Origin of the sequence: Streptomyces sp. NPDC006516 (genome assembly GCF_040611875.1) — a bacterium.
In the GTDB taxonomy this organism is placed as follows: domain Bacteria; phylum Actinomycetota; class Actinomycetes; order Streptomycetales; family Streptomycetaceae; genus Streptomyces.
Genome location: NZ_JBEXPD010000003.1, coordinates 113,140 through 339,849, shown reverse-complemented (window position 1 = coordinate 339,849; position 226,710 = coordinate 113,140). Strand labels below are relative to the sequence as shown.

Below are 226,710 nucleotides of genomic sequence, written 5' to 3'. Positions count from 1 at the left end.
AGCCAGCCGCTGGGCGAGTCGGTGAAGCCGATGTAGCCGATGGCGGGGAACCAGCCCAGGCGGACCGCGAAGACCAGGACCAGGACCAGGGTCAGCAGGAACCCCGGCAGGGCGTACCCCACCACGCCGAGCACCTGGACGAACCGGTCGACCGCTCCGCGGCGTACGCCCGCCCACACGCCGAGGAGGAACGCCAGGACCGTGGTGACGGCCGTGACACCGAGCATCAGGCTGGCCGTGACCGGCAGCCGGTTGCCGACGGCCTGCCCCACGTCCTCGCTCGTGAACCAGGAGCTGCCGAGATCGCCCCGGACGGCGTGCGACAGCCAGCTCCAATACTGCTGCAGCACCGAACTGTCGAGGCCGAGAGAGGCGTTCTTGGCGTCGACGGCGTCCTGGGCGGCGCTCGCCCCGAGCAGCTGCCGTCCCACGTCGATGTGCGGGATGGACAGGAGCAGGTAGGAGAGGAAGGAGATGACGATCAGGAGCACGGCGCCCGAGGCGATCCTGCGGGCGATGAAATTCAGCATGACACTCGGTATCCGTCGGAGCGGCGCGCTACTTGGCCGGCGCGTAGTTGTAGATCGAGGGAACGGCCATGCCGGACTGCGGGGTGATCTTCACGGTGCCGTCCGAGACGTGGAGGTAGCTCATCCGGTAGAAGGGAACGAACCAGCCGTCCTTGACGAGGTGCTGGTTGAGCTCCTGCGCTGCGGACTTCGTCTCCGCCGCGGCGCCCGTCTGGATGCGCGGCAGCAGCTTCTGGGTGGTCGCGTCCGTCGTACCGAACATGTTGAACGCGCCGGGGGTGACGAGGTCGTTGGTGGCAGCCCAGTCGGAGGTGGGCTGGCCGATGTTCATGACCATGCCCGAGTAGGCGCGGTCCTTGAACACCTTCTGGACCGCAGACGCGCCGTCCAGGTTGTCCCACACGAGCTTCACGCCGATGGCCTTGAAGTCCGTCTGCAGGGAGGTGGCGAGTGCGTCGTTCACGATCGCCTGGATCCGGGGCAGCTTGAGGGTGAAGCCGTTTGCGTAACCGGCCTCCTTGAGCAGTTCCTTGCCCTTGGCCGGGTCGTGAGAGTAGTACGAGTCCAGCTTCTTGTCGTACGCCTGGGTCTCGGGGCCGAAGACCTGGTCGGTGGTCTCGCCGCGGCCCTGGCGGATCCGGTCGAGCATCGTGTCGCGGTCGACGGCGTAATTGAGCGCCTGCCGCACGCGGGCGTCGCGCAGCGCCGGCGTCAGCTTGCCTCCCCGGTCGAAGAGCAGCAGGCCCTGGAAGTCGATCTCCTGCTTCTGCGTCCTGACCTTGGAGTCGGCCTCGATGGCCACCTGCTGGTCCGCCGTCTGCAGCAGCGCGGCGTTGACCTGCCCGGTCTTGAGGCCGTTGGAGATGGCAGTCTCGTTGTCGAAGAAGCTGATGGTGATGTTCTCGTACGGGAGCTTCTTGCCCCAGTAGTCCGCGTTGCGCTTGTACGACCACTTGGTGCCGACGGTCGTCCGGGTCTTGTCCAGGCGGTACGGACCTGTGCCGTCCGGCGTCGTGGTGAGGCTGTCGCCGGCTGTGAACTGCTTGGGGTTCGCCATCAGGCCGGGCGCGTCGCTCAGGTAGAACTCCAGAGCCGGGTTGGGCTGCTTGAGCTTCAGCGTGACGTGGGTGGCGTCGACTGCCTCGACCGCCTCCAGGTCGGCCAGCCACTTCGCGGAGGCTCCGCCGCCTTTCTGGAAGCGCTCCAGGTTCGCTTTGACCGCCGCGCCGTCGAAGACGCTGCCGTCGGCGAACTTCACGTCGTCCCGCAGCGTCAGGGCGAGCTGGGTGCGATCGGCGTTGTACTTCCACCGCGTCGCGAGCATCGGGCTGAAACTGCCGTCCGGCTCGCGCTTGATGAGGGTGTCGTACACCGTCTGGAAGAACGGCAGGGCGCTCCCGGTGGCCACGGCAGGGTCGAGGCTCTGCGGGAGGGTCATCGTCGCGATGGTGAGCGTAGAGGACCCGGAGCCCTGGGCGCCGTTGCCGGCGCCTCCGCATCCCGCGAGGGCGAGTGATGCCGCGACGCAGGCGGCCGCCGTCGCGATTCGGGCTGTTCTGCTCATGTCTTTCGCTCCGTCTGGAGAGCCGGGGGGTGACCGCCCCGGGGAAGATTGCGGGTGAGCCTACACACGGAATTAACCAGTTGGTAGGTTTTTGATCTGTGAAATCAACCAGCCGGTAAGTTCTGCCGGCCGGAGCGTCGGAGCGAGTCGCGGAGGGGCTCGTCACCCGGCGGCGCAGCATGCGGGGGCCGTAGCGTGCCCCTCCCGCACAGCCGGGCAGCAGATGCACGAGACTGCCGGACACCGACCGACTGCCCCTGGAGACCGCCGAAGTGAACGATCATGGGCCGGGCGTGCCGCATCGCCTGTCGAAGGGCGAACGCACCCGCGCCCGCATCCTGGAATCGGCGACCGAACTGTTCGCCCGCTCCGGCTTCCACGCGGTCTCGCTGCGCGACATCGCCGCACATGCCGGGCTCACGCATGCCGGCCTGCTGCACCACTTCCCGGGCAAGGAGGCCCTGCTGCTGGAGGTGCTGAGCCTCCGGGACCAGGTCGACGCACAACTGCTCTTCCCCAGCATCCTGCGCCCGGACGCCCCGGAGCCGGAGCCCGCGGAGCGACTGCACCGGCTGGTCGAGGTCGTCGTCCGCAACGCCCGGACGCCGGGCCTCGTCGCCCTGTACGCGAAGCTGGCGGCGGAGGCATCCGATCCGGAACACCCCGCCCACCAGTACTTCGTGAAGCGCTACCGCGTGCTCCGCCGGGAGATGACCGAGCTCCTGGAGGCGCTGTTCGCGGCGGCCGGACCGGAGGCCAAGGGCGATCCGGCGGCCGTGGCCCAGCAGTGGCTCGCCCTGATGGACGGGTTGCAGACCCAGTGGCTGCTGGAGCCGCACACCGTGGACATGGCAGAGCAGGTCCGTGCCTTCCTGCGGATGCACGGACTGCGTCCGGAGCGCGGGGAGGCTGCGGATGAGGTCAGCCGTTGAGGGTGGCGAGGACCGCATCGGCCATGCTCCTGTGCCCGGTCGCGTTCGGGTGGAATCCCGCGCCCTCGGCGGAATCCGCCGGTTCGATCCAGCGGTCACCGGGCGCCTTGCAGGCGTCGTGCCCGACGGACGGCCCATAGGTGTCGACGTAGTCGGCGCCATGGACGTCGGCCCGCTGCGCCAGCACCGTGTTGAGGTACTTCTCCTTGTCCCTTACCCACGGGAAATCGCCCACGGCCAGCGGGATCGTCGCGCGGCAGGCCGTGCCGTCGTCGGGCAGGAGCGAGGGGTAGCCGACCAGGAGGATCCGGGCCTGCGGTGAACGGGCGTGGATCTCGTCCAGCACCGCGTCGATCTTCGGCGCCGTCGCGTTGATCCGGGAGCCGATCTCGTCCGTACCGAACAGCGTGAAGCTGTGCTTGCACGGCGAGCCGTTCGGCGACAGGTACGACACCAGCACGCAGCGGGTGATGACTCCCGCCAGGTCGAGGTCGTTGCCGCCGACTCCCAGGGTGACCAGTGTGGTGTCCGGGCGCAGCGCGTCGAGCTGGGGCGGCACCGCTTCCTGACTGCCCGCCATGTGGCCGGTGTCGGCTCCGGCGCACGTCACATCGGTGAACTCGGCCGCCCCGACGGCGCTCGCCACGAGTGACGGGTAGTTCCGGTCGGAGCGGCCGCAGACGGTGTCGGTCTGCTGCGGGATTCCGGGACCGGCACTGTACGAGTCGCCGAGGGCCACATAACGCTCCCCCTGCGCGGCTCGCTCGCCGGCCGCTGCTGCCGCGCCGGGCGCCGCGGCGCCGACGAGCAGGGCGGCGGCCGCCGCGGCGAGAGCCAGACGCGGGGCACGGGCACGGGAGCCCGCGTCCGCGACCGACGCGGACGGGGCCGCCTCCCGGGGCGCAGGGGTGGATGACCGACCGGATAGCGGCATGACCGTTCCTCGATTCGTGACAGGGCGGAGCGGAGTGGGTGGGCCGGGTGACAGAAGGGTTCATCGGAGCATGTCCGCCCGAGCACGAAAACCGTACGGTGATCGGTTTCTGACCGTCAAGAGCCCTGCCGAAAAAGAAATCCCGGACCGGGGAACCTCCCAGGAACCGCCCACACGAACCCTTGACATCGAAAACCGATCACCATACGTTTTTGGGTCGCATGCCGTCTTGTCCCGATTCGCGGTGCCGGATCGTCACGGCGGTACGGTCCGCGCACAGCCCGCGCACGCCGCGTCCGCCGCCGGCCCCCCTCCTCAACGAAGGCCCGCACCGCACGCTCCCGCTCCTGCCTGATAGGTACGCCGTATGCCTCAGAGCCCGTCCCGCCCGACGCCCGCCACCGCCCTCCCCCTCGCCGAGAAGGCCTCGCTGACCAGCGGGGCCGGGGACTTCGTCACCCAGGAGTCCGCGGCCGCCTCCGCTCCCGCCGTCACCATGTCCGACGGCCCGCACGGCCTGCGGCTGCCCAAGGAGAGCGGTGACGGCGGTCAGCTCGACCTGCACAGCGCCGCTCCCGCGACCTGCTTCCCGCCCGCCGTCGCTCTCGGCAGCAGCTGGAACCCGGAGCTCGCCGAACAGGTCGCCGGCGCGATCGCGGCAGAAGCGACGGCGCACGGGGTGCGCGTCGTGCTCGGCCCGGGCATCAACATCAAGCGGTCACCCCTGTGCGGACGCAACTTCGAGTACTTCTCGGAGGACCCCCTCGTCTCCTCCGAACTCGGCGGCGCCATGGTGCGCGGCCTCCAGGACGCCGGGGTGGGGGCGGCGCTCAAGCACTATGCCGCCAACAACCAGGAGACGGACCGGATGCGGGTCAGCGCCGAAATCGACGAGCGCCCGCTGCGGGAGATCTACCTGCGCGCTTTCGAACGCGTCGTCCGCCGCGACCGTCCCTGGTCGGTCATGGCCTCCTACAACGGCGTCAACGGTGTCCCCGTGTCGGAGAACACCCGCCTGCTGACCGGCATTCTGCGCGGCGAGTGGGGCTTCGACGGGATCGTCATGTCCGACTGGGGAGCGGTACGCGACCGGGTCGCCGCCCTGCGCGCCGGACTCGATCTCCAGATGCCGGGCACCGGCGGCCGGACGGACCTGGAAGTGGTCGCCGCCGTGGAGTCGGGCGCACTGGACGAAGAGGTCCTCGACCTCGCCGTGGAACGGCTCGTCCGCTTCGCACAGCGCACGACGCGGCCGGTCGGCTCCTCCGCCGCCATCGACGTGGACGGTCATCACCGTCTGGCCGGCAGGGCGGCCGACCAGTGCGTCGTGCTCCTGAAGAACGACTCGGCGCTGCTGCCGCTGGACCCGGCCGCCGGCAGCGTGGCCGTCATCGGTGAACTCGCCCGCACTCCCCGCTTCCAGGGAGCCGGCAGCTCGCAGGTCACGCCGACCCGGCTCGACACCCCCCTGGACAGCCTGCGCGAACTGGCCACGGGCGCCGACGTACGCTTCGCCGCCGGGTACGCGCTCCCCGGAGCCGAGGCCCCGGCCACCGACGCCGAGCTGGCGCGGGAAGCAGCGGTGTTGGCGGAGAGCAGCGAGACCGTCGTCCTGTTCCTGGGACTTCCGCCGCAGGACGAGTCGGAGGGCTTCGACCGCGACCACATCAACCTTCCCGCCGTCCAGACCGAGCTGTTGGAGCGAGTGCTGACGGTCAACCCCCGCGTCGTGGTGGTGCTTTCCAACGGCGGTGTGGTGCACACCGCGCCCTGGCAGGAGCGGGTGCCCGCCCTCGTCGAGGGGTGGCTGCTCGGTCAGGCGGGCGGCGGCGCGCTCGCCCGGGTGCTGTTCGGTGCCGTCAACCCGTCCGGAAAGCTCGCGGAGACCGTGCCGCTGCGACTGGAGGACTCCCCCAGTCACCCGTCCTTCCCGGGCGAGGAGGGCAGGTCCCGGTACGGCGAGGGCGTCTTCGTCGGATACCGCGGCTACGACGCCCGACGCTCCGAGGTCGCCTTCCCGTTCGGTCACGGCCTGTCCTACACGACGTTCGCCTACGACGGCCTGCGTGTGGACGAGGCCGATGGCGTGTTCCGCATCGGACTGACCGTCACCAACACCGGCTCCCTGGCCGGTCGCGAGATCGTCCAGATCTACAGCGGCGGCCCGGCGGAGTCGCGTGTACTCCGTCCCGTACGCGAACTGCGAGGATTCGTTTCGGTGTTCCTCGAGGCCGGGGAGAGCCGGGACGTCGTCGTGGAGGTGGCCCGGCACGATCTGGCCTACTTCAGCGAGCGGGAGGACGGCTGGAAGGTCGAGGGGGGCTGCTACCGCTTCGAGGCCGGCGCGTCCTCGCGCGACATCCGGGGCTGCGTCGAGGTGCACATCGAGGGTGATCCGTCGAAGATCCGCCTGACAGGCCGCAACACCCTCGCGGAATGGCTCGAGCACCCGGTGGGCGGACCCCTGCTCGGTGAACTGTTCGCCCGGGCCCGTACGGAGGCGTCCCGGGAGGGCCAGGGCGCTCTGGAGGATCCGGTGATGCGGCGCTTCCTCGCGGGCGTACCGCTGGACGTCATCTGCGAGTTCCCGCAGAGCCCAGTGCCGCCTTCGAGCCTGGGCGAACTGGCAGACGCCGTCGAGGCACGCATGGCCGACGACCTGGAACGGCGAGGGGCCTGACTTGGCCGGGGAAGTGACGGTCGGCGGGCAGGTGGCGCCCGGCTGGGAGACGGTGCGGGATGCCTTCGCCCGGGGCCAGGCGGACGACCCGGGCTCGGCGCAACTGGCCGTCCACCACCACGGACAGCTGGTGGTGGACCTCGCGTCCGCCGGCACGGGGCCCTTCGGCCCGGAACCGGTGGACGGCGCCCGCGCCGGTACCGGACCCGTCAACCCGGCACCGTACGGGACGGAGTCGGTCGGCGTGCTGATGTCCGTCACGAAGGGGCTCGTCGCCGTCTGCGCGCATCTGCTGAGCCAGCGCGGCGTGCTCGCCCTGGACGCACCCGTGGCCCGCTACTGGCCGGAGTTCGCCGCCGGGGGAAAAGAAGCGACGACGGTGGCAGACCTCCTCACCCACCGCGCCGGGCTGCCGTCCTTCGCGGGTGACGCGGCAGGTGTCGGGCTGCCGGGACTCCTCGACTGGGACAGCCGTGTCGCGGAACTGGCGGCGCGAACCCCGCTGTGGGAGCCCGGCTCCGCGTTTCTCTACCACGCGCTCACCTACGGCCATCTTGTCGGCGAGCTCGTCCGCCGGGTGAGCGGGGTGAGCATCGGAACGTTCTTCGCCGCCGAGGTGGCGGGGCCGCTCGGCCTCGACCTGTACATCGGGCTGCCGCAGGAGGCGGAGCACCGGTTCGTCCCGCAGTTCTCCGTCCGGCCGGAGCCGACGCAGGAGCAGATCAGCGGCTTCCTCGCGGGTCTCGGCCTCTCCCCCGCCGACCCGCTGTCCCTCGCGCTCCGTGCGACGGCAGCGGAACTGGCGTCCGCGAACGAAGCGCTGACGACCCGGCAGGGGCGCGCCGCCGAGCTGCCGGGCGCCGGAGGCATCGGCAACGCCCGGTCCCTGTCCAGACTGTATGCCGCACTCGTCGGACCGGTCGACGGTGAGCGACTGCTGTCCCCGCAGACCGTCGAACGGGCCCGGACCCCGTGCAACGAGGATCTGGCGCCCCCTCCCCCGCTCGACGGCGGCGATGGCTCGGGCCGCTCCCGCTTCGGGCTCGGCTTCGAGCTGCCCCGGCCCGGTCTGCCGATGCTGGGCGAGGGGTCGTTCGGTCATGCTGGGGCGGGCGGACGACTGGGCATGGCCTGCCCCGAGAGCGGTCTCGCCGTGGCGTACGTCTGTACGGCGACGTCCTGGGAGCCGGCGGCAGGCCCCGATCCACGCTGGGCGGACTGGACCGAGGCCGTGATGACGGCGGCAGCCGCGCCGGCGCGGGGCTGACACCAGCCACCGTGCGGATGAGGCGGACATCATGCGGATGGGGCAGGCCGGAATCATCCGGCCTGCCCCATCCGGCTGGGCTCGCGTCTCAGGCCTGGTCGGGCTCCTCGCGCGGATCGAGGATCCGCATGAGGTCCTCGATGGGCTGCTCCATGTCCGTCGACCGGTCGATCAGCCACTGCAGCTGGATCCCGTCGGCCACGGCGATGAGCAGGACGGCCAGCCGCTCAGGGGGGATGGACGTGTTGATCCGTCCTTCCTCCGCCCGTGCCCGGACGAAGTCGGCCACCCGCTCCCTCAGCACCGGGTAGCGTTCGGCGAAGTGCGCGTGCGCGGGATGCGCCGGGTCGCTCGCCGCTGCGGCCATGGACACGAACAGCTCGACCAGACCGGGCGTCTTCGCGGCCTCCCGGATGATCTCGCGGTAGCTCTTCGGATCGCCGCGCTCCACCTGGCGCACCCGCGCGGTCTCGTCACGCATTCGCAGGACCTGGGTGAGCAGGTCCTCCTTCGAGTCGAAGTAGTGCATCAGCCCGGGCAGGCTGAGACTGCACTTGGCCGCCACCTTGCGCAGAGAGGTACCCCGGTACCCCTCCGCCGCGAAGATCTCCAGTGCCGCGTGCAGGATCTCGCTGCGCTTGGCCTCGCCCTTCTCGTACGGGCCCCGTTTCGCCATGCCGGTTACCCTAACGCCCGGACGGCACGGAGACCGAGCCGAGCCCCGCGGGGTCCGGCAGCCGGCGGGCCCGGGACAGGGCGCCGAGCCACCGCGCCGATTCCTTGGGCGAACGGGCGAACGTCGTCCGGTCGACCGCGATCAGCCCGAACGTGGGCCGGTAAGTGCCCCACTCGTAGTTGTCCAGGGCGCTCCAGTGCAGATATCCGCGGACGTCGATGCCGTCGCGCATCGCCTCGCCGAGGCTCGTCAGGGCGGCGGCCGTGTAGGCGATGCGCTGCTCGTCGTCCTCGGTGGCGATGCCGTTCTCGGTGACGATGACGGGTACGTGCGGGCCCACGACCTCCGCCGTGTGGCGGACGGCCTCGCCGAGCGCCTGGGGGTAGACCTCCCACCCGGTCAGTGTCGTCTCGGCCCCGGCGGGCGGCGGAAGCGTGCCGTCCACGTCCATGCGGTGGCGCGTGTACGCCTGGACGCCGATCCAGTCGTCCTCCCGGGCGGCTTCGAGGAACACATCCTCTCGCGGCCACGCGTAGGCGGCCGTCGCCTCCTCGGCGCCGGGCTCGGCCTGGTAGACCTGGTTGGCGACGGTCCAGCCGACCCGCAGGTGCGGGACCTCTTCCTTCAGGACCTCGGTCGCGGCCCGGTGGGCCCGCACGAGCGCTCGCACCACCGCGGGATCGGGCTCCAGCGAGGCCGGGTCGACGGCGGCGGCTCCCCCTTCGCGGACCGTGTGCGAACCGGGCGCGACGCTCTCCCAGCCGTGCTCGGCGGCATGACTCTTCAGGGCGTACATCAGGGCCATGATGTTCGGCTCATTGATCGTGGCCACGTACCGGACGCCCTCGCGCAGGATGTCGGCGACGGTGCGCGCGTAGGCTGCGAACAGGTCGGTCGCCTCCGCGGACCTCCAGCCCCCGAGGTCGCTGAACCAGTGCGGCGAAGTGAAGTGATGGAGCGTCACCACCGGCGTCAGGCCGCGCTCCACGGCTCCACGCACCATAGCCCGGTAGTGCTCCAGGGCGGCGCGCGAGATCATGCCCCTCCGCGGTTCGACCCGGGCCCACTCGATGCTGAACCGGTAGGAGTCGAAGCCCAGTTCGCGCAGCAGATCCATGTCCTCGGGCCACCGGTGGAAGCTGTCCGCGGCATCACCGCTGGGCTCGGCGACGAAGCTGCCGGGGCGGTTCTCAAGGATCCACCAGTCACTGGAGACGTTGTTCCCCTCGACCTGGTGGGCCGATGTCGAGGCGCCCATGAGGAAGCCTTCCGGCAGGGCGGGACCGAGTCCGGCCTCGTACACCATCGGGGTTCTCCTTTCGCTCGGAGATGGGACCCGCCCACTCCGCAAAAAGCGTTCATTGATCGGTTTTCGTGTTAGCGTACAGGTGGCAGCGGTACGGGAGAAGAGGCGGCTGAGCCGAACTCGCTCCGGGGGCCGCGCCGAAGCCCAGCGGGCCGGAGCGCCGAACCTGACAACGCCGCTCCGGCTCCCTGGCCCACCCGCGCACAGGGAGAAGCCATGAACGCCGTCATCCCCCACGCCTCCGCAGAGCCGGCCCCCCGCGTCGGCGGCGAGGCACTGCCCGCCACCGGCCCCTGGCGGGTCACGGCGGCCGATCCCGCGCTGGGACAGCTCGCCGACACCGTGCGGGCGCTGCTCGCACCGCACCTGCCCGGCCGCCTGCTGCCTGCCGGAAACGACGACCCCGCCGCTCACCCGCTGGTCCTCGTCCTCGACGACGGGCCTCCGGTTGCTGCCCCGCGCACGACCGTGGGCGTCGCCCCGGACGGCGGCGCACACCCGGCCGACGAGGCGTACCGGCTCAGGGTCGCCGCGGACGGCATCGAATGCCGGGCCCGCACCGTCGAAGGGGTGTTCCGCGCCGCGACGTCGGCGGTTCAGCTGATCGCCACGGCCGGGGCGGGCGGCGAACTCCCCCTCCAGAAGGCAACGGACGCCCCGCGATACGCCTGGCGGGGTCTCATGGTGGACCCGGCCCGCACCTTCCTCAGCCTGGACGAACTGCGCCGGATCATCGACCTCGCGGCGCTCTACAAGCTCAACGTGCTGCACCTGCACCTCACCGACAACGAGGGCTGGCGCATCGAACTGCCGGGCTTTCCCGGGCTCACACCGGCCGCCTCGGGCGGCCAGGCTCGCACGTTCTACACGGTGGCCGAGTACCGGTCGCTCCAGGAGTACGCGGCCCGGCGCTTCGTCACCGTCGTCCCCGAGATCGACCTTCCCGGCCACTGCGGCAAGCTCAGGGAGGCCGTGCCGGGCCTCGCGGAAGCACCGGCCCCGGCCGGCCTCAAGGAACGCTTCCCATTCGTCCCACCGCTGGACCTGACCGACGGAGCGACCCGCGCCACGGTCGCCCGGCTGCTCGCGGAGGTCTGCGAACTGACGGACGGCCCCTTCGTCCACATAGGGGCGGACGAGGCGTTCGGTGCTACGGCGGAGAGCTTCGCCGCGTCCGTACACGAACTGCGGGCGATCGTCCGCGCGTGCGGCAAGAGCCCGGTCGCCTGGCAAGAGTCCGCACGCGCCGGAATCGAGCCGCGGGACATCGTCCAGCACTGGGTGGACGTACCCATGATGGACCTGCCCGACACAGAAGAGGAACTCGCCAACCGCCCCGAACTCGTGGCCGCGGGACACACTACGGCCTTCATCAAGGCGCTCAAGAAGTTCTTCGCCCCCACGGACCATGACGTCGAGCGGGTCATCGAGGCCGGCGGCAAGGTCCTGCTGTCGCCCCAGTCCCACCTGTACCTGGACCGCCCGTACGCGGCCGAATTCACACCCCCTGAGCAGGCCGAGGTTGCCGGGCACCTCGGCTTCGGCAGCTACCGGCCCCAGGGCGTCAGATACGCCGCCTCCTGGGACCCGGCTGCGTACCCGATCCCGGAGACCCGCGTCGCGGGAGTCGAAGCCACACTGTTCGCCGAGCAGTTCAAGGGATTCGACGACGTCACCGTACTACTGCTGCCCCGCCTGGCATCGGTGGCCGAGGCCGCATGGTGCGGGCGGCCCCCGAAGTGGGCGGAGTACCGCGAACGCCTGGCTCGGCACGGGCGCCTGTGGAACCAGCGAGGGCTGGACCACCACGCCAGCACCGAGGTCCCCTGGGTCGACTGAGACCGCGTCCTATGCGGGTTCGGCTCGTTGGCCTGCGTCTGGGCAGGGTCCAGGTCACCGACTCAGATCCGCAAGGCGGGCCGACGGCGGCTGGTCTCGCTGCTGCGGCCGAAGGCGCCGCGGATGGCCGAGCGTCTGGTCGAGGACATCTTCGCCGGGTTGGACGAGCAGACCGTGACCGTCCCGTGGGGGCGAGGCGGCCGCGCCCCCGGCCGGCCTCAGCCGGCTGATCCGCAGCGGCCTCGCCCCCACGGGACAGTCCCGCTCGTCGCCGAGTCCATCACGACCGGATGACCGCACAAGTCGCACGGCCGCATGCCCTCGACCACCGACTCTCGAACAGGCACGTCATCACTCATGACAGCCACACTGCCACCCGACCACCGTGACCAAAGACATAGGGGCACCCCCCCCGGGACATCTCACACCGTCCTCCGTCACGCGGCACCGGGAGACCGTGCGGTCGGACACCTGGCGCGCGTCGGATCACACCGCGGTCGCCCGATCCGGGTCGTCAAGGGGGGTGTTGACCCTCAGCCACCGGTAGCCGTACGGGTCCAGCGCGACATCGACGAGGCCGGCGGCGGCCGACTTGAGGGTGTCACCGGTGAAGACATCGGTGAGCAGCCGGCCGCCCCTCAGTCCCGGGACGTCGACGGAGGCGGTGACGGACCGCTCGGAGAAATTGTGCAGCACGAGCACCGCGCCGCCCTCCAGCGAACTGAGGTGGACCAGCACGCCCGGATCGTCCGCGTCGATGACCCGGTAGTCGCCCCAGGCCAGCTCGGGGGTCTCCCGGTAGCGTTCGATCAGCGTCCGCATCCGACCCAGCGGCGAATCCGGGTCGTGCGCCTGGTCGTGCGCATTGACCTTCGTCGGGCCGAACGTACCCGTCACGACGGGATTGGGCAGCTCCACTCCCTCCCCCGCGGTGAAACCGCCGCTCTTGTCGGGCGTCCACTGCATCGGGGTGCGGACGGCCTGCCGGCCCTCGGCGGCGAGGTTCTCGCCCATGCCTATCTCCTCGCCGTAGAACAGCACCGGTGTGCCGGGCAGGGAGAAGAGAAGGCTGTACGCCAGTTCCACGCGCCGCCGGTCGCCGTCGACCATCGGCGGCAGGCGGCGGCGCAGGCCCCGGTCGTAGAGCTGCATCTCCTTGTCGGGGCCGAAGGCGGCGAACACCTCGGCGCGCTCGTCGTCGTCGAGTTTGTCGAGTGTGAGCTCGTCGTGGTTGCGGACGAACGTCGCCCAGTGCGCGTCGCGGGGCGCCGCGGGGCGCTCCCGGAGAGCCGCCGCCAGAGGGGCCGCCTCGCCCCGCGCCATCGACAGGTACATCTGCTGCATACCGATGAAGTCGAAGCACATGGTCAGCTCGTCACCGCGGGAGGACTCCGAGTCGCCGAAGAACTTCGCGGTGTCCGGGTAGGGCAGGTTCACCTCGCCCAGCAGCACCGCGTCACCGCTGCGACGTCCGAGGAAGGACCGCAGGTCGGCGAGGTACTCGTGCGGGTCGGGCAGCTGGTCCGCGTCCTCCTGGCCGTCGGTCTCCAGCAGGAACGGCACCGCGTCGACCCGGAATCCCGACAGTCCGAGCTGCGTCCAGAAGCCCATGATGCGTGCTATCTCGTCACGGACCGCCGGGTTGGCGACGTTGAGGTCGGGCTGCTGCTTGTAGAACCGGTGCAGGTAGTACTGCTCGGTGGTCTCGTCGTACTCCCACACGCTCTTCTCGACGTCGGGGAAAACCACACCCTCGGGGCCGTCCTCCGGCGGGCTGTCGCACCAGACGTACCAGTCGCGGTACTTCGACGTGCGGCTGGAGCGGGCGTCCTGGAACCACGGATGGTGGTCGGATGTGTGGTTGACGACCAGGTCGGCGATGACCCGGATGCCCCGGTCGCGGGCGGTGCGCACGAACTCGGTGAAGTCGCCCAGTGTGCCGAGCCGGGGGTCGACGGCGTAGAAGTCGGTGATGTCATAGCCGTCGTCGCGCTCCCGCGTCGGGTAGAACGGCATCAGCCACACGCAGGTGACGCCGAGACGCACCAAATGGTCGATCCGCTGAGTCAGGCCCGCGAAGTCGCCGGTGCCGTCACCGTCGGAGTCCTGGTACGTCTCCACGTCCAGGCAGTAGACGACCGCGTTCTTCCACCACAGGTCGGATGTGCGGGTCAGCCTCATCGGACACCCTCCGCGACGGCGGCCGGAGGCCGGGTGACATCCAGCTGCGGCAGCACCTTCGCGCCGAACGCGTCGATGAAGGCGCTCTGCTCCTTGCCGACGTGATGCAGCATGACGGCGTCGAAGCCGAGCTCGGCGTACTCCTGGAGCCAGGCCGCGTGCCGGCCGAGATCGTCGGATATGTTGACGGACTCCGCGACCCTGTCCGGAGAGACGTGCTCGCTGACGTTGTCGAACAGCTCGGCAGAGTCGAGGTCCCAGCTCGCCGGCGGACCGTGCACGTTGGTGCGCCACTGGTCGTGGGCGAGTTCCTGGGCGGTTTCCAGGTCGGGGGCCCAGCTGAGGTGCACCTGGAGGTGCAGCCGGCCGACGCCGCCCGCCGAACGGTAGGCGTCCACGATCCGGCGCAGTGTCGCGCGCGGCGCGTTCACCGTGATCAGGCCGTCCGCCCACTCCGCGCACCACCGCGCGGTCGCCTCGCTGCACGCGGCCCCCACCAACGGGGGCACCGTCTCCGGACGGGTCCACAACCTGGCCCGGTCCACGGTCACCAGCCCGTCGTGGCTCACCTCCTCGCCGCGCAGCAGCGCCCGGATGATGTCGACGCACTCGCGCAGCCTCGCGTTCCGGACGTCCTTACGCGGCCAACGGTCGCCGGTTATGTGCTCGTTGGACGCCTCGCCGCTTCCCAGCGCCGCCCAGAAGCGACCTGGGAACATCGCGGCGAGGCTGCCGATCGCCTGCGCGACGATCGCCGGATGGTAGCGCTGGCCCGGGGCGTTCACCACTCCGAAGGGGATCCTGTCGGTGGCCTGGAGCGCCGCGCCGAGCCAGGACCAGGCGAAGCCGGACTCACCCTGCCGGACGCTCCACGGTGAGAAGTGGTCCGAGCACATCGCAGCGGTGAAGCCCGCGCCTTCCGCGCGCACGACGGCTGCCAGCAGGTCGGCGGGAGGTACTTGTTCATGGGAGGCGTGGAATCCATAGACGGTCATGGGATCCGCGTACCCGGCACCGGAGGGATCATCGGTCGCCGTTCCCGCCCGCTCGGCTCAGTCGTTGCGCCGGTGCACCCGCGCCTCCCACGGGGCGAGCACCAGGCGGCCGGGCCGCGGGGGGACCGACGGACCGTTGTCCATGACGAGTTCGGCGCCGTCCCATCCGGCGGGCATCACGGCGGAGACCGTGTCGCCGGTGAAGTTCCCGACGACCAGGAGCGCCGTGCGGCCGTACCGGCGGGTGAACGCGTAGATCCGCTCGTCGTCCGGCAGCAGCATCGTGAAGTCGCCGTGCACGACGGCCGGTTCCCGGTGCCGGAGGGCGATCAGCCGACGGTAGTGGTGGTAGACGGAGTCGGGATCCGCGAGGGCCGCTTCGGCGTTGACCTCGGTGTGGTCCGGGTTGACGGGGATCCACGGGGTGCCTGTGGTGAACCCCGCATGCGGAGACGCGTCCCACTGCATGGGTGTACGGGCGTTGTCGCGGCCCATCGCCCGTAGTCCCGGGAGGACGTCTTCGGGTTCCGCCCCCGCGCGCAGCGCCTCCGTGTAGTGGTTCAGGGACTCGATGTCCCTGAAGTCCTCGATGGTACGCAAGGGCGCGTTGGCCATGCCGAGTTCCTCGCCCTGGTAGACGTACGGCGTGCCCCGGTGCAGGTGGAGCACGGTCGCGAGCATCGTCGCGGACCGGGTGCGGTGGCTCGGTCCGTCGTCCCCGAACCGGGAGACCACCCGGGGCTGGTCGTGGTTGTTCCAGTACAGGCTGTTCCACCCGACGTCGGCGAGGCCGGACTGCCAGCGGCCGAGCGAGGCCTTGAGGTCGGTGAGGCGCAGCGGGCGGGGATCGAACTTGCCCCGCCCGTGGTCGAGCCCTACGTGCTCGAACTGGAAGACCATGTCGAGCTCGGCACGCGCCGGATCGGTGAACAGGCGGGCCTGCTCGACCGTCACCCCGGGCATCTCCCCGACGGTCAGCAGCCGGCCCGGGTACCGGGCGATCACCTCGCGGTGCATCTCCTGGAGGTAGTCGTGTATGCGGGGTCCGCAGACGAAGTAGGGCGAACCGTCACCGTACGGCCCCTGTTCGTGCACCTCGCCGTCGGGGAGGGCGGGGTCCTTGGAGATGAGGTTGACGACGTCCATCCGGAAGCCGTCCACGCCCCGGTCCAGCCACCAGCGCATCATCGCGTACACGGCCCGACGCATCCGGGGGTTCTCCCAGTTGAGGTCGGGCTGCTTCGGCGAGAAGAGATGGAGGTAGTACGCGTCGCTCGCCGCGTCCAGCTCCCAGGCGGAACCGGAGAAGAAGGAGCCCCAGTTGTTGGGTTCGCGTCCCTCACGTGGCGGACGCCACCAGTACCAGTCGCGCTTCGGGCTCGCCGGGTCGCGTGAATCCTGGAACCACGGATGCTCGTCGGAGGTGTGGTTGACGACCAGATCCATGACGAGTTTCATCCCGCGCTCGTGCACGGCGCCCAGCAGCCGGTCGAAGGCCGCCAGGTCACCGAAGACAGGGTCGATGTTCTGGTAATCGCTGATGTCGTACCCGTTGTCGGCCTGCGGGGACGGGTTGACGGGCGACAGCCAAAGCACGTCGACGCCGAGCCCGGACAGATGGTCCAGGCGTCCGGTGAGGCCATCCAGGTCGCCGACGCCGTCACCGTCGGAGTCGGCGAAGCTGCGCGGATAGACCTGGTAGACCACTGCGGACCGCCACCACGTGTCCTCAGCGTGCCCCATGTCGTCGGCTGCCATCGGAAGACTCCTCTCGCCCGGGGTGGGGGACCGTGAGTCTCCTTTCCCCGGGGGCTGAGGTCATACCGGTCAGGGCGGCATCGCCGGCCGGGCCCCCCTGCGCGCACCGGCCGGCGCCTTCTCGGCGAACTCCCGCGCGAGGTATGTCGGACCTCGCCCCTCAGCGGCCCCGTACCGGAGGGCACAGCGGTCCGCTTCGAATTGGCAGGGGTCCACCTGCTTCGGCGTCGGTCAGGGCTTGGAAGTCGAGCACAGTGCAGGCGCCTGCGGTCAGGATGTACTCCCGCCAGTCCTGGTCCTCCCACAGTTCGACGAGGCCCCGCCCCGGGATCGGCTTCCTGCCCGGTCAGCCGTACATCGCCACGCGGTACAGAGCCGCAAGCGCGTCGTCGATGGGATGGGGCTGCGGCTTGCCGGAGGAGTCGAGCCTGTTCCACCTCTGCAGGTTCACTGCGACGGACATCTGCCGCTTGCCGTCGGCACGGGTCATGGCTAGCGCTCCACCACCCCAGACCGTGCCGCCATGGCCCCAGAAGGTGCCCTGACCGGAACCCTCCATCGGGTGCAGGCCGAGGCCGTAGTCGATCGTCTTTCCCTCTTGGGAGACGACCGGGACGGTGCGTTGCATCTGCGCCAGCGACGACGGGCTGACGATCTCCCCGGCCATCAGCATGCCGAAGAAGCGGTTGAGGTCCGTGACGGTCGATATCAGCGAGGCCGACGGCCCCACCCATGACATGTCGTAGACGCTGTAGTCGCGCGGCGGGTCGATCATGCCGAACCACGCCTCGTAGAGCTGCGAGTGCGGCCCGTTGACGTACCGTCCGACGGGGAGTTCGGTGTCCCGAAGCCCGGCGCGCTCGATGACGTTCCGGGTGATGTACCGCTCGGCCTTAGTGCCGGTCACCTGTTCCAGGAGTTCGCCGAGGAGCAGGTAGTTGGTGTTGGAGTACACCCCCGGAGTACCGCCCGGGGCGCCGACGGCAGGCGCGGTGACTCCCATCTCGATCAGTTCAGCGGGGTCGAACCGCGTGAGCCGGTGGTCGTCCAGGCTCTGGGGCCCGGTGTCCGCGAGGACGGGGAACGCCTTGAGGGAGGGGTAGGCGTACGGGAGGTACTCGGCGAGGCCGCTGGTGTGGTTGATCAGCATCCGGACCGTGATCGCGTCACCGCGTTCTCCGGGCACCAGCTTCGGAAGGTACCGGCCGATCGGTGTGTCGAGACCGATCTGGCCGCTCTCGACCTGCTGCAGGACTGCGGCGGCGGTGAAGGTCTTGGTGACGCTGCCGACGCGGTGCCGCATGTTGGCAGTGACGGGACGGCCGGTGACAACATCGGCGACCCCGGCGGCGCCGCGCCAGACCTGGTCGCTGTCTCGCACCTCGGCGAACAGTCCCGGCATCCCGGCGCGGTGGACGTTTTCGATGGCTGCGTTCAGTGCCGCGCGATCCAGTGGGTTCTTCACGTCATGCGTCCTTTCGTGTTCCCCGGGGTGAGCTCCGCATCGGTCGCCTGACCCGGACAACAGGGCACGAGTGGCATGCCGACCAGCCCGGCATACTCATGCCCTCATTATGCACGCAGTGCGTGCAACACCAAGTGCATAGGTTAGGCTGAGATCCGGTGAAAGGAGCAAGATGGCAGGCCGAAGGCGTTGGTCAACCGACGAGATTCTGGACGCGGCGGCGGAACTGCTGCGCACGAGCGACGCGGATTCGTTCAGCGTGCGCAAGCTGGCTGCGGCGCTCGGGACCGATTCCTCCAGCCTCTACCGGCACTTCCGGAGCAAGACCGAATTGCTGCGCGCGGTCGCCGACCGGATTCTTCTGGCCGCGATGGACGGTTACCGCCCGGAGGGCGACTGGAAGCAGCGCATCACGTCCCTGGCCCTGCATGTGAGAGAGGCCTTCGGACGGCAGCCCCAGCTCGCCGCGGTCTGGGGACGCTACGCATCAAGCGGCACCGGTTCCCGGCTGGTCATGGAAGAGGTGCTGCAGGCCCTGCGCGCGGCGGGGCTGCCCGACGAGGAGATCCCGGCGCGCTACCACCGGATCGCGGTCCTCATCGCCGCGTTGATCGCCTCCGAGGCCGGGGTCAGCACCGTCACCCCCGGAGAGCACGAACAGGGCATGGAGCTGTTCCGCGTGGCGGTTCTGGGCGCCGACCCCGAACGCTTCCCGACCCTGGCCCACTTCGCCCGCGACATCCGCCCCCTCGGGGTGGATCGCCGCGCCGCGTTCGAAGAGATCCTCGCCGCTCAACTCGCCCACATCGAGGCCGCGATCCGCCCGAGCTAGCCGACCGGCTCGGGCGCGAGCAAATTCCGGGCCTGACCCAGCCGCACGCCCGGCATACGCCCGTCCTGCGGAACCTGCTCTGCCGCGTCGCTCAGGCGCTGGCCGGACGGCCTGGTGCCCGGCTCGCCCGAAGGCTGGGCATGACCGCGGCGAAGGACACCCTGCTGAGGTTGCTGCAGACGACAGCGTTGGCCGAGCCGGGGCCCGTTCGGGTCCTGGGCATCGACGATTTCGCCCTGCTCAAGGGCCACACCTATGCCACGCTACTGGTCGACCTGGAGGCCCGTCGGCCGATCGACGTGCTGCCCGGCCGCGCGGCCGCACCGGTGGCCCGCTGGCTGGCCAGCCACCCCGAGGTGCAGATCATCTGCCGGGATCGTGCGTCAGCCTACGCGGAAGCCGCCAGGACGGCCGCCCCTCAAGCCGTCCAGGTCGCCGACGCCTGGCACCTCTGGAACAACCTCGCCAAGGCCGTGGAGAAGACCGTCACCGGCCACTACGGCTGCCTCCGCACCGCCCACCAGGCGGCTCACCAGCCTGAAGAGCCACAGCCACCGGCGGAGCCGGACGGCATGCTCGACGTCCGCGGCCGGCCCCGCCGAATCGTCGCTACCATCCGCGAACGTCACCGCGCCGTCCAGGAACTCCTTGCCCAGGGCCGGTCCCTTCGTGGGATCAGCCGTGACCTGGACCTGGACTATTACGCCGTCCGCCGATACGCCCGGACTGCGGACGTGGGCGAGCTTCTGGTGAAGGTCACCCAGCGCCGGACCCTGCTGGACGACTACAAGCCCTACATCTACCTGCGCTTCACCCAGGGATGCCGCAACGCCAGCCAGCTCCATCGGGAGGTACGCGACCAGGGGTTCCCCGGAGACAGGAGCGTGGTCAACTCCTATGTCCGTCTGCTGAAGCAGGGCACCGTCACAGCGCCACCACCCCCGGCACTGCCGAAACCCAGGAGAGCACTGCGCTGGATCATGACCCATCCCGAGCGCCTTCGTCCGGAGGAGACCGTGGGGCTGAAGGAGATCCGGGCGGCCTGCCCCGAACTCAACGCCGCCATCAAACACGTTCGAGCATTCGGCGCGCTCATCCACGAGCACCGTGGCGAAGACCTCCGCGAATGGATCGAGCAGGTCAGACAGCACGATCTGCCCGCCCTGCGGCAGGTCGCCGACGGCCTCCTCCACGACTGGGACGCGGTCGTCGCCGGCCTGTCGAGCACTTGGAGCTCCGGCCAGGTCGAAGGCCAGGTGACCAGGGTCAAGCTCCTCAAACGCGCAGGCTACGGCCGGGCCAAGCTCGACCTTCTCCGCACCCGCATTCTCCTCCGGCCTTGAGACGGGCGAGTTTCCTCCCTCGCATCGCCGAAGGTGGGCAAAGATCTCCTCATGGACGACCTCCTGAAGTTCCTTCACGCCCGTTACGAGGCGGACAACCATGCCTATGCCGAGGTGGCCTACCGTTTCGGGGCTGATGCCCTCCTTGACAGCCACCTGCCGATGCTCGACCTCGTCGACATGCTGGCCCGGGATTACGAGGCAATGAATCCGACCGACGCGCGCTTCGTCGGTCTTGGACATGCCCTTCGCGTGCTCGCACAGTCGTACGCCGAGCACCCCGACTACCGGGCGGAGTGGCGACCCTAGAGGAGCCGGCCCGTCACAAGATCAGCGGCAGAGCCGGTGAACGTGCTCAGTTGATGATGTGCTGACCACGGGTTCCCGCCAGTCCGCAAATGGACCGTCGACAGCGCCGGGCGGCCGGGCAGTCCTCATGCCACCTTGATGACAACCTTGCCCGAGGTGTGACCGTTCTCGACGGTGGCGAGGGCGGCCGGGGCGTCGGAGAGCGGGTGGACCGCGGTGATCACGGGTGCGAGGAGTCCGTCGAGGGCCAGCCGGGCCGCCCGCTCCAGGTTCTCGCGGTCGACGCGACGCTCGACGAAACGCCCACCGAGATCGGGCACAGACATATCACCCACAGCGATGACGTTGCGAGGATCCTGGGCCAGTGGAGCGACCGTCCGCAGCGAGGCGCCTCCGACCAGGTCGACGACGCCGTCGAAGCCGTCCGGAACCAGCTCGCGTGCCGCGGAGACGACGTCCCCGGCCATGTAATCGATGAACCGCACCCCGATGGCCTCGGCGTGCTCGCGTTTGGCGGTACTCCCGGTGCCGGTCACACGCAGCTCGCGCCCGATAGCCAGCCGGGCGATGGCGAGGCCGACCCCGCCCCCGACCCCGTTGACCAGAACCGTGGCACCGGCCGGGAGGCCGAGCTGGTCGAGCACGTCCACCGCGGTCGTCCCGGCCACTGGCAGCGTCGCCGCCACGGTCGCGGACAGACCCTCCGGAATGCGCGCGGTGTTCAGCGCGGACAGTACCGTCGTCTCGGCGTAGGTGCCGCCACCAGTGAGTGCGAAGCCGAAGACCGCGTCACCCACCTCGAGCCCCTCGACGTCCTCGCCCCGCGCGAGAACTGTGCCGGCTGCCTCCATGCCCAGCACGCGGGGAAAGGGACGCCCGCCGTCGAGCCCGTCGACCAGACCCGAGCGCAGAAGGTGGTCGAGGGGATTCACGCCGGCGACGTCGACCCGGATCAGCACCTCGCCGCGACCGGGGAGGGGATCGGGACGATCGAAGAACTCCTGCACCTCAGGCCCGCCATACCTGCCGAAACCCCACGCCTGCCCCATCTTCCGCCGCCTCTCGTGTGACCGCCCCGGTGATTCCGGGCGTTGTCGCCATCCTCACCTCTGACATCGGTGTAAGGGGCAACCGGCTGAGACGCAGATCACAGCATCAGGTCGACTGCGCCACCGGTTCCGGGGCCGTGGACAGCTCCACCCGGTGCCGGCTATTGGCTCTGATCAGCACGTCGAGTGCATCCCGGGTCTCGATCAGGTGCGCGATGTCGGCGTCGATCCGGTCGCGCTCGCGCATCATCGCCGTGAACGTCTCCTCAGCGACGCCCAGGTCACCCGGGACGTCCACACACGGCAGCACAGTCGCGATCACCCGGCTGGACATACCCGCATCGAACAGCTGTCGGATGAGCGACACGCGCTGGACCGCAGCATCGGAATAGTGACGCTGCCCCGCGCCGGAGCGTGAACTGGTCAGCAGGCCCTGCTCTTCGTAGTACCGCAGTGAGCGCGGACTCACGCCCGTGCGCTTGGACAACTCGCCTATCCGCATCCCTGAGAGCCTACGCCCGCGTGCTCCGGGTCCAGACAGCCGGCGAGTCATGGACGCTCGCGGACACCTCCACGGCCGTAAGTCGTCGGTGACAGCGGACGAGAACAACGTGCGATGGAAGGAAGGAAATCACCGGCCCTTCTCTGTGCGGTATCTGGCACTTTCCTCGACGAAGAAACAGAACCTGGCCATCGTCTCCTGGCACTCCGTAGAGTCCAGTTCACTCCTGTGGGGCTGCTCGCGCGCCCATTGCTTCCAGGGGCCGGCCGGGGCGAGGAAGCGGGCGGCGTGGTCGGTGCCGTGGGTGGCGTCCAGGTGGAGCAGGGCGCCGAGGGCTGAGGTCTGGTCGTAGTCCAGGTCGGGGCGGGCCAGGTAGCGGTCGAGGTAGGCGGTCAGGAGGTCGGTATCGGCCGGGGTTCCGAAAGCGGCCAGGGCGATGCAGTAAGCGTGCCCCGCGTACGGACCATCGCTGGCCAGGAAGAGTTCACCCAGGCGCGGGCGGAAGTCTGTGCGGCCTGCTATGGCGATCAGCCAGGCGGCGGTTTTGCGTTCCCGCCAGCCGCAGTCGAGGAGGAGGCCGAGTTCGCGGGGCGTGATGGCATCGGCCGCTCGGGCCAACTCCGCGGCGAATCGACCGCGTTCAGGATCACTGAGGCGGAAGATGCCGTAGTTCAGCCGCAGGTAGCGCCTACCGGCAGCGACGTAGCGGCGCCGCAGCTTGTCGAGTTCCGGATCACGGTCGGTATGCATCCCCACATCCTTATGCCGTTCGGGTCAGTCCCACCAGAAGTCCCAGTGGTCCTCGCTCGAGGAGCGTGAACTCGCCAACCATCCGGCGACCACCTCGCCGACGCCACCGAGCAAGGCATCCACCGCATCAACGCCAACCCCCGACTGCCATGGTCATTCCTCCCCCATACCGGCCTGACCGTCCGCCCACCACACCCACCGAACTTCCGAAAAAATCAGTAAGGCCGGGGTGTGAGTTGGAAGACTCGGATGTCGCGGGTGGTGCGGGCGGCGTAGGTGTCGTAGACGGGCAGGGCGGCGAGGATGCTGTGGCGGCGGGTCGTCTTTTCCTCGGGGCTGAGGAGCTGGGCGGTCACATCGTGGGAATGCCTGCCGGCGGTGATCCTGGCGGTGGGGGTGTGGAGGAGGTTGGTGCTCCAGGCGGGGTGGTCTGCCCTGCCGAAGTTGCTGGCGATAACGAGCCAGCTGCCGTCGGGGCTGTGGTGTGCGCACAGGGGGGTGCTGCGGGTTGTGCCGGTGCGGTGGCCGGTGGTGTGGAGGATGACGGTGGTGATGAACAGGCGGCTGGGGAGCAGGCGGCCGCGGGTGAGGCGGTGGAAGGCGAGGTCGCAGGCCGGCAGGAGGTGGGGGGCGATGCGGGTGAAGACGCGGGTGCGGCCGAGACGGACGATGAGCGGGTGGTTGGGCACGGGGTCGTCAGCGCTTTCAGCGAGGGCAGGGGGTGGTACGGCTCGTCCTGGTGCGGTCGGGGGTCGAGGGCGCCGGCCGGGGGCCAGGCGGCGAGGGCCCGTTCGGCCATGGCGGTGATGGTCAGCGACGGGTTGTGTCCCAGGTTGCCCGGGATCGCGGAGGCGTCGGTGACGTGCAGGGTCGGGTAGCCGTGCACGCGGTGGTAGGGGTCGATGACGCTGCGGGCGGGATCGGTGCCGAGGGGGCAGCCGCCCATCAGATGGGCGGTGATCGGCACCCGGAGCAGTGTGGTCCACAGGCGGCGGGCGCGGCCCCGGGTGGCCGCCGCGTACGTGCGCGTGACGGTTTCCGCGGTGGGGCTGCGAACGGGTTCCGGGCGGGTGGTGCCCGGGCGGAAGATGAGCCGTCTGCCGAAGAGTCTGGGCCGGTAGTGGCTGGTGAGGGCGGAGTCCCGCAGTTCCATGGTGAGCAGCAGTGCGGTGCGTCGGCCGAAGCTGCGGAACGGCAGTGGGAAGGGCCGGATCGCTGCGGCGAGGGGATGGGTGCCGGGGCCGACGCGGCACAGCTGCAGGAGGGTTGTGGGGTCGGGGCGGATGGCGGAGCTGATGGCGACACCGGGGCCGGTGTCGAAACCGGGTGCGGAGGCGGCGGTGATCACTTCGCGGTTGGTGCAGGTCCTGGTGCCCAGAGCGGGAGAGAGCAGGGGCAGGTGAGGCCGGGAGCGGTGGAGCAGTTCGGTGGTGCCCCAGGCGCCGGCGGCCAGTACCACCTGGCCGGCTGTCAGCACCTCGCGTCGACGGCGCGGGATGCCGTGGTCGAGCACGGTGCGCTGGATATGGACCTGCCAGGTTCCGTCGGGCTGCGGGTGCAGGGCGATGGCGGTGGTCAGCGGGCGGATCCTGACGCCCGCGCGTTCGGCCAGGTGGAGATAGTTCTTGGTCAGGGTGTTCTTCGCCCCGGTGGGGCAGCCGCTGGTGCACTGCCCGCACTGGGTGCAGCCCTTCCTGGCGGGCCCCTGTCCGCCGAAGTAAGGGTCACCGGCCAACTGACCGGGCAGTCCGAAGTGGATGCCGACCCGGGTGGGGTGGAAGGTCGCTCCCAGGCCGAGCTCGACGGCGGTCTGTCGCAGTAGCAGGTCCCCCGCCGACATCCCCGGGACGGTCGTTGTTCCGAGCATGCGCTCGGCCTCGTCGTAATGCGGGGCCAGTTCGGCGGCCCAGTCGACCGCCGGATCCCAGCCTTCCGCTCCGAATGCCTGAGGGGCAGGGCGGTAGTGGACTGCGGCGTAGGCCAGTGATCCTCCGCCGACTCCCACCCCGGTCAGAGCCAGGAGCCGGCGCCGCAAGTGGACCCGCATGATGCCGCGCAGCCCCAACCTGGGAGCCCACAGCAAGCGCCGTAGTTGCCAGGGTGAGGTGGCGAAGTCCGCGTCGGCGAAGCGGCATCCGGCCTCGATAACGGTGACGTCGTAACCCTTCTCGGCCAGGCGTAGCGCTGCGACGCTGCCGCCGAAACCCGAGCCGACCACCAGGACGTCGAGCGCGGCAGCTGTGATTGAAGGCTTACGCATGCTGACGCCCTGTCCGGTAGGGGAATCGTGAGGGCTGCACCGCTCGTCGCACGGGCCGCTGCGTGGGCCGGTGCCGGGCCGGGATCCGGCGGCAAGGACAGCTGGGCCGGGGGCCGCCCACGCTGCCGTCATGCAGGCGATACATGCGGTCCAGGCGGGAGGCATCGTAGGCGAGGTGGGACACGACCTGCGCCGAGCAGCCGCGGTCCCGCAGGTGCTGGGTCAGGCAGAAGCGCAGGCAGGTCGACCAGTCGAAGCCGGTGCTCATACCCGCGCCGTTCTCGCCGCCGATGCCCGCCAGCTGCCGCAGGAGCAGATCGAAGTTCACTCCTTCGGGTACCCGGCGGCGCCGGTAACTCTTGGGCACGTCCCGTACGCGCAGAACCGGTTCGCTCCCACTCATCACTGTCCTTGCGGGCTCGCGAAGACGTAACGCCCCAGCGCAGCGTGCGGCAAGGTCGGCAGGGCAGGACAAGGAAGGTTCATCACGCAGGGCACACTAGGCGTGACCTTCTGTGATAGTCCATTTGGCGTCAACGACGAGGACCCATGACCAGCCCAGTCACCACCCGTCCTATCCCCACCGCCCCGGGCTCGCTGCCGCTGATCGGCCACGTACACCAGATGCTGATCAGACCCCTGGCCTTCACCGCCTCACTCCACGAACTCGGTCCCGTCGTGCGAATGCTGGCCCCCGGCCCCGACATCTACCTGGTCACCTCACCCGAACTGCTCCACCGCATCCTGGTGACCGAAACGCGCGACTACGCCAAGGGACGGCTGTCAGAAGGGGTCGGATCGCAGTTTGGTCCCAGCGTGGGCATGGATATGCAGTTCGAGGGACTGACGCTCTTCGAGTCCCATCGCCGTCATCGCCGTGCCGTCCAGTCCGGATTCCACCGCCAGCGCATCGCCGCTCAGATTCCCACCGTCCGCCAAGTCACCCAAGAACAGGTCGCACGGTGGCAGGCCGGGAAGACCGTGCGGGTGGACCAGGAACTGAAACGGTTGGCCTGCGCGGTCAATGCCCGCACCCTGTGCGGCGAGGGGCCCACCGCCCAGGCAGTGGCCGACGCCCTGGCCGCCCTCGTCCCGCAGGTCACCCGCGGCCTGTACTGGCGTGTAGCCCTGCCCCGGTGGGCGTACCTCTCCCACGTCCCGGGCACCGGGTCCTTCAACAGGGCCAGAGCCCGTCTGCAGCAGGCGATCACCGCCTCGATCGAGGCCCGCCGCGCCACCGGCGAGCAGACCACCCCCGACGTCCTGTCCCAGCTCCTGGCCGCCCGTTACGCCGACACCGACGAGCCTCTGGAAGACACCCAGATCGTCCGCGAGGTCATCTTCTACCTTTTCGCCGCGGTCCACGGCATCAGCGACGTGCTGCCCCACACCTTCCACGAACTGGCCCTCAACCCCCATATCGAGCAGCGCTTGCACGACGAGCTCGCCACCGTCCTTGCCGGGCGCCCCGTCCAGCCTGAGGACCTGCCTCGCCTTGATTACACGCGGCGTGTCCTGCAGGAGGTGCTGCGGCTGTACCCGCCGGTGTGGATCCTCGCGCGCCGCACGCTCGTCCCCGTCCAGCTGGGTGACGCCCTCCTGCCGGCCGGTGCCGAGATCGCCTTCAGCCCCTACGAACTGCACCGCAACCCCCAGGTCTACCCCGACCCGGAAGTCTTCGACCCGGACCGCTGGTTGCCCGAGCGCGCCCGAACCCTCGCCCCCTCCTCCTATCTCACTCTGGGAACCGGGCCGCGCAAATGCATCGGCGACAACCTCGCCATGACCCACCTGCTGACCGTCCTGGCCAGCATCAGCGCCCAATGGCGCCTGCGCTCCCGGCCCGGTCGACGAGTCCGCCAGCCAACGCCCCGCATCTTCCTCTCCCCCGGCCCCCTGCCGATGACCCTGGAACAGCGCAGCGGGTCATGACTCGACGCGACGACCAGGTCACTCCCCCTGCCCGCACGATCCTGGCCGTGCCGGACCTCATGGCCGGGCTCCTGGCCCTCACCGACCGGCAGCCGCCGGAAGGCGAGGGCCGGCGAGCGGCGCCGCCGACGGTCCGCACCCGCTCACCCCGGCTGGACTGTCGGCCGGAGAGAGCGGGTGAGAGTGCCGACCTGCTGCGGCTGACGCGCCTGTCCGGCATCAACGATGCGGACGCCATGGGTTGCGTAGGTGGTTCCACGCCGACGGCCAGCCCTTCGCCAGGTCTCGCTTCCCTGTGCGTCTACCAGCCTGCCTTGGCGGTGTTGTAGGACGTACGGCAGGCGGGGTCGGCGGCCGTGGTGGAGAGCTTGGTCATGACGTCCTTCCAGATCCTCTTGGCCAGCGTCTGCTGTGCCGCGTACTCGGCGGGGAACTCCGGGGCGTGCTTCTTGATCGTCGCGAGGGTGGATACGGCCCACTTGTTGCAGGCCGGGGCGGCGGCGTTGCGGTAGCGGTTGTCGAGTTCGGTTGTCACAGCGGGGCCGTTGGTGACGGCCCATTTGTTCCAGGCCGCGCACGCGGGCTCGGTGAGCAGGGCCTGGTCTTGCTCGCTCAGGTTGCCCAGGGCGGCCAGAGTGGCGTTCCACGGCTCGTCGGGAACGGCGTAGTGGGTGGTGGGGAACTTGTCTCCGGTTTTGAAGATTGCCTCCTGGCAGGCGGGCGGCAGCGGGGCTGCCCGCAGGCGCGCGTCCTTGGCCAGGAACTGAGAGGTGTCCAGGACATGGCCGGCCTGGGCACTCGCCTGCGTGGAGGTCATGGCGAAGGAGCATGCGCCCAGGAGGGCTGCGGAGAGGACGGTTGCGGCAATGGCGGGGCGCTTGAGGATTCGGGTGGGGTTCATAGTGGTCAGCAGGCTCCTTTGTGGGAAGGACAGGGCGAGCGCCGGCCCGATACAGACCTCTGCTCGGTCGGAGAACGGCCGCCGTGCTTCACAGGACACGGAAGATCACCCGGAAGAGGAAGGCCCGGTCACTGCGGGTGCCTCCTGGGGAGCCCCGGCGGGCGGTCGCACCGGGGTACTGCCGCTGGTGACGTTCTCCGCGGCAGTGCTGACAGCACCCATGCAGGCCGGGGAGACGTGCTTCTAGGAGTGGCTTGCAATGGGGGCGTCGTGGTCGAGTTCCGCAGGCTGCAGGTCAGGGACCGCGCCGTAGCGGCGGGCGCGATGGGTGTACTGGGTCATGGCGTGCCACAGGTCGCGGCGGTCGACGTCCGGCCAGAGTTTGTCCGAGAAGAGGATCTCGGCGTAGGCGGTGTGCCAGGGCAGGAAGTTGGAGATGCGGTGCTCGCCGCCGGTACGCCACAGGAGGTCGACGTCGGGCAGGTCACCCAGGGGCAGGTGGGAGCGCAGCAGATGTTCCGAGACCCTGGTTGCGTCGAGTTGCCCGGTGCGTGCGTCGCTGACCAGGGAGTCGGCGCCTTGAGTGAGTTCGTTGCGGCCGCCGTAGTTGAGGCAGACCGTCAGGCTGAGACCGGTGCGGTCCTTGGTGGCCTGCTCATTGCTGCGCATCAGGTCGAGGAAATCGCCCGGCAAGCCCTCAGGGGCCCCGGCCCAACGCATCCGCACGTCGTGGCGGAGGAGCTCCCCGGACAGTAGCTGTTCCCGTGCACACGTCAGCACGTAGTCGACTTCCTCCCGCGGACGCTTCTCCAGGTTCTCGGTGGACAGCACATACACGGTCAGGTGAGGCAGTCCGATCTCCAGCGCGCCGTGCACGACATCGACCAGCATGTCCCCGCCGGTCTTGTGACCGTCGCTGCGCGTGAGGCCGCGCGCGGTGGCCCAGCGGCCGTTGCCGTCCATGATGATCGCGACGTGCCGAGGCATCAGCTCGGCACGGAGCTGCGGAGGGCGGGCCCCACTGTCATGGGGCCGAGGTGGCAGAGGCTCGGAGGATGCCGCTCGGGGCGCCGGGAGCACCACGGGAGCGGGCGGGGCCGTGGTGGGGAAGGCGGGAAGTGGGAAGAGACGCCAGGCCGCGGCCGCCAGGAAACGGGCCTGACCGGCGGCGCGCCAACGAGTGACCCGGGACGGGCGCACTACGGCGCGGTGCAACAGCGTGGGTCCGGCCTTTTCGGCGGCGCGCAGGCGGGCGAGGTAGAGGCTGCAGCCCGTACGCAGCATGAGGGCAGGGCCGGGCGGCAGGCTGCCCCAGATCTGGGGTTGGTCCAGCCAGCTTCGGGCCTGGCGGAGGTGGCTGCTGATCAGCGCCTGCACCTGCGGGGTCCAGCGACGCGCCAGGAGATCTTCCTCGGTCACGCCGAAGCGCCCCAGTTCCTCTGCGGGAAACCTGACGTCGCCCTGGTCGAGGTCCTCGGCGAGGTCGGTCAAGGAGTCGGTGAGGAACAAGCCGTCGGACAGACGCTGGTAGGCATCCAGGCGGGTGACGTGGAGAGGGATGTCAAGGCCGGCGTGCCGCATCATCGCCAGGCACTGTTCGAGGAAGGGCAGGTAGCTGTTCCGGCTCCTGGCCCGCCACTCCTGCCACGGCGCCGCAATCGAGGCAGTCCGCAGGGCGTCCAGGTGGTAGGCCGCGAAGGTAGCGTCCAGCTTGCGCATGTCAAGGTTCCAGTGGCGGGCGGCGTGCACCAGCGCCAGGCGGGCCGGGTCCTTGCTGGTGCCGCGCAGCAGATCGATCGCCAGTGCATCCTGCCACGCGCGCAGGCGCTCGGAACCGTTGCCCTCGTTGATGTCCACCAAGTCATCGGTGATGCTGATAGCGGCCAGCACAGCCCAGCACGCCGGGCGCAGCATCGAGGGCATCAACAGCGAGGCCAGGAAGTCATCAGCCCTGGTCGACCGCACATAGTCACGGCAGACCGCGTAGGCGGCCTTCAGTTCCGGATCGTCGATTCCGGCCCGCGCGCAGTCGGCAGCGAACACGGTGCTCCTTGGGTAGAGGGCGAGGGCTGGCCGGTCACCGCGGACCGGGTGCGCCAGCGAAAGGCGAGCAGACTCATGGCAGCGGCACCGGTGAACCACGCCAACTGCACGCCGAGACAGCTGAGGACCACGGAGTTGGAGAAGCCGGCGGCCGAGGCGGACTGCATGGCGCCGTAGGAGGGCAGCAGGCGCACCATGGCGCTGTCCGCCCCTTTGCTGGCGATGGGGTTCTGCAAGGCGAGATCGATGACGCTGATCATCACAACGAGGAAGGTGCCCTCCAGCTCCCGGCGCACCACCGTGCCCAAGGCCACACCGACGGCCCCGTAGGTCATCGCGGCGCTGAACAGCGAAACGGCCAGCACGCCGGGCTGACGGGGCGACCAGTACACGCACATGACGGCCGTGGCGTAGCCGCTGACGACGGCCGAGGCCAGAATCAGGGAGGCGACCTTCGCCAGCAAGAGCTGGGGGCGGGGGTAGCCGGCCATGGCCAGGCGCCGGTCGAAGGTGCCCGAGCTGAAGGTGGCCGAGAACATCGCGAAGCCGACGATCAGCGTCACCGCGTTCAACGCGCCGCTGATCTGCGTGAGCTCGTTACCGGCCGCGATGAGATTCTGCCCGGTGGCCCAGAGCCGGAACGACACCCGCACATCCACGATCATGAACTGCCCCAGCGAGATCCACAGGGGCACGAACAGAATCACCAGCGCCATCGCGAACTGGTTGCGCACCTGCTCAATCACCGCGAACCGTGTGGCAAGGACGAACCGCGCCAGGGAGGGGGAGGGGCTCACGCCACCACCGCCCCGGCGCGCAGCACGCCCTCCTCCAGACGCCACAGGACGTCCAACCGATCGACGTCATAGGCGAGATGCGAGACCACCAGCACGGACTGACCGGCACCACGCAACCGAGCGGCCAATTCCCAAAAGCGCAGATAGGTCTCCCAGTCGAAGCCCTGGTAGGGCTCGTCCAGCAACAGCACATCCGGATCGTGCATCAGCGCCAGAGCCAGGTTGAGCTTCTGCCGGGTCCCTCCACTGAGCACCCCGACCCGCTCCTGCGCGAACTCGCGAAAGCGCAGCGCCTCCATGATCTCCTCAGCCCGGCGCAGGTCGGGCAGTGAGTAAGCGGCCTTGAACAGCTCAAGATGCTGGTTAACGGTGAACGCGTCGTTGAGAACCACCTGCTGCGGGCAGTACCCGAACCCTCCAGCGTGACGCACCACCCCACGGTCCGGCCGCAGCTCACCGGCAAGAATCTTCAACAGCGTGGACTTCCCCGCCCCGTTCTCCCCGACGATGCCGACCAGCGCGCCCCGCGGCAGCTCGACATCCACCCCGCGCAACACTGCCCGGCTGCCGTAGGCGTGATGGATACCTGCCACCTTCATCAACGCCCCCTGTGATCAAACCCGTCTTCCACCAACAACGCCGCAGACAGCCAATGGTCACGCCGGACGGCAGATACGCGGCCGGAACACGCGGCGCGAACCCGCGCGTCACCGCACTCAAAAGCAGCAGAACGTCGTGCAGGTTCTGCCGCTCCTAGGGCCTGTACGGAGTTGCGGTTGTCCATCGGAGCGGAAGGGCCTACAAACGTGGCGCGAAAATCGGGTCGTCGAGGATTTCGGGCGCCTGGACATCCTCGTCACCAGCGCGGGTGTCCAGGCACGCGGCAAGGCCTTGAGTGTGTTGATCAGCCGTTCGACGGTGTTGCGATCGCGGCCACGGCGTCGGGTCGGGTGCGCGGTCGGCCGATCAGGCCTCGAACCCGGACCTTCCGCAGGACGGGGACGAACTGCGGGCTGTCGGCGGCCTGCCCCTCGGTGAGCGTGAACGCCAGGGGGCGGCGGCGCCGGTCGCACGCGGGGTGAACCTCCTCGCCCACACGCAGTGTTGCGGGTCAGGATGTTGGTGACGTGAGTTGTCGGCAGATCAGTTGGTGAGCAAGTTGCGCCGTCGCGAGCAGGTCCTCGCGAGCCGTGTCGACGTTGGACCGCACTGACAATCCGTGCCAGACGGATTGGATGAGCCCGGTCAGGACCGCTGCGTCGGTGCCCGCGATCAGTTCCCCGTCCTGGATCGCTCGCTCGATGCGCACGAGGAGGGCCTGCTCGTTCGAGCTATGCAGTTCGGCGACGTAGGCGCTGGTATCGAGCGTGCTCGTGCTGTCGGCCATCACGGCACTGCTGATGAGACACCCCGGGTGCGTGCCGCTTGGCTGGGTGAACTCGTGGACCGAGTCGGTCAGGATGCGTTCGATGACGGTCCGGATGTCCTTCTCGACGACAGCCTGCTGGTAGATCTCGCGGTAACGCTCGGCGTATGCCCGCACCGCTTCCTCGAACAGTCCGGCCTTGCTGCCGAAGGCGGCGTAGAGGCTGGACGTGGAGAGGCCGAGGGCCGCGGTCAGGGTGCGGGTCGAGGTGCCGGAGTAGCCGCGTCGCCAGAAGAGGCGAGCGGCTTCGAGGACCGCACGGTCGCGGTCGAAGGCACGGGGGCGTCCACGGGTGCGTTCGGTCACGCTTGCATTGTAGATCGTTCGCTCCATAATACGTTTATGGAGCGAACGATTCAGAAGAAGCTTGCAGTCGACGGGGACAGCTGGGTCACGGTCGATGTATACGGGGAGCCGGACGCTCCGGGCCTCGTCATCGTCCCGGGCGTCATGAGCGATGCGCACACGTGGCGCCGGGTCGTGGGCGCCATCGCGGCCTGGCCCTCAGTGATAGTCGTAAACCGTCGGGGACGCACTCCCTCGGGGCCCTTGACCAATTCCTACTCGCTGCGGACAGAGGTCGAGGATCTCGGCGTGGTCCTTGACGTGTTCGACAGCACGAGGGCGCTCTTCGGCTGGAGCTACGGCGGCTTGATCACCTTACTAGCCGCCAACGAGCGCCCGATTCCCCATGTGATCGCCTACGAGCCCGTGATGCAGCCATTCGGACGCCATGCAGTGCCGGACCTGAAGAGCGCAACAGAGACGGCGGACTGGGATCGCTGCGTCGAGATCGTCAATCGGCAGATCTCCGGCTTCTCCGCTGCGCATGTCGAGGACCTTCAGGCCGATCAGCACGGTTGGGCGCTCTTGCGTCGCTTGAGCGAACCGCTGTACGCCGAACTCGTCGCGCTCAACGCGGCGCCGCCTCCGGATGTGATGGCGCGACAGGCAGATCAAGTGGACCTGATCATCGGCCAGTGCAACCGCGGAACAGCCTCCTACGGAACGTCGTTCGACAATGTGCGGCAGCACGTCGCTCACGCCGGAGTCCACGAGCTCGCCGGCCAGGGCCATCTGGCCCACATTCAGGCGCCGGCAGAGCTTGGCCACCTGCTCAACAACCTCGCCGCCATCTGATCGGCACCCATGCCAACGCACCGCTCTCCATTGAGGGCCGCAGGCGACTCGTCGAGCGATGCAAGTCCTGTACGCGCGTCCCTGGACCTCCGAAGCACAGCGCGCCCAGGCGCTGGCGGTTTGGAACATCCACTACAACTGCCACCGACCCCACACCGCCCTCGGCGTTCTTGACCGACGAGCAGGCGGCGCCGTACGGCAAGTTCAGCGAGGAGCCGACCCGGCCGGAGCTGGAGCGGTTCTTCTTTTTGGACGACGAGGACCGCAAGCTGATCGTGAAGCGGCGCGGGGACCACAGTCGGCTCGGGTTCGCTCCCCAGATGTGCACCGTGCGCTTCATCGGCTCCGGCCCATCGAGGTGCAGGACGATGGGCGGGTGAAGCTGAACGTCGACGAGCTCGGCGCGCTGGGCGCGCCGAAGGCGTTGACCTGGCTGCGGGGGCGGGTCGAGAGAATGCTCCAGGTCGCCCTCACTGAGGGCTCCTACCCGTTCATGCGAGTCGGTGATCTCCGTTTGCCGACGTGGCACAGCGTGGCCAGCAGGGCAGCCGGCGCGGCGGCTTTCTCCGCTCCAGGTTCGCCGGGTACTTCTTCGACGCCCGCCCACGCCAGCTTCCGCCACGTACGCGAACAGGTCCGCGGGCAGCGCCAGTCCAGTACCGCCGCCAGGCCAACCCGCTGTTCCCCAGCTCGGCGGGAACATCGCGCCCGCTCGAGCCTCATTCCGGCTGACCAGCACCATCCGTCCGGTCCGCCGGCCGGACTGGTCGGGCAAAGATTTTCCGCCCAGCCCAACGAAACAACCTCGCCCCGCCCCGTACCAGCCCCACGAGGAAGGGTGCGACGAAACCGGCGGCAAATGCCACCGCGCCGCAGGCGAGAACCGCCGGGACCATCACGACCGCCACGAAGGCGACGCGTCCGGAGATGCTGCCCGCGTAGTCTCCTGAGGCGAAACACAACCAAACGAAGGCGCCCAGCAGGCTTACGAAAAAGGTCGTGTACGCCGTCGCGGCAAAGGAGAGCGCAATCCAGTCATCGGGGTTCCTCTTCCCTCCTGGGCTCGCCGGCGGCTGCGCAACCTCTGCCGCGGCCTGATGCCCCGCGACCCCCGCAGGGTCCGCTGACCGCTCCGTTTCGGTGCCGCGGGAATCCCCGTCGTCGCGTTCGCGCGAATCGTTATCCATGCCGGCCTCCCTGCCGAAGATCAATAAGCGTCGCACAGTCCCGAAAGGCTGTCACCAGTCGAGCTGCTTCGCCGGACTCGCCTACCAGGACCAGTACGTCACCGAGTTCCCGCGGCAGGCCGGGCTCCCCGACGCGGACCAGCCGCTGGACCAGCCGGAGTGGGCTCTCCGCGACGGCGGGGTACTCCGATCGGAGGTCGGCGACGGCCATACTGATCGCGCCGCGGCTGACGCCGTGATCGCGGGCGAGGGCAGCGATCGAGCGACCCTCCAGGTAGGCGGTTCGCACGGCGGCAGTATTCGCGGCCGCCACGGCGGGGCGGCGCCCGCCCTTGCTGCCCATGGCCTCGGCGGCCCGCATCCCGTCGTAGGTCAGCTCCCGCTGAAGGTCGCGCTGGAGTTCGCCAGCGGCGGCCGGGCTCTGCACCATGAACTTCACGGTGGACAGCAGCTCGCCGGTGCGCGGGTGGCGGGCGGTGGGGGCCAGCGCGGAGAACGCGTCGTCGTGGATGCGCAGCGCCACCTGCTCGCGCTGGAGGACGTCGAGGAGGCCGAGGCGGTCCAAGGAAGTCGCCCCGGACGGCATACGCGTCGACTGCGTCGCTCCCGGCATGATCTGGACGGACTTCCATGCCGATCGTGAGCGCCCTGCCAAGGTTGCGCCGACCTCCCCACGGGCCGGGCCGGGTAGCCTGCGGAGATCTCCGACGCCGTTTCGTGGCTCCTGTCCGCTGATGCCTCCTGCACGACCGGTGCGGTCCTGCGCGTTGCCAGTGGCCTATGAGCCGGACTCCTGAAACGGATATGACCTGAAGCGCCCGCCGACGCGAGGGCGCCCAGCTCCAGACCCGAACGGGGAGTTCGGGTGGTCGCCTCGCCCTCGAATGGGGCGGGTCAGTGCTGGCTTGCCTCGAACACGGCAAAAGAACACAGGCGCGGGTCGACGCCGAGGTCACGACCGAAACTCTTCGGCTTGCGCGGCGTCCTCGTGTTCCAGCCGAACCCACGGGTCTACCGACCTGAAGCAGACCGGTGGACCCTCAGGTTCAAGCTGAAGGACCTTCGGTCTCCTTGAACCCACGGGGATCACAGGTGCCGGTAAGAACCGCGTCACCAGCCGCGCGCACCCGAGCACAGCCACCAACGCCGACTCTTCCGACAACCGAGACAGACGGATCGGCGACAAGGCCGAGAGATGGGGCCCATGAGGGACAGGTGACGCCATGACTGGCCGATGCCACAAGGCGCCCCGCATGCCCCCTGCCCGAGGTCAGCTCCCTGACGGACCGTCGAAATCATGGGGGACACCAGGGAAGTATGAACGAAATGGACGACGGTCAGCATCAGTGCGACGAATGCCTCGAAACGGCTGTAGCCGGCGGATCCATGGACGACACGCTGCCGACTGCGGACGAAAGCGTCACCCAGCCCATCGGCGAACCCGACGAAGCACACCACCGCAGCCGCAACGTCGCCTGACGTGCTCACACCCGCCTTGACGACGAGCAGAGGTCCGGGCCGGCCCCCTTCTCGTCATCTGTTCAGTACGTCGCACATCCGCCGGCCGAGCCGACGAGTGCGGGTGCCTGGGGCCCGGCCCTCTCCCCCGGGCCCTGGACGGGCAGTCCCGAGTCGTCCTGGCCGCGGCGAGAAGGAGTCCGCGGATCAGCCCACCAGATCCGGCGCGCGCAGCATTTCGGTCGGGATCCCCCAGGCGTCGACGAGGTCGACGGCGAGGGGCCGGACCTTGCGGCAGAGGTCGTTCACCTCGCGGCTGATCGCCTTGGAACGCTGGACGGTCAGTCGGCCGTGCTCCATGAACCAGGCCCGGTCCGCCTCGATCGTCGAGAGGGCGAACAGATCACACAGCAAGCCGAGCGCGACCTTGTTTCCGCTCTGGGGCAGCGCACGGACCTTGTCGACGAACGCTTCCAGTACCAGCCGCTCGACGTGGGCGTGGGCCACCGCGATGACGTGGTCCTGCACCTGCGAGAAGACGACGCCGGGATCGCGCTTCTGGTCGATCCCGCGCTTGAGCCGGCGAGCCACGCCGGCGAGCATGTGCTCCTCGCGGTAGCGGAGCATGGCCAGATGGTATTCCGAGTCGAGCAGCCCGGCTTCCTGGTCCCACTCGTCGCCGCCGGGCAGCAGGTCACGTACCCGTTCGAGCAGCTTGTGGACCGAGGTCTTCTCGATGACCGTCTCGACGGCGAGGTTGGTGACGTAGCGGACCGTACCGAGCTGGTCCAGGTCCTCGAACTCGCTGGCGTAATGGGTGAGCAGGCCCTTCGCCACAAGCTGCAGCAGGACGTGGTTGTCACCCTCGAAGGTGGTGAAGATGTCGCTGTCGGCCTTCAGGGCGGCGAACCGGTTGACGGCGAGATAGCCTGCGCCGCCGCACGCCTCGCGGCACTCCTGGACGACCTTGGTGGCGTGCCAGGTACCGAGCGCCTTGGTGCCGGCGGCCCGTGACTCCAGTCGGCGCCGCGCCTGCGGGTCGTCCGCGATGCCGGAGAAGACTTCGTGCAGTTGCGTACGCACGACGTCCTGCGCGAAGTGCAGCGCGTACGTACGCGCGATGAGGGGCAGCAGACGGCGCTGATGCAGTCCGTAGTCGAGGAGCAGTTGCTCCTCCGGGTCCGAGGCTGCCTCGAACTGCCGACGCCGCACGGCGTACTTCGTCGCGATCGCGAGGGCGACCTTCGCGGCGTTGACCCCGGCGCCGCCCACGCTGACCCGGCCCTGCACCAGCGTGCCGAGCATGGTGAAGAAGCGGCGGTCGGGGTTATCGATCGAGCTCTCGTAGACGCCTTCGGCGGTGACGTCGGCGAACCGGTTCAGCAGCGCCTCGCGCGGCACCCGCACGCCGTCGAACCAGATGCGGCCGTTGTCCACGCCGTTGAGGCCCATCTTTCGGCCGTCGTCCTCGATCCGGACTCCGGGCGCCACCTCGCCGCCGACCCTGACCGGCACGACGAACGCATGCACACCCTCGGACTTCCCGCCCACCTCCAGCTGGGCGAAGACGACCGCCAGCTCGGCGTGCCGGGCCGCGTTGCCGATGTAGTCCTTGCGCGCATGGTCGCCGTCGGTGGTGATCACGAACTCCTGGCCGGCGGCGTCGTACCTCGCGACGGTGCCGAGCCCCTGGACATTGGAGCCGTGCCCGGTCTCTGTCATCGCGAAGCACCCCATGAGCTTCCCGGTGATCAGGTCCGGCAGATAGGCGTCGTGGTGGCGTTCTGTTCCCAGATGCAGGATCGCGCCGCCGAAGAGCCCGAACTGCACACCGACCTTCACCAGCACCGACAGGTCGCCGAAGGCAAGCGTCTCGAACGCGGCGATCGAGGCTCCGATGTCGCCACCCCCGCCGTACTCGCTCGGGAAGCCCATGCCGGTCTGGCCCGTCGCGGCCATCCCTACCACCAGCTCGCGCACCCGCTCGCGAAACGCGTCGACGCCGAGCTCGTCGGCCTCCTCGAGAACAGAGGCATACCTCACCAGGTTGGACCGGACGAGGTCGCGGATCCCGGCATACTCGCCGTCGAGCACTTCGGTGAGTGCCCGGACGTCGACCTCGGGCTGTACGTACCCGCTCGCAGCAGTGGATGTGGTGTCAGTGGCCATGCCATTTCGCTACCCTGCCCGCAGACGATCAAGCGGTCGACCGTGCTCCTCGGGGCCATACGAGGCAAGCGTTCACGTCACCACCATCCTCGGCATCACCACCGCCCCTCCCTGCCATACCCGCCTGCTCGACCGATACCGCCGGCGCCGAGCCGGACACCGCTCCGTCCGCTCGTCCGCACCGTCCGCTCGTTCCGGGAAATCGGCCGGCGCCCTCCAGAAGGGCGCCATGCTCTCGTCGACCGCCCTGAAGGCGCGCCTGCTCGACGGAGCGACCTCGGCCGCGCCTACCTGCGCAAGCTGAGCCCTCCGCTCAGCACGGCGACGTCCCCCTCATCGGCTGCCCGGCCCTGAACGAGCCGGGCGGCGACGCCACAACCGGTGGCGCGCTCACCTTCCCGCGCAAGGCGAAGACGGCGGTTCGGGACTTCGACCCCCCGCAGCACCCCGGCCCCTCCAGCAGGTCGGCAGCGAAGGTTCCGGCGGCGCCCGGGGACAGACCACTCACCCAGCGAGGCCGGTGCCGGCTCTCGTTCCGTGCTCAGCGCGCCCGACGGCCTCTACGCATACGGCATAACCCTTCCCCAAGTCTGAGACCGTCGACACCCGGCGAAACCGCGTCCGCAGCGGATCCCGCACGCCCCGACCGCCGCCGCCGAGCAGACCCTCAACGACCTTCCGACGACGCCCTCTCCTGGGGTGCGCGGCGCCTCAGGCCCGGTTTCGCGTGGCTGGTGACGCGGCCGGAGCGGCCGTGGACGCGAGCGAGGTGTTGCTGGAGCCGGATGTGCCGGAACTGGTACACGGCACCGGCCTGCCGGAGCACCCCCGGCGACAGGAACACAGTCGCGGCAAGCACCTCCCGGTCACCGTGCCGGCGCCGCCTTCGACCGTGAGGTAGCAACGGCGCCTCCGGAACTACCCGCTGTAACAACTCCGACAATCATCCGGCACCAGTCGCTCAATGATCCCCACCATGACCGACAGCCCATCCACGAAGGCCAAATGACGCGCCTTCTCAGCCGGGCGACGGCCTACGGAAGCCGCTGTACTGCCAAATCGGTCACGGCCGACCAGACGCATGCCGGCGGAGGAAGGCGGCAGTCGGAGTGTCCGCCTCCGCGACGGTGTGCGGGGGGCCCTGCGCGATCACCCTGCCACCCTCCGGTCCAGCGCCCGGGCCCATATCGATCAGCCAGTCTGCGGACGCGGCGAGAGTGATGTCATGTTCAGCCACGACCACCGTGCTGCCCGAGTCGAGCAGCGTGTCGAGCGTGTCCACCATGCGCTGGACGTCCGACGGGTGCAGCCCCGAGACGGGTTCGTCGAGGACGACGAGGCCGGACTCCCGGCTCGCCGCATCCCGCTGTACGGCGGATGCCAGTCTGAGCCGCTGCGCTTCCCCGCCCGACAGCTCGGTGGCGCTCTGGCCCAGCCGGAGGTAGCCGAGTCCGACCCGGTCCAGGGCGAGCAGCGTCTCGGTGAGCTGCCGGGGTTCGGAGAAGTGTTCGGCGGCCTCCGCGACGGTCAGCTCCAGGATCCGGTCGATCGTCAGCCCTTGATATTCGACGCTCAGGGCTTCGGGGCCGTAGCGCCGGCCCTCGCACGCGTCACAGGTCACCCACACGTCCGGCAGGAAGTGCATGTCGACCAGTCTGCGGCCGTGGCCTGCGCAGGTCTCGCAGCGGCCCCCGCCACCGGCGTTGAAGCTGAACCAGGAAGCGCTGTACCCGTGTGCGCGGGCCTTGTCGGTCCGGGCGTACAGCCGGCGGATGATGTCGAACGCCTTGCTGTACGTCGCCGGGTTGGACCGTGGTGTCCGGCCGAGCGGTTCCTGGTCGATGACTGTCACCCAGCCGAACCCTTCGAGGCCGGTCACCTTCCCCACGCCGTCGGTGGCCGCTCCGCCCAGGGCCGCCTGCGCTGCCGTTCCGAGCACGGTGAGCAGGCTGCTCTTGCCGCTGCCGCTCACTCCGGTCAGGCAGGTGAGCCGGCCGGCGGGGAAGCGGACGCGGTCTGCCGTCACGTGGTGTTTGCGCACGCCGTGCAGTTCCACCCAGCGGGTGTCGTCGCCTACCGGGCGGCGGTCCCGTCGCAGTCGTGGTGTCCTGCCGGCCAGCGACCGTCCGGTGAGGGAGTTCGGATGGGCGGCCACGTGGGCGGGCGGTCCCGAAACCAGGACTGCACCGCCGAGGCGGCCCGCCCCGGGGCCCATGTCGACCACCCAGTCGGCGCGGGCGATCAGCTCGGGGTCGTGCTCGACCATGAGCACCGTGTTTCCGGCCTCGCGCAGTTCGAGGGCGATCTCCAGCAGGTGTGTCTTGTCCGCCGGGTGCAGACCGGTCCCGGGTTCGTCGAGAATGAAGACGATGCCGCTCAGCTCGGTGCTGAGCTGCGCGGCGAGCCGGGTGCGCTGCAGCTCTCCCGCGGAGAGCGTCGCCGCCCTGCGAGAGAGCTGGAGGTGGCCGAGGCCCAGCCGGTCGAGCACTCCGAGCCTGCGGCTCACGTCTTGCAGCAGGGGTTCGCCCACGTCGCGCAGCCCGGCGTCCAGGCCGTCCGTCAGGTGCCCGGCCCAGGCGCGCACCTCCCGCACGTCTGCCTCCAGGAGACCGGGGTACGTCATCCTGCCGAGCCGCACGGAGCGGGCCCTCTCGCCGTACCCGCTGCCGCCGCAGGTGGTGCAGGCCTGTTCGCGCAGGTAGGGCAGGTAGCGCTCCTTGGCACCCGGTGTCCGGGCGTTGGCGAATACTCGCCGTACTTCGGCGAGCGCGCCGCGGAGCGGCTGGGTGGACGTGTAGGTCATCGATGCCGTCTCGTTCTTGTTCGGCATGTCGATGGTCGCCTCGATCGTCTCGTCGCCCGTGCCGTGCAGTACGCATCGGCGGAACTCCTCGGGCAGCGACCGCCACGGCAGCGTGAGGTCCACGCCCCGCTTCTCGGCGAGTGCCGGGATGAAGGCGTGCTCGCCCGAGCGCCACTTCGCGAACCAGGGCGAGGCGCCCTCGAAGAGCGGGAGTTCGGGGCGGGTGATGATCAGGTCCTCGTGCGGCTGGCGGCAGCCGCCCGCGCCGTGGCAGTCGGAGCAGCCCCCTTCCGGCGAGTTCCGGTCGAAGTGAGCACTGCTCAGGTGACCGGAGGCGTCCGCCGTGGCAGGGCGGGGAGCGAGGGTGGGCAGTCGTGAATACAGCAGCCCCAGGTATCCGTCGATGCCGGTGATCGTCGCCACCGTTGAGCGGGGGTTGCGGTTCACCCGGCGCTGGTCGACCGCGAGGGTCGCGCCGAGACCCTGAATGCGGTCGACTTTCGGCCGGTTGCGCTGTGTGACGTACTGCCTGACGAACGGCGAAAGACCCTCCAGGTATCGCAGCTGGGCCTCGCTGTGCAGGGTGTCCACGGCCAGCGAAGTCTTCCCGCTTCCGCTCACTCCTGTGAAGACGACGAGCCGCCCCTTGGGGATGCTCAGGGATACGTTCCGCAGGTTGTTGGTTCGGGCACCCACCACGTCGATGGTCCCGTGCCCCCCGTCCGCGACGTCCTCCAGGGACTCGGACAACTGTCGTTCCTTTCTTCCGTGCTCGGCGGCCGTGGCGTCTGGTTCCGGTGTCGGTGGGGGCGCCTCAGCGGTAGTCGTCCGCCGAGCCGTCCTTCCCGCCGTACCGGGTGTCCTCGAAGTACGCCCAGGCGTCGGGTTGGCTGCCGTCCACGTCGCGTACGCCGTAGATCTTGGCCAGGTCCGCGCTGGAGGCGGACTTCTTGTTCCAGCGGGCCGCCCGGTCCGGGTCTGCGGCTAGCGCGGCGACCGCGCGGGCCAGGTAGTGCGGTGACTCGGCGATGGCGAAGGCCGGTTCCTGGGCGACGGCGTCGCGCCAGTTCTCCTCGCTCACACCGAAGTGGGCGAGCATCTGTTCCGAGCGCATGAAGCCCGGTGTGACGGCGATAGCCATGCCTCCGTACTCCGCCAGCTCCTCCCCCAGCCCGAAAGCGATCCGGATCGGTGCGTTCTTGGCGAGGTCGTAGAAGAGGTTCTCGCGATAGCGGCGATTGGAGGCCGCCGTGCCATCGGTGACCTCGACGTGGAGCGGGGCGTCGGAGCGCACCAGGAGCGGGAGGGCCAGCGCCGCGGTAATCAGGTGGGAACGGACTCCGAGTTCCAGGATGCGCAGACCATCGGCGAGGGGCGTCTCCCAGCTCTTCTTGCCGAACACGGACTTGACGAGGAGGTGCTCGCCGCCCCACAGATCGTTGACGAGAACGTCCAGCCGTCCCTGGTCGCGCTCGATGCGTCCGACGAGGGCGCGTACCTGGTCCTCGTCGAGGTGGTCGGTGGGCACCGCGATACCCGTGCCGCCGGCCGCGGACACCAGTTCGCCGGTCTCCTCGATGGTCTCGGTGGTCCGGCCGACCTCACTGGCACGCGTACGGGTGGTGCGGCCGGTGACGTAGACCGTGGCGCCGAGCCGGCCGAGCTCGACGGCGAGCGCGCGTCCGGCGCCGCGGGTGGCCCCGGCGACCAGTGCGATCCGGCCGGTCAGCGGAGCCCCGCCGGCGATGTGCTGGGTGGTGCTGTCCTGGTTCATGCCACCAGCCTGCACGGTAAACAAGACAACCCGTGTCGCCATTTCTTGCGCGTTCCGCCGATCTCTCGGCAGCGGAGGCCCCTCAGCCGCCAGGACCTACGACAGCGGGGGATCCGGGCGGTAATCCCAGAGCGGGCCGACCAGAAAGCCGACCGAGCGCGGTGCGGAAGCATCGGCGACAGCCCGCCTGCCTTCGACCGCGAGCATTACAAGACCCGCAACGCAATCGAACGCTGCTTCGCCAGGCTCAAGCAGGCCGGGAATCACGCGGTTTGAACAAGCAGGACTCCTGGAGACGACCCGCCCGTGGTCGCCGCCTACTTCCTCGCCTTCGCGCGGATCCGCGACTGCCGCCACTTCTTGACCTCGCGCTCCAGGCGGCCGCGTGCAAGGACTCAGCCACCGATCGGGCGCCGACGAGGGCCTCCTCCCTTGAGCCGTACGGGACAGAGGTTCGTGCGGCGACCGTGCTGTAGGTGAGGGCTGAATCGCTCAGCTTGAGCAAGGTGTCCGCGCTGGGAAGGTCTCCAGCAGTGCTGCGACGGATCCTGTCCGTGCCCGCCATGGCCAGCCGGCCGATGGCCTCGCACGTCCGGATGGAGAGGGACTTCCAGAATCCCTGGAAGTCGGCGTCGGTCAGCGCCCGCGCACGCCGATGAGAATGTTGCCGCTCCCGGCGGCTCCTACGAGCTACTGGATGCTCCAGCAGTGCGGATCGTCGGGATCGGTGAGGCAAGCGAAGATGTTGTGCTCGCCGAAGCGGCCCGGGTGACCCTGGTGGGGGTTACGGGCCGCAAGCGCGCAGTTCTCGGCCTCAGGGGCCGACCGTCGGGTGCCACTCGCGGCGGAGGAGGCCGAAGACCCAGGAGTCGGAGACGTCGCCGTTGACGATGCAGTCCTCTCGGAGGGTGCCTTCGCGGACGAAGCCGAGCTTCTCCAGGACCCGGGCGGACGCCACATTGCGGGTATCGGTCTCGGCCTGGACACGGTTCAGGTCCAGGGTGTCGAACGCCCACCGCAGGACGGCGTGCGCGGTCTCCGTGGCGTAGCCGTGGCCCCACGCGGCAGCGTCGAAGACGTAGCCCAGGGACGCGGTGCGGAAGTCCTGGTTCCAGTTGATCAGGCCGCACCAGCCGATAAACGCGCCGTCGGAGACGCGGTCGACGGCCACCCGCGCTCCCGTGCCTTCCTCCTCGATCGTCCGGCAGGTCGCCATGAAGCGCTGGGCGCGGGCCGGTTCGGTCCACGGCGGGGAGTCCCAGTAGCGCAGGACGTGGGCGCTGCTGTGCAGCGCGTAAAGCGGCGCCGCGTCGGCGTCGGTGAACGGCCGCAGTCGCAGGCGGGAGGTGCGCAGCTCGGGGGTGGGCAATTTCATACGGAGCATCTTGCCGCGTCACGCTCGCCCCCGACCATCCGTTTATCCGGCCGGTTGGGGGTGCGGTTCTTGCGGGAGGCGTACGCCTTGTCGACCCGCACGCGATTGGGGCGAACGCGTGGCCGGGCCGGCCTGATGCGGGGTACCCGGAAATCGGCGACGAGCGCCCGCCGACCACGTACGGCCCCAGCAACCGGACATCGGCGTTTCGGCCAACCGCCCTCGTCCGCGTGCTCTTGCGCGGCAAGGGTCAGTGCACCGCGCACCTTCGGACAAGCGCTCAACCCCGGTGTGCGCAACCCGTCCGAAAGCGCACGTGTTCGAAATCCCGTCGGCATCGTTGAACACGCCGACGCCACCACCACGCCTCCGAGAGGAATCACATTGACGCAGACCGAACCAGCCAGCGAGGAGAGCACGGACCGCGGCTCCAGCCGGCCCGCCACCGCCGTCGACCACGCGACAACACCGCGGTCGCCACCGCCGCGACCGCCGGATGGAGGCCGGTGGCGGTCAACATCGTGCTGACGGGACGGCATGAAGGGCCGCTGACCCGGCTGGGTTCGGGCACATGGCGGCGGCACTGCCCCGCATGATGGGCGTGGTGTTGCTCACTGGCTGGGAAACGGACAGGCGGGCGCTCGCCGGGGTTATGACCGCGCAGCGGGAACTGAAAGCTTGCCTGAAGGGTGTCAGCGTGCGGATGCCCCTGGGGGCAGGCAAAACGGCCCTGCTGGGGCGAACGGGTCAGGGAAGGCGACCCTGATGAAGGCGTCGGCGGGACTTCTCCTGCGCCTTCCGCGGCTCGCCCCACCATGCACGCCGACCACATCTACGTCCTCGACCAAGGACGCGCCGTCGAGGACGGCGCCCTCGACGAGCTGATGGCCCACGAGAGCGGCCTGTAGCAGGGCATGTACATCGCCCGGCCCGCCCAGTACGCGCTCGCGCCCGACACCCTTCCGGGCCCCCGCAGTGTCCAGCCGTTCGACCCTGAGCCGGCGTGCTCCCCCACCAACGCGCCCTCCAAAACCCCGCCCCACCGTATCCACCCCTACGACGAAGGCGAGAGAACGCTCATGCCACCCAGCTCCACCACAATCCGTAAGACCGTCGAGACATACCTCGCCCGGCACCCTGAAGAGCGGGCCGCCCTGGCCGGGCTGCTTGCCGCGCTGAATCAGCCCGCCGACGTGGCCGCCCGGACGGCGCTGCCCGGCAACGTCACGTGCAGCGCCCTCGTCATCGACCGCCGGTGCCGGATCCTGCACATCAGGCACCAGGCAACCGGCGGCCCCATGCTCGCCCCTGGCGGCCACATCGAACGCGATGACCGCACGCTGCTAGCCGCGGCACTGCGCGAGGTGGCGGAGGAGGCCGGGATCCCGCCCGGGTCCCTGTGTCTGACCCGGCAACTGCTCGGCTCACCGGTCGACATCGACGTCCACAACATCGACGACAACCCCTCAAAGGGCGAACCCGCCCGCCAGCGTTACGACTTCCGCTACGTCTTCTACCTCGCCGACGAAGAGCCGCCTGCGATCACCTTGCAGAAAGAGGAGGTGTCCGGCGCTCGCTGGCTGGCTCTGTCGGAGGTCACCTCGCCGACGCTGCGCGAGAAACTTCTCCAGGCCCAGCTGGACGGGCGGCCGGAGCCGGTGAACGCGTCCGCGCTGATCCACGACGGAGAAGGGCGGTACCTGCTCCATCTGCGTGATCACAAACCCGGCATCATCTGGCAGTCGGGGGCGTTCGCCCTGCTCGGCGGCGGCCGCACGCACGATGACCGGAGCCTTGAGTGCACGCTGCTGCGGGAGCTGTCCGAGGAGGTCCCCGGCCTCCTCCTGGAGGGCCTGGAGCCCTACGCCGTCGAGGAGGCCACCAGCGTCGAGGGGCTCCACGTTCCGATCCAGGTGTTCACCGGCTGCTGGCGCGGCAACCCCGACGGGCTGGGGCTGCATGAGGGGGTGTGGCTGCGGTGGTTCACCCCCGACGTGCTGGACCGGCTTCGCCTGAGTCCTGCGACGCGGGACCTCATTCGCCGGCACGCGGCCGAGAACCCTCCGGACAAGAAGCAGGCCGCGGCTCCCGCCGTATGGGACGGGGACAGCCGGACGGTGCTGAACGGCATCGGAGTCCACCTCCACCTCGAAGATGCCAACGGCCGAGTGCTTCTCGGGCTGCGTCACCCCGACTCGAAGTACGCGGGCGACACCTGGCACTACCTCGCCGGTCGGTGCGAGCAAGAGTCCGCCCTCGCCTGCCTCGTCCGCGAGGCGAGAGAGGAGGCCGGTCTCGTCCTCGACCCCGTGGACGTGGAGCTCGCGCACGTCGTCCACGTCGTCGACACCCCAGGCGCGCTGCCGTTGATGCAGCTTGTCTTCAAGGCCCACCGGTGGGAGGGGGTACCGGAGGTCCTTGAGCCCGACAAGTGCCTGACCTGGCAGTGGTGGCCGCGGCATGAGCTGCCCGACCGGATCGTCCCCTACACCCGAACAGCCATCGCCGCGATCTCCGCAGGCTGCACCTACTCCCAACTGGGCTGGTGAGCGGGGTGAGCACACCCATCGGGAGAGTGCCCGAGCGGCTCGCCCCGTCCTCCCGCAAGGCGGCACCGTCGGGGGCGGTGAGATGAGTGCCGAGTCCGACATCATGCTCGTGGCCGGGATCCTGACGCTGCTGTACGCGATCACTGCGGCCGCCGGCATCGAAGGGCCGCGAAGGCCGGCGGGAACAGCCAACCGAAAGCAGCAGCCTCTACCCTCGTCGTCATCGATCGCACGCACCTGTACTCGATGTTCCAGGCCGTCGCGGAGGGGCCCGTGGCCGAGTCTGGCGGCCCGGAATGTTCCGACACGCCCTTGAGCGCTCCGGATGGTCTTCTGCGTGATGATTGCCGGGACAGTTCTCGCAGCAGCAGACATGAGCCGCTGCCTCAAAGACGGCTGGAAAGGGGCGGCAGCCATGCCTACCTCCAGAACCAAGAGATCGGCCGCCGCCGCACTCGCCGCGCTCACGCTCGTCGTCACTGCGGCCTGCAGCAGCTCGGGCGGAGGTAAGACAACATCCGCACCACGCGCCAAGGTTCTCGCCGTGAAGATCGACAACGTAGCCGCAGCCCGGCCGCCGACCGGACTCGAGAAGGCCGACATCGTTTACGTGGAGCAGGTGGAGGCAGGACTCAGCCGCCTGCTCGCCGCCTACTCCTCCGCCCTGCCGGCCGTCATCGGCCCCGTACGCAGCGCTCGCGAAACGGATCTGGAGTTGCTCCGGCAGTTCGATGACCCCACGCTCGCCTACTCGGGCGCCCAGTCCGCCCTGCGGCCGTCGATCGAAGCGGCGCCCCTCGACGCGCTGCCGCCGTCGAAGGCACCGGATGCATATTTCCGCAGCGGGGACCGCGATGCACCGCACAATCTCTATGTGCGCCCGGGAAAGATCCCGGGCGCCTCCACGGGGGTGAACGCGGCCGAGGACATCGGGCTCCGCTTCGCTGCGCCGCCCCCGGGCGGCGCCCCTGTCGACGAGCGCACCGTGTCCTACCCGTCGGCTCTGTTCACCTTCACCTGGGCCACGGACCGGGACGAGTGGCTGGTGAGCATGGACAAAGCCCCGGCCCGTACGGCATCCGGGGACCGGATCGGGGCAGCCACGGTAGTCCTGCAAAATGTGGACGTGCAGCCGTCCCGCTTCCGGGACCGAGGGGGAAACACCTCGCCGTTCAGTGCGACCGTGGGGTCAGGCTCGGCTGAAGTCCTGCGTGACGGGATGTCGTACGACGTGGCTTGGGAGCGGAGCACCGCCGAATCACCGACCGGCTTCACCACCAGGGACGGCGAGCCGATGACGTTCGCGACCGGCCAGGTCTGGATCGTGCTTGTACCGAACTGACGTGGGGGCAGCAGTGAGGCTGAGCTGCGCATACGCGAACCTCTGCTGTGGTGCGGAACTTGGTCAGCCATCCGGACTCAGGCGAGGAGCGTGGCCACGCGTGAGGCTGCCATGGTCGGCGGCCTCACGGCGGTGACATCGTTGCGGTTGCCGCCGGTCAGGGTGACGGCGAGTTGGATGCCGGTGGCGTTGGTGATCAGGTGATGCTTGCTGCCCGCCCCGCCCCGGTCTACAGGCCTGCGCCCCGTCTTGGATCCCTTTTAGCGCGCGTATGTGGGAACCGTCGACTGCTGCTCGGGAGAAGTCCAAGGCGTTCGCGCCGCGCAACTTCGCCGGGTCGTCGGCAATAGGCCATGGAGAGCGGCGGGAACGCCCATCAGGCCCATGGTGAAGGGTCGGGGTGCGTACGGCCACCCCGACCACCGGCGTGCCCGAAAGCACGGGTTCGCCTCCGCAGCGCCTCGATGACGCGGCCACGGTCGACGACGGGGCTTGCCAACCGTCGACCCCCTCGCCCCGCATCCATCCCCGGGGTGCACCTCGGCACCGCATCGGCCATCGAACCGCTGGGACTCCACGTCACCGGGGTTGCGAACGGGGCGACGAGGCCAGGCTCGGGCCCCCAGCGCTCCTCGTGGCCCCGACGCCCCCGAGTTCTGACTCCGCGCGGACCTATGGCCTCACCGACCCTCTTTGATACAGTGAAACATTAGTAGGATCTTTGTATCTTCGGGGGGCGTCAAATGGAACGTGCACGCCAGAGGCAACAGGGAGGCGCCCGTGCAGACCGGCCCCGATCCGTGGACGGCGGGGACGGGGCGGACTGACGCAGGGGCTGACGTTGCGCAGGCGCGTCGCGGCTGAACCGCACCTCACCACCGTCGAGTCCACGTACGCGTGAACTGCCCACCGGGCTCACCGCGAAGGAACGATCCGCCCGGACGCGCACCGCGAGGTCCGGATACGTGGACTCCCGCCGGATGCCTGGCGCGCCAAGTGACCCTCCGTCACCGCACGCCGTAGCCCGGCACTGTCTTTTCTTGCCCGTAAGAGCCTGTAGAGACTGCTTCGAGGAGACATCATGCGCAGGACCAGTTGGGTGCTGACCGGAACCGCGGCGGTTCTGGTGGCGGCCTCGGCCGTCACGCGGTTCACCGTCTATCCCGCTCTGCACCAGGTGCCGGCCGACACCAAGAGCACCTTCCAGTACGAGGGAACCGCCACACTGCTCAACGCCGCCGCTCTGAGGGCCGGCGACATGGACAAGGCGTTCCTGAGAGACGTGCCGGTCACGCTGGACCGGCGCATAGAGGTACGGGACGTCGACGGCCGGACGGCCGTCGTTCTCGACGACGTGGCGCTGCGCGGACGTGACGGCACAGAGATGAGCGCCTCCCAGCACACCTGGGCTGTGGACCGGCGCGACCTCACCGAGCGCCCCGCTCCCGAGGGTTCCGGGGCCGAGAAGCACGAAGGGCTGGTCATATCCTGGCCGCTGGAACCCGACGAGCGGGACTACCGTTTCTGGGACACCGGAACCCGGACCGTGTCCACCGCACGGTACGAGGGCACGGAGTCCGTCCGCGGGCGCGAAGCGTACGTCTACGACATCGACTCCAGCGGGCCCCTCGCCGATCCCTCCACCGCCGCATCGCTGCCCCGCGCCCTGCCCCGGGCGGCCGTGCTGGGTCTGATCTCTGCGCTGCCCGCGGAACAGCGCCCGGACCAGAAGGCGTTGGCCGGTCTGCCCGAGGCGGTGCCGCTGTCCTACACCTCCACCACCGAGCGACGCGGCTGGGTCGACGCCGCCACCGGTCTCTCCCTGAACGGCACGCTGCACCAGACGGTCCTCGCCCGGACCGAGGGCGCCGACGGGCCGGTCGCACTCTTCCCCGTGACCGATGTGAACGTCCGGGGCGCCGACGCGTCGGTGCGACAGCAGGCCGACGATGCGACCACGACCGGACGTTTGCTGTGGCTGGTGGGCGTCGGCGGACCGCTGGGCCTGCTCGTCGTGGCCCTGCTGCTCATTGCCCTGGCCCTGAGATCGTCCCGCCGCCGGGCCCAGCCGGACACCCGGACCGAGGAAGCCGGCACGGACACGCAGGCGACGTCGACGCCGGCCTGATCCCACACGGCCGGCAGGCAGGCCGCGGCCCAGGCGTAGAAGCGCGGGAGTGATCGTCGACCGCGGAGTGGAAGTGGTAGTCGAAGCCCAGGCCGCAGATCGGCCGGCCGGCGGAGCGGAGTGATCAGGTGGTGCTCGCCGATCGCGCGTAGGAAGTCCTGGATCGTGACGAGCAGTTCAGCGGCCCACCCCATGGTGTGCGCAGGGTCGTCGTCAAGACGGCCGCAGGAGTCGTCTGCCGTCGTCGCACGTCTCTGTGAACGCGTGGAGGGGCCCGGGAGCTTGTGCTCCCGGGCCCCGAAGGAACTACTACACCATCTGCCGACCCTGGTACTGCGTCGGCCTTCTGTTTCCGCCGACCCGACCTGAGCTTCGTCGGGCGTGCGGGGATCGCGGATGCGTGACCGGAGACCACCTCACTTCGATGTCCTGCGGCACCCGGACCGTCGTGGCGTCCGGGCGATCCTGATGATGCTTGGCTCCTCCGTTCCTTCCCTCTGGTGATCAACTGCTTACCAAGCGGGGCACTGCGTACTGCTGAGAATGCGAACTGCGGGTACTGCTCTACTGCGAACCGCTTGTACTGCTATGGCCTGACCTAGCGCCACTTCCGGCAGCCAGCCCCGTCGCCCATCCTGCGTGTGCTCGGGCTTGGAACCCCACTGCCGAACCTCCCGGTGCGCGCGCCCGCAGCCGACGCCTTCACCGAGGTGCTGCTCACCACTTCACTGCGGGGTACTGCCAACTGCGGTACTGCTCACGGCGGCCCCTTATCACTGCGGGCCACCCGGTCCGGTCGTCAGTCCCGTTGCCGTCCTGCAACACCCTGGCTTCGAAACTCCACCACCGCACCGACCTGCACTTACGCGTACTGCTTCCCGGCAGTTCATCTCTGCCGGGCCTGCTCGATCTCTTGGCTACGGACAAAACATTAACCCCAGCAACAGCCGTATGTCTACTCCCGCCATGGCAGATTTTCTGTGAGGACTGACAGTGAAGAACTACCGTCCGCATCGCTCAAAGACTGCTCCGGACACCCGCTCGCGAGGCGTGGAGACCGCCGTATCGGGCAGGAGGGACAGCACGGCACAAGCGGTACAACCGATCACACGTGGGGTGTACGCGCATGAACAGCACGGCGATCAGCATCATCTCGGCACCTTCCGTACCGACCGTGGTCCAGGGCGACAGTCCAGCGGGCATCAGCCGGGCCCGCCGGGCCACCCGCGCCTTTACGGACCGCCTCACCCCCGCGCCCGGCCCGGACACGGTGGAAGCACTCGTCCTGGTGGTATCCGAACTCGTCACCAACGCCCTGCGCCACGGCGGCGGCCGCTACACCCTGGAACTCTCTGTCGGCCCGTGCACGGTCACCGCCGCGGTCAGCGACCTCAACCCCGCACACCCACGGGAGCGCGCCCCGGACCTGGGCGGTGGCACTGGCGGCTTCGGCTGGCACATGATCCGCCGCCTCACCCACCACCTCGCCATCACCCCCAGCATCAGAGGCGGGAAAACCATCCACGCCCAGTTCCCCCGCTGACACTCAGCGGATTCCCGACGCGCCACCGTGGGACGGCCCAGTCGAAGGACAGCACAGCGCAGAAAAAACTTCGGAACAGTGTTCGGTCGACGGCTCAGCCGAATGCCGCTACCGAAACCTCAATCAGAGGCTTCGCCTGCCTGCCTACCGCGAGTCGGGAGTCCATCCGGCGGGGAGCAGCGATCCGGCTGCAAGGTTCGTGGCCCGGCCGGGCGCGGCGGAGCTGCGGCACGTGGACCATGCCACGTGCCGCAGACTGCTGTGCATGGGCGCTCTTGATGCGCCTGGACACTGGGTTTTACAAGGCGTGCAGATCCTCGCCGGCAGGGGCGCCGGGCCTGCTAGGTGTTCAAGACCTGTGCGAGTACGACTCGGACTACGTGCTCCTGTACGGCACCGTCGGCGTGTGCGGCCGCCTGGTCGGCGGACGCGTCGAAACTACGCCGATCTTGCCGGGCCGCGTGCACAATCTGACCACCCACCGCGTCATCCGAAGCTTCGGATGCCAGGGCGTCAGGCCCGTCGCCGGCCGCCACTGCATCGGCGCCTGGGGCATCACTGCGGCCGCCCGCCTCGATGTCACCGACCGAGTGGACGCCCAACCGGGCATTCGCCCAAGCCTGCGCTCGTGTCGAGCGAGGGGACGCCCGCTGAAGTCCTGACGGACGTCACAGCGGAGAGTCATTGCAGCCCGAACCGGATGACGCCCATCGCTCCCGCGGGAGCTGCCGTCACCTCATTCGCGGCGACGGGCGCTACCAGATCCTGATTTTCGTGATCTTGTGGATGGGCTCGCCGGTGACCTTGCCGTAGCTCCACTTCTCAACGGTCTCGCTGGTCGTCGGCGCGCCGAGCCTCGGCACGTACTCGAACGTGACCTTGTTGTTGCCGGTCCAGAACTGGTCCACGCCGTAGATCGCCACGCTTTCCACGCCGGCGTTGGCGAAGCAGAGGGAGCCGCCTGAGTTGTGAAGCGTCAGGTAACCCGATTCATTGCAACCGACGCGGTTGATGGCGGACGCCGACGAAGCCGGCAGTACAACGGCTATGGATCCGGCCGCCACGACTACCGCGAGGCATGTGAGGAAGCGCTTCACTGGTGAGTTGTTCCAGTGCCGCCGAGGGCCACAGCGCACGGCGGCATCGTAAGGACGCAGGAACGTCCAATGAGCGCAACGGGGGAATGGCTGCTCCCGTTCACCACTTGAGCGTCTTTCTTCGCACGCGGTCGCCATCTCCCTCAGTGTCTGTCGGCCCGTGGTCGTGGCCACGTCCCGGATGAACCGCCGCCACCTTCGGCGAAACGGCACCCCGGCAGGTACGACCCTCGAACGCACCGGACGTCATCACGGGCAGGTGATGACGCCGCACGCACGAGTCGTGCGAGACGTGGCACCTGGCTACGGCTAGCTGTACTGACCCGCAGGGTCGACGTCGCGGCACGCTCTCCGCGATGCCGCGTCCCAGGATCGAGTACAACGGCTGCCCGGTGACGAACCACTTCGAGTGACACTCCCGCGAGCCCGCGCCAAGGGCCGAGAGGAACCCCGGCCGCCGCACGGCTGGGGTTCCTCGAGACGGTGGTGTCGGTCAGCAGGTGGAACCGAGCTCGCCGTGAATCGGCAAGGTCAGCGCTGCAGGGTGAGGACGCCCGGCCGCCACGGCAGTTGATTGTAGTCGCCGCCCGCTGCCGGGTCCTTGCCCTGGTAGAGGAGGCGCAGGTTGCAGGGGTCGACGGTCATGGTCTGGTCGGGGTTGTCGCGGACGAGATCACCGTGACTGATGTCGTTGGTCCAGGTGGCACCGCTGTTGGCCTTGCCCGCGAAGGGGGTGCTCTCGCTTGCGGCCTGCGGGGTCCACGACCCGTTCAGGCTGGAGGCCGTGAAGGAGCGGAAGTAGCGGCCGTTGGCACCCATCGCCTCGACGATCATGAGGTACTGGCTCCGGCCCTGGACCTTGTAGACCTGCACGCCCTCGAAGAGGTTGGCCTTCGTGTCGCTCATGATCGTCGTGTACGACGAGCCGAAGCTGCCCGGGAAGTTCCCGATCGGCATGCTCGCCCGGTAGATCTTGCCGTTGTCACCGGCGAAGAAGAGGTACATGTTCTGGTCGTCGGCGATCAGGGTCTGGTCGATCGGGCCGGTGTCGGAGCCGGAGATGCTCCCGGTGAACAGCGGCTGCGGGGAGGACCAGCCGTTGGGGTTGGTGGGGTCGCTCGACGTGCGGTAGATGAAGGGCCACGCACCCCACTGGTAGGCCAGCACCCAGATCTTCTTGGGCGCGAAGTAGAACAGCGTGGGCGCCACCGCGGCCTGGCTCATCCCTGTCTGGCCGGCCGACGCCATGTCCGACCAGTTCGTGAAGGGGCTGAACATCATCGAGCCGTACGACGAGCCCGACACGTTCGACGCGTAGACCAGGTGCTTGCCGTTGTGCGTCACCGTGGTGAAGTCCTTCACCGCGGCCCAGCCGTTCGCCGGCTTCGCCAGAACACCCGTGGACGACCAGCGGTACGTCGACGGAAGTGCACACCCGCCGTCCGTCGGCGGGGTCCCGGTCAGACCGGTCCACTTCTGGTTGCTGCCGCCGTCGCACGTCCCCAGCTGGACCGCCGTGCCGTTGGCCGTACCGGCGCCCGCGACCTCCAGGCACAGCCCGGACTCCGTACCGACGACCGTGCTGTCGGAATTCACCCGCCACTGCTGGTTCGCACCGCCGGAACAGCCCCAGATCTGCACCCGGGTACCGGCCGTGGTGGCATGCCCCGGAACATCCAGGCACTTGGTGCCGTACACGGTCAGCTGACCGGCATCCGTCGAGGTCCACTGCTGGTTGGTGCCGTTCCAGCAGTCGTAGATCTGCAGGTACGTGCCGTCGGTCTGGACGGCGCCCGGCACATCGAGACACCGGCCGGAACCGGCGTTACGCAAGGCGCCACTTGCAGCGGCCTGAGCCGGGGTGGCGACGAGCATCGCCGCCAGCGCGCCCAGGGCCGCGACCACGGCGGCGAGCACCGCAGACGGATGCCTGCGACTGAAACGTCCTCTGTGCATGGGGGCTTCCTCAACGTTGAGTACGGTTCCGGCCGGCCTCGTCGGAGGTCGTCCGGACTTTCGGTTCGGCGCGGTGTGCAGTGGTCTACGAGCACCACTGCATACCCCTTGTGGTTTCCCGGCCCTTGACGACCTCGAGAGGGACCGGTGACGCCCGGCGCCTTCGGACGGCACGGGCGTCCGAGCGCCCGTGTGGCACGGCCGAAGAGGACGACGCCGAGTATTTGACGAGATCATGACATATATCGGCACGACTCCTTACGGCACCGCGTTCGAGCCATGCGACCCCAGGTTGCCCTGCTTGCGACTCGACGTGTTCGCTATACCGAACAAGGGTCGAAGTGTCGAGCGATCCCCATGATAGGGAGCCGCTGAACGACGTCAATACTTCTCGCATGTGCCGCTGTACACGTCGAAACATCCGCGGGAGCCCATACGGGAAACGGCACACCAAATGACCGAGTCGCACCAGATGAGCGTCCGCCCGCACGCTCCGGCCCCACGACAAAGCGCCGACGGCCGCGTCAAGGGCTCACTGTTCGACAGACGGGGGTTCCGAAACTTTCGAACCAAGACCAGAAACTTTTCCCTGTCACAAGTATTGACGACGCATCATCAACACCTCAATCATTCCTGTCTGGGAAACCGGCCACAGTTCATCGCTCCGATCGCACCGGCCTTGGGGAATCCGTGCCGCACAGCAGATCCGCGCATCAAAGCACCAGCGCCATCCGTTTCATCCGGTGAGGTTCGCACCAGCGCATCCTGGCTCTTCACCCCGGTGGAGAGGTACGCGACGCCGCTTGGTGGTCCCCCGACTGAGCCGCGACGCAGTACTTCCGTGTCTGCGTCGAAAATCGTCCGGTCCCCTTGACCGCAGTGTCAGGTGATTCCATTCCGTGCTGCCCGGGCTCCGGCACGCCCGTCCGTCCGTCCGTCTGTCCGTCGACTTGGCGCGGACGACGCAACCCCCGCGCTTCAGCCCTTCCGTGATTTCTACCTTGGAGGCACAGTCATGGGCTCGTACGTCCTACCCAGACCCTTTGTCCGCCTGAAGATCCGTAGCCTGCTGTTGGCGCTGGTCGTCGGCGTCCTCGCTGCGGTCACCACACTGGTGGCCCCGCCGACCTCACACGCCGCAGAGAGCACGCTCGGCGCCGCGGCGGCGCAGAGCGGCCGGTACTTCGGCACCGCCATCGCCTCGGGCAAGCTTGGCGACTCGGCGTACACGACGATCGCCGGCCGTGAGTTCAACTCGGTGACGGCCGAGAACGAGATGAAGATCGACGCCACCGAACCGCAGCGGGGCCAGTTCAACTTCACCTCCGCCGACCGCGTCTACAACTGGGCGGTGCAGAACGGCAAGCAGGTGCGCGGCCACACCCTGGCCTGGCATTCCCAGCAGCCCGGCTGGATGCAGAGCCTCAGCGGCAGCGCACTGCGCCAGGCGATGAATGACCACATCAACGGCGTGATGGCCCACTACAAGGGCAAGATAGCCCAGTGGGACGTGGTGAACGAGGCCTTCGCAGACGGCAGCTCGGGAGCCCGGCGGGACTCCAACCTGCAGCGCTCCGGCAACGACTGGATCGAGGTCGCCTTCCGCACCGCGCGCGCCGCCGATCCGGCGGCCAAGCTCTGCTACAACGACTACAACGTCGAGGACTGGACCTGGGCCAAGACCCAGGCCATGTACGCCATGGTCCGGGACTTCAAGCAGCGCGGCGTGCCGATCGACTGCGTCGGCTTCCAGTCACACTTCAACAGTGGCAGTCCCTACAACAGCAACTTCCGCACCACTCTTCAGAACTTCGCTGCCCTCGGCGTCGACGTGGCCATCACCGAACTCGACATCCAGGGCGCCCCGGCCTCGACCTACGCCAGCGTGACCAACGACTGTCTGGCCGTCCCGCGCTGCCTCGGCATCACCGTCTGGGGCGTGCGCGACAGCGACTCCTGGCGATCGGATCAGTCGCCGCTGCTGTTCAACAACGACGGCAGCAAGAAGTCCGCCTACACCTCCGTCCTCAACGCACTCAACGGCGGCTCGTCCACACCCCCCACCGGTTCCGGAGAGATCAAGGGCGTCGGTTCAGGCCGGTGCCTGGACGTGCCGAACGCCAGCGCCACCGACGGCACGCAGCTGCAGCTGTGGGACTGCAACGGCAACACCAACCAACAGTGGACTTCCCCCGCCGGTGGCGAGCTTCGGGTCTACGGCAACAAGTGCCTGGACGCCTCCGGGACCGGCAACGGAGCCAAAGTCCAGATCTACAGCTGCTGGGGCGGCGACAACCAGAAATGGCGCCTCAACTCCGACGGATCCATCGTCGGCGTCCAGTCCGGCCTCTGCCTCGACGCCGTAGGCAACGGCACCGCCAACGGAACCCTGATCCAGCTGTACTCCTGCTCGAACGGCAGCAACCAACGCTGGAACCGCACCTGAGAGGACCTGCCGCCGACAAAAGGGCCGAAGCGATGAGGGCCGGCAGTGCGGCTTCTCCCGCCTCTCCAGGAAGATGTCGTCGATGGGCCCGGGTCGCCGCCGTGAGGGCGGCGACCCTCGCGATCAGGCAGCCTCGCCGCACTGAATCCGGCGCCCGCCGAGGCTGCGCGCGGGTGGAGACCAGCAGAGCGCCGGCCACCACGGCCCGACCAGCGGTTTTTGCCGGGCCGGCCCCGACACGGGCCGTGCCCGGCTGATCAACCACACCACCGACGTCGGTAGATGGCCATGGCGCGGCGGTCGTCCTCACGCACGGGGCGACCACCCCAGCAGTGTCCCGGCGACGCAGAGCTGGTCCTCCCAGGGCTCATGGCCCTGCCGTGACGCCGGGAGTCGTTGACGTAGAACACCGGCAAGCGCTCCGACGCCCAAGCGCGCCCGGCCGCTGCCCTCATCCCCCGGTGCTGGCGGCACTTGTGGTCCCCGCCGTTCCCGCTCGATGAACGACTGGAGCGGCACGGCAAAATCAGCGGTCCCGGCGTCGATGTGCTGACGGGTAGGAGAGCAACGGTTCGCACATGGGCGATAAGGTTCGCCGGCGGCAGTAGTTCGACGTCGTTGAGGACGGAACGTATGACCGACGGTTCTTATGGGAGTCATCCGGAATACCTTCCGGACTTCGTGAATGACCCTCGCGACGATGACGGCCGACAGGTGATGAAGCTGGATCTCGCCGAGAACCGCGCACTGGCCGCAGCGACGCTGAGCAGATTTCCGGCTGCTGTCGGCGACGTGATCGACTTCGAGACCACTCCGTTCGAAGACCGCCTCTGGTGGGACGACGAGGAGCACTGGACCAGGATGGCGGCCGTGCTGCTCTCCCCGTATGTACAGCGGGGCGAGCGGATCGCCGTCATCTGGGGCAACTGTCTGATGCCGGCCGTGACCATGCCTGCGGATGTTGCGGTGCGACATGCGCGGGACATCCTGGATGCCGGGCCGCACTTCTGGATCCACCCGCTCGGCGGTGCGGTGCTCATCGAATGCCTGATGGATGGACGAGTGACGGTCGTGACGATTCCATCGAGCTGAGTACAGAATCAGCGAGAACGCCCCGCCGAGGAATGGGCGGGGCGCGACCGCTAGCACTCCACAAGGCCCGCAACGTCATCGAACGCTGCTTGTGGCGCACGGCGCCTGCGAGCCGTGGGGCCGGCGACCGCCGTCGTACCGGGGCGGTCCGGGGCGGGGCGTGCGCCCCGTTCCGTCGGGGCTTTTGGCGGGCTCTGCCGCGTCACGTCCGTCCGTCGTTCTCTCGCGGTGTCCGCCGGATGCCCCGGGCGGAGCCGGTGTGGTGCCGGCTGCGCCCGGGTGCGTCGGAGGGCCCGTGTCAGTGCTTCTCGGGACGGGCGCGGCCCAGGCCGAAGGCGACCAGGGCGGCGGTGGCCAGGACGACGGCCGCGTCGATCGCCAGGACAGTGTGGACGCCTGACAGCCGGTCCGAGGTCGTCGTGGCGACGACGCCGAGCAGTGGGATGCCTACGGTGATGCCGACCTGTTGTGTGGAGGTCACCAGGCCGGTGGCGAGCCCCTGCTCTTCGTCCGGCACGCCGGAGGTGACCGTCAGGCCGTAGGCGACGATGGCACCGAGGTTGCATACGCAGGCCAGTGCGAGGCAGAGGGCCGCCGGCCACACGCTCCAGCTCTCGGTCCCGATGACCAGCAGCCCCGCCACGGAGACGCCCTGCCCCACGAGGGAGGCGACCAGGGTCCAGCGGGCTCCCAGGAGGCCGAGGACTTTGGGGACGAAGCCGCCGGAGACCGCGGCCGCGGTGCCCTGGAAGCCGAAGACCAGACCGGTCTGGAACGCCGAGAGCTCCAGTACCTCCTGGAGGTAGAGGGTCATCGCGAAGACGACGGTGCTCATCATCGAGAAGGTGACCAGACCGCCCAGGTTGCCCCAGGCCACCGTGCGGCGTCTGAGCATCGGCAGCGAGATCAGCGGTTCGGCCGTGCGGGACTCCACCAGGACGAACGCCACCAGGAGCACCACGCCCGCGATGAGCGCCGCGATCACGTCGGTTCCGCCGAAGCCCTGGTCCGCGGCGGTCGACAGGGCGTAGATCAGGGCGAGCAGAGCGCCGGTGACGGTGACGGCCCCCGGCACGTCCAGACGGGGCCGCTCGGGCCGTCGGGACTCGCCGAGCAGAGTGGGGGCGAGCGGCAGGACGATCAGAGCGAACAGGGCGAGCAGTGCCATCGTCGAGCGCCAGCCGAGGGTGTCGGTCAGGACGCCGCCGAGCACCATGCCGGTGGTGAAGCCGAGCGAGAGCAGCGTGCCGCTGATGCCCAGCGCCCTGTCACGCAGGGGGCCTTCGGGGAAGGTCGTGGTCAGCAGTGACATGCCGGTCGGGACGATCGCCGCCGCGCCGAGGCCCTGGAGAGCGCGTCCGGTGAGGAAGGAGGCGGGGTCCCAGGCGAAGGTGGCGAGCAGCGAGGCCGCGCCGAACAGGGCGAGTCCGGAGAGGAACAGTTTCCGGCGACCGTACAGGTCCCCCATCCGTCCGAACAGCAGCAGGAAGCCGCCGGAGGGCAGGGCGAAGGCGGTGACCGCCCATTGCAGCTCCGCCTGTCCGAGGCCGAGGTCCGTGCCGAGCTGTGGCAGGGCCACGTTCAGTACGGAGAAGTCGAGGGCGATCATGAACTGTGCGGCGCACAGCACGAAGAGGATCAGCCGGTCCTGCCGGGACAGGCGGACGGGCGCCCCGGCGGGTGCTCGGTGGTCGGGCGTGGTGGGCCGGGGCGGGCGGTCCTCACGCGTGAGTTCGTCGTCGAGGTGCTGGGTCATGGTCTTCCTAGGGGACGGGGGCCGTGGCGGGCCGTGGCGAACCGGTTGGGCCCGGCAGCTACGGCGGGTACGGCTGACAGGGGCGGAAGGGCGAAGTGTGCGGGCGAGGGGGCGGGAGGGCTCCGGGGCCGTGGCGGTCAGTCGGGTGCGATAGGCCTCAGGGTGCGAAAGGCGCCGCCTTCGAACACGAGGGGCGGTGCGTCCCGGAGCGTTGCGCAGCGTTCCACGGCGCCTATCGCGATGACGTGGTCGCCCGCCTCGACGAAACGCACGAGGCGGCAGGCGAAGTAGCCGATGGCTCCGGCCAGGACGAACCCCCCGGCCGGCAGGGCCCCGGACGGGTCGGCGGTCTCGGCGAAACCGCCTGTGCCCATGGGCCGGTCGGGGTCGGCGAACCAACGCGCGACATAGTCCTGTTCGGCGGCCAGTACGTTGACGACGAACGTGCCGGATTCCTGGATGAGGTCGCGGATGCGGGCGCCTTCCTTGACGGAGAACGACGCGAGAGGCGGGGTGAGTGAGAGTGTGGTGAAGGAGCTCACCGTCATGCCGTGCACCGAAGGGCCCCGTCCGCTGGTCACCACCGTCACCCCGGCGGGCAGACAGCGGGCCGCGGCGCGCAGTTCGGCCGCGCTGACCGTGGCCGGTTCGACACCCGTGGTGCTCACGGGGCCTCCTTCGGCAGGCCTGGCAGCGGCTGTGCGCCGAGCAGGACGGCTGCGAGGTGCGAGACCCCCGCGCCGAACAGGACGAGTGAGTCGTCGCCCGTCGCCCCCTTCGGCGCGTCCTTCTCCTGCGCCGGCCGGTCGGTCTTCTCCTGCGCCAGCCGGTCGGTCTTCTCCTGCGCCAGCCGGTCGGCGAGGTTGATCAGCGGATCGCTGCCCAGGCAGTGGGCGATCCGGCCGATGTTGCCGAGCGAGAGCACGTCGCCGAGTCCCACCTCGCCCAAGTACAGCTTCAGGACGTTGCGGGCGAAGTTGCTGGGCAGCACGGAACGTACGGTGCCCAGGTCCGTTCCGGTCCGTTCGGCGAGGCGGGCGAACAGGGCGCGGTGGGCGTTGATCCGGGACAGCAGCTGTTGCTGGGGCCCGCCGCCCAGGTTCAGTTCGGGTGCCGAGTGGTGGGCCATGGCGCGGACGGGGAGTCCGGGCGCGGTGGCGGAGACCAGGACCGATGCGGCGGCGTCGCTCGCGATCGCCGCGCCGCCGGCCACGATCCGTGCTCCGCCGGTCGCCCGGTCCGCGAGGTCGCCGGTGACCACCAGGACGTTGCGGGCCGTGCCGTCGCGTACGTAGGAGGCCGCCGTGCCCACCGCGACCATGGCCGTGGCGCAGTCCATGAGTCCCGTGGTGAGCACGGTCGCCCGGTCCATGCCTGTTTCGTCGAGAAGTTCGGCGACGTCGCGGTGGGCGGTGCGGTCCCGTGGCAGCGAGTCGGTGGCCAGGATCACCATGTCGATGTCGGGTCCCGGCACGTGGGCCTCGGCGAGTGTGCGGCCCACGGCAAGGGCCATGAGCTCCGTGACGTCGGCGTCCGACCAGCGGTAGGTGTGGAAGCCGGCTGCCGGTGCGGTGAGTTCGGCGGCGGCCGCGGGGTCGGCGAGCAGTTCGGGCAGCCCTGTCACCGGTTCGGCGCACTCGCCGAGCTCGTAGGCGGGGGCGCACAGCCGTGGGGTGATCACTGGTGTGCCTCCTGTGCCGCGGTGTGCGCGAGGGTGGTGAACCGCTCGGCGAGGCGGCGCACGGTGGCCTCGTCGTAGAGGCCGGTGTCGAACTCCAGCCATCCGGTGACCCCGGCCGGGCCCGGATAGACGGCGAGGGTGAGGTCGAACCGCGCGGTGCCCTTGTCCAGGTCGAGGGTGGTGACCTGGGCGCCCTGGATGCGCCGCTCGTCCGCTGCGAGGTTGTCGAAGACGAAGACGGCGTCGAAGAGCGGGTGGGTGCCGGCGACGCGCCGGCCGGCTTCGATCAGCTCGCCGGGGTAGGAGGCGTGTTCGAGTCCGGCGCGGGTGGCGGTGCGCACGGCGCGGACCCGGTCCTGGTGGGACCCGGTGCCGCTGTCCCGCAGCCGTACGGGCAGGACGTTGAGGAGGTAGCCCACGACGGTGTCGGTGCCCGGGCGGTTGCGGCCGGTGGTGAAGGTGCCGAGCAAGGTGTCCTCGGTGCCGGAGAACTCCGCGAACGTGGCCCAGGCGATGGCCAGCCAGCCCGCATACGCGGTGGTGGCCTCCCTCTTCGCGGACGCCGCGACGGCGTCGGCGACGGATGCAGGCAGGGTGAACGCGACGCGCTCGCCGCTCCGCCGGGTCGCGTCGCTGCGGGGGCGGTCCGTCGGCAGCGGCCGGGGGGCGTCGGCGGTCTCGGCCGCCCAGTAGGCCGCGCCGGCCCGGCCGTGAGGGCCCCGCAGCCAGTTCGCCTGGTCGAGGGCGAAGGCACTGAACGGGCGGGAGGGGGCTGCGGTGCCGCCCTCCCGGGCCAGTTCGTCGAGCAGCAGCTCGAACGACCAGGCGTCGAAGACGAGGTTGTGGACGGCGACCAGGACCCACGCCAGGTCGGGTGTCGGTCCTTGGGCCAGGGTCACCCTCAGCAGCGGCCCGGTGGACAGGTCGAACGGCTCCGCCGCCATTCGCAGGGCCTCGGCGTGAGCCTCGGCCTCGTCGGCACAGTGGATCCGGGAGAGGCGAGGAGCCAGTTCCTGGTGGACGACGCGGCGCACCGTGCCGTCGCCGGAGGTCTCGAAGGTGGTGCGCAGCGCCTGGTGGGCGGTCACGAAGCCGTGCACCCGCTCCGCGAGCAGGTCGAGGTCGACCGGTGCTCCGGTGAGCCGTACGGCCTGGCACACCACGTCGACGGGGCGGCCGTCGACCTGGTGATGGACGCGCCACAGGCGCAGCTGGCCCGGTGTCAGTTCTCCGGTGTCGGGCTGCTGTTGGGGCAGCGCGGCGCGGAGCCGGGCGCGTTGTTCCGGGCTGAGTGCCGCGAGGCGGGTGGCGAGCGTGTCACTCATGGGCACCGCCTGCGCAACTCGTCGGGGTGGTGAGCCTGTCGCTCATGCGTACCGCCTGCGCAGCTCGTCGAGGTGGCTGAGGCTCTGCACGACGAGGTCCTCGTCGACGCCGAAGTCGATGAGGCAGGCGATCTCGGTGACGCCCATCGCCTTGAACCGGTCGACGACGGCCCCGCAGGAGTCCGGGGTGCCGAGCAGTGCCCCCTTCTCGAAGTACTTGTCGAAGGCGAACTCGATCAGCTGGTCCTGGTCGCTCTGCGTCATGTCGCGCACGCCGGCGCCGGGTGCGAGGTTCTTCTTCTGCGAGTCGATGACGGTGAAGAAGGAGCGCAGGTAGTCGCTGAAGGGCTCCCGGACCGTCTCGCGGACCTCGTCGAGGTCTTCCCCGATGAACGTGTGGAGCATCAGGGTGACGGTGACGCCCTGCGGGTCGTGTCCGTGCTCCTGGAGGGTCTTGAAGTACAGGGCGAGTTTCTCCTCCAGTTCCTCGTTGGTCATGTCGATGAGCGCGGTCAGGACGTTGCAGCCGAGCCGGCCAGCGGCCTCGAAGGTTTCCGGGCTCTTGGTGCAGGTGAGCCAGATCGGCAGCTCGGGCTGGACGGGCTGGGGGTGCAGCTCGACCTCGACGTGGTTGCCCAGGCCGTCCTGTACGTAGACCGGGGCACCCTCCCACAGTTCGCGCAGGGTGGTGACCGCGTCGAAGGTGCGGCTGCGCCGGTCCTCCCACCCGGTCGGGTTGATGGCGAAGTCGACCGGGCTGAAGCCGGTGGCCAGGGCTATGCCGGCGCGTCCGCGCGAGAGGTTGTCGACAACGGACCATTCCTCGGCGACGCGGATCGGGCTGTGCAGCGGGAGGATGACGCTGCCGGCCCGGATCTGGAGCCGCTGGGTGGCCATGGCCAGGCCGGCTCCGAGCACCGAGGGGTTCGGGTACAGGCCGCCGAAGCGGTGGAAGTGGCGTTCGGGGGTCCAGATCGCGGTGAAGCCGTTCTCGTCGGCGTACTTGGCCGCGTCCAGGACGAAGCGGTATTTGTTCTTCTCGTCGCCGGAGAAGAAGATCAGGCTGAAGTCCACCGTCAGCGCTCCTGTTCCTGAGAGGTCACGGCCGTCGGATCCGGGGCCGGGTCGGTCTGCGCCTGTGCGAGCAGCCGTTCGAGTTCGGCCGGGTCGAGTCCGTCCAGTTCCCGGGCCAGCAGGGCGACTTCGTCGTCGGTCTCGGCGGCGGCCAGGAGCCGGTCGCCGACCATGCGGGCCAGTGCTTGCGGGGTCGGGTCGCCGAGTACGTCGGCCAGGGACACCTCGGCGGAGAACTGCTCGCGCACGTCCGACAGGAGCCGGACGATCAGCAGCGAGTCGCCGCCGTACTCGAAGATGTCGCCGTCGAGGGGCATGTCCTGGTTGCCCAGGGCGTCGCGTACCAGCCGGGCCACCTGGTCGGTGAGGTCGCCGGCGTCGCCGTCCGCGCCAGGTGCGGTGACCTGGGCTCCCGCCACCGGCTTCGCGATGCGCTCGTCGCGCACCCACTGGTCCAGCCGGAAGTCGATGTCCCAGGTGGAGACGGCCACATGGGAGATGTCGCGCAGGGTCAGGAGCCGGCGGATGGTCTCCAGTCCCTCCTCGGGCTGGATGGCCTTGTCGTCCATGCTGCGGCCGATGGCCGACAGGGCCCGCTTCTCGTCCTGGTGGTGCTGCCACACGTCCCAGGCGGCGCTGATCCACACGGTTCGGTCCAGGCCCCGGTTGGCGCGTTCGGCCGCCGCGTCCATGAAGTGGTTGGCCGCGCCGTAGCCGAGCAGGCGCAGGCCGCCGAGCACACCGGCGAGGGAGGACAGCATGAGGCAGAAGTCGACGGGGTGGTCGGCGAGGACCTTCTCCAGGGCGATCTGGCCGTGCGCCTTGGACACGAAGTGCCACTGGCACTGCTCGACGCTGGCCGCGGTGATGGCGCGGTCCCACTGCTCGCTGGGCAGGCCCGCCGCGTGCACGACCCCGTCGAGGCCGCCGAACTGGGCTTTGACCTTCTCGACGGCGGTACGCAGCCCGTCCTCGTCGGCGACGTCGGCGTTCACCAGGAACGGCGTGGCCCCCGCGGCCTCCAGGGCGCGCAGCCGGCCGATCCGCAGCGTCGTCTCGTCGTCGTCGGGGTGCTCCTCGATCCAGGCATCCCACGTACTGCGCGCGGGCAGTGCCTCGCGTGTCAGCAGGGCGAGGCGGGCCCCGCACTCGCGGTGCAGCCACCCCGCGATCGTGGAGCCGATCTCACCGAGGCCGCCGGTGATCAGGTAGACGCCGCCGTCCTTGAGCCGCGACTGGGCCGGTGCGCTCCAGTCGGCGCGGACCGGGGCCATCTCGGCGACCCACCGGGTGGCGCCGCGCAGGGTGAGGGCCACCTCCGGGCGCCGGAAGGAGCCGAGTTCGACGGCGAGGGTACGCAGCGACCGCTCGTCGGGCTGTGCGGGCAGGTCGAAGTGGCGGGAGCCGATGTTTCCGTGTTCCTGGCCGATGACCCGGGCGGCCACGGCGAGCGTGACCAGTTCGGATGCCGGTTCGGGTTCGGCGGGGCTCACAGCGTACGCTCCGGCGCTCACCAGGTCGAGTTGCACGGGGCGGGTCACGCCGTGCTCGCTGAGCGCCTTCACCAGGGCGATGAGGCTGTAGAGCCCGGCCTGCTGGGCCTGCTCGAAGCGTTCGAGGCCGCGCCGGGGCGGGAGGGCCCCGGTCGACCAGGCGTGGACGATGTGGCCGGGCAGCCGGTCCTCGGCGAGCAGGTCGGCGACCATGCGGCTGTGGTCGTCCTCGGAGGCGGGGCGCACCGTCCAGGTGTCGTCGTGGCGCTGGTAGGCGTCGCCCGCGCGGACCGTGATCACCTCGCCGGTGAAGGCGTGCGCGGCCAGGCGTGTCGCGTTGCCGTCCGGGTCGGCGAAGAGGAGTACCGGGCCGGTCAGCGGCCCGGCCTCGGTGTCCGGGGTGCCGACGGCCTGACGCCACACCGGTGCCGAGAGCCAGTTGTCCAGCGGCAGCTTTCCGCCAGGGGCCGCGGCGCTCCGGCCGGTGCCCGCGGTCAGGGTGTCCGGGCCGGGCTCGATCCAGTAGCGGGTGCCCTCGAAGGGGTAGGTGGGCAGCGGCACCCGGCCACGGCCGCGGCCGGAGTGCACGCCCGCCCAGTCCACCCTCAGGCCGGCCGCCCAGAGCCGGCCGAGCGCGGCGTGCACCGCGGTCAGGTCGGCGCCGGCGTCACGGCCGCGTGCGGCGGAGGTGATGACCGGCACTCCGGTCTCCCGGTCCGGGTGACGGCGCGTGAAGGTGGCCAGGGTCTGGCCGGGGCCCACTTCGACGAAGACGTGGTCGCCGTCGGCGAGAAGGGTGGCGAGACAGTCGGCGAAGCGGACGGTGTCACGCAGGTGGCCACCCCAGTACGCGGGGTCGGTGGCCTCCTCGTCCGTGATCCAGGTTCCGGTCCGGTTGGACAGGAACGGTGTCTGCGGGCGGCTGAGCTCGATGGTGCGCAGCAGATCGGTGAGCGGGCCGACGGCGGGGTCCATCATCGGCGAGTGGAAGGCGTGGGAGGTGGTGACCTTGCGGTGGGCCACCCCGTCGGCGGTGAGGCGGGCGGTCAGCTCGCGTACCGCTTCCCGGCTCCCCGCGACGGTGCACACGGCGGGCTCGTTGACCGCGGCCAGCGCGACGTCGTCGCCGAGGTACCCGGCCAGCTCGGCGGGCGGCAGCATCACCGCGGCCATCGCGCCGCCCGGAAGCCCGTCCACCAGGCGGCCGCGTTCGGCGATCACCCGCAGGGCGTCCGGCAGCCGGAAGACCCCGGCCAGGGTGGCGGCGACGTACTCGCCGACGCTGTGTCCCAGGAGCGCGGCGGGGCGGACGCCCCATGCCTGCCACTGGCGGGCAAGGGCGTACTCGACGGCGAACAGCGCGGGCTGGGTCAGGCGGGTGCGGTCCAGGCTCAGTTCGGAGGACACGGCGCCGGCGCCGCGCAGCGAGGGATAGAGCGCGTCACGCAGGTCGAACCCCAGGTGGGGCAGGAGCAGCTCGGCGCACTCGTCCAGGGTGTCGCGGAACACCGGCAGGTGCTCGTACCAGCCCTGGCCCATGGCGGGGTGCTGGGTGCCCTGGCCTGGCAGCAGCAGGACGACGGGCCGGTCGGCCGGCTGCCCGGAGTCCTGGTGGGTATGGCGCGGCTCCGCGCTGCGCAGCGCCCGTACGGCGGTCTCGCGGTCCGGGGCGGTGATCACGGCCCGGTAGTTGAAGGTGCGGCGCGCGGTGGCCAGGGTGTAGGCGGTGTCGTCGAGACCGGTGTCGCCGCGCACACCGGTCTCGGTGGGGGCGGTGGCCTCCAGGTGGTCGGCGAGCGCGGTGCGCGCCGCCTGCAGCGCGGCCGGTGACTTCGCCGAGAGCGGCAGCACCACCACGGGCGACGCCTGGGCGCGGGGCCGGTCGCCGCTGTCCGGGGCTTCCTCCAGGATGACGTGGGCGGTGGTCCCGCCCATGCCCGTGGAGGTGACGGCGCAGCGCAGGGGGCCCTCACCGGCCTCCCAGGGCTCGACGGCGCTGCCCACGCGGAAACGGGTGCCCTCCACGGCGCACTCCGGGTTCCACCGGGTGAAGTGCGGGGTCGGCACGAGCGTGCGGTGATGCAGCATCAGGACACACTTGATGAATGCGGTGACGCCCGCGGCCACACTCAGATGGCCCAGGTTCGCCTTGACCGAGCCGATCGTGAGCGGCTGCGCGCCGTCGGCGGCGTAGGCCTGCGCGACGGCGGCCAACTCGATCGGGTCACCCATCTTGGTACCCGTGCCATGCGCTTCCAGGTAGCTGACGTCGGCCGGTTCCACATCGGCCACGGCCAGCGCCTCGGCGAGCACGGCGGCCTGCCCGGAGACTCCGGGCGCCGAGAAACCCGCCCGGTCGGCACCGTCGTTACCCACAGCAGAGCCCCGGACCACCGCCCACACGGTGTCACCGTCCGCGAGCGCGTCGGCCAGCCGCTTGAGGACCACCACGCCGGCCCCGTTGCCGAAGACGGTCCCGTCGGCGCCGGCATCGAACGGCCGGACCGTGCCGGATGCCGAGGCGATGCCGTCGGACTCGTACACATATCCCGCCTCCTGAGGGAAGCGCAGCGCGACACCTCCCGCCAGGGCGACATCACACTCCTGCGACAACAGGCTCTGCACCGCGGTGTGCACAGCGACCAGCGACGTCGAGCACGCCGTCTGCACCGAGATGCTCGGACCCGTGAGATTCAGGTGGTACGAAACCCTGGTGGCCAGGTAGTTGGGGTCGTTCCCCATCATCGTGGGCAGGTCCTGGCGCATCCGCCGGATCGACCCCTTGAAGCCCTTCTCCCCCGTGAGCACGTTGTTCAGGAGGTAGGTGCTGCTGAGCGCGCCCGCGAACACACCGATGCGGCCGGGGTACTGCTCCGAGTCGTGGCCGCTGTGTTCCAGGGCGGCCCAGGAGCACTGGAGGAACATCCGCAGCTGCGGGTCCATCCGCTCGGCCTCACGGGCGCTGAGGTAGAAGAAGGACGCGTCGAACAGGTCGGCGTCCGCGACCGTCGAGGCGCGGCGTACGTAGCGGGGGTCGGCGACCGTCTCCGCAGGGACCCCGGCGTCGCTCAGCATCTCTTCACCGACGTCGGCGATCTGCTCGGTGCCGGCCAGCAGGTTGCGCCAGAACTCCGCGTGGTCACGGGCCCCCGGCAGTCGGCAGTCCAGGCCCACGACGGCGATCCGGCCGTCCAGGGCTGCGTCGTCGTACGCGCGATCAGTCACGGGTCCCTCCAGGGGCCATGGTTCGGTCCCCGCCGGGAGGCGGGAGTGTCGGGGAGTGGTGGGCGCCGGACACAGGGCGGCGCGGGCGGCGGGCCGTGCGGCGGCGGGCGCCGCGTGCCGTGCCACCGCCGGCGGCGTCCTCGGTGCCCGGCCCTTCGCCGCCCGGCAGCGAGGAGCCGGCGGCCTTTCGGATCAGCCGGGCCAGGCTCCGGATGGTCGGCGCCCGGTAGAGGTCGGTCATCCGCAGGGCGGGGGCGGTCGCGCGGGTCAGCCGTTCATGCACGGCCGCCATACGTAGTGACGTGCCCCCGAGGTCGAAGAAGTTGTCGTCGGGGCCGGCGCCGGTGATGTCGAGCACCTCGTGCCAGGCCGCGGCGATGGCGGCCTCGATGGAGCCCGCAGGGCGCGGGCCCGTGTCCCGGGCCGTCGGCGCCACGGACGACGGGTCGGGGAGCGCCATCCGGTCGATCTTGTGGTTCGCGGTCAGCGGCAGCTCGTCGAGCAGGACATAGGCCGTGGGTACCGCGTGGTCGGGAAGGACGGAGCGGAGCGCGGCCCGTAACGCGGCGGCTGCGGGCCGGTGACCGGGCTCGGCCACCAGGTGGGCGGCCAGTTGCCGTTCACCGAGCCGGTCGGTGAACGGCATGACGACAGCCTCACGGACCTGCGGCAGCCCTTTGAGCGCGCTTTCCACCTCACCGGTCTCGACCCGGATCCCGGAAATCTTGACCTGGAAGTCCACCCGCCCGATGAGCAGCAGGGTGCCGTCGTCGAGTCGCCGCGCGAGGTCACCGGTGCGGTACGACAGGTCCGCGGCGACGGCCCCGGGCGCCAGATAGGGACTGACGACGACGATCTCGCCCTCGCCGGGCCCCTGGACCGTCCTCCCCTCGGCGTCCTGAAGGAGGACGGTGGTCCCCACCACCGGACCACCGAGCGGGAAGACACCGGTGGGCGGGCGGTAGCCGGGGCCTTCGACCCGCAGGAGGGCACACGAACACTCCGTGGAGCCGTAAGCACCCGCGATCCGGCAGTGCGGCCCGAAATTGAGCCGGTAGGCGTCGAGGTCGCTGAGGTGCAGGGTGTCGCCGCCGAGAGCGAGGACACGCATCGCCGGGAGAGCCGTGCCGCGCGATTCCATGGCCCGGACGAGCGCCCGGAAGACAGGCAGCGTCGAGTGATAGACGGTGAGGCTCTCCAGCGCCATCCACTCCAGCAGACCGCTCACGCCCAGCGACTTGAGGTCCACGGGATACAGGGCGGCACCGTTGAGCAGGGCGGCGAAGGTGTCCTGGACAGCGGAGTCCCAGCTGTACGCGGACTGGAGGGTCAGCCGGTCGTCGGGCCCGATCCGCAAGCCGTCGGTCCACACCCTGGTGTGGTGCAGCACGTTGCGGTGCACCTGGGCCACGGGCTTGGGGCGGCCGGTGGAGCCCGAGGTGTAGAGGACGTAGGCCTCGCCGTCCGGCGTCGCGCGCACCACGGGGTCACCCGCGTCGTGGCGCACCAGGTCCTCGTAGGCGAGCACGGGCCGGCCCTGGGCGAGCGCGGCGGCCGACGGCAGGCTCTCCCGTACGGTGACGAGGGCACGGGCCCCGGAGTCCTCGGCCATGAAGGCGAGCCGCGGTTCGGGGTAGGCGGCGTCCAGCGGTACGTACGACAGGCCGGCCCGCAGCACTCCGAGGAGCGTGGCGATCATCTCGGCGCCGTGCGAGAACAGCAGGGCGACCCGCTCGCCCGGGCACAGGCCCGCCGCGGCCAGCCCGGCGGCCACCCGGGCGGACAGCCGGTCGGTCTCCTGGTACGTCCACCGGGTCGCGGGGGTCACGACCGCGTCCCGGTCGGGGTGCGCGTCGGCGATCTCCAGGAAGCGGTGGGCCAAGGTCCCGGCCCGCTCGGCGGCGGGGAACGGCCGGTGGCCGGTGTCCGGGGCGCCGGACGGGATGTCGGTGGTCACGGTGCGCGGTGCTCCTCGGGTCGGTCGCCGGTGCGGTGGGAGAAGAGCACCGCGGGGTGGGCGGGTCTCGCGCGCAGTTCGGCGTAGGCCTCGCCGGCCCGGTCCAGCGGGAAGCGCGGCAGGCGCATGGCGGCCGGCCGGATGCCACCCGACACGATCAGGTCGAGGGCGCGCTGGAGGTTCTCGGTGACGGTGCCCTCGCCGTCCGGCGCCGTGACGTCGGCGCGGCCCCGCGCGTACGCGGTGTCGCGGTAACCGGCGCCGCAGCGGGCCGCGTACCGGATGTCCAGGTTGCCCAGCTCGACGCTGAACTCGACCCGGGCGGCGAACCGCCCGACCCCGACCAGCCGAGGCCGTCCGGAGGCCCGGCCCGCCCAGCGGGCCGCCGCGGCGACGGTCTCGTCGGCGTCCCCGGTGCCGCACAGCAGCACACAGCGGCCGCCCTCGGCCCAGGCGCGGGTGCCGGCCAGGAACGGGGCCGCCTCGGCGACGTCCAGGCCGAGCGCCGCGGCCTCTCTCAGCCGGTCCTGGCGTACGTCGAGAAGGGTGACCCGGTTGCCGCGGGCGGCGGCGGTCTGGGCGACGAGCTGGCCGACGATGCCCGCCCCGACCACGGCGACCTCGTCGCCGGGAGCGAGCCCGGCACGGTCGACGGCGTGGACGGCGGTGGCGGCCAGATTGGCCACGACGGCGTCCGCGAGCCCGAGCTCGTCAGGGACCCTCCGGCAGAGCCGGTACCCGGCGGTGATCACCCCGGCGTGCACGGCTTCGCCCCAGCCCATCGCGATGACCCGGTCACCGGGGGCGAAGCCCGGCGCGTCGGGGCCGACGGCCTCGACGACACCGGCGGAGCAGTAACCGAGCGGGAACCGTTCGCCGGTGCGCGCGGAGCGGTCCAGGTAATGCAGTTCGGTGCCCGGACTGACCAGACTGTAGGCGGCACGTACGCGCAGCTCACCGTGGCCGGGCGCGGGGCAGTCGGCCTCCTCCAGCACGGGCAGCGAGGCGCCCCCGGCAACCAGGCGCCGGGTGCGCAGCACACGGGCGGCGGGCGGGGCCGTCATCGCTGCTCCTCCGTGGCCGTTGGGGCGGCGATCCAGCGCTCGTCGGGGATGATCTCCAGGTCCTCCCGGAAGCCGGGGATCGGGCCCATCGGGGTGGGCTTGCCCGATCTCTCGTACGAGGCACGCCGGTTGCGCTTGCGCTCCAGGCCGAGGTTCAGGCCCGTGAGGTCCACGGGGCTGTGGGTGAGCAGTCCACGGGCCCTGCCCTCGGAGACCGCTTCGGCACCGGCCGCCGTACGGATGAACACCCGTCCGTGTTTGACCTGTTCGCCGCCGCCCACGCTCGCGGCGAAGATGTTGGGGTCGCCGTCGCTGACACTCACGTCGGCCAGTCCCGACATCCAGTCACCACAGGAGAGACAGCGGTAGGTCTTGTTCCCGGCGAAGTCCCTGACCGCCTGCCAGAAAGCGACCTGGTGCTCCGCCCCGTCGTCCGTACGGATCCTGATGTCGCCCGGGTACTCGCCTTCCCGGTAACGCAGCCGGACCACGGACTCCAGTGGCACTTCGGCCCGGTCACGGATCACGGCGGCGGTGCCCTCGGGCCGGGTGCTGGAGGAACAGGCCGGCTCGATCGCCAGCACCACGTGGTCGCGGGCCCAGCGGCCCGCCGCCGTGTCCATCGCCTGGAGCTTGCGCAGCGCCTGGATATGGCAGGCCACCCCGGTCATGGCGACCCGGGCGTCCGGCTCCTGCTCCATCACCTGACGCAACGCACCCAGGTAGGGCGCCAGTTGGTAGGTGGACTGGGCGGTCTCGGTCAGCTGACCCGGATCCCGCACCAGTGCGGGGGCAGCCCGCCACGGCTCGTCCGGATCCCGGCCCATGGAGAGCACGACGTCCACGTCGAGCGCGGCCATCGCGGTCTGCAGGAGCGCGGTGAGGGTTCCGCCGCTGGCGGACGCCTCGAAGACCGCGGGGTCGAGCGAGTACCCGGCGACCACCTCGGAGAAGACACCGGTCCAGCGCTCTTCGGGGGTACGCCTCCGGCCGAACAGCCTCTCCTCGGAGTCGGGGGTGGCAGGGTCGGCGCCGGGGCAGACGTCGAGGCAGTCGACGCAGTCACCGCAGTCCGTGTCCGTCCAGGACGCGGCGGTGAGCACCGGGGCGAGCCCGTCGAAACCGATGACCGCTTCCGGGCAGGCGAGTTGGCAGGCCCCGCACACGGTACAGAGGTCGAGGTCGAGTACGTCCTTCTGCAGTTGCTGGAACGTCACAGGGATTCCTCACTACAGGATTCGGCCTCGGCGATCGCGGCCGACAGACCGTTCATCAGATATCGGTACGCTTCGTCGTCGAGCAGCACGGGCGGGACGATCTTGACGCTGGCGCCTTCCGGTCCGCCCCCGAACAGCAGCAGCCGCCGCTCCAGGGCGGCCCGCAGCACCGTGCGGGCACGCGCGGGATCCGGCAGTCCGCCCCGTACGCAGTCGAACGCGGCGAGCGCGCCCGCGGTGCGGACCGAACCGATCCATGGGTGGCGTTCGGCCAGGGCTTCCAGGTCGGCGAGGAGCCGGTCGCCGAGAGCACGGGCCCGGGCCGGCAGGTCTGTCTCGACCACGGTGTCGAGCACGGCGGCCGCCGCGGCGCAGGAGACGGGGTGACCCGAGAAGGTGGAGGTCTGCACTCCGGCGGGCAGGGCGTCGACGACGTGCCGCTCGCCCACGACCGCCGCCACCGGGAAGCCGTTGCCCAGCGTCTTGCCGAGCAGTGTCAGGTCGGGCCGTTCGGTCATCGTCTCGGCGGCGAACATCCGGCCGGCGCGGCCGAGGCCCGTGTAGATCTCGTCCAGGACGAGCAGCGCTCCCCGGCTGTGCGCCTGCCGGGCGATCTCGTCGAGCAGGGCCGGCGCCACCGTCAGGACTCCCTCGGTGACCTGGACCGGCTCCAGGACGACCGCGGCCGTCCCGCCCAGCAGGTCGGCCTCGTCGAGCGCGGCGGACAGGGCGGCCGTGAAGTCCCGGGCGTCGTCCGGGTGCGGCCGTCGCGGGTCGGGCAGCTCGGCGCGTACCACGGGGCCAGCCGTCCGACCGCTGTAGGCCTTGAATGCGTCCCGCCAGGTCAGGGCGAGCGCCCCTGCGGTCTTGCCGTGGTAGCCGTGCCGGAAGGCGACCACCGCACGGTGTCCGGTGAAGGCCCGGGCGATCTTCAGCGCGGACTCGACCGCTTCGGCGCCCGTCGTGGTGGGCAGGACGGCCGGATCCTCGTAGGGGCTGATCCGGCCGATGGCGGAGACCATCCGGGTGCGCGCGTCGGAGCCCAGTTTGCAGCCGGTGTGGGTGAGCCGTCCGAGCTGCTGGGCGGCAGCCGCGGTGACGGCGGGGTGCTGGTGGCCGAGGGTCGCCGCACCACTGCCCGACGTGCCGTCGAACCAGGCGGTGCCGTCCTCGGTGTACAGCCAGGGGCCGCTGCCCGTGGCGAACTCGGGTCCGAGCACGGTGCCGGTGGATTGTGCTTCGGAAACCGGGGCCTTCACTTCCGTCATCGGTTGCTGTCCTCGCAGATCCTGGCGCCGACGGCACGCTGCACATCGGCGAAGTCGGGAAACGACGTGCGGTGGCAGGCGCCACCGGCGACGGTGGTGCGGCCGGGGAGGACCATCGCGAGGGTCGCGGCAGCCATGGCGATCCGGTGGTCCTCGAAACCGGGCACGAGGCCGGCGCCGAGTGTCGAGCCGCCCCGGACAAGGAGGCCGTCGTCTGCCACGTCGACGGTGGCTCCGAAGGCCTCGGTCATGCGGGCCGTGGTGGCCAGCCGGTCTGTCTCCTTGAACCGCAGTTCCTCGGCGCAGCCGATCCACGAATCGCCGGGAAGGGTGGCGGCGACCACGGCGAGCAGGGGGACCTCGTCGATCAGCGCGTGCAGGACGGCAGGGCTGTCGACCCGCACGGAGTTCACTCCGTCCAGACCACCGCGTGCGACGACGGTTCCGACCGGCTCTCCGCCGGCGGTCGTGCGCCGGTCCTCGTAGGAGATGTCCGCCCCGGCGGCGCGCAGCACGTCGAAGAAGCCCAGCCGGGTCGGATTGAGGCAGACGCGCGGTACCCGGAGCACGCCGCCGTCGCCCCAGAGCAGATGGGCGGCGACGGGATAGGCCGCGAGCGACGGGTCGGCCGGGATGTCTATGACCTCGGGCACGGTGTATCCACCGTCGCCGCAGACGACTTCGCGCTCCGTCCCGGTCAGCAGCTTGCCGAACGCGGCGAGCATCCGCTCGGTGTGGTCCCGGGATCTGACCGGGTGCCGCACCGTGACCGGCAGCCCGGCCGCCACCGCGGCGAGCACCACGGCCGAGCGTGCCTGCGCGCTCCCGACGCGCAGGTCGACCGCGCCGGGGCGGTCGACGGGGCCGGCGATCCGTACCGGCAGCCGGCCGGGCTCGCCGAGATAGGTGATGTCCGCGCCGAGTTCGGTCAGTGGGTCCACCAGCCAGTCCATGGGCCGGTGCCGCAGCACCTCGTCACCGTCGACGACGGCGTGCGTGCCCGTTCCCGCGAGCACACCGATCAGCAGGCGCGCCGCGGCGCTCGACCCCTCCGTGTGCAGGTAGGGAACGTCCTCGGGCCAGACGTCCACGTCCGGATGCGGCCGTACGTGCTGCGGCCGGGGCGTCACGGGCCGTCGGACCACGAGCGCGTCGCCCTCGGTACGGACGCCGAGGCCGAGGGCGCGCATCGCGGGAAGAAGGGCGCGCACCGCACCACCCGGGTTGGCTCCCCGCACCGTGAGAGTCGCGGGCGCTCCGGGCAGCAGGGCCGCGAGCAGCGCCCGGTGGCTCACCGACTTGTCGCCCGGCACGACGACCTCGTGTGCCGTACCGGATCGCGTGGTCCTGCCGCCGTCCACCACGAGGTCCGCCGACTCGGTCATCGGCATGGCGAAGCTCTGGACTTCTGGCACTGGTTACTCCTCTTCTGACGCCCGGATCACCGGCGGGGTGGCCGGGGGAACCCAGCACCGCGGCGGGCTCTGAAAGGGGGTGGGCCCGCAGCGCTGCGAACCGTGGGGCGGATCCGGGGGTGGCCGGGGTCCGACGGGTGAGGACGGTGGAGCCGGGCGGTGTACCGCTGCTGCCCGGAGGAATGCCGTGGGCCGTGTGGCGGGCCCGTGCTGCCCGCCTCCACCGCACCGGCCCGGCTCAAACTGTCACGGCCGGGGACCGGGTCACAGGGGCTCGCGCTGGCCACCCCGTGACTTGGCCCCAACCGGACACCCCGCCCGGGGCCGCGCGGGATGTGGTGAAACGTTCTGGCAGAACCACCCAATGGGGTGCGCCGAGCCCGGATATTGGACCGGTACCAGCAAGGACGTGCTGCTCATTACCATGCAAGGGGCAGCGCGAAACGGATTGTTGGGGGACGCAGACATATGGACGCACAGGGGAAGGCGCAGGAGCTGTTCCGCTTCATGCTCGATGATCCCGACTGGACACCGGAGGGCGCCCGGCGCAGTCTCGGGTTCTCCCAGATCGATCTCGAACTGGCTCAGCACTCGCTGCTGGAGGCAGGGCTGCTGCACATGACGCGCGGCAAGTCGGCGCGCCCCACGGCGGTCGAGCCGGCGATCGCGGTCGCAAGGCTGCTCGCGATGGAGGAGGCGGGCGCCAGGGAATGGATGGCCTCCGTGCACGAGAGGCGCTCCACGCTCGCCGCGCTCGGCTCGAAGATGATGCGGCTCCAGGCCCAGGCCGACACCGACACCCGGGTCGGGCTACTGACCGGCCAGGAGCGCATAGCCACCGCGCTGAACGGGGTCTCGGTGACCGCGCAGCAGGAGATCCTGAGCATGCATCCCGGCACGCCGCTGCCGCGGACCGTGCTGGAGGGCAGCATGGACCGCAACCGCGCGGCGCTCGAACGGGGCGTCACCATGCGCTCCTTGCACCTGGAGGCCATGAACAAGGTGCCGCGTGCCAGGGCGCACCTGGAGGCCTTGGAGGATTCCGGGTGCCAGGTCCGGCTGACCCCGGCGCTGCCGTTCCGGCTGATCCTCGTGGACGGGGTGCTCGCCTACGTCTCCGCCCCTTCGGCAGGCTCGCAGGTGTCGGCGCTGGAGATACGGGGGGAGGAGATCTGCTGGCTGCTGCGCCAGGTCTTCGAACACTGCTGGCTGCACGGGAGGGGCATCCCGAAGGGGGAGAGCGCCGTCCAGGAGGTGGATCTGTCGGATCGGGAGAGGGCGGTGCTGCGCATGCTGGCCGCCGGTTACACCGACGCCTCGGTGGCCCGCGCTCTGGGGATCTCCACCCGTACCCTGCGCCGGATGACCACCGTGATCCTGGAGAAGATCGGCGCCCGGAGCCGGTTCGAGGCAGGGGTCAGGGCCGCCACGCTGGCTCTCGTCGAGACCTCCCCGGGCGGCGCCGCGGACCGGTGAGACGGGACGGCACCGGGTTCCCGGCGGGGCGTCGATCACGGCACCGGGTCCCCTGCGGATGGTCCGGTCGCGGAACTCGCTCCTCGGCGGGTCGTCCGATCGCGGCACCCGGTCCCTGACGGGTGGTCCGACCGCGGCACCCGGTCTCTGGCGGGTTGTCCGATCGCGGCACTGGCCTGTCCCGGCCAGCGGCCGGGCATGGACACCGGCCCGGCCGCTCCGTTGGATGGGCGCTGCGATCTCTCAGGCAGTGGCTCGCCCCGTCGAAGGCAGGAACTCCAGATGGCTCCCGACCGTGCCGCGGCATCGGCCCGCGTCCCCTCCCCGCCCTCCGAACTGACCGACGGTGTGGTGTGGTTGCGGCCGTTGCGGCCCGCGGACGCGCCGGCTGTGGCCCAGGCCGGCGACGATCCGGAGGTGGCGCGCTGGACGCCGTTCCCCTCCCCCTTCACGGCCGAGCACGCCCGCGGCTGGATGGCGGCCCAGGACGCGGCCGGCACCGTGAACCTGATCGTCACCGACCGGGCGAACGGCACACGGGTGCTCGGCTGGGTCGGGCTGCACGACATCGACCTGCCGCAGCGGCGGGCCGAGCTCGGCATCTGGCTGGCGGCCGACGCGCGCGGCCGGGGCGTCGGCCGCCGGGCGATGGTGCTCCTGACCGGGTGGGGCTTCCGCGAGATGGGTCTGTTGCGGATCGCGGCCCTCTGCCTCAGCGGCAACACCAGGGGCCGCCGGGCCATGGAAGCGGCCGGCTTCGTCCCGGAAGGAGTGCTGCGCGCCTACGAGGACGTGAAAGGCGTCCGCCACGACACCGCGATCCTCGGCATGGTCCACACCGATCCGCGCGGCTGACCTCAGAGGGTGCGGACGAAGGAGACCCGGTCGAGGCCCGGCCCGTCGTAGTCAGGCTGGACGGGCCGCCCGTCGAGTTCGGCGGGGCCTGCCTCGGCGGTGAATCCCATGCGCGTGTGGAAGGCGTACGACCCCGCGTTGGCGGCGGAGGTGATCGCGCGCACCACGCTGCGCCCGTGGTCCCTGCTGTAGGCGAAGAACTGCTGGTAGAGGAATGCGCCGAGCCCACTGCGCTGCTCCTCGGGAGCGACCCCGACGAAATGAATGTAACTCTCGTCCATTCGCGTCTGAGACAGGAAGCCGATGAGGAATCCGACCAATTCTCCGTCCCGCTCCACGAGGAAACTCCCCGTGGTGAAATGCTGAAAGTAAAGGCGAGGCAGGAGAAGCGCCCGCTGAACACTTCCCGTACTTCCTTCGAACTCCCCCCACCACCGGTCGAGCACCCGCAACACGCGGGCCTGGTCGTCGGGTTCCGGATGCCGGACCCACATTCCATTGAATTCGATGTTCGACATGGCGGGATGCTAGCACGGCCGTCGAACATGGTGGCCGGGTCGAAAAGGACAGACATTCCGGCAGAGGACGTGGCCGCATACGGACACCCTCCGAACCTGTACAGGACCCCTTCGGCGCAGCAGTATTCAATCGTTCCCTCGACGGTTTATGGAGACGAAATATGCCGGGCTCACCTCTCTCCGCAGCAGCGGCTGTCCGCGACAAGCTGTACGCCGCCGGACTCGTCCTGCACCTGGAGGACGGGGCGCTCCGCTACTCCGCTCCTCCCGGCGCGCTCACCGAGGAACTGCGCAGATCGGTGCGCGCCTGCCGCGACGATCTGATCGAGCTGCTGCGCGAGGCGGAAGCCGATCCGGACAGCCGGGACGCCTCGGGCTCTCCCGCCGAGGACGCCTGGCACTTCACGTGCGACCCCGCCTCCGCCGGCGCCGCCTTCTCCCTGACCGATCTGCAACAGGCCTATCTCGTAGGTGAGCAGGACTTCTACGACCACCCCGCACCCGCCGTGTTCGTGCACGAGTACGCCTTCGCCGCCGGATCACTCCCGGACGCGGACGTCCTGCAGACGGCACTGACCCTGCTGCGCCGGGCTCACGGGGCGCTGCGGCTCGCGGTGTCCGGCGACGGCACCCAGCGGATCCTGCCGGTCCCGGAGAACGGCGAGGAGCCTTCCCTGGTCGACCGGCACGACCTGGTCGCCCTGCCTGACGAGCAGGCACAGGCCGAACTCCTGGCACTGCGCGAACGTCTCACGGACGACCTGCCGCCGTACGCCGAGGGCCTCCCCTTCCTCCTTCGCCACATCCTGCTGCCCGACGGCACCGCCCGGCTCCAGATCGCCCTGCGGCTGATCGCGTTCGACGGCGTCACCACCCAGTTGTTCTTCACCGAGCTGGCCCGATGTTGCGTCGAACCCACCTACCTCCCGGACACGCTGAGCCTGTCCTTCCGTGACTACGTACGGGGCCTGGAGGAGCGTCGCGCGACCGGTGCGCACCACTCCGCCCTGCGCTACTGGGAGCGCAGGGCCGGCCTGCTCCCGGCGCCCCCCGCCCTTCCGGCCCGGCCGTCGGCCGCACCCGCTGCCGAGGCCGACGCCCCCGAAGAGCCCCGCCCGGGTGCCCCGCTGCGCCGCCTGTCGACCCGCCTCGACGCCTTGGCCTGGGCTCGCTTCCGGGCGCACGCCGCCGCCTCCGGACTCCCGGCGGGAAGCGCCTTGTTCACCCTGTTCGTCGAGGCCTTGCACCGGTGGTCCGACGGGGCCGCCGGCGCCGTCACCGTCCTGGCATCGCACCGCCCCGGCAGCCACCCGGAGCTCCCGCGTGTCTGGGGCAATGCCAGCACCACCGTGCTCATCGGCTACGGCCCCGACGAGCCGGGGCTCTCCTTCGCCGACCGGTGCCGCCGGCTGCAGAGCGGCCTCTACGCAGACCTGTCCGCGCTGGAGGTCTCCGGCGTGGAGGTGAGCCGCTCCCTGCAGAGCCGCCGGCCGGGAACAGACAGCCCGGCTCCCGTGGTCTTCACCAGCGGGCTCGATCTGGTCGACGGCGCCCCCGGCGGCTTCCTGCTGCCGCTGCCCGGGGCCGAGTTGGTGCACAGCTCCATCAGCACGCCGCAGATCCTCCTCGACCACCAGGTGTACGAGGAGGGCGGAGAGCTGGTCTGCAACCTGGACTACGCCGAGAGCGCCTATCCGCCCGGCCTGATCGAGGAGTTGGCGGCCTACCACGGCGAGCGGCTGCGATCGCTGGCCGGCGCCGTCGAGGAGTGGAGCGGGAGCGCCCCGGCCCCGCTGCCGGACGCCCAGCTGGCCGACCGCCGCCGGGCCAACGCCACCGCGACCCCCCTGCCCACCGGCGAGCTCCACTCCTTCGCCCTGCGATCGTGCCGCACCGCGCCGGACTCGCCCGCCGTGCACGACGCCGAGGGCACGCTGAGCCGGGCCGAGCTCGACGCGGCCTCGGCCGCGCTCGCCGGCCGCCTGCGGGAGCTGGGCATCGGCCTGACCCCGGACCGGCCCGAGCTGGTCGGTGTGCGGGTGCCCCGGGGCCGGTCGCAGTCGGTGGCCGTCCTCGCGGTGCTGCGCGCCGGCGGAGCGTACGTACCCATCGATCCGAGCTGGCCCGAGGCACGGGTCCGTACGGTGCTGCGGCACAGCGGCGCCCGGGCACTGGTGACCGGGGCGGAGCTCGGAACGCCCGGCGAGCTCCCCGACGGCGTGCCCACGGTCGTCCTGGCCCCCTCCCCCGGCGCGGTCGTCCTCGACTCCCCCGGCGGGCCCATGTCCGGATCCCCGGGCGCCTCGGTGGAGCCGGCCGGCGGCGGTCTCGACCGGCGCGCCTACGTCATCTACACCTCCGGGTCGACCGGCACCCCCAAGGGGGTGGTCATATCCCACCGGGCGGCCGTCAACACCCTGCTCGACCTCACGGAGCGGTTCGCCCTGACGTCCGCCGACAAGGTGCTCGCGGTCTCCTCGCTCGCCTTCGACCTGTCGGTCTTCGACCAGTTCGCCGTTCTCGGCTGCGGCGGCACCGTGGTGTGCCCCCCGGAGAGCGCCGTGCCGGACCCGCAGTCCTGGGGCGAGAGCGTGCGGCGCCACGGCGTGACCGTGTGGAACTCGGTCCCCGCGCTGCTCGCCCTGACCCTGGAGTACCTCGGGGAGCGGGCCCGCGAACTCCTCGCCCCGCTGCGTCTGATCATGCTCAGCGGTGACTGGGTGCCGCTGCCGCTGCTGGACCGGCTGGCCGAGTACTGCCCCGGTGCCGAGGTCATCGCGATGGGGGGCGCCACCGAGGCCTCGATCTGGTCGAACTGGTACCCCGTGACCGGTGTCCCCTCCGGCTGGCAGAGCGTGCCGTACGGGACTCCGCTGGCCAACCAGACGATGCACGTCCTGGACCGGAACATGGCCGACGTCCCTGCCTGGGTGCCCGGTGACCTCTACATCGGCGGCGCCGGCGTGGCCACCGGCTACCTCGACGAGCCCGGGCGTACGGCCGCGTCGTTCCTACGGCACCCCACGACCGGTGAGCGGCTGTACCGGACCGGCGACCGCGCCCGTTACCGGCCGGGCGGGATCCTGGAGTTCCTCGGACGGGCCGACCACCAGGTCAAGATCAACGGCTACCGGGTCGAACTGGGCGAGATCGAGGCCAAGCTGACCGGCTGCGCCGGGGTCCGGTCCGCCGTCGCGCTGGTCGACACCGCGCACAGCCAGCCGTATCTCGCGGCGTTCATCACCCGGGACGTACCCGACGCCTCGGTTGACGCGGCCCGGAACGCTCCCGACGGGCCGGCGCTCCGGCAGGAACTCGGCGGCACGCTGCCCCCGTACATGGTGCCGGCCGCGGTCATCGAGGTGCCCGAACTTCCGCTGAGCGGCAACGGCAAGGTGGACCGCAAAGCACTGCTCGGTCTGCTCGACACGCTGCGCGGTACCGGGGAACCCGGGGCACCGGACGCGGCTGGCGGGCGCGGACAGAGCCCCGGGTCACCGGTCGAGGCCCGCCTGCTCGGCCTGTGGCAGGAGCTTCTGGGTCCGGCGGCGAACAGCGTCACCGACGACTTCTTCGCGCTGGGCGGCAGCTCGCTGACCGCCGTACGGCTGTTCCGCGCAATCGAGGCGGTCTTCGGCCGGCGGCTTCCGCTGGCATCGCTCTTCCAGAACCGGACCGTACGCGCCCAGGCGGCGCTGCTCACCGCCGCCGACGCCGGAACGCGGGCCGACGACACGGGACCGCTGGTCGGCTTCGGCGGCAGCGGTGAGCAGCACGTGGTGTTCTTCCACCCGGTCGGTGGAGACGTCCTGTGCTACGAGGAGGCCGTGTCCGCCATGACGGCCGACCCGGACCTCGCCCCACGGATCTCGCTGCACGGGCTGCGGGCCGCCGGGCTCCACGGCGCCGAGGAGCCTGCCGGCAGCCTAGACGCCATGGCGAAGCATTACGCGCAGACGCTCGTCGAGCGGCTTCCCGACGGTTCGCTGCACCTGGTGGGCTGGTCCCTCGGAGGCACCGTGGCCCTGCACACGGCGGTGCTCCTGGAGCAGGAGGGGCGGTCGGTGGCCTCCCTGACCACGATCGACTCCTTCGTCGGACGCCCGGACGGCTGCGCGCCCCCGGTCGAGGTGCGGCTGGCCGGGTTCTTCGGCGATCTGCTCGGCCGGAGCGACCTCGCCGCACACCTCCCTCACACGGGTGCGGACATGTCCGACGAGGAGCGGCTGCTCGCCGCCCACGACACCCTGTTCGCCCTCGGTCTGATCGAGCGTGCCCTCGAACCGGCCGAGCTGTCCCGGCTGTTCGCCGTGTACCGCAACAACTCGGAGATGCTCGAGCGCCATACGCCTGTCCCCTGGAACCCCGGCGCGCCCACCGGGGCACCGGCGGAGCCGTGGCTGTTGATCCGTGCCGGTCGGACCGCCCGCCACACCTTCCCGGGGCTGCTGCCGCTCGACGAGGTCGTGGCGGACCCCGGCCCCGTGCACACCGTCGACGAGGACCACTTCTCGGTGGTACGGGGAACGGCCGCCGCCCGGCTGGCCCGGCGGATGGGCGCGCTGTGCTCCAGGACCCCTGCCGCCGACCGCCCGAGAGGAGCACGGGGATGAGGCCGCTTTCCGTGGAGCGCACGCTGCTCGACGCCCACCTGCCCGGCTTCGACGAGTGGCTCGCCGCGCTGGGGGTCCCCGGTGCCGAGGACCCGGACAGCGACGTGATCGAGGAGTTCCGCCGGGCCGGCGGCGGCAACCTGTTCGTCCCCCGGGACCTGGGGGGCGCCGGGCTCGGCTGCCGCGACGGCGTACGGCTCCAGCGGGCGATCGGCGCCCGGGCGCCGGCGCTGGCCGTCGCGACGACCATGCACCACTACAAGGTCGCCTGGCTCGCCCGTTCGCTCGGCGCCGACGCCGACGGGGTGCTCCGGGAGATCGCGCGGAAGCGCCATCTCGTCGCGTCCTGCGGCGCCGAGGGACAGGTGGGCCGGAGCCTGTTCACGCCCGGCATCCGGGTCACCGCCGCCGACGGGGGGCTGACGGTGTCGGGCACGAAACGCCCGTGCTCCCTGACCCGCTCCATGGGGCTGCTCTCCATGACGGCGACCGCACCGGCCGGTACCGGCCAGGAGGGCCGGCTGCTGGTGGTGGTGATCCCGGCGGACGGGCCCGGGATCACGCGTGAGCCGTTCTGGCGCAACCGTGTGCTGCGCGCCACCCAGACCGACGCGGTGGTTCTCGACGGGGTGTACGTACCGGACTCGATGATCATCCCGGTCGGCGACCCGGCACTCTCGCCCGGCCGCTTCACCTCCAATCTGCTCTGGTTCCAGCTGCTCGTCACCGCGTCCTACCTGGGCATCGCCACCGGCCAGGTGGAGCGGCTGTACACCGCGAAGCGCGGCACCCCCGGCGACCGGCTGGCCGCTCTGGCCCCGCTGGAGACGGTGTGCGCCGCCCTGGAGGCGGTGGCCCGGGACGTGGACGAGCAGCGGTGTGACGACGATCTGCTCGGCCGGGCCCTGCTCGTCCGCTACACCGCCCAGCGGGTCATCGCGGAAGCCACCGACCGGGCCCTGGAACTCGCGGGCGGTATGCCGTTCGTGACGAGTGCGGAGGGTGTCGACACCCTGGCCGCGAGCCGGGGCCTCGCCTTCCACCCGCCGTCCGAGATCTCGGCGCGGGAGCCCCTCGACACCTGGCTCGGCGGCGGCGGACTGATCTTGATGTGACCGCTTCCCCGGGCAACCCCACCTCGCAGACCGACCGACGCGCCCTTCGGGGCGCAGCACTTGGAGATTCGATGATCGTCCTAGGTCTTCACTTCGGCCACGACGCGGCCGTCTCCGTCCTTCGTGACGGGGCCGTCGTCTCCTACGTGCTGCGTGAGCGGCACACGCGGGTCAAGCACGCGGCCACCCTCGACGTGGCCACCGTGCGCCGCGCGCTCCACGACGCCGGGGTCCGCGCCGATGACCTCGACGCGGTCGCGGTCTGCTCAACCCAGGGGGTGGAGCTGATCGTCGACGACCCGACGGCGCTGTCCGTCACCTACGAGCAGAGCGACACGTTCGGCCGGCCGTGCACGCTGCTGGAGGAGGAGCCCGGCGCGGCCGGACGGCGGGGCGGGGGAACCCTGCTCGACTTCCTCTACGACCCCGGTCTGTCGGCGACGTGGCTGGGCCGCTCCTACGCGCGCCTGTACCCCGAGCACGCCTCGCACGACCGGGCGGACGTGCCGGTCACGCCCTGGGTGGACGACTACGTCACCGTGCCGGAGTGGTCGGGTACCCGTGGTCTCACCGAGCTCGCGGCCACGTCCCTGGCGCCCGAGGAACGTCACCGGTACGGCTTCCACCTGCCGGTACGGGTGTCCATCGACGGGATCACGGTCCCCGGGTACGCGGTCCACCACCACCTCGCCCACGCGGGAAGCGTGTACTACGCCTCCGGCTTCAGGGAGGCCGCGGTGTTCACCCACGACGGCTACGCGGAGGGCGAGAGCTACCACAGCGGCATGTTCTATCTGGGCCGGGAGCAGGCGCTGTATCCGCTCGCCCCGCACCACCTCGGCCTGGGCGGCCTGTACGACAGGGTCGGCGCGGCACTGGGGCTGGGACTGGTCGGCCCGGCCGGAAAGCTGATGGGTCTGGCCGCCTACGGCCGCCCCCGCTTCTACTCCTCCCGCTTCCTGGGCAACCACGCCGACCTGCGGGAGCGATTCCCGATGGACGTCACCACCGCCTGGCTGCGGCACTGCCGCCGGGAGGCGGAGCGCATGGGGTACGACCTCGCTCCGTACGGCGACCCGGAGCAGGCCACCGCCCCGGTGAACGCCGACATCGCGGCCAGCACCCAGAAGCTCTTCGAGGAGGTGCGGATGGAGGCGGTGCGTACGCTGCACGCCTCACTGGGCGCGGCCGGCCTGACGGTGCCCGCGCTCTGCATGTCCGGCGGCACGGCGCTCAACTGCCCCTCGAACAGCCAGATCGCGAAGGACGGACCGTTCCGGCGCGTCTTCGTCGAGCCGGCCTGTGACGACGGCGGCATCGCGATCGGCGCGGCGCTCGCCGTGTACCACTCGATCCTCGACCACCCGGTCCCCGACGCGGCCGACGAGGGCCGCTTCCCCTCGCCGTACCTCGGCACGGCGCCCTCGGCGGGCGACATCGCGGCAGCGGTCGCCGCGGCGGGCGACCGGATCACGGTCGAGAGCCTCGGCACCGCCGACGAGTTGGCGGAACGTGTGGCGGACGACCTCGTCGCCAACCGCGTCGTGGCCTGGTTCGAGGGTGGCAGCGAGGCGGGTCCGCGGGCGCTCGGCCACCGATCGATCCTGGCCGATCCCCGTGACGCGGAGAACTGGCCGCGGGTGAACCGTGTCAAGAGCCGCGAGAACTGGCGCCCGTTCGCACCTGCCGTGCTCGCCGAGCACGCGGCGGACTGGTTCGGGGACGTACCGCTGCCCTCGCCGTACATGTTGTTCAACGCGACGGTCCGGCAGACGGGGATTCCCGCCGTGACCCATGTGGACGGCACCGCGCGGATCCAGACCGTGGACGCCTCGGCCGGCGGCTACCACGCGGCGATCTCCGCCTTCCACCGCCGGACAGGCGTGCCCGTGGTGATGAACACCTCCCTCAACGGCCCCGGGGAGCCGATCGTCGAGCGGCCCGAGGAGGCGTTGGACCTCTTCCTGAAAACCGAACTCGACGTGCTGTACCTGGCCGGCCTCCGCATCACCCGTGCCTGAACGCCGTCTTCGGGAGGAACCATGAAACTGACGATCAGCGATGCCGCTCCGGCCGAATGGACCGGCGAGGTGCTCGCCCTGGGTGTGTACGACGAAGGCGGGGCGCCTTCGGCCCAGCCGTGGCTGAGCGGTGTCGACGCCGCGCTCGGCGGCGCCGTCGCCCGTCTGCTCGCGCACGACCCCTTCGGCGCGTCCCTCGACGAACTGGTCATGGGGCCGGGGGTACCGGGCCGGTGCGAGCGTCTGGTGCTGGTCGGTCTCGGCCGCCCCGACGAGGTGACGCCCCACACCGCCCGGCGTGCGGGCGCCGCCCTGGCCCGGACCCTGACCACGGGCCCCAACCGGCGCGTGGCCCTGGCGCTCCCGTCCTGGCAGGCCGGAGGGGAGGAGGTCGTCGAGCACGTCGTGGAAGGCCTGAGCCTGGCCGTCCACTGCGGCCGGTGGAACGTGCTGACCGACCGGTTCCGGGCGGACTACGGTTCCGACCTGCCGAGGGAGCCCGAGAGCGTCGAACTGCTCGGCTACGCGGCCCCGGAGCGGCTCCTGCGCCGCGCGGGGGTGTTCACGGACGCCGTCGTCCTGGCCCGGGAGCTGGTGGCCGCCCCGGCCAATCTGATCACTCCGGAACGGCTGGCCCGTGAGGCGGGGGCGCTCGCCGCCGCCGACGGCCGCTTCGACGTCGAGGTGTGGGACGAGAAGCAGTGTGCCGAGCAGGGGCTGACCGGCTTCGCCGCCGCGGCGGCGGGTGGCGCGGACCCGGCGCGTCTCATCCGGCTCAGCTACCGGCCCGCGGACCCGGCCGGTCCGCCCGTCGCCCTGATCGGCCTGGGCCTCACCCATGACGACCGGGGGGTGCTCCGGTCCGGCGGTGCGGTCCAGGGGGCGAAGAAGTACATGGCGGGGGCGGGCGCGGTGCTCGGTGCCGCGGCGGCGCTGTCCGCGCTCGGCGGCCGGACGGAGGTCCATCTGCTGATCCCGGCCGTGGCGAAGGCCGCGGGGCCGGGCGCGCTGCGGGTGGGAGACCTGGTGACGACGGCCTCCGGCGCCACGGTCGAGGTCAACCACGAGGACGCGCACGGCCGTCTCATGCTGGCGGACTCCCTGCACCTGGCGGCGCGGCTGGGGGCGGCCCGTACCGTCAGCGTGTCCGCGCTCGGCCTGCCCGTCGCTGCGGCGCTCGGCCCGAAGGCGGCCGGCCTGTGGAGCACGGACGAGGCGCTCGCGGCGGACCTCGTCTCGGCCGGTCGCGACGCCGGGGAACTGCTCTGGCGGCTCCCGCTCGTCGACGAGTACGACGACGAACTCTGGGCGCCCTTCGCCAACATGAGGGCCGCCGGGCCGGAGAGCGGCGACGCCGCCACGGCCGCAGCTTTCCTGCGCCGGTTCGCCCCGGCGGGCGGCTGGGCCCATCTGGAGATCACGGAACCGGCGTGGTCCCCCAGGATCGACGGCTACTACAACGCGGGTGCCACCGGGTACGGCGCCGGCACCCTGGCCCGCTGGCTCTGCCCCCGCTGAGCCGGTCCCATCGTCCGAGGATCACTCATGTACGCACCCCCGCTGTACCGTTCCGAGGAACTCGCCCAGCAGCACGCGCTGATCGAGGCCCACTCCTTCGGCATGCTCACCGCGACGGTGGACGGCCGGCCGCACGGCACCCACATCCCCTTCGTCCTCGACAAGGGCCCCGGACACGGCCCCCACGGCCGGCTCCGTGCCCATCTGGCCAAGGCCAATCCGGTGGTGGCGGTCCTCGCGGAAGGTGCCGAGGTGATGGCTGCCTTCCTGGGCCCGCACGCGTACATCTGCCCGGACGACTACGCGACCGAGACGCACTTCCCCACGTGGAACTACGCGGCGGTGCACGTCTACGGGCGGCCTCGCCTGATGGACGCGGAGGAGGAACTGCGGCAGCTCGACGACCTGATCGCGGCGGAGGAGGCCCGTCGGCTGCCCAAGAAGCCCTGGACCCTGGACCGGGTGCCGCGGGAACTGGTCGAGCAGTTCCGCACGCGGATCGTCGCCTTCGAACTGCCCATCGACCGGATCGACGGCATCTTCAAGTTCGGCCAGAACAAGAAGGAGGAGGACGTCGTCGCGCAGATCGCCTCCTTCCGCGGCCGCCCCTCCGACTCCTCGGCGCGCGTCGCGGACCAGTTGTACGCGCACAACGCCGAACGGCTCGGGTGAGCCCGGCGGTTCGGCACACCCCGGGCGGCACCGCCCTCCCTCGCACGGCTCGGCGACAGACGTGACGTGACGTCCGCAGCGACAGACGTGACGTGGCACAGGACGACAGACGTGAACAGAAAGGCTCTTCGATGACCGCAGTACATCCCCTTCCGCCCCTCTCCGCCGGGACGCCTCACGAGGAGGTCCGCGAACGGATCTCGACGGTGTGGCGTGATCTCTTCGCGGAGCCCGGCCTGCGGATCGGGGAGGAGGACAACTTCTTCGCCCTGGGCGCCTCGTCGCTGCTGGCCATGCGGATGGTCACCACCCTCTCGGAAGAGCTGGGCGTTCCCCTCTCCGTGCTCGCGGTGGTCGAGAACCCCACGCTCGGCGGTCTGACCCGCCATGTGCGAGAGCTCGCCGCGGCCGGCAACGCCCGCGAGGTCGGCGAACTCTGACCAGACCGCTCCATGCCTGACGGCCCGCATAGGTATGCGGGCCGTCAGAGCGATCGGCTCAGCCCCAGATCAGATCACCCAGGACGACGGGTCCCTCGGGCCAGCCCGTCACTGACGGAACCCGCACAGCACTGTCACGCCCCGTACACATTTCCTTCTGAGAAGTACCCACTTGATCTCATTCCCCCACTTCATGGTCGGCACTTGCGCCCGGCGCTTGCACGCCGAAGCGACGTGACGGAGAGTAGTCAACTCGCAACGCTGGTCGTCACGCCGGATTCATATTCAGCGATCCGTACATAATTCCGCAACAAAAAACGCACTCGGCTCACATCGTGGACGGCACGGCAGGGGCCGGAGTGTCCGCCTCCACGGCGGGCTGCTCCGTCGCGAACAGAGCCGGCTCGGCGGCCATGTACCGCTTGAGCCGCGTCATCAGCACCGTGAGCCCTGCCAGCGCCGCCGCTCCCGCCACGGGGATGAGCACCACGAGCGGCACTGCGTGGCCCGCCACCGCCAGCAGCCCGCCGGCCAGGGGCAGCGACAGGAAGTTCAGCAGGGAGACGGCCGCGACCGTACGCCCGAACTCCTCGCTGGCCACGACCCGCAGCCGCAGCGTGCGGATGACGACGCTGAACACGCTGTCGCCCGCCATGAACACCGCGACCAGCGCGGCGAAGAAGAAGAACCCGGTGGTGGGACCCAGCGCGATGAAGACGACACCCTGGACCACAGCGCTCGCGGCGGCCACCCCCAGGAAGCCGAAGCGGCGGATCAGCCGGGGCGCCGCGGTCAGCGTCACCATCGCGACCAGGCCCGCGACCGAGTACACCAGGCCCAGCGCGCCTTCGCTGCGGCCGTAGCGGTCGGCGAGGGCGGGAGCCGCACCCTGGATCAGGCCCAGCATGATGTTGATGCACATGGTGGCCAGGACGATGGTCCGGAGCACCGGAATACGCACCACGTTGCGGACCCCGGTCACCGAGTCGCGCAGCAGCCGGCGTCCCGCGGAGCCCTCGGACGGGGCCGGCCGGGGGGCGCCGGTGTGCGAGCCGCGCGGCAGGCTGAGGCTCAGCAGCAGGCTCACGCCGAACAGGCCCGCGACCACCGCCACGATGGGCAGCGGGCCGGTGAGCAGCAGGGCCCCGCCGACGACGGGAGCGAGCAGCAGCGTCCCCTGCTCGATCCCGCTGAGCACGCTCTGCGCGCGGTGCATGTCCTTGGGCGCCACGAGTGTGCCCGCCAGCTTCTCGCCCGCCACGAGGACCTGCTCGCAGCAGATCCCGGCCAGCAGGGCGAAGACGATGACGACGGCGAAGGCCTGGCTCTCCAGGACCACGGCGAGCACGGTCGCGACCGCGCCGAGCGCCACCCTGACGAGGTCGTTGACCCAGTAGATGCGCTGCTCGGGGAAGCGGTCGGCCAGCAGCCCCGCCGCCGGCAGCGACAGCAGCCGGGGCACCCACTGGGCGGCGAGGACGATCCCGGACCAGGACAGTTCACCGGTGGCCTGGTAGGCGAGGACCGGGAGCAGGAACTGGATCAGCTGGTCGGTCATCCAGCCGACCGCGCGCAGGGCGTAGTAGCGGTGCACGGGGGTGACGAGGCGTGAGGGGAGTGTGGTCATCAGGGCTCCGTGAGGATGTGGATCTCGGAGAGGGGGAGGGACGGACATGTGTCCCTCCCGGACGGGCACGATGCCCGCACCGGTCCGGTGGGGGCATCGTGCGGGGGCGCGGAGCGGGGTGTCCGCCGGCGGTCACCTGCCTACGGGACGGGGACCACCGTCTCTCCGAGGCTCTGCCAGATCTCCCGGGCCTGCTCGGGTGAGTCGGCCGAGAACAGCGCGTACCCGATGCGGCCGCGGAAGTCGTGCAGGGGCGGGATCTCCTCCCCCGCGGCGATCGCCAGCCCGGTCTCCGTCACCTCGGGGCGGGCGGCGACCTCGTCCCAGCCCTTCAATTCGGAGTAGCTCGTCAGTCCCTCGGCCGTGAAGTAGCGGATTCCCGCGCACTTCATCTGCCGCTCGCCGTCCGCCCGGAGCTCCTGCGGCGTCCTGCCCAGGTAGGCGGCGAGCATCACACGGGACATCGAGGTCCCGGTGGCGAGCTGGACCAGCTCGGTGATCCGGTCGCCCGGCAGCCGGGCCGCTATCTCGATCAGTACGGGCTCGTCCTCGGGCAGCCGCAGCTCGCAGTGGAACGGCCCGGACGTGATGGACACGGCCTCGGTGACGCCACGCACGTACTCCGTCACGCGCTCCAGGACGTCCGCGGGGACGTCGGAGGGGACGATGTGCCCCAGCTCCACGAAGTACGGCTCGGGGCCGAGGAGTTTGCGGGTCAGCGAGAGCACCACGACCTCGCCGTCGTGGACGTAGCCGTCGGCACTGAACTCGGGCCCGGTCACGTACTCCTCGACGACCACCCGGGTGTCCATGGCGAAGCCCAGATCCAGCCGGCGGTCGGCGGCCAGCTCCTCGAAGGCGGCACGCAGTTCGCCGGTCGTGTCGGCCCGGCGGACGTGGATGCTGCCCGAGGACTCGACGGGCTTGATCACGCACGGGAAGCCGATGGTCTCGGCGGCACGCTCGATCTCCTCGGGTGTCCCTGCCCGGACGTGCCGGGGCACCCGCAGTCCGGCTGCGGCGGTGCGCTCGCGCATCAACGCCTTGTTGCGGACCGGGTCGATGGCTTCGAGCGGCAGACCGGGCAGCCCCAGGCGGTGCACGAGACGGGTCACCGCCGGTATGTAGAACTCCGCGCCCGGCACGATCGCGTCCACCGGGTGCTCCGCGTGGTACGCCACGACCGCGTCCGCCAGCGCCTGCTCGTCGTTGGTGTCGACCGTGAGCAGGGTGCCCACGAACCCCGCGACGCAGGGCGGCAGACTGCGGTCGTCCACCCCCGCGCTGGCGACGACCACTTCGAACCCGAGCAGGTACGCGTCCTCGACCGTTCTGGTGCCCGAGGAGACCGGCTCGACGATGAGGACCCTGGTGCGCCGTTCAGCGGTGCTGCGGAGGGAGTCTGGCATGTGACTTTCCTTCTCGTGTTGTGCCGTGGTCGGGTGGTGGCGGGGCGGAGCGGGTGGCCGGCCGGAGGCTTCCGGCCGGCCGGAGGCTTCCGGGCCGGCCGGGTAGCACGGTCAGACCAGGGCGCGGCCGTGGTCCGAGTAGCGGCGCCCCTCCGCCTTGCGCAGATCCGCCATCACGTTGATGCGGCGCAGCCAGCGGTCCGTCCCGTCGTAGCGGGCGGCGAACGGGCGACGGCCGTGGACGGCCCGCTTGTTGTCGACGATCAGCATCTCGCCCGGGGCGAGCGCCACGTCGCGCAGCTTCGCGTCGATGCCCTTGATGAGCGTCTCCAGGGCGGCGGCCGCCTCCGGGTCGAGGTCGCGCGGCATGAACGCGGGATCGATGCAGATGAAGGGTGAGTCCGGGTTGCCGGAGAGCACCGAGGTGCGGCGGGGCTCCTCGTTCATCTCGGCGATCTTGCGGAATGCCTCCGTTACCCAGTCGCCCTCCTCGACACCGGTGGTGCCGGCGTTGAAGCCCGCGGTGTGCGACTCGTCCGGCAGGATCACGAACCGCTCCTGGAAGAGCACCTCGCGGGAGGCGTCGTCCAGTTCGACGTCCTGGACCGGCGCGAACGTCGTCGGGACCTTGTCGTGGTTCCGCAGCCCGATCAGCATGATCCAGTCCGCGCGCAGCGGGTGGAACGCGTCCTCGTTGTGCCACTCCAGGTTGACCGTGGAGCTGGAGCCCAGCTGCTCGTTCTCGTGCCCGGCGATCGGGAAGAGGTCGAGGACCATACGGCCACGCTGCTGGGTGAGGTAGGAGACCGGGTCCCCCAGGAGGGAACCGAGGAGCAGCAGCGACGCGGCGGCCCGTCTGGCCTCCCGGCTGTCCGGCACGTCCGTGTAGCTGAGCGGGGTGGGGCCGGCCTCGGCCTCGTCGATCGGCAGGTTCGAGATCACGAATCCGCCGAACGGGCGGCCGGTGAGGCGGAACTGGCTGACGGTGGCCCGCAGCCGCGCCGGAAGCTCGTGCGAGAGGAGGGAGAGCTGGCCGAGCCGCTGCTCCAGCGGCAGGTCGGTCTCGGTGTCCAGCACGTGGTCCGCGATGTCCTGCACGTGCGTCCGCTCGGTGTCCGTGAGCTCCAGGCACGGCACGTTGTCGGCGGCGCGCGGAGTCAGCTCGGGAGCCGTGGGCACGGTCAATTTCGGCACGGTGACGATCCTTGTCGTGAAGAGGTCTGAAGCGCTGGCGCGGACTGCTCCGTACGGCCCGTGAGAGCCGTGCCACAGGGGCGAAAGAGCGTCGGCGGCGCGCCCCTGTCGTTCCGCGATGGGCAGGGGCGCCTCCCGCTCCCGTGCGGACGGTGCCCGGCACGGGACCCGCCTCGTATACGAGAGGGCTCCCCTGACCGGAAGTCTGGAGGACCCCGATCGGTCCAGTCCAACACTCTCCGTGTCCGTCTGCGGACAAGTCCGCACACGGACACCACAGGGCTACGGGCGGTGTTCGGCGATCGCCCGGGTCAGGCGCGAGGCCGCTTCGGTGAGGTCCGCCGGGGAGAGGCCGGCATACCCGACCACGAGCCCTTCGGTGAGGCACGGGCCCTGCTGGAAAGCGGACAACGGCGCGACTTCCACACCGAGTTCGGCGGCCCGACGTGCCACGCGTACCCCGCTGATGCCGCCTTCCAGCAGCAGCACGGCGTGGAGTCCGGCCTCCAGGCCGGTCAGCGTCACCACGTCGGAGACGGGCTCCAGCGCCTCCCGGAGCAGGCTCCTGGCGCGTGCGTAGTGCAGCCGGGTCCGGCGGATACGCCGTTCCAGCGCGCCGGAGGCGAGCATCCGCAGCACGGTGTGCTGCACGGGCCAGCTGACCGGACCGTCCACGATGTCCTTCAACTCCGCTATGCGATACGGCAGTTCGCCCGGGGCCACCAGGTATCCGCAGCGCAGCGCCGGGGTGAGCACCTTCGACAGGGTGCCGAGGTAGACGACCCGGTCCCGGTCGAGGCCGGCCAGCGCAGGAAGCGGCGGGCCGTTGTAGCGGTACTCGCTGTCGTAGTCGTCCTCCAGGATCCAGGAGCGGTGCTCCCGCGCCCACATGACGAGGTCGAGCCGCCTGCCGACGCTCATCCGCGAGCCCAGCGGAAACTGGTGGGAGGGTGTCACGTGCATCAGCCGTGGTGCCGGGTCGATGCCCGCCAGCACGTCGACCCGTGCACCGTCGTCGTCGACCGGCACCGGCACCGCGTCCAGACCGTGCGCCCGGATCAGGGAACGGACCACCGGATGGCCCGGGTTCTCGCACGCGACGGTGTCCCCCGGGCGCAGAAGGGTGCGGAGCACCAGGTCCATGGACTGCGTCGTGCCGCTGGTCACCACGATGTCGTCCGGGGCGCAGACCAGGCCGCGGGCCCGGGCCAGGTAGGCAGCGATCTCGGCACGCAGCCCGGGCAGCCCCGCCGATTCCTGGTAGCGGGTCGGGGCTGCCGTGCGGGCCGTCGCCCGCCAGGCCTGGGCCCATCCGTCGGTGCCCTCCTGCACCGGTCCGGTCCCGCCGGTACGCAGACTGAGCGCGGGGCGCGCCGACGACGCCGTACGGTCGGACACGGCGGGGAGGGCGGGGGCCGCGACCATCTGCCTGGCAGCCTCGTTGAGCCGCGCGACGTAGGTGCCGGAGCCGGAGCGGCTCTCCAGGAAGCCCTCGGCCTCCAGTCGGACGTACGCCTCGGCGGTGACCGTGCGGGAGACGGCGAGGTCCTGCGCGAGCGTACGGGTCGAAGGGAGCCGTTCACCGGGCGGCAACAGCCCCGAAAGCACGGCTTCACGCAGTGTCTCGACGAGTTGCACCACCAGGGGCCGGCCGTCCTCGCGATCGAGCGCGACCGGCAGGGCCAGATGGGGTTTGGCCCTGGCCCTGTGCTCCGGCTCTTCCTCAGGTGGCATCTTCGGTTCTCCTCCTATTGGCCATTGGACGAGGTCCGCGCCGAGAGTAGCTTCAACGGTCGGCGCTTCGAAGCGACGGCGTACCGAGCCGTGGAGGCGCCGGTCCTGGAAGGTGGGGTTCACGGGATGACGAGCAGTGTGTCGCCGGCGGAGTACGGGGTGAGCGAGAGCAACGGCTTTCTGCCCGACGTCGCACCGTTGACACAGTTGCCCGGCCGCTTCGCCGAATGGGACGAGATCGGCGCGGTGCTGCCCAAGCACCTCGCTGCGGGCCGTGCCCGGGAACTGCTGAGCAGCGTCGCTCCGCTCGATCCCGGTGCGCTGACCGAACAGGCAGAACGCGAAAGGGCGATGCTCCTGCTGTCCTATTTCGGACACGCATACATCTTCGGCGGCGATGTACCGGCCAATGTCTGTCCGGCGAACATCGCGGTGCCCTGGCACAAGGCGGCCGGCCTGCTCGGCCGGCCGCCGGTTCTGTCCTACGCCACCCAGCAGTTGCACAACTGGGGCCGTCTCTCCGACGACCCCGCGATCGAACTCGGCAACATCCACAGGCTCCAGGGCTTCCTCGGGGGGATGGACGACGACTGGTTCGTCCTCGTCCATGTGGCGATCGAGGCGGCCGCCGCGCCCGTGCTGTGCGCCGCGATCGCCGCGCAGGACGCCGTCCTCGACGGTGACTCCGACGCCCTCGTCCATGCGCTGGGCGAGATGGCCGCGGGGCTCTCCGTGATGAGCGGCACGCTCGCGCGGATGCCGGAGCGGTGTGACCCGCACATCTACTACCACCGTGTACGGAGTTACCTCTTCGGCTGGAAGAACAATCCGGCGCTGCCGGAGGGAGTCGTCTACGAGGGGGTGGCCGCCTACGGCGGCAGACCGCAGCAGTTCGGCGGTGAGACCGGCGCGCAGAGCGCCATCATCCCCTTCCTGGACGAGGTCCTCGGCCTCTCCGGCGAGGACGACCCGCTCGCCGCGTACATGCACGCGTTGCGCACGTACATCCCGCCGGGGCACCGGGCGTTCATCGAGAAGGTGGGCCCCCGGGTCGACCTGCGGGGCTTCCTGCTGCACCACCGTCCGGCCGGGGCGGTCGCCGCCTACGACGCGTGCGTCACGGCCATGGCGGACTTCCGTGAACTGCACCTGCGGTACGCGGCGACGTACGTGCAGCGGCAGGCGCAGCGGTCCTCGGCCAACTCCAACGAGGTCGGCACGGGCGGCACGCCCTTCATGCGCTACCTCAAGGGCCATCTGGACACGGTGCGCGCCCACCGCATCGGTGCCCCGGGATGACCTCACCGGGCCGCCCGGGGGTCCACAAACAGGTCCTTCCCGGCCTCGATCCCCGCATCTTCGCGCTGCGCGTACCGGACGAGGTCGACGGCTTCGTCGTACGCACGGAACGGTTCGTGGCTCTGGTCGACACGCTCAGCACACCGGAGCTGTGCGAGCAGGCGCTGGATCTGATCGCGGACGAGACCGCCGGACGCCCGCTCCTCGTCATCAATACGCACGCCGACTGGGACCACGTGTGGGGCAACGCCGCTGTCGAGGGGCGCGCACCGGTCATCGGTCACCGGTCGGCCACGAGCCGCGTCCGTTCGGCCAGGGCGCAGGACACCTTGCGCGCCAAGCGCGCGTCGGACGACCGCTTCGCACGGGTGCGCCTCGTCACCCCGTCCGTCACCTTCGACACTTCGCTGTCGCTGGACGGCGGGGACCTGACGCTGGAGCTGCTGCACACTCCGGGCCACACCCCGGACCACATCGCCGTCTGGATTCCGGAACTGCGCGTATGCCTGGCCGGGGACACCGCGGAGGACCCGCTTCCCGAGCTCTGGGAGGGCGACGCCGCCTCGCTGGAGCAGCTCACCGCCTCGCTGGACCTTCTGCGCTCCCTCGAACCGGACCATGTGCTCCCCAGTCACGGCGGCACCACGGACCCGGCCCTGCTCGATCGCAATCTCCGTCACCTGTCGGGCCTCACCGGTCGGCACGCGGACGCCGTGCGCGCGGGGGGCCTGTCGTTCGAGGCGGCCTTCCCCGACACCACGGAACTGACCACCGGAGCACGGGCGTTCTACGAGGCGTGCCACCACAAGGCGCTCCGGGCGGCCGCTGCCACCCTCGCCTCCCCTGCGGATTAGGAGCAGTCCTCCACGCACCGGCGAAGCCGTCTTCGCCGCTCTTGATCGGCGCCACGGGCCGCGCACGTTCGGGCCCCTGGCCGGCGCGAACCGATGTAGCGTCCAGGGCTGTGGCGAGCCGGTCGTCGTCCGGCGCGGCCCTTGCTGGTGTGGCGCGGGCCGGCTGTCTCGCGGAGGGCGGCGAGGGCCCAGGGGCCACGCGCCCGTTCGCTACTCCCCTGTCTCGCGTGCCGAACGGTCCGTGCTCAAAGGCTCGTTGTAGGTGATCACGACCGGCGCGTTCGCCTCCGCCCGTGCGCGGTCCGAAGCCGCCGCGATCTCCTCGTAGGTCCATTCCTCGTACAGACGCTTCCCGTGGGCGTCGGTGATGTCGATGACCAGGCTGGTCCATTCCTCGGCAGGCCGTTCGGGGACGAGTCCCAGTTCGTACGTCGCTTCCTGGAGGAGGGACTCGGTGACGCGTATGCCGGTGAGTCTCTCGGCCAGAGCAAGGACCGCCGCCTTCCCGTCGACGACCGGGGCGCTCTCGTCGTGCTCCCCCTCGGGTGTCAGAGGGAAGCCGACTTCCCGCAACAGGGGAACCAGTTCATCGGGGCTGTTGCCGTGGCGCGCCGATGGGCCTTCGAACATCGTACGGAGCTCACCGTCCTCGAACCAGTGGAAGAGGTGGATGGGCTTGCCGCCGTTGCTCGAGTGCGCCACTGCCCGGCCGCCCTTGGACAGCGTCTCCACACACGCGCCCTCGATCCCCAGGCCGCCGTCGAAGCCGAGGACGAGTGTCCAGTCGCCGTCCTCACCCGGAGTGCTGAAGGCGCCCGCGATGTAGGACTCGTCCCAGTAGTCGTGGCCCGCCTCGCCCCGGTGGGCGTCGTCCGCCTCGATCAGGCCGGCCGTTCCGTCCCCGCTGCCGCGCGGTTCCGCCCCCATCGCGCGCAGCACCTCGTGCGGGCTCCGCCCCTGTATCAGGGTCAGGGTGTATCCGCTCTCCATTGCGTGGCGGAAGAGCGGCGAGGTGCGGATCCAGGCATAGTCGTGCGCGGTCACCAGGTTCATACAGCGCAGTGTGCCTGATGCCTCTGACGCTGGCCGGCATGCGGAGCAGGCCGCTGGACGACCCGAAGAGCGTCTCGGCGGCGACCGAGGAGTCGCTCGCCCGGCTGGAACGCGAACCGGACCTGGTGGTGCCGGAGTGGGCCCTGTACACACGGTTGGGGTTGCTCGGTGCCCACTCCGGCAAAAATCGTTCGCGCTCCCAGTGTTTCGAGCCGAGACTGGTGGGTCGATCACCTCGGACAGGAAGAGTGGCCGGCGCTGACGTACAACCGTGACACCTTGCCCTTCCCCGACGACCGTGTGCCTCCCCTCACCTACGAGGACATTCGGAACTGGGACGAATTCGATCCGGCTCTCCACCCGTTCACCTGGGACGAGGACGAGGAAGCCCACCTCCGCTCACTGGTCCGCGAGTGGGTGCCGCCCGTCCTCTCCGGAATGGCCGGCTGGTGGCAGGGCGAACGCTGGTGTGAGAGTCAGGTGGACGCGATGGTCCGGGAGCGCTACGGCAGTTGGGCCTGGGGGTGGAGCTGGTGCTACCGCGACGGCGGGCCCGTGGGGAACTGGGTGAGCGGGGCCGACTCGGTGACGACGCCCGACGAGACCGCGGCACGCGTCGTAGCCGCACTGCTGGAGTGGCGGCAATGGCTGGAGCGCACGGCCCAGCGCTTCGCCGAACTGGCGCCGCCGCCGGACGCCTCCCCCGAAGACCGCAGCTGGCACCTGGAACGGGCCTGCGTCCGGCTCGTGACCCATACGCTGGACTCGGGTGCGGAGGGCGGCTGGCACAGCCAGGCATCGATCGTCCTGGGCTGGTTCCTCACCTCCACGGGAATGGACCGTGCCGAAGCCGCCCGAGCGGTGAACACCGCGATCGGCGGCCGGTTCGAGAGCTGGGTCGCCCCGGAACGGACGCTGATCGAGACCGTCGGCGAGGATCTGGCCACCGGCCTCACCGGCCACGCTCCGTACCAGGACCACCGTGAGAGGGCCGAGCTGGAGGATCTTCATGACCGCTGCTGACAGCCTTTCGGTCTGGCAGCGCGTGCGCCGTGAGGTCGACTGGCAACGGGCACCGGCCCTGCGGCAGACCTCGCACGGTCGCGACGGGTTCCGGTCGTGGTGTGAGGGACCGGTGCGCCTGCGCGACCCGATGCGCGCCGAACGTCTGCTCGCCGCACATGCCCTGGCCCGAGGCGATGCCGCGCGCCGCACTCCGCTGGACTTCGCCCTGCTGGCCGGTTGGCAGCGAGAGGTCCTCGCTGCGACGCGGGCACCGTTTCGCGGGGGCGACGCCCACGCGAAGGCCGGCCGTGAGCGATACGTCCTGACACCTGACACGCAGGCCGACTTCGATTCCTGTCTGCGCGAGACGGCGGACCAGCACGTCCCGTTGGCGGCCCGCGCGGCCCGGGCCTACCTCGATGTGGCGTTCTTCCACCCCTTCACCGACGGAAATGCCCGCGCCGCGCTGCTGACCTTGGTCCATGTTCTGGCCCGGGAGGACATCGTCCTTCCCGAGGTCGGCCCTCTCCAGACCACCCGCTACGCGGATGACCCGGCCGGTGCCGCCGACCTCGCCGTTCTCATCGGGGTGCTCAACCGCCGCCGGCGCTGAAGCGTTCGGGCGAGAGCCCCGGCACCAGTGCACCCGGGGACCGCACCACGCCGGGCAGCAGTGGGAACGGCGCTCCCTCAACCGCCGCACCGACGCCCATCCCCCGCACCGGCACAGCCACCGCAGTGGTGCATCACGGAGACCGGCTCCGCCTCACGAGCCGCCGAAAGGAAGCGGTGGAGTTCCGCGATGCCATCCAGCGTGGACGGGTAGGCGAAGGCGGCCACGCGCTCCAGGACGCGGGTCCGGATGGCAGGGGTCTCCCAGCACCGGCCCGGTTGCAGTGACCAGCCCTCCTGCCCCACCGCTGCTCGCAGTGGGAACAGGAGGCCGGAGCTCTGAATCCAGCCTCCTATTCGGTGCGCAGGGCCGTGGCGGTTCGGGTGCCGGCGGCCCAGCCGGCGGGCGGAAGTGCGCCCAGAGCGGCGATGAGCAGGCCGCCGAGTGCGAGCGGGAGCAGTACGGTGCCGTCGTGCACGGCGATGACGGCATCGGGCAGCCGCAGTCCCACGCTGTCACCCATCGCGGGCAGGACCCAGCCGTGAAGGGCCACGCCCAGCGGCACACCCAGGGCGCCCGCGACCAGGCCGGTCACCACGACCGAGGTGAGGACCATCGCGACGGTCTGTCGTGGGGTCATGCCGAGCGCCTTGTGGACACCGATCTCCCGCACCCGCTCGCGGGTGTCGAGCAGCACGCCGTTGAGCACACCGAGCGCCGCGACGGCGACGAGCATCAGCGTGAGCATCGCGGACAGCGCGTTGAGCGTGACGACCATGTCGCCGCCGGCGTCGAGTCCGCCGGCCTGAGCGGTGGCACCCAGCGGCGCCAGGTCCTTGTTCAGCGCGGTGATGTAGGCGGAGACGTCGGTGCCTGACGTGACCGCGATGTGATGGCTCGTATCTGTCAGGTCTGGATGTGCGGCGGTGAGGGTCGATGCGTCGGTGAAGACCTGCATGCCGGAATTACGGGGGTCGAGGACTTCGCCGACGAGCCGGACCGTGACCGGCTCGGCCAGGCCGCTCAGGGTGATGCTGTCGCCGATGTGGGTGCCGGTGGCGGTCAGGAAGGGGGTGGGGACCACGGCCTCACCGGGCCTGTCGAACCAGCGGCCCGCGACCATCGTGTAGCCGCCCCACGAGGCGTCGCCGGTGAAGCCGACCACATCGACGGTGCCGGCCAGGCCGGACACGGTCGAGCGGACCGTCGAGGCGCGGTAGTACATGCCGGTTCCGGCGGCGGACTCGACGGTCTTCGCGACCGCGGCGGGGTCGGCTTCGGGCTGCTTCCTGCCGCCGGGGGGCTGGGGTCCGAAGTCCGGCATGGGCGCGGGCACGGTGACATCGGCGACGTCGTGGGCCTTGGCGTCCATCACCTTGCCGAGCGTGGCGCCCATCCCCACGGTGAACGTGACCGCGACGGCGCCGAACAGGATTGCCGCGCCCATGGCGAGCGCGCGGGCGGGCCGCGCGAAGGGCCAGGCCAGCCCGAGGGCCACCGGCCGCGACAACGGCAGGCGTCCGGCCAGGCGGGCCGCCCACCGGCCGCGCCCCGCCGAGGCGTTACGACCGACGGCGAGCGCATCGACCGTACGCAGCCGCCCGGCCCGCCAGGCACTCGCCCACGCGGTGGCCGTCACCAGGCCGAGCACCCCGGCGATCACCGCCAGGTCGACCCAGGGAGCGATGGCCAGGGACGAGGAGCCGTAGACCTCCGCTGTCTCGGCCATCACCGGGACGGCGAGCAGGTGGCCGGCGAGTACGCCGAGAGCTGTACCGACGCCGGCCGGGATCAGCGCCTGGCCGATGTAGGCGCGTACGACCTGAGCCGGGGTGAAGCCGACGGCCTTGAGGATCCCGATGCGGCGCATTCCCGTGCCCACGGCTGAGGCGACGACGTTGCCGACGATGAGGGCCGACATGACAAGGCCCAGGGCGCCGAACGCGATGAGGAACGGCACGTAGAGGGCGGTGTCGCGCTCGGCGTCCTTCTTGACGGTCAGCCAGGACTGTTTGCCGACGGCCGCCCCCGGCGCCAGGGACCGCGTCACGGCTTTGCCGCCCGCGGTGATCTGCGCGGCGGTGCCCGCTTTCGTGAAGCGGTAGAGCATCTGGTACCCGCCGCTTCCGGGCGCGGTGAGCGCCGGCATCTGGGCCGGAACCACCCAGGCATCGGCGGTCCGCGTGACCGAGCGGGCGACACCGACCACCGTCAGGGTCGGTTCCTCGGGCAGATGAGTGAAGGTGACCTTCCTGCCCAGGGCCGGGATGAGCGAGGAGCCGGCGGACAGCACGATCTCGCCGGGACGGGTGGGCCAACGTCCGTCGATCAGTGCCATCTCGTCGACCTCCCGTCCGGGCTCGGGCCGGCCGACCACGGTCATCGGCCAGCCCGGGCCAGCCTCGCTCGCCCGCGGGGTGACGGTCGCCGTGCGGAACGGTCCGGCCGCGCCGCTCACCCCCGCGGTGTCCTTGGACGACGACAGCTGTCCGGCACTCACCTTGCCCGCGTCGAAGTCGACCGACAGATGTGCGCCACGCTGCTGGGCGAAGGCGTCGTCGAAGGGTGCGCCGGAGACCACCATCAGCGATCCGCCCAGGACGGAAGCGGCCACCGCCATCATCGCGGCGAGCCCGACCACCAGCGTCTGCACCCGGCGCCGTCCCACCCCAGAGCGCACGATTTCGGAGAGCGCGCTCAACGGACGGCCTCCGGGGAGACTGCCTGGGAGGGCACGTCCCCGGTGATCCGGCCGTCGGCGATCCTGACCGTCCGCCGCGTGCAGGACTGGGCGAGGGACAGGTCGTGGGTGACCACGACGAGGGTCTGGCCGTCGGCGTTGAGCTCCGAGAGCAGCCTGCTGACGTCCTGTCCGGCCGCCGTGTCCAGGGCGCCGGTCGGCTCGTCGGCCAGCAGCAGGGGCGGCCGGTTCATCAGCGCCCGGGCGACAGCGACGCGCTGCCGCTCGCCGCCGGACAGCCGCCCCGGATAGGCGCGGGCGTGCCGGTCGACACCGAGGTTCTCCAGGAGTTCCGCCGCCCGCCGGCTCGCCTCGGGGCGTGCCATGCCCGCGAGGCGCGCCGGCAGAACGACATTGTCGGTGACGGTCAGATCGTCGAGCAGGTTGAAGAACTGGAAGACCATGCCGATCTTCGAACGCCGGTAGAGGGCGGCGCCGGACTCGCTCAGCTCGTCCACGCGCACCCCGTCCACGGTGACGGTCCCCGTGTCCGGCCGGTCCAGGCCCGCGATCAGATTGAGCAGCGTGGACTTGCCGCTGCCGGAGGGACCGAGGATCGCTACGGCCTCGCCTCGCCGCACGGTCAGCGACGCCTCGTGCAGGGCGGGCGGGCCGTCGTCGTATCGGCGGCTCACCCCGCGAAGTTCGATCACCGGCACGGTCATGAAAGGGCTCCTTGCGTAGGGTCGGTGGGCTGTGCGCGCTGTGTGAACGCTAGGAGCGGCCCCGGTCCACGCGCGTCGCCCGCCCGGACCCATTGCGGTACCTCGCTGGGACGAGCACCGCACATGTCATCCCTGCGATGTAGGCGTGCGATGTATCCGGTCCGGTGGGAACGGCCTTCGAGTAGGACTCCACCGGCCCGGGCGGCAGCGACAATGAGCCGGTGATGAACGTACGTACGACGCTGGTGCGGCTGCGGAGAGCCGCCCGCGACGCGGTCCGTGATGCCAGGACTCCGAGCGGCCCACCGCTGCGGCCCACTCGGCGCGCCTGGCAGTTCGACGTGCTGGTGGCGCTGGTACTCGGAATTGCCACCGTCTACTACGGCATCGACAACACCGGCGTCGTCGTGCTGCGGGAGGTCGCACCCGGTGTGGAGGTGGCCGTTCCGCGCCCGTACGGCCCTGGTGGCATGGCCTTCATGGTGACCCTCGCAGCGGTCGCCTCCGGTGCTCTGGCGCTGCGCCGCCGCTACCCGCTCGGCGTGTTGTGCGTCGTGACGGCCGCGACACTGGCGACACCACACAGCGTGATGCGGCTGACCTTCTACGCGTTCGTCATCGCCGTGTACAGCGCCGCCGTGCACAGCCCGTACCGGACGGCCACCCTGGCTGCGCTGCCGGTGTCGGTCGTCCTGGTCGGTACCTCGGGGAACTCGGCGACACCGATCGTCCCCAACGAATACATCGCCCTGCTGATCCTGGTGCCGATGGCCGGGGCCGCCGTCGGTCTGCGTACCTGGAAACTCCGTACCGACGAAGGCCGCACCCGGCTCTCCGCCCTGGAGCGCGAGCAGGCGGAGGTCCTGCGCCGGGCCGTCGAGCACGAGCGGGCCAGGATCGCCCGCGAACTGCACGACGTCGTCACGCACAACGTCAGCGTGATGGTCATCCAGGCGGGCGCTGCCCGCAAGATCATGAAAGCCTCCCCGGAGCAGGCCGGCGAGGCACTGCTTGCCGTGGAGGCGGGGGGCCGGGCTGCCATGACCGAACTGCGCCACGTCATGGGCCTGCTCACCATGGACGACCGGGCGGACGGCACGGACGCGGACGCGGGGGCAGAGCTGGCCCCGCAGCCCGGCCTCGACCAGCTGGAGACGCTCATCGGCCGTGTACGGGACACCGGGCTGCGCGTGAGCCTGACCGTGACAGGACCGCCCCGCCCCCTTCCCCCCGGCCTCGAACTCGCCGCCTACCGCGTGGTCCAGGAGGGCTTGACCAACGCCGTGAAGCACGCCGTGGGCGCCACCGCCGCCGTCACGGTCGAGTACGGTCCGCAGCGACTCCGGGTGGAAGTCACCGACACCGGCGGACACCCGGGCGTTTGTACCGGAAGCGGCCGGGGCCTGATCGGTCTGCGCGAGCGTCTCGCCGTCTACGACGGAACCTTGAACACCGGCCGGCGACTCACCGGCGGCTACCGTGTGGAAGCCCTGATCCCCTTGGAGACACCGTGACCGAGCCGCTGCGTGTGCTTCTCGCCGACGACCAGACCCTGGTCCGCACCGGATTCCGGATGATCCTCGGTGCCGACGGCATCGATGTCGTCGCCGAGGCGACCAACGGCCTCGCAGCGGTCGAAGCGGTCAACCGCACCCGCCCCGACGTGGTTCTGATGGATGTCCGGATGCCCGTGATGGACGGTCTGGAGGCCACCCGCCGCATCCTCACCGGGACGGCCGGCGAACCGCGCGTGATCATCCTCACGACCTTCGACCTCGACCGTTACGTCTACGCGGCGCTGTCCGCCGGAGCCAGCGGCTTCCTCCTCAAGGACGTCACCCCCGAGCAGTTGACCGCGGCCGTCCGTACCGTCCGTACCGGCGACACTCTCCTCGCTCCCGCCATCACCCGCCGTCTTGTGCAGCGGTTCACCCGGCGAGGCAGCGACACCGCCGCCCTCCACCGCGACCTCACCTCGCTCACCCCGCGTGAACTGGAGGTCCTCGGCCTGCTGGCCCGAGGACTGAGCAACGCCGAACTCGCCGCACGCCTCCATCTCGCCGAGGCGACCGTCAAGACGCACGTGGCCCGCATCCTCGGCAAGCTCGGACTCCGCGACCGGGTCCAGGCCGTCATCGTCGCCTACGAAACGGGTCTGGTCGGTGTCGGCGAACGCGAGACCAGGACCGAGATCGAGACCGCCGAGCACTCCCCCGAGTGGATGTAGGCCGAAGCCGGCCCGGGACCAGCAGCCGGAACCGTGCCGTACCCCGTACTCGACGTCTCCGCACTGCCGTCCGACGGTCGCCCGACATCCGTGTTCGCCGCAGTGCGGGGGCGGGGCCCGGTCGGCAGCTCGATGTCGCGCTGCTGTGCCGTGTCCGATTCGGACCTGCCGCACAGGTGCACGCGGGCTGCTGGGCTGCTGGTCTCCGGGCGGCGCGTGGTCGACGGCGACGCCCGGCGCGTCCACCGGACGACCGAAGCCGGGAAGAGGGCTTGGCCGGGGACCTTCGGACACGCAAGGAGCCCGGCTGCGAGGTTCCGGGCGACGAGCGCCCTAGCACCGGTCGGCGGTGCGGGGGGTCAGAAGGTGCGCGGGGTCACCAGGCCGGATTCGTAGGCGCGGACCACGAGCTGGGCGCGGTCGCGGACGCTGAGCTTGGCCATGGCCCGGTTGATGTGGGTCTTGGCGGTCGACGGGCTGATGACCATGCGGCCGGCGATCTCGTCGTTGGACAGGCCCTGCGCGGCGAGGGCGACCGCCTCGCGTTCGCGGCTGGTGAGTTCCTCCAGGCCGCCGCCGGTGCGGGTGGGTGGCGGCTGGGTGACGTACCGGTCGATGAGCTTGCGGGTGATCGACGGTGCGAGCAGGGCGTCACCGCGGGCGGCGACACGCACGGCGTGCAGGAAGTCCTCCGGAACGATGTCCTTGACGAGGAACCCGGCGGCACCGGCGCGCAGCGCGTCGAAGACGTACTCGTCCATGCCGTAGTTGGTCAGCATGACGACGTGCACGCCGGCCAGGGCCGGGTCGGCGGCGATGCGCCGGGTCGTCGCGATGCCGTCCATGACAGGCATCTGGATGTCGATGAGCGCGACGTCGGGCAGCTCTGTCCTGACGAGCGTCAGGCCGGACTGGCCGTCGGCCGCCTCGCCCACCACCTCGATGTCGTCCTCGAGGTCGAGCAGCGCGCGGAAGCCGCTGCGCAGAAGCGGCTGGTCGTCGACCAGCACGACCCGGATCACGACGCTCCGCCCAAGGGAAGTTCGGCCCGGACGGTGAAGCCGCCCGCGCTGCGAGGCTCTGTGCGCAGGCGGCCGCCCAGGGCGGTGACGCGTTCGTGCATGCCGAGCAGCCCGAGGCCGGGCGTCGGTGGGGTGTCGGGCACGGCCTTTCCGTCGTCGTCTATGCGAATCGCGAGGGTGCCCGGCTGATGGTCGATCGACACCGAGGCGATGGTGGCGGCGGCGTGCCGGGAGATGTTGGTGAGCGACTCCTGAACGATCCGGTAGGCGGTACGTCCTACTGCGGCCGGCACGGCGTGCGGGTGCCCGTCGATCGTCAACGCCGTCTCCAGACCGGTCATCCGGAACTGCTTCACCAGGTGGGGAATGTCGTCGAGTCCGTGCGGCGGGGCGATGTCGTCGTCGCGCAGCGCCTCCAGGGTCGCGCGCAGTTCCCTGCTCGCCTCCCGGCCGGCTTCCCGGATCGCCAGCAGGGTCACCGGCACCTGCTCACCCCGCCGCCGGGCTACGTGGACGGCGACCTCGGACTGCACCTTGATGACCGAGATCTGGTGGGTGAGCGAGTCGTGCAGCTCCCGGGCGATGCGCAGCCGCTCTTCGTCGGCCCGGCGCATGGCGGTCTCCTCGCGGGTGCGCTCGGCTTCGTCCGCCCGCCGTTCGGCCTGGCGCACGGCCTCTCCCGTGGCAAAGGCGGCGATCAGCCAGGCGATCTCCAGGGTGGTCCGGGCCTGCGTCACGACCTCACGCGCAGGGCCGCCCGGGAAGACCGAGGAGGTGATCAGCAGCGCGGCGAGCAGGCCCACGGACACGGCCAGGGCGACGGTGCGGTACCCGGCACGTACGGCGCTGTACACGGCGACCAGGTAGGAGACGGCGAGTACTTCGAACCCTGCCGCCTGGTATCCGACCGCGCACAGCCCTGCGACGGCCAGCACCACGAGCGGTGCCTGGCGGCGCGCGGCCAGCGCCAGTGCTCCGGCCGCCAGCAGCGCCGTGCCGAGCACCTCGCGGCCCCCGGACGGGTGGGGCCCGGACAGACCGGTACTCAGCAGCAGCGCCGCCACCCCCACAGCGATCGACCAGTCGGTGACCTCGGCCGGAACAGCGAACCGCCCCATTCTCATGGGTGCACCGTAGCCGGATTCGGTGGTGGGCGAGCCCGGCTGACGGACGAGCGGCCGGCTACAGCAGGCGCGGTACATGTGCGTCGCCTGCGGCATCGGCGGTACCCGGATGCCGCGGATGCGGGAGGGAGAAGTGCCTGCGCCTGCTGGACGACCGGCAGGTGACATGGGGCGCATCCTCAAGGCGCAGCACAGCGTTCGACGACGGAGAGAGGTGAGCGGTGATGAATGCTCCAGCAGTACTGGTGGCGGCGGCCGCAGAGGGTGGGATCATCGGCGACGGGCGAACGGGAGCCAACCTGGCCCTCGGGGTAGGCCTGCTCGGCCTGTTGATCGGCTGGCCGGCCCTTGCACGTTCCAGCGGCCGGACCGGCAGGGCGCGCACCGCCGGGATGTCGGCCGTCGTACTGGGGACGGCGGGCACGGTCCTCGCGGTGCTGCACCTGGCCACCTCCAGCGGGGGTCCTGGCACCGGTAACGGCCTTGTCGGCGCCGTGGTCGCTGTCCCGCTGGGGCTGGGCGGCGTGGTTCTCGGTGGCCGGGCGCTGTACGTCTTGCGCCGCGCCGGCCGGTCGGTCGGGATGACTGTCTGACCGCGGGTCACCGCCTGCGTGCGGCCACTGCGCGCCGGACGCCGTAGGCGGCGGCGCCGAGGGCCAGGACCGCGGCACCCCACACCACCGAGGACACCGGGAGGGCGAAGGCCAGGATGAGGCAGCCGGCCAGCCCGAGGCCGGGAATCACCCTGGCCTTGCGGCTCTTGTCCGGGGTGAGGGTCCAGGCGGAGGCGTTGGCGATGGCGTAGTACGCCAGGACGCCGAAGGAGGAGAACCCGATCGCCCCGCGCACGTCCCCGGTCGCGGCGACCACGGCCACGACCGTGCCCACCACGAGTTCGGCGCGGTGCGGCACCTTGTACTTCGGGTGGACCGCGGCCAGGGCGTGGGGCAGGTGCCGATCGCGGGCCATGGCCAGGGTGGTGCGCGAGACACCGAGGATCAGGGCCAGGAGGGATCCGAGCGCCGCCACCGCCCCACCCGCACGCACAACCGGCACCAGCCAGTCGCTGCCTGCCGCCCGGGCCGCGTCCGACAGGGGTGCGGCTGCTTGCGCCAGACCTTGCGGGCCGAGGACACTCAGCACGGAGACGGCGACGGCTGCGTAGACGACCAGCGTGATGCCGAGCGCGATCGAGATTCCCCGGGGGATGGTGCGCTGCGGGTCGCGGACCTCCTCGCCGAGGGTGGCGATGCGCGCGTACCCGGCGAAGGCGAAGAACAGCAGGCCCGCTGCCTGGAGCACCCCGCCGAAGGTCGCGTCGTCCCCGATGCCGAGCCGGGCGGTGCTCGACGCGGACGACGTGAGCGAGGCGGCCACCACGGCGGCAAGCACAGCCAGGACCACGGCGACGATCACCCGGGTCAGCCACGCGGACTTCTGCACCCCGGCGTAGTTCACCGCGGTCAGTCCCACCACGGCCGCCACCGCGACCGCGTGCGCCTGGCCCGGCCACACGTACGAGCCCACCGTGAGAGCCATGGCCGCGCAGGAAGCGGTCTTGCCCACCACGAAGCCCCACCCGGCGAGGTAGCCCCAGAAGTCGCCGAGCCGCTCGCGGCCGTAGACGTAGGTGCCGCCCGAGGCGGGGTACCGCGCGGCAAGCCGTGCTGAGGAGGTGGCATTGCAGAACGCGACCACGGCCGCCAGGGCCAGGCTGATCAGCAGCGCGGAACCGGCCGCGCGCGCTGCCGGTGCGAGTGAGGCGAAGATCCCCGCCCCGATCATCGCCCCCAGGCCGATCACCACGGCGTCGGACACCCCCAGCCGCCGCTGCAACTCGTCCGGCCCTGCGGCCGTCGATGGCTTGCTCATGGCCTCAACCCTCGGCAACTGAGCCGCGTCTCTCACGGACTCCGATATCGGCTGACGATATCGGAGCCGCAACATCGGCTGACGATGCCGGAGCCACTGCGAACCCCAGGCAGACCGCTGCCGCTTCACGGTGCGCCTCGGCCCGGTGGCGCGTTCCCCATCCTGCCCGGACGAGATCCTCGACCACCACCTGCGGAACTACGCCGTCGAGTTCAGGAACTGCCGTCGCCGCCTCGGCAGCCCACACCTGAGACCCCCGGCCGGGCGCCGGGGCCCGCCCCGGCGCCCGTCGGCACGCCCACGGCACTCGTCGTATCCGGCCGGCACACGTTGACCGCTTGCAGTCGCCCGGATCGACCCCCGGCTCCAACTCGGCGGCCCGCTGCCGACACTCCCGCGCGATCGCTCCATTCGGGGCCATCGCCTCCGCCACCCGGTACGCCTCCATCGCCTCGCGGGCACGCCCGAGGCGGCGCAGCGCGCCCGCGCGGACAGCGGGAATTACGTGATTCCCTGCCAGTTGCGTGTGCGTGCCGAGGAAGTCGACGGCGTCCAACTGCACCTGCGGGCCGTCGCGCATCCCGACTGCGACTGCCCTGTGTCCTGACCCGCCCGAAGATCCAAGCCCTGAGGAAACCGATGGTGTTGCTTGTCCGGGGACGCCACAATGCTGAGGTGAACCCTGACCTGTATCCCGATCTGGCGGCTGCGGGTACCGTGGCGGCCGCTCTGGAACGCGTGGCAGGTGGCAACTGCCCACCTTCCAGCGGGGCTCGGCCCAGCCGTCGCCGGACCTGACGACGCCCAGGGAGCCGGGCCGGTTATCTCGGTTCGGCTGGTGAGCCGGCGGTGGATGAGGGTCGCGGCTGTGCCGACGAAGTCTCGGGAGGAGGCGAGTGAACTGTGGCAGACATGCGACCGGAATCGCAGGCGGGTAAGTATGATCAAGCGATGTCTGACATGACGGAAACCACTCCCGGCTGGCTCACGACGGACGAACTGGACATGGCCAGGGCCCGGATGCCCGTCCTCTACGTCGAGGCGGTTCCTGTGCGCGTGGACGAGAGCGGCGATGTCACCAGCATCGGGCTGCTCCTCCGGATCGGCACCGACGGAACCATGAGCCGCGCCCTCGTCTCCGGCCGAGTCCTGCATCACGAGCGAGTCCGTGACGCCCTGCTGCGCCATCTGGAGAAGGATCTCGGTTCGGTGGCCCTGCCGCGTGTACCTGCCTCGCTTCAGCCCTTCACCGTTGCCGAATACTTCCCCACCCAGGGTGTCACCCCGTTCCACGATCCGCGCCAGCACGCGGTGTCCCTCGCTTACGTCGTGCCGGTGACCGGAGACTGCCGCCCGCGGCAGGACGCACTGGACCTGGTGTGGTTCAGCCCGCAGGAGGCGGCCTCACCGGCTGTGCAGAGCGAAATGCCGGGTGGCCACGGTGTGCTGCTGAAGCAGGCTCTGGCCCACATGGGACACACCTACTGACGGATGCCGAGATGACGGGTGCGCACCCCTGATCCGCCCGCATCGGCAAAGGAGGGCCTGCCTGAGATCCGGAGACGGACCAGGCAGGCCCTCAGCTCGGGCGGCCGTGGCCGCGCACGCGCGACTCCCCTCCCCCGCACCGGCTCCCCCCCGCCCGCACATCGCTCACTTCAGGACGCCTTCCAGTACCGCCCGGCCGAGTCCCGTCCGATGGTGGAGCACCCGCACGCCCTGGCGCTGGGAGAGCAGCAGCCCCGCCTCACGAAGCACGGTGGCGTGCCGACTGGCCGTCGACGGCGCGAGGCACAGCGCCGCGGCGATGTCCATCGTGGTCATCGGCCGGTCCAGCAGCCGGAGGAGTTCGGCGCGGGAGGCGCCGATGAGCTGTGCCACCGGGGCGTCCCCGCGGGAGCGGCTGCGTTCGAGCCAGCCGGGTACGGGCGAGAGGGGGTGGACCAGGACCGGCGGCAGTTCCTCGTCGACGAGGGCGAGCGGGGCGCGTACGCAGAAGAAGGCCGGCACAAGGGTGAGCGTCCTGCCCCGCAGGCTCAGTTCACGCTCGACCGGATACGGGGCGCGCAGCCTCCCCTCTCGGTAGCGCCACCCGGGAAGTTGGTCGTACCCGGTGAGCAGGCCCTCGGCGCCGTGACTCAGGACGGCTTGGGCGCGTACGGTCCGGTCGGCTGCCGCCTGCGCGCGCATCGCGGTGAGGTAGGGCTCGACGGCGACCTGATGGTAGGCGCGCAGGGCCGTTCCCAGGCGGTGCAGCGCTTCGGGGCATCCGTCGGCCAGGGTGCGCAGGCCGGGCGGGACAGGGCCTGTCCTGTGCGCGTGGAGCCGTAGGATCTCGGCGCGGAGGCGGCGTCGAGGTGTGGAGAGCAGCCGGTCGAGCCCGGTCTCCAGGTCCGTGTCCCCGCGGCCGGGCGTGAGGAAGTCCGGGAAGTAGGAGCCGTCCGGGCACAGTCGCGTCAGCGCGCGTGTCACCGGGACGAGGCCGGACCGCCGCAGGGCCGAGACCACCTCCCGGCGCCATGCCCCGAAGGTGAGCGGCGCTTGACGGTTCTGCAGGAGGTGCAGACTCAGCGCGGTCTCCCAGAGCGGGTCCACGCCGGACGCGACGCGTAAACGGGCCAGTTCCTGGCTCGTGAAGTCCACCCGTAGCACGCGCACCCCCGGTGGTCACGGACGCCGGTGGCGCCGTCCAGGGAACTCTACGCGCATCACTGAAATGACGCATGCATGCCAGACAGTCGGTGCAGCCGGGCGCCGGCTCGGCCGCCACGTACGGGAGCCCGGCCGGAACCGTGCGCCGGCCGGACCCCCTACGAGCAACCGCGGTGGCTCAGCAGAGCGGGACGCCTGGCAGCTTCGCGTCCGGATGATCGATGTAGATGTTGCTGATGAAGCCGTTCTGGTCACGCAGCTTGCTCCACCAGTTGTTGCTGTATCCCTCGGCGTTGACGGTGTCGCCCTGCTTCTGGCACAGCACGCGCACAGCCGTCGGACCGGCGAGGGTGGTGACGACGGGCGCGCTGACGCGGGCGTCCGACCGGACGTTCACCCCGCTGCCCCACGTGTTGAAGGGGAGGCCGGCACCGCCGCAGCCGTTGTCGCTCGTCAGATACGCCTGGTTGTAGCTGCCGGGGTAGGAGAGGGCCGCGCCGTTGATGACGATGTTCTGGCCCACCCCGTTGAGCAGTTGCTCGTAGTGGATGTGTGCCCCGGAGGAGTTGCCCGTGCTGCCGGTGACACCGATCTGCTGCCCCTGCGCGACGAACGCGCCGCTGGGGACGGAGTAGGCGGAGAGGTGGAAGTAGTACGTCTTCCAGCCGCCGCCGTGGTCGATGGCCACGTAGTTTCCGGCACCGCTCGGCTGCGAGTAACGGGTCGCCGTGCCGGCCGCAGAGGCGAGCACCGGGGTGCCTGCCGTCGCACCGCCGTCGGAGCGCACGAAGTCCAGTGCCCGGCGCACTTCGGCCGAGTGGTGGCTGTACGTCCAGCGCTGGCCGCAGGGGTAGGGCGCCTTGAACGCGGGTGCGGCCGTCGTACCGGCCTCCCCTGCCTGGGCCGGGGCGACCGACAAGCCGGCGAGGGCCGTCAAGGCGGCGACGAACAGGACTGGAAGGCGTCTGAGGAACCTCACGAATGCTCCTAGGTAGGGTAGGCGGCCCGGACGGAGCCGGGTCGAGGCCCGGTGAGCTGCCGGAAACGTAGCGGGGGCACCTACCGCTGACAAGCGTGCGCCGGGCTCCTTCGAGCAGGGACGAAATGCTTGCGCCTCCCGCGTCAGTGAGGGCGGGCAGCGTGGTCCAGCAGGCGGACGCCCATGGCGCCGTTTGCACCCCCGCAGGCCGCGCAGGTGAGCCGGTGCTGCTGTGCTGGAAGGGCTGACACCTGGGTACTCGCCCGGGCATCCGGTCGCCGGTCCAGTGGAGGGCAGGGCAATGTCGAGCAGTGCGAATGACAGGCATCAGGGCGCGACGGCGGGTGAACGGCCTCGGAGTCTGCGGTTGCCGGGGATCATCCTCGGTGTGGGTCTGGGTGGCTTCGTGGACGGGATCCTGTTGCATCAGCTGCTGCAGTGGCATCACATGCTGACCAGCACCAACGACGACCGGATCGGAGTGAAGTACTACCCGGCGAACACCGTGTCCGGTCTGGAGATGAACACGGTGTGGGACGGGATCTTCCACGCGATCTGCTGGGTGGCGGTACTCGCCGGTTTGGCGATCCTGTACGCGCGGGTGACGCACCGGCGGCGCCGCGTGTGGACGTCCCCGGCGTTGTGGGGCTGGATTTTGGTCGGCTGGGGTCTGTTCAACCTCGTCGAGGGCGTCCTCGACCATCACATCCTGGGGATCCACCACGTCTACGCCGGTGACCAGCAGATCTGGTGGGACCTGGGCTTCCTGCTGCTGGGCGCCATCCTGGCCGCGGTGGGCTGGCTGGTGCAGCACCGGGCGAGGCCCTTCGACCCGGAGAGCGGCGGGCCGGTACGGGTGGCGCGGCAGGCATGACGGACAACCCCGCACATCACCACCAGGAGACCGGCGGTCTGCCACTGGACGTTCTGCCGCCGGCGGTGTTCGTCGGGCTGTTGGCGGGCGCCTACGTGCTGCTGGCGTGGCGCGCGCGCCGGCGCAACCCCCAGGCCGGGTGGAGCCGGTGGCGCACCGGATGGTTCCTGGCCGGGTGTGCGCTGCTGGCGGCCGGGCTGCTGCCCCCTGTCGCGCCGTGGGCGCACGGCGACTTCCGCGGCCACATGCTCCAGCACCTGCTGATCGGCATGTACGCACCGCTGGGGCTGGTGCTGGGAGCACCGGTCACGCTGCTGCTGCGGAACCTGCGCCCTGAGACGGGGCGGCGCCTGATCGGCCTGGTCCGGAGCCGGCCGATGCACGTGCCGGCCCATCCGGTCAGCGCTCTTGTGCTCGGTGTCGGCACGCTGGGGCTGCTGTACTTCACGCCGCTCTACAACACGATGTCGGCGAACACCTGGCTGCACTGGCTGCTGCACGCCCACTTCCTGCTCGCCGGGTGTGTGTTCGCCTACGTCATCGCCGGACCCGACCCGGCCCCGGCCCGGCCGGGTGTGCCGGTGCGGCTGGTGGTGCTGGGCGTGGCCGTGGTCGCGCACGCGGTGATCTCGCAGCTCATGTACGGCGGCTTCGGCATCGACATCCACGCCCCCGTCGACCAGGTCCAGGGCGGCGCTCAGATCATGTACTACGGAGGCGACATCGCCGAGCTGCTCCTGGCCGCCGCCCTGGTGGCGACCTGGCGCCCCCAGCCCGCCGGGCCCCGCGGCGGCGGCGCCGACGGGAGGCGCGGCCCGCGGTGGCGTAAGCCGCGCACGCCTTTCGCTGCCGTCGATGGGACATAACCCCACGAGCAGGACGACCGCCGCGTGCATCCGAACCCCAGCTGTCCTCGATCGGCATCGCGCACGCGGCAGGCACTGGGGAGGGCAGGGTCCAGAAGCGCGGGTGCGGCCGGCGTCCGCACCCGCCCGGCGCAGAACCGCCCTCTGCTGTGGTCCGGGCTCCGCGTGCTGTCGCGCAGAATCCTGCCCGTACGGACTCACCCACTCCCGCGGGCATCCGGGGTGTCCGCTGTCTCGACAGCGCTGGGCCGGGTATACGGGACGACGTGAAAACTCCCCCCGCAACGCTCCCGGCATCGCAGGCGCCGGCCACGCTCAAGAAGTCCCTGACCACCCCGCTGCTCTACTTCTTCATCCTCGGCGACGTCCTCGGTGCGGGGGTGTACGTCCTGGTGGGTCAGGTCGCCGCGAAATCGGGCGGCGCCGTGTGGGCGCCCCTGCTCGCGGCGTTGACTCTGGCCCTGCTGACAGCGGCCTCCTACGCGGAACTGGTCACCAAATATCCGCGCGCGGGCGGTGCCTCGCATTACGCCACCTTGGCCTACGGGCCGTTCGTCGGGTTCTTCGCCGGCTTCTGCATGCTCGCCGCCGGAGTCGTGTCGGTGGCCGCCCTGGCCCGCGGATTCGGCGGCGACTACCTGTCCGAGTTCGTCTCTCTTCCCCTCGTGCTCGTGACGATCGTCTTCCTGGTCGCGCTGGCGCTACTGAACGCCCGAGGGATCAGCGAGTCGACCCGGGCCAATGTCGTCGCCACGATCGTCGAGGTCAGCGGGCTGCTGCTCGTGATCGGACTCGGAGCCTGGATCGTGTTGCGCGGCGACGGCGACGCGGGAAGGCTGACGGAGTTGGGTACCGCGAGCGAGGGGCCCGTAGCAGCCCTCCTGAGCGGAGCGGTGCTCGCCTACTACTCCTTCGTGGGGTTCGAGACCTCCGTCAACGTGGCCGAGGAAACCCGTGACCCCCGCCGCTCATATCCAAGGGCACTGTTCGGCGCTCTCATCACGGCGGGCGCGGTGTACGCCTTGGTCGGAGCCGCAGCCGCGGCGGCCGTGCCGACCGAAAGGCTCGCCGGGTCGAGCGGGCCGCTCCTCGAGGTCGTCCGGGCCGCCGGCGGGGTGCCTACGGAACTCTTCAGTGCCATCGCCCTGGTGGCCGTCGCGAACGGGGCACTGCTGACGGGCATCATGTCCTCACGCCTGGCCTACGGCATGGCGCGGGACGGTCTCCTGCCCAGCTTCCTGACGAAGGTGCTGCCCCGTCGGCGCACCCCCTGGGCCGCGATCGCCGCAACCACCGGCCTCGCGCTGCTCCTGGCGCTGACCGGGGATGTCTCCACACTGGCCTCCACTCTGGTCCTGCTTCTCCTCGTGGTCTTCTTCCTCGTCAACACCGCGCTCCTGGTGCTGCGTCGCGATCCCGCCCCTCGCGAGCACTTCCGGGCACCGACGGCCGTACCCGTACTCGGAGCTGTGTCCTGCGTCGCGCTGGCCACGCGTATCGAGCAGGAGGTCTGGCTGAGAGGGCTCCTCGTACTGGCTGTCGGCGCGGCGCTCGGCGTCATCGCCGCGGCACGGTCACGGCGCGGCCAGGGTTGAACCCGGTCCGGTCTGCGGCGGCCCCTGCGGGCCGGCGGGCGGGAGGAGGGCGCGGGTGACGTCATCAGCGGATCGCCCGGGGCAGGTCCGGTTCACCAGCGGCTGTGATGACCGGGCTCCCGCCGTCGAGCAGTGCGGCCTCGGCGGGCGGGCTCAGCGCCTCGGCAGGCGGTGCAGGACGACCTCGCAGAGGGCCCCGTCCGCCAGCGTGCACGTCATGTACGTGCAGTACGGCTGCCGCCTGCGGTCCGTCGGCGACCCGGGGTTCAGCAGGCGCAGCCCACCCGGAGCCTCGGTGTCCCAGGGGATGTGGCTGTGGCCGAAGACGAGGACGTCCAGGTCCGGGTACAGCTCGGCGCAGCGCGCCTCCCGGCCGCGGGCGGGCCCTGTCTCGTGGACGACGCCCCACCACAGGCCCCCGAGCCGGACGCGGGCCACCTCCGGCAGCCGGGCCCGCAGATCCGGGCCGTCGTTGTTGCCGTACACCCCGATCAGGCGTCGCGCCCGTCCCTCCAGCAGGTCCAGGGTGGCCGCCTCGACCCAGTCCCCGGCGTGGACCACGACGTCCGCCCGTTCCGTCTCGCGCAGCACTTCGTCCGGGAGCCGCCTGGCGCGCAGGGGCACATGGGTGTCCGAAAGCAGCAGCAGCCGTACAGGAGCGTCCTTCGCGATCGTGGCCTCGTCCATCGGCTTGTCCTCGTCCATCGGCTCCTTCTTCTCCTCGTCCTCGCCCGGTCCACCGGCGGGGAGGGCCTTGACCCGGCAAGGGGCCCACACCAGCGTGGCGGCGGAGCAATGACAGCCTGCGGCCTCGCGTCTCCGGCGAAAGCACCACGGCCTGTGACGGCGGGATCTCTCCAGGACTTCAGCCGAGGACCGGCCCCGGCAAAGGCTGGATGAGGCGTCCTGAGACACTGTCCTTCCATGACCAAGCCCTCCGCGACGCGCCGGTTCGTGCGACACTCCACGCTCACACCGCGCTTCTCCAGCGGACCCGCCGACCCGGTGTAGAGATTTCGCGGAGGAAAGCGTGTTTCCATGTTCGGGAGGGGACATCGGACGGCAAGGGGGGCACAGCGTGCCGGTGGCGGGAAGGGGTGCGGCGCACCCTGGGCCGGAGTCGCAGGAGGGGCGTCACTCCAGCGTGGTCTTCTCCGACGACGAGCAGTGGGCGGAGCACCTCTGCGCCTTCGTGCACGACGGGCTGGAAAAGGGCGAGCACGTCCACTACTTCGCGGACACCACTTCCCCGGAACGGGTGCTGCGCGCGCTTGCCGACGCGGGCATCGACGGGGCGGGCGCCGCGGCGCGAGGGCAGTTGTCCGTGTCGGTCGCCGCGCGGACGTACCTGGCCGGTGCCACCTTCGACCCGGACGCGATGATCGGACTGTGGTTCGACACGGCGGAAGCGGCCCGTGCCTCGGGTTACCGAGGAGTGCGGGTGGTCGGAGAGATGTCCTGGGGAGCGAGGGACATCGCCGGCGCCGACAGGCTGCTGGAGTACGAGCTGCGCATACACGAGGAGGTCTTCGCACATCTGCCGCTGACGGCGTGGTGCTTCTACGACCGCCGCCTGATGTCCTCCGAGTACGCGAATGTCCTGGCCGGCGCCCACCTGACGCACAGAGGTGAACCGTACGGCGTACCGGCCCTGCGGGTGGCGCCACTGACAGACCGGCCCGGGCTGCTGATGTCCGGGTCGGCGGGTTACGACACACGGGAAGCGGTCGCCGCCGCGGCGGCCGTCCTCTCAGGCGCGGCCCCCCGGATGGAGCTGGACCTCGCGGCGCTGCGTCACCTCGACGCGGCGTCGCTGGCCACGCTGGCCTACGCCGCGGCCGGGCGGCGGGGTGGCGCGCCGCTCAAGGTCCGGCAGGCCCCTTCGCCCCTGAGGCGACTACTGCAACTGTTCCCGGAGCTCGACTCCGTGGTGGAGGTCGTGGACCGATGACAACGCACGAGCCGACCTCGGCCGTCCCCGGCCGGCAGGCCGCCTTTTACCACCCGGCTCTTTTCTACGGCACCGAGGACGAGTACCTCGACGGTGTCGGGACGTTCGTCCAGGACGCCTTGGAGCAAGAGCATTCCGTGCTGGTGGCCGTGCCCGGCCCGACCCTTCCGCTGCTGCAGGACTTCGTCGAGGGCAACCGCAGTCACGTCACGTGGGTGGACATGCGTCAGGCGGGGCGCAACCCGGGCCGCATCCTGTCGATGCTCCAGGAGTTCGCCGACCGTGCCGCGGCCGCGGGCTCACAGTCCTCGATAGTCGGAGAGCCGATCTGGGTCGGGCGTACGGCGGCGGAGGCGTGGGAGGCGACGCGCCACGAAGCGCTCATCAACCTGGCCTTCACCGGACGCCCGGTCAGCATCCTCTGTCCCTACGACACGGCCTTGCCCGAGGACGTGCTGGCACAGGCTCACCGCACCCACCCGGTGGTCGGAGCCCCGGGGGCGTATCGCGCCAGCTCCCGCTACACGGATCCCCATGAGGTCTCTCGCGACTGCGACACCCCGCTGCCCGAGCCATCGGATGCGGTCGTCATCCCGTTCGGCGAGCAGGCCCTGGCCTTCGTGCGTGACGAGGCCGACCGCTGGGCGGCCGCCGCCGGTCTGCCGCCGGTCCGCCGCACGGACTGGCTCCTCGCCATCGGTGAGGCGACCAGCAACTCGGTGCGTCACGGAGGAGGCCGCGGGACTATGCGCCTGTGGTGTGCCGACGGTGAGCTGGTCGCGGAGATCCGCGACCAGGGGCTTCTGGCCGATCCCCTCACGGGCCGCCGCCGGCCCGACCCTCGGGCGGCCACCGGCGGCCGAGGTGTGTGGATCATGCATCAGGTGTGCGATCTGGTCGAGTTCCGCACGGTGGCGCAGGGGCTCGTCCTGCGTCTCCACATGGGACTGGACTGAGCCGGGGGCGTTCTCCGCGGCGGAGCCCACCCACCCTGGCGCTGTCACGGGCGTTCCGCCAACCGGCGCAGAGCCGCGAGGAGTTCCCGATTGCTCGTACCTTTGAGTACGTACTCGGAGACCCCTGCGCTAGTCATCCGTCCGACCGATCCTTTGTCGTCGTACGCGGAGAACGCCACGATGCGGCTGCCCGGTGAGCACCGCGCCATGTCCCTGGCGACGGAGGGGCCGTCCCCCGGGAAACGGACGTCCAGGACGACGAGGTCCGGGCGATGACGTCCGGCGAGGCGGAGCGCCTCCTCACCGTCGCACGCGGTGGCCACGACCTCCATGTCGGGCTGAGCCCCGATAACCTCGCTCAGGGTCTCCAGGAGCAGCACGTTGTCGTCACAGAGCAGCACGCTGAACGGTGCGCCGGGAGAGCGGTCCGATGCCGCTGCGGTCACGGGGCACCGTCCCTCGGCTCCGAACTCGGAAGCGGCAGCGGGTTGGGCACCCAGAACTCGACGCTCGTCCCCGTTCCGGGGCGGCTGTGCATGGACCACCACCCGCCGGCCGTCTCGGCTCTCTCCCGCATCTCGATGACCCCGAAGTGCTCGCGGGTGCCGTCCATGGACATCGGTTCGCCGGTTCCGTCGTCGACGACGTGGGTCAGGATGCCGCCGTCGCCGGACTTGACGCGGACGTCGACCCTGCTCGCACGCGCGTGTTTGTGCACGTTGAGCAATGCTTCCTGAACGATTCGGAAGATGGTGATGGCCGTCTCGGGCGTGGGCGTACGGTCCAGCTGGTGATCGAACGTATAGGTCATCCCCCAGGAGGAGCGCACGACATCCTCCAGATGGCTGGTGAGCCCTTCGATCAGGCCATGCCTGTCGATCCCGGGCGGATGCAGCCGGAAGGTCAGACTCCGGAGGCGCCCGATCGCTTCACGCACCGTCGTGTCGAGACGCTGAAGTTCCGCGGCGTGGGCCTCCGGCACCCGTTCCGCCAGTAGTTCCAGCCGCATCGCCACGGCGACCATGGCCTGGATTGAGTCGTCGTGGACGTCCCACGCGATACGGCGCCGTTCCGTCTCCTGCGCCTGGACCAGGTGATCGAACAGCCGCCGCCGCTCGCTGAGAGCCTGTTGCGCCGCTCGTCGCTCGGACATGTCGCGGGTGACCTTGCCGAACCCCTGCAGTACGCCTTTCTCGTCCCACAGAGCGGTGATGACCACGTTCGCCCAGAACCGGGAGCCGTCCTGGCGGACGCGCCAGCCCTCGTCCTCCAGCCTCCCGTCGGCCACTGCGGTTTCCAGCTCCCACTGCGGCTTGCCCGACAACTGGTCCTCGGGCGGGTAGAAGACCGAGAAGTGCTGGCCGAGGATGTCCGCGGCCCCGTAACCCTTGATCCGTTCGGCCCCCGCGTTCCAGCTGATGATGTAGCCCTGCGGGTCGAGCATGAAGATGCCGTAGTCCAGCACGCCCTGAACCAGCAGCGTGAAGGCCGTTTCCGACAAGGGAGCAGCCTGCTTGCGCGCCCACTTCTGCGGGCGTGGTTCCCGGGTCACTCGAGGAGCCCTTCACGTCGCGCGATCGTCACGGCTTCCAGTTGGGAGCGCGCCCCCAGCTTCTCCAGTACGCGCTGCACGTGGTTGCGCCCAGTGTTCAGGGCGACCCCCAGCTCCTCACTGATCTCCGCGGTGGTCCGTCCCTCCCCCAGGAGCCCAAGCGCTTCCCGCTCGCGCGGAGTCAGGTTCGCACCGACCCCCGGCGCACGGCCGGTCAGCCGTCCCAGCACGTCACCGAGCACGTCCTGGCTGAACACCGTCTCGCCCGCCGCCACCCTGCGTACGGAATCCTCGAGTTCTCTCAGACCGCGCGCCTTCAGGAGCAGTCCGGCTCCCCCGGTCTCCGCGACGCGGGCGGCCACCGACCCGCTGCCCTCGGCAGCGAGGATCAGCACTCGCACGTCCGGCACGAGGGCGCGCAGGTCGGCGATGGCGTTCACCCCGTCACCGTCCGGCAGGCGCCGGTCCATGAGTACGACATCCGGCTCGCAGCGCCGCGTGTCGGCCAGCGCCGATGCCACCGAAGCCGCACGCGCCACGACCTGAAGGTCGGGCGAGCGCTCAAGGGCGAGACAGATCGCCTCGGCCACCATGTCATGGTCCTCTACCAAGAGGATCCTGACCGGTCGGCGGTGCGGGGACGGTGAGGGCATTGGTGCATCCTTAGCTGGCGGACCGCATGATCATGCCAGAAGGTCCCGGAAGGACGCCTGGGCGGTTGCCTTCTTGGCGGCGGTGGCCTCGTCGGCGGCGGTCGCCGCGAGTTCCGCGTCACAGCGGATCGCGGCCGTCCCCGAAGCGCGAGTCGGCTCCGAGTTCGTGACCGCGTTCCCTCCGGTGAAGACGTGGTCGGCTCCGATGAGGGAGAGCAGTCGTGCCAACTGGCTGCCGACCCCTTCCACGACGAGATCCACACCTGCCCGGAGCACGGCCGCCCGCGCCCTGAGCAATGCGCTCAGTCCGGCGCAGTCACAGAAGGAGACACCGGTCAGATCCAGGCAAAGGCTCACCGGCTGCTCCGCCAGACCGGCCGTTACCGCTTCCCGGACTTGAGGGGCGGTGTCCAGGTCGAGTTCGCCGACGAGAGTCACTCGCGCGACGCCCGAAAGAACCATGACATTCGACGCGAACGGATGGGCGGTCACAGCGAGCCGCACCTTTCCTCGCTCACGTGCTGCGCGTCCCTGCACCGCAAGGTCCCACGAACCCTGCAAGCGGAGAGGCCACCTGTCGTCAGCCGTCGCATCACTACCCCATAGCGCGAGGACACCAGTGTTGACTAGTGAATCCGCACTAGGCGAGGAAGTCAAGCGTGCCACCGGAAGGGGCGGCGACGGTCGGCGTAGCTGCGCGGACGCGCTTTCGAATAGCCCGGTATCTCCCAACGGGCGGACCGCTGTCCTGCACCACCGGGAGGCGGGCATGAATCGGCACGGCACCCGTCCGGGATGCCGGACGGGTGCCGTGGGGCTGAGCGGTCAGTGAGCCCGGACGACTGCGCGGACGCTGTCGATGGACCCGCAGTCGGCTTTCAGGTGCTTCCTGCGGTCGCGGAGAAAGACCTCGCCGAGTTCGGCCCGGCGCTCCTCCGGAACGTTCTCCCGGGCCCCGTTGAGGATCGTGCGCTCCTCCTCGTCGAGGTGGTGCGTGACGGCCGTCGCGAGTTCCTCCAGCTTCTCGTCCCACTCGTCCGAGCCGACCTCTTCCACCTCCATCAGGGCGAGCAACGCCTCGTTGCCCTCGTGGTGCTCCTCTTCTCCGTGCTCGACCGCCTCGCTGTCCACGTTCCGGAAGCGCTTCAGGGCGGGGTAGATCTCGGTCTCCTCCGCCTCCCCGTGGGCGATCAGGAGTGCGGCGAAGTCCCTCAGGGCCGCCTCACGGTCCTCCTCGACACTCCGCATCCGTCGCAGCAAGTCCTCCATGGTGCGATGGTCCTCGAGAATCGCGGCCACCACGTCACGCGCTTCGGACATCACAAGCTCCTCTCCTCGAACAGTGCTCCGCTGGTACCCCCGCGAGGGGCAGGTAAGCGGAGGCGGCGACGCGGGCGCCGACGGCGCCGCGGGAGGGTCGGTCAGGGCGCCGATGAGGGCCTGGGCGTGGTTGCGGCCGCTGCCTCGACCGTGGCGTCGAGCGAGCGGAAGGCGAAGAGGACGGTGCGGGTGCCGCCGCCGCCGGAACGACCCACCCTCGAAACAGTTCGGCCGTGGGCAGGACGGGGATCAGGGTCGGAGGCGATCGTTGAGCACCAAACCGGCAACTGCGCGCTCCCCAAGATCCCTGTCATCATGAGCCTGACACATCGCCCCGCCCTTGAGGAGCCCACCGATCATGCGCATGACCCGTCTCGTCACTTTCGGCATGGCCACCGCGCTCGCCCTCACCGGCGCACTCGTCGCCGGCCCCATGGCCGGCGCCGCAGCCCAGGCCGGCTGCCAGTACAAGGTCGTGTGGCCGACCGCCGGCGTCTACGAGAATCCGAATCCGAACAGTGTCGTCGTCAAGACCAAGCACGCCGGCGACATCGTCGGCGCATCGACGTGCGAGGGCGCGTCCTACAACGAGTACGACTACGTACTGGTCGCCACGGATGCGGCAGCCGACGGACGAGGCTGGATGCGCGCCGAAGCGGTTGTCAGCGTCTGACGGTGGACCAGGGGAGACGCGGGCAGCATCGAAGTCCGGCCCCCGCCATCAGGCTCGGGGCCGGCTGGAGATGAAAAGCAGGCTTCCGATGGTGTCCAGCAGACCGGGCCGATGCATTCGATCACGGGCGACTGGGTCCCGCCCTACGTCGACGAGGCGGTGCAGCGGCTCATGAGCGGGGCACGGCTGGTGGCGAAGGCATGCTCCTGAACCGCAGGACGTACGAGGTCTTCGCCGCCACGTGCCCGTACGCCGATATGAACCACCCCGCCGTGGCCGCGATGAACGCGAAGCCCAAGTACGCGGCTTCCCGCACACTCGGAGATTCGAGGTGGGCGAACTCGGCACGGTGAGGGCAGCCATTCCAGAGATCTCCCAACACGTCTCCCACAGGCACTTGGTCGAGGCCCTGCGAACCGACGCCCGCGTCGCGGAGCCCGCGGAGGCCGGACGGGCACAGGAGTACGCGGACGATCTGGCAGAAGCCGTCCAGGAAGAGAACCCGGCCCGTATCGACCGCGTCCCCGGCCGGGTCAACGCTCTTCTGGCGACTGCGGCATCTGCGTTCTCGCTCACCAGAGGGCTCTTGCCGCCCGGCAGCCCTTGAGCAGGACATCGGCGGGTGTGGGGGCGAGGACGACGCCGATACCGATACGTACCGGGCAACCTTGCACCTCACGGTGATGTCAGGATGACTGGTACACGAACCGGCTGGGCGTCATCGAGCGGGACCAAGAATGCGCAGCCTGGGAGTTCATGTGGTCGACAATGAGCGCATGGACGTCCCTGAGCTGCTCGAATCAGTCCTTCTGCTGGTTCCGGAGGAGGCAGCCACCGAGAACGACATCACGGTGCGAGACATCTGGGACCACCTCGTCCACGACGAGTGGGAGATCGCCGTGGGGCTGCTGGAGGAGCTCGGGGACGGCGGCCCGCTCCCCCTCTCATTCTGGGAGGAACTCGCCGACGCGGCTGAGCAGCTCCGGCTCGAACGGAGCGCGGCATGGTGTCACTGGCGGTGCTCCGAGCTCCGCAACGGCGTCATCCGGGCGGATCTGACGCTCTGTCCTGCCGCTGAGGCGCGACGTACGACGGCAATCTCCGGCGCGGGCGCTCTGCGGCCCATGTGGGACATCGGGCACCTCTCCCCCACCGGTGGACCTGCGGTCAGCATCGCCGCGCTCTGGGTCGAGAACATGCCCGCTCTGGAGCCCGGCGGGCGAGCCGCGGTTCGCCTGGTGCCCCTCACTCCCTCCCACTGGACGCATGTCCGCCCCGGCCAGCAGATCACCATGCACGAGGACCGAACCGTGGCCGGCACCGCAGTGATCCTGGAGGTTCACGGCCCTGCCACCATCGTGTCGGCGCCATGACGTGCACAGCTCGCCGCTTCCTTCCTGAGCGTGTATCCCCTTACCGGGTCGCGCACTTGCAGGAGAGTGCCGCCATCAGCAGGAAGGAAGGCCGACCATGATCCTCCCGACGGTCAGAGACCCTCGCTTCGTGACGATCCGCCGCGGTGGGACCCTCACCGATTCGGACCACCACCTCCTCGCCCTCTGGGCGGCAGTTTGCGCGGAGCACGTCCTCGGCCTTTTCGAGTCGGCTCAACCCGAGGACCCGCGGCCGCGCCAGGCGATCGAGCATGCGCGTGCATGGGTGCGTGGCGAGGTGAAGATGATGCAGGCCCGCGCGGCGGGCGGTCACGCAATGGGCGCGGCCCGAGATCTGCGTGGCGCGCCACGGCATGCGGCGTACGCCGCCGGACAGGCCGGGGCTGTCGCCCATGTCGCCGCACACGAGCTCGGTGCGGCGGCCTATGCGATCAAGGCCGCACGCGCTGCCGCGTCGCAGGGCGAGAGCGAGGCCGCGGGACGACTCGAGTGCCAGTGGCAGCGTGACCAGCTCCCGGAGGCGATTCGCGAGCTCGTGCTTGACGACCAGCGCTTGCGGAACGACATCTGCTGGTCGGTGTTCGACTGCTGACGCGCCGGACCGCGGCGTACGGGCCCGCCGGTGAGACGTCGTGGGCCCGGAGGCTCGCCCCTGCGAGGGAGCGACCGGAACCGGGTGGGCGCGTGCCTGGGCCGGGACGCGACGCGGTTGCCGCCTACGAGTTCAGTGCCTCGTCGAAGCGGGCGTACGCCTCCTCGTCGAAGAGCACGAACCGGACCTCGGTGACCGGGGGGAGCGCGGCCTTGCGGACCGTGCGCACAGCGATCCGCGCTCCGTCGTCGAGAGGCCATCCGTAGATGCCCGTCGAGATCGCCGGGAAAGCAACCGTCCGGGCTCCCAGCTCCGACGCCACCCGCAACGACTCCCGGTAGCAGGAGGCCAGCAAATCGGAACGGTCCTCCGTACGCGACCAGACCGGGCCCACAGTGTGGACGACGTGTTCCGCGTGCAGCCGACCGGCCGTCGTCGCCACCGCCTGCCCGGTCGGCAGGCCTTTACCGTAGTGCGAGGCTCTCAGTTCTCGGCAGGCCGCGAGGATTTCCGGTCCGCCACGCCGGTGGATCGCGCCGTCCACGCCGCCACCGCCCAGGAGCGAGGAATTGGCCGCGTTGACCAGGACGTCAGCGTGCTGCTCGGTGATGTCCCCGCGCACGAGAGTGATCGTCAGTGGTGTCGTCATGGGACCATCCTGCCTCCCCCGGCCGCCCGGCAACGGCATGTGCGGGCCAGGGGCGGGCCACCAGCCGGTGCCGACCAACGGCGCCCGCCCCCTGCCGCCCGAGACCGTCGTCGCCTTGGCGTCAACGCCGCTGATCACAAACCCAATTGTGGACACGCACCCGGCCCCACCCCGGCCGGGCAGGTCGGTCCAGGTCAGGTGAGGCCGAGTCCGGGGCGGCGGGGGCGGGGGCGGACCGGGTCCGCGTGGATCCGGTCAGCCGATCGCGCGCAGCAGCAGCCGCACCATTCCTATGATTCCTCGCCCGATCCACCCGAGCAGCCCCGTCTCCACCGCCAGCTCGGCGGCGTCCGCGGCCGTCTCCGGGCGGTCCGACCGGGCGCGGCACCGGGAGCAGGAACCGGGCCAACGGCGCTTTGACGCACCGCACTTCTTACACATCACCATGATCCCATTCTCTCCTGGCCGCCCAACGCCCTGCACCCGCAGCTATGCCCGCCGGCGCACCTTCCGCGTCGGTACTCAGCCACGGCTGCTCCGCGACCTCCCGCCCGTCGTGGGAGCCGTCGCCGGCCGACGCCGCGAGTCCGGAAGACCTGTTCCAGAGACAGTGGCAGAACCGCAGGACCCTGCTCGACGACTTCAAGCCCTACCTGCCCGGCCGAAGGGCTGAGGGCTGAGGGCTGAGGGCTGAGGGCTGCGCGAACGCCTGGACCCGGCGGGAAGAGATCAAGACTCACGGATACACCGGCGGCTACGGAGTCGTCCGTGCCCACCTCCAGCCGTTCCGCACATCCCCGACCGTACCCGCGGCCCGTCCGGCGTCCTCACGCATGGTCACCGGCTGGATCCTGACGCACCCCGGCACCCTGCCGGAGCAGCGAGCGCCTGAAACTCAAATCCGTTCTCGATTGCCGCCCTGCACTCAATGCCCTCACCAGGTACGTCCGCGTGTACGGGAAGATGCTCGCCCAGCTTCAGGGTGACCAGCTCCCGCAATGGATCACGGCGGTCCGCTCTGACGACCTGCCCAGCCTCCACACCTTCGTCAACAGCCTCGAACGGGATCTCGCGGCTGTCACCGCCGGCCTGGCACTGCCCTGCCGCTCCGGCATCGTCGAAGGCCACGTCAACAGGATCAAATGATCAGACGCCAGATGTACGGCCGGGCCGGGGTCGCCTCATTGCGGAAACGAGTCCTGCCGGCATCCTGACGGGCCGTCACGAGCTCTGCTGGAGCCGCTCCGCACCCTGCGCAGGGGTGTCGTAGTAGCCGGGCCGTGCAAGCAGGACCGAGCTGAAGTAGTAGCCCTGTTGTTCTTCCGGCTCATCGTCCGCTGCGAACGGACGCCAGAAGCTCAACAGCAAGTCCGGGGCGATGAATGAAGCATCGTCGTCAGGATCTTCGTCGATCGAGGTGAACTCCCCGACGCGCCGGACAACCTCGCGAGCTGGAAGCCCGAACACGTCCACACTCCGGAACAGGACTCGGTCCGTCTGGGACGACGGCCTTCCCAACTCGGTGGCTTCAAGCATCTCGCGCACGCAGTGGATGCTGATCATCAGCCCACTGGGACGGAAGATGTGCTGCCCCGGCCGATCAGACTCCGAGATCGCAGAGAGATCGCGGAGCGAGTCCAGCGCCGTACTGGCCGCGTGTCGAGTCATACCGATCCGCAACGGGCCAACGCCGGTCGGTGGGGCGAGGTCGAAGTCCATACCGGCATGATCTCAACCGGACCCGTCAAGGAGCCACGAGGGGCCATCCAGTCCCGCAGGCTACAGAGCGTGAGATCCACAGAAGTTGGACCAGAACCCGAAATGCGACAACACCAAGGGGCGGTCGGGTCGGGATCCGGGCCCTGACGTACCTTCGGGCCTATGATGCAGGCCCTGAAAACCCGGCTGGTGGCCCTGTGAGTGGCTGGTGGGTCTTCCTGGAGGAACAGACCTGCCGGGAGGTGGACGCCGCCGTGCTGCGGGATCGTCGGTTGCCCGCGGTCAGGTCCGTCTGGGAGGCATTGCGTCCGCTGGGGGTAGGCCTGCACGAGGCCGAGCGGGTGGTCCACGCGCGATACCAGGCCCTCGGCGAACGGGTGCAGCGCACACCGCCGGATCCGCTCGACCTTCCGTCCCTCGCAGCGCGCGCCGCAGCCCTCCCGGGCCGTGTGGCGGCGGTGGAGGCGTTTTGGGACGGCGATACCGTGCACGACTGGTTCGTGCTCCTGGTCGCGGTCCTGGATTCCCCAGACGGGGAGTGCCACCTGGCGACCGTCTACCACCGCCCGGACGGCTCTCCGCCCGGCGTGGCCGCCGCCAAGGCAGGCCGGGCACTGGCCGGCCATCTTGGCGTGCCGTTTCACTTCGCTTCGCCGGATGTCCCGGACGACGAGGCACCACGCTGGCGAACGGTCCGGCGGCTGGCGGAAGGGCCGTGACCGCGGAGCAACGGGCCAATCACCGTGGCTCAACGAGGGCGGAATTTCCGATGCCTCGCGTTCTCAGGTTCTGGCACAACTTCTGTGATGTCAGCGGTCACGCCGTTCCGCGGACGAGGTCGCGTCCGGCGTCGCGCAGGTCAGGCCGGTGGAGCGGCCTCCTGGAGGAGGCACTCGCTCTACGCACCTCCGCTTCGGCCGAGGCCGAAGGAGCGGAGGGCAATTCGCGCGTGGCTGTCGGGACCGGTCATCGGGCCGGGCAACCTGCGGCACGCAGACGAGCGATGCCCGCGTCGAGGGCGGCCTCCAGGTGGGTGGAAGCACCGGTGATCATGAGGATCAGCACGCCACCCTGGATACCGGCCAGCAGCGCCGCTGCCTCACGGTCGGCGTCCAGTCCAGGGGTGGTACCGCCCTCCGCCTGCAGGTGACGGATTCCCTCGGCAAGGTGCCGCTGCCACCGGTCGAGCAGTTCGCGGGCGACGGCCTCGGTGCCCTCCGTAGCCCCGCCGATCTGGGCGAGAGCGGTGTGCAGAGGGCAGTCGCTGCCTTGGGTGCGGTAGCGCGCGAGGACCTTCTCGCGCCACCGCTCCCAGGCTTCCCAGGACGTGAGGGAGCCGAGCTCCGGCTGCTGGTCCTCGATCACTCGGTCCGCTTCGTGCCGGGCCACGGCCAGCAGCAGGTCGTCCTTTCCACCGGGGAAGTAGTGGAAGAGCTGGCTCTTGCTGGTCGCCGTGCGGGCCATGACGTCCTCAAGCCTCACCGCGAACACTCCCTGTTCGCGAATGTGCTCGGCGGCGCCCTCGACAATGCGACGCCTGGTTGCGGCGCCCTTGCGGGTCAACGGCACGGGTCCTCCTGGTGCGGGGTCGTAGGTGACCCGTCAAGGGTCGCTGCGGTGGGCGGGGCAGTCAGGGCAACAGCAGCAGTTTCCCTGTGGTGCGGCGCGATTCGAGGTCGGTGTGGGCGCGGGCCGCGTCGGCGAGCGGGTAGCGGCCGGTGACCAGCGGGGTGAGCCGCCCGTCCATGAGCAGGTCGAACACCTCGCCGGTCCGTCGCACCAGCGCATCACGGGTGGGGACGTGGTGATGTACGACGGGATAGGTCAGCAGGATGCTTTTGGGCAGATCCGTAGGCCTCAGGGTCGGGACACCCATGAAAGGGCCGTAATAGGCGTGCACGCCGTGCGGGCGCAGGGCGAGCTGGGAGGAGACGAAGGTGTCCGCACCGCCACCGTCGTAGACCACGTCGGCGCCGCGCCCCCCGGTCAGCTCCCGGATCCGCTTCTCGAAGCCGCCACCGGTGTGGACCAGGACGTGGTCGGTGCCGGCCTCCTTCGCGACGGCCGCCTTGTCCTGACGGGAGACCAGCCCGATGACGTTTCCGCCGCGTGCCTTGATCATCTGGGTGAGCAGCCGGCCGACGCCGCCCGCCGCGGCGTGCACCACGGCCGTGTCACCCGGACCGGCCGGATAGGTCTCGGTGCTCAGGTGGCTGGCGGTCAAGCCCTGCATCATCACTGCGGCGGCCGTCTCGTCGTCGATGGCATCGGGCACCCTGACCAGCGAGTGAGCCGGGACGGCGAGCAACTCGGCGTAGCTGCCGGGATGGTAGAACCAGGCCACCCGGTCACCGACGGCGAAGTCGCGAACCTCTTCGCCGAGACCGGCGACATATCCCATGCCTTCGACGCCGAGGACCGCCGGGGCTGCCCAGCCGCCGCCCCCTTCGGCGCGGGCGCCGACATCCATGTAATTCACGCCGGCGGCGCCCAGGCGCACCAGCACTTCGCCAGGCCCGGGAGTCGGATCGGGCAGTTCGGTCCAGCGCATGACGTCAGGGCCGCCGTGCTCCTCGATACGGATCGCATGCATGAGCGCACCTTCCTGTACGGGCTCGCAGCCCAGGGGAAACACTCAGCACGTTAAGCAGCCAAAAATGGACCAGCAAGTCCAAACTCCGCTGCGGCGAGCAGCGACCACTCCTGCGACGCCGGGCGAGGGGCGGGTGGCGGGCAGTGACCTGGGCCATCGAAACGGCCCAGGCTTCGTGGGCGGGGCTACGGCAGAGAGCGGCGGCTCGTCGGTCCAGGTGCCGCAGGATCGCGGACTGAGCCGTGGCCTGGTCGGGATCGGAGAGTCACCGCGGATCAGCTCGGCCGCGTCAGCGTCGGTGACTGTATGACACAGCCGGGCGGGAGAGGTCCCTCGCCCGCGTAGGTGTCGCCCCGTGTCGGCGGCGGTGCGTCGTCCTCGGTAAGTGTCAGGCTGGGCCAGGGCATCGCGAGGGTGGCGTCGTCCAGGGTGATACCGAGGTGGTCGAGAACGAGCCACCACGGGCGCCATCCCGGCGTCTCCGCCCTCGTGCGCCACGAGCACCGCTTGCACTTGGTCCCACCAAGGGCCGAAGGGTTCGGACCGGGTGTACTCCATGCCTGGCTCGAAGTACTCGACGCACTCGCCGTCGCGCCAGTACTGGAAGACGTCGATCCCCTCGGTCGTCGCCACGCTGTACGTCTCGGTGCCCCGGGACAACTCCGCGAGCGATTCCTCCCCGAAGCCGAGGCCCCCTTCCTCCTCGACGCAGAAGGCCCATTCACCGATCCGCCCGGCTCTCAGCAACGCGGCTGTCCCGTCGCGGGGATCACCGGCGGGCAGATCCGAGGCCGCCGCCTCCCAGTCGAGCACCGCCGCCTCGGACGGATCGGCCCCGTACCGGGCGAAGACCTCCTCGGCGCTCAGGCCGCGGGTGAAGGTGACGCACATCCAGGCCACCGCCCAGCGGAGCGAGTCCATGGCCGCGCCTTCCGTCATGTCCTGCCGCCGTCCTTCTCGTCGGGTATGCCGCACTGTCCCGGCCGTGCACGCAGAGGGCAGTGGGCAGAGCGCAGCAGGCCAGGCTCATGCTGCCTGATGGGACGGGGCAGTGGCAGCAGCATCAGCCTTCGGCGCAGTTCGAAGCGACCGTCGCTCTGAGCGGTCCCGTCGCCGGGCACCGCCAGGACCACCCGCGAAGGGACCGCGTGGACCGGGTGGGGCGTCACCTACGGCAGGACAGGCGGCACGGCGTCGCGGTCCCGCAAGTGGCGGCGGGCTTCTGGGATGCCCCGCGCGGACATGAGTGGCGCCGCGGTGGAAACCCGCTGGGTATGGCAGACACACCGAAGCCGGGACGACCCGGCAGCGATCGCAATTCCGGCGCCACCGAGCCGGCTACCGGAGTGGGCCCCGATGAGCAGGTCGAGGAGCGGGCACCGGACCAGCCGACCGCGCTGCCCCGGCGGTCCTGGACCGCAGTGCTGCGCGGCACGCTGAAGGAGTTCAAGGACGACGAACTCCCGGACCGGGCCGCCACGCTGACCTACTACGGGGTGCTGGCGCTGTTCCCCGCCCTGCTGGTTCTGGTCTCGCTGCTGGGCATCGCCGGCGAGTCGGCCACCAAGCAGGTCCTGCGGAACTTGCGGAAGCTGACGCCCAGCTCCGCCCGGGACGTGATCAGTGACGCGGTGGAGCAGCTCCAGGGCAACTCGGGCGTCGGGTCGTTCATGGCGCTCGCGGGTCTGGCCGTCGCGGTGTGGTCGGCTTCCGGGTACGTCGCAGCCTTCATCCGCATCTCGAACGTCGTCTACGAGATGCCCGAGGGCCGGCCGGTGTGGAAGATCCTGCCGCTGCGCTTGGCCCTGACCGTGACGCTGATGGTCCTGGCGTGTGCCAGCGCACTCATCGTGGTCTTCTCGGGCGGCCTGGCACAACAGGCGGGCACCGTTCTGGGGGTCGGGGACGCCGCCCTGACCCTGTGGTCGATCGCGAAGTGGCCGGTTCTCGTCCTCCTGGTCACCGTCATGATCGCGGTCCTCTACTGGGCCGCTCCGAACGCCAAGGGCCGCGGGTTCAGGTGGGTGACCCCGGGCAGCTTCCTGGCCCTGGTGATCTGGATGCTCGCCTCGGCCGGTTTCGCCTTCTACGTCGCCAACTTCGCCGCATACAACAAGACGTACGGCACCCTCGCCGGCGTGATCGTCTTTCTGGTGTGGCTCTGGATCACCAACCTGGCGATCCTCCTGGGCCTGGAGTTCGATGCGGAGATGGTGCGGCAGCGCGCGATCGCGGGCGGATTGCCCGAGGACGAGGAGCCGTACGTGGAGCCCCGCGACACCCGCGCCTGGAGCGTCGGCGACCGTCGCCGCATGAAGCAGTGAGCGGCTTCTCGCCGTGGGACGGATGCGGACGCGGTTGCCGGGTAGCCGGGCGACAACGGCGTACACATCCCGATGAAGGTTCCTCGCCGCGGCCGACTGCCACGTGAGGAGTCCGCCCCTGACGATTCGGACCGATTGAGGAAGGCAAGGTGACCTCATCATGAGCACAGCAGAGCAGCAGCCTCGCGCCGACGGCGAGCAGGTGGGCGCGCTGGTTTCGCGCGCCTCGCAGCAGATCTCGGAGCTGGTCCGCGAGGAGATGCAGCTGGCACGTTCGGAGATGACGCAGAAGGGCAAGCGTTACGGGAAGGGCGGTGGCTTGTTCGGCGTCGCCGGTCTCGTCGGCATCCTCGCGGCCCAGGCTCTGGTGGCGACCTGCATCGCCGCGCTCGCGCTGGCCCTGCCCCTGTGGGCGGCGGCGCTGATCGTCACTGCCGTGCTGGCGGTGACTGCTGCCGTGGCCGCCCTGGCCGGGAAGAAACAGATCGCGCGGGCCGGCGCACCCGCTCCCGAACAGACCATCGACAGCGTCAAGGCCGATCTGGCCGAAATCAAGGAGAAGGCACACCGATGAACGACGAATCGCAGAACAAGATGGGCACCCCCACTCCTGAGGAGCTGCGCGCGCAGGTCGAGCAGACGCGCGACGAACTCGGGCAGACCGTCGAGGCGCTGGCCGCCAAGGCCGACATCAAGGCGCAGGCGAAGGAGAAGACCGCCGCGGCGAAGGCACAGGCCGCGGAGAAGACCGCCGCCGTGAAGGAGCAGGCTGCGGCCAAGGCGGCGTCGGCCTCCGACCAGATCCGCGAGAAGACGGGGCAGGCGGCACAGTTGGTGCAGGACAAGACCCCCGACGCCGTGCTGGAGAAGACGGCGCAGGCCGCCGCACAGGTACGGGAGAGCGCGGCCCAGGCAGGACAGTACGTGGCGGCCAAGACGCCTGACCCGCTGCGGGAGAAGGTGGGCCAGGCCGCGTCGGCCGCGCGTGCCAACCGCACCCCGCTCCTCGCGGGCGGCGCACTTCTCATCACCTTGCTGCTGATACGCCGCGGACGCGCACGGTGAAATCGTCCAGGAGCGCCTCGGGCCGGTCGGCCCGGGGCGCTTCGTCGTGCCGGGGCCCGGGCGGGAGACCACAGGCGAGGGCGGTGGATCCACGTCGGCCAGGCTCCGCGTGCGGGGCGGACAACATGAACTGGGCTGCACAGAGCGTCCACGGCGCGCCGTCCCGACATCCGCGTCAGTCCAGGGTGAGGGCTGCTTCGCCTGCCAGCTGCCGGGCAGCCGGTCCGTGGCGAGCGCTGAATGTACCGCCACGAGACAGGTCAGCTCCCGTCGGATGAACTCGCCTCCGGAGCGGCCTCTCCATCCCCACTCACGGCAGGATTCGGAGGCGACCGGGAGCTTCCGCCAGGTCGACCGCTCCACGGAGGCCCCCCGGCGGTATCAGGCCCGGGCGATGTGTCAGCGCAGGTCGAGCCGCATCAGCACTCGAGGGTGGCCGGCCAGTACCGAGGTGGTGTCGGCGGCGTGGACGAACCCGGCGCGCTCGAAGTTCTTCCTGATCCCGGCGTACGCCATCGTCGTGTCGACCTTGGCATCACCGCTGTCGAGCGGGTACGCCTCGACCGCCGGGGCGCCGTGGGCACGGGCGAACTCGACCGCACCGGCGATCAGCGCGTGCGAGATCCCCTTCCTGCGATGACCAGGGCGCACGCGGATGCACCACAGGGACCAGACCGGCAGGTCATCGACGTGCGGGATCCTGCGGCTGCGTGCGAAGGAGGTGTCCGAGCGCGGCGCGACAGCGGCCCAGCCGACCGGCACGTCGTCGTCGTAAGCGAGAACCCCGGGCGAAGGCTCCGCCCGGCACAGCTCGGCGACGTACTCCCCGCGGGCCGGCCCGCGGAGCTTGTTGTTGAGTGTGGATGCGATGCGGTAGCTCAGGCACCAGCACACGTTGGCTCCGGGGGACTTCGGACCGACCAGCGTACGGACGTCCTCGAAGGCCGAAGCGGGGCGAACCTCGATGGGCATGACTCCACGATGTCACGACGTGCCCACCGTGGCACCGCTCGGCCCCGGGCGGCCTACTCACCGAGGGCGGCCGCGCGGAAGACGATGCTCACGTCGACGATCGGTCGGCTCAGGCTTCGGGGATGGCGCGGCCGTAGTCGGCGAGGGTGACGTTCTCGGGTTCGGGGCCGCCGCGGCGGCCGGTCTCCAGCGCGTCCAGAGCGGTGAGCTCGCCGTCGGCGAGTTCGAAGTCGAACACGTCGAGGTTCTCGGCGATACGGGCGCGCTTGGTGGACTTGGGAATCACGGAGCGCCCCTGCTGGAGTCCCCAGCGCAGCAGGACCTGCGCGGGGCTCTTGCCGTGCGTTTCGGCGATGGCCGTGACGGCAGGGTCCTTCAGGACGCTCTTGCGGTGCTCTCCGTAACCCGGGTAGAACGTGATCCCCCCGATGGGGGACCACGCCTGGTTGAGGATGTGGTGCTTGTCGTCGAAGTCGAGGACGCCGCGCTGCTGGAAGTAGGGGTGGATCTCCAGTTGGTTGACCGCCGGGACGACGGAGGTGGCGTCGAGCAGTGCGGTCAGGTGGTCGACCATGAAGTTGCTGACACCGATGGCGCGAACCTTGCCATCGGCCAGGAGCTTCTCCAGGGCTCGGTAGGCGGCGAGGGTCTTCTCGAACTCCGAGGGCAGGGCCTGGTGGAGGATCAGCAGGTCGATCTGGTCTACGCCGAGCTTGGCCGCGCTCTTGTCGAAACCGTGGAGCGTCTCCTCGTAACCGAAGTCGCTGATCCAGATCTTGGTCTCGACGAAGATGTCCTCGCGGGGGACCTGGGAGTCGCGGATGGCGCGGCCGACCTCGCGCTCGTTGCCGTAGGCCGCTGCGGTGTCGATGTGCCGGTAGCCGAGGTCGAGGGCGGCGGTGACCGCTTCCCTGGTCTCGTCCGGCGGGGTCTGGAAGACGCCGAGTCCGAGGGCGGGCATCTGGACGCCGTTGTTGAGGGTGAGCGTCTGCATCAGCAGGACCTTTCGATGTGGGTGTTCGGTGACGAGCACGACGGCAGGACGGCCGCGGTGGCCAGGGCGACCAGTACGGCGGCCCTGCTCCGAGTCGCGCCCGCGTGCCGCGGCGTCGGTGAGGGTGACCGGCGGCCGCGACGGCGTCCCCGCCGGTTTCAGGTTCCCCGCTCAGGGACGTACCAGCACCTTCAGTACCTCCCCGCACGTCGACGGCCACGGCCTGGTGGCCGGCGGCGGCGAGGAGGCCCTCGGCCTCCTCGCCAGCTGGGCCGGCACCGGAGCCGTCGTCCCGACCGCCACCGACTGAGAACACGAGGAGAACCTCTCCATGCGCCCTCCTGTCCACGAGCCGCTTTCCCGCGCTGTCCGAAGCCGTGCACGGCGGCACGGACGCCGAGACCTCCTTCACGACCGGCCTGGAGGTGCTCGACGCCGTGGCCGCCGGACTCAGCCTCCCGCCGGCGTGAGGGACGCACTCACGCCACTCCCCCACTTTCCGGGCAGTCGGCCCGCGGCGGGCCGGCGAGCCCGCCACTCGTAGTGCGCTCCGGTCATTCGTCGAGGGTGCCGAGCGTGACGGGACCGAGGCCGACCGGGAGCGTGAGTACGGCCGTTCGCACTGCTTCCCGCGCTGTGGCGAACCGGCCGAGGTCGTCACCCACGCCCCCGGTGCCGACCCCGTACATGCCGTCGCTCGTCGCGGACACGGACACTCCGGCCGCGGTCAGCCGTGGCCGGGTGCTGGTCGCGAAGCGCAGGACCCAGTGGCTCGTGAACGGGTAGAGGGCGCGCAGGGCCGGTTCGGCGTATGCCGCTTCGACGAGTGCCCGGTGGTTCGCCGGCCCGGCCGCCTCTTCCCGCTCTGCGGCTTCCTGGCGCAGGTGCTGCCACTCGGATCGCGCGAGTCGCTCGGGATCGTTGTCGGGTACGTCGAACCGTCCGGTCAGGTGCACGAAGGGGGCCACCCGGCGAATGTCCTCCAGTGACGCCCCGTCGTGCCACGCCCCGGAAGCTCTGGCGACTGCGGCCAGGTCGTGGGTCTCACCGTCGATGAGGGCGAGGCCCTGGAACGAGTCCGCCCCGCGGACCGACCACCGACGTTCGCGGGACCAACCGGTGATCTCCAGTTCCTCACGGTGCAGAAGCCCGCTCGGGACGATCGCACGGAGCAACGGATCCACACCCGGGGACATGACAGGCACGGCGTCGAGACGGCCATTCGCCTCGGCTCGGAGCGCCGCGGCGAGGCTGCCGCGAGCCGTGACATCCGGATACAGGGCGGAGCAGGCGACAGGTGGCGTGGGCATGAGCCCTGATTGTGCCGCCCGAGTGGTTCACCGTGAGCACGAACGCCCCACCCGTGTTACGGATCCGGCAGAAAGGGGCAGAGGAACTGCGGAAATCCTGACAAAAGGAGCGTCATGCCAGCCCCCACCCCTCTCTACACAGTCCCCGGTCTCACCACCAAGAACGGCCAGCAACTCGTCACACTCCTGAGCTCCCGGCTGCACGCCCTCAACGATCTCGCGCTCACCCTGAAGCACATCCACTGGAACGTGGTGGGGCCCCACTTCATCGCTGTGCACGAGATGCTGGATCCGCAGACCGCAGCAGTGAGGGAGATGGCTGACGGCACCGCGGAGCGCATCTCGGCGCTCGGTGGTGTGCCGCAGGGCACCCCCGGCGTACTGGTGGCCGAACGCACCTGGGAGGACTACAGCATCGGCCGCGCCGATGCCATCGCCCACCTCGGCGCCCTGGACCTCGTGTACACCGGTGTCATCGAGGATCACCGGTCAGCGGCCGCCAAGGCCGGCTCGATCGATCCCGTCACCGAAGACCTACTCGTCGAGCACCTTCGCTCCCTGGAACAGTTCCAGTGGTTCGTTCGCGCACACCTCGAAAGCACCGGCGGAACCCTCTCCACCGCGGGGACGGCGACCGAGAAGCAGGCCGCCCAGGCCGCGGCCCCCACTCGCAAGACCGCCGCCAAGCGACCGGCGAAGAAGGCCAGCAGGGCGAAGAAGTGAGCGCGACGCGTGCCCCCAGGGCACCGGCGGTCTTCCGGGCACCGGGCCGCAGACGCCGGCGTCGGCAGGAAGGCCCGCCCCTCCCCGCGGCACACGTCCACGCGGCAGCGACTTGCGCCGGCCGGGCGAGCTTCTGACGCGCTGGAGAGCAAGGCGGGCCGGACACCGAGGCTCGGCTCTCCTGCCCCGCCCGCTCGGGCGGGATCAGCCCAGAGGGGAGGCCGTGTCGCGCAGGAGGGCCAGGGCCGGGCCGTACATGCGGGCCTTGATGGTGCCGAGCGTGTCACCGGCCTTGCCCACCTGAGCCGCCGCGAGCTCCACGGCCGCGGTTCGCACGGCGTCCTCGGCGACAGCCAGGTCGACGATGCCCGAGGCTTCGGCCTCGCCGCCTCCGTAACGATGAGCGGTGACCATGGCCCGGTGGGCGGCTTGCGGAGACAGCCGGGCCTGGATGAGGGCGGACATGCCAGGAGTGAACGGGATGTTGATGTCCGCCTCGGGCAGGCACCAGAAGCCGCGGTCGGCACGCATGACACGGAAATCGTGAGCCAAGGAGAGCATCGCTCCGGCAGCGAAGGTGTGCCCCTGCAGCGCGGCGACGGTGACCAGCGGCAGCGACAGCAATCGGGCGAAGAGCTCCTGGACGGATACCACGTAGTCCTGGTGCTGGTCGGCGTGGGCGAACAGCCAGTCCAGGTCGAGTCCGTTGGAGTAGAACTTCCCCGTGGCGGCGGTCACGAGGGCCCGCGGCCCTTCCGCCTTCTCCACCTCGTCCAGCGCGGCACCGACGGAGGCGACCCAGTCTGGGTGGAAACGGTTCTCACCGTCACCGAGGTCGAGAACGAAGACATTTTCCTGGCGATCGAGCGTGGGCATACGAGCTCCCTCGAAATGGGTGGGCACCGAGATCGATGGGCGGGATCCGGGCGCGTGACGGTGATCGCGGCATGGGTTCGCGGACGATGTCCGGCCCCTCCCCCGGCACATAGCTCATTGCTCGTGAATCTCGGCGGTGACCGCGTCCAGCCGGGCGAACAGGATGGCGATCGAACGCGTCGATCACACAGACTACCTTCCGGTAACTTACGAGTTGCGGCATGGAACGGGCAAGAGGCCCGGATCGGTCGGCATCCGCTGAAGCCCTCCCGGACAGCACGGGAACAGGCTGGCGGATACGCCCGGATCGCCGGGTTCGCGGCCGGCACATGGCGCGATCCGCTTCGGGCACGCCGGCCTCGTACGACGCACATGCGCGGCCGGTGGTGCGCCACATCGGTTCGAAGGGAACCGGGGTGCGCACCACCGGCCGCCGTTCAGGCCCGGGTGTAGCCGCCGTCAGGCCCGGGTGTAGCCGCCGTCGGCGAAGAGTTCCGCGCCGGTGACGAACGACGAGGCGTCCGAAGCCAGGAAGAGCGCGGCCTCGGCGATCTCCTCGGCTTCGGCCAGCCTTCCCAGCGGTACGACGGCCTCGGCGAACCGGTCGGCCTCCACCCCCGCGACGCCCAGCAGGCCAGGGGTACGCGTAGGCCCGGGACTCAGGACGTTGACCCGGAATCGGCGTTCCCGTGACTGCCGGGCCCAGTTGTGCACGAGGTTGCTCACCGCCGCCTTCGAGGCGCTGTAGACCTCGAGTTGCGCGTTGGGGCGCATGCTGTTGCTCGAGCCGACGACCAGGACGGAGGCGTTCGCCGCCAGCAGCGGAAGCGCCTTCTGCACGGTGAACAGTGGCCCCTTGACGTTGACGGCGAGCGTCAGGTCCACGTCCGCCTCGATGTGGGCGCCGAGCGCGGCGTCCGCGACGACTCCGGCGTTGGCCACCAGTACGTCGATGCGTCCGGCCTCCTGGCCGACTCGCGCGTAGAGGTCGTCCAGGTCCGCAAGGACCGAGACGTCGGATCGTACGCCGGTGGCCGCGGGGCCCAACTCCTCGACTGCCGCTTCGAGGCGGTCACCATCCCGGCCGGTCACGAAGACCCGGGCGCCCTCCCGGACGAAGCAGCGGGCGATGGCCAGCCCGATCCCGCTGGTCCCTCCGGTGATCACGGCCACCTTGTCCTGCAACACGCCTGGCATGTCGAGCCCTTCAGTTGTGGAATGGATCGTCCACAACGTAGCCGGTAATGGACGATCGGGTCAAGAATGGGTAGGCTGGAGCCATGCCGAGACCACGCGCATTCGACGAACGCCAAGTCCTGGAGCGGGCCCGGGAACAGTTCTGGGCGACCGGGTACGCGGGAACCCGGATGGACGACATCGCCCGGGCGACCGGACTCGGCAAGGGCAGCCTGTACGGCGCGTTCGGCGACAAGGGCAAGCTGTTCCACCGCGTGTTCGGCGACTGGTGCACCGCGGTCGTCGACGTGGCCGAAGGACGACTGACAGGCGGCCCGGACGCGGAGGCCTTGGCCCGGCTGTCGGGATACGTGCGCCTGATGGCGGAGAACACCGCCTCCGACTCCGAGCGCCGCGGGTGCCTGCTGGCCAAGGGCGCGGCGGAACTGGCCCAGCACGATCCGACGGTCGCCGGACGCTCGGCCGAGGCCATGACGGCGCTGCTGGCCCTGCTGCGGACCGAGATCAGCGCCGCCCAGCGTCACGGGGACATCGACAGCGCCGCGGATCCGGAGCAGTTGGCGGCACTGCTGCTGACGGTGGTCCGCGGTATCGAAGCGGTGGGCAAGGCCGGCCTGGACCCGGAGACGCTGCGGAACATCGCAGACACCGCACTGGCGGTCCTGCCCAGGCCCGAGGGGCGCTGACGCCGCGTAACCGGACGCAGACCGGCCCGCGAGCACCGACTCGGCGCCGAGCTCCTGGCCGGGGCCGGCCCGGCGCCCGCCCGACCGCAGGCAGCTCATGTCCGGCGGAGCACAGGCAGTTTGCACACCCCTGCCTGATACGGTCGGCCATCGTGGACTTCACCTCCGGCGGGACGAGCGGGCCTCGCCCCGACGCCGCCGCCCTGGCACAGGCTGATCGCGGTAACAACATGTGGGGCACCCTCACTTCCCCGGTCTGCGCCCGGCGCGCCGCCGAGGAGTTCCGCTCCGCCGGCTGGAGCGTCCGCCGATCGAGCTGGACCGAGTTCGAGGTCGAGTGCGCGTTCGCCGAGTTCGAGCTGATTCCTGCCGATTCCGTGCTGATCAGCGGGTTCGTGGATCCCGACCGCGTCGCTGTGCTGCTGACCGCTCTGCGGGAAATGAGCATGGCGTTCACCGTCGAGTTCGAGGACGGCGACGGGCAGGAGCACGTCTACCGTTCCGCTGCCTGATACCCCGCCTCTGCTCGTGCCCCTCATGGTGGGCGGTCCGCCGGACAGCGGCAGTCGGTGCGGGTTCGGTGGCGTCGGGGCAGCGTATGGTGCCGGGATGATGGCGATGCCGGAGGAGTTCGCACAGAACACCGTCGACCGCGAAGGGGAATCCGGAGCGGCGTGGATCGCCGAGCTGCCGGATGTCGTCGAGGAGTTGCTGGGGCGCTGGGGGTGCGTGCCGGATGGCGAGGTCATGCACGGTGGCGTCGGCATCATCGTTCCGGTCCGGCGGGCAGGTGTGGGGGATGCCGTGCTGAAGGTGTCGTTCCGGCATCCAGGCAACGTGCACGAGCCTGATGCGCTCGTCGCGTGGGGCGGATGCGGCGCCGTACTGCTGCACCAGCGCGACGACGAACGGTTCGCCATGTTGCTGGAGCGGGCCCGGCCGGCGACCCTTGCGGAGATCGAGGACGGCGACGAGGTGGCGGCGGTCGCCGGGCGGCTCCATCGCCGCCTCACCGTCCCCGCTCCACCCGGCCTGCCCCGGCTGTGTGAGCAGGCCGACGCCTGGGCGGAACAGCTCTGCAAGGACGCCCGGGAGCTGACGCACAGGCTGTCGTGTCGGGTACTGGATGCCACCCTGGCAACCATCCAGGAGCTGGGGCGGACCCAGCCGGACACGCTCGTCCACGGCGACTTCCACGCCCGGAACATCCTGCGGGCCGACCGGGAGCCGTGGCTGGCCGTCGATCCCAAGGGTTACGCAGGTGATCCGGCGTACGACGGCGGCACCCTGCTGAAGTCGCGCGCGCTGAGGCTCCTCGAAGCGGATGACCTGCGCAAGGCTGCCCACCGCGTCCTGGATGTCTTCTCCGAGGCCGCGGAGCTCGACCGCGAACGCGTCCAGCGGTGGGCACAGTTCCATGCCGTACAGGCATCGTTCGGGGGTCGGCGCCACGGTTTTCGAATCGCCCGCAGCGGACCGCGGCGGGACTGGCTCACCGATTTCGCCGACCGCCTGGGGGACATGCTCACCGAACCTCGTCAAGGGTGAGGGTGCCGACCCGGAGCGGTGGTCGGGGCAAGCGCGGCCGGCGGTGTCCGCCACAGGGCCCCCTCCGGCCTTCCGGATTGCTCCGGACGTAACAACCCGCGGGTGCGATCCTGCTCGTATGAACGATCTCGGCGACGCCCACCTGCGCAGCTGGACACTGCGCCTCATGGCACTCCTCTCAGCGGACCGCCAGGCGCAACTGGCGTGGCTGAGCGGGCAGGAAACGGAGACCAAGGACGTCGTCGAAGAGGTGGAGCTGCTCTGCCGCGTCGCAGAAGGGCTCACCGAGCGCGGAGTCCTCGCACCCGGCGATCTGCGGACGATCAGCCGACGCCTCGGCACGATGGATGCCGTCTGCCGTGCCGGCTTCTGGGCCGACGCCCTCTCCACAGATCCGGCGTGGGACGACATCCGTGCTCTCGCCCGCCAGTTCCTCGTCACGTCGCTGGGCGACTGGCGGCAGCCGCTGCCGCGCCCCGCGCGTACAGGCATGGGCAACGACTGACGCTTACAGGCATGGGCAACAACTGAGCAGTTCGCTCCCGCAGGCCACCCCTCGACTCCGCTTCAGCGGTCGTGCCCCACGCATGCCCTCGGACGATCTTCCACTGAGGCAGGCACAGCACGCTGTGGCCTCCGCCGCCGAAGCCCCGCAGTGGGCCCCGGTTGCGAGCGTGACCCGCACGCCGGGACTCGGCGGTCCGCTTCCGTCCCGGGGCGCCGCCCCAGCGCGATGCAGACACGCCTGCTCACGTGAGGGCGGCGACCAGCAGGGCGAAGGCGGCCATGATGACGGCGACGCGGACGTAGTGGAAGCGGTCCCAGCGGTTCATCTGCTGCTTCCAGTCGGCGGGCCGGTTGTCAGGGGTCCAGGTCTTGCCCCGGTTGTTGATCGGTACGAGCAGCAGGATCGACATGATCACGCTGACGATCAGTAGCGCGCCACCGGTGACGACCAGGCCGGTGCCGTCGTGGTTCCACCCTGCTACGGCCCAGATCGCGACGAGGACGAGCGAGCTGATGTACCAGACCGGCATCACGGCGCCGAGCATCCGGCCCCCGTGGGCGCGCCCGAGCTGGCCGCTGTCCTCGGGAAGTGCGTTGAAGATCCGATTCATGACGAAGGCGACGGAGAACTCCACCCCCACCATCACACCGACGACCACGGTGGTGAACACCTCAAGTGCGTTGAGCATGATGACCCCTCCTGGGATCTAGCGCCGCTAGATGACAGTTCAACGCTAGTACTACTGCCGCTCGATTGTCTAGCGCTGCTAGGATGGAGTTATGTCGGTACAGGAACGCAAGGAGCGCGAGCGGGCGGGCCGCGAACGTCTCATCGTGGCGACGGCCCGCGAACTCGCCGAGCAGCAGGGCTGGGAGGCAGTCACCACTCGCCGCCTGGCCGAGAGCATCGAGTACAGCCAGCCCGTCCTCTACAGCCATTTCCGCGGCAAACGGGAGATCATCGGCGCCGTCGCCCTCGGAGGCGCGGCCGAGATGGCGGCGGCGGTGCGCACCGCCGCCTCCCGGGCGGACGGCCCGCGCGCCCGGGTCACCGCCCTGGCTCGCGCCTACCTCGACTTCGCGGTACGCAACCCGGCTGTCTACGAAGCGATGTTCCAGCTCGACGGTGGCCTTGTGTTCGCGGACGAGGAGACCCCGGCGCCTCTCAAGGACGCCTTCGCCGCCCTGCTGGAGAACCTCGGCGAGGCGGCCGGGGACGGTGTCCACCCAGGGCTGTTCACCGAAGTGTTCTGGGCCGCCCTCCACGGGCTGGCGACCCTGACCCGGGCAGGCCGACTGCCGCCGGAGGACACCGAGCGGAGGACGGAGCTGCTGGTGGACCGGCTGGCCCTACTTTGACGCGCTGCCCCGCTGCTCCCGCAGGCCATGGCCCAGGGGTGGTCCCGTGCGGCCACCGATCGTGCGGCAAGGACGCGCCGTCACCGCCGGTAAGGAGCACTTGGCGTCCGGTACGGCACACGGCCCCGGAGTCGTCCGGCGACGGCCGTCGGCCCGCGTCACCGGTGCCGGAACGGGGCGAGTGTGGCGCGTACGAGGTCGGCGGCGCCCCAGTCGGGCTCGAACTGCGCGATAACGGCCAGGTGCTGGCGTAGCTGGAGGATCGGCATGCGTGCGCGCCAGTCCTGGTCGAGCCCGGTCAGCTCGGCGTACAGCTCGAAGAACACCTGCCCCTCAGGAGGCGGGGACGTCGTCCACAGGTGGGCCAGGTCGACCTCGGCCCATGTGTACGACACCGCCGGGTCGATCAATGCGGGCCGGCCGTCGTGGGTGGCCATGACGTTCAGCGCCCACAGGTCGCCGTGCGTCAGGCAGGCGGGCCTGACCGGCAACAGCTCGGGCAGCCGGTCGCACAGCCGCTCCAGCGCCGCCCGGTCCGCGGTGTCCAGCGCCTCCTGGACGCGACGCTCGCCGAGCCAGCGCAGCAGGCGGTGCTGGGCGAAGAACTCGAATCCGTCGTCGTCCCAGGTGTTCACCTGTCTGCGTCGGCCCAGCCAGTTGTCCCGGTGCCACCCGAACCGGGCGTGACGCGTCGTGGTGTGCAGGTGGGCGAGCATGTGCGCCAGCTGCTCCCAGAAGGCCTGGGTGCCCGGCCGGGGTCGCAGCACGGACAGCACGAGAAGGTCGCGGTCCGCGAGGATGATCTCAGGCGTGGCAATGCCTGCCTCACGCAGCACCGTGAGCCCTTCGGCCTCCGCGGCGAATGCGTCGTCCGACGGTGAATCGCGGAACGCCTTGACGAACACCGACGTGCCGTCACCGCGCTGCGCGAGCCCTGCGGTCGCGGCGAGGCCCCCGGCGGCCGGCTCCACCTTGACCACATCGGTCAGGCCGGCCGCATGCAGGCGTTCGAGCAGGAAGGACGTGGACGCTGTCACGCTGATACTCCTCTCGCTGGTCGCGATCATCGCAAAGAGGGGCCGGGCCCGCAGCGACTCGGTCGAACTCCATGGACTCCGCGAACTCCCCCGATGACGAGCTCACCCCTTGATGAACTCGATGACCTGTGGGGCGAGTTTCTTCGATGCCATGACGACGGCACCGTGGTTGAGCCCGGGCAGGCTGCGGTGATCTGCCTCCGGCAGGATCTCGGTGAGGGCGCGTGCGGCACGCTGGAAGGCCGCCGGGCTCTTGCCGCCTGTCAGTACACGGGTGGGTACCGCCACCCCCTTCCACTCCTCGGCGTCGAGCGGCCTGCCTTGCTGCGTATCGCCCATGATCGCGATGTCGTAGGGCAGAGTGCGGGCCAGCTCCGTGAGATTCGCCCACATCTTCGGCATGAGTTTCATGCAGAACACGGCGATGCCGGGCATGCCCTGCACCTTGGTCATGAAGTACGTGACCGCCTCGCTTCGGCGGCCTTCCGCGAGCAGCAGGGCGATCTGCTGGGCGAGGTCCGGGGGCGGCCCGTCATCCCCTTCGGCAACCACGAAAGGCGGTTCGTACAGCGCGAGACGGTCGACGCCGATTCCCGCAGCAGCCGCGCGCAGGGCGAGTACCGCGCCGGAGGAGGATCCGAACAGGGACGCCGAACCGCCGACGTGTTCGACCAAGGCGGCGATGTCCTCGATCTCGCGCTCGGGAGCATAGGCGTCAGCATCTCCACTGGCACCCCGTCCGCGACGGTCGTAGTTGATCACAGTGAAGTGCTCGGCGAGGAGGCGGGCGAGTTTGGTCGTGTCGGAACGGTCGGCCAGCGCCGAGGCGACGAGGACGACGGGCGGACCGAGGCCCGACTGCTCGAATGCGATCTCGGTGCCGTCGGCAGAGACGACACGGGCGTCGGTGCCGGCCGGCTGCTCCTGGGCTCGTGACATGTTCATTGCTCCGCTTGCTGTGGGCGACGGGGTGCGTGTTGCTTACAAGACCGTCGCGGAGCGGAAAACTCATCGGCGTACCAGGAAATGAGTACCGGTCACGAAGCGAGTCCCGTGACCGGTGGGAAGTCCCGCGTGGACCAAGACACGGACTTCGTGGGGCTGCGCGCAGGGGACGGAGACCATCATGTCGAGGGTGCGGGTGCCCGTCGTGAGATCGGCGCATCCGCCCTCCCTCGTCTCACCGACCGGCATGAAGGACTCCACCGCGTCGAGCGTCTGCTCCGACGCCGCGGGCATGACCGGCGCGGGCGCCCCGAATATGCCCACCTTCAGGACGGCGCGCAGCCTGGTCTTCTCTGCCAAAGCGGTGTCCTTCTCGGCTGCTTCAGGCTGCGTCCCGCCAGATGGTCAAGTCTCCCTGGAGGAAGGCGAGTTCCGGCAGCGCGGTGGACTTCGTCTGGATCACGTACAGACCGATGTTGCCCTCGTCGTCCTTCATGCAGATCTCGGTTCCGGCAGCTGCCGCGGCCAGCGACCACTCGTGGCTCGTGGCCTTGTTGAGCATCAGCCTGCACTCGTCGAGGGTGGTTCCGTGGCCTCCGAATATCTGCATGAACACAGTGTGGTCGCTCTTCAGCTCGCATCCGGCCGACTCGCAACTGAGGCGGACATCGCCCTTGCGGTTCTCCAGCTGGGGCTCGGTGCTCTTCAGACTCATGGAGTTGTCCGTGTACAGATGCACCAGAGGGAACCCCTCGGGCCGCGGCTCCCGGGGTGCGCCCGACGCGGGAGCGGAGTCCGCAGGTGTCCCGTCTTCCGACCCGTCTTCCGACCCGGACCCGGTCCCTGCCGCCGGTGCGTCCGCCGCGGGCGGGGAGGCCGGGCCGGACCCCGGCGACCGTACGGCCGGTTCCGTGGCGGACGTCCTCGGGCCGGCCTCGTCCGCCTCGACGAGCCGCTCCCTCACGTCCTGGAGCACCCATGCCAGGGCCGCCACCAGCAGCGCACCTCCGGTCACACCGACGGCTGCGACCAGCGCCGTACGCCGTCTGCGTGCCTTCTGTTCCTCCGGTGTCTGCTGCGGCCTTGTGTACGCGTACACCGAGGCGGGCGTCAGCACCGGCGCCGACGCGACCGCCGGAGCCGGCAGGGGCATCGGCTCCGAGGGACGGGCGGGGGTCGGAGCGGAGAGCAGCTCCGAGGGAAGGGCGGGCGTCGGTGCGGGCACCGGCGCCGGAACCGTGACCTTCGGGCCGGCGATCTCCCGCCACACGGCAGCGCCCCCTGCCGCGTCGGCGTCCGCCGTGAGGCGTCGGCGGCACCACTGCACGATCTCCGCCGGGGTGGCCCGATCCGCCGGGTCGGCAGCCAGGCACCGGGCGAACAGCGGACGCAGCGCCTGGGGCAGCAGGGACAGGTCGGGTTCGGAGTGCACGATCCGGTAGAGCACGTTGACGGCCGATCCGTCGCCGTAGAGCGGCCTGCCCAGGGCCGCGAACGCCGCCGTCTGGCCGAGCGCGAAGACGTCGGTCGCCGCGGTTGTCTCGCCGCCCGCCGCCTGCTCCGGCGCCATGAAGAAGGGAGTACCGAGGGCGCCTCCGGTCGCCGTGTACGCGGTCCCGTCGGCTGCCAGCGCGATGCCGAAGTCGATCACCCGCGGGCCGTCGGCCGCCAGCAGCACGTTCGACGGCTTCAGGTCACGGTGCACGATGCCCTCGGCGTGGATGGCCTGAAGCGCCTCGGCCACCCCCGCCATCAGCCACAGAAGCGCGGGCACCGGCAGCGTCCCGCTCCGGGTCACCGCCTCCGTCAAGGACGGCCCCGGCACGTACAGCGTGGCCAGCCACGGTGGTACGCCGTCCGCGTCGGCGTCGATCAGCTCGGCGGTGTACGCCCCGCGGACCCGTCGGGCCGCCTTGATCTCCCGGCCGAACCGGCGCCGGAAGTCCGGATCGTCGGCCAGCTCCGGACGCACCACCTTGATCGCCAGGGGGCGGCCGCCCTGCGTGTGCGACAGATACACCCGGCCCATGCCACCCGCGCCCAGGCGCGCGGCGAGCCGGTAGCCCGCAACCGTGGCCGGGTCGTCCGCCTGGAGCGGCTGGAAGAACTCCGTCGCCTGGCTCATGTCTTTGCTCTACCCCCACTGGTGACGCACCGGCCAACGGCACCAGCCTATGCGGGGTTTCGGCGTGCGCCGCGACCGGTGTCTCTCCACGTCCGGCATGCTGAGTGCCGACCGGGTGAGGCCACCGTCCGCCGGAACGGCATCCGTGGAGGATGGCGGTGCGGCGGTGCGTCCGCGCCGTGTGCGGGTCCTCTTCCGCTCCGGCGTGGGCAGCCGGTCGTCAGGAACTCGTGGGCCGTTGTCCCGGCGGATCAGCGGACCCGGCGGATACGGATCGGGCCGCGGGCCTGTGCCGGGTCGACAGGCCTCCCGGACTGGGTGATCTCCACCTCGCCGGCCGTGACAAGACGCCGGGCCGCTCGACGGGCCGGCTCCATCAGCGCGCGCCAGCCGTCGTCCTCTCCTTCGTACGCGGCTCGCGCGGCATCGGACGGGCAGATCGTCGCACTCGGCCCGCGCCGCTCGAGCAGCTCCAGGATGACTCGTTCCAAGCGCCGGTCCGGCTGCCGTTCACTGTCCGTCACTCCGCCAGTGTCGCACCGGAGGCGAGGGCGGGCGCGTCGATCTCGTGCCCGCTACGACGGCGCTCGCGAAGTCCCTCCGAGTGAGACTCCCGGAGCCCATGGGACGAGCACCCCAAGCCCTTTCGTCCGGGCGAGGGGTGCTCGAAGGCCCGCCGGGGCACGGCCCGGGTGCTGCCGATGCGGCTCAGGAGGCCAGCAGGGCGCCCAGGACCATGCCGCCGATCAGGCCCACAGCGCTCACCACGATGGCGGGCACGGCGAGCCGCTCGTGCCGGACGGCCTTGGCCACGATGGCGAGAACGAGGCCTACCACGCCGAAGACGATCGGCAGGAAGAGCAAGGAGATCACACCAAGCACCATCGCGACGATGCTGAAGACGTTGCCGGTCGCCGTGCGCTGCGGGGCGTTGTGCGGGTGCTGCCCTGCCGGTTGGTTGCCGTACTGCGTGGTCATCTGCCTCTCCTTCGGGACGATCACCGGCTCGGCCCCTGGATGGGCCGGCCCATCCCACGGGTACCCCCAACTCCTCTGCGAACACCACACCTTGAGCCCACACATGTGGACGTCCAGCCCACACACGTGGCCGTCCACGAACGCCTCGGGAGACCTCTCACGCATCCGTGAAGGGCTACGACGTACGGCGCCGGGTGCGGCCTGCCGCCTCCTGCCCTTCGGCCTTCCTGGTCCGCCGGCTCGCCACGCTGCGGGCCTCCTTCGCGGAGGGTTTCGCTGCGGACTCCTTCTCGGGAGCGGCCTTCCTGGAGGCTGCCTTCCCGCGCAAGCTCTTCTTCGGAGCGGCTTTCGCGGAAGTCTCCTTCTTGGCGGCGGCCTTCGCCGAAGCCGCCTTCTTCGGAGCGGCCTTCGTGGCGTGGTCGGCCCGTCCCCTTGCCCCCGTGGTCTCTGTTGCCGGCTCCTTGCCCGGCCCGGCCTCTCCCGCCGCGCCGGAGCGCTTCTTCCCACCGCGCTTCCTGGAGCCGCCGACGGGTCGCGCACTCCGGCGCAGGGCGGGCCGGGGCTCGGCTCCCTCTCCGGTATCACGTTCGTCGTCGCGCTGAGCTCCTTCGTCCCCGGCGGCGCTCTCCCCGGAATCGCCTGCGGCTTGCCCGTCCGCCGTGTCCGCAGCGACGTGACTCGCCTCTTCGACCGCAGCACCGGTGCGATGGCTCACGTCCTCCACGGCTGTGCCCGCGCTGTCACCGACGGACTCGACCGCCGCCCCGGCACTTCGCCCGACATCACTCACGGCCGTCCCGGCGCCCTCGCCCAGCTCACCTACAGCCCTGCCGGCGCCGGCACCCACGTTCTCGACCGCCGCGGCGGCACTCTTGGTGAGCTGCTCGAGAATCTGGGGATTACGGTCCACCGTGGTCAGCAGCCTGGTGACGATGACGGCGATGTTGTGCAGGCGCACCCTGAGCTGTGCCTGCACGTCAACGCCTTCGATACCCAGCGTGACGCGCCCCAGCCGTACGTCCGCGCCGACGTTGAGCTTGAGAAGGTCCAGTACCTCCGCCTGCAGGGAGACGTGGGCCTCGAGGTCCTCCACTTCCAGGTCGAGTTCGTCGACGTGGAGGGCGGGGACATCCAGGAACACGTCCGACGGGCCCCTACCGCCGCCCTGGGCCTGTGGGGCGGCGAGCTCGCGGGCCTCCGGGTCCTCGTGCTCGTGGTCCTCGCCGTCCGGGCTGGGCATGATGTGCGCACATCCTCGATGGGCCCCCGAGGCTGATCTTCACGTTCAAGTGTCGACCGGGCGAAACCATTACGCAACGTAGGGCCGCAGGGGTCCAGCCCGTCGTGCGCGATCTTGAGCACGAAGCAGCCCCAGGTCGTGTGCAGGCGCCCTCCAGGGCTGCGGAGCTGTGGGCGCGGCCTGCTTCACTGCGCCCGCGTCGTCGGCTCCTCGGCCATGAACTCCGTGATCAGGGCTGCCGGGTTGGCGGCCGAGGCCAGCTCGAACATCGCCTCCGGGTCGAACATGTCGTAGAGAATCACCGGGACAGGCCGCCCCAGCGCCTCGACGATCCGGCCGCTCTCGTGCAGGTGCCGGGCCGCGCCGACGCACACCTCGTGGAACCACTCGACCAACCGCTCGTCGGCGCTACCCGGCTCGTCGCCGTCCTCGTACCAGAGCTGCCGGGACTCCGCCTCCTGACGGTGCGCCTCGGCGCCCTCCGCCTCCAGCCCGACGGACCTCACCCCTTCGAGCCCCGTCACCGGGAAGCACGCGTAACTCCACCGCGCCTCCCAGGAGTCCGCCCCCGTAGCCGTCGCTTCCGCGCAGTCCGCCTCGGTCGTGCAGCCGATCGCCACGTACGGATACCGCGGGTCCTGGTCGACGCTGTCGATCCGGAACGTCACCGCGTATATCCCGTCGTCCACCGGGAAGTCCTTGACGATCTCGACGGCGGCCCGTGTCACATGCTCCTGGAACGCCATGCGGCCTCCTTCTCGATGAGGCCGGAGAGCACAGAGGCCCGGCTCACGATCCGCTCCCGTACCCGCACCGGCCTGTCCGGCCGCCCGCGCCTCAGGCGTGCGCCGGCTCCCGCCGTGTCTCCGTGGCCGCTCGGGGAGCCGGAGTTCCGCGCCAGTAACCGCAGAAGTAGATCTGCTCCTTGTCGATGCCCCGCTCGTTCACCAGGTAGCGCCGTACGGACGTGGCCAGGGTGGACTCGCCCGCTACCCAGACGTAGGGCTTGCCGGGCGGGAAGGGCAGAGTGCGCAGCACCTCCACGGTCCGGGCACCGTGGGGGCCCGAGCGGAACAGCCAGGTCGCCTCACCGGCCAGGTGCACCACGGCCTGCTCGTCCTCTACTTCGAGCAGGGTGTGCACGGGGGTGCGTATGCCTTCCAGCATGGACGAGATCGCGGGCAGAGCCGTTTCGTCGCCGATCAGCAGCTGCCAGTCCGCGTCGCCCACCTCGTACCGGGCACCGTCGCTCAGGATGCCGATCCGGTCGCCCGGTTCGGCCCGCATGGCCCAGGCGGAGGCCGGGCCGCTGTCGCCGTGCAGCGCGAAGTCGACATCGAGTCGGCAGCCGGCGGGGTCGATGCGGCGGACCGTGTAGTTGCGGACCACGGGGCGCCGGTCGGCAGGCATCGCCTGGAGCTCGGCCCACCAATCCGTGGTCGCCGGCAGCCGCAGATCGTCGTCGACCGGGAGGAAGAGCCGCACCAGATGGTCGGCGCCGGCGTAATGGAAGTCCCTCACGCCCGGGCCCTCCAGCGTGATCCGGACCATACGCGGCGCGAGGTGACGCACCTCGGCAACCGTCACGAACAGGGGTCGCTGCGGGGGAACTTCAAGGGCTGCAGGCGATTGAGACATCGAAGGACCACTCCCGAACAGGACCGCCGGACCATGATTAGGTGAGCCTCAGCTTACTTGCGCTGGGGGTGAGCGCTACCCCACCCCCACCCCCCAGCCGGCTCGGACGCGGCGTTCCCTGCCCCTTGGCCTGCGGATCCGCCCTGTGGCCCTGTCCGCGGCCTCCGACCGATCAGCTGAGCTCGGCGCCAGTCTCCTCGGCCAGCAGCTGCAGGAGGCGGTCCTGGAACGCCCCGTCGTGGACCGCCGGGTGAGGCTGTTGCCGCTGCTGGTGGTACCAGTAGCCACCCGTGGTCATCGCCTCCGGGTCATCGCCGGCGGCGAGCCATGCCTGGGTCCGATGACCGAGCTCCAGATCGTCCGGCGCACCCGGGCCGCCCATTTTTGTCGGCACCCAGCCCGGATCCACGGCATTGCTCGGCGTGCCGGGCCGCAGCCTCGCCACCGCTGCCGCCAGGGCGGTCACGAACAGCTTGCTGTCCGCGTACGCGCCAGGGCTGAGCCCCATCCAGTCGACTCCGTCGAGGGCGGGTCTGCCGCTGAAGTGCGAGCCGCTGCTCAGGTACACCAGTCGGCGTGGCGTGGGCATCAGGGCCGTGAGCAGGTAGGGGGCGATGACGTTGACGGGCATGACGGCCGGTCCGCTCCACACGCCGGCGTTGTGGATGACCGCGTCGAGCGGTGCCGCGTTGCCGAGCTCGGCGGCCATGCGCCGTACGGCATCCCGCTCGGTGAAGTCCGCCACCGTCAACTCAGCCCCACGGCCCACCAAGTCGTCCAGGTCTTGCCCCCGTCGACGATTGCGGGCGTGCACCACCACCTGGTGGCCCTGGGACAGCAGGGCATCTGCTGCCGCACGTCCGAGCCCGTCTGCGGAACCCGTCACCAGGATCCGGCTCATGACCGCACCATCCTCCCCATCGACGTCAGGAAACACGCGATCCGCGCCTCCCGCCTCCCGACGTTACGGCCGTGCGGGCGTGTCAGGGATGCACTGCCAGTACACCCCTCATCCGTGACTCGATCTTTTTGCGCCGCGCCCGTTTCCTGGATGGAGCGGTCTCCGGAGTGCCGCCGTGCGCGGCGCCCGGACCGACACGCGCATCGTCGCCTGACAGGCCCCTGCGGGCCGCGCAGACGAACTCATGCCGCAGGACGCCCCTGCCCAGCGCTGAACCGCCCCGCTGTCCCGTCCGGCCCCGCTCCCGCCCCCGCACACCTGCGCCAAGGAAAGAACCTCCCATGCCCTCCACCCCGCCCACGCCCCGGACCGGCACGCTCCCGTTCGTCGTCTGGGTACTCGCTGCCGGAACCTCCCTGATGGGGACCACGGAATTCGTCGTCGCCGGGCTGCTGCCCGAGATCGCCGCCGACCTCGACGTCAGCGTCTCCGACGCCGGACTGCTGATCACCGCGTTCGCCCTCGGCATGATCGTCGGCTCCCCCACGATGGCGATGGCCACCCTCCGCCTGCCCCAGCGCCAGACCCTGGTCCTGGCGCTCGCGGTCTTCAGCCTCGGACATGTCGCCGCCGCCCTGAGCGGCTCCTTCACCGTCGTTCTGGTCGCCCGCGTGATCACTGCCCTGGCCACCGGGGCCTTCTGGGCGGTCGGCATGGTCATCGCCAACGCCGCAGCCGGCCCCACCGCAGCCACCCGTGCCACCGGACTGATGATCGGCGGCCTCACCCTGGCCAACGTCATCGGTGTACCTGTCGGGTCCTTCGTCGGCCAGTACGTCGGCTGGCGCGGCCCCATCTGGGCTCTGGCCGTCCTGTCTGCCCTCGCCGCCCTCTTCATCGGCCGGTTCGTCCCCGCCCGGGAACGCCGCCAGACCGTCTCGTTGCGCGCCGAGTTCGGAGCCCTGCGCCAGGGTCGCCTGTGGCTCGCACTGAGTTCGGCCATGCTGATCATGGGTGGCGTCATGGCCACCTACACCTACATCACACCCCTGCTCACCGAACGCACAGGGATCCCCGAGGGCGCTGTCCCCCTCGTCCTCATCGCCTTCGGTATCGGCGCTCTGGCGGGCACCACCACCGGCGGGCGACTAGGAGAGCGCCGGCCGATGGCCACCACCATCACCGCCGCCGTAGCCACCGCGCTCGTGCTGCTGCTGATGATCCCGCTCTCCGCCCACGTCGTCACGGTCGCGGCACTCGTCCTGCTCATGGGCTGGACCGGATTCACCGTCAACCCTGTCGTCACCGCACTCGCCGTGCGCTTCGCAGGTGACGCGCCCACCCTCACTTCCGGCCTGACCACCTCCGCCTTCAACGTAGGCATCGCCGCCGGATCAGCAGTCGCGGGCATGGCCCTCGATTCCGCTGGACCGGTCGGCCCGCCGGCCGTGGGTGCCGTCATCGCGGCATGCACCGTGCTGCCCCTCGGCTCCCTCGCCCTGCACGCACGGCACCGCGGGTCATACGTCGTCGCCCAGCGCGCCCCCGTCACGAAGCGACTCACGCAGCCCCATCCCGGCAACGGCTTTGCGCGCTCATTGAACGGGTTCGTCGATGCCCCGTGCGTCGGGGATGCGAGTGCTGAGAGGGGATGCGAGCACTGAGAAGACCGAGCTTGTCCGGGCGGGCTCGTCCGGTCGTCACTCCGCCCCGCCAGGCGCTCGGGCCGGCCTTGCCGGTCGGCCGGAGCGCCTGACGGGAAGCATGGGCCGCTCGCCCGGCGGCGGGCACCGCCGCCGGCGGCCCGGCGTCCCGGTCTCCCCCTGGCATCCCGGTCGGGTCCCCCGCGGCCCGAGGCGGTTCCCTGCTCCCGGTCAGCGGCCTGCGAGAAGTTCGAGCGTGTCGATCACACGGTTCGAGAAGCCCCACTCGTTGTCGTACCACGCGACCACCTTGACGTGGCGGCCCTCGACCCGGGTGAGGGCCGAGTCGAAGATGGACGAGGCGGGATTACCCGTGATGTCGGACGACACGAGCGGGTCGTCCGAATACTCCAGGACGCCGGCGAGCGGCCCCTCCGCCGCGGTGCGGTACGCCGCCAGCACCTCGTCGCGCGTCACGTCGCGGGCGACGGTCGTGTTGAGTTCGACGATCGAGCCCACCGGCACCGGTACGCGGATCGAGTCGCCCGACAGCTTGCCGTCGAGGTTGGGCAGCACCAGGCCGATCGCCTTGGCGGCGCCGGTCGTGGTCGGCACGATGTTGACGCCGGCGGCGCGGGCACGACGGGCGTCGCGGTGCGGACCGTCCTGCAGGTTCTGTTCCTGCGTGTAGGCGTGCACCGTGGTCATGAACGCGTGCTCGATACCGGCGAGTTCGTCGAGAACCGCCGCCAGCGGCGCGAGCGCGTTGGTGGTGCAGGAGGCGTTCGAGACGATCGTGTGCACGGCCGGGTCGTAGGCGTCGGTGTTGACCCCGAACGCGAGCGTGACGTCGGCGCCGTCCGACGGGGCGCTGACGAGCACCTTCTTCGCGCCCGCGTCCAGGTGTGCCCGGGCCGCCTTGGCGGAGGTGAAGCGCCCGGTGGCCTCCAGGACGATGTCCACGCCGAGTTCGGCCCACGGCAGCTGCGCCGGTTCGCGCTCGGCGAGCACCGTGATCCGGCGGCCGTCGACGACGAGGACGTCCCCGTCGACGGTCACCGGGCGTCCGAGCCGGCCGGCCGTGCTGTCGTAGGCGAGCAGCCGGGCGAGAGTCGCGGGCTCGGTCAGGTCGTTGACGGCGACGATCTCGAGGGAGCTGTCGCGCTCCAGCAGCGCGCGCAGCACGTTGCGTCCGATGCGGCCGAATCCGTTGATGGCGATGCGAGTCATGAGTGATGTCCCTTTCTCTCCCCATCAGGCTCGCTCGCGGCGGGTGCCGGTGACAGTGGCGGGATCGCCACGGTTCAAAAGGATCCCGCCAAGCAGGTCCGGGACCGTACGGCCGGGCGCCCGGATCCCCCGGGCGGGTCACTCACCCCGGGTGAAGGTGCGCCGGTACTCACTCGGTGAGGTGCCGAGGATGCGCTGGAAATGCAGGCGGAGGTTCGCGCCGGTGCCGAGCCCGATGTCGCCGGCGATCTGTTCCACGCTGCGCTGCGAGCGCTCGAGCAGTTCGCGGGCCAGGTCGATGCGGGCGCGCATCACCCACTGCATCGGCGTGCAGCCGGTCTCCTCCACGAAGCGCCGGGAGAAGGTACGCGCCGATACGCCCGCCTGACGCGCCAGCACGTCGAGGGTGAGGGGCTCGCCGAGGCGGTTGAGCGCCCATTCACGGGTGGCGGCGAAGCGCTCGCCGAGCGGCTCGGGGACGCTGCGGGGCACGTACTGGGCTTGGCCCCCGCTGCGGTAGGGGGCCGCGACCAGACGCCTGGCCGCGTGGTTGGAGGCGGCCACTCCGAGGTCGCCGCGCAGGATGTGCAGGCACAGGTCGATGCCGGAGGCGGCGCCTGCCGAGGTGAGCACGCTGCCCTCGTCGACGAACAGCACGTTCTCGTCGACCCGCACGAGCGGATGCCTTGCCGCCAGTGCCCGCGTGTAGTGCCAGTGCGTCGTGGCGCGCCTGCCGTCGAGCAGGCCGGTGGCGGCGAGCGCGAAGGCGCCCGTGGAGATGGCGGCGAGCCGCGCGCCCCGGTCGTGGGCGGCGATCAGCGCCTCGACGACGGCCTGCGGCGGGTCGTCGCGGTCGGGGAAGCGGTAGCCGGGCACGAAGACGATGTCGGCCCACACCAGCGCGTCGAGGCCGTGGGCGACGTGGTACGCGAGCCCGTCGCCGCCGGTGACCGGACCGGGTGCCGCCCCGCACACCCGTACCTCGTACGGCATGCTCGCGCGGGTCGTGAAGACCTGCGCGGGAATCCCGACGTCGAGCGGTTTCGCGCCCTCGAGCACGAGGACGGCGACGCGATGGGGGCGGGTGGCTGCCACAGGTAGAGGTTACGTGCGGCCTGATCGCGATACGCCCGCGAACGCGGCGGCGGTGCGTCCCTGTGCGTAGGCCGCCCCGGTCGTATGCACCGGGACAGCCTCATCGGCGTCTCAGCCCGTGGTGGACTGCCGGGTGGTGGAATCGGCGGCTTCCTGCGTGGCGGCCCAGGAGGCGAGCAGGCGCAGTCCTTCTTCGGAGGGGGATCCGGGTTCGGCGGTGTAGATCGTGAGGGTGAGGCCTGGTTCGGCGGCCATGTCCAGGCCCTCGTAGGCGAGGGTGAGCTGCCCGACGGCCGGGTGGTGGAAGTGTTTGGTCCCGGTGCCGTGGTGGCGGACGTCGTGGGCGCCCCAGCGGGTACGGAATGCGTCGCTGCGGGTGGACAGCTCGCCCACGAGGTCGTGCAGGTCCTTGTCGTGCGGGTCCCGGCCGGCTTCGGTGCGGAGAATGGCCACCGCCATGTCGGCCGCCGTGTCCCAGTCTGCGTAGAAGGGCCGGGAGGCGGGGTCGAGGAAGTTGAAGCGGGCGAGGTTCGCCTGGTTGAGAGGGGTGGCGTAGACCTCGGAGTAGAAGGCGCGGGCGAGCTGGTTCGCGGCGAGGAGGTCCATGCGGCCGTTGCGGACGAAGGCGGGTCCGGCTGTGATCGCGTCCAGGGTCCACTGCAGGCTGCGGTGCGGGGTCCACTGCTGCCTGCTGGTGCGACGCCGCGGCCGGGTGAGGGCATGGGAGCCGTCGGCGGCCTGGGCGAGGTGGAGGAGGTGGGCGCGCTCGGCGTCGTCGAGCTGCAGAGCGCGTGCGACGGCTTCGAGGACGGCCGGGGAGACTCCGGCGAGGTTGCCGCGTTCGAGCTTGGCGTAGTACTCGACGCTCATGTCCGCTAGGGCCGCGACCTCGCTCCTGCGGAGGCCGGGCACCCTCCGCCGGGAGCCGGCCGGCAGTCCGGCCCGCTCCGGGGTGATCTTCGCTCGGCGCGAGGTGAGGAACTCGCGCACTTCCGCATGGTTGTCCACGTCTTCGACGGTACGGCCTGCGCGCCGCCTGAGGGATGTACTGCCGGTACACCCCTCGACAGTGACTCGCTGCTCGCGGGCGGAGCGGGTTACCTGGATGCGGTGGCGCTCCTCGTCCGGCCGGGCCGGCGGGGCGGGGGCGGCCCCGGACCGGTACTCGTACGGCGGCTCGCCGCCCGGCCCGGTCCCGCAGCCGCACCGGCGACTGCGGCCGAACACATGCCTGAGCACCTAAGGAACCCCTCATGCGCGGAGCAGTGATCCACGCCCCCGGCGACGTCCGTTTCGAGACCCTGGACGACCCGAAGATCCTCAAGCCGACCGACGCGATCATCCGGACGGCCGTCACCTGTGTGTGCGGCTCCGACCTGTGGCCCTGGCGCGGCCTGGAGCCGACCGGTGAGGCGCACCCCATGGGGCACGAATACGTCGGATTCGTCGAGGAGGTCGGCAGCGATGTCAAGTCGGTGAGGCCCGGCCAGTTCGTCGTCGGCTCGTTCGCGACCTCGGACAACACCTGTGCCAACTGTCGCAACGGTTTCCAGTCCAACTGCCTGCACCGCGAGTTCATGAGCACCTGCCAGGCGGAGTACGTACGCATCCCCAACGCCCAGGGCACCCTGGTGGCCACCGACACCGTGCCGGACGAGAAGTACTGGCCCGGGCTTCTGGCGGTCTCCGACGTCATGGGCACCGGCTGGTGGGCCGCCGACGCCGCGGAGGTGAAGCCCGGCTCGACCGCGGTCGTGGTCGGGGACGGGGCCGTGGGGCTGTGCGGGGTGATCGCGGCGAAGGAGATGGGCGCCGAGCGGATCATCGCGATGAGCCGCCACGCCTCCCGGCAGAAGCTGGCCCGTGAGTTCGGCGCCACCGACATCGTCACCGAGCGGGATGAGGAGGGTGTGGCCCGGGTCAAGGACCTCACCGGCGGGATCGGTGCGGATGCCGTCCTGGAGTGTGTGGGAACCGCCCAGGCGATGCGGCAGGCCCTGCACTCGGCGCGGCCCGGCGGCAACGTCGGCTTCGTCGGCGTCCCCCACGAGGTCGCCGTCGACGGGGAGGAGCTGTTCTTCTCCCACGTCGGCCTGCGCGGCGGCCCCGCCCCCGTGCGCCGCTACCTGCCCGAGCTGATCGACGGCGTGCTGTCGGGCCGGTTCGAACCGGGCAAGGTCTTCGACCTCACCCTGCCCCTGGACCAGGTCGCCGAGGGCTACTGGGCGATGGACGAACGGCGCGCGATCAAGACGCTCCTCACGCCCTGACTCCACGGGGCCGCCGAGGCGCTGACGTCGTCGCCGCCGCCGGGCTCCTCCCCCCCCCGGCCCCTCCAGCCCGTCCCACTCCGCCCACGACTGCGCAGAAGGAATGACCATGCAGATCACCCGAAGCTCGATGGACACGGCCAAGGGACCGGCCGGCTGGTTCACCGGCGATGTCTACATCGACGCCGTCGCCGCCGCGCCCGCGCCCTCACGGGTCACGGCCAACCTGGTGCACTTCATGCCGGGGGCGCGCACCCACTGGCACCGGCATCCGCTGGGCCAGACCGTCTTCGTCACGGAGGGCGTGGGTCTGTGTCAGCGGCGGGGCGGTCCGGTCGAGGTCATCCGCCCCGGGGACCGCGTCCTGTTCGAAGCGGACGAGGAGCACTGGCACGGCGCGGCACCCAACCGGCTGATGGTGCACCTGGCCGTCAACGAGAGCGACGCCGACCACGAGGTCGTGCACTGGCTGACTCCCGTCACCGACGAGGAGTACACCGCGGCCCCGGTGCCCGGCTGACGCGTCGCCGCCTCGCCCGGTCTCAGCGCGCCCCGGGCCGGTCGAGGTGTTCCAGGGCGCTCTCGGCCGCCTGGAGGTGCTGCGCGACGGGGCCGAAGGAGACCAGACCACTCCCGGCGCCCGCCGACTCTCCGGCGGCTGCGGCGAGTTCGTCGCGGGCACGGCGCAGGACCGGCACGTGCCCCACGGCGGCCGCGGCCCGGGCGAGTACGCACCACAGCGCCTCCTGGAGGAGGTCGTGCGGCGGGCGGGGCGCGACCGTGAGCGCCTGCCTGGCCTGCTCCGTGGCTCCGGCCCCGGCCAGCAGCAGCGGGTCCATCCACGGCCGGTAGGGACCGGCCTCGACGCGGGCGAAGTCGTCGGGGTCCGGCAAAGCCTCGCCCCGCATGACCGGAATCAGCGCGACGAGGGCCTCCGCTCCCCCGGTGAGGCCGGGCATGCCGCAGTTCGCCGTCGTCCCGAGCACCTCCTCGTACCGGGGACGGGCAGCCGCCCAGCCGTGTGTCTCGCAGATGCGCAGCGCCTGGTACCACGACGTGAACACCCCCGCGAGCGGGCGTTCGTTGCGGTGCGCGAGCCGGTCGATCTCCTCGGCCTCGGCATCGGCCGCATCAAGGTCGCCGAGTCCGGCGCATGCCTGGAGGCGGATCAGCCGCCCCAGGACCTCGTGGCCGGGAAGCTCATGGCCGGCAGCCAGCCGGGCGAGTTCCCCGCCGATCGCCTCACGGCGCACGGCCGATCCGCACCTGGCGAACGACTGCATGAAGGCACCGTTCAGGGCGAACGCCAGCACAGCCGGGTCGGCGAGGCTCCGGGCGATCCGGACAGCCTCATCGGCGGCGCGTTCCGCGCGCAGCCGCCAGGGTTCGGCAGCGGGCGAATCAGCCGCGCGGGGAAGCGACGTGTCGGCGGCGGCGTCGCCTCGTGACTCGACCGCGACGACCGACAACAGCCGGGCGCGCAAGGTCGGCGGCCCTCCGGCGCCGAGCCGCGCGGCGGCCCGGGCCGCTGCCCGGGACAGCTCACCGGCGTCCGCGGGAGCGTCAGCTCGGGTCCACAGCGCCGGCACGTCGTACGAACCGATGATCCGGGCCGCCAGTTCGTCGTCACCTGTCGTCTCGGCTGCTGCGACCAGGTCCCGCCGGTGCTCGCGCGCCTCTTCCAGACCGTCGGCGCCGGTCACCGCCAGGTCCCGCAGGAGGCCCGCGGTGGCGTGCAGCCGGGCCCGGGACCTGGCGGGCACCGAGCGCTCCCATGCGGCGGACGCCCGGCCCCAGACACCGTCCGCCACGCCGGCGAGTTCGGTCCCGGAGCCGGGTGTGCCACTGAGGATGCGCGCTTCGAGCCGGTCCAGTGCGGGACCCGGTCCGTGACCTCCGGCGGGCCCGTCCGTGAGCGCGCTACGGGCGTGACGCAGACTCTCCAGGGCCTCACCGCGGCGCCCGGACCGGTCCAGTGCGGTCGCCAGCAGAACCCAGCCGTCCTCCCGCCCCGGGTGCGCGGCGACATGAGCGCGCAGGTCGGCGACGGCGTCGCGGGCGGCGCCCGTCGCCAGCAGGGCGTCGGCGCGGCGCTCGACCGCGTCGAGGCGGAGCGCCTCCAGCCGGGCCTGCTCGGCAGCGGCCCACGCCGCATCCGGAAAGTCCGCCAGAACAGGCCCACGCCAGCGGGCGAGCGCCTCGTCCCACAGGGCGACGGCAGCGTGCGGGGGCGCCTCCACGGCACGCGCGGCAGTGTCCTCGAACCGCCAGGCGTCCACCGCCTCGCGTCCCGCGCGCAGGACGTAGCCGGGGCCGTCGGTGACCAGCAGACGGGACGGCTGCCGGGGAGGGCGCCCGGGTTCCAGTGCACGGCGCAGCGCCGCCACGAATGTGCGTACCGCCCCGATCGCGGCGGCCGGAGGTTCGTCCCCCCACAGGTCCGCGACGAGGCGGCCCACGGGCACGACCCGGTTGCGAGCGATCAGCAGCCGCCCGAGCACCTCACGGCTGCGGGGCGCTCCGAGCGGGAGCGGTGCGCCTTCGGAATCCCAGGCCTCCACCGGTCCCAGCAGTCCGAACTCCACGCCCACGGCACGGTCCCTTCGTGGGCGGCCCGCTGCCGGGGTGCCGCGTGTTCACTCATCGATCGCTGATCCGGGGCCCGCAGTGTGGTGCTGTCCCGGGGCGGCCGGACCGCGAGGTCCGGAACGTCCACTCTGCCACGAATCACAGGAGTCGCAGTGACACACCTGAGCATCCCCGGCTTCACAGAGCACCGCGTGCGGGTCGACGACGACGTGACGCTGAACGCCGCCGTCGGCGGCAGCGGCAGCCCGCTCGTCCTGCTGCACGGTTTCCCCCAGACCCACCTGATGTGGCGGCACGTCGCCGCCGATCTCGCTACGGACCACACCGTCATCTGTCCTGACCTGCGCGGCTACGGAGCCAGTGACAAGCCCGCCGGGACGGGCCCCGAGGTGTATGCGAAGCGGACCATGGGCCGGGACATCGTCCGTCTCGCCGCCGAGCTGGGGCACGACCGCTTCACTCTGGCCGGTCACGACCGCGGCGCCCTTGTCGCCTTCCGCGCCGCCATGGACCACCCCGACGCCGTGTCCCGGGCGCTCTTCCTGGACGTCCTTCCGACTCTCGACATGTGGGACGCCCTGGGTGGGGTCTCCGGCGCGGTCGGCTTCCACCTCTACCTGATGGCTCAGGCCCCCGGGCTGCCGGAGGAGATGATCGAGGCGTCCGCGGACACCTTCTTCGCCTACTTCCTCGATGCCTGGACCAACACCCCTGGCGCCATGACGGCGGACGTCCGCCGTCACTACATCGACGCCTCGGCGGCCGCCGTGCCCTCCATCGTGGCCGATTACCGCGCCTCCGCCGGCGTGGACGTGGAGCACGACACCGCCGACCGTGAGGCCGGCAACCGGCTCGCCATGCCGGTCACCGTCCTCCAGCAGGACTGGGGTGCGGCCCTGGGCTACCACGCCCAGGGGCTGTGGGGCGCCTGGGCCGGGGATCTGCGGCATCACACGGTCTCCTGCGGCCATTTCATGGCCGAGGAGGACCCGAAGCTGATCGCCTCCGAGATCCGGGCCCTCGCCGAGCGCTGACGGGTCGGGAGCCCGCTTCTCCGACCGGATCGGCCCCCTCCCCTCCCCTCCCCTCCCCGATGGCCGATGGCCGCCTTCCCTTCCCGATGGCCACCTCCCCCCGCTGGGAGGAGGGCGGTCAGCCGCCCGGGCCCGCCCGCCTATAGGAGGAGGCCCAGGACGTCTCGCCGCAGCACAGCGGCAGCACCTCCGGCGGGGGGCATCCTGGAGTCGCCGAACACAGGTCAGTGGATACGGTTCCCGCACTCGGCGGGGAACAGAACGGCGTGCGGCGGCAATTCGCCCGGGTCTCGGGCGCATACCCGCAGGCATGATTCCGGGGACCCCGCATCGGAGTACTCGACGGAGACCTCGTTCAGCACGGTGATGGTTCCGGCGTGATGCATCTCGGCCGCGTGCACACCGTCGGGGAGAGCGCCGCCGAGGTTTCCGAAGGCCGCCACGTCGCCGCCGTCGGCAATGCATTCGAAGATCTCGAAGCGCCAGTGCGCGGAAGCCTCGGCCAGTAGCGACTTACCGCACCCGCCCAGGCCGACAAGGAAATCGGTGCGGTCACGAAGGTGGTGGGCGATGGCGCAGCAGAGGGCCGGCGCCGTGCCGCCGCCAGCCTCGTGTACCCGGCATGCGGGTAGCAGGACAGGGCCTCGTCCAGGAGCCCCAAGGCGGTGTCCCGAGCCGCCGGATGTCCCTGCTGGGCGATGTCCAGCAGCAGCGGGGCAGCGACAGCGGCCGCTGGGAACACCGCGCCGCTGTGGCCATGGACTATTCCGCCCCCGGCAAGCTGAGAGCTGGCGTCTGCAGCTCGCGGCAGATTCGCCGCCTCCGAGAGGGCACGCAGCCCGTCGGCGACCCGGGCGGGTTCGTACCAGTCGGGATGGCCAGGCACGGACCCCCAGTCCACCGCGTCGATCTTGTTCAGCACAGCGGCCCCCTCGCTGTACCACTGCGACTCCCCCGGCCATCCCGGTTCAGCCGTATGCGCGACGACCTCGACGCCCCGAGCATCCACATCAGAGTGTCATGCACAGGTAACCGATGGGTGAACGCGCATGGCGCGTCCGTGAAGACCGGAAGAACTGTGGCACCCCTGCGGGAGACGTACCGCGTACCGAGCCACACGTCCGGCCGGACGGCCCCGGGGGTCCGGTTGACGGTGCCTCAGATCGATGTGAGAGATTGTCACTCCTCTTGTGAAGGACCCGTTGACGTATCCGCTTCGAGTGGCGTCGAGGGGTGACCGCGGTGGAGGCGAAAGGGCTAGTCAACCTGACGTGGCAGAGGCCGCGTTGGCCGCCTGTGCGGCCATAGCGGGAGTCCTTCGAACGTAGATCCGGTGATAGCATCCCGGCATCTGTGATCTTGATCCACTTGACGCAGAAAATGATTTCCGATCGGCGGCCTGCTCTCCGCGTAACAGCAGGTGAACAGTGCCGAGCGGCCGTGCCGCGGGTCCTTCGCGAGGTGTATCCGCCGCCGTCCGCATGCCATGCGCCGGGAAAGGTTTCCATGAATCGAGACGCACTTGTCTGGTGTCTGGTTGCGCTGACGGTGATATCCGTTGTCGCAGTCGTGGCACTCGTCGCCCGCAACAGAGCCCTGGGGGCGAAGAAGCAGCAGAACGAGGCCGAGCTGAGGCGCCAGCTGCTCGCGGCGGACAGCCTGCTTCACGCATCGCGCGCAGAGCTGCAGCAGTTCCGGAACGAGCAGGACAACACGCTCCGCGAGGCGAAGGAAGCCGCCGAGGAGAACACCAAGGCCGTTCTCAAGGGTGCGGCCAGCTTCCTGCAGAGTCTGGCCGCCGAACAGACGACCCTCCTGGACGGCATCCAGCGCAAGTACGGCAACCACGCCGTCCTGAGCGAACTGCTGGACGTCAACCACGCCAACGCCCAGATGGCGCGCAAGGCGCAGGGCATCGCCGTGATGTGCGGCGCGCCTCTCGGCCGCCGCAACAGGCCCGCGAGCGTCTACGACGTGGTGCGCAGCGCCCAGGGCCAGATCCGCAACTTCCACCGGGTCGCCATCATGCAGCAGACCGGGCTCGCGCTGAAGGCGTCCGCCGTGGCGCCGGTCGCGCTCGCCGTGGCGGAGCTGCTTGACAACGCTGCCAGCTTCTCCCAGCACGACGCACCGATCGAGGTGACGTTCCAGCGCGTACAGAACAACCTGTGCATCGTCATCGACGACGCCGGCGTCAGCATGAACGACGAGGACAGGCAGCGGGCGACCGCGCTGCTCTCGGGCGAGGTCGCCCCCCGCCTCTCGCAGCTCGGGACCCAGCCGAAGTTCGGTTTCCCGGTCGTCGGGCTGATCGCGCGTCAGCACGGTTTCAAGGTGGATGTCACCGGAGTCTCCCGGTACGGCGGCGTCCGGGCCGTCGTCCTGTTGCCCGAGGAGCTGTGGACCATGGAGGAGATACCGCCCGCCCAGGAGGCCCCCGTCAGCAACATCAGGCGTTCGGCCGAGAGCCGTCCCCAGAGCTCCGAGAGCCGCCCCCAGAGCTCGACGTCGCGCACGATGCACGGGCTTCCCAAGCGGGGAGCGCGTCAGGCGCCCATCGCGAGTGTTCCCGACCCCGACGCCACCCCGCCGGCGACGCGGACCCCGCAGGAGACGGGCCGGGCTTCCGGGCGCAGCCTGGGGGCCTTCCAGCGCGGCACGCTCTCCGGCCGCAACCTTGACGCCACCTCGCTCGAAGGGTCCGAAGACGCATGACCGCAGACCTGTCGTGGATGCTCGAGGACATCGTGCACAACGTGCCCCGTGCACGGCACGCCGTCCTGCTGTCCGCGGACGGCCTTCCCCGCGGGGCGACGGAGGGCCTGGCCGAGAAGGAAGTGCGTACCATCTCCGCCGCCATGGCGGGGATGCAGTCGCTCAGCCGCGCCACGGCCCACTTCGCCGGGCCTGAGGAGGACCGGCAGTGGAATCAGACCATCATCGAGTTCTCCCACGGGTGGAGTTTCCTGATCGGGGCGGGTCAGGGCGCCTACCTCGCCGCCGCTGCCGCCCCCGACGTGGACATGCAGCAGATCTCCTTCCGTATGCACCGCCTCGTCGCCCGGCTGGGCAACAACCTCACCTCGCCTCCGCGTGTGCGTTCCGAGGACGCCGGCGGTGCGCGGGGTACCTCGCCCCGGCGGGAGAGCGCGAGCGACGCGGGATTCGTCCTGCCCGAACTCGATGAGGTCATATCCGAGGTCAAGGGCGCGCGCCATGCGGTGCTGCTGGGGTCCGACGGCCTTCCCCGCGGGGCGACCAAGGGGATGAGCCGAGATCTCGCGGACACGATCTCCGCGGCCATGACCGGGATACACGCCTACAGCCGGGTCACCTCCCAGTTCGCGGGAGTTCTGGAGGACGCCGAGTGGCGTCAGACCGTCATCGAGTTCCAGCACGGCTGGATCTTCCTGATGGCCGCAGGCACCGGATCGTTCCTCGCCGCCGCGGCGGAGCACGACTGCGACATCGAGGAGTTCACCACGCGTCTGCACGAGGTGGTACCGAGACTGACCGCGTCCTCGACACGAGGGGAGGGCGCAGGCGATGCCTGACGGCCCCGAGCAGGATCCCGAGCTGGAACTGACGGCCCCGTTAGTCCCACTCTTCGTGATCACGAACGGCCGTGCGCTTCCTCCTGACCACGAGTACGAGCACACGACGCTCGTGACGGCGGCGGCGCAGGACGGGCCGGTCGTGGGGCGCACCCTGTCACCGGAAGCCGATCAGGTCATGGACCTGGTCGCCAACGGCTTCCTGTCCGTGGCCGAAGTCGCCGGGCACACGCACCTGCCCCTGGGCATCGTCCGCATCCTGCTGGCGCAGTTGGAGGAGGACGGCCTCATCCTCGTGAGACGGCCGATCCCGCGCGCCGAACGTGTCGACAGAGAACTGGTCAGCGCCGTGCTCGAAGGCCTGAAGAATCGATTCGGAGCGTAAACGCGTGTACCTGGATCCAGACGTCTCCCACGCGGTGAAGATCCTCATAGTGGGGCACTTCGGGGTCGGCAAGACCACCTGCATCGGCAGTCTCTCGGAGATCGAGCCGCTGCGGACCGAGGAGGAGATCACCGAGGCCAGTGTCGGCTTCGATGACCTGTCGGGAGTGCCCGACAAGAAGACCACCACCGTGGCCATGGACTTCGGCCGTCTCACTCTCAGCGACTCGCTGGTCCTCTACCTCTTCGGAACGCCCGGGCAGGAGCGTTTCAAGGAGATGTGGGAGGAGCTCTCCCGGGGCGCCCTGGGCGCGCTCGTCCTCGTCGACCCGGAACGGCTGCACGAGTCCTTCCCCGTACTGGACCTGGTCGAACGCTTCGGCCTGACGTACGCCATCGCCGTCAACCACTTCGAAGGCACCACGGACTACCCGCTCGACGAGGTGCGCGAGGCTCTGAACCTCACCGCGGAGACCCCCGTCGTGAAGTGCGACGTACGCGACGAGAGTTCCTCGGCGCAGGCCCTCATCACCCTCGTGAAACACCTCATGTCCCTACTCGGCTAGGAGCGCAGGAATGCAACAGCCACTTGATCCGCAGGAGATACCCCCCGGCTGCCCCGCGCACGGGAACGTCCAGCTCTACGGCCCCTCCTTCGGGGCCGACCCGGACGGCCACTACGCACAGCTGCGCGCGTTCGGCCTGAGCGCGCCCGTGGACATCGCCCCCGATGTCCAGGCCGAGCTCGTCACCAGCTACGACGCCGCGCTGTACGTGCTGCAGAACCCGGCCTCCTTCGTGCGCGACTCGCGCCGCTGGAAGGCCCTGAACGAGGGGCGTGTCCCGGCCGACAGCCCCGCCCTGCCCATGATGGGTTACCGCCCCAACGCGCTCTTCAGTGACGGCGCGGCCCACGCCCGCCTGCGCCAGGCCGTCACCGACAGTCTCTCCACCGTCAACGAGCACCAGCTCATCAGGCAGACCCAGCAGTCCGCCAACTATCTGATCAGCCGGTTCAGCTCCGAGCCGCGCGGTCAGGCGGAGCTCATGGCCGATTACGCCCAGCCGCTGCCGCTGCTGGTCTTCAGCGACCTGTTCGGCTGTCCGCCCGAGATCGGTGACCGGGTGATCGCCGGGATCAGCGGCATCTTCGACGGGACGCCGGGAGCCGACGAGGTGCTGGGCGGGGCGCTGACCGAACTGATCGCCCTCAAGCGGCGCCAGCCGGCGGCCGACCTGACGACCCGTCTGATGGAGCACGCCGCCCAGCTCAGCGACGAGGAGGTGCTGCACCAGCTGGTCACCCTGCTCTCCGGCGGCACCGCACCGCTGACCGCGGCCATCGGCACCAGCAGCGCCCTGTACCTCGACGAGGACTGGCAGAGCGGCCTGCCCGTCGAGGACGCCGTGTCCCAGACCCTGTGGAACTACGCGCCGATCGCCAACTACGCGGCCCACTACCCGACCCACGACGTCGAGCTGGGTGGCCGGGTGATCCAGGCGAACGACCCGGTCCTGATCTCCTTCGCCGCGGCCAACACCGACCCGAAGCTGACCGCGCACCGCGAACAGCTCAGCGCCAAGGCCCACCTGGCGTTCGGAGCCGGCCCGCACGCCTGTCCGGCCAAGGACCCGGCGTTCATGATCGCGGTGACGGCCGTGGAGGCGCTCCTCAACCGGCTGCCCGACGTCGAGATGCGCGTCCCGTTCAAGGCACTCACCTGGGCCCCCAGCCCGTGGAGCCGTTCGCTGGTGACCCTGCCGATCCGCTTCACCCCGCGGACGGTTCCCTCGGCCGCCGAGTCCGCTTCCCCGCACGGGGGCCAGGGCTACCAGCAGCAGACCGGTGCCTCGGCGCCGTCCGCCGCCGCCCCGTCGCGCCCGGCACCGTCCGCCGCACCGCAGCACAAGGGAGGCCTGTTCAGCCGCTTCCTGGCCTGGACACGGGGTGAGTGAGGCGAGAGTGATCTAAGTAACCTTCTGTGTACCCAGGGGTAGTGGATGCTTTAACGATCATGTGGGTATGCATGGCGGCTGGTTCTCAGAAAGGAGCCGCCACTATGGGGGTTACCACAACTCCGTCGTACGACCGTCGGGCGTCTGCCTCCCTCTTCTCCCGTCTACGGACGGCAGGAGGGCAGGCCGACCCCTTCCCGATCTACGCCGAACTCCTCGCGAGAGGCGAGGTCGTACCCGCTCCTTGGGGCGGCTCGGTCGTCACCGGTTTCGCCGCCTGCGACCAGGTGCTGCGCAACCGTGACTGGCTGGAGCCCGACAAGCGCTGGCGAGAGCGTCAGGGGGCGGGTACGCGGTGGAACGCGCCGTCCTCACGCGAGATGAGCAACACCCTGGCCGCCCTCAACCCGCCCGACCACACCAGGGTGCGGCGCGCGGCGGGCACGTTCGACCGGGCCACCGTGGAGCGGATCGGCAGGGGCGTCAGCAAGACCGCGGATCGGCTTCTCGACTCCTTCACGGAACGAATACGCACCGGCGAGGCGGACTTCGCGGCCCTGGTCTGCGAGGAACTGCCGGTTGCCACCATCGGGGACTGGCTCGGGCTGCCCCAGGCGGACTGGCCCCGGCTGCGTCAGCTGACCCACGACCAGGTGTTCACCCAGGAGCTGCTCCCCTCGGCCAGCCAGCTCGCCCTGTCCGACGCCGCCACGGCCGAACTCCGTACCTACTTCATGGACCTCGTCCGGCACCGCCGCGCGCACCCCGGCGAGGATCCCGTCACCGGGTGGATCCGGACCTGGGACGCGATGGAGACCGACCAGGACAAGGCCGACGAGGGGGTCTACTTCCTCGTCCTGTTCGTCCTGCTGGCCGCCCTGGAGACCACCGCGACCCTCCTGTCGACGATGACGCTCCGGCTCGTCGAGAGCCCCGAACGCTGGGACCAGGTCGCCGACAACCCCGGTCTCGTGGCCGGCTTCGTCGAGGAGACCCTGCGCTACGACCCGCCCACCCACGTCATCAGCCGGGTGGCTTCCAAGGACCTGGTACTCGGCGGGCACGAGGTCCGCCGTGACGAGATGGTGCATCTCATGGTCGGCGCGGCACACCGGGACCCGGCCCGGCACAACGATCCCGACCGCTTCGACCCTGAGCGTTCCCCCGGCCACCTCGCGTTCAGCGGAGGCATCCACTACTGCCTCGGCGCTCCGCTGGCCCGTCTGGAGGCGCAGACCCTTCTCCGTCAGCTGATCCGCCGTGTTCCCCGTCTGACCCTCGTACGCCCCCCGTCGATGGCGCCCCGCGTGGCGTTCCGGCGCCTGCTGAACCTGGATGTAGCACTCGCATGACCGAACCGAGCCCCACCAGCGTCCCCGCCCGCACGAACACCCGCCCCTCCCCCAAGGCGATACTCGTCGAGCAGCACGGACCCGTACTCCATGTCCGCCTCAACCCCTGGGAGGGCGCGGACACGCTCGACGCCGCCGTCCTGGACGACCTGGCCGCGCTCCTCGACGACCTGCACGAGAGACCGGACATCCGCGTCCTGACCTTGTCCTCACTGGGTGAGGACTTCTGTCTCGGCGCCGACCGCGGTGAATACCAGGAGGCCCTGGCCGCCGATCCGACCGGCGCGAGTCTGCGGCGCATCGCGGACAGGGCCCACCGGCTGTGCCAGGCCCTGGAGAACACGCACGTGGTCACCATCGCCCGTCTGCACGGGCGCGTCATCGGCGCGGGGCTCGCGCTCGCCTCGTTCTGCGACCTCCGCGCCGGGGCGGACACCAGTCGCTTCCGCATGCCGGAGGTCGGCATAGGTCTGCCGCCCGCCTGGGGCGGCGCGATGGGGCGCCTGGTCTCCGAAGCCGGCGCCGCCAGGATCCGTGAACTCATGCTCACCTGCGACGTGTTCGACGCCGAGGCCGCGCAGCGCATAGGCCTTCTGCACCGGACGGCGCCGCTCGACCGGCTGGACGCGGTCGTCGACGCCTGGACGAGACCCCTCGTCCGGCGCTCGCCGGAAGCCCTGGTCCTCACCAAGCGCATGCTGGCCGGCTACGCACGCGCCGACCGGACGGCGGACGTCTCCCTGCTCGACTCCCATCTCCTGACGGCTTCTCTGCAGCAGTACGCAAAGGGCTGACGGCGCGAGGACCAGCACGACACACGGCATGAGCGTTCGAGGATCCCGGCCGTGGCCGCCGTCAGGGTGACCTTGCCGCAGACCCTCGATCGCCTTGCCGCCCCGGCGGCTCAGGGGCCCCACAGCCGTCGCGTGGCTCGCCCACGCCGTCCTGCCTGCCCCGGGGCCGGCGTCACGAGCGGCGCCGAAACCCTCGGCCGCTGCGCCCGCATGCCCGGCCCGCGGCGCCGTGGCTCCGAGAAGAACCTGAGCAAGCGCGGCGAGCCCGCGCCCCGGTCCGATGCTCGCGGTGGACTCGCCCCCAGGTAGACCCCTCGCGCGCCGGACGCGCGACGAGGTCGTGGGGCGGCGACAGGACCCGGAACGAGCTCCGGCCGGGGCCCGGCCGGCCGGTTCGGTTCACGTTGCGGCGACGCCTCAGCCTGGCCATTTCTCTCCTCATGACCGCCGCCCCCCGAGCGAATCCCTGTCCGGCCACCACGCTTCCGCCCGCCCGCCGAGGCCGACCGGGTCGAGGGCCGCCGGGTCACGCGTGTTGCGGCGGCATTGCCGCATTGCCAGAACCATTGACCTTCCGGTGCGAGACGTTTACGTTGCCGAACTAACAGAATGTTATTGGACAACTTGTTCGGTTACGCAACTGAGGGAGGCTCGTGGTGCCACGATCCACCGAAACCACGCCCGCCGAATTGTCGGTACGACCCGAGTCCACGACGCCACGCACCGGCCGCCGGGCCTGGGTCATCCTGGTGATGATCGTGGTCTTCATGATGATCAGCTACGCCGACAAGGCCGTCCTCGGCCTCGCGGCGGTGCCGCTGATGGAGGAACTGGGCATCGGCAAGAGCACGTACGGGCTGATCTCCAGCTCCTTCTACCTGCTGTTCAGCCTCTCCGGGCTCATCGTCGGCTTCTTCTCGACGAGGATCTCCAGCCGCGCCCTGCTTCTCGTGATGGCCGCACTCTGGGCCGTCGCGCAGCTCCCGGTCCTGGTGGTGGCCGCCGTGCCTTCACTGATCGCCGGACGCGTACTGCTCGGAATGGCCGAAGGCCCCGCTGCCTCCATGTCCATGCACGCGCTGTACAAGTGGTTCCCGGCGGGCAGGCGCGGCCTGCCGTCCGCACTGCAGATCGGCGGGGCCGCTCTCGGGACCGCAGTCTCCGCGCCGCTGCTGACCTGGCTCATCGTGGACCACGGCTGGCGTTCCGCCTTCCTGGCCCTCATGCTCGTCAGCGCCGCGTGGTGCCTGGTCTGGCCCTTCGTGGGGCACGACGGTCCGTTCGGCGGCGAGCTCCGCCCGTCCGCGCGCGCAGGCCTCCCCGCACCCGTGGCGGGCCCGCCCCTGCGCGCGCTGCTGACCAACGGCACCGTGACGGGTGGCATCCTGAGCGCCTTCGGGTCCCACTGGGCACTGGCCCTGTCCAGCGCGTGGCTGCCGGTCTACCTTCAGACGCAGATGGACATGACAGCCACGCGCGCCTCCACCGTCCTCAGCGGGGTGTCCGTGGTGAGCCTGATCCTGCTGCTGTCCGTGCCGGCGTATGTGGACCGCCTCAAGCGCAGGGGCGTTTCCAGCAGGCACGCGGACGGCATCCCGCAAGGCGCGGCGGTCCTGGTCGCGGGCTGCGCGATGGCCCTGCTGCCCATCGTCGGCGGCTTGCCTGCCCAACTCCTGCTGATCGCCGTTGCGTTCGGCTGCCACGCGGTCGCCCTGCCGCTGCACTACGTCACCACGGCGGCGGTGGTCCCCGACGGCCGCCGCGGCGCGGTCTTCGGGATCGTCGCGGCGTCGGGGACCCTTCCGGGGCTGTTCGTCCCCTACCTGACCGGCCACCTCGTCGACAACGCGGCCACGGAGGCGGCAGGTTACACCGAGGCGTTCCTCCTGTCCGCGGGCGTGATGGCGGTGTGCGGCGTGCTGGCGATCGCCACCGTCCGCCCCGAGCGGGACGCCCTGCGCCTCCAAGCCGCAGGCGCGCCCACGCCCGCGGCTCAGACGGGCGCGTCGAAGCCCGTGGCCCAGTAACGGCCTCGCAGGGCGAGGTCGAGCAGCATGCGCACGACCTCTTCCGCCGGCATGGGGGGCACGTCGTGCTCCACCCACCACTGCAGCACTCCGACCTGTTCGCCCACCCACGCCCTGGCCAGGATCTCGGAATCGATCCTCGGCTCCACGGCGTTGCGCTCAGAACGCCCGCGGAACTCCTGTGCGGCGACGCGCGCGCAGGCGTCCGTGAACATGCGCAGCGGCTTGCCGTCGCCCTCCCCGCGGAGCACGATCCGGTAGAGGTCACGGTCCTCCTGCGCGTGGCGCAGCATCTGCAGGATCGGTTTGCCGGTGAAGCCCACCGCACTGTCCTGCACCGCCGGACGCAGCCGGGCGTCGAGTTCGGCCAGGAGGTCCGCGGTGACCCGGGCGAAGAGTTCGTCCTTGTCACGGAAGTGGCTGTAGAAGGTCGCGCGGGCCACGTCCGCCCGCTGGGTGATGTCCTCGACGCTCAGAGCGGTGAACCCCCGGTCGAGCACGAGTTCCACCAAGGCGTCACGCAGCGCCTTGCGCGTCTTGCGGATGCGCCTGTCCTCGGCCAACGCCGTCCCTCTTTTCATCGCCGCGCCCAGGCCCCCTGCGGTGGGGGCGACAGCTCAGTGTACGGAAGCCTTGACAGTCACCCCGTTACTGAACAGACTGTCCAAAAATTTGCGCCACGTCGTTTTATGTGAGCACTGCGCCTCGCCCTCATGTGTCCGGTCCCAGGAGCCGCCCGATGAATCTCGGTACGTATCTCACCCGCAGCGCCCGCCACTGGCCTGCCCACCCCGCCCTCGTGTGCGGGGGCCAGACCTGGTCGTACGAACGGCTGGAGACCGCCACCAACCGCCTGGCGTCGGCGCTGCTGCGGCGAGGGCTGCGCCCCGGCGACGCCGTGGCCTCGCTGGCGTGGAACCGCGCCGAACTCGTGGAGGTCGAGTTCGCCCTGTACAAGGCGGGGCTGATCCGGGTACCCGTCAACGCCCGGCTCGGCCGCGTGGAGATCGAGCACATCCTGCGGGACGCACCCGTGCGGGTCCTCGTCTTCGACGCCGCGCACCGGGACGACGCGCTGGCCGCCGTCGAGGCGGCGGGCACCGGATGCCTTCCGGTCCAGCTCGACGCCGTGGACGAGCACGCACCGGCGGACCCCCACGTCGTTCCGTACGCCGTCCTGTCGGCCGAGGGCGACGACACCGCGGTCGCGGTCGAGACCGCTGAACACGATCCCGCCGTACTCAACTTCACGTCGGGCTCGACCGGTGCGCTCAAGGCGGCGGTGCAGACCTTCGGCAACCGTCTCGCGAACATGCGCAAGACCCTCATGAGCGAGGAGTCCCGGCCCGGCCCCGGTACCCGCTATCTGGCCTGCGGCCCGATCACGCACGCCACGGGCATGGTGCTGCTCGCCGGTGTGTTCGGTGGCGCGACCACGCACGTGCTGCCCACCTGGAGCGCGGAGGCGTTTCTCGACACCGTCGAGCGGGAGCGGATCACCGCGACCTTCCTGGTGCCCGCCATGCTCAACATGGTGCTGGCCCACCCGGGGGCCGCGGAACGCGATCTGTCGAGCCTGACGAGCGTCCGCATAGGCGGGGCCCCGGTGTCCCCCCAGCGGCTGCGGGAGGCCGTCGCCCTGTTCGGGCCGGTCGTGGCCCAGGGTTATGGCCTGGCGGAAACCACCAGCGTCGTGGCCGGGCTGTCGAGTCAGGACATCGAGCGGGCGGTCACCGAGGACGCCGAACTCCTCCGGTCGTGCGGGCGTCCCGCCTACGACTCCGAGGTGCGCGTGGTGGACGAGCGGGGAGACGAACTGCCCCCTCGCGAGATCGGGGAGATCATCGTGCGCGGCCCGGACTGCGTACGCGAGTACTGGCGTGCTCCCGAACTGTCGGCGCAGACCTTCCGCGACGGCTGGGTGCACACCGGCGACCTGGCCTGGATGCGTGAGGACGGCTATCTGTTCCTCGTCGACCGCAAGAAGGACATGATCATCTCCGGCGGCTTCAACATCTACAGCACCGAGGTGGAGACCGCCCTCTACGAACACCCCGCCGTCCAGGAAGCCTGTGTGATCGGTGTCCCCGACGAGAAGTGGGGCGAGGCGGTCAAGGCCGTGGTCGTGACCCGCCCCGGGCACCACGTCACCGATCAGGAGCTGGCCGACTTCTGTGCCGACCGCCTCGACCGCTTCAAGAAACCCCGCTCGGTCGACTTCGTGGCCGCCCTCCCCCACAACCGCAACGGCAAGCTCGACCGCAAGGCCGTGCGCGAGCCCTACTGGGCCGGCGCCGACCGGCGCGTGCACTGACACACCCTCAGGAGAGACCTCACATGACCTTCTCGTTCCGCCCCTCCTACGAGGACCCGCAGCTCGCCGGCCTCGTCGACCGCCTGCGTGACTATCTGGACGGCGAGCTCGCCGACTACGAGCGGGACCGTGGCATCACACGTGACACCCGGCTCACCCGAGCCGACCTCGAACCCGTCTGGCGGCGCAGCCGCGAACTCGGCTTCTACGGGATCCATCTGCCCGAGGAGTACGGTGGCCAGGCCCTCAGCAACGTCGAGCTCGCCGCCCTCAAGGAGGAGATCGGCGCGTGCGGACGGGTCCTGGGCCACTCCGTGCTCGGCGACATGGGCGGACCGCTCAGGGCCGGGGACATCCTCAAGCACGCCACGGAGCACCAGCTCACCACCTATCTCCTGCCGCTCGTACGCGGCGAGCGGGCGTGCTGCTTCTCCCTCACCGAGGCCGACGCCGGATCCGACGTCCGGTCCATGACGACCACGGCCGTCCGGGACGGGGACGGATACCGGCTGACCGGCCACAAGGTGTTCAGCTCGGCCGGCCCCTTCGCCGACTTCGCGATCGTCGTCGCCAGGACGGCCGGTACCGAGGACTCCTTCTCGGCGTTCCTGGTCGACCTGGACAGCCCCGGGTGCAGCGTGGTGGAGGGTGCGACGCCGATGTCAGGCGAACACATCGAGAGCGACATCATCCTGACCGACTGCCACGTCCCCGCCGCCAACCTGCTGGGCGAAGAGGGGCAGGGGCTGAAGATCGCCCTGGGCCGGGTGACGAAGAACCGGCTGCTGCACTGCCCCACCGCCATCGGCGCCGCCCGGCGCGCCCTGCAGCTGACCCGCGACCGGGCGCTGAGCCGCACGGCCGCGGGGGGCCGGCCCCTCATGGCGCTGCAGTCCATCCAGCACAAGCTGGCCGACATGGCGACCGACCTCTACGCCGCCCGTTCCATGACCTACGCCGCTCTGGTGGCCCTGGACAGCGGTGCGGACGTCCGGGCGGAGGCGTTCATGTGCAAGCTGTTCGTCGCTGAGTCCGCCTTCCGCATCCTCGACCAGGCCGTCCAGATCCACGGCAAGGACGGGCTCACCCAGGGCAACGAGATCGAGTACCTGTTCCGCAAGATGCGGATGTTCCGCGTCCTGACCGGTACCTCCGAGATCCAGCGCAACGGCATCGCCAAGTCGCTGGTCACGCTGGCCTGAGGCGCAGCGGTCCCAACCGTTTCCTCAGGGCGCCGCAGCCGCCCCGCCCCACCTCCGCACCCGAGACGAGACCGAGTACATGACCCCCAGCTCGCCGGAGCACACCTCCTCTCCCCACGCGACCGACGGCGAACAGGACTTCGCCGACGCGGCCCGGGGGTTCATCGCCCGCCTCGAACCGGGATCCGTCCACGACGCCGACGGCCGCCTCGTCTGGGACGCGGACGCGTACGCGTTCCTCGATGAGGACTGTCCGCCCACCGCTCACCCCTCGCTCTGGCGGCAGAGTCGTCTGGTGGCCCGGCAGGGCCTGTTCGAGGTGGTGCCGGGCGTCTACCAGGTGCGCGGCCTCGACCTCTCCAACATCACGTTCATCGAGGGCCGACGCGGGGTGATCGTCGTCGACCCGCTCATCAGCACGGAGGTGGCCGCGGCCGCCCTCGGCCTCTACCGCTCCCGGCGGGGCGACCGCCCCGTGACCGGGGTCGTCCACACGCACTGCCACGTGGACCACTTCGGCGGGGTGCGCGGCATCATCGACCCCGCCGACGCCGCCTCCGGCCGGGTGCCGGTGATCGCGCCGGCCGGGTTCCTGGAGCACGCGGCGGGCGAGAACGTGATGACCGGCCCGGCCATGGGACGCCGGTCGGGATACATGTACGGCGCCTCGCTGCCCAAGGGTCCCACGGGCCAGATCGGCTGCGGGCTGGGACAGACCACCTCGCTGGGCAGCATCTCCCTGATCGCACCGACCCTCGATGTCACCGCCACCGGCCAGACGGAGACGGTCGACGGCGTACGCATGGTCTTCCAGCTCACCCCCGGCACCGAGGCTCCGGCCGAGATGAACTTCCACCTGCCGGAGTTGCGTGTCCTGTGTGTGGCCGAGAACGCCTGCCACACACTGCACAACGTGCTCACCCTGCGCGGAGCCCTGGTCCGTGACCCCAGCGCCTGGGCGCGCTACCTGACGGAGACGCTCAGCCTGTACGCCGACGACACCGACGTGGTCTTCGCCTCGCACCACTGGCCCACCTGGGGCCAGGACCGGGTGGTGCGGTTCCTGGAGGAGCAGCGGGACGCCTACGCCTTCCTCCACGACCAGTCCGTACGGCTGATCAACGCGGGCCGCACCGGAGCGGAGATCGCGGAGGAACTGCGCTTCCCGCCCGCGCTGGAGCGGGCCTGGCACATCCGTGGTTACTACGGCTCGCTCAGTCACAACGCGAAGGCGGTCTACCAGCGGTACATGGGCTGGTTCGACGGCAACCCCGCCCACTTGTGGCAACACCCTCCACGTGCGGCCGCTGAGCGGTACGTGGCGTTCATGGGCGGTGCGGATGCCGTCGTCGTCAAGGCCCGCGCGTCGTTCGAGGCGGGTGACCTGCGCTGGACCGCGGAGGTACTCAGCCATGTGCTGTTCGCCCAGCCGGACCACGCGGACGCCCGTGACCTGCAGGCCGCCACGTTCGAACAGCTGGGCCACGGGGCGGAGAGCGGCCCGTGGCGCAACTTCTACCTCATGGGTGCCACCGAGCTCCGTGAAGGCGTGGTCGGGACGCCAGGCCGCGGGGCGCCCGACATCGTGGCCGCGCTGACGGTCGAGCAGATCTTCCGGTCCATGGCTGTCCGGATCAACGGCCCTCGGGCGGCGGCGGCCGGCCGGATGCTGCTGCGCTGGGAGATCACCGCCCCGGATCCCGCGTCGTCTGGTGGCCCGTGCGCGACCGAGGCGTGGACCGTACTCCTGTCCAACGGCGCGCTCACCCCGGTCCGCGGCGACGCCCCGCGCGGCGAGGACCCGGATGTGACCGTGCGGCTGCCGCGCACCGTCCTGGACGCCGTGACGAGCAGAGCCACGACTCTCGCCGACGCGATCGCCCGTGGCCTCGCCGAAGTCGAGGGCGACATCCGGGTTCTGCTCACCTTCGGGACACTCTCCGACCGGCCCGACCCGCGCTTCCCGATCGTCACGCCGTAGGACCGCCCGTTGAAGCCCGCCTCCATGGCGAGCTCGATGTCGCGGACCAGCGCCTCGTCGCTCGGGGCCGTCATCAGCCCGTCGGGGTCCCCCCCTGGTCGAGCACGAGGTGCTGGCAGACCGGGCGCCCGTTGATGACGGCCGTCTGGTTCTGCGGGAGAGCACCGAGGGTCCCGCCGGCAGCTGACGTCCGGACGGGCGACGGCGGTCACGGAGTCTCCTCATGGCGGCACAATGGGTGCATGCAGATCCGCGCTGTGGAACCGGACGAACTGCCCGCCCTCCAGGAGATCGAACGGGCCGCCGGGCGGTGTTTCCGGGACATCGGCATGGCCGAGATCGCCGACGACGAGCCCCTCCCGCTCGGCGAGCTCGCCCGGTACCACGACTCCGGACTGGCATGGGTGGCGGCAGACGCTTCAGGTGCCCCGGTCGGCTATCTGATCGCCGACCGTGTCGACGGAAACCTGCACGTCGAGCAGGTGTCGGTGCATCCCGAGAGGGCGCGCCGCGGGATCGGCCGCCTGCTCCTGGACCATCTGGCCGATCACGCCCTGAGCGAGGGAGCGCCCGCCCTGACCCTCACCACCTTCACCGAGGTCGCGTGGAACGCCCCTTACTACGCTCGCTGCGGGTTCCGGCTCTTGGACGATGCCGAGCTCACCCCGGGCCTCCGGCTCATCCGCAGCCGTGAAGCGGCACACGGTCTGGACCGGTGGCCCCGGGCATGTATGCGCCGGGAACTGTGAAGCTGCCGCGTGCTCCGGGCCGCCCAGCCGGCTGCCCGTGCGCCGTGGGCCCGCGCGCGTCCGAGGAGAGCCGCCGATGTCTCACGCGGGACCGTCACGCAGTGCCGGTGGCCGCCGGCCCCTGCCCTGCGCGGACCAGCCGCCAGGCCTCGGTGAAGAGTTCGGGGAGGGTCCCCGGGAGCAGTTCGAAGGCGGTCACCTCGCTCCCGTCGGCGCTCAGCCGCCCACCGACCAGGGGCGCCTTCCACGCTTCCATCGGCGGCAGCGGCTTCTTCGCGTGCGCCCACGGGCCCGGCAGGAACACGCCGCGGCCCGCGCGCGCCCGGCGGTCCTCGACGACCAGCCCGCGTGTCACCAACTCCGCCTCCGCGGCTCGGTGACGCGCCGGTGTCCAGGCGTTCCAGCGCCGTACGTTGCGGTCCGACGGCACGGGGAGCAGCAGGAGCTGGAGGTGGAGGACCGCGGCGTCCTCCGGCAGGTCCAGCGTTTTCGCGACGTCGGCCACCAGGTCAGGAACGCAGGCGCTCGGATCGGACTCGTAGCGGCCCGGGGCCAGGTCGCCGGAAGCGATGCGTGCCATGACCCGGTCGCAGACGCCGTCCGTCAGCCAGTCCAGGCGCCGGCTCCCCCGGCCGCCCCGTATCAGACCCGTGTGCAGGACCCGGGCGGGTGAGTCGCCGCCTGCCAGCACCTTGCGCAGATGACGGACGGTCTCCGGCGCCCCGCCTCGTACGGGGTCCCCGGCGGGAAGGTCCGCGTACGCCCATGCCAGTCCGGTGAAGACGGCGTCGGCGACCGTTTCGGCGTCGTACGCGCCCATGACGTCCCAAGCGGTGCGCAGATGGCGGTACTCGGGCGGGCAGGGCCAGACCCGCAGGTAGAAACCCGGGGGCAGGGTGGCGTCCGCCGGGTCGAGGAACAACTGGCAGAGGTGAGCGGCCGGCATGCGGGTCTGGAGGGCGGCTGCGGCCTGCCAGGTGCTCCACGGTGCGGACGGACGGGCTCCGTGCTGCCGTGTCCAGGCGGTGGCGGTGTGTTCCGCGACCCGGACCAGTCCGCCCGGCTCCCACAGGTCGTCGGGGTCCTCCGGCAGGACGTCCGCGAGCAGGGCCAGCCGTTCGTCGTCGTGCAGGGCCGACAACTCGGCCCGCGCCGATTCGAGTTCGCCGGCCTTGAAGCCGTAGACCCCGCGTTCGTGTTCGTCGACGAACGGGGTGTGGTAGCCGCCCGCACCAGGGTTTCCCGCCAGCACGAGAGCGGCAGCGGGACGGCTCATGCCCGTCGCCTCGCTCAGAGCCAGGACCGCCTCCACGTCCCAGGGGAACGGGCCGCGTTCACGGACAAGGCGCACGAGACGCAGCAACTGCTCCGAGGTGCCCCATCCCCGGTGGCAGTCCTCCACGTGAAGGGGTTCCTCGGGGCGCGGCGCGGCCTCGCCGCCGGGGAAGACCGCCTCGAAGTAGTGTGTCCTGCGGGCGGCAGGCAGATGCAGGCCGAACGAGGCCCCCTGGTCGTCGCGCACGGTGAACGAGGTCGTGCCGCTGAGCCGGCCCAGCCGGAATCGGTACGCCGGGTCGGTGAACGGCGTGCGCGCCCACATCTCCAGGAAGTCCAGCAGCACCTCGCGGCGCTCCGGCCTGGTCGCGGGCGCCGCCGCGCGCAGTGCGAGTGCTCCAGGGCGCCCTATGAGTTCCGTCCAGCTGCCCGCCGCGGGCGGGCGGACCTCCCGTGCTCCGGGCTCGGGTGCCCAACTGCCCTCGATGTAGCAGCCGATGCGCTCGATCTCGGCGAAGGAGTCGTGGCTCCAGGTGCCCAGGGCCCCGACAAGTCCTTGCAGGGCGGGGGAGGTGGCGTGACCACTCCATGTGCGCGATGGGCCGGGCACAGCCGAACCGTTCTTGTCCATGCCTCCGATCATGACGGGTGCCACTGACAACTGGCCGCGTCGGCCCGGCTCCTACGCCCCCGGCAGCTCCGGCCGGGGGCGGGCGCAACTTGCTCCTGCCAACCGTCCGCGTCCGTGACGTCGAAGAACCTCATCTGCCGCTGCGGCAGGCCGTCGCTCTTCGCCGCCGCCGGCTCAGTGTGCGTGGCGTTCCGCGGCAGCATGCCACCAGCCCGGCGGGCTCTGACCGCCGGCCGCCGAACTCGGCTGGTCCGGGTGCAGGCCCAGGCGACGCAGGACATCAGCATCGACGTGGACGGCGAACCAGCCGTGCCAGTGACCGTCGGAGCCGATGCCGCAGGCCAGGTCGAAGTAGATCTCGTCCGAAGCGAATAGCATCCAGTCGATGCCCCGCTCCCGAAGTCAAGCTCGCACGGCGGCTTTCGGGTGCAGACACCCGGGGGGTGTTCTCGTAGCTCGCGACGGTGACCCAGCCGGAAGTCGGAGTGCCCACGCTGACCAGCGTGCCCGCCAACACCACTCTGGTCAAAGGCATTCCGCCGAAGGCGAAGTCGAACCCCCACGAGCGCCGCCGCGAGCCCTCCTGCTCACCTCGGTGCCGGGTCCGCAGCACGCAGGCCCCCCACCCGGACGAGGCAGGCGGCGCCCACACAGCAGTGTGACGGAGGCGAGACAGGACGCCGTCAGGAGCGCGGTCACGTCCGAGGAGTGAGCACCCCGCAGCGAGGTGCCGGTCTGGATTCCGAGGACGACTCCCCCGGGGCCCTTCTGTGCCGGTCCGAGCGCGGAGGTGCGCTGGATCACGGCGGTGTCGAGACCGGGAGTCAGGGTGAGCCGCCCTACGACGAGGACGAAGGGCCACAGCGCGGTGTCGTCCGCCATGGAAGCGCCCCTACGACACGCCTGTGGCGGACCCGCCCACGAACGGTGGCGAGGTCACAGGCGACCTGCGCGTGTAGCCCGTTCGGGGGATTTCCGCTCGCCCGGGAATAGCGGGCACCAGGCGCTGTTGATCACACCATGACTTCTGAGACGCGCAAGGCATTCGGACGGGTCGGTATCTGGAGCAGCGCCCTGCACTGGTCGCGGGTCGACGACGCGGGCAGGAAGGCGATCGCGGAGGCGGCTGCAGAGCTGGAGGAGCTGAAGTACGGGGCTCTCTGGATCGGGGGCAACCCCTCGCCCGACGACGCCGCGGCGCTGGTCGCCGCCACTCGCACGGTGACGGTCGCCACCGGCATCCTGAGCATCTGGGACCACACCGCCGAGGAGGTGACGGCAGGCTTCGCGGCCATCGAGTCGAGTGCGCGGGGCCGGTTCGTCCTGGGCCTCGGGGTCAGTCACGGCCCGATGGTGCCGCAGTACGCGAAGCCGTACAGCGCCATGGTGAGCTATCTCGACGCGCTCGACGCCGCCGCCCCGCCGGTGGATGCCGGGCGACGGGTTCTCGCGGCCCTGGGCCCGAAGATGCTGAAGCTCGCGACCGACCGGGCGCTCGGAGCGCACCCGTATCTCGTCACCACCGAACACACGGCGGAGGCACGCGAGGCACTCGGTCCCGACGCGCTGCTCGCCCCGGAGTTGTCGGTGGTGCTCGACACGGATCTCGACCGGGCCCGGACGACCGCGAGGAACATGCTGTCGATGTACCTCCAGTTGCCGAACTACACCGACAATCTGCTGCGTCTGGGGTTCACGGAGAGCGACTTCGAGGGTGGCGGCAGCGTTCGTCTCCTCGACGCCCTCTTCGCCCTGGGCGACGTCGACCGTGTGCGGGCCCGTGCACAGGCGTACTTCGACGCCGGCGCCGACCACGTCGCCCTCCAGGTCCTCACCGCCGAGGAGGGCGGCAGCGGCCTGCCGCGTACCGAATGGCGGGCGCTGGCCGAGGCGTTCGCCGACACGCGCTAGAGCGGGAGGACCTCGGGAGGGCTCGGGATCGCCTCCCCTCCCGGCGCGCCCGCAAACGCCGGAGCCGCGGGCGCCCCGCGCCACGGCTCCGGCCGGGGCAGAGAGCAGGGCCTGCGGCTCCGGTCAGGACAGAGCAGGGCAGTTCAAGTCACCCGGTTCGTACGCCCTCGATGAATCGGCCGGCCAGGGCGGGCACAGCGGGTGAGCCCCTCAGGCGGCGACCACGCCGAGGCGGTGCGGGTGGGCCGGATACACACCGAGGACGCGCACCTCGGAGGAGAAGAAGCGCAGCTCGTTGAGGGCGAGGTCGACCCGGGGATCGTCGGGGTGCCCCTCGATCTCGACGTAGAAGTGGCTCGCGTTCAGCCCGGCGCCCATCTGGTAGCTCTCGATCTTGGTGAGGTTCACGGCGCTGCTCGCGAACCCGCCGAGGGCCTTGTAGAGGGCGCTCGGGATGTTGCGCACGCTGAAGAAGAGGCTCGTCATCGTGGGCTCGCCAGTGTCCGGTGCGATGACGGCCTCGCGGGAGAGTACGACGAATCGCGTCGTGTTGTCCGGGTCGTCCTCGACACCCGCCTGCAGCACGTCCAAGCCGTGCAGCCGGGCCGCCGCGGGCGGAGCGAGCGCCGCGTGCCGCGGATCGCCGAGCTCGGCGATCTCACGCGCCGCGCCGGCCGTGTCGTCGGTGACAAGGGTGCGCCAGCCGCCTGCACGCAGGACCTTGCGGCACTGTCCGAGGGCGTGCACATGGCTGCGTACGCATTCCACGTCCTCAGGGGTCGAGCCGGGGACCCCCATGAGGTCGAAGCGAATGGCGAGGAAGTGCTCGGCGACGATGAAGAGGCCTGACTCGGGGAGCAGGTGATGCACGTCCGCGACGCGCCCGGCGGCCGAGTTGTCGACCGGGATCACCGCGAGGTCAGCCGTTCCCAGCGTGACGGCGTCCAGCGCCTGCTCGAAACCGGTACAGGGCAGTTCAGTGCATTCTGGGTACAGGAACCGGGCGGCCGTCGCCGAATTCGAGCCGGGCTCGCCCTGATATGCGACGGTCGTCGTCACCGTGTTTCGCCTTCCACCGTGCTGATCGCGTCCTCAACGGCGGAAGATCCACCGAAACCGCGTGCACTCCAGTATCGGGGGTGCGAGCCGGACGGGGTGCAGCAGGGTGGGAGTGAAGCAGGTCGTAGCGGCGGCGTGCGCGGCTCGGTTCGCGGCGGCCGGCCCCTTCGGCCCGGCTGCATGTGCTCGCGCGCCGTCCTGGTCGAGGAGGTCACGGCCGGATCCCGGGCCACGACCACGAACGCGGTCCTCGATGTCACCGGCCGCCCACCGCGCACGTGGGCGAGTTCCTGGCCGCCGGCCCGGCCCCCCTGCGGACGGTCGCCGTGACACCCTCACGCTGAACGCACCAGGGCGGGCGGCTCCGGCATGCCCCGGCAGATTCGGGGGTGGCCGGGGTCCCCCTCGGACCGCGCTGGGGCCCACCCCTGGTCTGGAGCAGCAGAGCGCCACCGGCCGCAGCCGAGGCGAGGCGCCCGTCGCGACCGGTGGCGGACCGGGTCAGGAGAGGTTCTTCTGCTCCACGTCCCAGGCGGTGGAGCACATCCCGCAGTTCGGCCCCACGAACTCCGCCCGGGCGGCGGCGTCGCCCTTCAGCTGCCACTTGAGCCAGTTGACACCGACCCGTCCGAACTCACCGCCGTTCGGCTCGGCGTAGGTGCCGTAGTGACCGACGTCCAGGTTGCCGGAGAACGCCGGCAGGCCGGCGGGGAGCCTGTCCCAGTCGTCGGCGGCGTTCTCGTACGCGATGTCGTCCGGCCCACCGATGAAATACGCGATCGGCGCGTGCAGGCGGGGCAGCTGGAACCACTTGTCGAGCCTGCTCATCAGACCGCTGTTCCACATCACCGTCGTGTCGATACGCGGATCGTCGGCCACCTCCATGGTCTCCAGCCCGCCGCACGACTGGCCCATGACAGCGATCTTCGACGTGTCGATCCTGCCTCTGAACCTGCTGCCCGGGTCGCTGTTCGCCTTCACCGCCCAGTCCACCGCCTCGATGAGCATGTCCGACGACGTCTGGCCGGAGCCACCGGGTACTCCGTTGGCGATGACGAGGAACCCGTGCGAGGCGAACTCCGTCAGGATGTTCTCGAACCAGGTGCCGTCCGCCCGGCACGCGCCGTTGCCCCAGGCCACGAGGGGCAGCTTCTCTCCGGCCGGCAGGACGTCAGGACGGTAGACGGTGTGGCCCGGCAGGCCCGCGACGGTCTCGTAGCCCGCGGTGTAGGGCCCCGTGCCTCCTGCCGCACCGGCCTCGGCGTCCGCCCCTGCCGCCGACGCCGGCGCGAGTAACACCATGGCGAGCAGAGCCGTCGCCGCGCCCGCGACGCGGCGCATCATCCGCTTCATTCGTGTTCCACCTCCTGGATCCGGAAATCCTGTCGGTCGAGCACGCTAGGCACGGATGGAGGGTGCGTCATCCGCCCGGCCGGAACACCGGTGAAAGTACCGATCGCCGCATGTCCGGGGCCGCCGCATGTCCCGGGAGGCCGGACGGAACGCCGTGGCAGGCGGACAGTTCAGGGGCTGTCCGCCTGCCACGCCCAACGCTCCCGGTCCCCGGCCACGGGTCCGTACACGGCGCGGCCTCCCGCACCGAACCTCCCCAGTTCCGTGCCGAGCGCCGCGCCCACCGCGAGGCGCTCCTCGGGCCAGCCGGTCACGTCCAGGAGCAGCCCGTCCAGCGGGCCTGCGACCAGCTCCACGTAGACGTGACCGGGCCGGGGGCCTGGATCGGGGTCGTCGTGGTCGGCGCCGTAGACGCGGCGTCGCATCAGTTCGTCCATGGCTACAGCATCACAGCCACCACTGACAATGGGCTGCCGTGCGCCTTCCGGCGCCCCTGCGGGCTGTCATCCCCGGCTGGGCGGGCGCCAGACCGTGAAGTCACTGATCCTGAAGTGACTGGTGACCGTCCGGAACGCGAAGTGGCCGCTGGTGTACGGGTCGGGGTCCTGGTGGTCGAACACCAGCCGGCCGTTGTTCCACCACTGCACGGTCGGGCCGTCGGAGACGATGCGGACCCGGTTGGGCTCGTTGGCCGTCAGCAGCGGGGCGGTGTAGTCGAGCAGAAGGGGACGGTTACCCGCCTCGCCGACGTAACGGCGCAACCGGGACGTGGTGTTCGCGTTCGCGCCGTAGCCGACGTAGTAGGTCTTCAGATGGTCGTACTCCGCGAGGGCACCGCCTCGTTCGGTGCCGAAGATGTCGCCGGGCGAGCGTACGTCCGTGGCGTTCCAGAAGTTGTTGAGGTCGGACACCCGGTCGTTGACTCCACCGGCCGACACGGCGGTGGCCGTGTACTCGATCTCGTACGGCCCGCTCAGCCTTCGGTCGAACCACACCGTGGCTCCGCCCGGTACGTCGATGTCGAGGACGCCGTCCTCGGCGGTCACGCTCCCGCCGTCCTGGAGTTCGGCGGTCCACCGGCCGGTACCGGCGCGGAAGGTGTCGCCCGCGATCGGTGTCCAGGCACGGCCGGGTCCGGTGTCGGTGCGGATCGCGGGCCGGGGCGGATTCTTGGAACCGTAGCCCAGGTAGTAGTCCGTGAACGTGGACTGGAGATAGCCGCGCACGGTCCAGCCGAGGCGGTAGGCCGGGTTCTGGGCGAGGGTGTAGAGGCGGGTGGTGGTGGGCTCGGTGGTGGTGTAGAGGCGCAGGGCCGTGTGGTCGGCGGTCTCCGCCAGGATCTCCTCACGCCAGTCGCCCAGGATGTCGCCGTAGAAGGGGGTGGCGTTGCGGGCGCCAGCCGTGACTCCGGCCGGTTCGAAGACACGGCGGCTGGTCTCCGTGGCGGGGTGCCACTTCTCCACGTACGTACTGTCGAGGAGTTCGGCTCCCTTGTCCCCGTCCCACCAGATGCGGAAGTTGACGCTGGGGGTGGTCCCGGAGACCTTGCCGTCCTCGACGTTGCGCACGCCCGCGCCGGGCGCGGTGACGTCGGCGGTCGAGGTCCAGTATTCGAGCCCCTTGTGACGGGGGTCGATGTCGGCGGTGGTGCCCCGGCCGACGTCGAGGTCGGCCTCCCCGGCGGGGTCGGCGGGGTGCTCCCCCGTCACGAGCCGCTCACCGGTGTCCGCGTCGTAGTAGTACCAGGGGAATCGGGACACGACGCCGAGTTCCGACTGCTGGATCGCGAAGCCTTCCAGGCCGGGTCTGGCCGGATCCAGATCGGCGATGTGGAATCGGTCGCCGTGGCCTGCACCGTCGACGACGTAACGGAGGGTCCCGTCGCTGTTGACGGCGTAGTTGCCGTCTGCGATGTCGTCCTTGCCGTCCTGGTCGACGTCGACGGTCCGGATCTGGTGGAAGCTCGTGGCACCACTGCCGGCCGGCACGACGTACTTCCAGTGGGGCTTCAGAGTGCGGCCGTCGAAGTCCCAGGTCTGGATGAGCGTGCGGAAGGCCCCGCGTTTGGCGCCCACGCGAGTGACGAGCTTGGTCACCAGACTGGGGCGGACGCCGTCGAGGTAGGCGATGCCGAACTGGCCGCCGGAGGGCCCGTCGGCGGTGAAGTCGCCTGGCACGGGCTGCCGGGTGCGCTCAGCACCGGTGGCTCCGTCGACGACGGAGACGAACTGCTCGGCGGGCGACGCCGCCCGGACGGTGCTTCCGTCGGCGAAGGTGGTGCCGTCCGCCGTGTGGACCAGCACCTCCGCCTTCCCGTCGCTGTCGAGGTCGTAGACGGTCACGTTGTCGTCGTTGCGGAACCCGCCGATGGCGGTGGAGCCGCTGATCGCCGCCGGGGCCGGGTCGTTGGCCCCGTTGCCGGGTGCCTGGGTGTACGAGCCGGGTCCCTGGTCGACACGCCACAGCCGCTCGCCGGTGAGGGTGTAGGCCTCCAGGAGATCCGGGCGGTCCCGCGTGCCGGACAGCCGGCTCACCACCAGCTCGTAACGGCCGTCGCCGTCGAGGTCTCCGGGCCAGGCGTGCTGCACGGTGTACCCGTCGGCCTCCGCCAGCGGTATCTCCGCGTACCCCTTCCCGAAGTCCAGGGCCCCGCCGCTCGCCTTCCTCTCACGGCCGTCCACGACCGCCCGCACCGTGTAGGCGCCGTGCCCGCGGCCGTTGTCCTGGTACGTGGTGGAGGAGGTGACGGGCCGGTGGTTGAGCCGCTTGCCGCCCCGGTAGACGTTGAAGGCGATGTCTGAGCCGTACTCGGTGCCGAGCAGGCGCCAGCTCAGGAACGTGCCCCGCCCCGAGGGGACGGCGACGAGACCCCGGTCGAGGTTCTCCACCAACCGGCGGGACTGCGCCTCTGCGGGCCGCCCGTTCTCGTGGGCGGTGGCCGGTGAGGCCTGTACGGACGGGGCGGAGAGCAGGCCGGCGAGAGCGGCCACGGCGCTCACCGCCGCGGTTCTGCGACGTCCTGGTCGGACGGGGAGCATGACGGTTCCTCCGAAGCTGTGAAAGCGCTGTCTACGAAGATCCACACTGCGGCCGGAGCAGCCCGCTGTCGATGCCTTCCGGCACGCTGCCACGCGACCGCAATGCGCGGCACATGCGGCCGTCACGCGTCCGGCACATCCGGCTGCGGGGGGGCGGTTCCGCAGGCGCGACCAGCCCGTTTCCCGCACACCCGCTACCGCCCGAGGGGCGGTCCCAGGCATCGCCGCCGCCATGTGACAGCGTGGAGGTCGCGCCCGCCGGATCACCGGATGTGGTTCCCCGTCACGGACGGGCGCGGCCCGAGACGAAGGAGAGAACATGTCGAAGCCGCCGCTCCCCGACGCAGCCGTCGCCATGCTGCGTAAGCCCAATCCGGCCGTCATCGCCACCTTGCGCGCGGACGGTCAGCCGGTGTCCACGGCCACCTGGTATCTCTGGGACGACGGCCGCGTCCTGGTCAACATGGACGAAGGCCGCAAGCGGCTCGACCATCTGCGCCGGGACGCCCGCGTCACCCTGACCGTGCTGGACGACTCCGACTGGTACACCCATGTGAGCCTGATCGGGCACGTGGCCGAGATGCGGGACGACGAGGGCCTTGCCGGCATCGACCGGCTGTCCCAGCACTACCTCGGCCAGCCGTACGCACAGCGCGACCGTGTCCGCGTCAACGCCTGGATCGAGATCGACCGCTGGCACGGATGGGGCGGTTTCCGGGACAGCTCCCAGGCGGCGACGTAGGACCGGCGCCCGGCGCGGCGAGCGGGCCTCGCCTCGGCATGCCTGACCTTGCGTGAGGAGACGACCTGGCGGATATGAGCCCCTGCGGGGTTCGTCTTCGGCGAGGCTTCCGGGTCACGGAACACCGGTCGGCGCCGCGCCGTCCTCGCCGGTGTTCCGTGCAGTACCGCGGGAGATCAGAACGGCCGGGCGGCGTGCTCGTCGAGGATCTTCCGCGCGGCCTGCACGAGGGGTGCGTTTGCCTCTGCGGCCGAGCCGTCGGGCAAGGTCAGCACGTCCTCCAGACCGATCCTCGTGTCCAGCCCCAGGCCGGCCGCCGCTCGCAGGACGGGCCAGGCCCCACCGTCTTCACCGTGCAGCAGCAGAGGCACCCTGGGACCGCCCCGCAGCTCCCCTACCAAAGTCACGGCTGTAGCCGCTGCCGTGAGCGGATCGGTATCGGTCACCTCGGCCAGCACCCGCAGCACCCGATGGGCCGCGGGCCAGGCACGGAAACGCCGGGCGCCATCGGTGCCCGACCAGACACCGGCCTCGACACCGATCCCACGTTCCAGCAGCACACCAGCCACCGCTCCGGCGCCTTCTTCGTGCCAGTTCACCGAGGCGTGGTCAGGCAGAACCGTCCAGGACCGGATCAGGTCGGCCCGCTTCCCCGGATCCGATTCCGCCCAGGCTCCGGTGGTGACTCCGACCCGTACGCCCTTCGGCACGGCGGCGCGCACCGCGCTCACCGCCTCACCTACTGCCCTGGGATCCAGCGAATCAAGACCATCGGCCCCTCTGGGGTGCAGGTGCACATCCTCCGCTCCTGCGCCCACGGCGCGTACGGCCTCGGTTGCCAACTCCCCTGGCGTCACGGGGATACCACGGCTCTCGCCCCGCCTCCGCACTCCGTTCAAGCACACTTGCAGCATGGACCGAACACTGCCGAACGCCTGGTCGGGCGGCAAGCGGGGTCACCACTGTTCGACGTCTTGGGGAATCCGTGGGAGCTCTCACGCGCACAGGGCCGCGAGGCCCGGATCACCCGGGAGGAGCAGTCCCCGCAGGCAAAGCTGCGGCATGCGGCGTGCGGCAGGGCAATCGGGCACAGTGTGGGCCTCGATGGCGTTTCCCCGTGCGTTCCGACAGCTTCCTGGGCGACGGTTGGACCTCCTTCGGACTCCGTCGCGGCGCATGGCTCACTTCCCCGACCGCCACGACGAGGACCATTCGTCCGGCCAGGCGCACAAGCGCCGCTCAGAGGAGGCTCCATGAACTGGACACTCGAGGTCATCCCCGTCCCCGTCACCGACATGGACCGGGCAAAGGCCTTCTACACCGAGAAGGCCGGCTTCACGCTGGACCTCGACGACGAGGTCGCCCCCGGCATGCGCATCATCCAGCTGACACCGCCGGGCTCACGCTGTTCCGTCGCCATGCTCCAGGGCATGCCCCCGGCGCCCGGCATGAGGACCATGGCCCCGGGCACGCTCCAGGGGCTCCAGGTCTGCGTGACGGACATCGAGGCGGCGCGCAAGGAACTGGTGGGCCGCGGGGTGGACGTCTCCCCCATCCGGCACATGGGGGCGACGGGATGGGAAGAGGGGAAGGGCGACACCTGGAACTCCTTCATGTCCTTCGACGACCCCGACGGCAACGGCTGGGTGGTCCAGGAGGCTCCTTCGGAGCTGTCGGAGCGCTGACGCTCCCGGGGAGGCCGTCCGGCAGATGCCGGACGGCCTCCCCTGTGCTCGGGTCAGGCGTAGGAGTCGAAGGGGATTCCGGCCGGTTCGGCTTTCTCCAGATGGCCCGCGAAGTTGCCGTCCTTGAGGCCGAAGACGGCGCTGCCGAAGTCGGCCTGGCTCAGCCTGTCCCGCAGGCCGGCCGGGTAGCCGTTCCAACCGACGAGGCTGGGGTAGCGCCAGTCGTGGTAGTGGTTCTCCGGCGGTTCGTCGTTGGAGCCGGCGGGGCGGAAGCAGTGGGTGCTCAAGCCGTCCTTGTGGTAAACGATCTTGGGATGGGTTCCGTCCCACCGGATCGCATCGGCGCTGTAGGTGTCGAAGTCGCCGTGTGCGGAGGTGGATACGTATCGGGCCACGTTGTTCTGTGTCCACACCACGACGTGTTCCCAGTCGTGCCGGTGGCCGCCGAGTCCGCTGCCTGCGACGGCCTGATCCTTCTCGAAGTACAGCCCGTACATGACCGCGCACCAGCCGTTGTTGCACTTGGAGCGCGCGTAACCGTTGGTGTTGTCCAGATCCTCGATGTCTCGGCAACTGCCGTTCACCGCACCGGTCGTGTTGAGTCCGGTGGCTATGGTGCCGTCCGGACCGATGGCGGGCGTCGGATAGCAGCCGTCGGTGTCGTAGTCGTACGCGGGCTGGAAGGTCTGCTCCAGCCCGTCCGCGTTCGCCGGCAGTGCGCGGGGCGGGGCGGCGAAGGCGCTGCTCGCGGATGCGACGACCAGTGCGACGGCACCGGCGACGACGAGCGACGTCCTGCGGATCGGGGCTCTGCTTCTCACTGTGTCCTCCCGGTCGGCGCGTGGTGGGGTCACGCGACTACGCATGGCATGCCCACAGCAAGAACGTCGAACACCGGTACGTGACCTTCGTTCCGCGCCAGAACGCGGACCCTCCTACCGCGTGGCGCCCCCACGCCCCCCGGGCGCGCCGACGGCAGCCGCGACGCCGGGCGTGCCGGTCTGGGCGTTCCGGCCCGGCCGCAGGGTCCAGGGCACCGGTTCGGTGTTCGTCAGCCACCCGTCGGCGATCAGCCGCCGGATGACGAAGATCCGCAGGTCGCGGGACATCTTGCCCCACCCCATGCCCGTGCAGAACTGCTTGACGGAGGGTCCGTGACCGTGCGACGCCCGGAAGGCGGCGGCGAACCGGGCTGCGGAAGGCCCCTGTTCGGGGAACTTGGCCTCCCAGACGCCGTAGGCCGTACGCACCTTCTCCCCGAACTGGGCGGGTACGGGCTTGCGCATGAAGGCCTCGGACACCCTGGCGGTGGCCAACGAACATTCGGGGCATTTCTCCACCGCCTCCACGTGCCGCCGCAGAGCGACGCTCACCCCGGCCTTCCACTCGTCCCAGCTCGGTGGCTCCTCCACGGCCACGACTTCCGCCCGGGGCGCGATGTCCACCACGGGGCGCATACCCGCCAGATGGCGCACGGCGTCGCCCAGCAGATAGCGGTTCCCGTCCGTCTCCCGCAGGAACCCCTTGGCCGACAACTCCGGCACAGCCGCCAGGCAGTCGGCCGGCAACGCCGGGGGCAGGGTGCCGTACTCGTCGGCCGGCCCGTGCGCGGCGAGGAAGAGGGCCGCCAGCCGTGCGGCGGTCGATGTTTTCCTGACGGGCTTGGCGGACAGGGTCCTGCTGGTCCATCCCGAGACCCGGGACCGCATCACCTTGCCGAACGGCAGCCGCCCCTCGGCGAGTTCAGGCACGGCGATCGGCACGGGGGTGACGAGGTCGTCACCGAAGAGAGCCTCCTGCCCCCGCCAGCCCAGGGCCGTGACAGCGGTGAGCGCACCCTCCGGGTCGGCCAGCCGCAGGGAGCGCAGATCCTGACCGGTGAGATTGCCGACCCCGCTCCGGGCGGCCCGGATGGAGACGACCACCGCGAGGAGCTGCGCGTCGGCTCCCGTCAGCGGCAACGAGGCGACGTAGGCCAGGAGCTCCCGGGCCGCCACCCCCTGCCGGGGCGTCAGCAGGAAGGCGAACGGCTTCACCGCCGGTGAGGCCGGAGCGGGCGGCGAGCTCGGAGAGGAAGAAGGCACGCCCTGTACAACGCGCGGGAGGAGCTGAAGTCACCGTTCGTACTTACATACGAGCACAGCACGGGCCGAGACAGGGGGACGGTCAGGAGTGGGCCGGCGTCGCACTGCGAATGGCCCTCCCCCTCAGGCCCTGCCACCGCGGCCGATATCGTCGCCCCATGACCGTCATCGAGCGCCTTCGCCCCGATCACGCTCCCGCGCTGCTCGCCTTCGAACGGGAGAATCGCGCGTACTTCGCCGCTTCCGTCCCGGACCGGGGGGACGACTTCTTCTCCGGTTTCGACGCCAGGCACACCGAGCTGCTGGCCGAACAGGAGGCCGGGATGCACCACTTCCACGTCCTGACGGACGGCAAGGGAGCGGTGCTGGGGCGGGTCAACCTGGTCGACGTCGAGAACGGTTCCGCCGAGCTCGGGTACCGCATCGCGCAGCGGGCCGCGGGCCGGGGACTCGCCACCTCGGCAGTGCGCGACGTGTGCGCACTGGCCGCCGACGACTACGGGCTGACCGAGCTCAAGGCCAGAACGACGCTGGACAACCACGGCTCCCTGGCCGTGCTCGCCCGGACGGGGTTCGTGGAGGCGGGCACCCTCACCCTGATGGACAGGCCCGGCCTCCGGTTCGTCCGGAGCCTGGTGGACGCCGGCCACTGAGCCCGTCCGGGCCGTCGGCTGCGCCGGGACGCACATCGGTGGCGCACCGCGATGCGGCCCGCCACCGATGCTCCGTCGGTCCCGTGATCAGTTCTCGTCGGTCTGCTCGTCGATGATCGTGCCCTTCACCGCGTCCACGTCGAAGGTGGTCTTGTTGTAGCCCTTGGAGACCACGTCGACCTTCCAGACCAGAACCTGGCTGTCGTTCTCATCGAGGGCCATCGACGTGACCCAGCCCTCCTGCCTCTTCGTAGCGGCCTTGGCGGCCTGCTGGGGCGTCTGCGTCGCCTTGGCGATCTGGGCCGCGAGCTCCTGCTTGTCCGCGTCGGTCTGATCCTCGTCCGGTGCGAAATCGATGACGTCACCGGAGACCGCGTCGATGGTCACGTTGTGCGCGGTGCCGTCCTTCTCGACGACCTCCGCGATCCACTTCGGGCTGTCGGTGCTGCCACTCGGACTCGGGCTGGCCTCCGGGCTGGGGCTCCCCGTGCCGGTCGGGCTGCCGGTCGGGCTGCCGGTCGGGCTCGGACTGCCGCTCGCGTCGTCGTCATCGTCGAGGCCCTCGAGGTCGAGGTCGGTCAGCTTGCCACCGGACACCTCACCGACCGCGGTCGTGGCGGCCTTGTCGAAGGTGACCTTGACGCTGGAAAGCAGTTCCTTGCGCTGGGTCTGCTCCTCGGCCAGCTGCGCCGTCGCTGAGGGGCTGCCGGAGGGGCTCGTCGTCTGGTTCGGAAGGACCTTCGCAGCCTCGGAGGTCGCCGCGGCAGTCTTGTCGCCGCTGTCCTGACCGCAACCGGTCACGAGAGTGGCGGCAAGGGCGGCGGCGCACAGGGCGCCGCCGGCAACGCGGAGCCGGCGGGCACGCGAAGAGACGGTCTTGTTTCGGCGGGGGTCAAATCTCATGCTTGTATGCCTAGCCGTCCGTGCGAACAGTCATGTTGTCCGACCGGTGGGTGTCACCCGATCGACGGTGACGTCCGCCCATTCGGCGTGTCGTGCGCCTGCGGCCCGTTAGCGCGATCCAGGCGTGGGCGCGAAGGCGAATGACGCCGGTTCGGCAGAACCGGCGTCATTCGCGTAGGCGTGGTAGCGGCGTCAGGCGGTCAGCTGCACCTCGGTCGTCGCCGGCGTCAGCGACCCCGCGGAGGGGACCGCCCGCAGCTGCGCCGCAGCGGCGGCCAGCGCGTCGGGCACGGTCCTGGTCCCGGTGGTGACGCAGAGCGTGTAGGAGACGTCGTCGAGCTTGCGGCTGCTCTCGGAATTACCCAGCCGCGCATGGGCACTTCGCAGTGCCTCGTAGCGCTTGACGAGATTGCGCAGCGTTGCGGGATTGGCCATCAGCATGGCAGTTCCTCTCCACAGGGCGGCCGGGAGCCCGTGGGCCCCGCGCCGACGATGTCCGATCGCGCCGGCGGTCCCGCCTGGCGTCACGGGCGGCCGTGCGAAGCTGTCAGCACGCGTCCGATCCCTTGCAGATGATGGTCGCCCCACCTCACCCATTCCGCATCCGGAGTCACGTACGGTCACACGTACGGGCTCACGGAGCGGCGTCCGCCCGGGTGAGAAACAATGGAAAGTCAAGGGCGGCCGACGCTGCCGCGCCTGCCCGGCAGGGAGGTCGACATGGATTATCCGGAAAGCTATGAGCTCATGTTCCAGGCGGGCGGCGCCGAGGACGATGTCGTCGTGGTGCACCTCACAGCCCGCTCCGGCGCGGGCGGTTACCCGGTGTACGAGGACGAGACCGGAATCGTGCGTGCCGAGATCAGTGAGCGCGGCGAGGTCCGCATGCTGGCGAGCGGCGGTCACCAGGTACTGGGCGCGCCGCTGCGCGCCCGGCCTCTGAGCGGGCCCGCAGCCACGCAGCGTCCACACTGAAGGACCGGACCGACGCCTCACAAGCCTGCCGCGCGGCTCCTTCGCGCGGCTCCTTCGCGCGTCTCCTGAAGTCCGTCTGCGCCCATCTTCCGTCCGAACGTGTTTACTTTCCGGAGATGCGCCCGTAGTCTGCTCGCGAAACCACAGACTCGGGCATGAAACGGAAACGTAACCACATGTACGCACCGGAGCGGCAGCAGGAGATCCTCCGCATCGCCGGCGAGAGCGGACGGGTCGATGTGCTGTCCCTGGCCGAACAGTTCCAGGTGACCGCCGAGACCGTGCGGCGTGATCTCAAGGCGCTCGACCGGGCAGGGCTGCTGCGTCGCGTGCACGGCGGAGCCATTCCGGCCGGGCGGCTCGGATTCGAGCCGGATCTCGCCGAACGCGACACCGTGGCCGCCGACGAGAAGGACCGCATCGCGGCCGTCGCCCTGGGTGAACTCCCGGCCGAGGGCAACATCATCATCGACGCCGGCACCACGACCGTCAGGCTGGCCTCCGCCGTGCCGATCGACTCCCGCCTCACCGTGGTCACCCATGCCCTGCCCGTCGCCGCCCGCCTCTCCGACCACCCGGGCATCGCCCTGCACCTGGTAGGCGGCCGGGTCAGGCACCGCACCCGCGCGGCCGTCGACGCCTGGGCCCTGAGCGCGTATGCCGAGATCAACGCCGACGTCGTCTTCCTGGCGACCAACGGTTTCTCGCCCGAGGGAGGCCTGACCACTCCTGATCTGGCCGAAGCCGCGGTGAAACGCGCCGTCATCGCGGCGGCCCGCCGGGTGGTGCTCCTCGCCGACTCGGGGAAGTCCGGCCAGGAGCACTTCGCGCGCTTCGGAGACCTGTCCCAAGTCGACCTGCTCGTCACCGATACGGGACTGAGCCCCGAGGACGCCCGGGCCATCGAGAGCCAGGGCACGGAAGTAGTACGCGCATGATCCTCACCGTCACCCCCAATCCGAGCCTGGACCGGACGTACGAGCTGCCGGGACTCATCCGCGGCGCCGTCCTGCGGGCCACCGGCGACCGGGTCGATCCCGGTGGCAAGGGCGTCAACGTGTCCCGCGCGGTCGCCGCCGCCGGGCACCGCACCGTGGCCGTCGCACCGCTGGGCGGTCCCGAGGGCGCGTTGCTCGCCCGGCTCCTCGGCGAGCACGGCATCGAGGCCGCAGGCGTGCCGATCGCGGGCAGCACCCGTATCAACATCACCCTCGTCGAGCCCGACGGCACGCTCACCAAGGTGAACGCGGCGGGACCGGAGATCACCCCGGCCGAGGCGGAGGCCCTGCTGGACACCGTCCGGTCGCGGTCGGCGGGGGCGGACTGGATCGCCTGCTGCGGCAGCCTGCCGCGCGGACTGCCGCCGCGCTGGTATGCGGAGCTGGTCGCCCGCAGTCACCGTTCGGGGGTCCGGATCGCCCTCGACACCTCCGGTGCCGCGCTGCTCGCCGCGCTTCCGGAGCGGCCGGATGTGATCAAGCCGAACACACAGGAGCTCGCCGAGGCGGTCGGCCGTCCGCTCGCGACGGTCGGTGACGCGCTCAAGGCCGCGCAGGAGCTGTGCGAGCTCGGGGCGCGTTCGGTGCTCGCCAGTCTGGGCGCCGCGGGACAGTTGCTGGTGGAGCGATCGGGAGCGTATTTCGCCAGCGCCCGGGTGGACGCCGTCCGCAGCGACGTCGGGGCGGGGGACGCCTCACTCGCGGGCTTCCTGTCCGCCGGCGGCACGGGCCGGGCGGCCCTCGCCGCCGCGGTGGCGCACGGCGCCGCAGCCGTGCAGCTGCCCGGAAGCCTCATGCCGGCACCCGCCGACCTCGATCCGTCCGCGGTGGTCACCACAGCGGACATTCCCGTGGACCTGGCTCTGACGGAGCAGGCCCCGTGACCGCCCCGTGCACGGCCGGTCGTACGACTCCCCCATCCCCCGCCCCGTCCCCGGGACGGTCAACGAGCAAGGAGCCCCGCGATGAGTGAGCTGATCACCGCGGAACTGGTCGATCTCGACCTGCCCGCCGAGACGAAGAGCGAGGCCGCCCGTTCACTGGCGGGCCGGATGGTCGCGTCCGGCCGCGTCACGGACCTCGACGGCTTTCTCGCCGACGTGGCAGCGCGTGAGGCCCAGATGCCGACAGGTCTGGACGGAGGCATCGGCATCCCGCACTGCCGGAGCGAGCATGTCACCGCACCGACGCTGGCGTTCGGCCGCAGCGCCCGTGGCATCGACTTCGGCGCGCCGGACGGTCCCGCGGACCTGATCTTCCTGATCGCCGCTCCCGCGGGGGCGGACGACGACCACCTCACCATCCTGTCGAGCCTCGCCCGGCGCCTCATGGACCCCGAGTTCACCGGCGCACTGCGGGCGGAGAGCGACCCGGCGACCGCCGCGGCCCTGATCCGCGGCGACCGGGCTCCCGCCGCCGGGACACCGGAATCCGGGCCCGAGGCCGCGGAAGCCGGGGCGGCAGAGTGGGACATCACGGATCCGGAGGCCACCGAGCCGTTCCGGATCGTCGCCGTCACGTCCTGTCCGACCGGCATCGCGCACACCTACATGGCAGCGGAGTCGCTGGAAGCCGCCGCACGCGCCGCGGGCGTCCAGCTGAGCGTCGAGACCCAGGGATCCGCCGGCTTCGAGAGGCTGGATCCGGCGGTCATCGCCTCGGCGGACGCGGTCATCTGGGCGCACGACGTGGAGGTGCGCGAGAAGGCGCGGTTCGGCGGCAAGCCGGTCGTCGACACCGGCGTGAAGGCCGGGATCAACAGGCCGGCCGAACTCATCGCGGAGGCCAGGCGCAAGGCCGAGCGGGGCGAGATCAGCCGGATCGCGGACGACGGCGAAGGCTCGGGAACAGGCGGGTCGGACACGGCTTCCGCGCACTTCGGTGTCCGGCTGCGGACATATCTGATGTCCGGTGTCAGCTACATGGTGCCGTTCGTCGCGGCGGGAGGGCTTCTCATAGCCCTGTCGTTCGCCATCGGCGGCTACGAGATCGCGAGTGCGAAATCGGTGGCCGACCACTTCGTGTGGGGTGAGGCGGACAGCTGGGCCGCGCTGCTCAACCAGATCGGCAGTGCCGCCTTCGGCTTCCTGGTCCCGGTGCTCGCCGGGTACATCGCCTACGGGATGGCGGACCGTCCGGCACTCGTACCGGGATTCGTGGGCGGCGCCATCGCCCTGACGATCGACGCCGGCTTCCTCGGCGGCCTGGTCGCCGGGCTGCTCGCGGGCGCGGTGGTGATGGCGATCCAGCGGGTCCATGTGCATCCCACACTGCGCGGCATCATGCCGGTCCTGGTGATCCCGTTGCTCGCCTCGGCGGCGGTGGGCTTCCTGATGTTCATCGTGGTCGGCAAGCCGATCGCCTCGCTCCAGAACGCTCTGACCGACTGGCTGAACGGCCTGTCGGGCTCCAACGCGGTCATCCTGGGCGTCGTGCTCGGCCTGATGATGTGTTTCGACATGGGGGGCCCGCTGAACAAGGTGGCGTACGCCTTCGCGGTCGGCGGCCTGGCCGACCCGACCCCGGGCAGCCTCAAGGTCATGGCCGCGGTGATGGCCGCCGGCATGGTGCCTCCGCTGGCGATGGCCCTCGCCACCGCCGTGCGCGGGAAGCTGTTCACCCGGACCGAGCGCGAGAACGGCAGGGCCGCCTGGGTCCTGGGGGCGTCCTTCATCTCCGAGGGCGCGATCCCGTTCGCCGCGGCCGACCCCCTGCGGGTGATCCCGTCCGTGATGGCCGGTGGCGCGGTGACCGGCGCGCTGTCCATGGCCTTCGGATGCTCGCTGCGGGCCCCGCACGGGGGCGTGTTCGTCGTCCCGCTCATCGGCGAACCGTTCCTGTACCTCCTTGCCGTCGCCGCCGGGACGGGGGTCTCCACCGCCTTGGTCGTCGCCCTCAAGGGCATGCGGCGCGGTCCCGACACCGCCGTACCCGCCCCCGCCGCAAAGACCGAAGTCCCCGCCGCGGTGTGACGGCCGCCAGGGCCCCGTTCCTTGCCTCGTGTCCCCGTATCCCGTCAGCGAAGAACCCCAGTCACACAGGAGTGACCCATGTATCAGCGCACCGTCGCCGTCGGTTCCCGAAGCGGCCTGCACGCCCGCCCGGCCTCGCTCTTCGTCCAGGCGGCCACCCGCCTGCCCGTCCCCGTGACCGTCGCGCGCGACGGCCGTGACCCTGTCGATGCCCGGAGCATGCTCTCGGTCCTCTCCCTGGCCGCGCAGCACGGCGATCTGCTCGTGCTGTCCGCTGTCGGCGAAGGCGCGCCCGAAGCGGTCGACGAGCTGGCTAGCCTTCTGGCCGAGGATCACGACGGGAAGGGTTGAGGCGGGCCGACATGGAGACCTGGGATCCGGCGGGCGCGGGGGTACTGCGGCTGCCTTCAGGGCGGACGGTGCGGGGGCGTGGCCTCCGCGACCCGCTCCCCGAAGGCCTCACGCCCGCCTTCGCCGTCCATCTCCTGGGCAGCCCGCCGCCCCCGGTGCCCTGGGAGTCGAGGTGGCTGCGCTGGCCCGATTTCCGTCTGCCGTCCGACCGCGCCGCCGCCCGGACCGTGCTCCGGGAGGTGTGGGACCGTGCTCCGTACGAGCGGCTGGAGGTCGCGTGCGCGGGCGGCAGAGGACGGACCGGCACGGCCCTGGCGTGCCTGGCCGTGCTGGACGGTGTCCCGGCGGATGAAGCGGTCTCCTTCGTCCGTCGGCACTACCACCCCAGGGCCGTGGAGACCCCGTGGCAGCGGCGCTACGTGGTGCGCTTCGCGGAAGGCTGACGCGCTCGCCCAACGCCCGTCGGGGTGACGTCACTCCACCGCGTGCGGAACCGGAACCGTGGCTCCGCCGCCGGCGCGTACGGCCTCGACGACTCTCTGGTGGAAGGCCCGGCTCTCTTCCTCGGAAGGACACGGCACGGGACTGCCGGCCAGTGTGAACCAGTCCGAAGCGCCGCTGTACTGCACGGCGACTTCTGCCTGCCCTTCGGTCCATGTCGTGTGTACGGTCAGATCACCGCTCACGACGCCTACCTCTTCGGTGCGCACTCCGCCGGTTCCCGCGAAGACACCGAGGGTAGTCCACGATGCCCAGTTCATGACGCGTCGCCTTTCGGAGACAATGACAAGCCTGTCAAGCGGACTTGCCTCTGAGTATGGCACCGCGACCCATCACCCGCACGGGTGTGCCCGGCAGTATCCGGCCGGTGACGCCGGGCCACCGGTCACGGGTGCATGGAGGCCCCTTTGACGATCTTGTCCACGGCGTTCCGCGGCCCGTACACCGCAAGGCCCACCAGGTCCAGCGCGTCGCGCGGCACGGCCCGGACGGCCGCCCTGTTGGCCTTGTCATGACCCGTCATGAACAGGTCGGAGGTGAAAACGGCGGTCGTCGCGCCCCGGCCCACCGCCCGGGTGTGCGCCGTCGCCAGCAGTTCCTTGGACCCGGCGAACACGAGGACGGGCTGGCGAAACATGGGCAGGTAGGGGGTGTCGTCGGCGTCGGCATACGGTTCGCCGATCACCTCGGGCACCTGGGTGCCGAGCCCGCTGACGAGGAAGGCCGTGACGTTGAGTCGCTGCCAGGTCTCCAGGTCGTCACGGAGCAGTACGGCGATCTTGGTGTCGAAGCGTACGGGTGCGTTGTCGTCGGTCATGGCGAAAGCCTGCCGGGGAGGGGAGCCCGCAGTCTTGTACGAACTTTGCACGCCGGAGCCCTCGGACGCTCTTGTAGGCTTCAGGCCATGGGTGCACGTCCGGACATCACCGCGTGGCGTCCGCGGGTCGAGGGAATCGACGAGGTCTTCCACGCCCACTTCGCTGACCACGCCTACCCCATGCACACGCACGACGCGTGGACGCTGCTCATCGTCGACGAGGGCATGGTCCGCTACGACCTGGACCGCCATGAACACGGGGCGCCGAGCTCGGTGGTGACGCTGCTGCCGCCGCACGTGCCGCACAACGGCGACGCCGCCACCCCCGAGGGCTTCCGGAAGCGTGTCCTGTACCTCAACACCTCGCAGATCGACGCGGACCTCGTCGGGCGCGCGGTGGACAGTCCGGTCCTGCACGATCCGCGGCTACGGCACCGTGTCGACCAGTTGCACCGGTCGCTGGAGCGGCCGGGGGAAGAGCTGGAGGCGCAGAGCCGTCTCGCGTTCGTGTCCGAACGCCTCGCCCACCATCTGCGCGACGATTTCACCGCCCCGCCTGCTCCCGGCGGCCGGATCGCCCACCGGCTCCGGGACCTGCTCGACGAGCACATCGTGGAAGGGCTGACCCTCAGCGAGGCGGCGGAGCGTCTGCACTCCCACCACACCCATCTGGTACGGGCCTTCAGCCAGGAGTTCGGCATGGCCCCGCACCAGTACCTGACGGCACGTCGGGTCGATCTGGCCCGCCGCCTGCTGCTCGGGGGGATGCGCGCGCCGGAAGTGGCTGCCTCGTCGGGCTTCTACGATCAGTCCCACTTCTCCCGGCACTTCAAGCGGGTGGTCGGCACCACTCCCGGGCACTACGCGCGCGCCGGAGCCGCCGTTCAGCGGCGCTCCAGCGCCCCGCGCACGAACGCGGCCTGACCCGCGTGCTGGAGGTCGTCGGCGATCACGCTGACCAGCCTCACCCCCAGGGTGACGGGAGGTGACCACGCCTCGTCGACGACGCGTTCCAGGGCGCGGCCGTCAAGTCCCCGTACGAAGTCGAGGGTCCGTGCGTGCACGGCGTCGAAGTAGTCGAGGAGCAGGCCGGCGGAGGTCACCCGCACGGACCCCACCTGCGCGCTGCTGTGCCCGTAACCGGTCGAGCCCTTCTCCAGCGGCAGTTCGAAGCGGGAGGCCCAGTCCTGCGCGAACCAGATCTGCTCCGTGCCCGCCGCGTCGGCGACGTGGTCGTCCTGGACCCGGGTGAGGTGCCAGACGAGCCAGGCGATCGAGTTGGCGTCGTCGTCGAGCCGGGCGTTGAGGTCCTCCGGCGGGAGGTCTTCGACGGCGGCGTGCACCGCTTCATGGATGCGTTCGAACGCATCGGCGAGAATGCCAGCACTGTTCATACGACCACCATGGCCGGTCACCCGGCGGGCCCCCGGCTCCGACACGCGGCCCTCGTGGTCCCCTGGCGGGTGCCTGCACGGTGCCGCGTCCCCGCCACGGTGACGGCCGGTGCCCATGGTCCGCGAGCGTGGCCCCGGCCGTTCAGACGAGCAGCCGCAGGAGGTGGGCGCAGGCCTCCGCCTCGTCCGGGTGCCTCGCGAGCACCTCGTACCTGCCGCGCTCGTAGGCGCCGGTCTCCCACACCCCGTCGGGCGCCCTCCTGAGGAAGAGGAAGTCCGGGGGTGTGGGGACCGGTTCGTGGACGCCTTCGATCCGGTAGTACCCGTCGGCCACACCTGCCGCGACGAGCGCGGTACGCAGTTCGCGGCGTTCCATGCTCCGTCCCTGTTCTGCTACGCCCCGACCGGGCTGAGGTAGTCGTGGTCCAGCAGCCACTTCACGTCGAGACGCCGGCCCGCTCCCGGGTCGAGGAAGACCGCGTCGAGCTTGATCTGCTGGCCTCCTCCGGGCTGCTCGAACCACGGCGCGATGCTTCCCTGCCAGACCCAGAACGGCTTGGCGACCTTGTAGACGCGGTAGTCGCAGGGGACAGCGGCGTCACGGGTGTTGAGGCTCTGCGGGGGCAGGGCCCGCTCCCCGTACGCGTCGCCGGCGGGGGCGAGGTAGCTTCCGTACTCCGAGCCGAAGCGGTCCAGGCGCTGCCCGGTGCGCAGCTTGGCCGGCTCCTTGTCGATCTCGCCGTTGACCTCGGCGAAGCCGTCGTTGGGCGGGTACTTCCAGCTGCCCGCGTCAGCCGGACCCTCCCAGTACTTCTTCAGGAAGGCGGAGGGGGACAGGCTGCCTGTGCGCTTGTACCCCTTGAGCAGGGGTCCGACGGGTGCCTGGTTCGTGTGCGGCAGCCACTTGGGGCCGAGCCGCGCGTCCCCGAGGAACTCCCCGGTGCAGGGGTCGTGGCGGACAGCCGTCGGCGTACGTTCCCCGAGCGGCGCGGCGCTCGCGGCCGGAGCGGCCACCAGTCCGGCGGCGAGGCCGACAGCGGCAAGTGCGGTGCGGATACGGTTCATTCGGAGGTCCCCTAGGGTGCCGATGATCTCGGTGTGCTCACGTAGGGTAACCGTACGGACTCAAGGAGTGTCCGCGCCATGCCGTGGGCGCCGGCCCTGGAACGACAGCCGTGCGCCGAGGGTTCGTTGCGACGGGTGCGGATCCGGGGCGGGCCGCGGCCGGGTCAGGCGGTGGGCGGATCCGCGTAGGTGACGGTGACCTTTTCGAATCCGAGCGAGCCGAGCAGTCCCTGGAGCATCGAGGTGGTGTTCTTCTCCGCCCGCTTCGTCAGGCCGCTCTCCGCGGCCGCCGCACCGATGTGCTTGGCCGCCAGCTTGTTGACGGCCTGTTCGCTGCCCGGGTTGTCGGAGAAGAAGTCGCCGAGCCGGTCCAGCAGTCCGCGCTGCTTGGACACGGCGTACGAACGGTCGGGGTCCAGGGCCGGTTTGCCCAGCACCGCGTGCGGCAACCGCAGTTCGGCCGTCGTGCGGTCCTCGTCGACCCGCACCCCGTCCGCCCCGACCTTGCCGAGGTCCACGGAGGCGCCGACCGTCCCCGCGCCGACGTACAGCGTCCGGGTGCCCCGGATGGCGTCGGGCAGGAACTTGGCGTCCTTCTCCAGGTCGACGACGACCTGGAAGTTGCCGGAGGCGGCCTCGTACGCGCTCATGTCCTGGATGGACTTGAGGACCGCGGGGCCGGAGCGGTCGGTGGTCTTCTCGCCGAAGAGGTCACCGAACCCCGGCAGCGCGCTGAGCCTGCTGCCGAGGAGCAGCAGGACGAGCGCCGCGGCGCACACGCCCGCGAACGGCAGGCACCCTCGTGTCCGGGCACGGCGGCGCGGTGCGCTGCCGTGGCCGGGGTCGCCTGTGCTGTCTGTCCTTACGTCAGTGGACGTCATACTTTCCGTGTGACCCCGCCCGGGGATTTCAGTCCGCCGAGTACCCGGACTACGCCAGATCCTGTACGGGCCGGTGGCCCTACGCCCCTGTGGCTCCGTCCAGTCGTTCCCTGAGCAGGTCCGCGTGGCCGATGTGCCGGGCGTACTCGGCGATCATGTGGACGTGCACCAGGCGCAGGGAGAAGACCTTGTCCTGGTGCGTGAAGGTGTCGTCGAGCGAGGCGTCCGCGACCACTTCGTCCGCGAGCCGGATCTCCTCGACGAGCCTCGCGTAGTCGTCTGCGGCGCGCTCCGGGACCAGGTCCTCGAAGTCGGCGTCCTTGCCCTTGGCCGGGTCGTACATCGGGGGCAGCGGCTGGCCCGCGAACCGCTCCCGGAACCAGCAGCGTTCGACCTTCGCCATGTGCCGTATCAGGCCGAGCAGGGTGAGATTGGAGGGTTGTACGGTCTCCTCGGCGAGCTGGTCGCCGGTCAGGCCCGCGCACTTCTGCAGGAGCGTGCTCCGGTAGAAGGCCAGGAAGGCGGTCAGGGTCTCCCGCTCACCGGCGGCGAGAGGGCCGAGGGCGCGGGTGGCTTCGGGAGCTGTCCATGTCATCGTGTGATCATGCCCGCCGGACGCCGTCCCGCGCGAGGCCTTTGCCTCATCCAGGCCGTGGACGGCGCGTCCACGCGGTCGTGCGGGTTCCGGCCGCCGGCTGTCAGCCGGCGGCCGGAACCCCAGGTCGAGCGGTCGTTCACGCGGGGTCACTCACTCCAGGAGATCCGCGTACGCCCCCAGAGCCAGTGCGATGTCGGCCTGTGCCCAGAACCGGTGGTAGGTGAAGACCGGGGCGGCTCCGCCGTCCAGGTAGGCCTGCACCTTGGGCCAGTTCGGGTCGTCCTTGTAGAACGACCGGATGGAGAGGAACGTCGAGTCGTTGTCGACGGTGTCTCCGTTGGGCATCGCGCCCGTCCAGCCACTCGGGACGTACACCGGGTCGTCGAACCGGTTGTAGTCGGCGCGCGTCTCGGGCACCGCCACTCCGGCGTCGTCCTGGTAGTGGCTCCACATGCCGTCGAGCAGGCCCTCGGCAACGGTCTTCGCCTCCGTGTCACCGGACTTGGCCGCGTAGTAGGTCAGCGTCCTGGCATAGGCACCGGCCACACCGACGTCGTTGGTGTAGTCGGCGACCGTGACGTGGAGTCCGGAGTTGGCACCGGGGCTCGACGCGTTCCAGGTGTCGGGAGCCCCGGACCACTTGAGGGTGGACGGCATGAGATAGGTGCCGTCCGGGTTGATGGTCGTCTCGGACAGGGCCCAGTCGACCCACTTGTCGAGTACGGCCTTGGCCTGGGCGTCGCCCGACTCGTGGTAGTACTCGGCGACGCGCTCCATGGACCACGCCTGGAAGCCGAACCACTGGTTGGACGGCGGGTCGTGGTAGACGGGCTTCTCGTCGTAGTACATCCCGTAGAAGGTCGGCGTCCCGGCCGGCGGCTGGGCGTACCTGCCCTTCCAGCTGTTGGTCGCACCGCCCGCGATGGCTCCCTCGTCGGACTGGAGCCACTGGTAGAAGTCCATCTGCCGGTCCAGGCTCTTCGCCCAGTCCTGCTGACCGGTGGCCGACTTCGGCTTCAGACCGGCGACCGAGCTCAGCGCGTAGGCCGCCATCGGGTTCTGGTAACCGCCGTGGGCGTGGCTGGAACCGATACGCCAGGACCAGCCCGCCGAGGTGTCGGTGGCGCCGCCCCAGGCGTAGTACCAGGACATCAGGTAGTGCGCGCTGTCCTTGCCGCTGCCGGCCGGGCAGGTGGTCGGGCCGACGCAGTTGCCGACCTTCTTGAAGTACTTGTCGAACATGGAGTAGCGGAGATAGTCACCCATCTTCGCGGCCTTGCCGACGGTCGCCGAGACCTCGCTCGACTTGCCCTGCTCCTTCGCCCAGACGTCCGCCCAGTAGGCGGCCTGTACGGCGCGTGCGTCCGCGTCCGGCGCGTTGGTGAACTTCCACTGCTTGGCGTAGGAGGCGTCCCCGGTGAACAGGTCCAGGTAGCCGTTGTCCCCGCCGTAGGTGAAGTTGTCGCAGGTCGGGTGGGTGACGGTCTCCCAGACCGACTCCTGCGCCCCGCGCTGGAAGGTGTTGATGTACGACGGTCCGGTCTCGGTCGGGCCGGCCGAGCACTTACCGGGTGTGTTGCCGTATCCGTAGACGTTGTCGACGTCCTGGATCCAGTGCATCCCGTAGATGTCATCGGTGCCGTACGCGCTCTTCAGCTCGCCCGCGATCGGGTCCGAGCCGGAGGACGCCGATCCGTCGAGTACCGCCGGATACTCGTTCGGGGTGTCGTGCTCCGGCGCGTAGGTGGCCGGCTTCGACGCGTTGTAGAAGGAGTTCGTGGGCTGGTCGGCGTGGGTGGGGATCATGTACTTCTCCATGGTGGCCCACGCACCGTTGAACTTCGTCCAGTCTCCCGTGATCTTCCCGTACATCGCCTGGAGCCAGATCAGATAGCTGTACGCCTCCGACGTGGTCTCGTGGCCCTGGTCGGGTGCCTCGACGATCAGCGTCTCCACGGAGTGGTAGGGGATGCCCTCCGAGGAGAAGTAGCCGTTGGCCGGGTCCGTGATCTTCCCGTACAGGTCGAGGAAGCGGGCGTCGTAGTCCTTCGCCGCCGCGAGCTGGGTGACGGTGACCTGGGACTTGCTGTGACCCGGTGCCGTGACGGTGAAGGTGGCCGCTCCGGTGCCCGACGCGTCGGCCGACACGGTGACCTTCTGCGGCGTGGACCAGTTCGACGTGGTGAAGGTGAGGCTCGCACCGCCGGTGACACTGAGCCCGGAGTTGCCCGCCGTCCGCGCCACCGTGGCGGTGACCGACGAGGAGGGGGCCGTGGACAGTGACACGTTGAAGGTCCCCGACTTGCCCTGCTGGACTCCCAGTTGGGACGGGGTGGTGACCACCGCGGGGCCCGCGACGACGGTGATGCCCGCGGGGGTCGACTCGGCCGTCGCCCCGAGGCTGTCGTACGCACGCGCGTACACCGAGTGGGCACCCGCGGAGAGACCCGTGGCGCTGTAGGTGTAGGGAGACGTGGTGTCGGTGCCCAACAGGGTGGTGTCGTCGTAGAACTCGACCTTGCTGATCCCCGCCCCGTCCGCGGCGGCGGCGGTGGCCGCCATCGGCACGGGGTCGCCGGCGGAGAAGACGGCGCCCGCCGCCGGGCTGGTGAGGACGGTGATGGGCGGCTGGTGGGCCCCCGTGCACGCGGTACCGTTGACGGCGAAGGTGGTTGGAGCGGTGTTGGTACCGCTGTAGGAGAACTGTGCGCCCGTCGTGACCGCGGCTCCCGCGGCGACGGAGCCGTTCCAGGCCGCGTTCTTGACGGTGACGGTCTTGCCCGACTGGGACCAGGTGCCGTTCCAGCCGTTGGTCAGCTTCTGGTTGCCCGCGTAGTCGTACGTCAGGGTCCAGCCGGCGAGCGCTGCCGTGCTCCTGTTGGTGATGGTGAGTTCGGTGCTGAAGCCCGAACCCCAGTCATTGGTCTTGTAGTCGACGCTGCATTGGACGGCGGCTGCCTGGGCCGGCGTACCGGCTGCGGCGGTCATACCCAGTGGGAGGGCGAGTGCGGCCACGAATGCTGTCAACAACCGTCGGTTTCCGGCTCCGGTTCTGCCCGGTCTGCTCGGTAACCAAGTTCTTCGTGCGCGTCCCGATGGCATGCGCGGTACCTCCTCGCGGCTCGGCGACATGGGGGGCGTGCGGGGTTGAGCACAAGCCTTGAACCAGTGGGAGCGCTCCCAGCATGGGGAGGACGAAAAAGAGAGTCAAGACACTTGAAGAGTCGAATTAATTCGATAGCAAGAGATGAGAACTGGTGTGTTGACCGACACCACTTGACGCTCTAACGTCAAGCCACACCAGTGGGAGCGGTTCCATCAGTCGACGTGCCGTAGGGGGCACGCCCGATCTGCAAGGAGTCGCTCATGCGACATCTCCCGCACTTATCGCACCTGCTCACACTGCTCCTCGGAGCGGTGCTCGCCACGGCCGGCGGCCCTGCCGCCCTCAAGGCCGCTGTCTCCGGATCCGCCCCCGTACGCACGGTGTACGGCGGCGCCCGGAAGGTCGCCACCGCGGCGGGCGCGAGGCTGCACAGGGCATCTGCGAACAGTGCGGGTCACACGGCGGGCCTCCTGGCCTCCGGTGCGGGATCGGACTCCGCACCCGGCGCGTCCAGGGACCACGGCACACTCCGCACCACGGATCCGGCCGGTGCCACTGCTTCGGTGGATCTCTCCGCTCGACCCCTCGGTCTGCTCGCTCCCGCAGCCCGGGGTACCGAGCTCGCCGGCGCCGCCCTCGTGCGGGGCGACCGTCGGCGGGAGTGCCGAAACCGCCCTCATCCCCTTGACCGAGGAGTACCGGCTGGGCCAGAACACCACGGATCCGCGCCACGCGGACGACACCGACGACAGCGCCGTGAAGAACCCGTACCGACGGGGCGAGGACCACGGCACCACTCCCCCTGTCCGGATCCTCCCGGATCCTGGGCACTCACACCGGCGCCGACTGCTCCGATGCGCACACCGGCCGCACCTGTCCGGGCATCGGTCACGTGACCGCGGGCATCCAGCACCTCCCGCCGCCGCGCGACGCGTCCGCACCTGACACATCCATGCGAACGAGGACCGCTGGAACTCCACGCTCGCAAACGGCCGAAGCCGAAGTCCCCCTCGCCGCAGGCGAGTTCGGCGGGTACACCTGCCGCCACGGCTTGACCAGCCGCGTCCACGCAGGAGTTCGACGGCCGAGGACAGCGCTCCACCGGACGGACCCGGAAGACCTGGGACCAGCACCTACGGCCCGTCCTTGATCAGCGACTACGACGGTATCCCCACCCCGTACGGAATCGGGCCGCGCAGTCCCCTGCGCGCCCTCTACAGCTGAGGAAACGGAATTCGTATGAGCCGCACCACCATGCGCCGATCCAGAATGGCACTCATAGCGGCGGGAGCGCTCGTCGCCGCAGCCGCGGGATCCGCCGCCGCGGCAGCCCCCTTCGGCGCGTCAGCCGCCGCGGCGGCCGGCTGCACCGTCGACTACAAGATCCAGAACCAGTGGAACGGCGGGCTCACGGCCGCGGTGAGCGTCACGAACAAGGGCGACGCCCTGTCCAGTTGGCAGCTGGAGTGGTCGTTCGCCGGCAGCGAGAAGGTCAGCCAGGGCTGGAACGCCACGGTCACGCAGAGCGGCAGCGCGGTCACCGCGAAGAGCCTGTCGTACAACGGCACTCTCGCCAGCGGCGGATCCGCCTCCTTCGGCTTCAACGCGACGGGCAACGGCAACAGCACCGTCCCGGCGACCTTCAAGCTGAACGGCGTGACCTGCAACGGTGGTACGACGGGCCCGACCGACCCGCCGACCGACCCGCCCACCGACCCGCCCGCGGGCAGCCGCGTCAACAACCCGTACGAGGGCGCCAAGGTCTACGTCAACCCGGAGTGGTCGGCGAAGGCCGCGGCCGAGCCCGGGGGCAGCCGGGTCTCCAACCAGCCGACGGGTGTCTGGCTCGACCGCATCGCCGCCATCGAGGGCGCCAACGGTGGGATGGGCCTGCGTGACCACCTGGACGAGGCGCTGACCCAGAAGGGCTCCGGCGAACTCGTCGTCCAGCTCGTCATCTACAACCTCCCCGGACGTGACTGTGCGGCTCTCGCCTCCAACGGCGAGCTCGGCCCCACGGAGATCGGCCGCTACAAGACGGAGTACATCGACCCGATCGCCGCGATCCTGGCCGATTCGAAGTACGCCGGCCTGCGCATCGTCACCACCGTCGAGATCGACTCGCTGCCCAACCTGGTCACCAACACCGGCAGCCGTCCCACCGCCACCCCGGCCTGTGACGTCATGAAGGCCAACGGCAACTACCAGAAGGGCGTCGGCTACGCGCTGAACAAGCTCGGCGACGCGGGCAACGTCTACAACTACATCGACGCCGGTCACCACGGCTGGATCGGCTGGGACGACAACTTCGGTCCCTCCGCCGACATCTTCAAGGTCGCGGCCACGTCCGAGGGCGCGACGGTCAACGACGTGCACGGCTTCATCGTCAACACGGCCAACTACGGCGCCACGAAGGAAACCAACTTCACCATCGACGACTCCGTCAACGGGACGTCGGTACGTCAGTCGAAGTGGGTCGACTGGAACCGCTACACGGACGAGCAGTCCTTCGCCCAGGCCTTCCGCACCAAGCTGGTCTCGGTCGGCTTCAACTCGGACATCGGCATGCTGATCGACACCTCGCGCAACGGCTGGGGCGGCGCGAACCGTCCGGCCGGGCCCGGTGCCAAGACCACGGTCGACACCTACGTGGACGGCGGCCGTTACGACCGCCGCATCCACCTCGGGAACTGGTGCAACCAGGCGGGAGCCGGTCTCGGCGAACGACCGAAGGCGGCCCCCGCGGCCGGCATCGACGCGTACGTCTGGATGAAGCCCCCGGGGGAGTCGGACGGCTCCAGCAAGGAGATCCCGAACAACGAGGGCAAGGGATTCGACCGGATGTGCGACCCGACCTACACGGGCAACGCGCGTAACGGCAACAACATGTCCGGGGCGCTGCCCGACGCCCCGGTCTCCGGCCAGTGGTTCTCCGCACAGTTCCAGGAGCTCATGAAGAACGCCTACCCGGCGCTCTAGGCTCCACGTCGGCGGGCTCCGGGCGCTCTCCCGCCCGGGCCCTGCCGACGTCCGCGCCACCTGTCCAAGAGAGCGCGTCCGTGAGCGATCGGGGCGGACGCGCTCCGGCGCGCTCCGGAACCGGCCGTCGTGCCGGTTCGGGGCGCGGCCTTCCCGCCGGCCTTCCCGCCGGATCCGATGCGGGGCAGCCTGGCCATTGCGCCGGACCCGGGCCCGCCTTCAGCCTTGCTCCCCCTGTCCGCGCGCTCGGCATCGTCCCGCGCGGCCCTGGCCGCCCTCCGCGTGGTGGGCTTCGCCGGGGCCGGTTCGTCCGCCAGGACGTGGTACCGGTGGCTGATCCGCCGGCCCAGCAGCACGTACCCCAGCAGGGCTCCCGCCGTATTGAGGATCACGTCGTCGATGTCGAAGGCCCGCCCCGCCACGAGGGCGCCCTGGACGAGTTCGACGACCGCGATGACCAGTACGGTCAGCACCATCATCCTGAGCATCCGCAGTCGGCGCGGCACCAGGATCGGGAGCAGAACGCCGAACGGCACGCCGAGCAGCAGATTGCCGCCGGCCTGCTTGCACGCGGCGAGGAAGGTGTAGTCCTCGGCGTACTGCCGCAAGGACCTTCCCGGCCGCAGGTTCGAGGTCACTATGCCCTCCGAGGCCGGGGAGGGCGTGAGCGTCACCTTCGCCAGCACCACGGAGAAGGCCACCAGCGCCAGGAAGGCAGCGGTCAGCACCACCACCCGCAGCAGAAGGCGGCCCACGCCTCTGCGTCGTGCACTACGATTCGCCTCTGCAGTCATGGCGGAACGGATGCCCCGTACCCCGGCGGACACACCCCCCTCCCGGGTGCGACCATGTGCGCATGAGCGCACAGAGCAAGGACGAACTGCTGGCCGAGGCCGTGCGGCTTCGTGAACAGGGCCATCCCGAACAGGCAAGGGAACGGCTTCTGACCCTCACCACCGCGTTCCCCGACGCCGTCGACGTCGCCTACCAGACTGCCTGGGTCCACGACGTACTCGGCCTGGAGGCCGAGGCGGTGCCGTACTACGAGCGCTGTCTGCAGGGCGAGGGGCTCACGGAGGACGACCGCCGCGGCGCGCTCCTGGGCCTCGGCAGCACCTACCGCGTCCTGGGCCGGTTCGGGCAGTCCGTCGAGACCTTGCGCCGCGGCGTGACGGAGTTCCCGGACGACGGCGCCCTGCGGACCTTTCTGTCCATGGCCCTGTTCAACACCGGTGAGCACCACGAGGCCATGCAGCTACTGCTGCGCCTGGTGGCGACGACGAGCGACAGCCCGCACGTCCAGCGGTACAGGCCCGCCATCGAGCACTACGCCGCGGATCTCACGCAGACGATGTGACACCGGTCGGGCACACCCCCGGAAAAGGGGGAAGCCCCGGCCGGATCGGGGGAATCCAGCCGGGGCGGCCTGTGCGCGGAGGCGAAACCGGATGCTGCTCGGTGATCTCCGGCTGCTTGCCCCGCGTATAGATGAACGATAAACCACCGCGCCGCGTTCCCGGGAACCGGCACCCCCTCGCGTGATCCACGCCACCATCGGCGCAGGTCCAGGGGTTGCCCCGGGGCACGGTATGCGATGAGGACTCCGGTCAGCGGGTCTCGCGGAACGTGACGTGTCGCCCTGCCGCCGGATCGAACTTCCGCAGTTCCAGCCGGTCCGGGGAGTTGCGCCGGTTCTTCCGCGTGACGTAGGTGTGGCCGGTTCCGGCGGTCGACCGGAGCAGCACGACGGGCCTGGTCTCATTGCGCGCCATGGGGCCTCCATACAAGTCTTCCGACCCCGCCCCCTGGAGTGGGAATGGGTGTCGTTTTCGGTTCTGCTCCCACCAACACGGCAGCCCCTGCCCTCATTCCCGGCTCCCTCTCACCCGTCCACCCCACCTGCCTCACCCGCCACGCGCCCCTTTCCGAGCGCACGGGCGACAGGCATGTGATCGCGCTTCGAACGCTTCGTCGACCGACCGGTGATCCACGTCGGCACTCGGCGATCCGCGCCACCCCCACGAGGGCGCGTATGCCCTGCTCCCGGCGGGTGCGAGCCGCGCGAGTCCCCGTGCGCGGGCGTACGCGGAGCTGCTCGCGCCCTGCGACTTGCGTCAACTACCCGGCACCAGCAAGGGTGTTCGGCGGACCTGCGCTCCACCCAGCCGATGGCATATGCCGGAAGCAAGAACGTGTCGAGTGTTGCCAAACCCCTTACGGGCCCCCGTCGCCTGTGCAACAGTCGTGTTCGGTCCACCCCCACGAACCGGCCGCACCGCCTGTATCGGAGTACCAGATGCCGTCCCATCTGTCTGCGGACCGCCCCGCCCCACAACCACCCGAGCGGGATGCCGTCGATGCCCTGATCAACCGGACTCGGCTGCTCCGCGGTGATGTGGACGCCGTGCGGCGCGACACCGCGGTGATCGACGACGACGATCCTCAGCTGCGCTGGCAGCGAGCCCTCTGCGAGCTCGCCCTCCATCAGCTCGACGACCTCGGCGAGCACCTGGGGCAGCTGCGGGACGGGATACCCGGCGACACCCCGGCCGGCGGCCCCGCGGGCGTGCTCTCCTCCCAGGCACCGGCCGGCCCTCCGACGGGGTCGCTCCTCAGCAGGGTGGGCAGCGCCGAGTGGAACCTGCTCACCGACGAGGTCAGCTGGTCGGACGAGCTGTACCAGATCTTCGGCAGGGACCCCGGCAAGGGAGCGCTGTCGCTGGACGAACTGCCGTCCGTGCTGCTCTCCGAGGACCAGCCGCTCCTGACGGCCATGGTGACGGACTGCCTGGTGGACGGCAGAGCGATAGACGGTGAGTTCCGCATCCTGATGCCGGACGGTGAGATGCGGACCCTGCACATGATGGGCGAGCCGGTCCTCGACGAGGACGGCTGCACCGCCTCCATGTGGGCGGTCCTGCGCGACGTCAGCAAGCTGCGGCGCAGCCAGCACATCGTGGGAAGGACGCGGGACACACTACGGCGCCGGGAACACCGCGCCCACACGGAGCACCGGATGGCGGTGGAGCTCCAGGAAGCCGTTCTGCCCTCCTGGCGCGGGGCACTTCCGGTGCCCGGACGGGCGTCGAGCCGCCTGGACATCGCCGCCCACTACCTGCCGTCGGCATCGAGCGACCTGATCGGCGGCGACTGGTACGACGCCCTGCCGCTCCCGGACGGCAGGACGCTGCTGACGGTCGGCGACCTCACGGGTCACGGCATCCCGGCCACTTCGGCCATGGCGATGCTGCTCGGGGCGTTACGAGGCATGGCGGTCGCCGGTGTCGAGCCCAGCGCGGTGATGGACCATCTGAACCAGCTCATCGAATGCTCGGCGCAGCCCGCTCTGGGAAGCGCCGTGTGCTGCCGCTTCGATCCGGCGACGGGAACCCTGGCCTGGGCACAGGCAGGGCACCCCGCGCCGCTGCTGTTCCGCAACGGAGTGGGGCACCCTCTGCCCTCGCCGGAAGGGGTGCTGCTGGGCGCGGCCTCCAGGGTCACCTACGAGCAGGACCAGGTGGAGCTGCTCCCCGGCGATGTCCTCGTCCTGCACACCGACGGGCTGACCCGACGGACCGAGCGGAGCGCCGGCCCGGAGACGCTTCTGGGATTGGCACCCCGGTTCGCCCGGGCCCGTACAGCGCAGGACTGTGTACGGGCTGTCGTCGAGGAGATCGGGACGACCGAACGACTCGACGACGGGTGTGTGCTGGTGGCCCGCGTCAAGGCGTGAGGAATCCACTGTCGTGGCGGTGGCGGTGAAGGCCGCCCGGAACGGCAGGCACTCCGGGCAGCACGGGGTACGAGATCGTCCCGCCCTGGACTCTGATGCCTGTGCACGAAGCGTCTGACGCTCCTCCTCCGGGATCTCCCTGATCAGAGGCCCGGATGCGTGGTCAGATCTGCGAACCTCTTGCCTTCTTGTTCGTCCCCTGCGGAGGCATGACGAGCTCGATCTCCTCACGAAGGTCCTCGATCTTGGCGTATCCCGCGAACTGCCCGGTGAGCCGGTACATCTCACGCAGCCGGTCCCAGGTGCGATGCGAGGAGGTCTCCCCCATCGACACCAGGGCGAGTCGCGCGTAGCGGTCGGCCTGCTCGGGGTCGTCGGCGATGAAGCAGGCCGACGCGAGCGAGATGTAGTCGAAGATCTTGGACCGCTGACGCCCGTTTATGCGGAGGTCGAGGGCCTGCTTGGCATGGCGCTGAGCCGTACCGGCCGCCGCGGGGTCGTGCTCGGCGAGCGTACGGAAGGCCAGGGCCTGCATCCCGTGCATGTCCGCCTCGTCGAACATCTGCATCCAGCTCGGCGACGGCACGTCCCCCTTGTCCGAGACGAAGAGCTCCTCGGCCTCGCCCAGGGTGCGTCGCATGGCCTGGCCCCGGCCCATCGACGCCTGCGCCCAGGCCTCGATGGTGTGGAGCATGGCCCGGGTACGCGGCAGGGTCTCCTCCCCCGAACCGGACTTGGCGAGCTTCATGAGGTCCAGGGCGTCGTCCGGCCTGCCGAGGTGAACCATCTGCCGGGCGGCACGGGAGAGTGCCTCACCCGCACGTGGACGGTCGCCGCCCTCGCGCGCCGCATGAGCGGCGATGACGAAGTACTTCTGGGCGGTGGGTTCGAGGCCGACGTCGTGGGACATCCAGCCGGCGAGAACCGCCAGGTTGGCGGCGACACCCCACAACCGGCGCTGCAGGTGATCCGGGTGACGGTAGGCGAGCATGCCGCCCACCTCGTTGAGCTGGCCCACGACTGCCTTGCGCTGGAGTCCACCGCCTCTGGAGGCGTCCCAGGCCCGGAACACCTCGACCGAGCGCTCGAGAGCCTCGATCTCCTCGGATCCGATGGGGGCTGCCTCGTAGAGGTCGAAGCCCGCGTTGTCGGCGTGCAGGGAGCCGTTGAGGGTCCGGGCCGCCGGAGAGGGCTCGGAGTGCAGCCAGTCGTGCATGGCGCCGGTGAGTGCTGAGCCAGCGGCGAGCGCGGCGCCCGCGCCCACCAAGCCGCGTCGGTTGAGCATGAGGTCCATTCCCGTGAATTCGGTGAGGACCGCTGCCGTCCGCTCGGGCGCCCACGGCAGTCCGTCGGGATTGTCTTCCGTCCCGGCTTTTCGCCGTTTCCCCACACGCCCGCGTCGGCCGAACCCGAGGTCCTCGATGGTCACGACACGGCCGAGTCGCTCGGTGAACAGAGCTGCCAGCACTTCGGGCACCGGATCGCGCGGGGACTCCCCCATGTCGATCCAGCGCCGGACCCGCGAGGTGTCGGTGGCCAGCTGGAGGTGGCCCATGGCCGCCGCCTGCCTGTTCACCATTCTCGCGAGTTCGCCTTTCGACCAGCCGGTGAGGCCGAACAGGTCGGACAAGCGGGTGTTGGGTTCTCCGGTCACGTCAAGCCCCCAGGTTCTCGGCTGACTTGACCCTAGCCCCCCGGCGGATGCCGGGTGAATATTCGCCAGGCTTCGCCAGGGGTCGCCAGATGTTCCACTACCCGCGCGGCGGTGTCAGGTAGGAAAGCGCCACCCCGCCCGGCAGCCCTAGGTACTCCCCAGGGTGCCGAACGGCCGTCGGCCGGGGCGGCGCACGCAACTTGTCGGCGCACGAAGGGATCTGTATCGCCCATGTACACAGCATCGTCCTCCGTGTCCGCCCCGCCCCGGCCGCTTCGTCCCATGGGGGCGGGCGGCGGGCCGTATCTCGACCCCCGCGCCGCCGCACCGGCGTCCGTCGCGGGTCGGACCCGGCGGGCGGCGGGGCCGGGCACCCAACCGCTCAGCGGACGGCTGGACCTCTCGGGCACCCAGGGCGCACAGCTGCGCATGGCCATCGCCTCGGTCCACCGCATCTGCCCCGAGTTCAATCCCGTGCAGGTGCTGCGCCGCAGCGGCCGCTCGGTGCTCATCGTGGGCACCACGGGACGCGCGACCGCGGTGGCCAAGTGTTTACTCGATCACTCCCCCGCGTGGACCGAACGCTTCCGGCACGAAATAGCGGCATACCGGGCCTTCGTCAGGCACCGCCCACCGGTCCGCGTCCCGCGGCTCATCGCCGCCGACCCGGAGAACTGCACGCTGGTGATCGAGCGGATGCCGGGCCGTGTGGCGGCCCTGACGAGGCACCCGGCGGAGGCACCGCCCCGGGCGGATCTGCGGGCCGTGCTCGGAGCGGTGAGCCGGGTCAACGCCTGGCGCCCGCCGGCCGGTCTCTTCGACGCTCCCCTGGACTACGCCTCGCGCATCGCCCGCTATCACGAGTTGGGCCTCTTCACCGACCGTGATCTCGGCGATCTGCAGAAGCTGCTGCACGGCCTGGCCCACGCGGGCGGGCGTCAGGGCATGGGTCAGTTCTGCCACGGCGACGCGCTGCTCTCCAACATCCTGCTGCCGCCCACCGGCCCCGTGCTGGTCGACTGGGAGCACGCCGGCTGGTATCTGCCGGGCTACGACCTGGCGACGCTCTGGGCCGTGCTCGGTGACGCCCCGGCGTCACGGCGTCAGATCAGCCAGCTGGCACAGGCACCGGGCGCAGCGGCGCGTGACGCGTTCCTGGTCAACCTCATGCTCGTACTGACCCGCGAGATCCGTACGTACGAGACGGCCGTCCAGCGGGCGATGCGCGAAGGTGCTCCGGCCGGCGGCGGCCAGGCGCGACAGGGCGTGCTGTCCTCCGGCGAGGAACAGCGGCTGCTGCTGCGCAGGCTCCACGACGACTGCGCGATGGCACGGCGGGCCGTACGGGCCGCGGTGGGCACACGCTGACCGTGTGCTCCCAGGGTCCTGACCGACGGGGGACGGGGGAAGCGCGCTGCGGGACCGGTGCCGACACACGGGTCCCGCAGCGCCGAGTACAACCTCAGGACCCGCTCATGAGTTCGCTTTCACCACATCGACGTCGGAGGCCTTCACGAAGCCGATCCGGTGGCCGATCTGGACCGTCACGTACTTCTGCTCACCTCGGAAGTACGTGTGGTCGTACGGCTTCGACGCGTCGATCGTCGGTGCGTAGTAGTAGCCGGTGGGCGCCTCGCCGCCACCGGGGAAGGCCTGTCCCGCCTTGATGGTGTAGACGAGCGGGCTGCCCACGGTCGGCTTGACGAAGTCCGTGGGGTACTCCCCCTTCTCCGGGTAGGCGACGCCGTAGACGGGCACGTCCGTCCTGCCTGCCTTCGGGCGGACGACGAGCCCTCTGGTGGGCGTGACGACCTTCGTCCCGGCCGGTGTGCGGAACCATGCCTTCTCCCCGTACCACCAGATCGCCGTCCAGCCGGGCACCCTGTCCGCGACGACCGCCTGCTGGGTCGCGCTGATCTTGCTCCCCCAGTCCGCGGCGCAGTTCGTGCCGGGCGCACCGTCCGGGTGCAGTCCGGGATCGGAGAAGAGCGGCGCCTCGTCGGAAGGCCCGGTGTGCAGCGGTACGGCGCTGCTCCCCTGCCGTGGCAGGTCGACGCCCTTCTCGCAGTCCCGGAACTCCTGCTCGTTCCTGCTGAAGTCGGCGCTCACGGTGACCAGTTCGCTGCGCGCCGGAGCGCTTGGCACCGTCGGCTTCCCGAGCAGTGCCATGAAGCGGTTCCAGTCCCAGTAGGGGCCCGGATCCCAGTGCATGTTCTTGGTGCCCGCCGCACTGGTGGGCGGCACGCCGTCGTGCCCGAGGATGTGCTGGCGGTCGAGCGGGATGTCGTACTTCGCAGCGAGATGACGCACGAGTCGCGCGGTCGAACGGTACATCTCGGGCGTGTACCACTTGGCACCCTCGGCCGCCACGCCCTCCTGCTCGATGCCGATGGAGTGGGTGTTGAGGTACCAGTTGCCCGCCTGCCAGGCGACGTCCTTGTTCTTCACCATCTGGGTGACGTGTCCGTCTGACGACCGCACCACGTAGTGTGCGGACGCCTGCTTGAGCGGATTCTGGAAGATCTTGAGTGTGGTGTCGAAGTCGACCTCGGTGTCGTGCAGGACGATGAACTTGATCGCGTTGCTGTCGGGCCGCTCCGCCGTGTCGTAGTTGCCGTACGTGTCCTTGTCGGCCGGGTCACCGGTCTGTTCGTAGGCGGCGGGGACCCAGTCGCAGTCCAGGGTGCGTGGACACTCGGGCCGCACCGTGTCGGCGCCGGCGGCGACCGGGGAGAGGAGCGCCAGGCTCAGCGCACCCGCCGTGGTCAGTGCGAGCGCGATCCTGGTCCTCTGCTTCGACGTCATGACAACCCTTCTGGAGCCGGAGTGGCGGAGCTGTCCTGCGGTGCTCCCCGAGTTCGGTCTGTGGGCGCACACTCTGTGGCGACAGGTGTCGGCGCGTCAAGAGTGCAGTGTGCAACTAGACCTGAGCTTGTGTGACTATTCCGCGCGGTGCGTGCCCCGGATGGCGGAGGGGTAGTGCTGGCGCCGACAGGGCGGTCCGAGTGGACCGCGCGAAGCTCTCCGAGAGGCCAAACGCACATGGCACAGCCCTTCTCGCTGCCCGACTTCTACGTGCCGTACCCGGCGCGTCTCAATCCCCACCTGGACACGGCCCGGAGCCACACGCGGGAGTGGGCGCGCGGGATGGGAATGCTGGAGGGGTCCGGGATCTGGGAGGAGAAGGACCTCGAATCCCATGACTACGCGCTGCTCTGCGCGTACACCCACCCCGACTGCACCGCGGAGGCCCTCTCCCTGGTCACCGACTGGTATGTGTGGGTCTTCTTCTTCGACGACCACTTCCTGGAGCTGTTCAAGCGCACTCCGGACCGCGAGGGCGGGAAGCGGTATCTCGACCGGCTGCCCGCCTTCATGCCCATGGAGCGCGGCGCGAGGACGCCGGAGCCGTCCAACCCGGTGGAGGCGGGGCTGGCCGATCTGTGGTCCAGGACCGTGCCGGGCATGTCGGATGCCTGGCGGGCCCGGTTCGCGGAGGCGACGGAGAATCTGCTCAACGAGTCCCTGTGGGAGCTCTCGAACATCAACGAGGGGCGTATCGCCAACCCCGTGGAGTACATCGAGATGCGCCGCAAGGTGGGCGGAGCGCCGTGGTCGGCGGGGCTGGTGGAGTACGCCGCGAACGCGGAGGTGCCCGTCGCGGTGGCGGACTCCCGTCCCCTGCGGGTGCTGCGGGACGCGTTCTCCGACGGCGTGCATCTGCGCAACGACCTGTTCTCGTACCAGCGCGAGGTCGAGGACGAGGGTGAGAACAGCAACGGCGTCCTGGTCCTGGAGAAGTTCCTGGGCTGCTCGACGCAGGAGGCCGCCGAAGCGGTCAACGACCTGCTGACGTCGCGGCTCCAGCAGTTCGAGAACACCGCCCTCACCGAACTCGGTCCGCTCTGCGCGGAGACGGGCCTCACCCCGGACGAGACCGTCGCCGTACTCGCCTACGTCAAGGGACTCCAGGACTGGCAGTCCGGTGGACACGAGTGGCACATGCGTTCCAGCCGTTACATGAACGGCGGCGGTGGGGCGGAGAGTGTGCCCGGCTTCGGTATGGCCGCCGCATCACTCCGCTTCACTCCGCGCGCCGAGTCGCTCCGGCTGCGCAGCCACAGCCATGCGCCGTACCAGCACGTCGGCCCGTCGCTGCTGCCCGACTTCGAGATGCCGTTCAGCACGACGCTGAGCCCGCACCTGGAAGGGGCGCGCGTACGGATCGTGGACTGGTCACGCCGGATGGGGTTGCTGGAGGCCCAGCCCGGTGTGCCGGGTTCGCACATCTGGGACGAGGAGCGGCTCGTCGCGACCGATCTGCCCCTCTGTGCGGCGGGGCTGCATCCGGACGCCACCCCGGAGGAGCTCGACCTGTCCTCGGGGTGGCTGACCTGGGGGACGTACGGCGACGACTGGTTTCCCGTGGTGCACGGCCGGACGCGTGACCTGGCGGGGGCGCGCCTGGCCAACGAGCGGCTGTCGCTGTTCATGCCACTGGACGGGGCGTCCGTGCCCGAGCCGGTCAACGCGCTGGAGCGTGGCCTGGCGGACCTCTGGCAGCGGACGGCGGGGCCGATGGACCAGGGCGCACGCCGTACGTTCCGCGACGCGGTGGAATCCATGACCGCGAGCTGGCTGTGGGAGCTGGCGAATCAGGCGCAGAACCGGATTCCCGACCCGGTGGACTACATGGAGATGCGCCGGGCGACATTCGGATCGGATCTCACGATGAGCCTGTGCCGGCTGGGCCACGGCAAGAAGGTGCCGGACGCCGTGTACCGGAGCGGCCCGATGCGTTCCCTGGAGAACGCGGCGGCGGACTACGCGTGCCTGATGAACGACCTGTTTTCGTATCAGAAGGAGATCGAGTACGAGGGCGAGGTGCACAACGGCGTCCTGGTCGTCCAGAACTTCTTCGGGGTGGACTATCCGACGGGTGTCGCGATCGTGCACGACCTGATGAACTCCCGGATGCGCCAGTTCCAGCATGTCGCCGAGCGGGAACTTCCGGTGCTCTACGACGACTTCGGCCTGGACGCGGAGGCGAGGGAGGTCCTGGCCGGTTATGTGCTGGAGCTCCAGCACTGGATGGCGGGGATCCTGATCTGGCACCGGGGCTGCCGGCGCTACCGCGAGGAGGATCTGCGCCGCGGCACCGGGACCCCGTGGCACATCAGTGGCCCCACGGGGTTCGGGACATCGGCGGCGCGGGTGACCCGGCTGCTGATGCCGCAGGGACGTTTCACCCCTGCTGGAACAGCTCCGCGGGAAGTGGCTTCAGCAGGGCGTACAGATCATCGGTGATCGGCCGGTCCCAGCTGGCGATCGTGACGAGCACCCCGTCGCTGCGGTCGAACTGGACGCAGGAGATCCGGGTCTCGGAGAGCTTGATGCGGCGCACGATCAGGAGGCTGTCGCCCTGCATGACGGGGACGTCCTCGGTGCCGGTCACCTCGACCGGCTCGTCGTTCTCGAGAGCGAGGAGCAGCTGGGCGACCTCGAAGGGGACCTGGCCCTCCTCGGTCTCGCGGGCCGGTGATCCCTCGGGCAGATTACCGATGATCATCGCCGGTCCACGACCGCCGAACAGGTCGTAGCGCAGGAAGACGCCCTGGCAGCTCCCGTCGGGAGCGGGGAGCAGACCGGCGCCGAGGTTGCCGGGCCAGTCCCCCGGGTCCATGGCCAGGACGTCGAAGTCCGGGCCCGCGGGTGTGGCGGCGCTACGGCGGCGGAGGAAGGACATGGGGCCATGTTACGTGTCCCGGCTCACGTTGCGGAGCCGGGCACTCCTAGCCGGACTCCGCGGCCAGCGCTTCCAGTACCCGAACCGCTTCGTCCGCACGTGCGTGCGGCACGAAGAGGTGGTCGTGGTGGAATCCGGCGATGACGTTGCAGCTGATCGCGGCGTCCGTGAGGGCCAGGGAGACCGCCGCGGTCAGCCCGACCGCGTCCAGGGCCGAATGCACACGGAGAGTGATCCAGCCGGCGACGAAGTCGTACGGCAGACCGGCCGCGAGCGCCTGCGCCTCGGGAACGACCAGGGTCAGGCCCTCCCGCTCGGCGACGGTGACGACGGGGGCGACGCCGGTGGGCATCTCGGCCCCGGGCAGGACGGTGAATACGTAGCGTCCCGGATTCAGCTCCGGACGCATGCCGTGCAGCAGGGTGCGGAGATCGCGCTCACCGGTCATGGGGACACGCTACGGCCGTCCGGGTGCGTCCGCGAGCCTGGGTCCGCGTAAGCCATTCAGGCACGCCTTGTATCCATACGCTCACCTTGCGTGGCAACGGCGAGGGATCGCCCATAGCTTCGGCTCATGAGCAAAAGACACATGAAATGCCTGGCGGGTATCACCGTCACCACGGCTACGGCCCTTGGTCTCGCGGCGGTTCCCACTGCCGCCGCCGGACCCGGTGATCATGTGGTGCGCCCGGGCGATTCGATCCAGCGCGCGGTGAACTCCGCGCGGCCCGGCGACACCGTCCTCATCCTGCCGGGCGTCTACCACGAGAGCGTCCTGGTCACCAAGCCGGGCCTCACCCTCCGCGGCACCGGCGGCCGTACGGTGATCAAGCCGGCGGCCGTGAAGGGCACCAAGGCCGCCAACGCCTGCGCCACCGGCGGCAACGGCATCTGCGTCGTCGGGACCAAGAGCCGCACCGTCGACGACGTCAGCATCCGTTCCCTGACCGTCGCCGGATTCAGCAAGAGCGGAATCTGGGCGTCCTGGACCGACGGACTGGCCGTGCACAAGGTGACCTCACGGAACAACGGCACCTGGGGCATCGCGCAGGAGCGTTCGACCCGAGGCGACTTCCGCCGCAACACCGCGACGGGCAACGGCGACGCCGGGATCTTCGTCGCCAACTCGGTCAGCGAGGAGGGTGGGGCGACCGACACCCGGGGCACCGCTGTCCTGGACAACTCGGTGAGCGGCAACCGCATCGGCGTCACCGCCCGACGGGTCAGGAACCTCGTCATCGACGGCAACATCCTGACGGGCAACTGCAGCGGTGTCTTCGTCGTGGGCGACGAGTCCAAGCCGGCCGCCGGGGCGATGACGATCAGCGGCAACCGGATCGTGAAGAACAACAAGTTCTGTCCCAAGACACCGCGGCTCTCCGCGATCCAGGGATCCGGGATCGTGCTCACAGGCAGCGAGCGCACCGTCGTGCGGTCCAACATCATCCGGGACAACGTCGGGGCGACCCCGCTCTCCGGAGGGATCCTGCTGTTCAAGAGCTTCGTCGGAGCCCTGAACACCGACAACACCATCAGCCGCAACCTCGTGCGCGGCAACCAGCCGGCCGACCTCGCGAACCGGGACACCTCGGGTACCGGCAACACCTTCGTCAGCAACACGTGCGGAACCTCCGTACCGGCCGGGATGTGTGCCGGATGACGGCTCACCACCGCACCAGCAGAATCGAGACGGCATGACCACCGTGAGCCCCACCCCCGGCACCACTCCCCTGACGTCCACCATCAGCGCTCCCAAGGCGGACCATGCACCGCCGCCGGCCATGCGGCTTCGGGAGCTGGCGTTCGGAGCGGCGATCGCCGCCGCGGTCCGCGCCGCGGCCCGGCTGCGGGTCGCCGACGCGCTGGACGAGACGCCCGCGTCTGCGGCCGAACTCGCGCTGGTCGTGGACACCCAGCCCGCGCCGCTGCGGCGTCTGCTGCGCGCACTGTGCTGCTACGGGATCTTCAGTGAGACACCGGACGGCAAGTTCGTCCACACCGAGATGTCCCGGCTGCTGCGCGAGGACGATCCGCACAGCCTGCGGTACATCTCCCTGTGGTGCACGGAGCCCTGGACCTGGGACGTCTGGCCGCACCTCGAGGACGCCGTGCGTTCCGGCTCCAGCGTCTTCCCGGAGACGTTCGGCAAGGGGTTCTTCGAGTACCTCCACCAGGACGCGGGCGAGTCCGCCCAGGTGTTCAACCGGGCGATGACCACGTCCAGCGTGCAGTCCGCCCAGGATGTCGCCGAGCTCCTCGACCTCACCGGGGTGAAATCGGTCGCCGACATCGGTGGCGGACAGGGGCATGTGCTCGCCAGCCTGCTGGAGAAGCACACCTCGGTCCAGGGGACCCTCATGGACCTCCCGGGCGTCGTCGCGCGGGCGGACGCCCGGCTGCGCGACGGCGGCACACTCGCGGACCGGGTGCGGATCGTGCCCGGCGACTGCCGTGAGGAGATCCCCGTAGGCGTGGATCTGTACGTCATCAAGAACATCCTGGAATGGGACGACGAGAGCACGCGCAGGACCCTGCGCAACGTGGTCGACGCGGCCCGTCCGGGTGCCCGCGTGGTGATCATCGAGAACCTTGTCGACGACACCCCCTCGATGCGGTTCACCACCGCGATGGACCTGCTGCTCCTCCTCAACGTCGGAGGCGCGAAGCACACCCGGGAGAGCCTGGTCGGACGTCTGTCCGAGGCCGGTCTGCGGGTGGGCGAGGTCCGTCCGGTCAATGCGTACCTGCACGCGTTCGAGTGCCTCGTCCCGTAGCCGGGATCTCGCCACAGCGATCGCCCCGGGTCCGGCACTCAGGTGCCGGACCCGGGGCGATCGTCCGTCTCGTCAGGTGGCGCTGTCGCTCTGCCACCGGTAGAACTGCTGGGCCATGGCGTCCTTCGGACCGCGCCAGGTCTGCGGGTCGTAGGGGCTCACGAACGCGGTGAGCCGGTCGCTGATGGCCTTGAACTCGGGGTGCTCGGTCACCTTGGCGATCTCCGGGCCGGGGGGCCGGTCGGACTCGATCAGGTGCAGGTACACGTCGCCGAACTGGAACAGGGTGCGCCTCTTGACGCCGACGAGGTGGGGCAGGTCGGTGTTGTCGGAGGCAGAGAACAGCTTCGCGATGTCCGGGGCGGACTCCGGTGCCATCCGGGCGACGATCAGTGCGTGGTGCATCCGGCTGCCTTTCGGGGCATCAGTTGGCGGGGACGGAGGCGGAGCGGCGCTCCCGGTCACGCTGTTCGATCTTGTCGCGGATGAGTTCGAGCTGGACGCGGGAGTTGCGGTTGATGTTGTCGGTCATCCACGCGTCGTCGACCGGCGCGTCGGGCCGCATCGCGAAGTCCTGCCGCCAGTGCATGCGCGTACCGCCGGGGACCTCCGAGTACTCCCACCGGATGTCCATGTGCTGGAACGGGCCGGGCTCGACTCGGCGCGCGCGTACGTTGCGTCCCTGGCGGTCGGTGGTGCGCTCCGACACCCAGCTCCAGACCTTGCCGTTGTCGTCGGGGTGCATGGTGAGCCGGAAGGTCGTCTTCTCGCCCTCCCGCTCGATCACCTCGACCGACGCGTACTCGCTGAACAGCTGCGGCCAGTTCTCGAGATCGTTCGTCATGTCCCAGACGAGGTCCAGGGGGGCGGCGATGGTGATCTCGTTCTCGGTGTGTCCGGACACGTCAGGCTCCTGTCACGAGGGTGTTGTTCACGAGATCGAGGAACTCGCGGGGCGTCTTGCACCGGTCGGCGTCCACGGGCAGCGGGTGCCCGTAACGGTTCTCCAGCGCGGCGACGATGCCGAGCAGGCCGAGCGAGTCCAGGCCGTACTCGTCGAAGGCCGAGCCGGGGCTGGTCTCCATCTGCGACGGGTCGACGGAGACGCCGGCGCCGCTCTTCATCAGCGCGGCCAGTTCCTCGTAGGTCAGTTGAGCGGTCATGACGGATTACTCCTTCTCACAGCTGGGTGTCGGTGGGGCGCCGCAGCACGAGGGCCGAGTTCGAGCCCATCAGCCCGCGGCTCAGCACCAGCGCCGTCCGCAGTTCGGCGGGACGTGCGCGGCCGGTGACCACGTCCAGGTCGTGGCAGACCTCGAACACGTTGGGCGTGGGCGGGACGAGACCGTGTTCCATGGCGAGCGCCGCGGCGGCGGTGTCGAGCACGGGCGCTCCGCAGTAGGCCCGGCCGATGCCGGTCTTGGGTGCCGTCACCGGGACGCGCCGCCCGTGCGCGCCCAGGGCGTCGGCGATCGCCAGGGCTTCGGCCCGGTCCGCGGCCGGCACTCCGAGCGCGTCCGCGAAGACGACGTCGATCTCCTCGGGCGCGCAGCCGGCCTCGCGCAGCGCGCCCTCGATCGCGTGGGCCAGCCCTTCGCGGGACTGCTCCCAGCGGGACGCGCCGGTGAAGGTGGCGGCGTGTCCGGCCAGTTCGGCCCGGATCCTGGCACCGCGCTCGCGGGCCTTGGCCTCCTCCTCCACCACGAGCATGCCGCCACCCTCGGCCGGTACGAATCCGCAGGCG

201 protein-coding genes and 12 pseudogenes (2 of these 213 cut by a window edge) are annotated in these 226,710 nt (G+C 70.4%); 95 read left to right on the top strand and 118 right to left on the bottom strand.

Features of this window, described 5'->3' with window-relative positions:
- Both ABZY45_RS13515 and ABZY45_RS13510 read right to left on the bottom strand, forming a co-directional pair.
- A protein-coding gene (locus ABZY45_RS13515; RefSeq protein ID WP_356739396.1) for an ABC transporter permease crosses the window boundary here: on the bottom strand, positions 1-530 show its 5' portion. It extends 412 nt beyond the left edge of the window; the window shows 530 of its 942 coding nt (coding positions 1-530); it begins with the start codon at positions 528-530; its stop codon lies off the left edge, out of view.
- A gap of 28 nt (positions 531-558) precedes the next feature.
- Positions 559-2,094 (bottom strand): ABC transporter substrate-binding protein, encoded by a 1,536-nt coding sequence (locus tag ABZY45_RS13510; protein WP_356739394.1) that lies wholly within the window; start codon positions 2,092-2,094, stop codon positions 559-561.
- A gap of 293 nt (positions 2,095-2,387) precedes the next feature.
- Here ABZY45_RS13510 and ABZY45_RS13505 point away from each other — a divergent pair, with 293 nt between their 5' ends.
- Entirely contained in the window at positions 2,388-3,026 is a 639-nt protein-coding gene (locus ABZY45_RS13505; protein ID WP_356739392.1) for a TetR/AcrR family transcriptional regulator, read from the top strand.
- Here the strand turns inward: ABZY45_RS13505 and ABZY45_RS13500 are convergent.
- The gene (locus tag ABZY45_RS13500; RefSeq protein ID WP_356739390.1) at positions 3,016-3,960 is read right to left on the bottom strand and encodes an SGNH/GDSL hydrolase family protein; all 945 of its coding nucleotides are present in this window, start codon (positions 3,958-3,960) and stop codon (positions 3,016-3,018) included. The two genes, ABZY45_RS13505 and ABZY45_RS13500, sit on opposite strands and share 11 nt — an antisense overlap.
- Before the next feature lie 367 nt (positions 3,961-4,327).
- Here ABZY45_RS13500 and ABZY45_RS13495 point away from each other — a divergent pair, with 367 nt between their 5' ends.
- Complete coding sequence (locus ABZY45_RS13495; RefSeq protein ID WP_356739388.1) at positions 4,328-6,640, top strand: glycoside hydrolase family 3 C-terminal domain-containing protein; 2,313 nt, start codon at positions 4,328-4,330, stop codon at positions 6,638-6,640.
- Between the two features lies 1 nt (position 6,641).
- Positions 6,642-7,907, top strand: a complete 1,266-nt coding sequence (locus tag ABZY45_RS13490) for a serine hydrolase domain-containing protein (protein WP_356739386.1) — start codon at positions 6,642-6,644, stop codon at positions 7,905-7,907.
- An 88-nt stretch (positions 7,908-7,995) separates the two neighbouring features.
- Here ABZY45_RS13490 and ABZY45_RS13485 read toward each other — a convergent pair whose 3' ends face one another.
- Both ABZY45_RS13485 and ABZY45_RS13480 read right to left on the bottom strand, forming a co-directional pair.
- On the bottom strand, positions 7,996-8,583 hold the full coding sequence (locus ABZY45_RS13485) for a TetR/AcrR family transcriptional regulator (RefSeq protein ID WP_356739384.1): 588 nt from the start codon (positions 8,581-8,583) through the stop codon (positions 7,996-7,998).
- 10 nt (positions 8,584-8,593) lie between these two features.
- Positions 8,594-9,889 carry a family 1 glycosylhydrolase gene (locus tag ABZY45_RS13480; RefSeq protein WP_356739382.1) on the bottom strand — a complete coding sequence of 432 codons (1,296 nt, stop codon included), beginning with the start codon at positions 9,887-9,889 and terminating at the stop codon, positions 8,594-8,596.
- Between the two features lie 216 nt (positions 9,890-10,105).
- Here ABZY45_RS13480 and ABZY45_RS13475 point away from each other — a divergent pair, with 216 nt between their 5' ends.
- Positions 10,106-11,728 carry a family 20 glycosylhydrolase gene (locus tag ABZY45_RS13475; RefSeq protein WP_356739380.1) on the top strand — a complete coding sequence of 541 codons (1,623 nt, stop codon included), beginning with the start codon at positions 10,106-10,108 and terminating at the stop codon, positions 11,726-11,728.
- 54 nt (positions 11,729-11,782) lie between these two features.
- Positions 11,783-11,926 (top strand): annotated as a pseudogene (locus tag ABZY45_RS13470) (IS110 family transposase); the annotation flags it as partial.
- 288 nt (positions 11,927-12,214) lie between these two features.
- On the opposite strand, the gene ABZY45_RS13465 reads toward ABZY45_RS13470, so the two are convergent.
- The 4 genes from ABZY45_RS13465 to ABZY45_RS13450 all read right to left on the bottom strand — a co-directional run bounded on the left by ABZY45_RS13465 (position 12,215) and on the right by ABZY45_RS13450 (position 18,127).
- Positions 12,215-13,909, bottom strand: a complete 1,695-nt coding sequence (locus ABZY45_RS13465; protein WP_356739378.1) for an alpha-amylase family protein — start codon at positions 13,907-13,909, stop codon at positions 12,215-12,217.
- On the bottom strand, positions 13,906-14,904 hold the full coding sequence (locus ABZY45_RS13460) for a TIGR03885 family FMN-dependent LLM class oxidoreductase (protein ID WP_356739376.1): 999 nt from the start codon (positions 14,902-14,904) through the stop codon (positions 13,906-13,908). Before ABZY45_RS13460 ends, ABZY45_RS13465 begins: the two co-directional genes overlap by 4 nt.
- 57 nt (positions 14,905-14,961) lie before the next feature.
- On the bottom strand, positions 14,962-16,662 hold the full coding sequence (locus tag ABZY45_RS13455; protein ID WP_356739374.1) for an alpha-glucosidase: 1,701 nt from the start codon (positions 16,660-16,662) through the stop codon (positions 14,962-14,964).
- A gap of 346 nt (positions 16,663-17,008) precedes the next feature.
- Complete coding sequence (locus ABZY45_RS13450) at positions 17,009-18,127, bottom strand: serine hydrolase domain-containing protein (protein WP_356739372.1); 1,119 nt, start codon at positions 18,125-18,127, stop codon at positions 17,009-17,011.
- A 172-nt stretch (positions 18,128-18,299) separates the two neighbouring features.
- On the opposite strand from ABZY45_RS13450, the gene ABZY45_RS13445 reads away from it, so the two are divergent.
- From ABZY45_RS13445 to ABZY45_RS13435, 3 genes and pseudogenes are all read left to right on the top strand, one after another.
- Positions 18,300-18,959, top strand: a complete 660-nt coding sequence (locus tag ABZY45_RS13445; RefSeq protein WP_356739370.1) for a TetR/AcrR family transcriptional regulator — start codon at positions 18,300-18,302, stop codon at positions 18,957-18,959.
- A 20-nt stretch (positions 18,960-18,979) separates the two neighbouring features.
- A pseudogene (locus ABZY45_RS13440) lies at positions 18,980-20,302 on the top strand (ISL3 family transposase); the annotation flags it as partial.
- A gap of 51 nt (positions 20,303-20,353) precedes the next feature.
- Positions 20,354-20,611 carry a DUF6221 family protein gene (locus ABZY45_RS13435; RefSeq protein WP_356739368.1) on the top strand — a complete coding sequence of 86 codons (258 nt, stop codon included), beginning with the start codon at positions 20,354-20,356 and terminating at the stop codon, positions 20,609-20,611.
- 125 nt (positions 20,612-20,736) lie between these two features.
- Here ABZY45_RS13435 and ABZY45_RS13430 read toward each other — a convergent pair whose 3' ends face one another.
- From ABZY45_RS13430 to ABZY45_RS13405, 6 genes and pseudogenes are all read right to left on the bottom strand, one after another.
- Positions 20,737-21,618: an NADP-dependent oxidoreductase gene (locus tag ABZY45_RS13430; protein ID WP_356739366.1), complete on the bottom strand. Its 882-nt coding sequence runs from the start codon at positions 21,616-21,618 to the stop codon at positions 20,737-20,739.
- 148 nt (positions 21,619-21,766) lie between these two features.
- A complete protein-coding gene (locus ABZY45_RS13425; protein WP_356739364.1) occupies positions 21,767-22,162 on the bottom strand; it encodes a MerR family transcriptional regulator in 396 nt (131 codons plus the stop codon).
- Between the two features lie 129 nt (positions 22,163-22,291).
- Positions 22,292-22,912 (bottom strand): DUF6000 family protein, encoded by a 621-nt coding sequence (locus ABZY45_RS13420; RefSeq protein ID WP_356739362.1) that lies wholly within the window; start codon positions 22,910-22,912, stop codon positions 22,292-22,294.
- 215 nt (positions 22,913-23,127) lie between these two features.
- Positions 23,128-23,601 carry a nitroreductase family deazaflavin-dependent oxidoreductase gene (locus tag ABZY45_RS13415; RefSeq protein WP_356739360.1) on the bottom strand — a complete coding sequence of 158 codons (474 nt, stop codon included), beginning with the start codon at positions 23,599-23,601 and terminating at the stop codon, positions 23,128-23,130.
- 107 nt (positions 23,602-23,708) lie between these two features.
- Positions 23,709-25,172, bottom strand: a pseudogene (locus ABZY45_RS13410) (GMC family oxidoreductase); the annotation flags it as partial.
- Positions 25,165-25,575, bottom strand: coding sequence for a hypothetical protein (locus tag ABZY45_RS13405; protein WP_356739358.1), 411 nt, complete (start codon positions 25,573-25,575; stop codon positions 25,165-25,167). The pseudogene ABZY45_RS13410 and the gene ABZY45_RS13405, both read right to left, overlap by 8 nt.
- A gap of 146 nt (positions 25,576-25,721) precedes the next feature.
- Between ABZY45_RS13405 and ABZY45_RS13400 the strand changes: the two genes are divergently transcribed.
- Positions 25,722-27,104: a cytochrome P450 gene (locus ABZY45_RS13400; protein ID WP_356739356.1), complete on the top strand. Its 1,383-nt coding sequence runs from the start codon at positions 25,722-25,724 to the stop codon at positions 27,102-27,104.
- Complete coding sequence (locus ABZY45_RS13395; RefSeq protein ID WP_356739354.1) at positions 27,101-27,433, top strand: hypothetical protein; 333 nt, start codon at positions 27,101-27,103, stop codon at positions 27,431-27,433. The genes ABZY45_RS13400 and ABZY45_RS13395 overlap by 4 nt, the downstream gene beginning before the upstream one ends.
- Here ABZY45_RS13395 and ABZY45_RS13390 read toward each other — a convergent pair.
- From ABZY45_RS13390 to ABZY45_RS13365, 6 genes and pseudogenes are all read right to left on the bottom strand, one after another.
- Positions 27,406-28,005, bottom strand: a complete 600-nt coding sequence (locus tag ABZY45_RS13390; RefSeq protein WP_356739352.1) for a hypothetical protein — start codon at positions 28,003-28,005, stop codon at positions 27,406-27,408. The two genes, ABZY45_RS13395 and ABZY45_RS13390, sit on opposite strands and share 28 nt — an antisense overlap.
- Positions 28,006-28,248: 243 nt before the next feature.
- Positions 28,249-30,048 (bottom strand): polyprenyl diphosphate synthase, encoded by a 1,800-nt coding sequence (gene uppS / locus ABZY45_RS13385; protein ID WP_356739350.1) that lies wholly within the window; start codon positions 30,046-30,048, stop codon positions 28,249-28,251.
- Positions 30,000-30,845 (bottom strand): ABC transporter permease, encoded by an 846-nt coding sequence (locus tag ABZY45_RS13380; protein ID WP_356739348.1) that lies wholly within the window; start codon positions 30,843-30,845, stop codon positions 30,000-30,002. Before ABZY45_RS13380 ends, uppS begins: the two co-directional genes overlap by 49 nt.
- Positions 30,842-31,444 carry an ABC transporter ATP-binding protein gene (locus ABZY45_RS13375; RefSeq protein ID WP_356739346.1) on the bottom strand — a complete coding sequence of 201 codons (603 nt, stop codon included), beginning with the start codon at positions 31,442-31,444 and terminating at the stop codon, positions 30,842-30,844. The genes ABZY45_RS13380 and ABZY45_RS13375 overlap by 4 nt, the downstream gene beginning before the upstream one ends.
- A gap of 329 nt (positions 31,445-31,773) precedes the next feature.
- Positions 31,774-31,932: pseudogene (locus ABZY45_RS13370) on the bottom strand (IS5/IS1182 family transposase); the annotation flags it as partial.
- Between the two features lie 24 nt (positions 31,933-31,956).
- Positions 31,957-32,577: a TetR/AcrR family transcriptional regulator gene (locus tag ABZY45_RS13365; protein WP_356739344.1), complete on the bottom strand. Its 621-nt coding sequence runs from the start codon at positions 32,575-32,577 to the stop codon at positions 31,957-31,959.
- 36 nt (positions 32,578-32,613) lie between these two features.
- On the opposite strand from ABZY45_RS13365, the gene ABZY45_RS13360 reads away from it, so the two are divergent.
- From ABZY45_RS13360 to ABZY45_RS13350, 3 genes and pseudogenes are all read left to right on the top strand, one after another.
- Complete coding sequence (locus ABZY45_RS13360; protein WP_356739342.1) at positions 32,614-33,411, top strand: alpha/beta hydrolase; 798 nt, start codon at positions 32,614-32,616, stop codon at positions 33,409-33,411.
- A 70-nt stretch (positions 33,412-33,481) separates the two neighbouring features.
- Positions 33,482-33,577: pseudogene (locus ABZY45_RS13355) on the top strand (integrase core domain-containing protein); the annotation flags it as partial.
- Between the two features lie 4 nt (positions 33,578-33,581).
- A pseudogene (locus tag ABZY45_RS13350) lies at positions 33,582-33,755 on the top strand (DUF4158 domain-containing protein); the annotation flags it as partial.
- A 375-nt stretch (positions 33,756-34,130) separates the two neighbouring features.
- Here ABZY45_RS13350 and ABZY45_RS13345 read toward each other — a convergent pair.
- Together ABZY45_RS13345 and ABZY45_RS13340 are read right to left on the bottom strand one after the other, a co-directional pair.
- The gene (locus ABZY45_RS13345) at positions 34,131-34,598 is read right to left on the bottom strand and encodes a hypothetical protein (RefSeq protein WP_356739340.1); all 468 of its coding nucleotides are present in this window, start codon (positions 34,596-34,598) and stop codon (positions 34,131-34,133) included.
- Positions 34,591-35,163, bottom strand: coding sequence for a hypothetical protein (locus ABZY45_RS13340; protein WP_356739338.1), 573 nt, complete (start codon positions 35,161-35,163; stop codon positions 34,591-34,593). The genes ABZY45_RS13345 and ABZY45_RS13340 overlap by 8 nt, the downstream gene beginning before the upstream one ends.
- Here ABZY45_RS13340 and ABZY45_RS13335 point away from each other — a divergent pair.
- Positions 35,159-35,382: pseudogene (locus ABZY45_RS13335) on the top strand (SDR family oxidoreductase); the annotation flags it as partial. The gene ABZY45_RS13340 and the pseudogene ABZY45_RS13335 sit on opposite strands and share 5 nt — an antisense overlap.
- Positions 35,383-35,915: 533 nt before the next feature.
- Positions 35,916-36,077 (top strand): hypothetical protein, encoded by a 162-nt coding sequence (locus tag ABZY45_RS13330; RefSeq protein WP_356739336.1) that lies wholly within the window; start codon positions 35,916-35,918, stop codon positions 36,075-36,077.
- A gap of 186 nt (positions 36,078-36,263) precedes the next feature.
- On the opposite strand, the gene ABZY45_RS13325 is transcribed toward ABZY45_RS13330, so the two are convergent.
- The 3 genes from ABZY45_RS13325 to ABZY45_RS13315 all read right to left on the bottom strand — a co-directional run bounded on the left by ABZY45_RS13325 (position 36,264) and on the right by ABZY45_RS13315 (position 42,802).
- Entirely contained in the window at positions 36,264-38,225 is a 1,962-nt protein-coding gene (locus tag ABZY45_RS13325; RefSeq protein ID WP_356739334.1) for an acyl-CoA dehydrogenase, read from the bottom strand.
- 1,063 nt (positions 38,226-39,288) lie between these two features.
- On the bottom strand, positions 39,289-41,778 hold the full coding sequence (locus tag ABZY45_RS13320; RefSeq protein ID WP_356739332.1) for an excinuclease ABC subunit UvrA: 2,490 nt from the start codon (positions 41,776-41,778) through the stop codon (positions 39,289-39,291).
- Positions 41,779-41,842: 64 nt separating this feature from the next.
- Positions 41,843-42,802, bottom strand: coding sequence for an SDR family oxidoreductase (locus tag ABZY45_RS13315; protein ID WP_356739330.1), 960 nt, complete (start codon positions 42,800-42,802; stop codon positions 41,843-41,845).
- A gap of 87 nt (positions 42,803-42,889) precedes the next feature.
- Between ABZY45_RS13315 and ABZY45_RS13310 the strand changes: the two are divergent.
- Positions 42,890-43,057, top strand: a pseudogene (locus tag ABZY45_RS13310) (IS5/IS1182 family transposase); the annotation flags it as partial.
- Between the two features lie 559 nt (positions 43,058-43,616).
- Here ABZY45_RS13310 and ABZY45_RS13305 read toward each other — a convergent pair.
- Complete coding sequence (locus ABZY45_RS13305; protein ID WP_356739328.1) at positions 43,617-44,177, bottom strand: GNAT family protein; 561 nt, start codon at positions 44,175-44,177, stop codon at positions 43,617-43,619.
- Positions 44,178-45,256: 1,079 nt separating this feature from the next.
- On the opposite strand from ABZY45_RS13305, the gene ABZY45_RS13300 reads away from it, so the two are divergent.
- Together ABZY45_RS13300 and ABZY45_RS13295 are read left to right on the top strand one after the other, a co-directional pair.
- The gene (locus tag ABZY45_RS13300) at positions 45,257-46,726 is read left to right on the top strand and encodes an NUDIX domain-containing protein (protein WP_356739326.1); all 1,470 of its coding nucleotides are present in this window, start codon (positions 45,257-45,259) and stop codon (positions 46,724-46,726) included.
- Positions 46,727-47,141: 415 nt separating this feature from the next.
- Entirely contained in the window at positions 47,142-48,068 is a 927-nt protein-coding gene (locus ABZY45_RS13295) for a DUF3048 domain-containing protein (protein WP_356739324.1), read from the top strand.
- 119 nt (positions 48,069-48,187) lie between these two features.
- On the opposite strand, the pseudogene ABZY45_RS13290 reads toward ABZY45_RS13295, so the two are convergent.
- A pseudogene (locus tag ABZY45_RS13290) lies at positions 48,188-48,401 on the bottom strand (IS5/IS1182 family transposase); the annotation flags it as partial.
- 748 nt (positions 48,402-49,149) lie between these two features.
- On the opposite strand from ABZY45_RS13290, the gene ABZY45_RS13285 reads away from it, so the two are divergent.
- Positions 49,150-50,196, top strand: coding sequence for a porin PorA family protein (locus ABZY45_RS13285; protein ID WP_356739322.1), 1,047 nt, complete (start codon positions 49,150-49,152; stop codon positions 50,194-50,196).
- A 110-nt stretch (positions 50,197-50,306) separates the two neighbouring features.
- Here ABZY45_RS13285 and ABZY45_RS13280 read toward each other — a convergent pair.
- Positions 50,307-50,438: pseudogene (locus ABZY45_RS13280) on the bottom strand (MerR family transcriptional regulator); the annotation flags it as partial.
- 884 nt (positions 50,439-51,322) lie between these two features.
- On the opposite strand from ABZY45_RS13280, the gene ABZY45_RS13275 reads away from it, so the two are divergent.
- On the top strand, positions 51,323-51,739 hold the full coding sequence (locus ABZY45_RS13275) for an ATP-binding protein (protein ID WP_356739320.1): 417 nt from the start codon (positions 51,323-51,325) through the stop codon (positions 51,737-51,739).
- 755 nt (positions 51,740-52,494) lie between these two features.
- Here ABZY45_RS13275 and ABZY45_RS13270 read toward each other — a convergent pair.
- A complete protein-coding gene (locus ABZY45_RS13270) occupies positions 52,495-52,836 on the bottom strand; it encodes a beta/gamma crystallin domain-containing protein (protein ID WP_356739318.1) in 342 nt (113 codons plus the stop codon).
- A 531-nt stretch (positions 52,837-53,367) separates the two neighbouring features.
- Positions 53,368-54,792: a non-reducing end alpha-L-arabinofuranosidase family hydrolase gene (locus ABZY45_RS13265; protein ID WP_356739316.1), complete on the bottom strand. Its 1,425-nt coding sequence runs from the start codon at positions 54,790-54,792 to the stop codon at positions 53,368-53,370.
- Positions 54,793-55,807: 1,015 nt separating this feature from the next.
- Here ABZY45_RS13265 and ABZY45_RS13260 point away from each other — a divergent pair.
- Together ABZY45_RS13260 and ABZY45_RS13255 are read left to right on the top strand one after the other, a co-directional pair.
- A complete protein-coding gene (locus ABZY45_RS13260; protein WP_356739314.1) occupies positions 55,808-57,238 on the top strand; it encodes an endo-1,4-beta-xylanase in 1,431 nt (476 codons plus the stop codon).
- A gap of 633 nt (positions 57,239-57,871) precedes the next feature.
- Positions 57,872-58,330 (top strand): hypothetical protein, encoded by a 459-nt coding sequence (locus ABZY45_RS13255; protein WP_356739312.1) that lies wholly within the window; start codon positions 57,872-57,874, stop codon positions 58,328-58,330.
- Between the two features lie 298 nt (positions 58,331-58,628).
- Here the strand turns inward: ABZY45_RS13255 and ABZY45_RS13250 are convergent, their stop codons facing one another.
- The 11 genes from ABZY45_RS13250 to ABZY45_RS13200 all read right to left on the bottom strand — a co-directional run bounded on the left by ABZY45_RS13250 (position 58,629) and on the right by ABZY45_RS13200 (position 75,805).
- Positions 58,629-60,086: an MFS transporter gene (locus tag ABZY45_RS13250; RefSeq protein ID WP_356739310.1), complete on the bottom strand. Its 1,458-nt coding sequence runs from the start codon at positions 60,084-60,086 to the stop codon at positions 58,629-58,631.
- A 137-nt stretch (positions 60,087-60,223) separates the two neighbouring features.
- Positions 60,224-60,754, bottom strand: coding sequence for a flavin reductase family protein (locus ABZY45_RS13245; protein WP_356739308.1), 531 nt, complete (start codon positions 60,752-60,754; stop codon positions 60,224-60,226).
- Complete coding sequence (locus ABZY45_RS13240; RefSeq protein ID WP_356739306.1) at positions 60,751-61,767, bottom strand: acyl carrier protein; 1,017 nt, start codon at positions 61,765-61,767, stop codon at positions 60,751-60,753. The genes ABZY45_RS13245 and ABZY45_RS13240 overlap by 4 nt, the downstream gene beginning before the upstream one ends.
- A complete protein-coding gene (locus ABZY45_RS13235; RefSeq protein WP_356739303.1) occupies positions 61,764-63,092 on the bottom strand; it encodes a condensation domain-containing protein in 1,329 nt (442 codons plus the stop codon). The genes ABZY45_RS13240 and ABZY45_RS13235 overlap by 4 nt, the downstream gene beginning before the upstream one ends.
- Before the next feature lie 42 nt (positions 63,093-63,134).
- A complete protein-coding gene (locus ABZY45_RS13230; RefSeq protein ID WP_356739301.1) occupies positions 63,135-64,166 on the bottom strand; it encodes a MupA/Atu3671 family FMN-dependent luciferase-like monooxygenase in 1,032 nt (343 codons plus the stop codon).
- Positions 64,167-64,168: 2 nt separating this feature from the next.
- Positions 64,169-68,884, bottom strand: a complete 4,716-nt coding sequence (locus tag ABZY45_RS13225; protein ID WP_356739298.1) for an SDR family oxidoreductase — start codon at positions 68,882-68,884, stop codon at positions 64,169-64,171.
- Positions 68,877-70,841, bottom strand: a complete 1,965-nt coding sequence (locus tag ABZY45_RS13220) for a non-ribosomal peptide synthetase (RefSeq protein ID WP_356739296.1) — start codon at positions 70,839-70,841, stop codon at positions 68,877-68,879. The genes ABZY45_RS13225 and ABZY45_RS13220 overlap by 8 nt, the downstream gene beginning before the upstream one ends.
- On the bottom strand, positions 70,838-71,905 hold the full coding sequence (locus tag ABZY45_RS13215) for a 3-hydroxyacyl-CoA dehydrogenase NAD-binding domain-containing protein (RefSeq protein ID WP_356739294.1): 1,068 nt from the start codon (positions 71,903-71,905) through the stop codon (positions 70,838-70,840). Before ABZY45_RS13215 ends, ABZY45_RS13220 begins: the two co-directional genes overlap by 4 nt.
- Positions 71,902-73,122 (bottom strand): Coenzyme F420 hydrogenase/dehydrogenase, beta subunit C-terminal domain, encoded by a 1,221-nt coding sequence (locus tag ABZY45_RS13210; protein WP_356739292.1) that lies wholly within the window; start codon positions 73,120-73,122, stop codon positions 71,902-71,904. The genes ABZY45_RS13215 and ABZY45_RS13210 overlap by 4 nt, the downstream gene beginning before the upstream one ends.
- On the bottom strand, positions 73,119-74,390 hold the full coding sequence (locus tag ABZY45_RS13205; RefSeq protein ID WP_356739289.1) for an aspartate aminotransferase family protein: 1,272 nt from the start codon (positions 74,388-74,390) through the stop codon (positions 73,119-73,121). The genes ABZY45_RS13210 and ABZY45_RS13205 overlap by 4 nt, the downstream gene beginning before the upstream one ends.
- Positions 74,387-75,805, bottom strand: a complete 1,419-nt coding sequence (locus tag ABZY45_RS13200; RefSeq protein WP_356739287.1) for a 3-phosphoshikimate 1-carboxyvinyltransferase — start codon at positions 75,803-75,805, stop codon at positions 74,387-74,389. The genes ABZY45_RS13205 and ABZY45_RS13200 overlap by 4 nt, the downstream gene beginning before the upstream one ends.
- Positions 75,806-76,273: 468 nt before the next feature.
- Between ABZY45_RS13200 and ABZY45_RS13195 the strand changes: the two genes are divergently transcribed.
- Positions 76,274-77,281: a LuxR C-terminal-related transcriptional regulator gene (locus ABZY45_RS13195; protein WP_356739285.1), complete on the top strand. Its 1,008-nt coding sequence runs from the start codon at positions 76,274-76,276 to the stop codon at positions 77,279-77,281.
- A 282-nt stretch (positions 77,282-77,563) separates the two neighbouring features.
- A complete protein-coding gene (locus ABZY45_RS13190; RefSeq protein ID WP_356739283.1) occupies positions 77,564-78,136 on the top strand; it encodes a GNAT family N-acetyltransferase in 573 nt (190 codons plus the stop codon).
- A 2-nt stretch (positions 78,137-78,138) separates the two neighbouring features.
- Here the strand turns inward: ABZY45_RS13190 and ABZY45_RS13185 are convergent, their stop codons facing one another.
- A complete protein-coding gene (locus tag ABZY45_RS13185) occupies positions 78,139-78,630 on the bottom strand; it encodes a GNAT family N-acetyltransferase (RefSeq protein WP_356739687.1) in 492 nt (163 codons plus the stop codon).
- Between the two features lie 185 nt (positions 78,631-78,815).
- Between ABZY45_RS13185 and ABZY45_RS13180 the strand changes: the two genes are divergently transcribed.
- From ABZY45_RS13180 to ABZY45_RS13155, 6 genes are all read left to right on the top strand, one after another.
- Complete coding sequence (locus ABZY45_RS13180; RefSeq protein WP_356739281.1) at positions 78,816-83,267, top strand: amino acid adenylation domain-containing protein; 4,452 nt, start codon at positions 78,816-78,818, stop codon at positions 83,265-83,267.
- Complete coding sequence (locus ABZY45_RS13175; RefSeq protein ID WP_356739279.1) at positions 83,264-84,382, top strand: acyl-CoA dehydrogenase family protein; 1,119 nt, start codon at positions 83,264-83,266, stop codon at positions 84,380-84,382. The genes ABZY45_RS13180 and ABZY45_RS13175 overlap by 4 nt, the downstream gene beginning before the upstream one ends.
- Before the next feature lie 71 nt (positions 84,383-84,453).
- Positions 84,454-86,403 carry a carbamoyltransferase C-terminal domain-containing protein gene (locus ABZY45_RS13170; RefSeq protein ID WP_356739277.1) on the top strand — a complete coding sequence of 650 codons (1,950 nt, stop codon included), beginning with the start codon at positions 84,454-84,456 and terminating at the stop codon, positions 86,401-86,403.
- A 21-nt stretch (positions 86,404-86,424) separates the two neighbouring features.
- A complete protein-coding gene (locus tag ABZY45_RS13165) occupies positions 86,425-87,921 on the top strand; it encodes a M17 family peptidase N-terminal domain-containing protein (protein ID WP_356739275.1) in 1,497 nt (498 codons plus the stop codon).
- Between the two features lie 27 nt (positions 87,922-87,948).
- The gene (locus ABZY45_RS13160) at positions 87,949-88,593 is read left to right on the top strand and encodes an FMN-binding negative transcriptional regulator (RefSeq protein WP_356739273.1); all 645 of its coding nucleotides are present in this window, start codon (positions 87,949-87,951) and stop codon (positions 88,591-88,593) included.
- A gap of 131 nt (positions 88,594-88,724) precedes the next feature.
- Entirely contained in the window at positions 88,725-89,033 is a 309-nt protein-coding gene (locus ABZY45_RS13155) for an acyl carrier protein (protein WP_356739271.1), read from the top strand.
- A gap of 328 nt (positions 89,034-89,361) precedes the next feature.
- Here ABZY45_RS13155 and ABZY45_RS13150 read toward each other — a convergent pair whose 3' ends face one another.
- The 4 genes from ABZY45_RS13150 to ABZY45_RS13135 all read right to left on the bottom strand — a co-directional run bounded on the left by ABZY45_RS13150 (position 89,362) and on the right by ABZY45_RS13135 (position 94,997).
- Positions 89,362-90,660 (bottom strand): MFS transporter, encoded by a 1,299-nt coding sequence (locus ABZY45_RS13150; protein WP_356739269.1) that lies wholly within the window; start codon positions 90,658-90,660, stop codon positions 89,362-89,364.
- 140 nt (positions 90,661-90,800) lie between these two features.
- Positions 90,801-92,069, bottom strand: a complete 1,269-nt coding sequence (locus ABZY45_RS13145; RefSeq protein ID WP_356739267.1) for an ATP-grasp domain-containing protein — start codon at positions 92,067-92,069, stop codon at positions 90,801-90,803.
- A 111-nt stretch (positions 92,070-92,180) separates the two neighbouring features.
- Positions 92,181-93,263: a guanitoxin biosynthesis L-enduracididine beta-hydroxylase GntD gene (gntD, locus tag ABZY45_RS13140; protein ID WP_356739265.1), complete on the bottom strand. Its 1,083-nt coding sequence runs from the start codon at positions 93,261-93,263 to the stop codon at positions 92,181-92,183.
- A 282-nt stretch (positions 93,264-93,545) separates the two neighbouring features.
- Positions 93,546-94,997: a PLP-dependent aminotransferase family protein gene (locus tag ABZY45_RS13135; protein WP_356739262.1), complete on the bottom strand. Its 1,452-nt coding sequence runs from the start codon at positions 94,995-94,997 to the stop codon at positions 93,546-93,548.
- A 126-nt stretch (positions 94,998-95,123) separates the two neighbouring features.
- On the opposite strand from ABZY45_RS13135, the gene ABZY45_RS13130 reads away from it, so the two are divergent.
- Together ABZY45_RS13130 and ABZY45_RS13125 are read left to right on the top strand one after the other, a co-directional pair.
- The gene (locus ABZY45_RS13130; RefSeq protein WP_356739260.1) at positions 95,124-96,296 is read left to right on the top strand and encodes a hypothetical protein; all 1,173 of its coding nucleotides are present in this window, start codon (positions 95,124-95,126) and stop codon (positions 96,294-96,296) included.
- Positions 96,293-97,150, top strand: a complete 858-nt coding sequence (locus tag ABZY45_RS13125; RefSeq protein WP_356739258.1) for an MBL fold metallo-hydrolase — start codon at positions 96,293-96,295, stop codon at positions 97,148-97,150. Before ABZY45_RS13130 ends, ABZY45_RS13125 begins: the two co-directional genes overlap by 4 nt.
- Positions 97,151-97,360: 210 nt before the next feature.
- Here ABZY45_RS13125 and ABZY45_RS13120 read toward each other — a convergent pair whose 3' ends face one another.
- Positions 97,361-98,203, bottom strand: coding sequence for a DUF6461 domain-containing protein (locus tag ABZY45_RS13120; protein ID WP_356739256.1), 843 nt, complete (start codon positions 98,201-98,203; stop codon positions 97,361-97,363).
- Positions 98,204-98,482: 279 nt separating this feature from the next.
- On the opposite strand from ABZY45_RS13120, the gene ABZY45_RS13115 reads away from it, so the two are divergent.
- Together ABZY45_RS13115 and ABZY45_RS13110 are read left to right on the top strand one after the other, a co-directional pair.
- Entirely contained in the window at positions 98,483-99,226 is a 744-nt protein-coding gene (locus ABZY45_RS13115; RefSeq protein ID WP_356739254.1) for a hypothetical protein, read from the top strand.
- A complete protein-coding gene (locus tag ABZY45_RS13110; protein ID WP_356739252.1) occupies positions 99,213-99,821 on the top strand; it encodes a Fic family protein in 609 nt (202 codons plus the stop codon). The genes ABZY45_RS13115 and ABZY45_RS13110 overlap by 14 nt, the downstream gene beginning before the upstream one ends.
- Positions 99,822-100,173: 352 nt before the next feature.
- Here ABZY45_RS13110 and ABZY45_RS13105 read toward each other — a convergent pair whose 3' ends face one another.
- Entirely contained in the window at positions 100,174-102,474 is a 2,301-nt protein-coding gene (locus tag ABZY45_RS13105) for an FtsX-like permease family protein (protein ID WP_356739250.1), read from the bottom strand.
- 44 nt (positions 102,475-102,518) lie between these two features.
- Positions 102,519-103,226 carry an ABC transporter ATP-binding protein gene (locus ABZY45_RS13100; RefSeq protein WP_356739248.1) on the bottom strand — a complete coding sequence of 236 codons (708 nt, stop codon included), beginning with the start codon at positions 103,224-103,226 and terminating at the stop codon, positions 102,519-102,521.
- A gap of 224 nt (positions 103,227-103,450) precedes the next feature.
- On the opposite strand from ABZY45_RS13100, the gene ABZY45_RS13095 reads away from it, so the two are divergent.
- Together ABZY45_RS13095 and ABZY45_RS13090 are read left to right on the top strand one after the other, a co-directional pair.
- Positions 103,451-104,740, top strand: coding sequence for a histidine kinase (locus tag ABZY45_RS13095; RefSeq protein WP_356739246.1), 1,290 nt, complete (start codon positions 103,451-103,453; stop codon positions 104,738-104,740).
- Entirely contained in the window at positions 104,737-105,453 is a 717-nt protein-coding gene (locus ABZY45_RS13090) for a response regulator transcription factor (protein WP_356739244.1), read from the top strand. The genes ABZY45_RS13095 and ABZY45_RS13090 overlap by 4 nt, the downstream gene beginning before the upstream one ends.
- 359 nt (positions 105,454-105,812) lie before the next feature.
- Here ABZY45_RS13090 and ABZY45_RS13085 read toward each other — a convergent pair whose 3' ends face one another.
- Positions 105,813-106,475, bottom strand: a complete 663-nt coding sequence (locus tag ABZY45_RS13085) for a response regulator transcription factor (protein ID WP_356739242.1) — start codon at positions 106,473-106,475, stop codon at positions 105,813-105,815.
- Positions 106,472-107,599, bottom strand: a complete 1,128-nt coding sequence (locus ABZY45_RS13080; RefSeq protein WP_356739240.1) for a sensor histidine kinase — start codon at positions 107,597-107,599, stop codon at positions 106,472-106,474. Before ABZY45_RS13080 ends, ABZY45_RS13085 begins: the two co-directional genes overlap by 4 nt.
- A 224-nt stretch (positions 107,600-107,823) precedes the next feature.
- On the opposite strand from ABZY45_RS13080, the gene ABZY45_RS13075 reads away from it, so the two are divergent.
- Complete coding sequence (locus tag ABZY45_RS13075; protein ID WP_356739238.1) at positions 107,824-108,192, top strand: DUF6223 family protein; 369 nt, start codon at positions 107,824-107,826, stop codon at positions 108,190-108,192.
- 7 nt (positions 108,193-108,199) lie between these two features.
- Here the strand turns inward: ABZY45_RS13075 and ABZY45_RS13070 are convergent, their stop codons facing one another.
- A complete protein-coding gene (locus tag ABZY45_RS13070; RefSeq protein WP_356739236.1) occupies positions 108,200-109,471 on the bottom strand; it encodes an APC family permease in 1,272 nt (423 codons plus the stop codon).
- A gap of 951 nt (positions 109,472-110,422) precedes the next feature.
- Here ABZY45_RS13070 and ABZY45_RS13065 point away from each other — a divergent pair.
- On the top strand, positions 110,423-110,959 hold the full coding sequence (locus tag ABZY45_RS13065) for an NUDIX hydrolase family protein (RefSeq protein ID WP_356739234.1): 537 nt from the start codon (positions 110,423-110,425) through the stop codon (positions 110,957-110,959).
- Positions 110,960-111,124: 165 nt separating this feature from the next.
- Here the strand turns inward: ABZY45_RS13065 and ABZY45_RS13060 are convergent, their stop codons facing one another.
- Positions 111,125-112,114, bottom strand: coding sequence for a helix-turn-helix domain-containing protein (locus tag ABZY45_RS13060; protein WP_356739232.1), 990 nt, complete (start codon positions 112,112-112,114; stop codon positions 111,125-111,127).
- 187 nt (positions 112,115-112,301) lie between these two features.
- Complete coding sequence (locus ABZY45_RS13055) at positions 112,302-113,102, bottom strand: M23 family metallopeptidase (RefSeq protein WP_356739230.1); 801 nt, start codon at positions 113,100-113,102, stop codon at positions 112,302-112,304.
- A 301-nt stretch (positions 113,103-113,403) separates the two neighbouring features.
- Here ABZY45_RS13055 and ABZY45_RS13050 point away from each other — a divergent pair, with 301 nt between their 5' ends.
- The 3 genes from ABZY45_RS13050 to ABZY45_RS13040 all read left to right on the top strand — a co-directional run bounded on the left by ABZY45_RS13050 (position 113,404) and on the right by ABZY45_RS13040 (position 116,437).
- Entirely contained in the window at positions 113,404-113,976 is a 573-nt protein-coding gene (locus ABZY45_RS13050) for a DUF2243 domain-containing protein (protein WP_356739228.1), read from the top strand.
- Positions 113,973-114,842: a cytochrome c oxidase assembly protein gene (locus ABZY45_RS13045; protein ID WP_356739226.1), complete on the top strand. Its 870-nt coding sequence runs from the start codon at positions 113,973-113,975 to the stop codon at positions 114,840-114,842. The genes ABZY45_RS13050 and ABZY45_RS13045 overlap by 4 nt, the downstream gene beginning before the upstream one ends.
- Before the next feature lie 266 nt (positions 114,843-115,108).
- A complete protein-coding gene (locus ABZY45_RS13040; RefSeq protein ID WP_356739224.1) occupies positions 115,109-116,437 on the top strand; it encodes an APC family permease in 1,329 nt (442 codons plus the stop codon).
- 153 nt (positions 116,438-116,590) lie between these two features.
- On the opposite strand, the gene ABZY45_RS13035 is transcribed toward ABZY45_RS13040, so the two are convergent.
- On the bottom strand, positions 116,591-117,142 hold the full coding sequence (locus tag ABZY45_RS13035; protein WP_356739222.1) for a metallophosphoesterase: 552 nt from the start codon (positions 117,140-117,142) through the stop codon (positions 116,591-116,593).
- A gap of 373 nt (positions 117,143-117,515) precedes the next feature.
- On the opposite strand from ABZY45_RS13035, the gene ABZY45_RS13030 reads away from it, so the two are divergent.
- Positions 117,516-118,388, top strand: coding sequence for an MEDS domain-containing protein (locus tag ABZY45_RS13030; RefSeq protein WP_356739220.1), 873 nt, complete (start codon positions 117,516-117,518; stop codon positions 118,386-118,388).
- The gene (locus ABZY45_RS13025; RefSeq protein WP_356739218.1) at positions 118,385-119,344 is read left to right on the top strand and encodes a sensor histidine kinase; all 960 of its coding nucleotides are present in this window, start codon (positions 118,385-118,387) and stop codon (positions 119,342-119,344) included. Before ABZY45_RS13030 ends, ABZY45_RS13025 begins: the two co-directional genes overlap by 4 nt.
- Positions 119,345-119,388: 44 nt before the next feature.
- Here ABZY45_RS13025 and ABZY45_RS13020 read toward each other — a convergent pair whose 3' ends face one another.
- The 5 genes from ABZY45_RS13020 to ABZY45_RS13000 all read right to left on the bottom strand — a co-directional run bounded on the left by ABZY45_RS13020 (position 119,389) and on the right by ABZY45_RS13000 (position 122,869).
- The gene (locus tag ABZY45_RS13020; RefSeq protein WP_356739216.1) at positions 119,389-119,790 is read right to left on the bottom strand and encodes a response regulator transcription factor; all 402 of its coding nucleotides are present in this window, start codon (positions 119,788-119,790) and stop codon (positions 119,389-119,391) included.
- Entirely contained in the window at positions 119,787-120,845 is a 1,059-nt protein-coding gene (locus tag ABZY45_RS13015) for a PAS domain S-box protein (RefSeq protein WP_356739214.1), read from the bottom strand. Before ABZY45_RS13015 ends, ABZY45_RS13020 begins: the two co-directional genes overlap by 4 nt.
- Positions 120,846-120,892: 47 nt before the next feature.
- Positions 120,893-121,549: a response regulator transcription factor gene (locus tag ABZY45_RS13010; protein WP_356739212.1), complete on the bottom strand. Its 657-nt coding sequence runs from the start codon at positions 121,547-121,549 to the stop codon at positions 120,893-120,895.
- A 30-nt stretch (positions 121,550-121,579) separates the two neighbouring features.
- On the bottom strand, positions 121,580-122,041 hold the full coding sequence (locus ABZY45_RS13005) for an STAS domain-containing protein (RefSeq protein WP_356739210.1): 462 nt from the start codon (positions 122,039-122,041) through the stop codon (positions 121,580-121,582).
- 333 nt (positions 122,042-122,374) lie between these two features.
- On the bottom strand, positions 122,375-122,869 hold the full coding sequence (locus ABZY45_RS13000; protein ID WP_356739208.1) for a hemerythrin domain-containing protein: 495 nt from the start codon (positions 122,867-122,869) through the stop codon (positions 122,375-122,377).
- A 358-nt stretch (positions 122,870-123,227) separates the two neighbouring features.
- Between ABZY45_RS13000 and ABZY45_RS12995 the strand changes: the two genes are divergently transcribed.
- The 4 genes from ABZY45_RS12995 (at position 123,228) to ABZY45_RS12980 (ending at position 125,528) form a co-directional block, all read left to right on the top strand.
- Positions 123,228-123,542 (top strand): glycosyltransferase, encoded by a 315-nt coding sequence (locus ABZY45_RS12995; RefSeq protein WP_356739206.1) that lies wholly within the window; start codon positions 123,228-123,230, stop codon positions 123,540-123,542.
- Positions 123,543-123,873: 331 nt separating this feature from the next.
- Positions 123,874-124,149, top strand: coding sequence for a hypothetical protein (locus tag ABZY45_RS12990; protein WP_356739204.1), 276 nt, complete (start codon positions 123,874-123,876; stop codon positions 124,147-124,149).
- A gap of 169 nt (positions 124,150-124,318) precedes the next feature.
- Positions 124,319-124,915 carry a hypothetical protein gene (locus ABZY45_RS12985; protein WP_356739202.1) on the top strand — a complete coding sequence of 199 codons (597 nt, stop codon included), beginning with the start codon at positions 124,319-124,321 and terminating at the stop codon, positions 124,913-124,915.
- 97 nt (positions 124,916-125,012) lie between these two features.
- Complete coding sequence (locus ABZY45_RS12980) at positions 125,013-125,528, top strand: putative immunity protein (RefSeq protein ID WP_356739200.1); 516 nt, start codon at positions 125,013-125,015, stop codon at positions 125,526-125,528.
- A 124-nt stretch (positions 125,529-125,652) separates the two neighbouring features.
- Here ABZY45_RS12980 and ABZY45_RS12975 read toward each other — a convergent pair whose 3' ends face one another.
- Together ABZY45_RS12975 and ABZY45_RS12970 are read right to left on the bottom strand one after the other, a co-directional pair.
- Positions 125,653-126,177 carry an O-acetyl-ADP-ribose deacetylase gene (locus tag ABZY45_RS12975; RefSeq protein WP_356739199.1) on the bottom strand — a complete coding sequence of 175 codons (525 nt, stop codon included), beginning with the start codon at positions 126,175-126,177 and terminating at the stop codon, positions 125,653-125,655.
- A gap of 255 nt (positions 126,178-126,432) precedes the next feature.
- A complete protein-coding gene (locus tag ABZY45_RS12970; protein WP_356739197.1) occupies positions 126,433-126,624 on the bottom strand; it encodes a hypothetical protein in 192 nt (63 codons plus the stop codon).
- Between the two features lie 504 nt (positions 126,625-127,128).
- Between ABZY45_RS12970 and ABZY45_RS12965 the strand changes: the two genes are divergently transcribed.
- On the top strand, positions 127,129-127,323 hold the full coding sequence (locus ABZY45_RS12965; RefSeq protein ID WP_356739195.1) for a hypothetical protein: 195 nt from the start codon (positions 127,129-127,131) through the stop codon (positions 127,321-127,323).
- A gap of 75 nt (positions 127,324-127,398) precedes the next feature.
- Here ABZY45_RS12965 and ABZY45_RS12960 read toward each other — a convergent pair whose 3' ends face one another.
- Positions 127,399-127,896 carry a hypothetical protein gene (locus ABZY45_RS12960; RefSeq protein WP_356739193.1) on the bottom strand — a complete coding sequence of 166 codons (498 nt, stop codon included), beginning with the start codon at positions 127,894-127,896 and terminating at the stop codon, positions 127,399-127,401.
- A 197-nt stretch (positions 127,897-128,093) separates the two neighbouring features.
- On the opposite strand from ABZY45_RS12960, the gene ABZY45_RS12955 reads away from it, so the two are divergent.
- The gene (locus ABZY45_RS12955) at positions 128,094-128,615 is read left to right on the top strand and encodes a hypothetical protein (RefSeq protein ID WP_356739191.1); all 522 of its coding nucleotides are present in this window, start codon (positions 128,094-128,096) and stop codon (positions 128,613-128,615) included.
- Positions 128,616-128,862: 247 nt separating this feature from the next.
- On the opposite strand, the gene ABZY45_RS12950 is transcribed toward ABZY45_RS12955, so the two are convergent.
- The 3 genes from ABZY45_RS12950 to ABZY45_RS12940 all read right to left on the bottom strand — a co-directional run bounded on the left by ABZY45_RS12950 (position 128,863) and on the right by ABZY45_RS12940 (position 131,380).
- Entirely contained in the window at positions 128,863-129,465 is a 603-nt protein-coding gene (locus ABZY45_RS12950) for a TetR/AcrR family transcriptional regulator (protein ID WP_356739189.1), read from the bottom strand.
- Between the two features lie 61 nt (positions 129,466-129,526).
- The gene (locus tag ABZY45_RS12945) at positions 129,527-130,489 is read right to left on the bottom strand and encodes a quinone oxidoreductase (RefSeq protein ID WP_356739187.1); all 963 of its coding nucleotides are present in this window, start codon (positions 130,487-130,489) and stop codon (positions 129,527-129,529) included.
- 42 nt (positions 130,490-130,531) lie between these two features.
- The gene (locus ABZY45_RS12940; RefSeq protein ID WP_356739685.1) at positions 130,532-131,380 is read right to left on the bottom strand and encodes a DUF6461 domain-containing protein; all 849 of its coding nucleotides are present in this window, start codon (positions 131,378-131,380) and stop codon (positions 130,532-130,534) included.
- 383 nt (positions 131,381-131,763) lie between these two features.
- On the opposite strand from ABZY45_RS12940, the gene ABZY45_RS12935 reads away from it, so the two are divergent.
- The 3 genes from ABZY45_RS12935 (at position 131,764) to ABZY45_RS12925 (ending at position 133,878) form a co-directional block, all read left to right on the top strand.
- Positions 131,764-132,813, top strand: a complete 1,050-nt coding sequence (locus tag ABZY45_RS12935; RefSeq protein ID WP_356739185.1) for a YihY/virulence factor BrkB family protein — start codon at positions 131,764-131,766, stop codon at positions 132,811-132,813.
- A gap of 160 nt (positions 132,814-132,973) precedes the next feature.
- Positions 132,974-133,387 (top strand): phage holin family protein, encoded by a 414-nt coding sequence (locus ABZY45_RS12930; RefSeq protein ID WP_356739183.1) that lies wholly within the window; start codon positions 132,974-132,976, stop codon positions 133,385-133,387.
- A complete protein-coding gene (locus ABZY45_RS12925; protein WP_356739181.1) occupies positions 133,384-133,878 on the top strand; it encodes a DUF3618 domain-containing protein in 495 nt (164 codons plus the stop codon). Before ABZY45_RS12930 ends, ABZY45_RS12925 begins: the two co-directional genes overlap by 4 nt.
- A 399-nt stretch (positions 133,879-134,277) precedes the next feature.
- On the opposite strand, the gene ABZY45_RS12920 is transcribed toward ABZY45_RS12925, so the two are convergent.
- Both ABZY45_RS12920 and ABZY45_RS12915 read right to left on the bottom strand, forming a co-directional pair.
- Complete coding sequence (locus tag ABZY45_RS12920; RefSeq protein WP_356739179.1) at positions 134,278-134,850, bottom strand: GNAT family N-acetyltransferase; 573 nt, start codon at positions 134,848-134,850, stop codon at positions 134,278-134,280.
- Between the two features lie 109 nt (positions 134,851-134,959).
- Complete coding sequence (locus ABZY45_RS12915) at positions 134,960-135,844, bottom strand: aldo/keto reductase (RefSeq protein WP_356739176.1); 885 nt, start codon at positions 135,842-135,844, stop codon at positions 134,960-134,962.
- Positions 135,845-135,968: 124 nt separating this feature from the next.
- Between ABZY45_RS12915 and ABZY45_RS12910 the strand changes: the two genes are divergently transcribed.
- Complete coding sequence (locus tag ABZY45_RS12910) at positions 135,969-136,154, top strand: hypothetical protein (protein WP_356739174.1); 186 nt, start codon at positions 135,969-135,971, stop codon at positions 136,152-136,154.
- A gap of 244 nt (positions 136,155-136,398) precedes the next feature.
- Here ABZY45_RS12910 and ABZY45_RS12905 read toward each other — a convergent pair whose 3' ends face one another.
- Positions 136,399-137,154, bottom strand: a complete 756-nt coding sequence (locus ABZY45_RS12905) for a DUF6193 family natural product biosynthesis protein (RefSeq protein ID WP_356739172.1) — start codon at positions 137,152-137,154, stop codon at positions 136,399-136,401.
- A gap of 114 nt (positions 137,155-137,268) precedes the next feature.
- On the opposite strand from ABZY45_RS12905, the gene ABZY45_RS12900 reads away from it, so the two are divergent.
- On the top strand, positions 137,269-137,877 hold the full coding sequence (locus tag ABZY45_RS12900) for a DNA starvation/stationary phase protection protein (protein ID WP_356739170.1): 609 nt from the start codon (positions 137,269-137,271) through the stop codon (positions 137,875-137,877).
- Between the two features lie 204 nt (positions 137,878-138,081).
- On the opposite strand, the gene ABZY45_RS12895 is transcribed toward ABZY45_RS12900, so the two are convergent.
- Both ABZY45_RS12895 and ABZY45_RS12890 read right to left on the bottom strand, forming a co-directional pair.
- Positions 138,082-138,753 (bottom strand): enoyl-CoA hydratase-related protein, encoded by a 672-nt coding sequence (locus ABZY45_RS12895; RefSeq protein WP_356739168.1) that lies wholly within the window; start codon positions 138,751-138,753, stop codon positions 138,082-138,084.
- 459 nt (positions 138,754-139,212) lie between these two features.
- Positions 139,213-139,950, bottom strand: coding sequence for an SDR family oxidoreductase (locus ABZY45_RS12890; protein WP_356739166.1), 738 nt, complete (start codon positions 139,948-139,950; stop codon positions 139,213-139,215).
- An 83-nt stretch (positions 139,951-140,033) separates the two neighbouring features.
- Between ABZY45_RS12890 and ABZY45_RS12885 the strand changes: the two genes are divergently transcribed.
- The 4 genes from ABZY45_RS12885 (at position 140,034) to ABZY45_RS12870 (ending at position 142,689) form a co-directional block, all read left to right on the top strand.
- The gene (locus ABZY45_RS12885; RefSeq protein WP_356739164.1) at positions 140,034-140,636 is read left to right on the top strand and encodes a TetR/AcrR family transcriptional regulator; all 603 of its coding nucleotides are present in this window, start codon (positions 140,034-140,036) and stop codon (positions 140,634-140,636) included.
- Between the two features lie 152 nt (positions 140,637-140,788).
- Positions 140,789-141,148: a hypothetical protein gene (locus ABZY45_RS12880; RefSeq protein WP_356739162.1), complete on the top strand. Its 360-nt coding sequence runs from the start codon at positions 140,789-140,791 to the stop codon at positions 141,146-141,148.
- 97 nt (positions 141,149-141,245) lie between these two features.
- Entirely contained in the window at positions 141,246-142,184 is a 939-nt protein-coding gene (locus ABZY45_RS12875) for an aminoglycoside phosphotransferase family protein (protein ID WP_356739160.1), read from the top strand.
- Positions 142,185-142,302: 118 nt separating this feature from the next.
- Entirely contained in the window at positions 142,303-142,689 is a 387-nt protein-coding gene (locus ABZY45_RS12870) for a hypothetical protein (RefSeq protein WP_356739158.1), read from the top strand.
- A gap of 244 nt (positions 142,690-142,933) precedes the next feature.
- On the opposite strand, the gene ABZY45_RS12865 is transcribed toward ABZY45_RS12870, so the two are convergent.
- Complete coding sequence (locus ABZY45_RS12865; RefSeq protein WP_356739155.1) at positions 142,934-143,380, bottom strand: DUF1772 domain-containing protein; 447 nt, start codon at positions 143,378-143,380, stop codon at positions 142,934-142,936.
- 91 nt (positions 143,381-143,471) lie between these two features.
- On the opposite strand from ABZY45_RS12865, the gene ABZY45_RS12860 reads away from it, so the two are divergent.
- Positions 143,472-144,050: a TetR/AcrR family transcriptional regulator gene (locus ABZY45_RS12860; RefSeq protein WP_356739153.1), complete on the top strand. Its 579-nt coding sequence runs from the start codon at positions 143,472-143,474 to the stop codon at positions 144,048-144,050.
- A 158-nt stretch (positions 144,051-144,208) separates the two neighbouring features.
- Here the strand turns inward: ABZY45_RS12860 and ABZY45_RS12855 are convergent, their stop codons facing one another.
- The 10 genes from ABZY45_RS12855 to ABZY45_RS12810 form a co-directional block, all read right to left on the bottom strand.
- Entirely contained in the window at positions 144,209-145,087 is an 879-nt protein-coding gene (locus ABZY45_RS12855) for a fructosamine kinase family protein (RefSeq protein WP_356739151.1), read from the bottom strand.
- Positions 145,088-145,189: 102 nt separating this feature from the next.
- The gene (locus ABZY45_RS12850) at positions 145,190-146,026 is read right to left on the bottom strand and encodes an alpha/beta hydrolase (protein WP_356739149.1); all 837 of its coding nucleotides are present in this window, start codon (positions 146,024-146,026) and stop codon (positions 145,190-145,192) included.
- Between the two features lie 69 nt (positions 146,027-146,095).
- Positions 146,096-146,392 carry a hypothetical protein gene (locus tag ABZY45_RS12845; RefSeq protein WP_356739147.1) on the bottom strand — a complete coding sequence of 99 codons (297 nt, stop codon included), beginning with the start codon at positions 146,390-146,392 and terminating at the stop codon, positions 146,096-146,098.
- A 22-nt stretch (positions 146,393-146,414) separates the two neighbouring features.
- Entirely contained in the window at positions 146,415-148,157 is a 1,743-nt protein-coding gene (locus ABZY45_RS12840; protein ID WP_356739145.1) for a serine/threonine-protein kinase, read from the bottom strand.
- A 251-nt stretch (positions 148,158-148,408) separates the two neighbouring features.
- Positions 148,409-148,681, bottom strand: coding sequence for a DUF3253 domain-containing protein (locus ABZY45_RS12835; protein WP_356739142.1), 273 nt, complete (start codon positions 148,679-148,681; stop codon positions 148,409-148,411).
- Between the two features lie 184 nt (positions 148,682-148,865).
- Positions 148,866-149,135, bottom strand: a complete 270-nt coding sequence (locus ABZY45_RS12830; protein ID WP_356739140.1) for a hypothetical protein — start codon at positions 149,133-149,135, stop codon at positions 148,866-148,868.
- A 175-nt stretch (positions 149,136-149,310) separates the two neighbouring features.
- Positions 149,311-150,375 (bottom strand): hypothetical protein, encoded by a 1,065-nt coding sequence (locus tag ABZY45_RS12825; RefSeq protein WP_356739138.1) that lies wholly within the window; start codon positions 150,373-150,375, stop codon positions 149,311-149,313.
- Between the two features lie 185 nt (positions 150,376-150,560).
- Positions 150,561-151,121: a hypothetical protein gene (locus ABZY45_RS12820; protein WP_356739136.1), complete on the bottom strand. Its 561-nt coding sequence runs from the start codon at positions 151,119-151,121 to the stop codon at positions 150,561-150,563.
- Between the two features lie 91 nt (positions 151,122-151,212).
- Entirely contained in the window at positions 151,213-152,013 is an 801-nt protein-coding gene (locus ABZY45_RS12815) for a siderophore-interacting protein (RefSeq protein ID WP_356739134.1), read from the bottom strand.
- 172 nt (positions 152,014-152,185) lie between these two features.
- A complete protein-coding gene (locus tag ABZY45_RS12810) occupies positions 152,186-152,914 on the bottom strand; it encodes an SDR family NAD(P)-dependent oxidoreductase (RefSeq protein WP_356739132.1) in 729 nt (242 codons plus the stop codon).
- A 341-nt stretch (positions 152,915-153,255) separates the two neighbouring features.
- On the opposite strand from ABZY45_RS12810, the gene ABZY45_RS12805 reads away from it, so the two are divergent.
- Positions 153,256-154,578: an MFS transporter gene (locus ABZY45_RS12805; protein ID WP_356739130.1), complete on the top strand. Its 1,323-nt coding sequence runs from the start codon at positions 153,256-153,258 to the stop codon at positions 154,576-154,578.
- A gap of 210 nt (positions 154,579-154,788) precedes the next feature.
- On the opposite strand, the gene gap is transcribed toward ABZY45_RS12805, so the two are convergent.
- From gap to ABZY45_RS12790, 3 genes are all read right to left on the bottom strand, one after another.
- Positions 154,789-155,787: a type I glyceraldehyde-3-phosphate dehydrogenase gene (gap, locus tag ABZY45_RS12800; RefSeq protein WP_356739128.1), complete on the bottom strand. Its 999-nt coding sequence runs from the start codon at positions 155,785-155,787 to the stop codon at positions 154,789-154,791.
- Positions 155,788-155,925: 138 nt separating this feature from the next.
- Complete coding sequence (locus tag ABZY45_RS12795) at positions 155,926-156,882, bottom strand: helix-turn-helix domain-containing protein (protein WP_356739126.1); 957 nt, start codon at positions 156,880-156,882, stop codon at positions 155,926-155,928.
- Positions 156,883-156,993: 111 nt separating this feature from the next.
- Positions 156,994-157,890 (bottom strand): helix-turn-helix transcriptional regulator, encoded by an 897-nt coding sequence (locus tag ABZY45_RS12790; RefSeq protein WP_356739124.1) that lies wholly within the window; start codon positions 157,888-157,890, stop codon positions 156,994-156,996.
- Between the two features lie 245 nt (positions 157,891-158,135).
- On the opposite strand from ABZY45_RS12790, the gene ABZY45_RS12785 reads away from it, so the two are divergent.
- Both ABZY45_RS12785 and ABZY45_RS12780 read left to right on the top strand, forming a co-directional pair.
- The gene (locus tag ABZY45_RS12785) at positions 158,136-159,152 is read left to right on the top strand and encodes a zinc-dependent alcohol dehydrogenase family protein (RefSeq protein WP_356739122.1); all 1,017 of its coding nucleotides are present in this window, start codon (positions 158,136-158,138) and stop codon (positions 159,150-159,152) included.
- A 109-nt stretch (positions 159,153-159,261) separates the two neighbouring features.
- The gene (locus tag ABZY45_RS12780) at positions 159,262-159,672 is read left to right on the top strand and encodes a cupin domain-containing protein (protein WP_356739120.1); all 411 of its coding nucleotides are present in this window, start codon (positions 159,262-159,264) and stop codon (positions 159,670-159,672) included.
- A gap of 22 nt (positions 159,673-159,694) precedes the next feature.
- Here ABZY45_RS12780 and ABZY45_RS12775 read toward each other — a convergent pair whose 3' ends face one another.
- Positions 159,695-161,743 (bottom strand): AfsR/SARP family transcriptional regulator, encoded by a 2,049-nt coding sequence (locus ABZY45_RS12775; protein ID WP_356739118.1) that lies wholly within the window; start codon positions 161,741-161,743, stop codon positions 159,695-159,697.
- A gap of 150 nt (positions 161,744-161,893) precedes the next feature.
- On the opposite strand from ABZY45_RS12775, the gene ABZY45_RS12770 reads away from it, so the two are divergent.
- The 10 genes from ABZY45_RS12770 to ABZY45_RS12725 all read left to right on the top strand — a co-directional run bounded on the left by ABZY45_RS12770 (position 161,894) and on the right by ABZY45_RS12725 (position 172,842).
- Entirely contained in the window at positions 161,894-162,775 is an 882-nt protein-coding gene (locus tag ABZY45_RS12770) for an alpha/beta hydrolase (protein ID WP_356739116.1), read from the top strand.
- A gap of 377 nt (positions 162,776-163,152) precedes the next feature.
- Positions 163,153-163,284, top strand: coding sequence for a hypothetical protein (locus ABZY45_RS12765; RefSeq protein ID WP_356739114.1), 132 nt, complete (start codon positions 163,153-163,155; stop codon positions 163,282-163,284).
- Between the two features lie 997 nt (positions 163,285-164,281).
- On the top strand, positions 164,282-165,490 hold the full coding sequence (locus ABZY45_RS12760; protein WP_356739112.1) for an ATP-binding protein: 1,209 nt from the start codon (positions 164,282-164,284) through the stop codon (positions 165,488-165,490).
- On the top strand, positions 165,487-166,329 hold the full coding sequence (locus tag ABZY45_RS12755; RefSeq protein WP_356739110.1) for a roadblock/LC7 domain-containing protein: 843 nt from the start codon (positions 165,487-165,489) through the stop codon (positions 166,327-166,329). Before ABZY45_RS12760 ends, ABZY45_RS12755 begins: the two co-directional genes overlap by 4 nt.
- Entirely contained in the window at positions 166,322-166,714 is a 393-nt protein-coding gene (locus tag ABZY45_RS12750) for a DUF742 domain-containing protein (RefSeq protein WP_145807328.1), read from the top strand. The genes ABZY45_RS12755 and ABZY45_RS12750 overlap by 8 nt, the downstream gene beginning before the upstream one ends.
- Positions 166,715-166,718: 4 nt before the next feature.
- Positions 166,719-167,279 (top strand): ATP/GTP-binding protein, encoded by a 561-nt coding sequence (locus tag ABZY45_RS12745; protein ID WP_145807330.1) that lies wholly within the window; start codon positions 166,719-166,721, stop codon positions 167,277-167,279.
- Positions 167,280-167,289: 10 nt separating this feature from the next.
- Positions 167,290-168,669, top strand: coding sequence for a cytochrome P450 (locus tag ABZY45_RS12740; RefSeq protein WP_356739107.1), 1,380 nt, complete (start codon positions 167,290-167,292; stop codon positions 168,667-168,669).
- Between the two features lie 104 nt (positions 168,670-168,773).
- The gene (locus ABZY45_RS12735; protein WP_356739104.1) at positions 168,774-170,021 is read left to right on the top strand and encodes a cytochrome P450; all 1,248 of its coding nucleotides are present in this window, start codon (positions 168,774-168,776) and stop codon (positions 170,019-170,021) included.
- Positions 170,018-170,815: an enoyl-CoA hydratase/isomerase family protein gene (locus ABZY45_RS12730; protein WP_356739102.1), complete on the top strand. Its 798-nt coding sequence runs from the start codon at positions 170,018-170,020 to the stop codon at positions 170,813-170,815. The genes ABZY45_RS12735 and ABZY45_RS12730 overlap by 4 nt, the downstream gene beginning before the upstream one ends.
- 689 nt (positions 170,816-171,504) lie before the next feature.
- Positions 171,505-172,842 (top strand): MFS transporter, encoded by a 1,338-nt coding sequence (locus ABZY45_RS12725; protein ID WP_356739100.1) that lies wholly within the window; start codon positions 171,505-171,507, stop codon positions 172,840-172,842.
- Here the strand turns inward: ABZY45_RS12725 and ABZY45_RS12720 are convergent.
- Positions 172,809-173,405, bottom strand: a complete 597-nt coding sequence (locus ABZY45_RS12720) for a TetR/AcrR family transcriptional regulator (RefSeq protein ID WP_356739098.1) — start codon at positions 173,403-173,405, stop codon at positions 172,809-172,811. The genes ABZY45_RS12725 and ABZY45_RS12720 overlap by 34 nt on opposite strands.
- A 176-nt stretch (positions 173,406-173,581) precedes the next feature.
- On the opposite strand from ABZY45_RS12720, the gene ABZY45_RS12715 reads away from it, so the two are divergent.
- The 4 genes from ABZY45_RS12715 (at position 173,582) to ABZY45_RS12700 (ending at position 179,088) form a co-directional block, all read left to right on the top strand.
- Positions 173,582-175,156, top strand: a complete 1,575-nt coding sequence (locus ABZY45_RS12715; RefSeq protein ID WP_356739096.1) for an AMP-binding protein — start codon at positions 173,582-173,584, stop codon at positions 175,154-175,156.
- Positions 175,157-175,179: 23 nt separating this feature from the next.
- Entirely contained in the window at positions 175,180-176,358 is a 1,179-nt protein-coding gene (locus ABZY45_RS12710; RefSeq protein ID WP_356739094.1) for an acyl-CoA dehydrogenase family protein, read from the top strand.
- Between the two features lie 79 nt (positions 176,359-176,437).
- Positions 176,438-178,339, top strand: a complete 1,902-nt coding sequence (locus tag ABZY45_RS12705) for an alkyl sulfatase dimerization domain-containing protein (protein WP_356739092.1) — start codon at positions 176,438-176,440, stop codon at positions 178,337-178,339.
- 242 nt (positions 178,340-178,581) lie between these two features.
- Positions 178,582-179,088, top strand: coding sequence for a GNAT family N-acetyltransferase (locus ABZY45_RS12700; protein WP_356739090.1), 507 nt, complete (start codon positions 178,582-178,584; stop codon positions 179,086-179,088).
- 94 nt (positions 179,089-179,182) lie between these two features.
- Here ABZY45_RS12700 and ABZY45_RS12695 read toward each other — a convergent pair whose 3' ends face one another.
- A complete protein-coding gene (locus ABZY45_RS12695; protein WP_356739088.1) occupies positions 179,183-180,994 on the bottom strand; it encodes a hypothetical protein in 1,812 nt (603 codons plus the stop codon).
- A gap of 174 nt (positions 180,995-181,168) precedes the next feature.
- Positions 181,169-181,372 (bottom strand): hypothetical protein, encoded by a 204-nt coding sequence (locus ABZY45_RS12690; protein ID WP_356739086.1) that lies wholly within the window; start codon positions 181,370-181,372, stop codon positions 181,169-181,171.
- An 86-nt stretch (positions 181,373-181,458) separates the two neighbouring features.
- Between ABZY45_RS12690 and ABZY45_RS12685 the strand changes: the two genes are divergently transcribed.
- Both ABZY45_RS12685 and ABZY45_RS12680 read left to right on the top strand, forming a co-directional pair.
- The gene (locus tag ABZY45_RS12685) at positions 181,459-181,656 is read left to right on the top strand and encodes a hypothetical protein (RefSeq protein ID WP_356739084.1); all 198 of its coding nucleotides are present in this window, start codon (positions 181,459-181,461) and stop codon (positions 181,654-181,656) included.
- A gap of 358 nt (positions 181,657-182,014) precedes the next feature.
- A complete protein-coding gene (locus ABZY45_RS12680) occupies positions 182,015-182,905 on the top strand; it encodes an LLM class F420-dependent oxidoreductase (RefSeq protein ID WP_356739082.1) in 891 nt (296 codons plus the stop codon).
- A gap of 210 nt (positions 182,906-183,115) precedes the next feature.
- On the opposite strand, the gene ABZY45_RS12675 is transcribed toward ABZY45_RS12680, so the two are convergent.
- The 5 genes and pseudogenes from ABZY45_RS12675 to ABZY45_RS12655 all read right to left on the bottom strand — a co-directional run.
- A complete protein-coding gene (locus ABZY45_RS12675; RefSeq protein ID WP_356739080.1) occupies positions 183,116-183,964 on the bottom strand; it encodes a prephenate dehydratase in 849 nt (282 codons plus the stop codon).
- Between the two features lie 501 nt (positions 183,965-184,465).
- The gene (locus ABZY45_RS12670; RefSeq protein ID WP_356739078.1) at positions 184,466-185,317 is read right to left on the bottom strand and encodes a hypothetical protein; all 852 of its coding nucleotides are present in this window, start codon (positions 185,315-185,317) and stop codon (positions 184,466-184,468) included.
- Between the two features lie 170 nt (positions 185,318-185,487).
- Positions 185,488-185,754, bottom strand: coding sequence for a hypothetical protein (locus ABZY45_RS12665; RefSeq protein WP_356739076.1), 267 nt, complete (start codon positions 185,752-185,754; stop codon positions 185,488-185,490).
- A gap of 66 nt (positions 185,755-185,820) precedes the next feature.
- Positions 185,821-186,429 (bottom strand): annotated as a pseudogene (locus ABZY45_RS12660) (DUF6250 domain-containing protein); the annotation flags it as partial.
- A gap of 54 nt (positions 186,430-186,483) precedes the next feature.
- Positions 186,484-188,355: pseudogene (locus ABZY45_RS12655) on the bottom strand (hypothetical protein); the annotation flags it as partial.
- 319 nt (positions 188,356-188,674) lie between these two features.
- Here ABZY45_RS12655 and ABZY45_RS12650 point away from each other — a divergent pair.
- Entirely contained in the window at positions 188,675-189,097 is a 423-nt protein-coding gene (locus tag ABZY45_RS12650) for a PPOX class F420-dependent oxidoreductase (protein ID WP_356739074.1), read from the top strand.
- A gap of 176 nt (positions 189,098-189,273) precedes the next feature.
- Here the strand turns inward: ABZY45_RS12650 and ABZY45_RS12645 are convergent, their stop codons facing one another.
- Positions 189,274-190,011: a 3-keto-5-aminohexanoate cleavage protein gene (locus ABZY45_RS12645; RefSeq protein ID WP_356739072.1), complete on the bottom strand. Its 738-nt coding sequence runs from the start codon at positions 190,009-190,011 to the stop codon at positions 189,274-189,276.
- A gap of 339 nt (positions 190,012-190,350) precedes the next feature.
- Here ABZY45_RS12645 and ABZY45_RS12640 point away from each other — a divergent pair, with 339 nt between their 5' ends.
- Positions 190,351-190,782 carry a VOC family protein gene (locus ABZY45_RS12640; RefSeq protein ID WP_356739070.1) on the top strand — a complete coding sequence of 144 codons (432 nt, stop codon included), beginning with the start codon at positions 190,351-190,353 and terminating at the stop codon, positions 190,780-190,782.
- Between the two features lie 53 nt (positions 190,783-190,835).
- Here ABZY45_RS12640 and ABZY45_RS12635 read toward each other — a convergent pair whose 3' ends face one another.
- Entirely contained in the window at positions 190,836-191,603 is a 768-nt protein-coding gene (locus tag ABZY45_RS12635; protein WP_356739068.1) for an NPP1 family protein, read from the bottom strand.
- Between the two features lie 114 nt (positions 191,604-191,717).
- Positions 191,718-192,866, bottom strand: coding sequence for a hypothetical protein (locus ABZY45_RS12630; RefSeq protein WP_356739066.1), 1,149 nt, complete (start codon positions 192,864-192,866; stop codon positions 191,718-191,720).
- Positions 192,867-193,024: 158 nt separating this feature from the next.
- On the opposite strand from ABZY45_RS12630, the gene ABZY45_RS12625 reads away from it, so the two are divergent.
- Positions 193,025-193,519 (top strand): GNAT family N-acetyltransferase, encoded by a 495-nt coding sequence (locus tag ABZY45_RS12625; RefSeq protein ID WP_356739061.1) that lies wholly within the window; start codon positions 193,025-193,027, stop codon positions 193,517-193,519.
- A gap of 87 nt (positions 193,520-193,606) precedes the next feature.
- On the opposite strand, the gene ABZY45_RS12620 is transcribed toward ABZY45_RS12625, so the two are convergent.
- Together ABZY45_RS12620 and ABZY45_RS12615 are read right to left on the bottom strand one after the other, a co-directional pair.
- On the bottom strand, positions 193,607-194,422 hold the full coding sequence (locus ABZY45_RS12620; protein WP_356739059.1) for a PepSY domain-containing protein: 816 nt from the start codon (positions 194,420-194,422) through the stop codon (positions 193,607-193,609).
- Between the two features lie 192 nt (positions 194,423-194,614).
- Positions 194,615-194,863 carry a DUF5133 domain-containing protein gene (locus tag ABZY45_RS12615; protein ID WP_356739056.1) on the bottom strand — a complete coding sequence of 83 codons (249 nt, stop codon included), beginning with the start codon at positions 194,861-194,863 and terminating at the stop codon, positions 194,615-194,617.
- Positions 194,864-195,142: 279 nt separating this feature from the next.
- Between ABZY45_RS12615 and ABZY45_RS12610 the strand changes: the two genes are divergently transcribed.
- The 6 genes from ABZY45_RS12610 (at position 195,143) to ABZY45_RS12585 (ending at position 200,161) form a co-directional block, all read left to right on the top strand.
- A complete protein-coding gene (locus ABZY45_RS12610) occupies positions 195,143-195,397 on the top strand; it encodes a DUF6296 family protein (RefSeq protein WP_356739054.1) in 255 nt (84 codons plus the stop codon).
- 176 nt (positions 195,398-195,573) lie between these two features.
- Entirely contained in the window at positions 195,574-196,335 is a 762-nt protein-coding gene (locus tag ABZY45_RS12605) for a DeoR/GlpR family DNA-binding transcription regulator (RefSeq protein WP_356739683.1), read from the top strand.
- Positions 196,332-197,279: a 1-phosphofructokinase gene (gene pfkB / locus ABZY45_RS12600; RefSeq protein ID WP_356739052.1), complete on the top strand. Its 948-nt coding sequence runs from the start codon at positions 196,332-196,334 to the stop codon at positions 197,277-197,279. The genes ABZY45_RS12605 and pfkB overlap by 4 nt, the downstream gene beginning before the upstream one ends.
- 81 nt (positions 197,280-197,360) lie before the next feature.
- Positions 197,361-199,367 carry a fructose-specific PTS transporter subunit EIIC gene (locus ABZY45_RS12595; protein WP_356739050.1) on the top strand — a complete coding sequence of 669 codons (2,007 nt, stop codon included), beginning with the start codon at positions 197,361-197,363 and terminating at the stop codon, positions 199,365-199,367.
- 78 nt (positions 199,368-199,445) lie between these two features.
- Positions 199,446-199,718 (top strand): HPr family phosphocarrier protein, encoded by a 273-nt coding sequence (locus ABZY45_RS12590; protein ID WP_356739048.1) that lies wholly within the window; start codon positions 199,446-199,448, stop codon positions 199,716-199,718.
- Between the two features lie 11 nt (positions 199,719-199,729).
- Complete coding sequence (locus tag ABZY45_RS12585) at positions 199,730-200,161, top strand: protein-tyrosine phosphatase family protein (RefSeq protein WP_356739046.1); 432 nt, start codon at positions 199,730-199,732, stop codon at positions 200,159-200,161.
- Positions 200,162-200,191: 30 nt separating this feature from the next.
- Here the strand turns inward: ABZY45_RS12585 and ABZY45_RS12580 are convergent, their stop codons facing one another.
- Positions 200,192-200,479: a hypothetical protein gene (locus ABZY45_RS12580; protein ID WP_356739044.1), complete on the bottom strand. Its 288-nt coding sequence runs from the start codon at positions 200,477-200,479 to the stop codon at positions 200,192-200,194.
- Positions 200,480-200,604: 125 nt separating this feature from the next.
- Positions 200,605-201,036: a DUF2000 domain-containing protein gene (locus ABZY45_RS12575; RefSeq protein WP_356739042.1), complete on the bottom strand. Its 432-nt coding sequence runs from the start codon at positions 201,034-201,036 to the stop codon at positions 200,605-200,607.
- 87 nt (positions 201,037-201,123) lie between these two features.
- On the opposite strand from ABZY45_RS12575, the gene ABZY45_RS12570 reads away from it, so the two are divergent.
- Positions 201,124-201,960 (top strand): AraC family transcriptional regulator, encoded by an 837-nt coding sequence (locus ABZY45_RS12570; RefSeq protein ID WP_356739040.1) that lies wholly within the window; start codon positions 201,124-201,126, stop codon positions 201,958-201,960.
- Here ABZY45_RS12570 and ABZY45_RS12565 read toward each other — a convergent pair.
- The 6 genes from ABZY45_RS12565 to ABZY45_RS12540 all read right to left on the bottom strand — a co-directional run bounded on the left by ABZY45_RS12565 (position 201,921) and on the right by ABZY45_RS12540 (position 207,962).
- Entirely contained in the window at positions 201,921-202,430 is a 510-nt protein-coding gene (locus ABZY45_RS12565) for a DUF664 domain-containing protein (protein ID WP_356739038.1), read from the bottom strand. The genes ABZY45_RS12570 and ABZY45_RS12565 overlap by 40 nt on opposite strands.
- 142 nt (positions 202,431-202,572) lie before the next feature.
- Positions 202,573-202,806 (bottom strand): hypothetical protein, encoded by a 234-nt coding sequence (locus tag ABZY45_RS12560; RefSeq protein ID WP_356739036.1) that lies wholly within the window; start codon positions 202,804-202,806, stop codon positions 202,573-202,575.
- A 17-nt stretch (positions 202,807-202,823) separates the two neighbouring features.
- Positions 202,824-203,495 carry a TNT domain-containing protein gene (locus ABZY45_RS12555; protein ID WP_356739034.1) on the bottom strand — a complete coding sequence of 224 codons (672 nt, stop codon included), beginning with the start codon at positions 203,493-203,495 and terminating at the stop codon, positions 202,824-202,826.
- Positions 203,496-203,659: 164 nt separating this feature from the next.
- A complete protein-coding gene (locus ABZY45_RS12550) occupies positions 203,660-204,376 on the bottom strand; it encodes a DUF4230 domain-containing protein (protein WP_356739032.1) in 717 nt (238 codons plus the stop codon).
- A 79-nt stretch (positions 204,377-204,455) separates the two neighbouring features.
- Entirely contained in the window at positions 204,456-204,971 is a 516-nt protein-coding gene (locus ABZY45_RS12545; RefSeq protein ID WP_356739030.1) for a DinB family protein, read from the bottom strand.
- A gap of 153 nt (positions 204,972-205,124) precedes the next feature.
- On the bottom strand, positions 205,125-207,962 hold the full coding sequence (locus ABZY45_RS12540) for a glycoside hydrolase family 48 protein (RefSeq protein ID WP_356739681.1): 2,838 nt from the start codon (positions 207,960-207,962) through the stop codon (positions 205,125-205,127).
- Positions 207,963-209,334: 1,372 nt separating this feature from the next.
- Between ABZY45_RS12540 and ABZY45_RS12535 the strand changes: the two genes are divergently transcribed.
- Complete coding sequence (locus ABZY45_RS12535) at positions 209,335-211,059, top strand: glycoside hydrolase family 6 protein (RefSeq protein WP_356739679.1); 1,725 nt, start codon at positions 209,335-209,337, stop codon at positions 211,057-211,059.
- Here ABZY45_RS12535 and ABZY45_RS12530 read toward each other — a convergent pair.
- Positions 211,056-211,853: a VanZ family protein gene (locus ABZY45_RS12530; protein ID WP_356739028.1), complete on the bottom strand. Its 798-nt coding sequence runs from the start codon at positions 211,851-211,853 to the stop codon at positions 211,056-211,058. The two genes, ABZY45_RS12535 and ABZY45_RS12530, sit on opposite strands and share 4 nt — an antisense overlap.
- Positions 211,854-211,915: 62 nt before the next feature.
- Between ABZY45_RS12530 and ABZY45_RS12525 the strand changes: the two genes are divergently transcribed.
- Complete coding sequence (locus ABZY45_RS12525; protein ID WP_356739026.1) at positions 211,916-212,416, top strand: tetratricopeptide repeat protein; 501 nt, start codon at positions 211,916-211,918, stop codon at positions 212,414-212,416.
- Positions 212,417-212,666: 250 nt separating this feature from the next.
- On the opposite strand, the gene rpmG is transcribed toward ABZY45_RS12525, so the two are convergent.
- Complete coding sequence (gene rpmG / locus ABZY45_RS12520) at positions 212,667-212,831, bottom strand: 50S ribosomal protein L33 (protein WP_356739024.1); 165 nt, start codon at positions 212,829-212,831, stop codon at positions 212,667-212,669.
- 524 nt (positions 212,832-213,355) lie between these two features.
- Between rpmG and ABZY45_RS12515 the strand changes: the two genes are divergently transcribed.
- Positions 213,356-214,792, top strand: a complete 1,437-nt coding sequence (locus ABZY45_RS12515) for a SpoIIE family protein phosphatase (protein WP_356739022.1) — start codon at positions 213,356-213,358, stop codon at positions 214,790-214,792.
- 163 nt (positions 214,793-214,955) lie between these two features.
- Here the strand turns inward: ABZY45_RS12515 and ABZY45_RS12510 are convergent, their stop codons facing one another.
- Positions 214,956-216,446 (bottom strand): hypothetical protein, encoded by a 1,491-nt coding sequence (locus tag ABZY45_RS12510; protein ID WP_356739020.1) that lies wholly within the window; start codon positions 216,444-216,446, stop codon positions 214,956-214,958.
- 231 nt (positions 216,447-216,677) lie between these two features.
- Here ABZY45_RS12510 and ABZY45_RS12505 point away from each other — a divergent pair, with 231 nt between their 5' ends.
- Entirely contained in the window at positions 216,678-217,814 is a 1,137-nt protein-coding gene (locus ABZY45_RS12505) for an aminoglycoside phosphotransferase family protein (protein WP_356739018.1), read from the top strand.
- 105 nt (positions 217,815-217,919) lie between these two features.
- Here the strand turns inward: ABZY45_RS12505 and ABZY45_RS12500 are convergent, their stop codons facing one another.
- Complete coding sequence (locus ABZY45_RS12500) at positions 217,920-219,251, bottom strand: peptidoglycan recognition family protein (protein ID WP_356739016.1); 1,332 nt, start codon at positions 219,249-219,251, stop codon at positions 217,920-217,922.
- A gap of 237 nt (positions 219,252-219,488) precedes the next feature.
- On the opposite strand from ABZY45_RS12500, the gene ABZY45_RS12495 reads away from it, so the two are divergent.
- Positions 219,489-221,753 (top strand): family 2 encapsulin nanocompartment cargo protein terpene cyclase, encoded by a 2,265-nt coding sequence (locus ABZY45_RS12495; RefSeq protein WP_356739014.1) that lies wholly within the window; start codon positions 219,489-219,491, stop codon positions 221,751-221,753.
- Here ABZY45_RS12495 and ABZY45_RS12490 read toward each other — a convergent pair.
- Positions 221,692-222,192 (bottom strand): hypothetical protein, encoded by a 501-nt coding sequence (locus ABZY45_RS12490; RefSeq protein ID WP_356739012.1) that lies wholly within the window; start codon positions 222,190-222,192, stop codon positions 221,692-221,694. The two genes, ABZY45_RS12495 and ABZY45_RS12490, sit on opposite strands and share 62 nt — an antisense overlap.
- A gap of 46 nt (positions 222,193-222,238) precedes the next feature.
- Positions 222,239-222,640, bottom strand: a complete 402-nt coding sequence (locus ABZY45_RS12485) for an ACT domain-containing protein (protein ID WP_356739010.1) — start codon at positions 222,638-222,640, stop codon at positions 222,239-222,241.
- 126 nt (positions 222,641-222,766) lie between these two features.
- On the opposite strand from ABZY45_RS12485, the gene ABZY45_RS12480 reads away from it, so the two are divergent.
- A complete protein-coding gene (locus ABZY45_RS12480) occupies positions 222,767-223,852 on the top strand; it encodes a right-handed parallel beta-helix repeat-containing protein (protein WP_356739008.1) in 1,086 nt (361 codons plus the stop codon).
- Between the two features lie 34 nt (positions 223,853-223,886).
- Positions 223,887-224,966, top strand: a complete 1,080-nt coding sequence (locus ABZY45_RS12475; RefSeq protein ID WP_356739006.1) for a methyltransferase — start codon at positions 223,887-223,889, stop codon at positions 224,964-224,966.
- Positions 224,967-225,038: 72 nt separating this feature from the next.
- Here the strand turns inward: ABZY45_RS12475 and ABZY45_RS12470 are convergent, their stop codons facing one another.
- The 4 genes in view from ABZY45_RS12470 to ABZY45_RS12455 are tightly spaced (at most 19 nt apart) and all read right to left on the bottom strand, a layout consistent with a single transcriptional unit that may run on beyond the window.
- Complete coding sequence (locus tag ABZY45_RS12470) at positions 225,039-225,371, bottom strand: TcmI family type II polyketide cyclase (RefSeq protein WP_356739004.1); 333 nt, start codon at positions 225,369-225,371, stop codon at positions 225,039-225,041.
- A gap of 19 nt (positions 225,372-225,390) precedes the next feature.
- A complete protein-coding gene (locus tag ABZY45_RS12465; protein WP_356739002.1) occupies positions 225,391-225,870 on the bottom strand; it encodes an SRPBCC family protein in 480 nt (159 codons plus the stop codon).
- Between the two features lies 1 nt (position 225,871).
- On the bottom strand, positions 225,872-226,129 hold the full coding sequence (locus tag ABZY45_RS12460; RefSeq protein WP_356739000.1) for an acyl carrier protein: 258 nt from the start codon (positions 226,127-226,129) through the stop codon (positions 225,872-225,874).
- A 16-nt stretch (positions 226,130-226,145) separates the two neighbouring features.
- On the bottom strand, positions 226,146-226,710 hold the 3' portion of the coding sequence (locus ABZY45_RS12455; protein WP_356738998.1) for a ketosynthase chain-length factor. 695 nt of this gene lie beyond the right edge of the window; 565 of the gene's 1,260 nt are visible here — the last part of the coding sequence; its start codon lies off the right edge, out of view; it ends in the stop codon at positions 226,146-226,148.

Excerpts from the sequence above, each read along its gene's own strand:
- ABZY45_RS13510 (WP_356739394.1), bottom strand. The coding sequence starts at position 2,094 with ATGAGCAGAACAGCCCGAATCGCGACGGCGGCCGCCTGCGTCGCGGCA.
- ABZY45_RS13500 (WP_356739390.1), bottom strand. The coding sequence starts at position 3,960 with ATGCCGCTATCCGGTCGGTCATCCACCCCTGCGCCCCGGGAGGCGGCC.
- ABZY45_RS13495 (WP_356739388.1), top strand. The coding sequence starts at position 4,328 with ATGCCTCAGAGCCCGTCCCGCCCGACGCCCGCCACCGCCCTCCCCCTC.
- ABZY45_RS13485 (WP_356739384.1), bottom strand. The coding sequence starts at position 8,583 with ATGGCGAAACGGGGCCCGTACGAGAAGGGCGAGGCCAAGCGCAGCGAG.
- ABZY45_RS13480 (WP_356739382.1), bottom strand. The coding sequence starts at position 9,889 with ATGGTGTACGAGGCCGGACTCGGTCCCGCCCTGCCGGAAGGCTTCCTC.
- ABZY45_RS13475 (WP_356739380.1), top strand. The coding sequence starts at position 10,106 with ATGAACGCCGTCATCCCCCACGCCTCCGCAGAGCCGGCCCCCCGCGTC.
- ABZY45_RS13465 (WP_356739378.1), bottom strand. The coding sequence starts at position 13,909 with ATGAGGCTGACCCGCACATCCGACCTGTGGTGGAAGAACGCGGTCGTC.
- ABZY45_RS13460 (WP_356739376.1), bottom strand. The coding sequence starts at position 14,904 with ATGACCGTCTATGGATTCCACGCCTCCCATGAACAAGTACCTCCCGCC.
- ABZY45_RS13455 (WP_356739374.1), bottom strand. The coding sequence starts at position 16,662 with ATGGCAGCCGACGACATGGGGCACGCTGAGGACACGTGGTGGCGGTCC.
- ABZY45_RS13445 (WP_356739370.1), top strand. The coding sequence starts at position 18,300 with ATGGCAGGCCGAAGGCGTTGGTCAACCGACGAGATTCTGGACGCGGCG.
- ABZY45_RS13435 (WP_356739368.1), top strand. The coding sequence starts at position 20,354 with ATGGACGACCTCCTGAAGTTCCTTCACGCCCGTTACGAGGCGGACAAC.
- ABZY45_RS13425 (WP_356739364.1), bottom strand. The coding sequence starts at position 22,162 with ATGCGGATAGGCGAGTTGTCCAAGCGCACGGGCGTGAGTCCGCGCTCA.
- ABZY45_RS13420 (WP_356739362.1), bottom strand. The coding sequence starts at position 22,912 with ATGCATACCGACCGTGATCCGGAACTCGACAAGCTGCGGCGCCGCTAC.
- ABZY45_RS13405 (WP_356739358.1), bottom strand. The coding sequence starts at position 25,575 with ATGAGTGGGAGCGAACCGGTTCTGCGCGTACGGGACGTGCCCAAGAGT.
- ABZY45_RS13400 (WP_356739356.1), top strand. The coding sequence starts at position 25,722 with ATGACCAGCCCAGTCACCACCCGTCCTATCCCCACCGCCCCGGGCTCG.
- ABZY45_RS13395 (WP_356739354.1), top strand. The coding sequence starts at position 27,101 with ATGACTCGACGCGACGACCAGGTCACTCCCCCTGCCCGCACGATCCTG.
- ABZY45_RS13390 (WP_356739352.1), bottom strand. The coding sequence starts at position 28,005 with ATGAACCCCACCCGAATCCTCAAGCGCCCCGCCATTGCCGCAACCGTC.
- ABZY45_RS13375 (WP_356739346.1), bottom strand. The coding sequence starts at position 31,444 with ATGAAGGTGGCAGGTATCCATCACGCCTACGGCAGCCGGGCAGTGTTG.
- ABZY45_RS13360 (WP_356739342.1), top strand. The coding sequence starts at position 32,614 with ATGGAGCGAACGATTCAGAAGAAGCTTGCAGTCGACGGGGACAGCTGG.
- ABZY45_RS13345 (WP_356739340.1), bottom strand. The coding sequence starts at position 34,598 with ATGGATAACGATTCGCGCGAACGCGACGACGGGGATTCCCGCGGCACC.
- ABZY45_RS13330 (WP_356739336.1), top strand. The coding sequence starts at position 35,916 with ATGAACGAAATGGACGACGGTCAGCATCAGTGCGACGAATGCCTCGAA.
- ABZY45_RS13325 (WP_356739334.1), bottom strand. The coding sequence starts at position 38,225 with ATGGCCACTGACACCACATCCACTGCTGCGAGCGGGTACGTACAGCCC.
- ABZY45_RS13315 (WP_356739330.1), bottom strand. The coding sequence starts at position 42,802 with ATGAACCAGGACAGCACCACCCAGCACATCGCCGGCGGGGCTCCGCTG.
- ABZY45_RS13305 (WP_356739328.1), bottom strand. The coding sequence starts at position 44,177 with ATGAAATTGCCCACCCCCGAGCTGCGCACCTCCCGCCTGCGACTGCGG.
- ABZY45_RS13300 (WP_356739326.1), top strand. The coding sequence starts at position 45,257 with ATGCCACCCAGCTCCACCACAATCCGTAAGACCGTCGAGACATACCTC.
- ABZY45_RS13295 (WP_356739324.1), top strand. The coding sequence starts at position 47,142 with ATGCCTACCTCCAGAACCAAGAGATCGGCCGCCGCCGCACTCGCCGCG.
- ABZY45_RS13285 (WP_356739322.1), top strand. The coding sequence starts at position 49,150 with ATGCGCAGGACCAGTTGGGTGCTGACCGGAACCGCGGCGGTTCTGGTG.
- ABZY45_RS13275 (WP_356739320.1), top strand. The coding sequence starts at position 51,323 with ATGAACAGCACGGCGATCAGCATCATCTCGGCACCTTCCGTACCGACC.
- ABZY45_RS13265 (WP_356739316.1), bottom strand. The coding sequence starts at position 54,792 with ATGCACAGAGGACGTTTCAGTCGCAGGCATCCGTCTGCGGTGCTCGCC.
- ABZY45_RS13260 (WP_356739314.1), top strand. The coding sequence starts at position 55,808 with ATGGGCTCGTACGTCCTACCCAGACCCTTTGTCCGCCTGAAGATCCGT.
- ABZY45_RS13255 (WP_356739312.1), top strand. The coding sequence starts at position 57,872 with ATGACCGACGGTTCTTATGGGAGTCATCCGGAATACCTTCCGGACTTC.
- ABZY45_RS13250 (WP_356739310.1), bottom strand. The coding sequence starts at position 60,086 with ATGACCCAGCACCTCGACGACGAACTCACGCGTGAGGACCGCCCGCCC.
- ABZY45_RS13235 (WP_356739303.1), bottom strand. The coding sequence starts at position 63,092 with ATGAGTGACACGCTCGCCACCCGCCTCGCGGCACTCAGCCCGGAACAA.
- ABZY45_RS13215 (WP_356739294.1), bottom strand. The coding sequence starts at position 71,905 with ATGACGGCCCCGCCCGCCGCCCGTGTGCTGCGCACCCGGCGCCTGGTT.
- ABZY45_RS13205 (WP_356739289.1), bottom strand. The coding sequence starts at position 74,390 with ATGACGGAAGTGAAGGCCCCGGTTTCCGAAGCACAATCCACCGGCACC.
- ABZY45_RS13195 (WP_356739285.1), top strand. The coding sequence starts at position 76,274 with ATGGACGCACAGGGGAAGGCGCAGGAGCTGTTCCGCTTCATGCTCGAT.
- ABZY45_RS13190 (WP_356739283.1), top strand. The coding sequence starts at position 77,564 with ATGGCTCCCGACCGTGCCGCGGCATCGGCCCGCGTCCCCTCCCCGCCC.
- ABZY45_RS13185 (WP_356739687.1), bottom strand. The coding sequence starts at position 78,630 with ATGTGGGTCCGGCATCCGGAACCCGACGACCAGGCCCGCGTGTTGCGG.
- ABZY45_RS13180 (WP_356739281.1), top strand. The coding sequence starts at position 78,816 with ATGCCGGGCTCACCTCTCTCCGCAGCAGCGGCTGTCCGCGACAAGCTG.
- ABZY45_RS13175 (WP_356739279.1), top strand. The coding sequence starts at position 83,264 with ATGAGGCCGCTTTCCGTGGAGCGCACGCTGCTCGACGCCCACCTGCCC.
- ABZY45_RS13170 (WP_356739277.1), top strand. The coding sequence starts at position 84,454 with ATGATCGTCCTAGGTCTTCACTTCGGCCACGACGCGGCCGTCTCCGTC.
- ABZY45_RS13165 (WP_356739275.1), top strand. The coding sequence starts at position 86,425 with ATGAAACTGACGATCAGCGATGCCGCTCCGGCCGAATGGACCGGCGAG.
- ABZY45_RS13160 (WP_356739273.1), top strand. The coding sequence starts at position 87,949 with ATGTACGCACCCCCGCTGTACCGTTCCGAGGAACTCGCCCAGCAGCAC.
- ABZY45_RS13155 (WP_356739271.1), top strand. The coding sequence starts at position 88,725 with ATGACCGCAGTACATCCCCTTCCGCCCCTCTCCGCCGGGACGCCTCAC.
- ABZY45_RS13150 (WP_356739269.1), bottom strand. The coding sequence starts at position 90,660 with ATGACCACACTCCCCTCACGCCTCGTCACCCCCGTGCACCGCTACTAC.
- ABZY45_RS13145 (WP_356739267.1), bottom strand. The coding sequence starts at position 92,069 with ATGCCAGACTCCCTCCGCAGCACCGCTGAACGGCGCACCAGGGTCCTC.
- ABZY45_RS13135 (WP_356739262.1), bottom strand. The coding sequence starts at position 94,997 with ATGCCACCTGAGGAAGAGCCGGAGCACAGGGCCAGGGCCAAACCCCAT.
- ABZY45_RS13130 (WP_356739260.1), top strand. The coding sequence starts at position 95,124 with ATGACGAGCAGTGTGTCGCCGGCGGAGTACGGGGTGAGCGAGAGCAAC.
- ABZY45_RS13125 (WP_356739258.1), top strand. The coding sequence starts at position 96,293 with ATGACCTCACCGGGCCGCCCGGGGGTCCACAAACAGGTCCTTCCCGGC.
- ABZY45_RS13120 (WP_356739256.1), bottom strand. The coding sequence starts at position 98,203 with ATGAACCTGGTGACCGCGCACGACTATGCCTGGATCCGCACCTCGCCG.
- ABZY45_RS13110 (WP_356739252.1), top strand. The coding sequence starts at position 99,213 with ATGACCGCTGCTGACAGCCTTTCGGTCTGGCAGCGCGTGCGCCGTGAG.
- ABZY45_RS13100 (WP_356739248.1), bottom strand. The coding sequence starts at position 103,226 with ATGACCGTGCCGGTGATCGAACTTCGCGGGGTGAGCCGCCGATACGAC.
- ABZY45_RS13095 (WP_356739246.1), top strand. The coding sequence starts at position 103,451 with ATGAACGTACGTACGACGCTGGTGCGGCTGCGGAGAGCCGCCCGCGAC.
- ABZY45_RS13080 (WP_356739240.1), bottom strand. The coding sequence starts at position 107,599 with ATGAGAATGGGGCGGTTCGCTGTTCCGGCCGAGGTCACCGACTGGTCG.
- ABZY45_RS13075 (WP_356739238.1), top strand. The coding sequence starts at position 107,824 with ATGAATGCTCCAGCAGTACTGGTGGCGGCGGCCGCAGAGGGTGGGATC.
- ABZY45_RS13070 (WP_356739236.1), bottom strand. The coding sequence starts at position 109,471 with ATGAGCAAGCCATCGACGGCCGCAGGGCCGGACGAGTTGCAGCGGCGG.
- ABZY45_RS13065 (WP_356739234.1), top strand. The coding sequence starts at position 110,423 with ATGTCTGACATGACGGAAACCACTCCCGGCTGGCTCACGACGGACGAA.
- ABZY45_RS13050 (WP_356739228.1), top strand. The coding sequence starts at position 113,404 with ATGTCGAGCAGTGCGAATGACAGGCATCAGGGCGCGACGGCGGGTGAA.
- ABZY45_RS13045 (WP_356739226.1), top strand. The coding sequence starts at position 113,973 with ATGACGGACAACCCCGCACATCACCACCAGGAGACCGGCGGTCTGCCA.
- ABZY45_RS13035 (WP_356739222.1), bottom strand. The coding sequence starts at position 117,142 with ATGGACGAGGACAAGCCGATGGACGAGGCCACGATCGCGAAGGACGCT.
- ABZY45_RS13025 (WP_356739218.1), top strand. The coding sequence starts at position 118,385 with ATGACAACGCACGAGCCGACCTCGGCCGTCCCCGGCCGGCAGGCCGCC.
- ABZY45_RS13010 (WP_356739212.1), bottom strand. The coding sequence starts at position 121,549 with ATGCCCTCACCGTCCCCGCACCGCCGACCGGTCAGGATCCTCTTGGTA.
- ABZY45_RS13000 (WP_356739208.1), bottom strand. The coding sequence starts at position 122,869 with ATGTCCGAAGCGCGTGACGTGGTGGCCGCGATTCTCGAGGACCATCGC.
- ABZY45_RS12995 (WP_356739206.1), top strand. The coding sequence starts at position 123,228 with ATGCGCATGACCCGTCTCGTCACTTTCGGCATGGCCACCGCGCTCGCC.
- ABZY45_RS12985 (WP_356739202.1), top strand. The coding sequence starts at position 124,319 with ATGGACGTCCCTGAGCTGCTCGAATCAGTCCTTCTGCTGGTTCCGGAG.
- ABZY45_RS12980 (WP_356739200.1), top strand. The coding sequence starts at position 125,013 with ATGATCCTCCCGACGGTCAGAGACCCTCGCTTCGTGACGATCCGCCGC.
- ABZY45_RS12975 (WP_356739199.1), bottom strand. The coding sequence starts at position 126,177 with ATGACGACACCACTGACGATCACTCTCGTGCGCGGGGACATCACCGAG.
- ABZY45_RS12970 (WP_356739197.1), bottom strand. The coding sequence starts at position 126,624 with ATGGTGATGTGTAAGAAGTGCGGTGCGTCAAAGCGCCGTTGGCCCGGT.
- ABZY45_RS12960 (WP_356739193.1), bottom strand. The coding sequence starts at position 127,896 with ATGGACTTCGACCTCGCCCCACCGACCGGCGTTGGCCCGTTGCGGATC.
- ABZY45_RS12945 (WP_356739187.1), bottom strand. The coding sequence starts at position 130,489 with ATGCATGCGATCCGTATCGAGGAGCACGGCGGCCCTGACGTCATGCGC.
- ABZY45_RS12940 (WP_356739685.1), bottom strand. The coding sequence starts at position 131,380 with ATGTGCGTCACCTTCACCCGCGGCCTGAGCGCCGAGGAGGTCTTCGCC.
- ABZY45_RS12935 (WP_356739185.1), top strand. The coding sequence starts at position 131,764 with ATGGCAGACACACCGAAGCCGGGACGACCCGGCAGCGATCGCAATTCC.
- ABZY45_RS12930 (WP_356739183.1), top strand. The coding sequence starts at position 132,974 with ATGAGCACAGCAGAGCAGCAGCCTCGCGCCGACGGCGAGCAGGTGGGC.
- ABZY45_RS12925 (WP_356739181.1), top strand. The coding sequence starts at position 133,384 with ATGAACGACGAATCGCAGAACAAGATGGGCACCCCCACTCCTGAGGAG.
- ABZY45_RS12920 (WP_356739179.1), bottom strand. The coding sequence starts at position 134,850 with ATGCCCATCGAGGTTCGCCCCGCTTCGGCCTTCGAGGACGTCCGTACG.
- ABZY45_RS12915 (WP_356739176.1), bottom strand. The coding sequence starts at position 135,844 with ATGCAGACGCTCACCCTCAACAACGGCGTCCAGATGCCCGCCCTCGGA.
- ABZY45_RS12905 (WP_356739172.1), bottom strand. The coding sequence starts at position 137,154 with ATGCCCACGCCACCTGTCGCCTGCTCCGCCCTGTATCCGGATGTCACG.
- ABZY45_RS12900 (WP_356739170.1), top strand. The coding sequence starts at position 137,269 with ATGCCAGCCCCCACCCCTCTCTACACAGTCCCCGGTCTCACCACCAAG.
- ABZY45_RS12895 (WP_356739168.1), bottom strand. The coding sequence starts at position 138,753 with ATGCCCACGCTCGATCGCCAGGAAAATGTCTTCGTTCTCGACCTCGGT.
- ABZY45_RS12890 (WP_356739166.1), bottom strand. The coding sequence starts at position 139,950 with ATGCCAGGCGTGTTGCAGGACAAGGTGGCCGTGATCACCGGAGGGACC.
- ABZY45_RS12885 (WP_356739164.1), top strand. The coding sequence starts at position 140,034 with ATGCCGAGACCACGCGCATTCGACGAACGCCAAGTCCTGGAGCGGGCC.
- ABZY45_RS12875 (WP_356739160.1), top strand. The coding sequence starts at position 141,246 with ATGATGGCGATGCCGGAGGAGTTCGCACAGAACACCGTCGACCGCGAA.
- ABZY45_RS12870 (WP_356739158.1), top strand. The coding sequence starts at position 142,303 with ATGAACGATCTCGGCGACGCCCACCTGCGCAGCTGGACACTGCGCCTC.
- ABZY45_RS12865 (WP_356739155.1), bottom strand. The coding sequence starts at position 143,380 with ATGCTCAACGCACTTGAGGTGTTCACCACCGTGGTCGTCGGTGTGATG.
- ABZY45_RS12860 (WP_356739153.1), top strand. The coding sequence starts at position 143,472 with ATGTCGGTACAGGAACGCAAGGAGCGCGAGCGGGCGGGCCGCGAACGT.
- ABZY45_RS12850 (WP_356739149.1), bottom strand. The coding sequence starts at position 146,026 with ATGTCACGAGCCCAGGAGCAGCCGGCCGGCACCGACGCCCGTGTCGTC.
- ABZY45_RS12840 (WP_356739145.1), bottom strand. The coding sequence starts at position 148,157 with ATGAGCCAGGCGACGGAGTTCTTCCAGCCGCTCCAGGCGGACGACCCG.
- ABZY45_RS12830 (WP_356739140.1), bottom strand. The coding sequence starts at position 149,135 with ATGACCACGCAGTACGGCAACCAACCGGCAGGGCAGCACCCGCACAAC.
- ABZY45_RS12825 (WP_356739138.1), bottom strand. The coding sequence starts at position 150,375 with ATGCCCAGCCCGGACGGCGAGGACCACGAGCACGAGGACCCGGAGGCC.
- ABZY45_RS12820 (WP_356739136.1), bottom strand. The coding sequence starts at position 151,121 with ATGGCGTTCCAGGAGCATGTGACACGGGCCGCCGTCGAGATCGTCAAG.
- ABZY45_RS12815 (WP_356739134.1), bottom strand. The coding sequence starts at position 152,013 with ATGTCTCAATCGCCTGCAGCCCTTGAAGTTCCCCCGCAGCGACCCCTG.
- ABZY45_RS12810 (WP_356739132.1), bottom strand. The coding sequence starts at position 152,914 with ATGAGCCGGATCCTGGTGACGGGTTCCGCAGACGGGCTCGGACGTGCG.
- ABZY45_RS12805 (WP_356739130.1), top strand. The coding sequence starts at position 153,256 with ATGCCCTCCACCCCGCCCACGCCCCGGACCGGCACGCTCCCGTTCGTC.
- gap (WP_356739128.1), bottom strand. The coding sequence starts at position 155,787 with ATGACTCGCATCGCCATCAACGGATTCGGCCGCATCGGACGCAACGTG.
- ABZY45_RS12785 (WP_356739122.1), top strand. The coding sequence starts at position 158,136 with ATGCGCGGAGCAGTGATCCACGCCCCCGGCGACGTCCGTTTCGAGACC.
- ABZY45_RS12780 (WP_356739120.1), top strand. The coding sequence starts at position 159,262 with ATGCAGATCACCCGAAGCTCGATGGACACGGCCAAGGGACCGGCCGGC.
- ABZY45_RS12760 (WP_356739112.1), top strand. The coding sequence starts at position 164,282 with ATGAATCGAGACGCACTTGTCTGGTGTCTGGTTGCGCTGACGGTGATA.
- ABZY45_RS12755 (WP_356739110.1), top strand. The coding sequence starts at position 165,487 with ATGACCGCAGACCTGTCGTGGATGCTCGAGGACATCGTGCACAACGTG.
- ABZY45_RS12750 (WP_145807328.1), top strand. The coding sequence starts at position 166,322 with ATGCCTGACGGCCCCGAGCAGGATCCCGAGCTGGAACTGACGGCCCCG.
- ABZY45_RS12740 (WP_356739107.1), top strand. The coding sequence starts at position 167,290 with ATGCAACAGCCACTTGATCCGCAGGAGATACCCCCCGGCTGCCCCGCG.
- ABZY45_RS12735 (WP_356739104.1), top strand. The coding sequence starts at position 168,774 with ATGGGGGTTACCACAACTCCGTCGTACGACCGTCGGGCGTCTGCCTCC.
- ABZY45_RS12730 (WP_356739102.1), top strand. The coding sequence starts at position 170,018 with ATGACCGAACCGAGCCCCACCAGCGTCCCCGCCCGCACGAACACCCGC.
- ABZY45_RS12715 (WP_356739096.1), top strand. The coding sequence starts at position 173,582 with ATGAATCTCGGTACGTATCTCACCCGCAGCGCCCGCCACTGGCCTGCC.
- ABZY45_RS12710 (WP_356739094.1), top strand. The coding sequence starts at position 175,180 with ATGACCTTCTCGTTCCGCCCCTCCTACGAGGACCCGCAGCTCGCCGGC.
- ABZY45_RS12705 (WP_356739092.1), top strand. The coding sequence starts at position 176,438 with ATGACCCCCAGCTCGCCGGAGCACACCTCCTCTCCCCACGCGACCGAC.
- ABZY45_RS12700 (WP_356739090.1), top strand. The coding sequence starts at position 178,582 with ATGCAGATCCGCGCTGTGGAACCGGACGAACTGCCCGCCCTCCAGGAG.
- ABZY45_RS12695 (WP_356739088.1), bottom strand. The coding sequence starts at position 180,994 with ATGGACAAGAACGGTTCGGCTGTGCCCGGCCCATCGCGCACATGGAGT.
- ABZY45_RS12690 (WP_356739086.1), bottom strand. The coding sequence starts at position 181,372 with ATGCTATTCGCTTCGGACGAGATCTACTTCGACCTGGCCTGCGGCATC.
- ABZY45_RS12680 (WP_356739082.1), top strand. The coding sequence starts at position 182,015 with ATGACTTCTGAGACGCGCAAGGCATTCGGACGGGTCGGTATCTGGAGC.
- ABZY45_RS12670 (WP_356739078.1), bottom strand. The coding sequence starts at position 185,317 with ATGAAGCGGATGATGCGCCGCGTCGCGGGCGCGGCGACGGCTCTGCTC.
- ABZY45_RS12665 (WP_356739076.1), bottom strand. The coding sequence starts at position 185,754 with ATGGACGAACTGATGCGACGCCGCGTCTACGGCGCCGACCACGACGAC.
- ABZY45_RS12650 (WP_356739074.1), top strand. The coding sequence starts at position 188,675 with ATGTCGAAGCCGCCGCTCCCCGACGCAGCCGTCGCCATGCTGCGTAAG.
- ABZY45_RS12645 (WP_356739072.1), bottom strand. The coding sequence starts at position 190,011 with ATGCTGCAAGTGTGCTTGAACGGAGTGCGGAGGCGGGGCGAGAGCCGT.
- ABZY45_RS12640 (WP_356739070.1), top strand. The coding sequence starts at position 190,351 with ATGAACTGGACACTCGAGGTCATCCCCGTCCCCGTCACCGACATGGAC.
- ABZY45_RS12625 (WP_356739061.1), top strand. The coding sequence starts at position 193,025 with ATGACCGTCATCGAGCGCCTTCGCCCCGATCACGCTCCCGCGCTGCTC.
- ABZY45_RS12620 (WP_356739059.1), bottom strand. The coding sequence starts at position 194,422 with ATGAGATTTGACCCCCGCCGAAACAAGACCGTCTCTTCGCGTGCCCGC.
- ABZY45_RS12615 (WP_356739056.1), bottom strand. The coding sequence starts at position 194,863 with ATGCTGATGGCCAATCCCGCAACGCTGCGCAATCTCGTCAAGCGCTAC.
- ABZY45_RS12610 (WP_356739054.1), top strand. The coding sequence starts at position 195,143 with ATGGATTATCCGGAAAGCTATGAGCTCATGTTCCAGGCGGGCGGCGCC.
- ABZY45_RS12605 (WP_356739683.1), top strand. The coding sequence starts at position 195,574 with ATGTACGCACCGGAGCGGCAGCAGGAGATCCTCCGCATCGCCGGCGAG.
- pfkB (WP_356739052.1), top strand. The coding sequence starts at position 196,332 with ATGATCCTCACCGTCACCCCCAATCCGAGCCTGGACCGGACGTACGAG.
- ABZY45_RS12595 (WP_356739050.1), top strand. The coding sequence starts at position 197,361 with ATGAGTGAGCTGATCACCGCGGAACTGGTCGATCTCGACCTGCCCGCC.
- ABZY45_RS12590 (WP_356739048.1), top strand. The coding sequence starts at position 199,446 with ATGTATCAGCGCACCGTCGCCGTCGGTTCCCGAAGCGGCCTGCACGCC.
- ABZY45_RS12585 (WP_356739046.1), top strand. The coding sequence starts at position 199,730 with ATGGAGACCTGGGATCCGGCGGGCGCGGGGGTACTGCGGCTGCCTTCA.
- ABZY45_RS12580 (WP_356739044.1), bottom strand. The coding sequence starts at position 200,479 with ATGAACTGGGCATCGTGGACTACCCTCGGTGTCTTCGCGGGAACCGGC.
- ABZY45_RS12575 (WP_356739042.1), bottom strand. The coding sequence starts at position 201,036 with ATGACCGACGACAACGCACCCGTACGCTTCGACACCAAGATCGCCGTA.
- ABZY45_RS12570 (WP_356739040.1), top strand. The coding sequence starts at position 201,124 with ATGGGTGCACGTCCGGACATCACCGCGTGGCGTCCGCGGGTCGAGGGA.
- ABZY45_RS12565 (WP_356739038.1), bottom strand. The coding sequence starts at position 202,430 with ATGAACAGTGCTGGCATTCTCGCCGATGCGTTCGAACGCATCCATGAA.
- ABZY45_RS12560 (WP_356739036.1), bottom strand. The coding sequence starts at position 202,806 with ATGGAACGCCGCGAACTGCGTACCGCGCTCGTCGCGGCAGGTGTGGCC.
- ABZY45_RS12555 (WP_356739034.1), bottom strand. The coding sequence starts at position 203,495 with ATGAACCGTATCCGCACCGCACTTGCCGCTGTCGGCCTCGCCGCCGGA.
- ABZY45_RS12550 (WP_356739032.1), bottom strand. The coding sequence starts at position 204,376 with ATGACGTCCACTGACGTAAGGACAGACAGCACAGGCGACCCCGGCCAC.
- ABZY45_RS12545 (WP_356739030.1), bottom strand. The coding sequence starts at position 204,971 with ATGACATGGACAGCTCCCGAAGCCACCCGCGCCCTCGGCCCTCTCGCC.
- ABZY45_RS12540 (WP_356739681.1), bottom strand. The coding sequence starts at position 207,962 with ATGACCGCCGCAGCCGGTACGCCGGCCCAGGCAGCCGCCGTCCAATGC.
- ABZY45_RS12535 (WP_356739679.1), top strand. The coding sequence starts at position 209,335 with ATGCGCCGATCCAGAATGGCACTCATAGCGGCGGGAGCGCTCGTCGCC.
- ABZY45_RS12530 (WP_356739028.1), bottom strand. The coding sequence starts at position 211,853 with ATGACTGCAGAGGCGAATCGTAGTGCACGACGCAGAGGCGTGGGCCGC.
- ABZY45_RS12525 (WP_356739026.1), top strand. The coding sequence starts at position 211,916 with ATGAGCGCACAGAGCAAGGACGAACTGCTGGCCGAGGCCGTGCGGCTT.
- rpmG (WP_356739024.1), bottom strand. The coding sequence starts at position 212,831 with ATGGCGCGCAATGAGACCAGGCCCGTCGTGCTGCTCCGGTCGACCGCC.
- ABZY45_RS12515 (WP_356739022.1), top strand. The coding sequence starts at position 213,356 with ATGCCGTCCCATCTGTCTGCGGACCGCCCCGCCCCACAACCACCCGAG.
- ABZY45_RS12505 (WP_356739018.1), top strand. The coding sequence starts at position 216,678 with ATGTACACAGCATCGTCCTCCGTGTCCGCCCCGCCCCGGCCGCTTCGT.
- ABZY45_RS12500 (WP_356739016.1), bottom strand. The coding sequence starts at position 219,251 with ATGACGTCGAAGCAGAGGACCAGGATCGCGCTCGCACTGACCACGGCG.
- ABZY45_RS12495 (WP_356739014.1), top strand. The coding sequence starts at position 219,489 with ATGGCACAGCCCTTCTCGCTGCCCGACTTCTACGTGCCGTACCCGGCG.
- ABZY45_RS12490 (WP_356739012.1), bottom strand. The coding sequence starts at position 222,192 with ATGTCCTTCCTCCGCCGCCGTAGCGCCGCCACACCCGCGGGCCCGGAC.
- ABZY45_RS12485 (WP_356739010.1), bottom strand. The coding sequence starts at position 222,640 with ATGACCGGTGAGCGCGATCTCCGCACCCTGCTGCACGGCATGCGTCCG.
- ABZY45_RS12480 (WP_356739008.1), top strand. The coding sequence starts at position 222,767 with ATGAGCAAAAGACACATGAAATGCCTGGCGGGTATCACCGTCACCACG.
- ABZY45_RS12475 (WP_356739006.1), top strand. The coding sequence starts at position 223,887 with ATGACCACCGTGAGCCCCACCCCCGGCACCACTCCCCTGACGTCCACC.
- ABZY45_RS12470 (WP_356739004.1), bottom strand. The coding sequence starts at position 225,371 with ATGCACCACGCACTGATCGTCGCCCGGATGGCACCGGAGTCCGCCCCG.
- ABZY45_RS12460 (WP_356739000.1), bottom strand. The coding sequence starts at position 226,129 with ATGACCGCTCAACTGACCTACGAGGAACTGGCCGCGCTGATGAAGAGC.